Source organism: Mucilaginibacter sp. (assembly GCF_035492695.1).
Taxonomy (GTDB): domain Bacteria; phylum Bacteroidota; class Bacteroidia; order Sphingobacteriales; family Sphingobacteriaceae; genus Mucilaginibacter.
In genome coordinates this window covers 57,672-263,064 of the sequence record NZ_DATJJC010000026.1, presented here as the reverse complement: position 1 = coordinate 263,064, position 205,393 = coordinate 57,672, and the positions used below count along the sequence as shown (strand labels likewise).

190 protein-coding genes and 1 pseudogene are annotated in these 205,393 nt (G+C 46.0%); 90 read left to right on the top strand and 101 right to left on the bottom strand.

The features are described 5' to 3' along the window. From VL525_RS16275 to VL525_RS16245, 7 genes are all read left to right on the top strand, one after another. A partial coding sequence (locus tag VL525_RS16275) for a DUF4249 domain-containing protein (RefSeq protein ID WP_325388097.1) occupies nucleotides 1-918 on the top strand: 918 nt, incomplete at its 5' end. Beyond that, a complete protein-coding gene (locus VL525_RS16270) occupies nucleotides 915-2,096 on the top strand; it encodes a DUF4249 domain-containing protein (RefSeq protein WP_325388096.1) in 1,182 nt (393 codons plus the stop codon). The genes VL525_RS16275 and VL525_RS16270, both read left to right, overlap by 4 nt. A gap of 14 nt (nucleotides 2,097-2,110) precedes the next feature. Beyond that, a complete protein-coding gene (locus VL525_RS16265; protein ID WP_325388095.1) occupies nucleotides 2,111-3,307 on the top strand; it encodes a DUF4249 domain-containing protein in 1,197 nt (398 codons plus the stop codon). 43 nt (nucleotides 3,308-3,350) lie between these two features. Next, nucleotides 3,351-5,723, top strand: a complete 2,373-nt coding sequence (locus VL525_RS16260; RefSeq protein ID WP_325388094.1) for a hypothetical protein — start codon at nucleotides 3,351-3,353, stop codon at nucleotides 5,721-5,723. A 220-nt stretch (nucleotides 5,724-5,943) separates the two neighbouring features. Next, nucleotides 5,944-6,765 carry a DUF6515 family protein gene (locus tag VL525_RS16255; protein ID WP_325388093.1) on the top strand — a complete coding sequence of 274 codons (822 nt, stop codon included), beginning with the start codon at nucleotides 5,944-5,946 and terminating at the stop codon, nucleotides 6,763-6,765. Between the two features lie 100 nt (nucleotides 6,766-6,865). Then, on the top strand, nucleotides 6,866-8,044 hold the full coding sequence (locus VL525_RS16250; protein WP_325388092.1) for a DUF6515 family protein: 1,179 nt from the start codon (nucleotides 6,866-6,868) through the stop codon (nucleotides 8,042-8,044). 218 nt (nucleotides 8,045-8,262) lie between these two features. Then, nucleotides 8,263-8,949, top strand: coding sequence for an OmpA family protein (locus tag VL525_RS16245; protein WP_325388091.1), 687 nt, complete (start codon nucleotides 8,263-8,265; stop codon nucleotides 8,947-8,949). A 29-nt stretch (nucleotides 8,950-8,978) separates the two neighbouring features. Here VL525_RS16245 and VL525_RS16240 read toward each other — a convergent pair whose 3' ends face one another. After that, nucleotides 8,979-9,443 carry a GNAT family N-acetyltransferase gene (locus VL525_RS16240; protein ID WP_325388090.1) on the bottom strand — a complete coding sequence of 155 codons (465 nt, stop codon included), beginning with the start codon at nucleotides 9,441-9,443 and terminating at the stop codon, nucleotides 8,979-8,981. A gap of 328 nt (nucleotides 9,444-9,771) precedes the next feature. Between VL525_RS16240 and VL525_RS16235 the strand changes: the two genes are divergently transcribed. Then, a complete protein-coding gene (locus VL525_RS16235; protein WP_325388089.1) occupies nucleotides 9,772-10,821 on the top strand; it encodes a hypothetical protein in 1,050 nt (349 codons plus the stop codon). On the opposite strand, the gene VL525_RS16230 is transcribed toward VL525_RS16235, so the two are convergent. Then, nucleotides 10,790-11,431, bottom strand: a complete 642-nt coding sequence (locus tag VL525_RS16230; protein WP_325388088.1) for a rhomboid family intramembrane serine protease — start codon at nucleotides 11,429-11,431, stop codon at nucleotides 10,790-10,792. The genes VL525_RS16235 and VL525_RS16230 overlap by 32 nt on opposite strands. Continuing rightward, on the bottom strand, nucleotides 11,432-13,174 hold the full coding sequence (locus tag VL525_RS16225; protein ID WP_325388087.1) for a M14 family zinc carboxypeptidase: 1,743 nt from the start codon (nucleotides 13,172-13,174) through the stop codon (nucleotides 11,432-11,434). 352 nt (nucleotides 13,175-13,526) lie between these two features. Here VL525_RS16225 and VL525_RS16220 point away from each other — a divergent pair, with 352 nt between their 5' ends. Continuing rightward, nucleotides 13,527-13,856 (top strand): BRO family protein, encoded by a 330-nt coding sequence (locus tag VL525_RS16220; protein ID WP_325388086.1) that lies wholly within the window; start codon nucleotides 13,527-13,529, stop codon nucleotides 13,854-13,856. 57 nt (nucleotides 13,857-13,913) lie between these two features. Beyond that, a complete protein-coding gene (locus VL525_RS16215; RefSeq protein WP_325388085.1) occupies nucleotides 13,914-14,369 on the top strand; it encodes a hypothetical protein in 456 nt (151 codons plus the stop codon). Here the strand turns inward: VL525_RS16215 and VL525_RS16210 are convergent. Next, the gene (locus tag VL525_RS16210; protein WP_325388084.1) at nucleotides 14,364-14,717 is read right to left on the bottom strand and encodes an MmcQ/YjbR family DNA-binding protein; all 354 of its coding nucleotides are present in this window, start codon (nucleotides 14,715-14,717) and stop codon (nucleotides 14,364-14,366) included. The genes VL525_RS16215 and VL525_RS16210 overlap by 6 nt on opposite strands. Beyond that, entirely contained in the window at nucleotides 14,714-15,448 is a 735-nt protein-coding gene (locus VL525_RS16205; RefSeq protein WP_325388083.1) for a hypothetical protein, read from the bottom strand. Before VL525_RS16205 ends, VL525_RS16210 begins: the two co-directional genes overlap by 4 nt. A gap of 94 nt (nucleotides 15,449-15,542) precedes the next feature. Between VL525_RS16205 and pepT the strand changes: the two genes are divergently transcribed. Then, nucleotides 15,543-16,796, top strand: a complete 1,254-nt coding sequence (pepT, locus tag VL525_RS16200; protein WP_325388082.1) for a peptidase T — start codon at nucleotides 15,543-15,545, stop codon at nucleotides 16,794-16,796. Nucleotides 16,797-17,679: 883 nt separating this feature from the next. On the opposite strand, the gene VL525_RS16195 is transcribed toward pepT, so the two are convergent. Together VL525_RS16195 and VL525_RS16190 are read right to left on the bottom strand one after the other, a co-directional pair. Continuing rightward, complete coding sequence (locus tag VL525_RS16195; RefSeq protein WP_325388081.1) at nucleotides 17,680-18,924, bottom strand: TlpA disulfide reductase family protein; 1,245 nt, start codon at nucleotides 18,922-18,924, stop codon at nucleotides 17,680-17,682. A gap of 56 nt (nucleotides 18,925-18,980) precedes the next feature. Next, the gene (locus VL525_RS16190) at nucleotides 18,981-20,120 is read right to left on the bottom strand and encodes an acyl-CoA dehydrogenase (RefSeq protein WP_325388080.1); all 1,140 of its coding nucleotides are present in this window, start codon (nucleotides 20,118-20,120) and stop codon (nucleotides 18,981-18,983) included. A 398-nt stretch (nucleotides 20,121-20,518) separates the two neighbouring features. Here VL525_RS16190 and VL525_RS16185 point away from each other — a divergent pair, with 398 nt between their 5' ends. The 9 genes from VL525_RS16185 (at nucleotide 20,519) to VL525_RS16145 (ending at nucleotide 29,212) form a co-directional block, all read left to right on the top strand. After that, complete coding sequence (locus tag VL525_RS16185) at nucleotides 20,519-20,761, top strand: helix-turn-helix domain-containing protein (RefSeq protein ID WP_147030058.1); 243 nt, start codon at nucleotides 20,519-20,521, stop codon at nucleotides 20,759-20,761. Between the two features lie 90 nt (nucleotides 20,762-20,851). Continuing rightward, the gene (locus tag VL525_RS16180; RefSeq protein ID WP_325388079.1) at nucleotides 20,852-22,903 is read left to right on the top strand and encodes a M13 family metallopeptidase; all 2,052 of its coding nucleotides are present in this window, start codon (nucleotides 20,852-20,854) and stop codon (nucleotides 22,901-22,903) included. Between the two features lie 155 nt (nucleotides 22,904-23,058). After that, nucleotides 23,059-23,682, top strand: coding sequence for a nicotinamide riboside transporter PnuC (pnuC, locus tag VL525_RS16175; protein WP_325388078.1), 624 nt, complete (start codon nucleotides 23,059-23,061; stop codon nucleotides 23,680-23,682). 3 nt (nucleotides 23,683-23,685) lie between these two features. Continuing rightward, a complete protein-coding gene (locus tag VL525_RS16170) occupies nucleotides 23,686-24,237 on the top strand; it encodes an ATP-binding protein (protein ID WP_325388077.1) in 552 nt (183 codons plus the stop codon). A 555-nt stretch (nucleotides 24,238-24,792) separates the two neighbouring features. Further along, nucleotides 24,793-25,668, top strand: coding sequence for an alpha/beta hydrolase (locus VL525_RS16165; protein WP_325388076.1), 876 nt, complete (start codon nucleotides 24,793-24,795; stop codon nucleotides 25,666-25,668). A 47-nt stretch (nucleotides 25,669-25,715) separates the two neighbouring features. Continuing rightward, entirely contained in the window at nucleotides 25,716-26,285 is a 570-nt protein-coding gene (locus VL525_RS16160; RefSeq protein WP_325388075.1) for a dihydrofolate reductase family protein, read from the top strand. A gap of 572 nt (nucleotides 26,286-26,857) precedes the next feature. After that, complete coding sequence (locus VL525_RS16155) at nucleotides 26,858-27,415, top strand: sigma-70 family RNA polymerase sigma factor (RefSeq protein ID WP_325388074.1); 558 nt, start codon at nucleotides 26,858-26,860, stop codon at nucleotides 27,413-27,415. Continuing rightward, nucleotides 27,412-27,975 (top strand): hypothetical protein, encoded by a 564-nt coding sequence (locus VL525_RS16150; RefSeq protein ID WP_325388073.1) that lies wholly within the window; start codon nucleotides 27,412-27,414, stop codon nucleotides 27,973-27,975. Before VL525_RS16155 ends, VL525_RS16150 begins: the two co-directional genes overlap by 4 nt. After that, the gene (locus VL525_RS16145; protein ID WP_325388072.1) at nucleotides 27,956-29,212 is read left to right on the top strand and encodes a hypothetical protein; all 1,257 of its coding nucleotides are present in this window, start codon (nucleotides 27,956-27,958) and stop codon (nucleotides 29,210-29,212) included. The genes VL525_RS16150 and VL525_RS16145 overlap by 20 nt, the downstream gene beginning before the upstream one ends. A 39-nt stretch (nucleotides 29,213-29,251) precedes the next feature. On the opposite strand, the gene VL525_RS16140 is transcribed toward VL525_RS16145, so the two are convergent. Continuing rightward, nucleotides 29,252-30,436: a class I SAM-dependent rRNA methyltransferase gene (locus VL525_RS16140; RefSeq protein ID WP_325388071.1), complete on the bottom strand. Its 1,185-nt coding sequence runs from the start codon at nucleotides 30,434-30,436 to the stop codon at nucleotides 29,252-29,254. 197 nt (nucleotides 30,437-30,633) lie between these two features. Between VL525_RS16140 and efp the strand changes: the two genes are divergently transcribed. Further along, nucleotides 30,634-31,197, top strand: coding sequence for an elongation factor P (efp, locus tag VL525_RS16135; protein ID WP_325388070.1), 564 nt, complete (start codon nucleotides 30,634-30,636; stop codon nucleotides 31,195-31,197). Nucleotides 31,198-31,261: 64 nt separating this feature from the next. Here the strand turns inward: efp and lepB are convergent, their stop codons facing one another. From lepB to VL525_RS16115, 4 genes are all read right to left on the bottom strand, one after another. Continuing rightward, a complete protein-coding gene (gene lepB, locus VL525_RS16130) occupies nucleotides 31,262-32,371 on the bottom strand; it encodes a signal peptidase I (RefSeq protein ID WP_325388069.1) in 1,110 nt (369 codons plus the stop codon). A 138-nt stretch (nucleotides 32,372-32,509) separates the two neighbouring features. Next, on the bottom strand, nucleotides 32,510-33,277 hold the full coding sequence (locus VL525_RS16125) for an exodeoxyribonuclease III (RefSeq protein ID WP_325388068.1): 768 nt from the start codon (nucleotides 33,275-33,277) through the stop codon (nucleotides 32,510-32,512). A 25-nt stretch (nucleotides 33,278-33,302) separates the two neighbouring features. Continuing rightward, nucleotides 33,303-34,010: a peptidylprolyl isomerase gene (locus tag VL525_RS16120; RefSeq protein WP_325388067.1), complete on the bottom strand. Its 708-nt coding sequence runs from the start codon at nucleotides 34,008-34,010 to the stop codon at nucleotides 33,303-33,305. A 97-nt stretch (nucleotides 34,011-34,107) separates the two neighbouring features. Continuing rightward, nucleotides 34,108-34,449: a hypothetical protein gene (locus VL525_RS16115; RefSeq protein WP_325388066.1), complete on the bottom strand. Its 342-nt coding sequence runs from the start codon at nucleotides 34,447-34,449 to the stop codon at nucleotides 34,108-34,110. A gap of 146 nt (nucleotides 34,450-34,595) precedes the next feature. Between VL525_RS16115 and VL525_RS16110 the strand changes: the two genes are divergently transcribed. Next, entirely contained in the window at nucleotides 34,596-34,901 is a 306-nt protein-coding gene (locus VL525_RS16110; RefSeq protein WP_325388065.1) for a hypothetical protein, read from the top strand. Between the two features lie 68 nt (nucleotides 34,902-34,969). After that, complete coding sequence (locus VL525_RS16105) at nucleotides 34,970-37,489, top strand: TonB-dependent receptor (RefSeq protein WP_325388064.1); 2,520 nt, start codon at nucleotides 34,970-34,972, stop codon at nucleotides 37,487-37,489. A gap of 104 nt (nucleotides 37,490-37,593) precedes the next feature. Here VL525_RS16105 and hisS read toward each other — a convergent pair whose 3' ends face one another. After that, nucleotides 37,594-38,967 carry a histidine--tRNA ligase gene (hisS, locus tag VL525_RS16100; RefSeq protein WP_325388063.1) on the bottom strand — a complete coding sequence of 458 codons (1,374 nt, stop codon included), beginning with the start codon at nucleotides 38,965-38,967 and terminating at the stop codon, nucleotides 37,594-37,596. 83 nt (nucleotides 38,968-39,050) lie between these two features. On the opposite strand from hisS, the gene VL525_RS16095 reads away from it, so the two are divergent. Further along, complete coding sequence (locus VL525_RS16095) at nucleotides 39,051-39,554, top strand: GNAT family N-acetyltransferase (protein ID WP_325388062.1); 504 nt, start codon at nucleotides 39,051-39,053, stop codon at nucleotides 39,552-39,554. Between the two features lie 108 nt (nucleotides 39,555-39,662). Here VL525_RS16095 and VL525_RS16090 read toward each other — a convergent pair whose 3' ends face one another. The 7 genes from VL525_RS16090 to VL525_RS16060 all read right to left on the bottom strand — a co-directional run bounded on the left by VL525_RS16090 (nucleotide 39,663) and on the right by VL525_RS16060 (nucleotide 45,613). Further along, nucleotides 39,663-40,106, bottom strand: coding sequence for a low molecular weight protein-tyrosine-phosphatase (locus VL525_RS16090; protein ID WP_325388061.1), 444 nt, complete (start codon nucleotides 40,104-40,106; stop codon nucleotides 39,663-39,665). A 94-nt stretch (nucleotides 40,107-40,200) separates the two neighbouring features. Beyond that, nucleotides 40,201-40,998: a S1/P1 nuclease gene (locus VL525_RS16085; RefSeq protein WP_325388060.1), complete on the bottom strand. Its 798-nt coding sequence runs from the start codon at nucleotides 40,996-40,998 to the stop codon at nucleotides 40,201-40,203. Between the two features lies 1 nt (nucleotide 40,999). Beyond that, on the bottom strand, nucleotides 41,000-41,509 hold the full coding sequence (locus VL525_RS16080; protein ID WP_325388059.1) for a hypothetical protein: 510 nt from the start codon (nucleotides 41,507-41,509) through the stop codon (nucleotides 41,000-41,002). A 52-nt stretch (nucleotides 41,510-41,561) separates the two neighbouring features. After that, entirely contained in the window at nucleotides 41,562-42,959 is a 1,398-nt protein-coding gene (gene fumC / locus VL525_RS16075) for a class II fumarate hydratase (protein ID WP_325388058.1), read from the bottom strand. A 137-nt stretch (nucleotides 42,960-43,096) separates the two neighbouring features. Further along, the gene (locus tag VL525_RS16070; RefSeq protein ID WP_325388057.1) at nucleotides 43,097-43,519 is read right to left on the bottom strand and encodes a hypothetical protein; all 423 of its coding nucleotides are present in this window, start codon (nucleotides 43,517-43,519) and stop codon (nucleotides 43,097-43,099) included. 13 nt (nucleotides 43,520-43,532) lie between these two features. Continuing rightward, nucleotides 43,533-44,570 carry a tetratricopeptide repeat protein gene (locus VL525_RS16065; protein ID WP_325388056.1) on the bottom strand — a complete coding sequence of 346 codons (1,038 nt, stop codon included), beginning with the start codon at nucleotides 44,568-44,570 and terminating at the stop codon, nucleotides 43,533-43,535. A 23-nt stretch (nucleotides 44,571-44,593) separates the two neighbouring features. After that, nucleotides 44,594-45,613, bottom strand: a complete 1,020-nt coding sequence (locus VL525_RS16060; protein ID WP_325388055.1) for a tetratricopeptide repeat protein — start codon at nucleotides 45,611-45,613, stop codon at nucleotides 44,594-44,596. 245 nt (nucleotides 45,614-45,858) lie between these two features. Here VL525_RS16060 and VL525_RS16055 point away from each other — a divergent pair, with 245 nt between their 5' ends. The 3 genes from VL525_RS16055 to VL525_RS16045 all read left to right on the top strand — a co-directional run bounded on the left by VL525_RS16055 (nucleotide 45,859) and on the right by VL525_RS16045 (nucleotide 48,317). Then, nucleotides 45,859-47,070: a serine hydrolase domain-containing protein gene (locus VL525_RS16055; RefSeq protein ID WP_325388054.1), complete on the top strand. Its 1,212-nt coding sequence runs from the start codon at nucleotides 45,859-45,861 to the stop codon at nucleotides 47,068-47,070. A 131-nt stretch (nucleotides 47,071-47,201) separates the two neighbouring features. Further along, on the top strand, nucleotides 47,202-47,507 hold the full coding sequence (locus VL525_RS16050; RefSeq protein ID WP_325388053.1) for a YbaB/EbfC family nucleoid-associated protein: 306 nt from the start codon (nucleotides 47,202-47,204) through the stop codon (nucleotides 47,505-47,507). 132 nt (nucleotides 47,508-47,639) lie between these two features. After that, on the top strand, nucleotides 47,640-48,317 hold the full coding sequence (locus tag VL525_RS16045; RefSeq protein WP_325388052.1) for a metal-dependent hydrolase: 678 nt from the start codon (nucleotides 47,640-47,642) through the stop codon (nucleotides 48,315-48,317). A 65-nt stretch (nucleotides 48,318-48,382) separates the two neighbouring features. Here VL525_RS16045 and VL525_RS16040 read toward each other — a convergent pair whose 3' ends face one another. The 8 genes from VL525_RS16040 to VL525_RS16005 all read right to left on the bottom strand — a co-directional run bounded on the left by VL525_RS16040 (nucleotide 48,383) and on the right by VL525_RS16005 (nucleotide 57,982). After that, complete coding sequence (locus VL525_RS16040) at nucleotides 48,383-48,565, bottom strand: hypothetical protein (protein ID WP_325388051.1); 183 nt, start codon at nucleotides 48,563-48,565, stop codon at nucleotides 48,383-48,385. A 66-nt stretch (nucleotides 48,566-48,631) separates the two neighbouring features. Next, complete coding sequence (locus tag VL525_RS16035) at nucleotides 48,632-49,897, bottom strand: glucose-1-phosphate adenylyltransferase (RefSeq protein ID WP_325388050.1); 1,266 nt, start codon at nucleotides 49,895-49,897, stop codon at nucleotides 48,632-48,634. Continuing rightward, the gene (locus tag VL525_RS16030; RefSeq protein ID WP_325388049.1) at nucleotides 49,894-51,318 is read right to left on the bottom strand and encodes a glycogen synthase; all 1,425 of its coding nucleotides are present in this window, start codon (nucleotides 51,316-51,318) and stop codon (nucleotides 49,894-49,896) included. The genes VL525_RS16035 and VL525_RS16030 overlap by 4 nt, the downstream gene beginning before the upstream one ends. A 756-nt stretch (nucleotides 51,319-52,074) precedes the next feature. Next, on the bottom strand, nucleotides 52,075-52,464 hold the full coding sequence (locus VL525_RS16025) for a hypothetical protein (protein WP_325388048.1): 390 nt from the start codon (nucleotides 52,462-52,464) through the stop codon (nucleotides 52,075-52,077). A 300-nt stretch (nucleotides 52,465-52,764) separates the two neighbouring features. Continuing rightward, complete coding sequence (locus tag VL525_RS16020) at nucleotides 52,765-53,622, bottom strand: OmpA family protein (protein WP_325388047.1); 858 nt, start codon at nucleotides 53,620-53,622, stop codon at nucleotides 52,765-52,767. A 377-nt stretch (nucleotides 53,623-53,999) separates the two neighbouring features. Then, entirely contained in the window at nucleotides 54,000-56,813 is a 2,814-nt protein-coding gene (gene polA, locus VL525_RS16015; RefSeq protein WP_325388046.1) for a DNA polymerase I, read from the bottom strand. Nucleotides 56,814-56,947: 134 nt separating this feature from the next. Then, entirely contained in the window at nucleotides 56,948-57,523 is a 576-nt protein-coding gene (locus tag VL525_RS16010) for a DNA-3-methyladenine glycosylase I (RefSeq protein WP_325388045.1), read from the bottom strand. A gap of 114 nt (nucleotides 57,524-57,637) precedes the next feature. Continuing rightward, the gene (locus VL525_RS16005) at nucleotides 57,638-57,982 is read right to left on the bottom strand and encodes a carboxymuconolactone decarboxylase family protein (RefSeq protein ID WP_325388044.1); all 345 of its coding nucleotides are present in this window, start codon (nucleotides 57,980-57,982) and stop codon (nucleotides 57,638-57,640) included. A gap of 67 nt (nucleotides 57,983-58,049) precedes the next feature. Here VL525_RS16005 and VL525_RS16000 point away from each other — a divergent pair, with 67 nt between their 5' ends. From VL525_RS16000 to VL525_RS15920, 17 genes are all read left to right on the top strand, one after another. Continuing rightward, a complete protein-coding gene (locus tag VL525_RS16000; protein WP_325388043.1) occupies nucleotides 58,050-59,303 on the top strand; it encodes a hypothetical protein in 1,254 nt (417 codons plus the stop codon). 24 nt (nucleotides 59,304-59,327) lie between these two features. Beyond that, nucleotides 59,328-59,705: a VOC family protein gene (locus tag VL525_RS15995; RefSeq protein ID WP_325388042.1), complete on the top strand. Its 378-nt coding sequence runs from the start codon at nucleotides 59,328-59,330 to the stop codon at nucleotides 59,703-59,705. After that, nucleotides 59,702-60,064 (top strand): VOC family protein, encoded by a 363-nt coding sequence (locus VL525_RS15990; RefSeq protein WP_325388041.1) that lies wholly within the window; start codon nucleotides 59,702-59,704, stop codon nucleotides 60,062-60,064. The genes VL525_RS15995 and VL525_RS15990 overlap by 4 nt, the downstream gene beginning before the upstream one ends. 155 nt (nucleotides 60,065-60,219) lie before the next feature. Continuing rightward, the gene (locus VL525_RS15985; protein ID WP_325388040.1) at nucleotides 60,220-61,413 is read left to right on the top strand and encodes a DUF1624 domain-containing protein; all 1,194 of its coding nucleotides are present in this window, start codon (nucleotides 60,220-60,222) and stop codon (nucleotides 61,411-61,413) included. A gap of 212 nt (nucleotides 61,414-61,625) precedes the next feature. Then, the gene (locus VL525_RS15980; protein ID WP_325388039.1) at nucleotides 61,626-62,045 is read left to right on the top strand and encodes a cobalamin B12-binding domain-containing protein; all 420 of its coding nucleotides are present in this window, start codon (nucleotides 61,626-61,628) and stop codon (nucleotides 62,043-62,045) included. Between the two features lie 414 nt (nucleotides 62,046-62,459). Next, on the top strand, nucleotides 62,460-63,245 hold the full coding sequence (locus VL525_RS15975) for an enoyl-CoA hydratase/isomerase family protein (protein WP_325388038.1): 786 nt from the start codon (nucleotides 62,460-62,462) through the stop codon (nucleotides 63,243-63,245). A 167-nt stretch (nucleotides 63,246-63,412) separates the two neighbouring features. Beyond that, nucleotides 63,413-64,015: a hypothetical protein gene (locus tag VL525_RS15970; RefSeq protein WP_325388037.1), complete on the top strand. Its 603-nt coding sequence runs from the start codon at nucleotides 63,413-63,415 to the stop codon at nucleotides 64,013-64,015. Between the two features lie 177 nt (nucleotides 64,016-64,192). After that, complete coding sequence (locus VL525_RS15965) at nucleotides 64,193-65,617, top strand: sigma-54 dependent transcriptional regulator (protein ID WP_325388036.1); 1,425 nt, start codon at nucleotides 64,193-64,195, stop codon at nucleotides 65,615-65,617. 2 nt (nucleotides 65,618-65,619) lie between these two features. Beyond that, nucleotides 65,620-65,820, top strand: a complete 201-nt coding sequence (locus tag VL525_RS15960; protein WP_325388035.1) for a hypothetical protein — start codon at nucleotides 65,620-65,622, stop codon at nucleotides 65,818-65,820. A gap of 93 nt (nucleotides 65,821-65,913) precedes the next feature. Beyond that, nucleotides 65,914-66,957 (top strand): AI-2E family transporter, encoded by a 1,044-nt coding sequence (locus tag VL525_RS15955; protein ID WP_325388034.1) that lies wholly within the window; start codon nucleotides 65,914-65,916, stop codon nucleotides 66,955-66,957. Between the two features lie 157 nt (nucleotides 66,958-67,114). Then, nucleotides 67,115-67,381 (top strand): YtxH domain-containing protein, encoded by a 267-nt coding sequence (locus VL525_RS15950; protein ID WP_325388033.1) that lies wholly within the window; start codon nucleotides 67,115-67,117, stop codon nucleotides 67,379-67,381. A gap of 40 nt (nucleotides 67,382-67,421) precedes the next feature. Then, nucleotides 67,422-67,766 (top strand): phage holin family protein, encoded by a 345-nt coding sequence (locus VL525_RS15945; RefSeq protein WP_325388032.1) that lies wholly within the window; start codon nucleotides 67,422-67,424, stop codon nucleotides 67,764-67,766. After that, nucleotides 67,766-68,179, top strand: coding sequence for a hypothetical protein (locus VL525_RS15940; RefSeq protein ID WP_325388031.1), 414 nt, complete (start codon nucleotides 67,766-67,768; stop codon nucleotides 68,177-68,179). Before VL525_RS15945 ends, VL525_RS15940 begins: the two co-directional genes overlap by 1 nt. 87 nt (nucleotides 68,180-68,266) lie before the next feature. Beyond that, the gene (gene trmB / locus VL525_RS15935; protein WP_325388098.1) at nucleotides 68,267-68,917 is read left to right on the top strand and encodes a tRNA (guanosine(46)-N7)-methyltransferase TrmB; all 651 of its coding nucleotides are present in this window, start codon (nucleotides 68,267-68,269) and stop codon (nucleotides 68,915-68,917) included. 3 nt (nucleotides 68,918-68,920) lie between these two features. Then, nucleotides 68,921-69,253 (top strand): MGMT family protein, encoded by a 333-nt coding sequence (locus VL525_RS15930; protein WP_325388030.1) that lies wholly within the window; start codon nucleotides 68,921-68,923, stop codon nucleotides 69,251-69,253. Between the two features lie 98 nt (nucleotides 69,254-69,351). After that, a complete protein-coding gene (locus VL525_RS15925) occupies nucleotides 69,352-71,010 on the top strand; it encodes a glutamine--tRNA ligase/YqeY domain fusion protein (protein ID WP_325388029.1) in 1,659 nt (552 codons plus the stop codon). Between the two features lie 100 nt (nucleotides 71,011-71,110). Continuing rightward, a complete protein-coding gene (locus VL525_RS15920; protein ID WP_325388028.1) occupies nucleotides 71,111-71,473 on the top strand; it encodes a four helix bundle protein in 363 nt (120 codons plus the stop codon). A 54-nt stretch (nucleotides 71,474-71,527) separates the two neighbouring features. Here the strand turns inward: VL525_RS15920 and VL525_RS15915 are convergent, their stop codons facing one another. The 9 genes from VL525_RS15915 to gltX all read right to left on the bottom strand — a co-directional run bounded on the left by VL525_RS15915 (nucleotide 71,528) and on the right by gltX (nucleotide 80,630). Continuing rightward, complete coding sequence (locus VL525_RS15915) at nucleotides 71,528-72,355, bottom strand: N-acetylmuramoyl-L-alanine amidase (protein ID WP_325388027.1); 828 nt, start codon at nucleotides 72,353-72,355, stop codon at nucleotides 71,528-71,530. 811 nt (nucleotides 72,356-73,166) lie between these two features. Further along, a complete protein-coding gene (locus VL525_RS15910) occupies nucleotides 73,167-73,508 on the bottom strand; it encodes a hypothetical protein (protein ID WP_325388026.1) in 342 nt (113 codons plus the stop codon). A gap of 320 nt (nucleotides 73,509-73,828) precedes the next feature. Further along, a complete protein-coding gene (locus tag VL525_RS15905; protein ID WP_325388025.1) occupies nucleotides 73,829-75,046 on the bottom strand; it encodes a type II restriction endonuclease in 1,218 nt (405 codons plus the stop codon). A 1-nt stretch (nucleotide 75,047) separates the two neighbouring features. After that, entirely contained in the window at nucleotides 75,048-76,280 is a 1,233-nt protein-coding gene (gene dcm / locus VL525_RS15900; RefSeq protein ID WP_325388024.1) for a DNA (cytosine-5-)-methyltransferase, read from the bottom strand. After that, nucleotides 76,280-76,510, bottom strand: a complete 231-nt coding sequence (locus VL525_RS15895; protein ID WP_325388023.1) for a helix-turn-helix transcriptional regulator — start codon at nucleotides 76,508-76,510, stop codon at nucleotides 76,280-76,282. Before VL525_RS15895 ends, dcm begins: the two co-directional genes overlap by 1 nt. 65 nt (nucleotides 76,511-76,575) lie before the next feature. Beyond that, nucleotides 76,576-76,992, bottom strand: a complete 417-nt coding sequence (locus tag VL525_RS15890; protein WP_325388022.1) for a DNA mismatch endonuclease Vsr — start codon at nucleotides 76,990-76,992, stop codon at nucleotides 76,576-76,578. A gap of 180 nt (nucleotides 76,993-77,172) precedes the next feature. After that, nucleotides 77,173-77,865, bottom strand: coding sequence for an OmpW/AlkL family protein (locus tag VL525_RS15885; RefSeq protein ID WP_325388021.1), 693 nt, complete (start codon nucleotides 77,863-77,865; stop codon nucleotides 77,173-77,175). A gap of 196 nt (nucleotides 77,866-78,061) precedes the next feature. Beyond that, a complete protein-coding gene (locus VL525_RS15880; RefSeq protein WP_325388020.1) occupies nucleotides 78,062-78,940 on the bottom strand; it encodes a neutral zinc metallopeptidase in 879 nt (292 codons plus the stop codon). A gap of 169 nt (nucleotides 78,941-79,109) precedes the next feature. Further along, nucleotides 79,110-80,630, bottom strand: a complete 1,521-nt coding sequence (gltX, locus tag VL525_RS15875) for a glutamate--tRNA ligase (protein ID WP_325388019.1) — start codon at nucleotides 80,628-80,630, stop codon at nucleotides 79,110-79,112. Nucleotides 80,631-80,949: 319 nt separating this feature from the next. Between gltX and VL525_RS15870 the strand changes: the two genes are divergently transcribed. From VL525_RS15870 to VL525_RS15860, 3 genes are all read left to right on the top strand, one after another. Then, nucleotides 80,950-81,312 (top strand): endonuclease domain-containing protein, encoded by a 363-nt coding sequence (locus VL525_RS15870; RefSeq protein WP_325388018.1) that lies wholly within the window; start codon nucleotides 80,950-80,952, stop codon nucleotides 81,310-81,312. A 347-nt stretch (nucleotides 81,313-81,659) separates the two neighbouring features. Further along, nucleotides 81,660-82,868 (top strand): HAMP domain-containing sensor histidine kinase, encoded by a 1,209-nt coding sequence (locus VL525_RS15865; RefSeq protein ID WP_325388017.1) that lies wholly within the window; start codon nucleotides 81,660-81,662, stop codon nucleotides 82,866-82,868. Then, complete coding sequence (locus tag VL525_RS15860; protein WP_325388016.1) at nucleotides 82,858-83,367, top strand: DinB family protein; 510 nt, start codon at nucleotides 82,858-82,860, stop codon at nucleotides 83,365-83,367. The genes VL525_RS15865 and VL525_RS15860 overlap by 11 nt, the downstream gene beginning before the upstream one ends. A gap of 109 nt (nucleotides 83,368-83,476) precedes the next feature. Here the strand turns inward: VL525_RS15860 and VL525_RS15855 are convergent, their stop codons facing one another. Then, a complete protein-coding gene (locus VL525_RS15855) occupies nucleotides 83,477-83,851 on the bottom strand; it encodes a DUF6249 domain-containing protein (RefSeq protein ID WP_325388015.1) in 375 nt (124 codons plus the stop codon). Between the two features lie 333 nt (nucleotides 83,852-84,184). Between VL525_RS15855 and VL525_RS15850 the strand changes: the two genes are divergently transcribed. Continuing rightward, nucleotides 84,185-84,766, top strand: a complete 582-nt coding sequence (locus VL525_RS15850; protein WP_325388014.1) for an RNA polymerase sigma factor — start codon at nucleotides 84,185-84,187, stop codon at nucleotides 84,764-84,766. Then, nucleotides 84,763-85,281, top strand: a complete 519-nt coding sequence (locus VL525_RS15845; RefSeq protein ID WP_325388013.1) for a hypothetical protein — start codon at nucleotides 84,763-84,765, stop codon at nucleotides 85,279-85,281. The genes VL525_RS15850 and VL525_RS15845 overlap by 4 nt, the downstream gene beginning before the upstream one ends. Nucleotides 85,282-85,811: 530 nt before the next feature. Here VL525_RS15845 and VL525_RS15840 read toward each other — a convergent pair. Continuing rightward, nucleotides 85,812-88,202, bottom strand: coding sequence for a TonB-dependent receptor (locus tag VL525_RS15840; protein WP_325388012.1), 2,391 nt, complete (start codon nucleotides 88,200-88,202; stop codon nucleotides 85,812-85,814). Nucleotides 88,203-88,560: 358 nt separating this feature from the next. Next, the gene (locus VL525_RS15835; protein WP_325388011.1) at nucleotides 88,561-89,130 is read right to left on the bottom strand and encodes a C40 family peptidase; all 570 of its coding nucleotides are present in this window, start codon (nucleotides 89,128-89,130) and stop codon (nucleotides 88,561-88,563) included. 204 nt (nucleotides 89,131-89,334) lie between these two features. Here VL525_RS15835 and aspS point away from each other — a divergent pair, with 204 nt between their 5' ends. The 10 genes from aspS to VL525_RS15785 all read left to right on the top strand — a co-directional run bounded on the left by aspS (nucleotide 89,335) and on the right by VL525_RS15785 (nucleotide 96,446). Next, entirely contained in the window at nucleotides 89,335-91,092 is a 1,758-nt protein-coding gene (gene aspS / locus VL525_RS15830; RefSeq protein WP_325388010.1) for an aspartate--tRNA ligase, read from the top strand. A 105-nt stretch (nucleotides 91,093-91,197) separates the two neighbouring features. Beyond that, complete coding sequence (locus VL525_RS15825) at nucleotides 91,198-91,662, top strand: FKBP-type peptidyl-prolyl cis-trans isomerase (RefSeq protein WP_325388009.1); 465 nt, start codon at nucleotides 91,198-91,200, stop codon at nucleotides 91,660-91,662. An 84-nt stretch (nucleotides 91,663-91,746) separates the two neighbouring features. Continuing rightward, on the top strand, nucleotides 91,747-93,051 hold the full coding sequence (locus VL525_RS15820) for an amidohydrolase (protein ID WP_325388008.1): 1,305 nt from the start codon (nucleotides 91,747-91,749) through the stop codon (nucleotides 93,049-93,051). Between the two features lie 30 nt (nucleotides 93,052-93,081). Further along, nucleotides 93,082-93,597 carry a hypothetical protein gene (locus tag VL525_RS15815; RefSeq protein ID WP_325388007.1) on the top strand — a complete coding sequence of 172 codons (516 nt, stop codon included), beginning with the start codon at nucleotides 93,082-93,084 and terminating at the stop codon, nucleotides 93,595-93,597. Nucleotides 93,598-93,686: 89 nt separating this feature from the next. Beyond that, a complete protein-coding gene (locus tag VL525_RS15810; RefSeq protein ID WP_325388006.1) occupies nucleotides 93,687-94,550 on the top strand; it encodes a hypothetical protein in 864 nt (287 codons plus the stop codon). A gap of 14 nt (nucleotides 94,551-94,564) precedes the next feature. Continuing rightward, the gene (locus VL525_RS15805; protein WP_325388005.1) at nucleotides 94,565-94,879 is read left to right on the top strand and encodes a protein tyrosine phosphatase; all 315 of its coding nucleotides are present in this window, start codon (nucleotides 94,565-94,567) and stop codon (nucleotides 94,877-94,879) included. Between the two features lie 20 nt (nucleotides 94,880-94,899). Then, nucleotides 94,900-95,121 (top strand): hypothetical protein, encoded by a 222-nt coding sequence (locus VL525_RS15800; protein ID WP_325388004.1) that lies wholly within the window; start codon nucleotides 94,900-94,902, stop codon nucleotides 95,119-95,121. Nucleotides 95,122-95,353: 232 nt separating this feature from the next. Then, nucleotides 95,354-95,668 (top strand): hypothetical protein, encoded by a 315-nt coding sequence (locus VL525_RS15795; RefSeq protein WP_325388003.1) that lies wholly within the window; start codon nucleotides 95,354-95,356, stop codon nucleotides 95,666-95,668. An 83-nt stretch (nucleotides 95,669-95,751) separates the two neighbouring features. Beyond that, on the top strand, nucleotides 95,752-96,066 hold the full coding sequence (locus VL525_RS15790; RefSeq protein ID WP_325388002.1) for a hypothetical protein: 315 nt from the start codon (nucleotides 95,752-95,754) through the stop codon (nucleotides 96,064-96,066). Then, nucleotides 96,066-96,446 (top strand): hypothetical protein, encoded by a 381-nt coding sequence (locus VL525_RS15785; RefSeq protein WP_325388001.1) that lies wholly within the window; start codon nucleotides 96,066-96,068, stop codon nucleotides 96,444-96,446. The genes VL525_RS15790 and VL525_RS15785 overlap by 1 nt, the downstream gene beginning before the upstream one ends. A 64-nt stretch (nucleotides 96,447-96,510) precedes the next feature. Here VL525_RS15785 and VL525_RS15780 read toward each other — a convergent pair whose 3' ends face one another. Further along, nucleotides 96,511-98,043 (bottom strand): serine hydrolase, encoded by a 1,533-nt coding sequence (locus tag VL525_RS15780; protein ID WP_325388000.1) that lies wholly within the window; start codon nucleotides 98,041-98,043, stop codon nucleotides 96,511-96,513. A gap of 86 nt (nucleotides 98,044-98,129) precedes the next feature. Between VL525_RS15780 and VL525_RS15775 the strand changes: the two genes are divergently transcribed. Beyond that, entirely contained in the window at nucleotides 98,130-100,328 is a 2,199-nt protein-coding gene (locus VL525_RS15775) for a S9 family peptidase (RefSeq protein ID WP_325387999.1), read from the top strand. A 62-nt stretch (nucleotides 100,329-100,390) separates the two neighbouring features. On the opposite strand, the gene VL525_RS15770 is transcribed toward VL525_RS15775, so the two are convergent. Together VL525_RS15770 and mutY are read right to left on the bottom strand one after the other, a co-directional pair. Beyond that, nucleotides 100,391-100,819, bottom strand: coding sequence for a single-stranded DNA-binding protein (locus tag VL525_RS15770; RefSeq protein ID WP_325387998.1), 429 nt, complete (start codon nucleotides 100,817-100,819; stop codon nucleotides 100,391-100,393). Nucleotides 100,820-100,844: 25 nt separating this feature from the next. Further along, nucleotides 100,845-101,897, bottom strand: coding sequence for an A/G-specific adenine glycosylase (gene mutY, locus VL525_RS15765; RefSeq protein ID WP_325387997.1), 1,053 nt, complete (start codon nucleotides 101,895-101,897; stop codon nucleotides 100,845-100,847). A gap of 173 nt (nucleotides 101,898-102,070) precedes the next feature. Between mutY and VL525_RS15760 the strand changes: the two genes are divergently transcribed. The 4 genes from VL525_RS15760 (at nucleotide 102,071) to VL525_RS15745 (ending at nucleotide 105,938) form a co-directional block, all read left to right on the top strand. Next, nucleotides 102,071-102,367, top strand: a complete 297-nt coding sequence (locus VL525_RS15760) for an HU family DNA-binding protein (RefSeq protein ID WP_147030082.1) — start codon at nucleotides 102,071-102,073, stop codon at nucleotides 102,365-102,367. 10 nt (nucleotides 102,368-102,377) lie between these two features. Then, a complete protein-coding gene (locus VL525_RS15755) occupies nucleotides 102,378-103,262 on the top strand; it encodes a tetratricopeptide repeat protein (protein ID WP_325387996.1) in 885 nt (294 codons plus the stop codon). A 217-nt stretch (nucleotides 103,263-103,479) separates the two neighbouring features. Next, a complete protein-coding gene (locus VL525_RS15750) occupies nucleotides 103,480-105,030 on the top strand; it encodes an Rne/Rng family ribonuclease (protein WP_325387995.1) in 1,551 nt (516 codons plus the stop codon). 107 nt (nucleotides 105,031-105,137) lie between these two features. Further along, on the top strand, nucleotides 105,138-105,938 hold the full coding sequence (locus tag VL525_RS15745) for a hypothetical protein (RefSeq protein WP_325387994.1): 801 nt from the start codon (nucleotides 105,138-105,140) through the stop codon (nucleotides 105,936-105,938). Nucleotides 105,939-106,104: 166 nt separating this feature from the next. Here VL525_RS15745 and VL525_RS15740 read toward each other — a convergent pair whose 3' ends face one another. After that, nucleotides 106,105-106,299, bottom strand: coding sequence for a hypothetical protein (locus VL525_RS15740; protein WP_325387993.1), 195 nt, complete (start codon nucleotides 106,297-106,299; stop codon nucleotides 106,105-106,107). Nucleotides 106,300-106,406: 107 nt separating this feature from the next. On the opposite strand from VL525_RS15740, the gene radA reads away from it, so the two are divergent. After that, nucleotides 106,407-107,831, top strand: coding sequence for a DNA repair protein RadA (radA, locus tag VL525_RS15735; RefSeq protein ID WP_325387992.1), 1,425 nt, complete (start codon nucleotides 106,407-106,409; stop codon nucleotides 107,829-107,831). 8 nt (nucleotides 107,832-107,839) lie between these two features. Here the strand turns inward: radA and VL525_RS15730 are convergent, their stop codons facing one another. Continuing rightward, nucleotides 107,840-109,234 carry an NHL repeat-containing protein gene (locus VL525_RS15730; protein WP_325387991.1) on the bottom strand — a complete coding sequence of 465 codons (1,395 nt, stop codon included), beginning with the start codon at nucleotides 109,232-109,234 and terminating at the stop codon, nucleotides 107,840-107,842. Nucleotides 109,235-109,450: 216 nt separating this feature from the next. Between VL525_RS15730 and VL525_RS15725 the strand changes: the two genes are divergently transcribed. Beyond that, nucleotides 109,451-109,903 (top strand): DUF4920 domain-containing protein, encoded by a 453-nt coding sequence (locus VL525_RS15725; RefSeq protein WP_325387990.1) that lies wholly within the window; start codon nucleotides 109,451-109,453, stop codon nucleotides 109,901-109,903. Nucleotides 109,904-109,917: 14 nt separating this feature from the next. Here the strand turns inward: VL525_RS15725 and VL525_RS15720 are convergent, their stop codons facing one another. Then, on the bottom strand, nucleotides 109,918-110,568 hold the full coding sequence (locus VL525_RS15720) for a hypothetical protein (protein ID WP_325387989.1): 651 nt from the start codon (nucleotides 110,566-110,568) through the stop codon (nucleotides 109,918-109,920). A gap of 48 nt (nucleotides 110,569-110,616) precedes the next feature. Next, nucleotides 110,617-113,433 carry a carbamoyl-phosphate synthase large subunit gene (gene carB / locus VL525_RS15715; protein WP_325387988.1) on the bottom strand — a complete coding sequence of 939 codons (2,817 nt, stop codon included), beginning with the start codon at nucleotides 113,431-113,433 and terminating at the stop codon, nucleotides 110,617-110,619. 272 nt (nucleotides 113,434-113,705) lie between these two features. On the opposite strand from carB, the gene VL525_RS15710 reads away from it, so the two are divergent. Next, a complete protein-coding gene (locus VL525_RS15710; protein WP_325387987.1) occupies nucleotides 113,706-114,239 on the top strand; it encodes a hypothetical protein in 534 nt (177 codons plus the stop codon). A gap of 8 nt (nucleotides 114,240-114,247) precedes the next feature. Here the strand turns inward: VL525_RS15710 and panD are convergent, their stop codons facing one another. Together panD and panC are read right to left on the bottom strand one after the other, a co-directional pair. Then, nucleotides 114,248-114,598 (bottom strand): aspartate 1-decarboxylase, encoded by a 351-nt coding sequence (gene panD, locus VL525_RS15705; protein WP_325387986.1) that lies wholly within the window; start codon nucleotides 114,596-114,598, stop codon nucleotides 114,248-114,250. Nucleotides 114,599-114,695: 97 nt separating this feature from the next. Continuing rightward, nucleotides 114,696-115,535, bottom strand: a complete 840-nt coding sequence (panC, locus tag VL525_RS15700; protein ID WP_325387985.1) for a pantoate--beta-alanine ligase — start codon at nucleotides 115,533-115,535, stop codon at nucleotides 114,696-114,698. Between the two features lie 157 nt (nucleotides 115,536-115,692). Here panC and VL525_RS15695 point away from each other — a divergent pair, with 157 nt between their 5' ends. The 6 genes from VL525_RS15695 (at nucleotide 115,693) to VL525_RS15670 (ending at nucleotide 124,689) form a co-directional block, all read left to right on the top strand. Beyond that, nucleotides 115,693-116,517, top strand: coding sequence for a glycogen/starch synthase (locus VL525_RS15695; RefSeq protein ID WP_325387984.1), 825 nt, complete (start codon nucleotides 115,693-115,695; stop codon nucleotides 116,515-116,517). Between the two features lie 15 nt (nucleotides 116,518-116,532). Beyond that, the gene (locus VL525_RS15690) at nucleotides 116,533-117,918 is read left to right on the top strand and encodes a DUF4270 family protein (RefSeq protein ID WP_325387983.1); all 1,386 of its coding nucleotides are present in this window, start codon (nucleotides 116,533-116,535) and stop codon (nucleotides 117,916-117,918) included. A gap of 117 nt (nucleotides 117,919-118,035) precedes the next feature. Beyond that, nucleotides 118,036-119,871: a glutamine--fructose-6-phosphate transaminase (isomerizing) gene (gene glmS / locus VL525_RS15685; protein ID WP_325387982.1), complete on the top strand. Its 1,836-nt coding sequence runs from the start codon at nucleotides 118,036-118,038 to the stop codon at nucleotides 119,869-119,871. 182 nt (nucleotides 119,872-120,053) lie between these two features. Next, on the top strand, nucleotides 120,054-120,989 hold the full coding sequence (locus VL525_RS15680) for a hydrogen peroxide-inducible genes activator (RefSeq protein WP_325387981.1): 936 nt from the start codon (nucleotides 120,054-120,056) through the stop codon (nucleotides 120,987-120,989). Nucleotides 120,990-121,121: 132 nt separating this feature from the next. After that, nucleotides 121,122-123,524, top strand: coding sequence for a TonB-dependent receptor (locus VL525_RS15675; RefSeq protein WP_325387980.1), 2,403 nt, complete (start codon nucleotides 121,122-121,124; stop codon nucleotides 123,522-123,524). A 1-nt stretch (nucleotide 123,525) separates the two neighbouring features. Continuing rightward, nucleotides 123,526-124,689, top strand: a complete 1,164-nt coding sequence (locus tag VL525_RS15670) for a PepSY-associated TM helix domain-containing protein (RefSeq protein WP_325387979.1) — start codon at nucleotides 123,526-123,528, stop codon at nucleotides 124,687-124,689. A 146-nt stretch (nucleotides 124,690-124,835) separates the two neighbouring features. Here the strand turns inward: VL525_RS15670 and VL525_RS15665 are convergent, their stop codons facing one another. The 14 genes from VL525_RS15665 to VL525_RS15600 form a co-directional block, all read right to left on the bottom strand. After that, on the bottom strand, nucleotides 124,836-125,858 hold the full coding sequence (locus tag VL525_RS15665) for a ferredoxin--NADP reductase (protein ID WP_325387978.1): 1,023 nt from the start codon (nucleotides 125,856-125,858) through the stop codon (nucleotides 124,836-124,838). 5 nt (nucleotides 125,859-125,863) lie between these two features. Next, nucleotides 125,864-126,859: a zinc-binding dehydrogenase gene (locus VL525_RS15660; protein ID WP_325387977.1), complete on the bottom strand. Its 996-nt coding sequence runs from the start codon at nucleotides 126,857-126,859 to the stop codon at nucleotides 125,864-125,866. Between the two features lie 160 nt (nucleotides 126,860-127,019). Next, nucleotides 127,020-127,631, bottom strand: coding sequence for a superoxide dismutase (locus VL525_RS15655; protein WP_325387976.1), 612 nt, complete (start codon nucleotides 127,629-127,631; stop codon nucleotides 127,020-127,022). Nucleotides 127,632-127,768: 137 nt separating this feature from the next. Further along, entirely contained in the window at nucleotides 127,769-128,260 is a 492-nt protein-coding gene (locus tag VL525_RS15650) for a nucleoside deaminase (RefSeq protein WP_325387975.1), read from the bottom strand. After that, complete coding sequence (locus VL525_RS15645; protein ID WP_325387974.1) at nucleotides 128,260-128,595, bottom strand: tRNA-binding protein; 336 nt, start codon at nucleotides 128,593-128,595, stop codon at nucleotides 128,260-128,262. Before VL525_RS15645 ends, VL525_RS15650 begins: the two co-directional genes overlap by 1 nt. Nucleotides 128,596-128,651: 56 nt before the next feature. Beyond that, on the bottom strand, nucleotides 128,652-129,302 hold the full coding sequence (locus VL525_RS15640) for a response regulator transcription factor (RefSeq protein ID WP_325387973.1): 651 nt from the start codon (nucleotides 129,300-129,302) through the stop codon (nucleotides 128,652-128,654). Between the two features lie 39 nt (nucleotides 129,303-129,341). Then, nucleotides 129,342-130,124 (bottom strand): sensor histidine kinase, encoded by a 783-nt coding sequence (locus VL525_RS15635; protein ID WP_325387972.1) that lies wholly within the window; start codon nucleotides 130,122-130,124, stop codon nucleotides 129,342-129,344. Next, on the bottom strand, nucleotides 130,100-130,726 hold the full coding sequence (locus VL525_RS15630; RefSeq protein WP_325387971.1) for a hypothetical protein: 627 nt from the start codon (nucleotides 130,724-130,726) through the stop codon (nucleotides 130,100-130,102). The genes VL525_RS15635 and VL525_RS15630 overlap by 25 nt, the downstream gene beginning before the upstream one ends. Before the next feature lie 13 nt (nucleotides 130,727-130,739). Next, the gene (locus VL525_RS15625) at nucleotides 130,740-131,237 is read right to left on the bottom strand and encodes a hypothetical protein (protein ID WP_325387970.1); all 498 of its coding nucleotides are present in this window, start codon (nucleotides 131,235-131,237) and stop codon (nucleotides 130,740-130,742) included. 249 nt (nucleotides 131,238-131,486) lie between these two features. After that, the gene (locus VL525_RS15620; RefSeq protein WP_325387969.1) at nucleotides 131,487-132,215 is read right to left on the bottom strand and encodes an MIP/aquaporin family protein; all 729 of its coding nucleotides are present in this window, start codon (nucleotides 132,213-132,215) and stop codon (nucleotides 131,487-131,489) included. 80 nt (nucleotides 132,216-132,295) lie between these two features. Then, on the bottom strand, nucleotides 132,296-133,789 hold the full coding sequence (gene glpK / locus VL525_RS15615) for a glycerol kinase GlpK (RefSeq protein WP_325387968.1): 1,494 nt from the start codon (nucleotides 133,787-133,789) through the stop codon (nucleotides 132,296-132,298). A 62-nt stretch (nucleotides 133,790-133,851) separates the two neighbouring features. Continuing rightward, the gene (locus VL525_RS15610) at nucleotides 133,852-135,423 is read right to left on the bottom strand and encodes a glycerol-3-phosphate dehydrogenase/oxidase (protein WP_325387967.1); all 1,572 of its coding nucleotides are present in this window, start codon (nucleotides 135,421-135,423) and stop codon (nucleotides 133,852-133,854) included. A gap of 85 nt (nucleotides 135,424-135,508) precedes the next feature. Next, nucleotides 135,509-138,646 (bottom strand): AsmA family protein, encoded by a 3,138-nt coding sequence (locus VL525_RS15605; protein WP_325387966.1) that lies wholly within the window; start codon nucleotides 138,644-138,646, stop codon nucleotides 135,509-135,511. Nucleotides 138,647-139,280: 634 nt separating this feature from the next. Further along, nucleotides 139,281-140,117, bottom strand: a complete 837-nt coding sequence (locus tag VL525_RS15600) for an MBL fold metallo-hydrolase (protein WP_325387965.1) — start codon at nucleotides 140,115-140,117, stop codon at nucleotides 139,281-139,283. A gap of 218 nt (nucleotides 140,118-140,335) precedes the next feature. Here VL525_RS15600 and VL525_RS15595 point away from each other — a divergent pair, with 218 nt between their 5' ends. The 3 genes from VL525_RS15595 (at nucleotide 140,336) to VL525_RS15585 (ending at nucleotide 142,127) form a co-directional block, all read left to right on the top strand. Continuing rightward, nucleotides 140,336-140,716, top strand: coding sequence for a hypothetical protein (locus VL525_RS15595; RefSeq protein ID WP_325387964.1), 381 nt, complete (start codon nucleotides 140,336-140,338; stop codon nucleotides 140,714-140,716). 303 nt (nucleotides 140,717-141,019) lie between these two features. Continuing rightward, the gene (locus VL525_RS15590) at nucleotides 141,020-141,379 is read left to right on the top strand and encodes a hypothetical protein (protein WP_325387963.1); all 360 of its coding nucleotides are present in this window, start codon (nucleotides 141,020-141,022) and stop codon (nucleotides 141,377-141,379) included. Nucleotides 141,380-141,476: 97 nt separating this feature from the next. Continuing rightward, nucleotides 141,477-142,127: a YceH family protein gene (locus VL525_RS15585; protein ID WP_325387962.1), complete on the top strand. Its 651-nt coding sequence runs from the start codon at nucleotides 141,477-141,479 to the stop codon at nucleotides 142,125-142,127. Between the two features lie 16 nt (nucleotides 142,128-142,143). On the opposite strand, the gene VL525_RS15580 is transcribed toward VL525_RS15585, so the two are convergent. Continuing rightward, complete coding sequence (locus tag VL525_RS15580) at nucleotides 142,144-143,007, bottom strand: LysR family transcriptional regulator (protein ID WP_325387961.1); 864 nt, start codon at nucleotides 143,005-143,007, stop codon at nucleotides 142,144-142,146. Nucleotides 143,008-143,097: 90 nt separating this feature from the next. Between VL525_RS15580 and VL525_RS15575 the strand changes: the two genes are divergently transcribed. The 3 genes from VL525_RS15575 to VL525_RS15565 are packed head-to-tail and all read left to right on the top strand — an operon-like array spanning nucleotide 143,098 to nucleotide 145,496. Beyond that, nucleotides 143,098-143,682: a cysteine hydrolase family protein gene (locus VL525_RS15575; protein WP_325387960.1), complete on the top strand. Its 585-nt coding sequence runs from the start codon at nucleotides 143,098-143,100 to the stop codon at nucleotides 143,680-143,682. A 32-nt stretch (nucleotides 143,683-143,714) separates the two neighbouring features. Continuing rightward, nucleotides 143,715-144,803, top strand: a complete 1,089-nt coding sequence (locus tag VL525_RS15570) for a DUF2911 domain-containing protein (RefSeq protein WP_325387959.1) — start codon at nucleotides 143,715-143,717, stop codon at nucleotides 144,801-144,803. Between the two features lie 15 nt (nucleotides 144,804-144,818). Beyond that, nucleotides 144,819-145,496 carry a M24 family metallopeptidase gene (locus tag VL525_RS15565; protein WP_325387958.1) on the top strand — a complete coding sequence of 226 codons (678 nt, stop codon included), beginning with the start codon at nucleotides 144,819-144,821 and terminating at the stop codon, nucleotides 145,494-145,496. A 60-nt stretch (nucleotides 145,497-145,556) separates the two neighbouring features. On the opposite strand, the gene VL525_RS15560 is transcribed toward VL525_RS15565, so the two are convergent. Genes VL525_RS15560 through VL525_RS15550 form a run of 3 tightly spaced genes read right to left on the bottom strand, consistent with a single transcriptional unit; the run spans nucleotide 145,557 to nucleotide 150,336 of the window. Continuing rightward, the gene (locus tag VL525_RS15560) at nucleotides 145,557-148,211 is read right to left on the bottom strand and encodes a glycoside hydrolase family 2 protein (protein ID WP_325387957.1); all 2,655 of its coding nucleotides are present in this window, start codon (nucleotides 148,209-148,211) and stop codon (nucleotides 145,557-145,559) included. Between the two features lie 29 nt (nucleotides 148,212-148,240). Then, the gene (locus tag VL525_RS15555) at nucleotides 148,241-149,086 is read right to left on the bottom strand and encodes an ROK family protein (RefSeq protein WP_325387956.1); all 846 of its coding nucleotides are present in this window, start codon (nucleotides 149,084-149,086) and stop codon (nucleotides 148,241-148,243) included. Continuing rightward, nucleotides 149,086-150,336: a sugar MFS transporter gene (locus VL525_RS15550; RefSeq protein WP_325387955.1), complete on the bottom strand. Its 1,251-nt coding sequence runs from the start codon at nucleotides 150,334-150,336 to the stop codon at nucleotides 149,086-149,088. Before VL525_RS15550 ends, VL525_RS15555 begins: the two co-directional genes overlap by 1 nt. 146 nt (nucleotides 150,337-150,482) lie before the next feature. On the opposite strand from VL525_RS15550, the gene VL525_RS15545 reads away from it, so the two are divergent. Then, entirely contained in the window at nucleotides 150,483-151,460 is a 978-nt protein-coding gene (locus VL525_RS15545) for a DUF2157 domain-containing protein (RefSeq protein WP_325387954.1), read from the top strand. Further along, the gene (locus VL525_RS15540; RefSeq protein ID WP_325387953.1) at nucleotides 151,457-152,623 is read left to right on the top strand and encodes a hypothetical protein; all 1,167 of its coding nucleotides are present in this window, start codon (nucleotides 151,457-151,459) and stop codon (nucleotides 152,621-152,623) included. The genes VL525_RS15545 and VL525_RS15540 overlap by 4 nt, the downstream gene beginning before the upstream one ends. Before the next feature lie 24 nt (nucleotides 152,624-152,647). Here the strand turns inward: VL525_RS15540 and VL525_RS15535 are convergent, their stop codons facing one another. From VL525_RS15535 to VL525_RS15500, 8 genes are all read right to left on the bottom strand, one after another. Then, nucleotides 152,648-153,070 carry a hypothetical protein gene (locus VL525_RS15535; RefSeq protein ID WP_325387952.1) on the bottom strand — a complete coding sequence of 141 codons (423 nt, stop codon included), beginning with the start codon at nucleotides 153,068-153,070 and terminating at the stop codon, nucleotides 152,648-152,650. A gap of 7 nt (nucleotides 153,071-153,077) precedes the next feature. Then, the gene (locus VL525_RS15530; protein ID WP_325387951.1) at nucleotides 153,078-154,448 is read right to left on the bottom strand and encodes a vanadium-dependent haloperoxidase; all 1,371 of its coding nucleotides are present in this window, start codon (nucleotides 154,446-154,448) and stop codon (nucleotides 153,078-153,080) included. Nucleotides 154,449-154,803: 355 nt separating this feature from the next. Beyond that, the gene (locus VL525_RS15525; RefSeq protein WP_325387950.1) at nucleotides 154,804-155,796 is read right to left on the bottom strand and encodes a hypothetical protein; all 993 of its coding nucleotides are present in this window, start codon (nucleotides 155,794-155,796) and stop codon (nucleotides 154,804-154,806) included. Between the two features lie 136 nt (nucleotides 155,797-155,932). After that, the gene (locus tag VL525_RS15520) at nucleotides 155,933-158,488 is read right to left on the bottom strand and encodes a phosphocholine-specific phospholipase C (protein ID WP_325387949.1); all 2,556 of its coding nucleotides are present in this window, start codon (nucleotides 158,486-158,488) and stop codon (nucleotides 155,933-155,935) included. A gap of 104 nt (nucleotides 158,489-158,592) precedes the next feature. After that, nucleotides 158,593-159,717 (bottom strand): TIGR03364 family FAD-dependent oxidoreductase, encoded by a 1,125-nt coding sequence (locus tag VL525_RS15515; RefSeq protein ID WP_325387948.1) that lies wholly within the window; start codon nucleotides 159,715-159,717, stop codon nucleotides 158,593-158,595. Continuing rightward, nucleotides 159,714-161,021, bottom strand: coding sequence for a DUF5690 family protein (locus VL525_RS15510; protein WP_325387947.1), 1,308 nt, complete (start codon nucleotides 161,019-161,021; stop codon nucleotides 159,714-159,716). Before VL525_RS15510 ends, VL525_RS15515 begins: the two co-directional genes overlap by 4 nt. A gap of 5 nt (nucleotides 161,022-161,026) precedes the next feature. Continuing rightward, nucleotides 161,027-161,713 (bottom strand): HAD hydrolase-like protein, encoded by a 687-nt coding sequence (locus tag VL525_RS15505; RefSeq protein WP_325387946.1) that lies wholly within the window; start codon nucleotides 161,711-161,713, stop codon nucleotides 161,027-161,029. 161 nt (nucleotides 161,714-161,874) lie between these two features. Then, nucleotides 161,875-162,453, bottom strand: a complete 579-nt coding sequence (locus VL525_RS15500; RefSeq protein ID WP_325387945.1) for an XRE family transcriptional regulator — start codon at nucleotides 162,451-162,453, stop codon at nucleotides 161,875-161,877. Between the two features lie 217 nt (nucleotides 162,454-162,670). Here VL525_RS15500 and VL525_RS15495 point away from each other — a divergent pair, with 217 nt between their 5' ends. The 3 genes from VL525_RS15495 to VL525_RS15485 all read left to right on the top strand — a co-directional run bounded on the left by VL525_RS15495 (nucleotide 162,671) and on the right by VL525_RS15485 (nucleotide 168,340). Beyond that, nucleotides 162,671-163,252 carry a phosphonate degradation HD-domain oxygenase gene (locus VL525_RS15495; protein ID WP_325387944.1) on the top strand — a complete coding sequence of 194 codons (582 nt, stop codon included), beginning with the start codon at nucleotides 162,671-162,673 and terminating at the stop codon, nucleotides 163,250-163,252. Nucleotides 163,253-163,443: 191 nt separating this feature from the next. Continuing rightward, on the top strand, nucleotides 163,444-166,743 hold the full coding sequence (locus VL525_RS15490) for a SusC/RagA family TonB-linked outer membrane protein (RefSeq protein WP_325387943.1): 3,300 nt from the start codon (nucleotides 163,444-163,446) through the stop codon (nucleotides 166,741-166,743). A 19-nt stretch (nucleotides 166,744-166,762) separates the two neighbouring features. Continuing rightward, the gene (locus VL525_RS15485) at nucleotides 166,763-168,340 is read left to right on the top strand and encodes a SusD/RagB family nutrient-binding outer membrane lipoprotein (protein WP_325387942.1); all 1,578 of its coding nucleotides are present in this window, start codon (nucleotides 166,763-166,765) and stop codon (nucleotides 168,338-168,340) included. A gap of 87 nt (nucleotides 168,341-168,427) precedes the next feature. Here VL525_RS15485 and VL525_RS15480 read toward each other — a convergent pair whose 3' ends face one another. Together VL525_RS15480 and VL525_RS15475 are read right to left on the bottom strand one after the other, a co-directional pair. After that, on the bottom strand, nucleotides 168,428-169,807 hold the full coding sequence (locus VL525_RS15480) for a tetratricopeptide repeat protein (RefSeq protein WP_325387941.1): 1,380 nt from the start codon (nucleotides 169,805-169,807) through the stop codon (nucleotides 168,428-168,430). Between the two features lie 394 nt (nucleotides 169,808-170,201). Next, on the bottom strand, nucleotides 170,202-170,531 hold the full coding sequence (locus VL525_RS15475) for a hypothetical protein (protein WP_325387940.1): 330 nt from the start codon (nucleotides 170,529-170,531) through the stop codon (nucleotides 170,202-170,204). 230 nt (nucleotides 170,532-170,761) lie between these two features. Between VL525_RS15475 and VL525_RS15470 the strand changes: the two genes are divergently transcribed. Then, a complete protein-coding gene (locus VL525_RS15470) occupies nucleotides 170,762-171,292 on the top strand; it encodes a lipocalin family protein (RefSeq protein ID WP_325387939.1) in 531 nt (176 codons plus the stop codon). 10 nt (nucleotides 171,293-171,302) lie between these two features. On the opposite strand, the gene VL525_RS15465 is transcribed toward VL525_RS15470, so the two are convergent. The 20 genes and pseudogenes from VL525_RS15465 to VL525_RS15375 all read right to left on the bottom strand — a co-directional run bounded on the left by VL525_RS15465 (nucleotide 171,303) and on the right by VL525_RS15375 (nucleotide 196,352). After that, nucleotides 171,303-171,731, bottom strand: coding sequence for a GNAT family N-acetyltransferase (locus tag VL525_RS15465; RefSeq protein ID WP_325387938.1), 429 nt, complete (start codon nucleotides 171,729-171,731; stop codon nucleotides 171,303-171,305). Continuing rightward, nucleotides 171,728-172,192 carry a DoxX family protein gene (locus VL525_RS15460; protein WP_325387937.1) on the bottom strand — a complete coding sequence of 155 codons (465 nt, stop codon included), beginning with the start codon at nucleotides 172,190-172,192 and terminating at the stop codon, nucleotides 171,728-171,730. The genes VL525_RS15465 and VL525_RS15460 overlap by 4 nt, the downstream gene beginning before the upstream one ends. Nucleotides 172,193-172,264: 72 nt before the next feature. Then, complete coding sequence (locus VL525_RS15455; RefSeq protein ID WP_325387936.1) at nucleotides 172,265-173,086, bottom strand: sugar phosphate isomerase/epimerase; 822 nt, start codon at nucleotides 173,084-173,086, stop codon at nucleotides 172,265-172,267. A gap of 61 nt (nucleotides 173,087-173,147) precedes the next feature. Continuing rightward, nucleotides 173,148-173,798: a hypothetical protein gene (locus VL525_RS15450; RefSeq protein WP_325387935.1), complete on the bottom strand. Its 651-nt coding sequence runs from the start codon at nucleotides 173,796-173,798 to the stop codon at nucleotides 173,148-173,150. Nucleotides 173,799-174,114: 316 nt separating this feature from the next. After that, a complete protein-coding gene (locus tag VL525_RS15445) occupies nucleotides 174,115-174,504 on the bottom strand; it encodes a hypothetical protein (RefSeq protein ID WP_325387934.1) in 390 nt (129 codons plus the stop codon). A gap of 70 nt (nucleotides 174,505-174,574) precedes the next feature. Continuing rightward, nucleotides 174,575-174,826 (bottom strand): annotated as a pseudogene (locus VL525_RS22880) (IS982 family transposase); the annotation flags it as partial. 360 nt (nucleotides 174,827-175,186) lie between these two features. Beyond that, the gene (locus tag VL525_RS15440) at nucleotides 175,187-175,882 is read right to left on the bottom strand and encodes a hypothetical protein (protein WP_325387933.1); all 696 of its coding nucleotides are present in this window, start codon (nucleotides 175,880-175,882) and stop codon (nucleotides 175,187-175,189) included. Further along, nucleotides 175,879-182,967 carry an IPT/TIG domain-containing protein gene (locus VL525_RS15435; RefSeq protein WP_325387932.1) on the bottom strand — a complete coding sequence of 2,363 codons (7,089 nt, stop codon included), beginning with the start codon at nucleotides 182,965-182,967 and terminating at the stop codon, nucleotides 175,879-175,881. The genes VL525_RS15440 and VL525_RS15435 overlap by 4 nt, the downstream gene beginning before the upstream one ends. A 497-nt stretch (nucleotides 182,968-183,464) precedes the next feature. Beyond that, nucleotides 183,465-183,674, bottom strand: coding sequence for a hypothetical protein (locus VL525_RS15430; protein ID WP_325387931.1), 210 nt, complete (start codon nucleotides 183,672-183,674; stop codon nucleotides 183,465-183,467). A 510-nt stretch (nucleotides 183,675-184,184) separates the two neighbouring features. After that, nucleotides 184,185-184,724, bottom strand: coding sequence for a peroxidase-related enzyme (locus tag VL525_RS15425; RefSeq protein ID WP_325387930.1), 540 nt, complete (start codon nucleotides 184,722-184,724; stop codon nucleotides 184,185-184,187). A gap of 85 nt (nucleotides 184,725-184,809) precedes the next feature. Further along, on the bottom strand, nucleotides 184,810-185,358 hold the full coding sequence (locus tag VL525_RS15420; RefSeq protein WP_325387929.1) for a carboxymuconolactone decarboxylase family protein: 549 nt from the start codon (nucleotides 185,356-185,358) through the stop codon (nucleotides 184,810-184,812). Between the two features lie 3 nt (nucleotides 185,359-185,361). Then, complete coding sequence (locus tag VL525_RS15415; RefSeq protein WP_325387928.1) at nucleotides 185,362-186,621, bottom strand: MFS transporter; 1,260 nt, start codon at nucleotides 186,619-186,621, stop codon at nucleotides 185,362-185,364. A 4-nt stretch (nucleotides 186,622-186,625) separates the two neighbouring features. Next, nucleotides 186,626-187,186: a peroxidase-related enzyme gene (locus VL525_RS15410; RefSeq protein WP_325387927.1), complete on the bottom strand. Its 561-nt coding sequence runs from the start codon at nucleotides 187,184-187,186 to the stop codon at nucleotides 186,626-186,628. A gap of 13 nt (nucleotides 187,187-187,199) precedes the next feature. Then, complete coding sequence (locus VL525_RS15405; protein WP_325387926.1) at nucleotides 187,200-188,255, bottom strand: cobalamin-independent methionine synthase II family protein; 1,056 nt, start codon at nucleotides 188,253-188,255, stop codon at nucleotides 187,200-187,202. A gap of 12 nt (nucleotides 188,256-188,267) precedes the next feature. Next, on the bottom strand, nucleotides 188,268-189,731 hold the full coding sequence (locus tag VL525_RS15400) for an alpha/beta hydrolase-fold protein (protein WP_325387925.1): 1,464 nt from the start codon (nucleotides 189,729-189,731) through the stop codon (nucleotides 188,268-188,270). A gap of 11 nt (nucleotides 189,732-189,742) precedes the next feature. Beyond that, the gene (locus VL525_RS15395) at nucleotides 189,743-191,044 is read right to left on the bottom strand and encodes a RagB/SusD family nutrient uptake outer membrane protein (RefSeq protein WP_325387924.1); all 1,302 of its coding nucleotides are present in this window, start codon (nucleotides 191,042-191,044) and stop codon (nucleotides 189,743-189,745) included. Nucleotides 191,045-191,062: 18 nt separating this feature from the next. Beyond that, entirely contained in the window at nucleotides 191,063-193,996 is a 2,934-nt protein-coding gene (locus VL525_RS15390; protein ID WP_325387923.1) for a SusC/RagA family TonB-linked outer membrane protein, read from the bottom strand. 41 nt (nucleotides 193,997-194,037) lie between these two features. Next, nucleotides 194,038-194,616: a peroxidase-related enzyme gene (locus tag VL525_RS15385; protein WP_325387922.1), complete on the bottom strand. Its 579-nt coding sequence runs from the start codon at nucleotides 194,614-194,616 to the stop codon at nucleotides 194,038-194,040. A 193-nt stretch (nucleotides 194,617-194,809) separates the two neighbouring features. Continuing rightward, nucleotides 194,810-195,364, bottom strand: coding sequence for a hypothetical protein (locus VL525_RS15380; RefSeq protein WP_325387921.1), 555 nt, complete (start codon nucleotides 195,362-195,364; stop codon nucleotides 194,810-194,812). Nucleotides 195,365-195,959: 595 nt separating this feature from the next. Then, a complete protein-coding gene (locus VL525_RS15375; RefSeq protein WP_325387920.1) occupies nucleotides 195,960-196,352 on the bottom strand; it encodes an Arm DNA-binding domain-containing protein in 393 nt (130 codons plus the stop codon). A gap of 553 nt (nucleotides 196,353-196,905) precedes the next feature. Between VL525_RS15375 and VL525_RS15370 the strand changes: the two genes are divergently transcribed. Genes VL525_RS15370 through VL525_RS15360 form a run of 3 tightly spaced genes read left to right on the top strand, consistent with a single transcriptional unit; the run spans nucleotide 196,906 to nucleotide 199,368 of the window. After that, nucleotides 196,906-197,979: a HindVP family restriction endonuclease gene (locus VL525_RS15370; RefSeq protein ID WP_325387919.1), complete on the top strand. Its 1,074-nt coding sequence runs from the start codon at nucleotides 196,906-196,908 to the stop codon at nucleotides 197,977-197,979. Between the two features lie 19 nt (nucleotides 197,980-197,998). Continuing rightward, nucleotides 197,999-198,922, top strand: coding sequence for a DNA cytosine methyltransferase (locus VL525_RS15365; RefSeq protein ID WP_325387918.1), 924 nt, complete (start codon nucleotides 197,999-198,001; stop codon nucleotides 198,920-198,922). Nucleotides 198,923-198,948: 26 nt separating this feature from the next. Then, entirely contained in the window at nucleotides 198,949-199,368 is a 420-nt protein-coding gene (locus VL525_RS15360) for a very short patch repair endonuclease (RefSeq protein WP_325387917.1), read from the top strand. Between the two features lies 1 nt (nucleotide 199,369). Here VL525_RS15360 and VL525_RS15355 read toward each other — a convergent pair whose 3' ends face one another. Further along, nucleotides 199,370-200,077: a PP2C family protein-serine/threonine phosphatase gene (locus VL525_RS15355; RefSeq protein ID WP_325387916.1), complete on the bottom strand. Its 708-nt coding sequence runs from the start codon at nucleotides 200,075-200,077 to the stop codon at nucleotides 199,370-199,372. Next, nucleotides 200,078-201,394 (bottom strand): protein kinase domain-containing protein, encoded by a 1,317-nt coding sequence (locus VL525_RS15350; RefSeq protein WP_325387915.1) that lies wholly within the window; start codon nucleotides 201,392-201,394, stop codon nucleotides 200,078-200,080. A 134-nt stretch (nucleotides 201,395-201,528) separates the two neighbouring features. Between VL525_RS15350 and VL525_RS15345 the strand changes: the two genes are divergently transcribed. Continuing rightward, on the top strand, nucleotides 201,529-202,581 hold the full coding sequence (locus tag VL525_RS15345) for a hypothetical protein (protein ID WP_325387914.1): 1,053 nt from the start codon (nucleotides 201,529-201,531) through the stop codon (nucleotides 202,579-202,581). Nucleotides 202,582-202,729: 148 nt separating this feature from the next. On the opposite strand, the gene VL525_RS15340 is transcribed toward VL525_RS15345, so the two are convergent. After that, nucleotides 202,730-203,566, bottom strand: coding sequence for a hypothetical protein (locus tag VL525_RS15340; protein ID WP_325387913.1), 837 nt, complete (start codon nucleotides 203,564-203,566; stop codon nucleotides 202,730-202,732). Between the two features lie 116 nt (nucleotides 203,567-203,682). Between VL525_RS15340 and VL525_RS15335 the strand changes: the two genes are divergently transcribed. Then, nucleotides 203,683-204,720 (top strand): HNH endonuclease domain-containing protein, encoded by a 1,038-nt coding sequence (locus tag VL525_RS15335; protein ID WP_325387912.1) that lies wholly within the window; start codon nucleotides 203,683-203,685, stop codon nucleotides 204,718-204,720. A gap of 228 nt (nucleotides 204,721-204,948) precedes the next feature. Here VL525_RS15335 and VL525_RS15330 read toward each other — a convergent pair whose 3' ends face one another. Continuing rightward, nucleotides 204,949-205,320: a hypothetical protein gene (locus VL525_RS15330; RefSeq protein ID WP_325387911.1), complete on the bottom strand. Its 372-nt coding sequence runs from the start codon at nucleotides 205,318-205,320 to the stop codon at nucleotides 204,949-204,951. Nucleotides 205,321-205,393: the final 73 nt, after the last annotated feature.

Here is a 205,393-nt window from a genome sequence, read left to right as displayed (position 1 = left end):
GGCTATTATAAAGCAGGTCCTTTAGGTTTAAGTGCATCCAACAAATACCGCTTGAGGATAACTACAGCGGCGGGAACGACTTACCAGTCGGATCTGGTCGAGGCCAGGAACTCGCCGCCGATTGACAGCGTTTATTACCGCGTCCAAAATAATGGTATAGAAATATACGCTGACACGCACGACCCGACTAACAGCACAAAGTATTATCGCTGGGAGTATGAAAGCACTTACCAGTATCATAGTGCCTTTAATTCTTTTCTCCGTTTGGTAACCAGTCCGCAGGATACTTTACTTCCGCGAATACTGCCAGACCAAATATATATTTGCTATCGTGGGAGCAAGGCAACTACTATCTTACTTAATTCGTCGGCAAAACTGACACAAGACGTTATAGCGCAAAATCCTATAGCCTTCATTTCGTCGAGTTCCGACGAATTGCAAGATCGGTACAGCATTTTGGTAAAGCAATATGCATTAACGCCGGAAGCATTTAATTACTATCAGCAACTGAAGAAAAACACGGAGCAATTAGGCAGCATTTTCGATGCCCAACCTTCAGAACTCCCAGGAAACATCCACTGCCTGACAAATCCTGCGGAGCCTGTCCTTGGATATATTACAGCCGGCTCGTCGGCACAGGAGCGTATCTACATTAATAACAAGGATTTACCCGCATGGATAACAAACAGCCCTTATACGGGCTGCAAAATGGATACGGACTTGTTTGTCAGGCCCCAGGGGAGTCAAATCATTAACGAAGTAAAGGAAAATATTTATACAGGTGCGCATTTGGGCGTCTTTACCATAGAGCCGCCGGGGTCAAACCATATCCTGGGATATGGAGCTTCTACACCCGAATGCGTAGATTGTACTTTAAGAGGCACCAATATTAGACCCAGTTTCTGGATAGACGAATGAGAAAGGCCATCTTTATATCGCTCATCATATTGCTATGGTTCGGTTGTAAAAAGCCGTACTTAAGCCCGGCTGTGTCATCCGGTACCGCTGCGTCAGGATTCCTGGTTGTTGAGGGGTCCATTAACACCGGCGCCGATTCGACTATCATCCGGGTAAGCCGTACTGTGCCATTGGGTTCGGACAAGCGGTCGGAGCCGGTATCCGACGCTACCGTTATGGTTGAAAGCGATGCAGGCGGCAGCTATGGCCTGCCGTCGTACGGTAATGGGTATTATAAAACTGTAGCATTGAATTTAAGCCCGTCAAATAAATATCGTTTAACCATTACAACCGGCGGCAAGGAATACGCATCGGATTTTGTACCGGTAAAAAATTCGCCGCCCATTGACAGCATAACTTACCGGTTAGATAATACCGGCGTAAAGCTTTATGTGAACACGCACGATCCGGCAAATAAAACCACTTATTACAAATGGAGCTATATAGAAACCTACATTATTCATGCTGACTACGTGTCGACAGTTAAATTGGTTCATGTCCCCTTTGATACAGTGGTTCTCCGCTCGCTGGACGAATATGTCTATCAATGCTGGAAAAACGACAGCTCGGTTAATGTGATACTGGGTTCCTCGGCCAAATTAAAAGAGGACGTGATATCGCAAAGCCAGCTCACTTATGTAAATACTGGTGACGAGAAAATGAGAACCCGTTACAGCATATTGGTAAAGCAGGATGCGCTGACCGCGGACGGGTTTAATTATTGGCAAAACCTGAAGAAAAACACCGAGCAGCTGGGAAGCGTATTTGACGCCCAACCATCTGAATTACAGGGTAACATACATTGCACAACAAATGCTTCGGAGCCCGTTATAGGCTTCATTAGTGCCGGTTCAACATCGCAGTTGAGGCTATATGTTGATAACAGCGAGCTGCCTACATGGCCCGTGCCGGCCGATGAATGCGCGGAAAAGGGTTACCTGTTCCACGACCACGACAGTGCCGGGCGGCCCACTACCCCGGTACGCGATTTTATCTATACAGGGGAAATATTTGTTACCGGGGTAATACAACCGCCGGGAAGCGTAATACTGGGTTATACAGGCGTGGAAGACCGTGCCTGTGCCGATTGCACATTAAGGGGCAGCAATAAAAAACCATCGTTTTGGATAGACAGATGAGATATTTAAAAGTGATGACTGGCATAGCAATATTGGTAATGGGTGTGGCGTGGGGCTGTAAAAAGCCCTACCTGGGGCCGGCCATTGTATCAAAAGATAGCTACCTGGTTATTGAGGGGCTGATCAATATTGGGCCCGATTCCACTTTTATAAAATTGACGAGAACGGTCAAACTATCGGACGTGACCAAGCCATCGGGCGAATTGAATGCGACGGTAACTATTGAAGGGGATAACAATTCATCCTACCAACTGACGGAAGCCGGTGGAGGCATATATGAATCAGCACCGCTTTACCTTGGCACTAACGCCAAATACCGGCTGAGGGTAAAGACTGCCAGCAACGAAGAATACCTGTCGGATTTTGTTGAAGCGAAGGAAACACCCGATATAGATAGCGTTACCTACGAAGTACAGGGCGACGGCGTACAGTTTTATGTCAATTCGCATGATGCCACCAATAAAACAAGATATTACCGTTGGGATTTTGATGAAACCTGGGGATACCACACTTTATACAAATCCTATTTTAAAATAGGCGGCGATGGTTACCCGGAATTACGTGTGGCCCAGGAGGATAAAATTTACGGATGCTACCGTTCGAATCCCGGAGTACAGATATTAACCGCCACAACAACTAAATTATCGCAGGATGTGGTTTATCGCCAGCCGCTTGATTTTATCAGCCAGGGTTCCGGCAAAATATCTCACGGATACAGCTTGTTGTTACGCCAGTATGCCCTTACCGAAGCCGGCTATAGTTACTGGCAAAACCTAAAGAAAAACACGGAAGATATAGGCAGCATATTTGACGCACAGCCATCCGAATTGCCAAGCAACATCCATTGTCTTAGCGCTCCGGGCAAGCCGGTTATCGGTTTCGTCAGTGCATCAAGTGTAAAATCGAAACGGGTATTCGTCAATAATTATTTTGCCGGGTTGTTTGTGCCCGACTATATCGCTCCGCCATCGGCAAATGAATGTCAAGTCGGGTATATCAGCGTGGAACCACAGGTAAGCTACCAATACCGGCTGAAACAAGTAACCGGGACAGGTGATACCGTTCTGCTGAATGCGGAATACCAGCGTGGAACAGGCAAACTGCTTGGGTACTCTTATGCCGCGAGGAATTGTTCGGACTGCAGGGTAAAAGCTCCCTTCGGTACCAACCTCGCGCCCGCATTTTGGCCGGAGGCACAACGATTTAATTGATCAGAATAAAGAATTTAAACAGTTATAGTTACAAAATAAAGCTATGAAACAAATTACAGGTCTATTTAAAAACTTTGCCGGCTATACTGCCCTTGCCCTACTGCTATCGTTGAATTGCACTGCCCAGGTAGGCGATATCCAGAAAAGTTTTGACAATTACAGGCAAACCGCGTTACACGAAAAAGTATTTGCCCACACAGACAAGGCTTCGTACCTGACAGGCGAGATCATCTGGTTTAAACTGTACGTGGTCGATGGCACTTATCACAAGCCACTGGATATAAGCAAAGTAGCTTATGTTGATGTACTGGATAATAACCAGGTGCCCGTAATGCAAACCAAAGTGGCATTACACAATGGCAAGGGCAGCGGATCGGTGTACATACCAATAACATTGAGCAATGGCAATTTCAAACTAAGGGCCTACACCAACTGGATGAAGAACTTTAGTCCGGATTATTATTTTGAAAAAACATTAACGATCGTGAACCCGCAGATAGCACCGGGACCGATGGCAGCGGTTAATCCTGCAGCATTTGATATTCAGTTCTTTCCCGAGGGCGGGAACCTGGTAACAGGGCTAAGCAGCAAGGTAGCATTTAAAGCCGTTGGGAAAGATGGAAAAGGAGTTGATGTATCAGGCGCTGTTATCGATTCGAAAAATGATACAGTAGCGCGTTTCAGATCACTGAAATTCGGCATGGGCAGCTTCATGCTTAAACCGGATGCGGGTACCGCCTACAAAGCTGTTGTAAAGGCGGGCACCGCGGCGCCGGTGACGAAGGACCTGCCGGCGGCAGGCAGCCAGGGATACGTGATGCAGGTAGCCGATAACAATACGGGCCAGCTAACCATAACGGTTAGTACCAACGTAAGCAACCCCGAGCCGGATGTGTACCTGTTCACCCATACCCGGCAGTCATTGGAAAATATAAAGCGTGTTGTGTTGAACAACGGCGTGGCTACTTTTACTGTAGATAAAAATTCGCTGGGCGATGGTGTGTCTCATTTAACTGTGTTCGCCGGCGACCGGAAGCCAGTTTGCGAGCGGCTTTATTTTAAACGCCCGGCTCAAACACTCGCTATCGAAGCAGCGGCGGACAGCAGGCAATATGGGAACCGGAAAAAAGTAAATGTTTCTGTTTCGGCGGCTCAAAATGCCGACCTGTCCATGTCGGTTTACAGGTTGGATAATTTTCAAACTGCTGACGCGACCGATATCGTCAGTTATTTATACCTGGGCTCGGATCTTCGGGGAAGCATTGAATCGCCGGGCTATTATTTAAACAATAATACATCTGAAGCTAACGAAGCCGCCGATAACCTGATGCTTACCCAGGGCTGGCGCAGGTTCCAGTGGAACGATGTATTGAGCAACAAACCAGCTTCGTTCTCTTTCCTGCCCGAATATAACGGCCACCTGGTTACCGGTAAGCTGGTTAATACAGAAACCAACAAACCAACCGCCGATGTAGTTGCCTATTTCGGTGTACCCGGAAAAAGGGTGCAATTGTTCACGGCAAAAAGCGATACTTCCGGCCGGCTGCTATTCAACACTAAAGATTTTTATGGCCCGGGCGAAATAGTGGTACAAACCAACACCCAGCACGATAGTACATTCCGTATCGACATTGCCAGCCCCTTCTCCGAGCAATATTCAAAAAATGCCTTGCCGCCTTTTTATATCGGCAAGGATATGCAGCAATCGTTGGAGAACAGCAGCCTGGGCATGCAAGTGCTTAACATCTATTCGGGTGATAATATCCGGAAATACTATACCTCGCCGGTTGATAGTAACGGATTCTTTGGCAAACCATATAAATCGTACAAACTGGATGATTATACAAGGTTCACAACCATGGAAGAGGTGTTGAGGGAATACATCAGGGAGCTTTACGTGGTAAGGCAGGACAAAAAATACCATATCAAGGTCATCAGCGAACGTGGTTTCCTGGAAGGTGACCCGCTGGTAATGCTGGATGGCATCCCGATCTTCGACATGGACAAGGTGATCGCGCTTGATCCGCTGAAAATAAGGCGGCTGGATGTGATGCGCGAACGCTACTTTTGGGGGCCTGCTGATGCCGAGGGTATATTGAGTTATACCACTTATAAAGGCGACCTTGGCGGGGTAGAAATAGACCCGCACGCCGTAGTGCTCGATTACGAAGGATTGCAATTACAGCGCGTATTTTATTCGCCAACTTATGATACCGACGCTGAAGCAGCCAGCCGTGTTCCGGATTTCAGAAATGTATTGTATTGGTCGCCATCGATAAAGACTGGCCCTGATGGGAAAAACCAGGTGTCATTTTATACCTCCGACCAGCAAGGACAGTATATCGGTATTGTACAGGGTATAACGGCAACGGGAACGCCGGGTGTCAGGTATTTCAATTTTGAAGTGAGGAAATAAGCTATTATTTTTCTCCATAATGTAAATTTTTTGTGAACGGATGCACTATTGTATCCGTTTGCCCTTTTTATACGTTATTGGCATAAACGGCCTATTGTTGTCGACCCGGAAAAAATTATGAGATTTGTATAAATAACAATTGCATAATTAAACCTTTTGAACGGCAATTGGTCTAAAAGACGAATTTATTTAATACCCTGAAATTCTTTTTTATAACATCATGAAAAGCTTATATAAATATGCCGCCGGCGCAGTTTTGGCCGGGGCACTTTCTATCTTATTTGTCCCTGCGGCTGAAGCGCAACGCGGCCGTGGCGGTGGCGGCGGTGGCGGTGTACGTTCCGGCGGAGGTGGCGTCAGCATTGGCGGTGGCGGCGGTTTCCGGGGTGGCTCCAGTGTCGGGATACGCAGCGGGATCGGTTATCGCCCGGGTGCGACAGCGGGCGTGCGCAGCGGGGGCAATGTAGCGGCCCGCGGCGGGGTTTACCATAGCGGCGGTTATTATGGCGGGCGATATTTTTATGGCTACCCTACTATCGGCTTCCGTTTTGGCTACCTGCCGTACGGCTATTACCCTTTCTACTTCGGAGCCGATCTGTACTACTATTATGGCGGGGCTTTCTACCGTCCTGACGACGACGGGGGTTACGAAGTAGCTACTCCTCCGCTTGGTGCGGCAGTGCCCGAATTGCCAAAAGGCGCCCAATCCATTGTGATAGACGGGCAGCAGTTTTATGAGTTTAACGGCGTTTATTACCAGCAAAGCACCAACGACCAGGGCAAAGTAGTATATGTAGTGGCAGGTAAAGATGGTGTACTGAACACCAACGGCGAAGCTGCCGACGAAGCGCCCGCCATGCCGCAGGTTGGCGATATTGTAAACCAATTGCCCGACGGATCGCGCAAGGTAAAACTTAACGGCAAAAAGTATTTTTTAGGGCCGGACGGTATCTACTACGAAGAATTTAAGGACTCGCATAACTATAAGTCGTACCGGGTGGTCAGTGTGCCATCGGACAACGACCAGGATGAGCAGCAGTAAATAACAAATGTAGAAAAGGGCTGAACAGGCCCTTTTTTATTATCAAACTAAACCTTTTGCGATCGGTTTGGTCATATATACAAGAGATTTAACAGGGAGTATGAAAAGGTTATATAAATATATGTCAGCATTCGCCTTTACAGGCATGTTGGCAATGGCATTAACAGGCAATGTATTTGCCCAACGTGGCCACGGCGGTGGTGGCGGTGGCGGGTCTCATGGCGGCGGTGGCGGCGGCGGATCCCGTGGCGGTGGTGGAGGCGGCGGCTTTCATGGTGGCGGCGGCGGTGGCGGTTCCTATCGCGGCGGCGGTGGCAGCGTAGGCTACCATGGCAGTAGCGCTGTACGCGGCAATACCGCCGGCTTTAGCCGCGGGTCAGCGGGTTACCGTGGATCGGTAGGCGTACGAAGTGGTTTTGCTACCCGTGGCGCTGTGGGCTATCGTGGAAATGCCGGAGTGAGAAGCGGGGTGGCCACACGCAATGGAGTGGGCTACCGTGGCGGTGCATATCGTGGTGTAACTGCTTATCGTGCCGGCGTTAACGGACGTTACGGCTATCGCGGCGGACGTTATGTTTACAACGGTCGTACTTATTATCGTGGTGGATATTATCGCGGGTATGGTTATAACTATTATCATGGTTATGGCTCCCGCTTCAGGTTTGGCTTTGGCTGGGGGTATCCTCACCTTGGGTTATATTTCGGCTATTTGCCTTATGACTATTACCCATTCTATTGGGATTCGTCGCCGTACTATTATTACAGTGGCGTATTTTACAGGCCATATAATGGCGGTTACGAAGTTACTACGCCTCCCATTGGTGCGGCGGTGCCTAACTTACCGTCCAATGCACAGTCTATCGTGATCGATGGTGTGCAGTATTATGAATCGAATGGCGTTTACTACCAGGAAAATGTTGACGGTAACGGTAAAACGGTGTACGTGGTTGTAGGCAGGGATGGCGTTTTGAACACCGGCGATGCCGGGGCCGATGACAGCTACCAGCCCATGAACGATAGTGACGACCCGATGGTTGATAACGATGCGGCTACAACCGATAATTCGGCCAGCGCGGCTGCAGCAGAAGCGGTAAAAGTTACGGTAAAAGTTGGCGATGTGGTGAATGAATTGCCTGCCGATTGCCGCAAGGTAACACTGAACAACAAGAAATATTATGTTTCGCCTGATAATGTTTTTTATGAAGAATTTAAAGATGCTGACGGGAAAGGCTACCGCGTGGCAAGTATTCCCGGCCAGGCAACTGACGAAAGTCAGTAATTGATTGTGAGTTGTTTTTAAATACCCAATGGCCCCGTTTACCGGGGCTTTTTTATTGGCTAATGCCTGCTTCCATTCGTGCCGCGGGCAATCAAAACAATTACGGGCATTTTAAGGTTGGTAGGTGGTAGTGGCTGCAAAGGCCGGCAGCCGAAATTCAAAGATAAAAATTGTAAATTGGAGCTAATGATAACGGCCTTGCCGATAATGCCCCCTGTATGCAGGACGTAAAGAGATGTTTGCTTTGTATTATCATGCTTGGCGCAGGTGTTGCACTAATGCTGGCTATGGGCTGTCACGCGCGTAATAAAGCGCAGCGCGGTGCAGCCATTGGTGCCGGTACCGGTGGTACGGTAGGTGCATTCATAGGCAAATCGGCCGGCAACACCGCCATGGGCGCTATTATAGGGGGGGCCGTTGGCGGCACTGCAGGAGCTTTCGTGGGAAAAAACATGGACCGCCAGGCCGCAGAACTTAAAGAAACAATCCCGGGAGCTTCGGTATTGCGTGTGGGCGAAGGTATAATCGTCAAATTTGATTCGGGGATACTGTTTGATACCGGAAAGGCCGACCTTAAACCAGCCGCAAAGACCAATCTTCAAAACCTGGCCGGATCGCTGCAAAAAAATAATGCCACCAATGTACTTGTTATAGGCCATACCGATAGCCAAGAAGGAAGCGGTGCGAATGATATTGTCCTTTCGAAGCAAAGGGCATCAGCCGTTAAAAACTATCTCGCCGCAAATAGTATTGATACGCTGCGCTTGACCACAATGGGGAAAGGCGAAACAGAACCGATCGCTGACAATAAAACTGCTGCAGGGCGTGCACAGAACCGCCGGGTCGAGATCGTTATTATTGCCAATGAGCATATGAGAAAACAGGCTGCCGGCGAAGAGAAATAATTGCATTTCCGCAAAAATTCTTTAATTATTTATAGTTCCTTCTCCATGTAGATCGCTCCTGGCAACGGGTTGAAACGGTAGGGAGGTATCTCGTAAAAGCCGAACGAGTGATAAAGTTGCTGCGCTTTTTTCATATCTTCCAATGTGTCAAGCCTGATCTTTTTATACCCGAGTTCCCTGGCAATTCCGATAGATCGTTCCAGCAAATTCAGCCCGATTTGGTAGCCCCTGTATCCATCTTTAACATACATGCGTTTCAGTTCAGCTGTCTGGCCGTCAAGTTTACGTACGCCGGAGCAACCAACAAATTTTTCACCGTCGCGGGCAAGCAGTAACGCACCGGCCGGTTCATGATATTGTTCGCTGATGGTTTCCAACTCCTTTGAAAAATTCTGGAAGGAAAGGTCGACATTCAAGGAAGCGGCATATTCTTCAAAGAGTTTTTTGCCGGCCTCGAAATCCTGTGAAACAGCTGCTAATTGATAGGTGATCATTATGCGGTTTATGATGATCTTTTTGTTACCGTAAAAATATAACCGGGGTTAAAGGATAGCAAATTTGTTTCGTTTATGTGGCGTCATTTTTTGCAAGGAAGTGTCGCACGGCGAGGTCACTCACCCGGTCATTGCTTCGCTGGACCACATTCCTACCGCAAGCGGTAAAGAGGGTTTTTTTGTTTTTTGATTTAGAATACCGTCTCTATTCGCTGCGTAGAGACAGAATAAATTGAGAAAAGGATAATCCAACCCTCTTTGCGCCTACGGCGGAAAGAGGGTTGGCAAGTGAAACGATGCCGGGGTGAGTCAACGATACGCGAACAAAATGACCCTCCGTCAACCCAACCAAACACCGCAGTTAAATTTCCTGCTTATCTTTGCCGCCATGCCGGCAGAAATATATTACCCGTTTCAAAATTTCAACTTCAGTAATCGCAACTGCTTTCTTAGCGGGAGGCCGTTGATTTCGGAAGAGGAAAAGATACAGGTTTTCCCGGCGTGGCTGATGAGCAGCCATAACCTGGCCGACCAATCTTTCAAAATGCTGGACGAAAGTATTTCGACCTATAAGGACCTGAAATTACCCTGTTCGGCCGAGATAAATGAACAATACCTGGAACCGCTTGAGGCAGAAATAGCAACGGCAGTAAACGCAGGTTACGAGGGTGTGAAAGCGCTGGATGAGTTAAAGCTTTTCCAGTGGGCGGGCAAGATATTGTATGGTATAGTTTTTAACGAGATACAGGCGGGTATCAAACAGCAACACGCCAGCGGGCAGGAGTTTAACATTTCGCAATCGCTTATCCATAAATTCAGCAACCTGCACCTGATGCTGCAAAGCATTTACCTGCCGGTGGTGTTTGAGGATTTTAAACCTTTCAGCCTGTTCCTGTTCAGGGTTGATAATGAAAATAATGACTTTGTTTACCGGGACGAGATCAATACGCTTACTTTTTCTATCCGGATGAAGGATTTCGGATTGATCATTTGTTTGCAGGATAACGGCGCCAACCGAAATTATCACCGCGAGGTTTTAGAGAAGATAGCCGGTCAAACGCTGCACCCTATCCAGTTCGAAGAATTTAACGCACGGGTATTTTATTCGGCTTACCTGTTTAACCGCCTGCCGGAGTATAATATTTTGCCTGTTGGCAACGAGACCTACATCGAGGCTATGCCCCTGCGCGGTATGAGCAGCAAGCCAACATTCGATTTCTGGCAAAATAAAACCTACGGGCAGGTGCTCGAAAACTTCTGGAAAAAGTGGGGCTTGCTGCTTTTCGAGATCATCAAAGACCCGGAGAATCCCATGAGTTTTTTACTGGATGCTGACGGTAATCCGATCAGTGCAGCAGTGATTGAACTTTCAAGGTAATTTGATGTATAAAATCTACGGCAACATGGGGCCTCATGACTATGGTGATCATAATGCCGCTTAAGGCGCCGAACAAGTGTGCATCGTGATTGATATTGCCCAATTGCCTTTTGGAAGCGTAGGAGCAATAAAACAAGTATAACGCGCCGAACACTACTGCAGGAATATCAACGCCAGGCAGAAATACAAAACCCATGCCTGCCAGCGGATCGAACAAAATATAGCTGAATATCACTGCACTTATAGCTCCCGAAGCACCAAGACTGCGGTAGTTATAACTATCCTTATACCGCACTACTGTAGGCAGATCGCTCAACACCAGGCTTAATCCATATAGCAGCCCAAATTGCCAATGCCCCAAAATACCCTCGAGCGTAAAAGCAAAAAAATAAAAGCTGAACATGTTGAAGAACAGGTGCATCAAATCGGCATGGATAAAGCCGCTGGTGATAAGGGTATGCAGGTTTTTGCCGTGATAAACCGAGGCCGGGTGAAGAATAAAATTCTCATACACCCAATCGCTTGAAAATGCGATAAAGCTGATGGCTAAGGTAAGGGCGAAAATAACGCACGCTACGGGAGCGTCGTGTAGCAATTGGGTTAAGTCCATTTATTGTAAGTCGAGTTTTGTATCGGTAAGCAGCCTGCCAACCGGGTACCGAAGATAGGTTTTTTCGAAATACGGCGAGTTACGGTAAACAAAGTTTAATTGTGCCCGCGCGCTGTTGGCCAGTTGCGGGTTCTTCGCCTTTTCATCGTCCAGTTTTTTTCGTAATTCCGGGTCCTTTTTCAGCAGGTCGGCGGCATCGTCCTCGAAAACGTAGTCCGAATAACCCTCCTTTTGCCCCAGTACGGAATCAAAAAAGTTCCACGCAAAAAATGAATCGACACCCTGCGGCTCCAGCGTTTCGACAATGTACCGGTTCAAGGCCTGGTTAACGTAAACCACGTAATCGCCGGCATAAAATTTCACTTTCATATCGGTTGGGGCCAGCTTCACATTGCTGTGCAGGTAGTGGCCCTCGTACGGGCGCTGCGGTGTTTTGTAATCGGCTATATAGTACATCTGCAGGTTTAGCGTGGTATCGCGCGAAAGCCTGCGCATAGCGATATTATTGAGCTTGAACAATTCAATTACTTTCCCCCATGCCTGCGGGATGATATAAGCTACCGGCTTATCGGCAAATACCGTTGCCTTATAGTTGTCGTAATATTTAATGGTTTTGGTGAAGGGCTTACTGCGGTCGTAGTATAAGCGCGGCAGGCCGCTAACCACGCTGGCCTTGTGCCCGGCTTCAAAACCTTTAAAAGTTAAGGTATCCCAATGCGCCTCATCCAGTTCCCAATCAAGTGCGAAGGTGGTTTGGGCTTTTACCTGTTCATCGGCTTTATGTTTTAACTCGCCTATCAGTTGGTGGTCGCGTTCGCAAATATCGATAAGATGCTGCATAAAATCGTAGGTGGAGTAAACGCGCTTGTCAAATGGTTTAAGCATGTGCGTTTCGGTAATGTAGCTGATGATATTGTGCTGTGCCGTATAGCCCGTGCCAAAGCGTGGCGTTTCGAGGAACGCAACGATGCCCGAATCGGGCGTGCCTTTTATTTCTTCCACATAAGGCGTCATTTCGTAACCGCTTTTGGCCATGCGTTTATAGAGTTCGGGCGAAAGCGTTTTTGAGGTGTATTCTGCCAGTATCGGGTTTTGCTTATCTTTTTGCGTTTCTATCAGCGTCATTACGTACTGGTAGTCGGCCCCGTCGCTGGTATGGTTATCCAGGAAAACCTCGGGCTGCCAGGTGTTCAGTATTTTTTCAAATGCCAGTGCGTTTTTGCTATCGGCTTTAATAAAATCGCGGTTCAGGTCGAGGTTGCGGTAATTGCCCCGGAAGCCATAAGCGCGCGGGCCGTTCTGGTTGATACGTGATACCCCGCGGTTCAAACAGCCGCCGATATTATAAACTTCTATAAAGCAAAGCACCACGTCTTTTGGCAGCTTATTATTTTTCAGCAGATCGCGCGTCAACATCATCGTTGCGTCGATGCCTTCCGGTTCGCCGGGGTGTATGCCGTTGTTGATGAGTACTACCCTTTTGTTTTGCCTTTTGATAAGCGCCGGGTCGAACACCTTATCGCGCGAGAGCACCACCAGCGTCAGTGGTTTGCCCACATCGGTAGTGCCATAATTGATCAGCTTCATCTGCGGATGCAGTTTGGCCAATTGCTGGTAATAGGTGGTTATCTCGGCATAAGTAGCCGTATAGTTTTTATCGGTGCTTTTTTCGAAAGGGGTTAGCTGGGCCTGTGCGTTGGAAAATAAAAAGCAGGCCAGCAAAACTGCAAGGAATGGTTTCATTGAGAAGAATTTTAACAAATATAGGTTTGGGGGCGAATTATGAAAGTTTGTAAGGTAAATTATACATATTACCTTTTACCCACTCTGTCGGCATAGCCGACATCTCTCCCTAAATTTAGGGAGAGAGTTTATAAGTTGGGTACAAACCCCTCCCCTGGAATCAGGGGACGCCGGGTGGGGTAAGACCGCGTTCTATTACCCACTCTGTCTCGCTGCTTACCACCAGATCGACATCTCGCCCTAAATTTAGGGAGAGAGTTTTTAGAATTATAGGGCTTACCCCTAAACTCACTTTTCCACAGCTTGTATTGCATTTGTTTTTATAGCTAAATTGCTTTCTTAAATATATATTGTGAAGAAAGAAGTAATCGTAGAACTGTTTGGCAAGTTTGAACAGGCATGTCATATTTATAACGGTATAGAATGCTGGAGCGCCCGGGAATTGCAAGAAATATTAGGATATTCAAAATGGACCAACTTTCTAAATGTAATTGATAAGGCTAAAAAAGCATGTGAAAATGCCGACTCTAACGTTTCAGACCATTTTGCCGATGTCGGTAAAATGGTTGTTGTTGGAAGTGGGGCTCAAAGAGAAGTTGAAGATATCGCATTAACGCGATATGCTTGTTATCTTATCGCTCAAAACGGAGACCCTGCAAAACCCCCAATAGCGTTTGCGTAAACTTACTTTGCTGTACAAACCCGCAAGCAGGAGATCATCGAACAACGTTTGCTGGATGTGGACCGCATTACTGCCCGTGAGAAACTGACGAAATCAGAAAAAACGCTTTCAGGTATTTTATATGAACGGGGTGTCGATAGCGCCGGTTTTGCCCTAATCCGTTCCAAAGGCGATCAGGCTTTATTTGGGGGGTTCAGCACAAATGATATAAAAAAGAAGCTAGGCGTTCCTGCCTCAAAGCCCTTAGCAGATTTTCTGCCTACGCTGACGATCAAAGCTAAGGATTTCGCTAACGAACTAACAAGTCATAACGTTATTGAGAAGGACTTGAACAGGCAAAATCAAATATCACAAGAGCATATTGATAATAACAAGGCGGTAAGGGATATTTTACTTCAACGCGGCGTAAAACCCGAAGCACTTCCACCTGCTGAGGATGTAAAAAAACTGGAAAGACGTTTGGAAAGTGATGAAAAGAAAGCCGCAAAGGGTTCAAAAAATAACAACCTATAACGATGCTATCTCCTCCTGCACCTTCTTCGGCAGACTTTTAAATACCAAATCGTAAGAGTGGTCAATCATGTCGCAAAGCTGTTTACGGGTGAGGCTGCCGTCGGAGCGGACGGTGTTCCAATGCCTTTTGTTCATATGGTAGCCGGGCCGTACTTCGGCGTGGCGTTCGCGCAGTTCTACGGCCAGCTCAGGGTCGCATTTAACATTGAAATGGGTGGGATCGGAAATGCTGGTAAGCAGGAACAGTTTTTCGCCCACTTTAAAAACTAAAGTATCCTCGCCGAAGGGCAGGCCCTCCGTTACGCCGGGTTTGGCCAGGCAATAATCGCGGATATCTTCTATGTTCAAGGGAAACGCCTGATCAATTTGTTGTACGAGGTGATGTTACCGAAGTTGAATTTGACGCCGATAACGATCTGCCTGTATTGGTTCGTCGCGTTGTTCTTAAACTTGTTGGATGGGTCGTCGTAGCCGTCAAGGCCCTCTCCGAACACGAGGTTGTGTACATAGCCGAGATCGATGGCCATATAAGGTTCAGAATACTCATTATAGATCTTGAATTCGTAACCGAATCTTAATGGAACCGTAAGGTTTATGCTGTTGTCTTTACCGGGGAACACATAATCGAGTGAGCCGTTTTCGGGAATAACATTTTTGCGCTGTACCGTATTGCTGTTGAATACGATACCACCACCGCTGCCGAAATAAAAGTTTTTTACAATGTTGAGGAAGTCGTTTTGCGAATAATCGATCACTTCGCCCAACTGAAAGTCAGCATGAAGAACGAATGCTTCAAAGTGGTTGGTGAACATACGACCGTACCGGTCAAGATTTGGGGTAAGGCCACCGCCGGATAAAGTACCGAATTGCAACTCTGCTGTTACCGGGATGTATGGGCTGTAATTGTAAATAAAATTTATGTTTGCCACTACATGTTCATCCTGCCTGGCAATATTGGTGTAGCCCCGCGCAGCACTAATATCGAGCCCGATACCAAATTCCTTGTAGTTGTAACCCATTTGTGCTTTTGCCAGCACGACAGAAAACAAAAAAACGAAAAGTAAAATGAGTTTTTTCAATGCTTAATTTTATTCAATATTGTACCATTGTTTTTGAAACGGCCCAATTACAGTTTGTCAAAAATATAATTTATCCCGATATAAACGCTATATAATGGAACTAAATTCCCCGTTAAATTTTACAGTTACTGATCGATTTTTACGTTATGTAACCATCGATACGCAATCCGACCCAAATTCTGAGACCATTCCGTCTACCGAAAAGCAAAAGGACCTGGGCCGAGCGCTTGTAAACGAATTAATTGCAATAGGGTTACATGACGCCCACCTGGAGGAGTACGGTTATGTTTACGCCACCGTCCCGGCTAACAGCGAAAAAGGCGATATCCCGGTGATCTGTTTTTGCTCGCACATGGATACCGCACCCGATTGCAGCGGCACGGGGGTTAAGCCCGTCATCCATAAAAATTACCAGGGGCAGGACATTATTTTGCCCGATGATAACTCGCAGATTATCAGGCTGCACGATCATCCTGAACTTAAAAGCCAGTTAGGTAATGATATAATAACCGCCAGCGGGTTAACCCTGCTTGGTGCGGATAATAAGGCGGGCGTGGCTGAAATTATGGATGCCTGCTACCAGTTAATAAATCACCCCGAAATTAAACACGGGAAGATCAGGATATTATTTACACCGGATGAAGAAATTGGTCGCGGGGTGGATAAAGTGGATATCGAAAAATTAGGTGCATACGCAGGTTACACGATGGACGGCGAAAGTGCCGGAAATATGGAGAACGAAACATTTTCGGCTGATGGCGCAAAGCTGATCATCAATGGGATAAGCGTGCATCCGGGTTTTGCCAAAGGGAAAATGCAGAGCGCTATTAAAATTGCCGGGCAGATCATCGCAGCGCTGCCGCACGATCTGTCGCCCGAGCACACGGAAGGCAAACAAGGCTTTGTGCACCCGATAAGCATTAGCGGGCATATTGAGACGGCCGAGATCGAATTTATTATACGCGATTTTGAGGACGAGAAACTGGCACAACATGCCGAAGTGATACGCGAAACCGCTGAAGCGGCATTGGCCCGGTTCCCGGGTTGCAGCTATAACCTGGAGGTGAAGCCGCAATACCGCAACATGAAGAAAATGCTTGACCAGCACCCGGAGATAGTGGAATATGGTATGGAAGCTATAAAACGCGCAGGCTTAGAGGCTCGCCTGTGCAGCATACGCGGCGGGACGGATGGATCAAGGTTATCGTTTATGGGTTTGCCCTGCCCCAACATTTTCGCGGGTGAGCATGCTTTTCACAGCAAACACGAATGGGTTTCGGTACAGGATATGCAAAAAGCCGTGGAAACGATATTGCATTTATGTATGATTTGGGAGGAAAGGGCGTAATAGTCCGCGTAAGTCCGAAAGTTCGCGTAAGTCCGGAAGAGGGAACTGCAAAGTTTTTTCTTTTCGGATTGGCGTTTTCTTGAACTCAATGTATGGGGTCTCTGCCTTTAAGATTAAATGGTGTTGAATGAATTCCGCGTTTTGACTCTCAATATTTAACCACAATACCACACTGTACAATAAAAAAAATGATAGGGAAGAGTTTGAAACACACAAAAGCCCAATTTTTGGCGAAAAAGTCTTTAATACTATCATTTACCCTGTTTCGGGGATTGTAAAGCCGTTTGAGCGAACGCTTGGCCAAAAAATAAATAATAGCGATATATAACAGCATTGCGATAGCTGGAAAGAATTTCTCCGCCGGCATCAAAGAATAAATTTTGAATAAACCTGAATGTAGTATAACTATCACAGCAAACAGAATGCTATAATATAATAATAAAGGCCGCGTGACTTTCCCGGTTTTGTGTAATATGGAATAAAGTATGAAATCGGAACAGCCAAAAAAAAGGATATAAAATATCTTGAGAAGTATTGTCACGTGAAATAGTTTAGATTCTTAGATCCAATATAACCGTTATTTCTCCACCAACAAATTATCCGTCAACTTCTCAAACTCAGCCACAAATTCGGTGTAGTTAATCCAATATTGCAACAACGATGTTTTTCGAAGCAATTTGCCTTACTTTAGCATTTATTATAACACCCTTATCATAAGAATCCAATTGCCTTCTCGTGATGGGTGATTTAATATTTAATTTGCTGTATTCAATTGAATTCAAGATATAGAAAATATCCCCTTGATCATCTTTCAACTTGAAAAGCCAATCACTATCGTTTAAAAAATGGCAGTCTGAAATTTCCAACTTCATTTTTAAAGCGTTTATTTCTCCGCCAGCAAATTATCCGTCAATTTCTCAAACTCCGCTACGAACTCGGTGTAATATTTGCCAGTTCCCGGGCCGCTGAAACCGGTGTGTATCTTGCTTACGTTGCCTTTTTTATCGATGATGATGGTGGTGGGGAAACCTTTGTAATTTTCCAGCGCAGGCAAGCTTTTCAGCGGGTCGCCTTTAGCGGGGGTGTAACCGGTGATGAGCAAGGTATATGGTATGTTGAAGCGGTTCTTCAGTTGCGTTAAGGTAGTTTTTGATTTATTGAAATCGGTGGTGCGTTCGTAAGCCAGGCCGATGATCTCGACGCCTTTTGGATGATACTTTTTATAATAACCGCCGTTTACCAGGAAATTGGTCTCATCCATACAATTCGGGCACCACGAGCCCATCATCTGGATGATCACTACTTTATTTTTGTATTTAGGATCGGTTAAGGATACTTTTTTGCCATTCAGATCGGGGAACGTAAAGGCTATCTTTTTCAATCCCGGCTTTAATTTGGTTAGCGAATAAGCGTCAGGCAGAGCGGCCTTGGGGTTGCGGTAGGCCGTCCATTTTTCCGCATCGTCGTAGCCGTCATAATACGCGCCGTTCACGATGGTTTTATTGTCCTTTATATCAGCGGTAAATAAAAAGGCGTGGCCGCCATCGAATGTTGACAGGTGGAGTTTGTTACCGTCGACGGTACCTTCCAAGTAACGATAATCGCCGGTGGTGGTCAGAAATGTGCCCGTAAGCTTGGAACCCGTTTGCTGAAATTCGCCTACCGTGGTATCCGGTTTGCCTTTTTCGTTGACGAAAATAGAACTCCATAATCCGGTAATATTGAATTTTGCCGGAGTTGGATTATTTACAAAACGCCAGTTAATACCGGGCACAGCGTCAAAATCCATCACCATATCGTGATCGGCGTAGTGCTTTATCCACTGCCCTTTCAGGCCGTCCTTATTTTGTTTCAGCTTAAATTCGGAATTGAACAAGGGCATGTGGACGAACACAGAATCGCCCTTTTGTTTGATGTCGGTCACCGCAAAACGTTCGGCGCCGTTATGGATAAACAGTTCCTGGTGTTTAGCCGTAACATCTTTCACATCAAAATTGAACGGAAGTAAATTGCCCGATTTAGTTTTAAGCTCGCCGCGCCAGATACCGGCTTTCAAATTACTTTGGGCAGAACTTATATGGACAAGACAGATGAGGGGTATTATGGACAGCAAATGTTTTATACGCATCAGGATAGTCTATTAAATTGATATACTTTTATCAAAGTAAACGAAAACTATCCGATTTATTTTAACACCTCCCTCGAAATGACAATTCGTTGAATTTCCGAAGTACCCTCGTATATCTGGGTGATCTTGGCATCACGCATCAGACGCTCTACATGGTATTCCTTCACAAAGCCATATCCGCCATGTATCTGCACTGCTTCAATCGTAGTTCGCATGGCAACTTCGGACGCATATAACTTGGCCATGGAGCTGGCTTGTGCATAGGGCTGGTCATGATCTTTCAGCCAGGCAGCTTTCAGGCATAGTAAACGTGCGGCTTCAATCTGCGTTGCCATGTCGGCCAGTTTGAATTGGATAGCCTGCAAATCAGAGATGGTTTTGCCGAATGCCTTGCGTTGCTTGGAATATTCAAGGGCCAGTTCATAAGCACCGGAGGCTATACCCAGCGCTTGGGCAGCAATGCCGATACGGCCGCCTTCCAATGTTTTCATGGCAAATTTAAAGCCGAAGCCATCTTCACCTATGCGGTTTTCCTTCGGGACTTTTACGTCGGTAAACATCAGCGAATGCGTATCCGAACCCCGTATACCTAATTTATTTTCTTTAGGCCCTACGGTGAAGCCCGGCATCCCTTTTTCAACAATAAGGGCATTTATGCCGTGGTGTTTTTTTGAAGGATCGGTTTGGGCTATGACCAGGTAGGTTGATGCTGTGCCGCCGTTCGTTATCCAGTTTTTTGTACCATTAAGCAAATAATGGTCGCCCATATCCACTGCGGTAGTATGTTGCGATGTGGCATCCGAGCCGGCTTCCGGTTCCGATAAGCAAAAAGCGCCTATCTTTTGACCGCTTGCCAACGGAACAAGATATTTTTGTTTTTGCTCCTCGCTGCCATATTTCTCCAGACCATAGCAAACCAATGAATTATTTACCGAAACCACTACCGAAGCGGATGCATCGATCTTCGAAAGCTCCTCCATCACCAAAACATAGGATATGGCATCCATGCCGCTGCCGCCATATTCGGTGGGTACCATCATACCCAGGAAACCAAGTTCACCCATTTTTTTAACCTGTTCGGCTGGGAATTTCTGGTGCTCGTCGCGCTCTATAACCCCCGGCTTTAATTCGGTCTGGGCAAAATCGCGCGCTGCCTGGCGGATCATTAACTGTTCTTCGGAAAATTCAAAATGCATATGACGTCTGGAATTGGTAAAGGCAAATCTAATGCTATGCATGCATAGTAAAAAATCTATGCACAAAAAAAAGAGAACCTTTATACAAAGTTCTCTTTCCCCTAATTAATTTAAACTATTGATTAAACCCAAAACAAAGAACAAAAATTACTCAGCTTGGGTGTCTGAGAATTCAAAGTAAAGTTTTTCATAGGTAAATGAAAGCTTATATTTTTTCACAGATGGTTGCAGAGCCACTGATATCATTACAAATGTAAAGCCATGTTGAGTTATAAGCAATGACGAATACGTCAGAATCTATAAATTATTGCTTCAAAATTTTTACGAACGTAGAAATTAGTTTTCTTGATATATTTATTAGATTGCATGATAATAAACCTGATAAACCGAATTATAAAATGTTACTAACTGATTTTGAGTATCTTAACAAATCGGAAGATGCCTTTAAGAAAAAGATCGCGCTGCAGATAAAGAACCTTAGAAGACAGAACCAGGTTACCCAGGAGAAGTTTTACAGCGAGACCAATATTAACATCGCCAGGCTCGAATCGGGCAAAGTTGATATACGGCTGGACACATTAAGGAAGGTTTGCTACTATTTTGACGTATCCTTGTCAGGCTTTTTTCATGGTATTTATTAGCTGATTCCAGTTTTAAGCACAGATATTATTGCTATAATTCCTTTATTTGCTACAATTATTGTCTATTAAACTGAACAATATTCCCTTATTATGGAAAAAAATATCAAAAACAGGACAGTTTGGGCGACGTTCGCCGGAATTCTGCTCTTTTGCTCGTGCAATAACCATCAGCCAGACTATGCGGCCCACGATCCTATTATTAAAAATATTGACACAACGGTTAAGCCCGGCGCTGATTTTTTCCTGTATGCCAATGGTGCCTGGATAAAAAAGAACCCTATTCCGGCAGCGTACGCCTCGTGGGGGATAGGCAATGTGGTGAATGAAGATATCCGCAACCGCCTGAAAAAGATCAACGAAGACGCGCTAAACGCCAATGCCGAAAAAGGCAGCAGTACGCAAAAAATAGGCGACCTGTACCGCAGCGGCATGGATACGGCGGATATCGAAAAACAGGGTCTATCGCCATTGAAGCCGGAGTTGGACAAGATAGATCAAATAAAAGACGTAAAAAGCCTGGTGGATGAATTTGCGCACCTGGCAACCATTGGGGTAAGCACACCTATCGGCGCTTATGTGGGGCAGGACCCAAAGAACAGCGCGAAGATGATGATGCAATTATACCAGGCTGGCATAGGTTTACCTAACCGCGACTACTATTTTAATAAGGACGAACACAGCGTAACTATCCGGACAGATTACCAGCAAAAACATTTACCTGCGGTTTACAAGCTATCCGGCCTGGATGATAAAGCGGCGGTAAATGCAGCGAACAGGATATACGGGCTGGAGCAATTTTTTGCGGACAGTTCGAGAAAGCTGGAGGACCTGCGCGATCCATATAGAAATTACAATAAAATGCCTTTGGCGGGCCTTAGCAAGCTTGCACCCGCTATCGACTGGAAAAGCATGTTTGAGCAGGAAGGCCTTAAAAATGTGGATACGGTTATCGTCGGTCAGCCGGAATATTATCGCGCTGTTAATAAGGCGCTTACTACTTATTCTATTGACGACTGGAAAACTTACCTGCGTAAAAACCTGGTATCGGATTATAGCGCCTATTTAAGCAAGGCGTTCGAAGACGAGGATTTCCGCTTTGGGCGAACCGTATTGTATGGGGTAAAATCGAAACTGCCAAGATGGAAAAGGGTGATCGATGTAGAAAATTCGCTGATGGGCGAAGTGCTGGGTCAATTGTTCGTAAAGGAATATTTCCCCGAAAAAACGAAGGACCGCTATGTGAAACTTGTTGAGGCTATGCGCACCAGCTTTAAGGAACATATAGCAAAACTGGACTGGATGAGCGACGCCACCAAGCAAAAGGCTTACGATAAATTGGCCAAAGTGATGCCGAAAGTGGGTTACCCCGATAAGTGGAAAGATTTTTCGACCATGAATATCAGCAAGCAGCCGTATGTACTGAATGTGATGAATGCCAATAATTTCTGGTTCAGGTTTTATGCCGATAAGCTGGGTAAACCTGTGGACCGTACCGAATGGGGCATTACACCGCAGACGTATAACGCGTATTACAACCCGTCGAACAACGAGATCGTACTGCCTGCGGCGCAGTTTATGATACCGGGCGTAAAGGATGAGGACGTGGATGATGCGGTGGTTTATGGTTATGCGGCTGCTTCGACCATCGGGCATGAGATGACACACGGTTTTGATGACGAGGGTAGGCAGTTTGATGCGGAAGGCAACCTGAAAGAATGGTGGGCGCCGCAGGATTCGGTAAAATTCAGCCAGCGTGCACAAATGCTCATTAACCAGTTTAACGGGTACACCATGTATGGCTTACACATTAACGGCAAGGCTACACAGGGCGAAAATATTGCCGACCTGGGCGGGATAGTGATAGGGCTAGATGCTTTCAAGAAAACAGATCAATATAAACAAGGCAAACTGATCAATGGGCTCACACCGCTGCAGCGCTTTTTCCTGGGTTATTCCTTGGGGTGGCTGGTATCGGTGCGCAAGGAAGCTGAATCGAGCCAGATACTGACCAATGAGCATTCGCCGGCATCGCTAAGGGTAAACGGGCCATTCAGCGATGTACCTGAATTTTATGAGGCCTTCCACATCCAGAAAGGCGACAAAATGTGGCTCGATGCGGATAAGCGGGTGAAGATATGGTAGCCCCGCCTAAATTCTTCCCGTTAGAGAGGACTTAAAAATTTGTAGATACCAGGAGAGACGCCCCGATAAATCGGGGCGTCTCTCCTGTTTTTATTCGGGGTTCGATATTGAACGGAGACGCAAAATTTTGCGTCGCTACTGTTATATTTGCGGCGATGCAAATTATCCACGCGCTGCAGGACTGGTGGCAGCACCAAACATGGCTCGAAATTATTGGTGTAATTACCGGCTTGTTATGTGTTTACCTGGCTGCCCGCAACAATATCTGGAACTGGCCCGTTGCCATCGTCAGCGTTGGCATTTACATTTTTATTTTTATGGATGCCCGGCTGTATGCCGATATGGGTTTGCAGGTGTACTTTTTAGTAATGAACATTTATGGCTGGTATTTCTGGAGCAGGAAACCGGCTGTTGAAGTAAAGACGCCTGTCGTCATGATCACTTCACAACAGGCTATCCTATCTGTGCTGGTTATTGCTGTAATCACACCAGTGCTGGGCTTCCTTTTGATAAAATTTGCACCTATATTGCACTATACCCCTGCTTCCTATCCATATATCGATAGTTTTTGTACTGCATGCAGCGTGGTGGCGCAAGTTTTTATGGCACGCAAGGTTTTGCAAAACTGGCTCATCTGGATATTTGTGGATACGATATACGTTGGCGTGTACATATTCAAACACCTGGATCTGACGGCAGGCATGTACGCCATTTATGTGGGTATCGCGCTGATGGGGTATATCGACTGGAAAAAGGATTATAGAAAGCAACTGGCCTGAAAAATGACAACCTCCGACCTCCGACCTCCGATATCTGATATCAAAAAGATCGCTATCGTCGGCCCTGAATCGACGGGCAAGTCGACCATGTCGGCTTTCCTGGCCGAACATTATCATACCGTTTGGGTGCCGGAATTTGCCCGCGACTACTGCGCTGCACTAACAGCGCCCCCTACCTGGCAGGACGAGATCAATATGTTTTACGGGCAAATAGCCTTGGAAGAAGAATACCTGCCCAAAGCCAATAAAGTGCTTATCTGCGATACGACATTCATCACTGTGAAAATATGGAGCGACTATACCTTTGGCCGCTCGCCGCAGGAAGTGCTGGACGAATTACCCAAACACCCTTATGATCTGTATCTGTTGCTCAGCATCGACCTGCCCTGGGAGGAGGACCCGCTGCGCGATTTCCCTCACATGCGCGAACATTTTATGGAGGTATGGCATAAGGAGTTGAAGGAGCTTGGCGCCAAATATGTTGTCGTCTCCGGTACCGGGCCTGATCGCTATGAAAGCGCGGTGAAGGCGATTGATGGGTTTTTGAATCGTTAAGAGAACAGTTCTCCCGGCTGTCATGCACGCAACGATCCGCTGGCTATAGCACTGAACTTTACTGGTCAAAAAAAGGAATTTGTTAAACCGATGAGATTACCGCGCTCAATTGGCGCGGGGCCTGTTACTTTCCCTTAGACGGGAAGTAACCAAAGATCAAGTCAGCGCTAATGGCTTCTTTGCCCCTCGTCACCCTGCAGGCGTGCACACATGGTTATCCCGCACAAATAATACAGAACCTAAGACCGGAAATCTTCGCCCGGGCTATTTTGCAGCTTCACTACCCTGCATGGCTCTGATTTAATGACTTTGCAGCCGCACCGCCCCTGTATTCTGTTTTATTTTCGGCCGAAGCCCGGAGCGCTGACGGGATGGGGTGAACGTAGAAATTGTGTCCTGTTGGAAGAGCCTGCGGAGATAGAAAGACGCCCGGTCACAATGCCATTGTCTAAATTCCTTGTCGCGATCCGCCCCTTGGATTGTCGTTTTTACACAGCTTAAAATCCTTAAATATCCTTCATCTTCGTATTGTCAATAAATCAAACACACAACATCATGAAAACTTTATTCAAAACACCTGATCTCCTTAAGACAATACTGCTGATCGCGATCGTGGTCATTACCGCATCGCCGTCAAACGGACAACAGAATAAACCAGCCGAGAGCGGTTACGCGCCTGTTAATGGCATTAAAGTTTATTACGAAGTATACGGCGAGGGCAAGCCCCTTGTTTTGCTGCATGGCGCTTTTTATACCATTGAGATGAACTGGGGGCAATTAATCCCTGAACTGTCAAAAACAAGAAAAGTAATTGCGATTGAAATGCAGGGGCATGGGCACACGCCGTTTTCGGACAGAAAATTAGACATTGCGACACTGGCGAGTGACGTGGAAGGAGTAATGAACTATTTAAAAATTGACAGCGCAGATGTCGCAGGATATAGCATGGGTGGCTCCGTAGCTTACCAGTTGGCGGCAAAAAGCCCTAAACGTGTAAGAAGGTTGGTGATCATTTCTTCTACTTATAAAACCAGTGGCTGGCTGCCTGCTATAAACAGCGGGTTTAAAGGTTTTAAGCCCGATTTTTTTGACAATACACCCATTAAAGCGGCATATGACGCTGTAGCGCCTGACAAAACAAAATGGAGAAAGTTCATTGAGCAGATGATCGCTTTTGCCGGGGTGCCCTTTAACGTGGGTGATGCCAATATTGCGAAACTGCCTATGCCGGTATTGATCATCTCGGGCGACAACGACGGTTTGGATAAGGTGGAGCTGATGAAAACGTATCAATTACTGGGGGGCGGCGTATCTGCTGACCTGGGGCCGATGCCAAAATCACATTTAGCGATTGTTCCAGCGCAGGGGCATGTCAGCTTAATGCAGCAGACGAAAATTATATCAGGTTACCTGGAGGATTTTTTAAAATAAGCACAATTGTTAACATCAAAATATCTATAAGCTAATTATAAGCAACCATGAGAAAGATCAGAATTTTTGAACACATCTCGCTGGATGGTGTGATAGAACATGACGGAGATTACACCTATGGCGCCTGGACAATACCGTATAGAAGCCCTGCCGGGGCGACAGCCCTTCTTGAGGCATACGGGCCGAACTTTGACCTGCTGCTTGCCCGGCACACCTACGATATATTCAGTAGTTTTTGGCCGAAGGCCGGAGATTTCCCGATGGCAAATGCCATAAATGCCGCGACGAAATACATAGTAACCCACAGACCCGGCAGCCTGGAATGGGGGCCGGTGCAACACCTGGGCCATGACGCTGCCAAAGCCATTCGCGATCTAAAGTCGACCGACGGCCCCGACCTGATCGTGGTAGGAAGTTCGACGCTAACGTCGTTATTGCTTGACCAGGGATTGGCCGATGAGGTTGTGCTTATTACTTACCCGGTTTTACTCGGCCGGGGTAAACGCATATTATCCGACAGTATAGGCGCCCGGGAACTTGCTTTTGTTGATTCGAAGACAACGCCCACAGGTTTGCTCATTAATACTTACCGCCACGTCGGATCGTTAAAATCCTAACATTTCACCGCCTTATGCAGTTAAGCGGGCGATATCTTTATTTATGTTCGCAGGGTCTCCTCAAAGGGACCCTGCGCGCGTATATATCCCTTAGTGTACCCATTTTCAAAAAAGCGTACGCCGGGTTGCCCCAGTTTTGCCACCGGCTCCATAGGGCGGTACGTTCCCCAACCGTAACTAAATGAACTATTGTTGCCTTTTTTAGGTTTTTTTGGCCTTTTTTGGAATTTCCGCTCAAAAAGCCGGTATAAAGTCGGGATATTGCTTGCCTGTTAATAATCTGGTATACAGCGATTTACTAAAGTAGTGTTCACGAAAATGCTAAAAATGGGGCACTTTTCCCGGTTGTCACACCGTTAACTTTTTGATAATGAGTGACTTGAATTTTTCCTTGTTTGGCAAGCGGCGATGGCGTGAACACTTAGTGTGCTGAGTGGCCAATGGTGAATAGTGAATGATCAGCAGGGGATACAGACGTACGATGTTCCAAAACATAAATTGTTTATATAGATTTAACCTTTCATGCAACGTTCGAAAATACCCTGCGTCATATAACCTGAAAGCTGTAAATTTTGGAATCCGTATACGTTGATAAACACTATAACCTGGTGGTTGAGTGCAAGCAGGGCAGTAAAAAAGCCTGCTTTGAACTTTACCGTTTGTATTCGAAAGCGATGATGAATGTCGCCTTCCGGATAGTTGGGAGTATCGACGAGGCGGAAGATGTTTTACAGGAGGCTTTCCTGGATGCGTTTAACCGTGTGAAGGATTTCAGGCAGGAGACGACATTCGGGCTCTGGCTGAAACAGATCGTGGTGCACCGCTCCATCAATATGCTGCGCAAGCGCAGGCTGGAAATGGTGGAGCTGGGCGATGACCAGCTGGATAACATACCCGATGAGGAGGACAGCGATGACGAAGAGATACAATACAAGGTGGCACAGGTGAAAGAAGCGATGAAGGAACTGCCCGATGGTTACCGGGTAGTATTATCACTTTATCTATTGGAAGGATATGACCACGAAGAAATAGGACAGGTATTAAATATATCCGAAAACACCTCGAGAACGCAGTTTTTGAGGGCAAAACGGAAACTGAACGAAATATTAATTAAGAAAGGAATATCATGAGCAAGCGATTGGAAGATTTTGTGAAGGCTAACAGGGAGGAGTTTGATGACCTTGAGCCGTCGGCTGATCTGTGGAGCAGGATAGAGAAACATTTGCCCGCCGAAGGCGCCGGGCCAAAAAAACGCGAAGCGAGAATGTTTTCGCTCGCATTTGTAATGAAGGTGGCGGCATCCATCATCATCGTGATGGGCATCGGCTTTTTTGTATATGTGCGCAATGAAAAGAAAGCCGGCATCGATTACGCGGCTATAAACCCCACCTACGCCAAACAAAAGGTGCAATATACCTCGATGGTTGAATCGAAGCGCACGGAACTGAAGTCGCTTACGGAGGACGATCCGGAAATGTATAAGGAATTTTCGGCTGAGCTTGCCAAAATGGATTCAACCTATAAAAAGCTCAATGCCGAGCTTGCCAACAGCCCTAACCGTGAATTGGTGCTGCAGGCCATGATCAGGAATTTACAGGCCCAAACCGAAGTGCTTAACCAGCAGCTTAATGTGATACAGCATTACAACCAGATGAAGAAAGATCAAGAAAATGAAAATAAAAGCATATAAATCCGCCCTTATACTGATAGCCCTGCTGGCTTGCGGCGGGCTGGCGCTTGCACAGGATACTGCGGCAACGGCCGGAAAGAGCGACCGCGATTATAATGACAAGGCAGATAACCTGATCGACCTGAACCTGAACGTCAATTTAAAGCATCTGGACCTGGCGATGGAGAAACTGGACAGAACGCTGAATAAAAGCCTCGGTAAACTGAATATGGATATTCACTCGCTTGTTGCTACCGGGATAACAAGCGCAGTGAGCAGCATCAATGTGGATGTGAATGCAGCGATTGACGAGGAGATGGATCAGGGCAATGTTAGTGAACGGGTAAAAAATTATACCAAAACCTATGCTTTGGATGCCAACGATAAACTGAGGATCGATAATAAGTTTGGAAAAGTTGTGGTAAACACCTGGAACAAAAACGAGGTAAAGGTTGATGTGGAGATACGTGCTTATGCCGACAATGATAATACGGCGCAAAAAATGATAGATGCCATCAATATTTCGGATGATAAAAGCGGCGATGTGGTATCGTTCAGCACCAATTATGGCAGCAGGAGCGGCGGTTCGATATGGGACCTGTTCAATAATCGTAACGACCACCACAAGGCCGAAGTGAATTATACTATTTATATGCCGTCAAAAAACGCGCTGGATATAAATAATCGTTACGGGTCGACCGAATTGCCGGATTTTGAAGGAAGGGTACAAATAGATTGTGCCTACGGCAGTTTTTCGGCTAAATCATTACCACACGCAGATAATCAAATAAAAATGAGGTATGGCAACGCCGAGATCGACGGCCTTTCGTCGGCGGATGTAAGTGTCGGCTATGGCAGCCTGGACATTGGCTCGGTGGATAAGTTAAATTGTGAATTGCGATACACCGGCGACGTGAGAATAGGTAAGTTGAGGAGTTCGGGCAATATTAATGCACATTATGCAGGTAAGATATCTATCGATAACCTCGATAAAAACTTCAGCAGCTTTTCTTACAGTTCGAGCTACTCGGGCCTGAAGATCGGCATAGATAATTCGACCAATGCCAACTTCGATATCACGGTGCGTTATGGCGACTTTAACTACGGCGGCGCGCCGGTTGAAATAACAGAAAAAACCCCATCGGACGATAGCAAAGGATGGAAGCCTACCAAAAACTTTAAGGGCCACATCGGTAAGGGCAATGGCGATAAGATGATCAATATCAGCTCGAGCTATGGCGGGGTAAAGTTTGATTGATAATAATATTTCGCAGAGACGCATTATTATGTGCCTCTGCTACAGAATCCGGCACAATAATCCTTTCAGGTACTCCCCTTCCGGAAAGGATGCCCTTACGGGGTGATCTTCGGGCTGGCAAAACTGGTTAATAAATTGCACCTCTTTACCTGCATCCAGCGCGGCCCAGGCTAATACCTGTTTAAAAGTGTTAATATCCATTGCTCCCGAACAGGAGAACGTGGCCAATAAACCTCCGCTTTCCAGCAGCAGCATACCCAGCCGGTTCAGATCCTTGTAAGCACGCATGGCCTTATCCAGTGCAGAACGCGAGGGTGCGTACTTTGGAGGGTCGAGCACGACGATATCAAACTTTTCTCCCTCCTCGCGCAAGGCCCTTAATTGTTTATTGACATCAGATTGGACGGCTGTGTGTTTGGATATATCGAGCTTATTTAATTCAATATTATTCTTCAAAGTTTCGATAGCCAAAGCCGAGCTGTCCACACTGGTTACCGATGAAGCACCATTCTTCAAGGCATTCAGCGTAAAGCCGCCGGTATAGCAAAAGCAGTCGAGCACACGTTTCCCTTTAGCATGCGCCGTTACAATGCGGCGGTTATCGCGCTGGTCGCAGTAAAAGCCAGATTTTTGCCCTTCGGCGATATTAATGCCATAGCGGATACCGTTCTCAATCACTTCAACTATTTCGGGCGGATGTTTGCCTGCAAGTACCTGGTTAGTAGTTTCCAATCCTTCGTGCGCCCGCGATGCAGCATCACTCTTATCAAAAATGCCTGTTGGTTTTAGCAGCTTTTGCAGTTCATCTATAATAACGGGCATCATTCTTTCGATGCCCGAGGTAAGCACCTGCACGGCTAAATAATCCGCATATTTATCTACGATCAATCCGGGCAGGTAGTCAGCTTCGCTGAATATCAAACGGCAGGTGTTGTTATCAGCGTTTAAAATTTCGCTGCGGCTTGTCACTGCTGTCGCTACCCTTTTGCGGTACCATTCCTCATCAATTTCCACACTTTCGTTCCATTCCAACAAGCGCAGGGCAACCCGGGACTGGGCATTATAAAAGCCGTAAGCCATAAATACGCCCTTGTCATTCAGCAAGCGCACAATATCGCCGTTGGCCGGTTTGCCCTCCACCCGCTCTATCGCTCCGGAAAATAACCAGGGATGCCGCTGCAATACAGCTTTTTCCTTGCCTTTTTTTAATATTACATCAAACATGGGGCAAAGGTACGTTTTGAAGTCCGGAAGTCGGAAAGTCCGTATAAGTCCGAAAGAAAAAGCGATCATACGGTCTTGCCGACTTATGCAGACTTTCGGACTTCCCGACTAAATTCCTGTTAATCATTTAAATCCCGCAATCGTGTCCTTGTTTCTTTGCACATAAGTACCTAAGTTTGCGCCTCAATAAAAATTTTATGGCTAAAGCATCTGATGTAAAAAATGGGAATATCCTCCGCTTTAACGGCGAATTGGTGCAGGTTGAGGAGTTTATACACCGTACCCCCGGTAACTTGCGTGCATTTTACCAGGCGCGTATGCGCAATGTAAAAACCGGTAAACTGGTTGAATACCGTTTCCGTACCGACGAGGAAGTAGATATAGCACGTGTGGAAACCAGCGATTACCAATACCTGTACGAGGACGGTAACGACCTGGTGATAATGGATAATACCACGTACGAACAGCACAACGTGCCAAAAGCATTATTTGGTCCTGCAGTAAAATTTCTGAAAGAAGGTATGAATGTAATTGTTGCATTTGAAAGTGAAGAACCCATAATGGGCCAGGTACCAAATTCAGCCGAATTAGTAATTAGCTATACAGAGCCTGCCGTGGCTGGTAACACCTCATCAGGTGCACTAAAAAATGCTACTGTTGAAACCGGTGCCGAAATCAAAGTTCCATTATTTATCAATATAGGTGATAAAGTTAAAGTTGATACTACAACAGGATCTTATGTTGAACGTGTGAAAGGTTAAATAAGCGATAGAGTCTATAATAATGAAGGCCCCTTTTGGGGCCTTCATTATTATAGACTCACAATCAATCGATCGGCTTAAATATCCTGTGCCAGCGAATCTTATTAAAGAAACTCTTGGTTGAATCGGTGCTAAAGAACGTCATCACGGCCTTGCCTACAATGTGGTCCTCGGGGACATAGCCCCAAAACCTCGAATCCCACGAATCGTGGCGGTTATCACCCATCATCCAGTAATAATTCATCTTGAAAGTGTAGGTGTCGGCCTTTTTGCCATTGATATAATAATCTTTGCCGTTAACATCTATCTTATTGTTCTCATAAACCTCTATCGCTCTTCGGTAGAGCGTCATGGTCGAATCGTTTACGGAAATGGTCCAGCCTCTCTTTGGAATAATGAGTGGCCCGTAATTATCCTCGTTCCATTTGAGGTTTAGATCGCGTGGAAATACCAATGACGATGAATCAATCTCTCCTGCTTTTTTTATTATGGTTACGATGCTTTTTATATTGGAATAACTTTTGAGCGTGGCAATATTTTCCCTTGGAATGACCAATTCATAAACATTGGTATCGCGTTGCATTCGTTTCTCTATATTAAGATCCGTAAGTATTTTTGGATTTATCGGGGTAGCATCTGTAGTTGTAACCAGGTAAGACGTTTGTTGGTGCGGAGCATTTGGTGCGGCTTTGCCGTTGATATAAACTTGTGTATTCACAATGGTCAACGTGTCGCCCGGTGTAGCCTGGCAGCGTTTGATCAGTGATGTGCGCTCGTCAACAGGGGTACTATGCTCCAGGTCGGCCTCTTCGGGAGTATTAAAAACCACGATATCGCCTTTTTTAATTTCGCCCAGGCCCGGCAGGCGCCAGTAAGGCAGCTGCAGAAAGCTCAGGTAGGTTTTGATGCCGAATACTTTAGGTTCGGTAAAAGGGATGGCAAGCGGCGTGTTGGCTATACGCGGGCCGTAACTGATCTTACTTACAAAAAGATAATCGCCAACCAGTTGCGTTCCCTCCATCGATCCGGATGGTATAGCGTAAGCTGAAAACAGCAAGCCACGTATAATTGTTGCTGCAATAACAGCGAATACAATAGCATCCACCCATTCGCGCGTTTTTGATTTCTTTTTTCGTTCGGCTTTGGGCTTTCTTTTAAAAATGTTCCAGTTCATAAGCAATAGCTTGGCTTGTACTTAGATGCAGGGATGAGCCTATTGTTACAAAATAATCTGCACCTTCCAAATCTTCTAAGCTAACTGGCGGAGAGACTTTTTAAGCACCTCTCTACCGGAGAGGACGCCGGGTTAGGCTTAAATATCCAACTCCAGCATCACCGGGCAATGGTCCGAATGCCTTGCTTCAGGTAAAATAGCGGCACGTTTGATATGCGCTTCAAGCGCGTGCGTTACCATAATGTAATCAATGCGCCAACCCAGGTTCTTGGCGCGCGAATTAGCGCGGAAGCTCCACCAGGTATAGTTGTGCGGCTCTTTATTTACATGCCGGAAAGTATCGATAAAACCGGAATTGATGAAATTCTCCATCCAGTCCCGTTCGGCAGGTAAAAAACCGGAAGAGCTGGCGTTCGATTTGGGATTATGAATATCGATAGGACGGTGGCAAATGTTGTAATCGCCGCATACCACGAGGTTAGGGCAGGCCCATTTCAGTTGATTAATATATTCGCCAAATTCATCCAAAAACTTGTATTTGAAATCCTGCCTTTCGTCGCCGCTTGAACCGGAGGGAAAGTAAACGCTCATCACCGATACATCTTCAAAATCAACCCGGATATTACGCCCTTCCCTGTCATAGTGCGCGATGCCGCAACCATACTCTACATGCTTTGGCGTTTGTTTGGTAAATATCGCCGTCCCGCTGTAACCCTTCTTTTCGGCCGGGTACCAGTAATGCTGGTAACCCAGCTGCTCCACCAGGAAAAGATCGGTCAGCACCTCGGGCGTCGCTTTTATCTCCTGCAGGCAAACCACATCAGCATCGACAGCCTGTAGCCAGGTCAGCCAGTTTTTGCTGATAGCTGATCGGATACCGTTGACGTTATAAGTAACTATTTTCATTTTCTTTATTCCGCGTTTCCGATTTCTATTTATTCAGCCCCAACAATTTATCCAGTTGCCTGCACTCCCTCTTTTTCAGCAGTTCCACCGTCATAGGTACATCCTCTACCGGACGATCACGTTCGTCTTTTTTAACGGCAGCTATACGGTCGACCATATCGATGCCTGAAACCACTTCGCCGTAAACCGTATAATTCTGATCCAGTTGCGGTGTGCCGCCCACGCTTTCGTACCATTTACGCTGCCATTCGGGGAACTTATGACCATTCATGCGGGGTGCCTTTTCCAGTGTGTCCAATTTACCTGCGGTATAGCGCTTGCCTTCAACTATATAAAACTGGCAGGCGCTTGATGCTTTTTTAGGGTTGTCGTCACGCGCCGCAGCCAATACCCCGCGTTTATGAAAAATACTGTCGCGAAATTCAGCAGGAACGGTGTAGCCCAGGTCGCCATTTCCCAGTTCGGCGCCGGGTGCCGCTTTCTTTGGGTCTCTTGAATCCGGGTCGCCGCCCTGTATCATAAAATTTTGTATCACCCGGTGAAAAAGTGTCCCGTTGTAAAGACCCTGTTTCACCAGTTTGATAAAATTATCGCGGTGCTGCGGCGTCTCGTTATACAGGCGGATAATACATTCGCCATAGCTGGTTTTGATGCGCACATATTGGTTTTTAGGCTTGGCCGCAACAGCGGATACCGTAGCCAGGGCCAGTATCAAGGTAACTAATTTCTTCATGCCTTTTTGTTGTAAAATTGAAAATGTTTTAAGGTTTTAAAAAGCCGTTGTTAGTTTCAAATTCCTGATATGCGGAAGGATCATAGCAAATATAACGTTAGCCTATCTCCTCAAAATAATCAACTATCAGCGATTTCATGATCAGTTCCTGTTCAAGAATGGTGTAATTTGGGATCTTATCCGCCAGTTTCCAATGGGGCCAGCCGTCCTGGTCAAGTCCCTCCAGTTCGTAAAAACCCATCTGGCTGAACAACTTGCAGGTGGCGATATGCATCAGCTCTTCCTTTTGCCGTTTGCTGAATTTGCGCGGCCCCTGCCCCAACTCCTGCACGCCAATCAGGAACAGCATTACTTTTACATCGGGGAGGTCGGTATCAAAATCTGCTGCTATCTTTTGCTGCAACGCGGCCCATTTATTATTTATCTCAGCAGGTTTCATCCGGCAAATATAAGCGGGATAGGGCGGTTTACGAATTTCGGAAACAATGTTTACCACGACATTGTTACTAAGCAATGACAGTTTGAACGCGGATTTGAGTATTTTTGCGCAAAGCGTTTCAAAACCAATGCTGCATATAGCTGACAGTGAAAAAAGATAAGCGCCATATTATTTACAGCTGGATCGTTATGATTTGCTTTATAGCAGGTCAATGGGCTGTATACGCGCACTATCACCGCAGCTACAGAACAACAGCGGCTATATCGCACCATACTACAGTAAGCGAAAATTGCCAGTTGTGCGATGCCATGCATCATAACAGCATGACGATAGATACCCAGCCGTATTTCGCGCATTTAACAATTACAAAACACTACTTTACACCGGTACATTACAATTTTGTAAGTATCTCTCTTATTCTTGCTGCAGGCCGCGCCCCTCCTGTTTCATAATAATTCTTGTCCAATTAACGCCTGCCTTTACTTGGCAGCAATTCTGATCAAAAGAAATTATTATTATTATGAAACTGAAGCTTTTTTATTGCTTTTTAACACTACTTATAAGCCTGTCGGCTTTTGCAAAAACCACCCGGAAAGATACCACCGCTGAAAATGATGGTAACGGCACATTGTCGGGTACTGTGACCGATAAAACCAGCGGCGCCACTATCCCGGGGGCAACGGTATCTATCCCCGACCTGAGGACCGGCTCGGTTACCGACTCAAATGGAAAATATACAATAACCCAATTACCAAAGGGTATTTACCTGGTGCAGGTAAGTTATATAGGGTATGGCACTTTTAACCAAAAGGTCGATCTTTCGAAAACTTCGGTGCTGAACGTACAATTGCAAACATCGTCCATCGAAACAGCCGAAGTGGTGATAACCGGGGTGAGCAAAGCCACGGAAATACGGCGCGACCCGGTACCTATGGCGGCGGTAAGCAAAAGCTATATCGACCAGCATTCGGCAACAACTAACGTGATAGACGAGATCGCGAATATCCCCGGCGTAAGCGCCGTAACTACCGGCCCTAACGTCTCGAAGCCTTTTATACACGGCCTAGGTTATAACAGGGTGGTGACCCTGCAGGATGGCATACGGCAGGAAGGGCAGCAATGGGGCGACGAGCACGGCATTGAGGTCGACCAAAACTCTATCGACCGGATCGAGGTCGTTAAAGGCCCGGCAAGTTTAAGCTACGGATCGGACGCTATCGGTGGCGTAGTTAACCTGCTTACCGCCCCGCCCGTTGCTCAGGGAAAGATTTTAGGGTCGTTCACAGGCAATTACGGTACCAATAACGGGCTTTTGAACGGTTCGTTCAGGTTACAGGGTAACCAGGATGGTTTGGTATGGGGAACTGTACTATCGGCCAAAGAAGCTAAAGATTATCAGAACGAACACGATGGCCGTGTTTACGGAACGGGTTACCGCGAGAAAGATGCAAGAATTATGGTGGGCCTGAATAAAAATTGGGGCTATTCCTACCTGAATGCGTCAATCTTTGACGACCAGCAGGAAATACCTGATGGCAGCCGCGATTCGGCAACGCGAAAGTTTACAAGACAGATTACCGATGAGGACGATTTCAGGCCAATCGTGCCTGGATCGGTATTGAACTCATACAGCATCACGCCGCTTCATCAGCATGTACAACTTTACCGTATTTACAGCAACAGTAATATCACCTTGGGCAGCGGAAACCTGATCGTAAATTTGGGCTACGAATACAGCCACAGGCGCGAATACACTCATCCAACCAACCCCGATATTGCCGGGCTGAACCTGCACCTGAGCGATTACACGTATGACGTAAAGTATAATTTTAACCTCGGAAACGATTTTGAAACTACTTTCGGGGTGAACGGCCAGTACCAGAACAACACCATTGGCGATGCGACCGATTTCCCGATACCGGCCTATCACCAGTTTGATATAGGGCCGTTTTTCATCATGAAAAAGACCTTTGGTAAACTCGACCTGGAAGGCGGCGCGCGTTTTGACAGCCGCTCAATAACCACCAAAGATGCATTCATCGATACCGCCGTGGCTTTTTACCCGACACTGTACACCAATGCAAGTACGGCTACCCCGCCTACAGTTGTTCAGCAATTTGCAGGGTTCAGCAAGACATTTTCGGGTGCCACGGGCAGCTTTGGGGCGACTTATAATTTCTCTCCTGCTTTCCTGATCAAGGCCAACATAGCACGCGGCTTCCGCGCGCCAAGCATAGCGGAGCTTTCGGCTAACGGCCCCGACCCGGGTTCGCAGATATATCACGTCGGCGATGCCAATTTTAAACCGGAGTTTAATGTGCAGACGGATATCGGCGCGTTCCTTAATCTGCCTAATGTTTCGGCAAGTGTCGAGTTTTTCAATAACAACATTCAAAATTATATCTACCAGCAGCAGGAATTGAATCCCGACGGCTCCCCGGTGCGCAACCCGGCTTACCCGCAGTACACCGTATTCACCTATACCCAAAGCAAAGCGCGGATAAATGGCGGCGAGGTTAATGTTGACCTGCACCCGGTGCCCTGGCTGCATTTCGAAAACTCGTTAAGCCTTACTTATGGTACTAACCTGGGCAATGGCGGCCCGGTTGCCGACAGTTTGAAATACCTGCCTTTTATACCGCCGCTGCATACACATTCTGAACTTCGCGGAACATTTATTAAAGGCTTTTCGAGCCTGCGAAATGTTTATGCATTCTTTGGGTTTGATCATTATAACGCGCAGGACCGTTTTTTTGCGGCTTATGGCACCGAAACCTATACGGCGGGCTATAACCTGATCAGCGCGGGAATTGGCGGTAACATAGTGAATGCCAAAGGTGACCCGATCATGAAGATATTTATTGAAGGCACCAACCTGGGCAATGTGAATTACCAGTCGAACATGAGCCGGCTGAAATATTTTGACAACGCCACCGTACCGGCGGGTATACAGCCGGGTATCTTTAACATGGGGCGGAATATCAGCTTTAAGATCGTGGTACCGTTCGACCTTTCGCCGAAAGAAAAGGCGAGCAGTTAATAACTCAAAATTGTCATTGCGGGCAATAGCGTGGCAATCTCGTCGGTATGCATCGGCGACGAGATTGCTTCGTCGTTCCTCCTCGCAATGACAGTTTTGATTGATTATTTCAATTTCCCTAAAATCTGTTCAACGCTTAATTTATCCTGCGTGCCACTATTCATATCCTTAAAAGTCAGCAGGCCGCTCAGCATTTCGTCGCTGCCGATCATAATGGTGTAAGGAATTTGTTTGGCGTTGGCGTAATCCAGTTGCTTTTTGATCTTGGTTCCGGCAGGATATAATTCTGAATTGATGTTGCTGTCGCGGAGCAGCTTTAATATGGACAGCGCATATTGTTCGCCGGCGGCGTCGAAGCAACAGATCAATACTTTAGTGCTTTGATTGGCAGCCTCTGGGAACAATTTCAGTTCTTCCATTACATCATAAATACGGTCGGCGCCAAAGGATATACCCACGCCTGTAAGCCCCGGCAGCCCGAACATTCCTGTGAGGTCGTCGTACCGGCCGCCGCCGCCGATGCTGCCCATTTGCACTTCGTTTGTTTTTACTTCGAAGATAGCGCCGGTGTAATAGTTTAACCCGCGCGCCAGGGTGATGTCTAATTCTAAATGGGCAGTTGACAATGGGCAGTTGGCAATATAACTGAAAACGGTTTCAATCTCGTCGCAACCTTTTAACCCGGTAACCGAATCCTTCAAGGCTTCGCGAAGGCTCGTAAGCTTCTGATCATTCGATCCGTCGAGTAAAATTACAGGTTTTATTTTTTCAATATCGGTTTCTGAAAAACCGCGATCCAAAAGCTCTTTTATCACTCCATCTAACCCAATCTTATCGATTTTATCTATAGCAACGGTCAAGTCAATTATATTATCACCTTTGTCTATAATCTCCGCTACGCCTGATAGAATTTTTCTATTATTAATTTTAATCGTGAAATCTTTCAGCCCTAACTTACTTAAAGCTTCGTCATAGATCATCACAAATTCCGCTTCGTTCAATAATGATCCCGAGCCTACAACATCGGCATCGCACTGGTAAAACTCGCGGTAGCGGCCCTTTTGCGGCCTGTCGGCGCGCCATACCGGCTGTACCTGGAAACGCTTGAACGGAAAGGTAATTTCATTCTGGTGCATTACCACGTACCGGGCGAATGGAACGGTGAGGTCGTAGCGGAGAGCCTTTTCTGCAATCAGCGGGAGTAGCTTTTTGCTGTCCGCTGTCATGTTCGATTCACTAATACCACCGTCACCTAAAAAATCGCCGTTATTTAGAATTTTAAATATCAGCTTATCACCCTCGTCACCATATTTACCGGTGAGCGTCGAAAGCTTCTCCATCGAAGGCGTTTCGATTTGCTGGTAACCATATTTGCGGAAAACACTTTTAATAGTATCGAAAATATAATTGCGTTTGGCCATTTCGGCCGGGGAAAAATCGCGGGTGCCTTTGGGTACGGATGGTTTGATGGATGCCATAGCGTGCAAAGGTAACACGATTTTAAGATTTTTGTGATGAACAGGATAAAATCACTATCGGTGTAAAATCATACATTTGAGCTATGCCACTTTTTATTCAAACCCCACGTTTTGTTATCCGTGATTTTAAGCCCGAAGAGCAGGACCTGTTCATTGCTATTTTTGATGACGAACGGGTTATTACGCATCTTCCAAAGCGCAGCCGGAAAGAGCTGACGGACCTGTTTCAATGGGCTTTGAAAGATTATGCTTCGGGCAGCCCGCTCGGTCGCTGGGGTATATTCAATAATGGCGACGGGGATTTTATCGGGTTTTGCCTGCTGCGCATTTATGATACTGATCCCGGAAAAATAGAACTTGGTTATGCGCTGCATCAGAAATACTGGGGCAAAGGCATAGCCAGTGATATGGCGCAGATTATGGTGGCGCAGGGCTTTATGCACACCTCTGCATCGGAGCTGGTGGCGGTAACTACGGTAGGTAATATCGGTTCACAAAAAGTATTGCTAAAAGCCGGGATGACGCGGATGGATAATTTTGTGAGGGACGGAGAGGAACTGGCGTTTTTCAGGATGGAGAGGCAATAAAAACAACTTGTCATTTCGACGAGTAACGAGGAGAAATCTTGAGCAACATGTATTGCCTTCCATGTCAGTCGTATAAGATTTCTCACTGCGTTCGAAATGACAAACACTTTAGGAATCGGGGCTTAATTGCTTGACAATTTCCTTACACCCAAGCTCTATCAACACAAACACCGGCTCAAACTGGCTGTCATCGTAATAAGGGTCGGGTACTTCGCGGTCGCCTAAAAGCAGCTTTACTTTTGCGGCGGCTTCCTCATCAGGTGCCATGGCCAGCACATCGGAAAAGTTGTATTTATCCATTACAAATATGTGGTCAAAATCCCTGAAATCCTTCCGCCTGAATTGCCGGCAAACCTGCCTGCTGATATCGATGCCATGATTGCGTGCCGCACGAACTGAGCGCCTGTCGGGCCCTTCACCCACATGCCAACTGCCGGTCCCGGCCGAATCTACCTGCCAATCCAACCCTTGCCCATCAGCCAAATGCTGCATAATACCCTCCGCCAGCGGCGAACGGCAGATATTACCAAGGCAGACCATGAGGAGTTTCATTGCTTTTGTTGGAAGGTTGGAATGCTGTAAAGTTGAAAAGTTATTTTGTTTATCGATGTGCCAACCTTACAACATTTCAGCTTTACAACCCGGGTTAACCAAATATATCATTCAACACGCCTGCCAGGCGAACGCCGGCTTTAAGCAATTGCCGGTTAAGTGTATCGATATGGCTGAAATTGTATTTGTAACCATTCAGCGCGTCGCCGGTTTTGGTTTCGGAGTACAGCTTTTCAGCTATTTGGTTTGATTCAAATAACCACTCGCTGATAGGTGCTTTTTGCCATTCCGCACGTTCGGCGGCGGTAGTGTGATTGATGGCTGTAGTATATTCGGTATAGCTTAGCTGCTGAAAATCGATCAGCTGCGAATCCCATACCGAGTGCAGGTTGGTGTTGTTGTTGAACCAGGTTACCTTGATATCATTGCCGCCTTTATCTTCCGTATGGCCGGTATGTAGGGGTTGGTGAACATCCTCGACAATATGGATGAGCATGCGCAGGTAGAGCAATTTTTTGTCCTTTTCCAGGTCCTTCTTTTTTAGTTCGCTTATTAAAAACTCCAGTTTTGTATACGCGTCGACGGCATTGTCCTGTTTAAGATAAGCCTGTAATTCGGGGTAAGTGTAGGATTTGTCAAGGTCGATAAAATGCCAGTTGTACAAATAATTATAAGCAGGGTCGGATTTGATAAAATCGGCCCAGTTGCTGGCCATAGCTATGCTTTCATTCCCTAATATTGCTTCAATAGCCTTGCGTGCCTTCGGCGAAAGGTAACTATCCGCAATTTGCCCTGCTATGCGGTGCCCCTGGGTGCCCCAGGCCATACTTTGCAATGGCAGGTAAATGATCGCCAGGATAAAAGCCAGTTTTTTCAGAAATCTTGTTTTCATATCACAACGGTTTTGGAGTACAGGTAGTGCGTTTTATTAAGCGTGCTTTAATTGGGATAAGGCTTGATGCGCCCGAAAATTCAATGAGCGAATCGCCCTCTTTTTTTACCTTAAATAATTCCTCGTAAATGCCCGAGCGGAAACAGCCGCCTTCAGGCTTCAAACTATGGTCGGCGTTGCAAAACTGCCCACGGACATGCAGGGTGTCATTAATTTGAAAATAGCCGCCTTTAATGTATTCAATCCAATGGCCCGAACGTTCGCAGGTATCAGGGCCGCTATTTGTTTTGCTGAAACTTTTGATCTGCATAAAAAATGAGTCGCAGCTGAATTTGATATTATATAACGAGTATTCGACCAGTTTCTTTTGCGCAGGAACCGAGTCCTGTTGCCATTCACCCTGTAAATAAGTTTCGCCTTTACCCTGCAGATCGGCATTGGGAGAGCAGCTAAAGCCTAAAGCGGCCATTAAGGCGAAAGATAAAAGGTAAAAGGCAAAAGGTTTTTGCATTATGCTTTAAAATTAAAAGCCTCTCTCCGGTAGAGAGGGGTTGGGGTGAGGCTTACTTTAAACTGCCGATCATATCTTCCGGCTTAACCCATTGGTCGAACTGCTCGTTGGTAAGCAAACCTAAACCGATGGCTGCTTCCCGTAGGGATTGGTTTTGTTTCAAAGCTGTTTTGGCGATCTTGGCGGCATTCTCGTAACCGATGTGCGGGTTCAAAGCTGTCACCAGCATCAGCGAATTTTCGAGGTGCTTTTTGATACCGGCATAATTTGGCTCGATACCAACAGCGCAATGGTCGTTAAAGGATACACAGGCATCGCCTATCAAACGTGCAGATTGCAGGAAGTTGGCTGCCATAACTGGTTTGAAAACATTCAGCTCGTAATGACCGTTTGATCCGGCTATAGATATGGCAACGTCGTTACCCATTACCTGCGCGGCTACCATGGTAACCGCCTCGTTTTGGGTTGGGTTTACTTTGCCCGGCATAATGGACGAGCCCGGCTCGTTATCCGGTATATGTATTTCGCCAATACCCGAGCGAGGGCCAGAGGCCAGCATGCGGATATCGTTGGCAATTTTCATCAGCGAAACAGCGATTTGTTTTAAAGCACCGTGACTTTCCACAATGGCATCATGTGCCGCCAGTGCCTCAAATTTGTTTTCAGCAGTACGAAACGGCAGGCCCGTAAACTTTGCGATATATTCAGCCACCTTTACATCATAACCTTTAGGGGTATTGATACCGGTACCAACGGCGGTGCCGCCAAGGGCTAATTCGGATAAGTGATCAAGTGTATTTCTTAAAGCCTTTAATCCATGATCGAGCTGTGATACATAGCCCGAAAACTCCTGCCCCAAAGTAAGGGGTGTAGCATCCATCAGGTGGGTACGACCGATCTTTACCACGCTTTTAAATGCTTCGGACTTTGCCTTTAGCGTATCACGCAATTTCTCGATGCCCGGTATAGTTACCTCCATCACCATTTTATAGGCGGCGATGTGCATAGCAGTGGGATAGGTATCATTGGATGACTGCGATTTGTTAACATCGTCGTTAGGATGGATGAAGGTTTTGCCTTCGCCCAGTTTATTGCCCTGCAATACATGCGAGCGGTTAGCAACTACCTCGTTCACGTTCATGTTCGATTGCGTGCCCGAGCCGGTTTGCCAGATCACCAGTGGAAATTCGCCGGCAAGTTTGCCTTCCAGTATCTCGTCGCACACCTGTGCTATCAGGTCGCGTTTTTCGGCAGGCAATACGCCGCAATCGGTATTGGTATAGGCGGCAGCTTTCTTCAGGTAAGCAAATGCGCTGATGATCTCCTTCGGCATAGATGCCTCGGGACCTATTTTAAAGTTATTGCGTGAACGTTCGGTTTGTGCGCCCCAGTATTTATCGGCAGGTACCTGTACCTCGCCCATGGTATCGTGTTCAGTTCTGAAACTCATGGTATTTGTAATGAATTATGTGCGGGCAAATTTAGGGTTTTTACCCATGCGGGAGGGAGGGAAATGGTAATATTATTGTTGGGGTTATTTGCTGCCTGTGAGACAAAGGCAGCGGGAGAGCGAAGAGATATCAGGTCTCAGGCACGGAAACTCCTGTAACTATATACTGCCGCGATTAAAATCAAAAATAGAAAAGTTCTGTAAACTAATGCTTTATAGCCAGGTGACAGGTAGTTAAATAAAGAAATTACCAACACTATGCCCAATCCGGCAAAACCTATATTGCTGAATAGATACCAGTAAGGCCAACGAAATAAACTGTATATGATGGCAACGATGGTGACACTAAAAGTAAGCCCCGCAATTATCCTGGTCACTGGTGCTATGCCGGTTCCTGCAAATAACCAATATGATGCGTAAAAATAAAGCATGCTAAGTAGCCCGCCACTTACCAGGGTTATTATTGTAGCGTAGGGAACCCCAAGTTTAAAAAGAGGAGATAAACTGAACAGAAAGAAAGTAATTAAGGGGATAAATTCAAGTAGATGTTTTTTATTCATGTTAAGGTTTGGGTTAAAGGCTCATCCGTGTTTCTGCCATCCATTTGTCCAGCGCTTTTACCTCCGCGTCATGCTCGGCCATCCATTTGGTATTTTCTTCTTTATCGGCACTCCGGCTAACCATGCGTGTAAATGCGGCTATGTTATCGCTTTGCGCCAGGTTCAAAAAATAAGCGGCAAAGAACTTATCAAAAAAATCTTTTTCCTTATCGTCATTAGCCATGTTACCCGCTATGCTAAAGATGTGTTTCAATTCAAACTCCAGCAGATCCATACCCGCCAGTTTCTTTTGGCGGGCCACGGAGACCGTGGTGAATATAACCATGTTTTGCACCGCTATCTCCTGTTTGTCTTTTGGGGATAGAATGATGGTTTGCCGGCCATTAGCGCCGCTTAACGTACCTCCTTTTAATATGCTCTGGATATTGTTATAAGCTTCGGCGCTGCGCGGCGTATTTGGCTCCAGCAGTATAAAGCTGCAAAGGCTCAGTAAGGCGTTCAGGCGCTTATTCTGATGGAGCGTCACCAGTGCATACATCCGCTGGCTGCTCGCGTGCTTCGGGTCCAGCTTGATAGACTCGATAGCTTCGGACTCTGCTTCGGCGTATTGTTTATTCCGGGAATAGGCCAATCCGAGGTTAAAGTGAAGCTGCTGAAAGCCGGGGTTAAGTTTGATGCCTTCCTTATAAGTATCGATAGCCTTTTGGATTTGACGGGTCTGATCATAGATACTGCCCAAAAGCGTATAGGTCGACGCGGTAAGTGTAGCGCTGCCATTGCCTTTGATGGCTTTTTCGGCATAAGGGATGGCCTCATTTCCCCTTCCTGCTGCCTGAAGGCTAAAACCCATTTGATAGTTGGCTTGCGCGTTATTTGAATCGATTTTCAGCGCTGCGTTGTATTTTTCTATGGCGCCGGCATAGTTTCCCTGGTTGTTGAGCTGGGTGCCTTGTCTGACCAGGTCGGCAGCATCGCTGCTACCCTGTGCTTTGGCATAGAAAGTCATGGCCAGCAGGCACCAGATCAGTATTGGTTTTAACAAAGACTTCATTCCCAAATTTAGAACAATTGCCGTTAAAATTCGCGTTTGGTCGCTGCTACCCACTGTTGCAGGTCTTTCAATTCTTTATCATGTTCCTTAAACCAGGCAAGGTTCTCGTCCCGGTAAGCCGATAAGGTAATATAACGGGCAAAAGCAGGCATATTACCCGATTTGGCCAGCTGTTCGAAATAACCTGCATAGTAGTTTTTCACCAGCGGCGGCGCATCCTCGCCTATAATAGACGCAGATATTTGCAGTAAAGAGGTTAGCTCAAACTGAACCGAATCGACCGCAGACAAATTCGTTTTCTTATCAAGCGCGGTGCTTATCGCCAATGGCATTAACAAATTTCCGGCACCCTCGTCAGGATTTACATTTATGGTGATATTTTTGTCGCCAGTGCGCGTAACACCAAAGTTGAGGATAGTTTTGACAAAGTTCAATGCCTCGGGCGAGCGTTTGCTTTGCGGTTCAAGCAGCAGGAAGTCGCACCAGGCCAGCAGCGATATGCCCCGCTTTTTTTGTTTATAAGTTGCCATGGCTAAAATTCGCTGACTGCTCGCGTGTGTGGCATCAAGCTTAACGGCTTTGATAGCAGCCTGCTCCGATTCATGGAATTTACCAAGCCGGTAATAGGTTATAGCGATATTGTAATGCAATCGCTGATAGGTGGAATCGGCGTCTATACCCTTTTTAAAAAGATCAATGGCTTTATCCGATTGGTTCAGGTCGTCGTAAATACTACCCAGCATATCATATCCCCCGGCGGCTTTCGGTTCAAGGGCCAGCACTTTTTCGAGATACGGAATAGCCTCTTTTTCTTTCCCGGTAGTGAATAAGGTATAACCCATTTCGTAATAAGCGTTGGCATACTGCGGGTCGGCTTTAATAGCCTGGTTGTATTTCTCAATGGCCCGGTCGTACTTGCCCGAGTCGTTCAGCGCAACGCCTTGTTTTACAAGCAATTTTGCATCGTCATTATTTTGGGCGAGGGCGGCCAATGAGAGACAAAGCAGCATCGGCAGCAACAAGGTTTTGTGATAGGTTTTCATGTAATAAATTTAATAACAAATCTTCAGTTTTTATTATAGATGCGGATAATGAAGGGAATCCATAAGCTTTATGGATTTTTTTAATACTTCAGATTGAGGGAACCCAGGATAAGTTTGTGATCGGCCGCGCCAAATAAATTTAGTACGGTTATTAACTAAAAGAAGAAAAATGTTTAAAACTTTAGTTTCCCGTGGGATTATAATTTACAATTTTCGCGGACGTTAAATAAGATAGATTAATATACATGAGATCAGTGCTTAAAGGATTAATACCGGTTACCGCGCCCCTGCTAATGTTGATAGCCTGCGGGAATAATAATGCCAGCCCCAAAAAGGTGGCGACTTACACTCCTGGCCCGTTTAACCCTGCCGAGCTTTTAAAATACGATCCTAAACACGAGGATAAACGAATAGATGAGTTTTTTCACAAATTGCACCAAAAGAGTGGCTTCAATGGCGATATACTGGTGGCCAGGCATGGCAAAATAGTTTACGAGAATGCGCTTGGCTGGGCAAACCACCTGACACGCGACAGCCTGAAGATCAATTCGCAGTTCCAGCTGGCATCGGTTACCAAAACCATGACCTCGACCGCTATTATGCAGCTTTGGGAACGCGGTAAGATCAAACTCGACCAGGATGTGCGGGAGTTTTTCCCTAATTTCCCATACCAGGGGGTTACCATTCGTTTACTGCTTACCCACCGGTCGGGCATGATGAACTACGTATATTTTATCGACGATATTTACCGCAAAAACCACCTGAACCAACGCAAGGGCCTTACCAACACCGAGGCTATGAATATGATCGCCGAATATAAGCCTGCGCCGTTCAACAAACCCAATAAACGTTTCCTGTATAACAACTCTAATTTTATGGTGCTTGGTTCGATCATTGAGAAAGTGACCGGCATGAGCTATGCGGAGTATATGAAGGAGAATGTTTTTAAACCCGCCGGCATGACGCATACCGCTGTTTATTCCAAGGCTGTTTATGACAAGATACCGGTTGATGTGGTTGGACACGACCGCAACAGCTGGAAGTATTCGGTAGCGCCAAATTTTCTTGACGGCCCGGTGGGCGATAAGGGTATTTACAGCACCGTTGGCGACCTGTTCCTGTACGACCAGGCCTTGCGGGCAGGACGTTTGATAAAACCTGCCACCCAGGACTCGGCCTATACCGACCGCAACCCAATGATACGCGGGCACTTTAATTATGGCTACGGCTGGCGTTTGTTTGAAGCACCCGGCCAAAAAGTGGTTTACCATACCGGCTGGTGGCATGGTTTCAGGCATATTTATGTGCGCGATCTTAAAAATGATGTTACAATTGTACTGCTGGGAAACCTTGTAAACGGCAGTTTGTTACATTTGGACGACCTGTTCAAAATGGAAAACATGCCGGTTATCCGCAAAGGGGCCTACAATGGTGCCGGAGATACGGCGGAAGATTGATTTTTTTGGTATTTGCTGAAGGGTTGTAAAATTGCAATGTTGGAAAGTTGACCTAACTTTGCCTGGCAATCTTTGTTATTGCTTAAACATATCAAGCATTTAACATTCCAACTTTAAAACAAAAAGAAACCATGTTCGACAAATTATTTGAAGCAAAGCAAAAGGCCGAAGACGTTAAAAAACGGCTTGATGGAATAACCGTTTCCGGCAGCGCCGAGGGCGGGAAGATCAGCGTTGCCGCCAATGGTAACAAGGTGGTACAATCGATCAGCATTGACAACGATTTTCTGAAATCTGCTGATAAAGAGGAATTGGAGGAGTTGCTGGTAGTAGCTGTAAACAAAGCCCTTCAGCAGGCCGAGAATGTGAACCAAAGCGAAATGGCTGCCTTGTCCCAGGAAATGTTCGGCGGATTGGGCGGTATGTTTGGGAAATAAGTTTTCAAAACCTTGTCATTTCGAACGACAGAGAGAAATCTTGAACATTATAGATATTTGCCACTTTTATAAGATTTCTCCTCGTTCCTCGTCGAAATGACAGTACGGTATATACAACAAATATCATTCACTATGAAATTTACATATTACGGACAGTCGGCTTTTGAATTGGAAACCGGCGGCAAGAAACTTTTGTTCGATCCATTTATTTCGCCTAACGAACTGGCCAAACACATCGATGTGAACAGTCTGAAACCGGATTATATTTTATTATCTCACGGGCACGGGGATCATATTGCCGACCTGTTCACCATTCATAAAAACAGCAAGGCGAAGATCATCTGCATTGCCGAAATAGCCAACTGGCTGGGCGGTAAGGGTATCAAAGATGCGCATGGTATGAATATCGGCGGCGGATTCAATTTTGATTTCGGCAGGGTGAAAATGGTTAATGCCATCCACTCCAGTTCCATGCCTGATGGCGCCAATGGCGGTAACCCGGCCGGGTTTGTGATCTATACAGAAAGTAAAAAGATATACTTCGCCGGTGATACCGCTTTAACCTATGATATGAAGCTGCTGGCTGACGAAAATCTTGACTGGGCCATTTTACCAATCGGCGATAATTATACAATGGGGGCCGGCGACGCCATTAAAGCAGCGGGTTTTGTGAATTGCCAAAATGTGATAGGTGTACATTACGATTCGTTCCCGGTGATCAGAATTGATAAGGACGAGGTAGCCGCGAAATTTAAAAACGCGGGGTTGAATTTGCAACTGCCGGGTATAGGTGAAAGTATAGAGCTGTAGCGGCAGATATATCATAACAAAGCCCTCCCAACTTCGTTGAGAGGGCTTTGCCTTTCATGAAGGAATTACATCTGCGTGCTGTCCTTCATTTTCTTCTTGATCTTTACTTTGGTGCCTTTTTTCTTCACCTTCATTTTTACGGTGTCTTTTTTGGTAGTGTCCTGCGCCATTTTTACCGGGGTAAAGGCGTAAGCCGAGCTACCAAAACAGATCGCTGCTAAAGCGATCATCGCCATTGTCTTTTTCATAGGTAACAATATTTGGTTTGAATATTAATAACAATCGGTATGCAGATTGTTTTAAAAATATTCAACCTAAATCACTGTCCCATGCGGTATTATAGCTCTTTTCTTGATCACCACGATACCATCCTGTACAGTGTAGGTCCCGTAATCGCCGTCGTCCAGCTTTTTATTGCCGCAGTTGATCTTTACGTCATCGCCGATGTAGGTGTTTTTGTCGATGATAGCGTTTTTGATGCAGCAGCGGTCGCCGATACCCATAATGGGCGAATTGCTCAGGTTTGATTCCTTGATCTGTTCCAGGGTCTGGTAATTATCGCTGCCCATGATGTAGCAGTTTTCGATAACGGTATCCACACCGATGCGGGTACGGATACCAACGATCGAGCGGGAAATATGGCTGGCATTGATAATGCAGCCATCTGCTATGATAGTTTTTTCAAGATGCGAACCCGACACCTTCGACGGCGGCAGCATCCTTGCACGGGTGAAGATCGGCTGCGAATCAAACAGGTTAAACTTCGGAATATCGTCGGTTAATCCGAGGTTGGCTTCAAAGAACGATGGTATAGTACCGATGTCGGTCCAATAACCCTCGTACTGGTAACTCGCCACGCGGTGATGTGCTATCGAATCGGGGATAATTTCCTTACCAAAGTCGGTCCGGTCGTTCCCCATAAGTAATTCGTATAGTAATTTCCGGTTAAAGACATAGATACCCATCGATGCCAGGTACACCCTGCCTTCGGCCTTCATTTCATCGCTCACTTCCGATGCCCAGCTTTCGAAATCCTTTTTGGGCTTTTCGATAAACGATGTGATCATGTTGTTCGAATCGGTTTTCAATATACCAAAGCCCGGTACGTCATTGGCATGAACCGGTATGGTTGCAATGGAAATTTCGGCATTGGTGTCGATATGATGCTGTATCATATCCTGGAAATCCATTTGGTACAGCTGGTCGCCCGAAAGGATAAGCACATACTCAAATTCATGCACCGCCAAATGATGCAGGCTCTGCCGTACAGCATCGGCGGTACCCTGGTACCAGGCCACGCTGGATGGCGTTTGTTCGGCGGCCAGGATATCGACAAAAGCCGAGCTAAAACTGCTGAAATGGTACGTGTTTTTGATGTGCTTGTTAAGCGACGCTGAATTGAACTGTGTAAGCACGTAAATGCGCGTAATATCCGAATGCAGGCAATTCGAGATCGGGATGTCAACCAAACGGTACTTGCCGCCTATAGGTACGGCAGGTTTGGAGCGTGTTGCGGTAAGGGGCGATAAGCGGCTTCCCTGGCCGCCGCCGAGCACAATGGAAATTACTTTTGATGTCATATAGCAGGTTTTAAACTCTCATAAAGGTTAATATATTCTTTGGCCGACCGATCCCATGAGAAATCGAGGGCCATTATTCGTTTGCGTATCAATTGCAGGTGTGGTGTAGTTTCATACAACCCAATGGCCCTGCCCACGGCATGTATAATATCTTCGGCATTGGCCTGGATAAAGCGGATGCCATAACCACCCTCGTCGCCAAAATCGATCACCGAATCGCGCAGTCCGCCGGTGGTGCGCACTACCGGTACGGTGCCATATCGAAGCGCATATAATTGATTCAGGCCGCAGGGCTCCACGCGCGATGGCATCAGCAGGAAATCCGACCCGGCGTATACCAGGTGTGCCAGCGGCTCGTCGTACCCTATAAATACACTGCACTGGTCGGGAAATTCGGTCTGTAACGCCAATAGTTGGTCCTGCACTTTCACTTCGCCCGCGCCCAGAAGGCAGAAATTTACACCGCCGGGATGCGCCAGTATGCTGCGCTTAATGGCATTAGGCAGCAGATCGGCACCTTTTTCGCCCACCAGGCGACCGATGAACGAGATCAGCGGCCTGTCGGTGGATAGTTTGAACCGCGCGCAAAGCGCCTCCTTATCTTTCTGTTTACCCGATGCCAGCGTCCTGATTGAAAAATTTTCGGGGATCATCGGGTCAGTTTTGGGGTTCCAAACCTCGGTGTCGATACCGTTCAGGATACCCGTGCCTTTATTTCTTTCGAGGTAAAACAGGTATTCCAGCCCGTTGGATTGGTAAGTGAGTTCCTCTAAATAGGTTGGCGATACGGTGGTATATTTCCAGCAGCATTTTACGGCGGCAGCCAATGGGTTAATGGCGCCGTTCCATTCCAGCAAGCCGGTTTTTGACAGGTCGATATCTCCCAGCAGCGACAGCTTGCTCCAGTTGAACGCGCCATGATACTGTCCGTTGTGTATGGTTAATATCGTTGGTATTTCAGCAAGGCGGTGGTATGGCCGCGCATGGTACATCAGGAAGGGAACAAGGCCCGAATGATGATCATGGCAGTGGATAATGTCCGGTGTTTGCTGCGACCAGGTTATCCAATCCAAAAAAGCTACCTGGTAGGCAATAAACTGCTCCGTTTCGTCGGGGTAGCTGTAAACATTCTCCCGGTCGAGCAAACCGGGTATTTTTACCAGGAACAACGGAAAACCAAGCTTATCCGTCCGCTCCTTTAATATCTCGAAGTAAAAACGCCTGGCGCCCAAAAACGACGAAGCCTCAAAAACTACGTCCCACTCGTTTTCCTGCACAAACTTGCGCTCGTAAAACGGCATTACAACAGAGGCGTCAAGCCCCATTTGGTTCTGATATTTGGGTAATGCGCCCACAACATCGGCCAGGCCGCCAACTTTGGCAACAGGGTAACATTCGGCGCTTAGGTGGAAGATTTTCATTAATAGACTATAACCGGTTCAATTTAAGGAACAATTGCTTAAATAAACAACCAATGGGGTCATATTCTGTTTAAAAAACGAATTTTTATTATTTGTTTACCCTCCGGGGCTGTTCGCTTTTTAAATTATAAGCATACCGAACGGTTTTTTGCAAAATCCATATTTTTTGAATGGTAATAGCCGTGGTTTTTGCTAAAGTAATAATTTGGGCTATGCCACATGTCTGACGCGGTAAGTGTTAATTCCTTACTCACTATTGCGCATTCACCACTCACTATTCACCATTCACAACTCATCACACTAAGTGTTCACGTCACCGCCCTTTGCCAAATCATTTTAGACACAAGTGCTTCATTTTCAATTTATTAACAAATTGGAAAACGCAAAAAGTGCCCTATTTTTAACATTTTCGTGAACACTGCTTTTGCTTTTGGTCTGTAAATCAACCAGTTAAAATGTTCACCAGATGACTATTTTTCAACCGTTTTTTCCGCAAAAATCCCGGGAAAACAAAAAAAGGTCAAAAAAGGCCAGAAATAGCTGGTGAGAGGCATCTTTAGCACACCATTCATCCTCAATGCGACTCTCCGGGCATTGCCGTGGATGCAAAAACGCGAGTAACTGTGTAGGCTTTTTTTGGAAATGGATACACTAAGGGATTGAGAAGTATGTTCGCCATGCTTGACGGCCCATCCGCTAAGTAGCGGATTCAAGTTCCTCACAGCTTATAGGCGGGTTGAGATGTGAATTTCCACTTCAATTTTTGTACAATTCAATCGGTCCGAGTACTGTTGCGAGCCAATATCCTGTATTGCATACAAAGTTATCTAAATGCCATCCTTTTGGAACTTTGATCAATGCGGCGTTATCATTACCAAGTCCTAATAATTGAATATTGATAGGCTTTCCAAGTAATTTCCCCATCTGAGATTTTGTCACAGGAACGACCACTTTTGGCGATAGCCATCTACCATTTAATTTTTCAGAAACAGTAAATTCGTTTCCATGCTTTTCAATTTTAATATATTCTTTCATTTGGCCATTATCTTTGACAGAATAGGCTCCAATAAAAACATCAGAAGATTGTGGGGCTATTAACGAGGTACTCGAAAATAGAAATAAGATTAACAGTTTAGTCGTTCCCATTTTTTACATTGATAATACTTGAAACTATTTTAAGGTTATTTTTCAGAGCAATTGTGGTTTAATTAATATAATGACTGGTGTCTGCTACCCATTTCATACGAGTTTTCAATTCATTAAAACAACTAAAAACATATGATTTATGAAAGGGTTTAATCACCCATTTTTTAGGGTAAAAAAAAACCTTATATTAGTTAATTAGGTGGCGCAGTGGGATCATGGTAATCATTTAATCATTAGTTCAAACAACAAACGCCACGAACAACAATTCGCGGCGTTTGCACTTATAATTACTCACGTTATTTATTGGTCCGATTGCGGTTTGCCTATCAGGTTCATAAACTGGTCGAGTTTTGGGGTAATGATAATTTCAGTACGACGGTTGGTTGCCTTACCCCCCGGTGTGCTGTTATCTGCTATCGGGTTGTACTCGCCCCGGCCGCCTGCGGTAAGCCGTTTAGGATCTACATTATAAGTAGTTTGCAGCGCTTGCACAACCGATGAAGCCCGCAAGGCGCTCAAATCCCAGTTGTTGCGGATATTTACCTGCGATATGGGCACATTGTCGGTATTACCCTCTACCAGCACATCATAGCTGGAATAGTCGTTGATGATCTTGGCTATCTTGCTCAGCGTTTCTCCGGCTTTATCCGATATCTGGTAACTGCCCGATTTGTACAGCATATTATCCGCCAAAGAAATATAAACGACACCTTTCAGCACCTTGATGTCCACGTCGCTTTTTTCATCAGCTGTAAGCGAACGCGTGAGGTTATTGGTCAGCACCATATTCAGCGAGTCGCTCTTATTCTTCAGGTCTATCAGGTGCTTGATATACTGGTCTGAAGCCTTGATCTGGTCGGCCAGTTTGGCCACGTTCACATTGCCCTGGTTGCTGCCGGCAAGACACTTGTCGAGCGCGGCCTGCAAGGCAGCCTGGGTCGATTTAGCCTGGTCTATCTGCGTTTGCAGGTTTTGCACCTGGTTTTGCGACACAGCCAGTTCCTGCTGGGTCCTTTGCCAGCTTAGCTTAAGCTTACTATTGGTGTCGAGCGACTTATTGTAATCAGACTGCAGCTGGGCATATTTTTTATTGCTTACGCAACTTTGGAAACAGATGGCTGCCAGCAATATAGCCGGCAGCAGTAATTTTGCTTTCATGATAATTGTGTTTTTAAGTTCATCGCTTATGCGGCGATCATTTAACACAACACCGGTAAGCCCAATAAGTTTAGGTTATAGCTGATTCGCTTTAGTAATAGCATAAATTTTACATTGCAAAAGCGGGCGTGGACGCCCGAACCAGGCTAAGGTTTAGCGCAGACGCTAAACCTGGCGGGTTTGGCTGAAGCCTTCCATTGCCTGTCTCTGGTCCGTTGGCTGAAGCCAACGGCAATAAAATAAATTAGTTCATTGCCGTCCCATTTATGGGACGGATAAATAAGTGAAAAGATAGGGGCTTTAGCCGAAAGCTTTCTATTCTACAACGCATACCTATCTTTCGGACTTACGCGGACTTCCCGACTTTCGGACCAAAATCAATGCGCCTCCAGCCAGTTCGCACCGGTGCCTATCTCGACTAAAATTGGCACATTGGTTTTGATGGCGTTCCTCATGCCTTCGCTGATGATGGGTTTTATCTTTTCCACCTCGTGGTTGGGCACGTCAAACACCAACTCGTCATGCACCTGCATGGTCATGCGGGCATCCATTTTTTGGGCCTTCAATTCGCGGTGAATGTTGATCATGGCTATCTTGATCATATCCGCCGCCGAGCCCTGTATAGGCGCATTGATGGCATTTCGTTCGGCAAAGCCGCGCACGGTAGCATTGGCCGAATTGATATCGCGCAGGTAGCGGCGGCGACCCATCAGGGTGCACACATAACCATTCTCGCGGGCAAAATTCATGGTATCGGCCATGTATTGTTTAATGCCCGAGTATTGGGTAAAGTAGTTCTCAATGATCTCGGCAGCCTCCTTGCGGGGTATGCCCAAACTTTGTGACAAGCCAAACGCCGACTGTCCATAGATGATGCCGAAGTTAACCGCCTTGGCGTTTCGGCGCTCATCGCTGGTTACTTCGTGCAGTTCCTTGCCGTATACTTTAGCGGCTGTAGCGGTGTGGATATCGAGGTTTTTGGCGAAGGCATCCAGCATGTTGGCGTCCTTGCTGATCTCCGCTATGATGCGCAATTCGATCTGCGAATAATCCGCCGAAACGATGGTATGGTTCTCATCACGCGGGATAAATGCCTTGCGAACCTCGCGGCCGCGTTCGGTTCGGATCGGGATATTTTGCAGGTTGGGGTTGGTGGAGCTTAAACGCCCGGTGGCGGCCACCGCCTGGTTATAGGAGGTATGCACGCGGCCGGTTTTGGGGCTCACCATTTGCGGCAAGGCGTCAACATAAGTCGATTTCAATTTTTGCAATTGGCGGTAATCCAAAATATCGCGCACAATATCACTTTTGGAGGCCAGGGCAAGTAGCACATCCTCGCCGGTTTGGTATTGGCCTGTTTTGGTTTTTTTTGCTTTCGGGTCGAGCATCAGTTTCTCAAACAGCACCTCGCCCAACTGCTTTGGCGATGCAATATTAAAGCGGACGCCGGCCTTGTCATAAACCGTTCTTTCCAGTTTGGCAATGTCGCCTACCAGTTCTTTTGAAAATTCGGCCAGCGTATTATGGTCTATGCGCACACCTTCGTACTCCATATCGGCAAGTACATAAATCAGGGGGCACTCAATATCGTTGATCAATTTTTCGGCCTCGGCCTGTTTCACTTTCGGCTGGAAAACATCGTGCAGCTGCAGGGTAATGTCGGCATCTTCGGCAGCGTACTCTTTTATCTTTTCCAACTCTACATCGCGCATACTGCCCTGGGCCTTGCCCTTGGGGCCTATCAGCTCGGTAATGGAAACAGGGCTGTAACCGAGGTAATTTTCCGACATCACATCCATATTATGGCGTGTATCCGGATCGAGCACGTAATGTGCCAGCATGGTGTCGAACAGGGCGCCCCTCACCTGTACACCGTACCATTTTAGCATCAGCACATCAAACTTGATATTCTGGCCTATTTTACCGATGTTCTCGTCTTCTAAAACGGTCTTAAATTCGTCAACGATAACCTGTGCCTCTTTTTGATCGGCAGGAACTGGCACGTACCAGCCGTGATGATGTTTTATGGCGAATGACAGTCCTACCAATTCGCAATGGTTGGCGTCAGTCCCCGTAGTCTCAGTATCGAAGCAAATGGTTTTTTGCTGTTTCAGTTCGGCTATCAGTCCGGCGCGTTTCTCTTTGGTATCGGCAAGAATGTATTCGTGCTCAACGTTATTGATGTTTTTGCCTGGTTCGGGCTGCCCTTCGGGTTCGGCTATATCCTGCACATCCACTGTCATCGTGGTACGGCCCGAAGATACCGGTTCGCCAAACAGGTCGGTTTGGATAGATACCGCCCGGGTTTCGGTAATGCTGAAATCGTCGCCAAATACACGGCGGCCCAGGGTACGGAATTCCAGTTCAGCAAACAACGGCTCCAGCAGGTCTTTACTTGGCGCGCACATTTCCAGCCCGGCCTCATCCAGCTCGACCGGCGCATTCAGGTTGATAGTAGCGAGGCGTTTGGACAGCAAGCCCTGCTCGGCAAATTGCTCGACATTTTCGCGCTGCTTGCCCTTTAATTCGTGGCTGTTGGCAATGATATTCTCCATCGAGCCATATTGCTTGATGAGCGCCTTCGCTGTCTTTTCACCAATACCAGGAATGCCGGGGATATTATCCACAGCATCGCCCCAAAGGCCGAGGATGTCTATCACTTGCAGCGGATCATTAACTTCCCATTTTTCCAGTACTTCCTTCACGCCCATTATTTCCACCTCGTTACCCTGGCGGCCCGGCTTATACAGTTTGATATTGTCGGAAACCAGCTGCGCGAAATCCTTGTCGGGCGTCATGCAGTAAACCTGGTAGCCTTTAGCTTCGGCTTTTTTGGCAAGGGTGCCGATGATGTCATCCGCCTCATAACCGTCCGAAGTTATTAGCGGTATATTAAATCCTAAAACAATCTTAAAAATATAAGGGAGGGCAGCAGCCAGGTCCTCAGGCATTGATTCGCGCTGAGCCTTGTAGGCTTCAAATTCGGTGTGGCGCTCGGTAGGTGCATCGGTATCAAAAACTACGGCCATGTGGGTAGGCCTTTCTTTTTTCAGCACATCCAGCAGCGTATTGGTAAAGCCCAGCATTGCCGAGGTATTGAGGCCGCCGGAAGTAAAACGCGGGGTTTTGCTCAACGCGAAATGAGCCCGGTAAATAAGCGCCATGCCGTCCAAAAGAAAAAGCTTCTTCATATGATTTTTGATTACACTGATTACTGTGTGATTACACCGATGGTTTAAAATGATTGCACCGATTTTCAAAAATACATACTAATCCATGTAATCAAAATCCAATCAGTGGAATCCTGTTACAATCGGTGGAATCACTATTTAAAAGAGCAGTCGGGCAAGTGATCGTTTACCATGCCGGTGGCCTGCATGTGGGCATAACAAATGGTAGTACCGAAAAATTTGAAGCCGCGTTTTTTCATGTCCTTGCTGATCGCATCCGAAATGGGGGTACTGGCAGGTATTTTATGGGTATGATTAATTATTGGCCTGCCATCGGGCATAAAGCTGTACAGGTATTTATCGAACGAGCCAAACTCCTTTTGCACTTCGATAAATAACTTAGCGTTATTAATAGCCGCCAGAATTTTTAACCGGTTTCGGATGATACCCGTATCCTGCATCAGGCGCTCTACATCCTCATCAGTAAAGGCTGCTACTTTATGCACATCAAAATTTGCAAAGGCACTGCGGTAACCTTCGCGCCGCCGCAGGATGGTGATCCAGCTTAAACCTGCCTGGGCCGATTCAAGGATCAGAAATTCGAACAGGACCTTATCGTCGTGCACTTCTTTGCCCCATTCTTCGTCGTGGTATTTAATGTAAAGTTCGTCGGTTCCCGGCCATGTACAGCGTTTAATTTCAGTTGGCAGTTTTGAGTTGGCAGTTGGCATATTTACTTGATTTTTAAAATAAAAACGATGTCATTGCGAGCGTAGCGTGGCAACCTCTTCGCATGCATGGCGACAGGATTGCTTCGTCGTTCCTTCTCGCAATGACACGGAGGCTTATAATCCACACAACTCATCCCAATATTCCACCGCTCTGCGGTAGTGAGGAATAACGATAGACCCACCAACCAAATTTGCGATCATAAACACCTCGTTCATTTCATCATGGTTTACGCCGGCTTCATGGCATTTGCCCAGGTGGTATTTGATGCAGTCGTCGCAGCGCAGCACCATGGAGGCTACCAGGCCCAGCATTTCCTTTGTTTTTACATCCAGCGCACCATCGGCATAAGTGGTGGTGTCCAGCGCGAAAAAACGTTTAATATTGGTATTGGCCGACTCCATGATCCTGTCGTTCATCCTGGTACGATAGGCGTTGAAATCATCTTCTAATTTTCCCATTAAATTAATTATTGAGTTGAAATAGTATTGCAAAAAACATATACTTTAGCAAACCTAAATTTTATATATGAAATATTTATTTTGTCTGACAGTTTTATCCTTCCTGATTTTCCAGGACGCTGAGGCCCAGCATAATTACAGACCCGCCTACATTGTCGACCTTAAAAGTGATACTTTAAAAGGGTTTATTGATTACAAAGAATGGGAAAATAATCCGAAGCAGATTTCATTTAAAAGTAATTTAAATCAGTCGGCGCCAACACAATTTTCTGCCGCCAACATGGTCGCGTTTGGCATAAATGGAGCCGAATATTACCATAAATTTATCGTGTCTAAAAGCAAAGGTCAAACCAATCCAAATAAATTATCCATTGGCATTGATACCGGCAAAACGACAGACACCGCATTCTTAAAAGTTGTTGTGGCCGGGAAAAGTGTTTCCCTATTCAGTTTGACAGACGACATCAAGACCCGGTATTACATCACCAGCACCGAAGACCGGCAGGCCCATGAGCTGGATTACTACATATTTTATATCGCGGAGAATAATGTAAAGGTTCAAACTTTATTTACTTTCAGGAATCAATTAAAATTGGTTGCTGATCATTACAATAAGGACAGCGCCAAATTAACGGAAGATATAAAATACGCCAATTACAGGGAGCGCGATCTTAGGGAAGTAGTCGATCTTATAAACGGCGAAAGTTCGCAAAGCTTTACGCCTCCGGGTGTTTTCGGGGCCAGGGTTTTTGCTGGCGCTGGTGCCAGGTTCAATAAGCTTAATGCCGGCGGTGGTGGGGCTTTCTTTCCAAATGGCACCAATCAAAGCGTAACTTCCCCCGTAGTATCCGCCGGTGCCGACTTTTTCTTGAATAAATACACCAAAAAGTTTGTTTTCAGGGCCGAAATAGAATACTCGGGGTCACATTTTACCATCCCTTCAACAGTAATTGACGGTGGCGGCACAACGGCATCTCTTGATTTTAAACAATATAATGTATCTGTAGTTCCGCAGGTCATCTACAACGTATATTCTACCGATCAGTTTAAGGTATTTCTTGATGGGGGTATTGCTCTCAATTTCTCGTCTTACAACAAATATGCTTACCAGGTTAATTTCAACAACGTATCCACAACAAGCACACCCAATTATCCTGCACTTTTGCATTACTGGAATATGTTCAGACTGGGAACAGGGGTTGTTATCGGTGAAAAGGTACAAATAAATGCTTCTTATGGCTTGTCGGCCCCCATCTCTTCAAGCCACGCCTATGATGTTAAAATTTCATATTACCAGTTTGGCGTGAACTATTTATTCTGATATTTACGGGTAAATTCAGTTTTTATGGAAACTTTAGCGCCCAATTTTTTTACAAGGAACATACAGGAAACGGTAGCACTTTACACATTGCTGGGATTCAAAGTAGCCATGTCGGTACCCGAGCAGGGCGACGAACTGGTGTGGGTGATGATGGTGAACGGCGGCGTTACCATTATGTTCCAGACCTTCGACAGTTTGGAGGAAGAACTGCCCGAGATAAGCCGGAACGATGGTGGCTCGCTGCTGCTGTATATCAACCTGAAAAATATTCGCGAGTTTTTTGAATCGGTAAAAGATAAAGTGAAAGTATTAAAGGGGCTCGAAAAAACTTTTTATGGCGCCACCGAATTCTCTATATTGGACAACAATAATTATGTCCTCACTTTTGCCGAACACGAATGATCACCTTTAAACGCGCCGACCATATCCATATCTGCGTTCCGCCGGAACGGCTGGAAGAAGCGCGTAAATTTTACACAGATGTCGTCGGCCTTAAACCAGCCCACCGCCCGGAGGTTTTCAAACATCCCGGTTACTGGTTTGAAATAGGAGACATCGGTCTTCATATCGGCATCGAGCCGGGCCTGTTGAGCACCTCGCGCCATAGTGCATTCGAAGTTGCAAACCTGGATGCAGCCCGCGAGCAGCTCGAATCAAACGGCGTTAAAACTTATGAAGAAGAGAAGATAGCCGACCGCGACCGTTTCTTTTTTCTCGACCCGTTTGGGAACCGGATGGAGTTGCTGGAATACACTGTTTAAGATCGTCGAAATTGGCCTCACCTAAGTCCTCTCCAGGGGAGAGGACTTTAATCGTTCGGCACTAATTAAAAAGTACTAATCGATAAAATCCTATAATCGTGTCTTTAGCAAGTTCCGGGTTTAACACGACATCAAAATAGTGCTATCTTCGAAACATGAACGCAACCGCAACCATCACAAAAAACAGGATAACTTCCATCGACTTTCTGCGTGGCACCATCATGATCATCATGGCGCTCGACCATGTGCGCGATTATTTATTTTTCGGCTCATTTTATTTCGACCCGCTCGATCTCACCAAAACAAGCGGGGCGCTTTTCTTCACCCGCTGGATAACACATTTTTGCGCTCCCATATTTTTGCTGCTGGCGGGTACCTCGGCTTACCTGATGGGCCGGAAGAAAAGCAAAAGCGAACTCTCCGTTTTCCTGGTGAAACGCGGCCTCTGGCTGGTTTTACTCGAGATGATCGTCGTAAACTTTGGCTGGAACTTTAACCCTGCCTTCCCTATGTTCTTTTTCATCACGATATGGGCACTGGGTGTAAGTATGATAGCACTGGCTGCGTTGATCCACCTGCCGAAAAGGCTTTTGCTCGTACTCAGCATTGCTATCATCGCGGGGCATAATCTTTTGGATCATATACATGTTCCTGGAAATACCCTGGCGGGTTTCGGCTGGTCATTACTGCACGATCAGCAATTTTTTACCTGGCATAACGAAATGCTTTTGGTAGGATACCCCATCATCCCGCTGTTTGCGATAATGTCACTGGGGTATTGCCTGGGAGAATTATTCACATCGGAATTCGATACGGCGAAGCGGAAAAAGATATTGGCAACCGTGGGATTTTCGGCCCTGGCTTTATTCGTGGTGCTGCGGTACAGCAATATATACGGCGACCCAGTAAAGTGGAGCACCCAAAAGGATGGCTTTTTCACCTTTCTCTCGTTCCTGAACGTGAATAAGTACCCGCCGTCTTTATTGTATGTATTGCTCACCATCGGTTCGGCCTGCGTGTTCCTGGCATTCGCCGAGAAAGTGCAGAATGGTGTTGTAAAAGTAGTTTCAGTGTACGGGCGGGTCCCCATGTTCTATTACCTCATCCATATTTATATCATCCACCTCATCGCTGTAATATCATCTGCTGTAACGCCCGGGCAGGACTGGCATCGCTGGTTAATGGATAAACCAATATGGTTTACTACCAATCTGAAGGGTTACGGATTTTCGTTACCGGTGACGTACTTAATATGGATCGCTATAGTAGTTGGCCTATACCCGCTATGCAAAAAATACGATGCCTATAAGCAAAAGCATAAGGAAAAATGGTGGCTGAGTTACCTGTAAAACACGATTAAGGGATTTAATTGATTTGTAGGGTCTGCCTCACCTAAATCCTCTCCAAAGGAAAGGACTTTTCCTTTCTTTCGAACTCCCGCCTGTACCTCTCTCTCCTTTGGAGAGGGCCGGGGTGAGGCTTAATCCTTAATCGTGTTCACCTGTCAGTACCCCGCCTGATTTGTCTTTTTCTTTCTACCTTTACACACCAATTGCTTACCATGAGTAACGAATTTAAACGCCCGATACGTGTACTGGTTGCCAAAGTGGGCCTTGACGGGCACGACCGTGGTGCGCGCATCATCGCTACCAGCCTGCGCGACGCGGGTATGGAGGTGATCTATACCGGTCTGCGGCAGACGCCCGAAATGGTGGTGAATACCGCCTTGCAGGAGGATGTGGACGCAATAGGCGTATCCATACTTTCCGGGGCGCACATGACCGTTTTCCCCAGGATCATTAACCTGATGAAGGAAAAAGGTATGGACGATGTACTGGTAACAGGCGGCGGTATAATACCCGAAAGTGATATGACAGAGCTGAAAGGGCTGGGTGTTGGCGAACTGTTCCCACCGGGAACAACTACGGCTGAAATTGTAAAATATATTACCAATTGGGTGCATGAGCACCGTAATTTTTAGAGAAAAAATTATTCGCCCGTCCGTTTAGGATTCAAAAGCGCAAAGGCCCGACAAAAAACGCGGGCCTGGGAGCCTGGCCCAATGTCATTAAGTTAAGCAAGTCGTCTACTCGACTCACCCGGTCGTTGCTTCGCCCGACCACCCTCTCTACTTCGTAAAGAGGGTTTAAATGCCCTCTTTATGCGCAGCAAAGAGAGGGCCGACCAGCGTAGCGTCGTCGGGGTGAGTCAACGGAGCGCGTTCATTATCGCCATTTTTCCTTAAGTTAATGACATTGGAGCCTGGCCTGTGGGCGGAAGGATTTTTTTGTCTTGATCTTTTGGTTACTTTTGGATCAAGCCAAAAGTAACAGCCCCCGCGGCAATTGAGCGGGGAGAAGTATCTCCTTGGCAAGTAATTCCAATCACGCATCCTATGTCCATGTTCGAAAACCTGCTTACCCATACCGATAACCGCATTCACCACATCATCATCAACCGCGCAGGCAAGATGAATGCGCTCAATCGCAATACCCTGGCCGAATTGCATACTGCACTTTATGATGCCTTAAATAGCGACCAGGTGGGTGGCATTATCATTACCGGCGCCGGTGAAAAGGCATTTGTGGCAGGTGCTGATATCGCCGAATTTGCTTCTTTCGATTCAGCAAAAGGCGAACAACTCGCGCGTCACGGGCATCGCACGGTTTTCAATATGATCGAAAACAGCAGCAAACCCATCATTGCTGCAATCAACGGTTTTGCTTTAGGCGGTGGATTAGAACTGGCTTTGGCTTGTCATATCCGCATAGCATCCAACAACGCCAAAATGGGCCTGCCTGAGGTAAGCCTGGGTTTGATACCTGGATACGGCGGTACGCAGCGCCTTGCCCGCCTGGTTGGCCGCGGCCGGGCGCTGGAAATGATACTGACCGGCGATATGATCCAGGCCGAAGATGCCCACGCCTATGGCCTGGTCAACCATGTAACGGCGCCCGAAGAACTATTGCCTGCCGCCGAAGCAATCATGAACCGTATACTTTCGCGGGCGCCGCTCGCGCTTGCGGCGGCCATCCAGGCGGTCAATGCATCAACCCAAAACAACGCCGACGGATTTGAGACAGAGATCGAAAAATTTGCCCAATCGTTCGATACCGAAGACTTCAAAGAAGGTGTTGCGGCGTTTCTTGAAAAACGAAAACCCAATTTTCAGGGTAAATAAGTCACTTTTTTTACAATAAACTGACTAATTTACATATTTGGTCAAAAATATCTCGTTGTTAATCAAGCGATTGAATAATCGTGACAATTGGATGAAACTGTGTGTTACTTTTCGTGCTTTACTTTGCCCTGTGTTTCAATAAACACATTAATAAAACACATAACAAAATGAAAAGTACATTCAAAATTTCAGCCCTCGTGCTCGCTTTTGCCGGATTGGCCTATGGCGCAAAAGCACAAACCAGTACCCCTGCTTCTTCGGCAAAAACTACAACTTCAAACGGAATTATATGGAGCGTTGGCGTAGATGCGGGTATTCCGACCGGAAACCTTTCAAATGCTTATAACTGGAACCTTGGCGGTTCGGTACAGGCCGATATCCCGGTTGTTCAAAACCAATTGTTTGTAACTGTTAATGCAGGCTACAACAACATCTTCGGTAAAAACAACATCGACGGAACCGGTCTGGATGCTACCAACATTCAATTGTTACCGGTAAAAGCAGGTTTGAAATATTTCCCTGTCAGCCACCTGTACATACAGGGCGAAGCCGGTGCTGCATTTGCTTTAAACAAATCGGACCTTGGTTTTGACAACAGCGCAGCATTCATTTACGCGCCACAGGTTGGTTATCAATTCCCTATTGGCGGCAAAAGCTTTATCGATGCCGGCGTACGTTTTGAAGGCAGCACCAAGTTTAACAGTACTATCGACGACAGCAAGGTAAACTTTGTTGCATTGCGCCTGGCTTATGCCTTTGGCACCAAGTAATTTTTCTACCATCAATTAAAGTGACGAAGGGCCTTAGCGGGCCCTTTTGTCGTTTTTTTATTCAAGAAATATAAAAATTAGCGCTATAATTAAAATTTACCCAAAAAATTAGCAAATTTGTGTGTAACTTGACGTAGCAGTAATACGTTTACCTGTCAAAATTAGCTAATACCTGTTATGAAGAAAATTCTCATCATTGATGATGAAGTTAATGTCGCGTTGTTACTGTCAAAGTTTTTGACGCGGAACGGTTTTGACGTCGCTACAGCTGCCACTGGTTCAAGTGGTCTCGAATTACTAAAAAATGGTTCTTTCGACCTTGTCCTTTGCGATTTCCGGCTGGAGGATACCGACGGCCGCGAGATGCTAAAGACCATCAAAACCCAGTATCCCAAAACAGGTGTTATTATTATCACGGGCTATTCGGATATTAAAATGGCCGTTGAACTGATAAAGATGGGCGCTTACGATTATATCACTAAGCCGCTTTATCCCGATGAGATACTCAATACGATCAACAAGGCCTTTGAAACCCACCATGCGCTGGTGGATGATCCGGAGCCTGCCATCAATGTTACCAAGCCTACAAACGGCAAAAAACCACACTTGCCCAATAGCGAATTTGTTGTAGGCACAAGTAAGGCTGCTAAAGAGCTTGCCCGCCAGATAGAGCTGGTTGCCCCAACAAATTACAGCGTAATTATTTTGGGCGAAAGCGGTACCGGTAAAGAATCGGCTGCAAAAAATATACACCTGCATAGCCAGCGTGCTAACATGCCTTTTATCGCCATGGACTGCGGTTCGTTAACCAAAGAACTGGCCGCGAGTGAATTTTTTGGGCACGAAAAAGGGTCTTTTACAGGAGCATTGTATACCAAGATAGGCCACTTTGAGATGGCCAATGGCGGTACCCTGTTTTTGGACGAAGTAGGTAACCTCTCGTACGATATACAGGCGGCTTTGCTGCGTACCGTGCAGGAAAGAAAAGTAAAACGCATAGGAAGCACTAAGGAGATAGACCTGGATGTGCGCATTATTATAGCCACTAACGAAAACCTGCAGGATGGGATTTCGAAAGGGCGTTTCCGCGAAGACCTGTACCATAGGTTTAACGAATTTACTATTTATATGCCTGCGCTGCGCGAACTTGGCGGAGATATTATGCTGCTGGCCAATCACTTTTTACAGATAGCCAATGCCGAACTGGGCCGCAACGTAAGCTCATTCTCACCCGAAGTGGAGGAGTGTTTTATGAACTACCGCTGGGCGGGCAATATCCGCGAATTAAAGAACGTGGTGCGCCGCGCCACTTTGATAGCCGAAGGCGATGTGATACCGCTGAAGGCCCTCCCGCTGGAGATATCAAATTTCAGGGCATCGGCGCCGGTGTTTGAATCGGTAACAGTTTTATCTGAGCCCGAACAAGCTGCTGCAAAAGAAAGCAGGCACGACCTGAAAAATGCCGCACAGGAAGCCGAATATGATACCATACTAAAAGTGCTGCGCGAAGTAAACTTTAACAAAACTAAAGCTGCCGAAATTTTAAATATCGACCGGAAAACTCTTTACAATAAAATGAAAGCTATTAACTTAGGCAAGTAATTATGGAAGAGCCAGAAAAAGACGGCGATAACACACGAAGGGTAAGGCACGATATCCGCAACCAGCTTTCAAACATCAACTTATCGGTTGAGCAGCTGAAATATGAAGTGCCGGATGACGCGACCTCAGATGTTGCTTTTTACATCAACACCATCGCCATGAGCTGCGCAAAGATCAATTTGCTGCTCGACGAGCTTGACTAGTCATAAAAAGGTAAAGCATTTTAATTGAGGCGCTAAAAAACATTTTAGTGCTTTTTTGTTTATAGGTTTGTACTTATTGCAATAAATCCCTCAATGTCTATTTTCAACCATAAACAGCGTAACAATATCATACTTGCCAGTATAATTATTTTGGCTTGTTTCCTGCTGTATGCGTTGAGCGGGTTGTTCAGTTCCATATTGGGGGCCATTATACTATTTACCCTGTTCAGGCCGGTATACATTGGGCTTGCCGAAAAACGCGGATGGAACAAAACACTGGTAGCATTGCTGATCATATTTATCTCGCTCATCGTCATCGTCATCCCATTCCTGGCGCTCAGTATCATGGTTATTCAGAAAATATCGGGCATCAGCAAAGAGTCGCTCCCAATACAGGACTGGATATACAAGATCGATATCTTTTCGAGCCAGCACCTTAACCAGCCAAAACTTGCAGAAAATACGCTGCAAAAGGCAAGTGAGTATATAGCCCAGCTTTTCCCGTCCATCCTCAGTAGCGCGGTCAATATCATCATCACCCTGCTGGTTATGTATTTTCTGCTGTATTTTATGTTCACACAAATACGCGAGTTTGAAAAAGGGGTACTCAAATTTGCTCCGTTTCGCGAGCAGCACGCGCTAAAGTTTGCCGAAACACTGCATAATGCCACCTATAGTAATGTGCTTGGGCAGGGCATTATCGCCTTTGTGCAGGGCACCTTGCTGGCTATGGGCTTTTATGCCTTCGGCATTCCCGATCCCATATTTTGGGGGGTAATAGGCATGTTCATCTCTTTTTTGCCGGTGGTAGGCGCGCCCACGCTAACCATCCCGGCCAGTATTATCCTTTTTGCGAACGATCATACGATGAAAGGAATATTTCTGCTGGCATACGGGCTGCTTTTTATAGGTAACGTGGACAATGTATTACGAATGATCATCAATAAGAGGGTCGGTAACACCCATCCCCTGATTACGGTGATAGGTGTATTTATCGGCATTCCGCTTTTTGGTATTTTGGGGTTGGTTTTCGGGCCGTTGCTTTTGTCGTATTTCCTGCTTTTGGTTGAAATATACGAGACCAACCGGATGGCAGCCGAAAGGTTGGACCGCATCAGGACAAACATGGACAATTAGCCTAAATAGAATATTTTTTGCCCACACAAATGAAAATGCCGATATTGATACGATCAATTATAATTAACCGGATACCTGACTAAAAGTCTGTTTATAAATAATTGGCAGGGTTTTTAACCGTTATATATTAAAATGTTCAACTTAAAAATATAATAATATGAGTGACAACTCGAAAGTAGTAGTTGCATTGCTTGCAGGGCTAGCAGCAGGAGCAGCATTAGGGATATTATTCGCGCCTGAAAAAGGTACCGAAACGAGGGATAAACTTACCGATTCGTTAAAGAAATTGGGTGATTCGATAAGAGAGACCGCCGCAAGCGAGATAGACAACCTGGTGGGATTTAAGGATAAAGTGGTTGATAATATCAAAAGCAAGATAAAATCGGCCGACGAAGAATACCAGGACGACCTGGAACATGCATAAATAATTAGTCCCGGTTATACCCGGGACTATACAACGACTTATGGAAGAAGAACAAAAAGAACCTGCTGCGCCGCCTATTATCGATCAACTGAAAGAATATGCGGAGACGCAAATAAAGCTTGCGAAATATGAGGCCATCGAGAAGGGATCGAAAATGCTCGGTGGCTTTGTGGTGGATTTTATTGTGAGTGTTTGTTTTGTTCTTACATTTCTTTTTGTGAGCCTTGCTATAGCTTTTGCGCTCTCCAGCCTGCTTAATTCGTACTGGGCCGGGTTCGGGTGCATGGCCGCCATCTACCTTATCATCGCTTTGATCATGATGAACAGGAAAGACAAGCTAAAGCCGAAGCTTACGGATATGTTCATTAAAAACTTCTTCAAATAATGGCTGACGTGATTATAAATAATGTGGATGATCTGCGGGCCGAAATAGCGCGTCTTAAAATCATAAAGCAGGAGCAGGGCGATGCCCTGGCCGAGCGGTTTAATTCGCCGATAGCGGCGCTTGCTACCCTATATTCCGCCTTCCCCAACAAGCGTGGTGGCAAAAACGACCTGTTTCAGCAGGATTTCGTGTCGGTAATATCCAGGATATTACTGCCCCTTATGCTGAACAAAACCATCTTCCGTAACTCGGGATTCCTGGTTAAAACGCTGGTAAGCCTGGTGTCCCAAAAAGCTTCCCGATTTATAAATGAAGATAGTGTTGCCGGTTTATGGGATAAAGTAAAAACGCTGTTCGAAAAAAAAGACAGGCAATCAGACTACGGCATTCCGCCTGAAAGTGAAGCGTCCTGAGTTAAAAGCTAAAAGACCAAAGCAAAAAGCTTTTTGTTCCTTCCTGTAGAAGCTTTGGGCTTTCCGCTTAATGCTTACTTTTGCGGCGTGGGAAAAGATAAATTAAAACGTTTTGCCGAGGTAGCTACATTTAGCAACGTAGTGCAGCTGGACGCCGGTATACCCTATAAAGGTGTGTGGGCCAGCGATTTTTTTAAAAATGCCAACCCGGTAGTTCTCGAACTGGCTTGCGGAAAAGGTGAATACACCGTTAACCTGGCCCGGCTTTTCCCTCAAAAGAATTTTATAGGTATCGACTACAAAGGTAACCGTATATGGCGTGGCGCTAAGGATGCGTTGGAAGAAGGGGTAAACAACGTTGGTTTCCTGCGGATACAGATAGAAACGCTGCTGGACTATTTCGCCATAGGCGAGGTGGATGAGATATGGATCACCTTTCCCGACCCGCAGCCGCAGTTAAGCCGCGAAAAAAAGCGGTTAACATCGCCGCGATTTTTGGAAAAATATAAGCAGGTGCTAAAGTCGGGCGGTTTTATGAACCTGAAAACGGATAATGACGGTCTGCATGCCTACACTGCCGAAAAGATAAAGGAGCATGGGCTGAAACTCCATATCAGTACCGAAAACCTTTACCATTCGGAATTTGCCGATGATGTGCTTTCCATCAAAACTTATTACGAACGGAAATATTTGAAGGATAACAAGAACATTAATTACCTTAAGTTTTCATTTGAATAGCCAATGCCTGACTATAATTTCTATGATTCGGTTTACCAGGTCGTTCGGTTAATTCCACCGGGCAGGGTCACTTCTTACGGGGCCATTGCCAGCTATTTAGGTACAAAGGGTTCGTCGCGCATGGTGGGTTATGCCATGCAGGCCTGTGGTAATGCCAATCCGCCAGTGCCGGCTCACCGGGTAGTTAACAGGCAGGGTTTACTGACCGCTAAATTTCATTTCGGCGGCGACCGTATGGCTGAAATGTTGCGCAGCGAAGGCATTGAGGTTGATGGCGACCAGGTACAGGATTTTAAAAAAGTATTTTGGGACCCGGCAATAGAGCTGGCGATGTAACCATATCCCTTTTCTCAAAGCAGAGGGGGGCTATAAAAACCCATCCAAATTTCCTATTTTTACCACTTTCCCGCCTGCGGCAGGCAGGCATTACTATCATGAGCGAAGAGCGGTCGTTAAATTTTATAGAAGAGATTGTTGAAGAAGATATCAGCACCGGCAAGTACGGCGGCCGGGTTTTGACCCGTTTCCCCCCCGAACCTAACGGATACCTCCATATCGGTCATGCTAAATCCATCTGCCTCAATTTTGGTTTAGCGCTTGAATATGGCGGCAAAACCAACCTGCGGTTCGACGATACCAACCCGGTAAAGGAGGATGTGGAATACGTTGACAGTATTAAGGAAGATGTAAAATGGCTGGGTTTTGAGTGGGCCGATGAGCTGTATGCTTCTGATTATTTTGAGCAGCTATATGATTTTGCTGTTTCGCTTATCAAAAAAGGACTTGCTTATGTGGACGATAGCACTGCCGAAGAAATAGCCGCCCAGAAAGGCACGCCTACCGAACCGGGAAAAGGTAACGAATACCGCAACCGCAGTGTGGAGGAAAACCTGCGCCTGTTTGCCGAAATGAGGGCCGGCAAATACCCTGATGGCGCTAAAGTGCTTCGGGCAAAGATCGACCTGGCGTCGCCGAACATGCACCTGCGCGACCCGCTGATGTACCGCATCAAACACGCGCATCACCACCGCACGGGTGACAAATGGTGCATATACCCGATGTACGACTTCGCTCATGGCGAGTCGGACGCGATCGAACATATCACCCATTCCATCTGCACGCTCGAGTTTATCCCGCACAGGCCCCTGTACGATTGGTTCATCGAAAAACTGGATATTTTCCCGTCCAAACAATACGAATTTGCCCGCCTCAACCTCAACTATACCGTGATGAGCAAGCGCAAGCTGCTGCAACTGGTTACCGAGGGCCATGTTGACGGCTGGGACGACCCCCGCATGCCGACTATCAGCGGGTTACGACGCCGGGGTTATACACCTGCTTCGATACGCGACTTTTGCGAGCGCATCGGCGTGGCCAAACGCGAGAATATGATCGAAATGGCGCTTTTGGAGTCCTGCATCCGCGAGGACCTGAATAAAACCGCCTGGCGCCGCATGGCTGTGCTCGACCCGATAAAACTGATCATTACCGACTATCCCGAAGGCAAAACCGAAACTTTCGTGGGCGAGAACAACCCCGAAGCAGAAGGTGGCGAAGGCACCCGCGAACTGCCGTTTAGCCGCGAGCTGTGGATAGAGCGTGAGGACTTTATGGAAGAGCCGCCGAAGAAGTTCTTCCGCCTGGCGGTAGGCAATATGGTAAGGCTGAAGAGTGCCTACATTGTTAAATGCGAAGGTTTCACCAAAGATGCTGACGGCAATGTTACTGAGGTGCATTGCACACACGTGCCTAACTCGCTTTCGGGTAACGATACCAGCGGCATCAATGTAAAGGGCACCATCCATTGGGTGAGTGTACCACACGCTAAAACCGCCGAGGTGCGCCTGTACGACCGCCTTTTCCGGGTGGAGGATCCTTCTAACGAGGATGGCGACTTTAAGGAATACATCAACCCCGATAGCTTACAAATACTGCCCAATGCTTATATCGAGCCCGACCTGGCCTCGGCTGTACCCGGCAAAGGCTACCAGTTTATACGCAAAGGCTATTTTACACTCGATAAATTCTCCACGCCGGAAAAGTTGATATTCAACCGGACGGTGACCTTGAAGGATGGTTGGGTGAAGAAATAGTTCGGTGAATGGTCAATAGTGAATGGTGAATTTTTGATTGCCCTTAATTGACAGTTGACCCTTAACTATTGACTACTTATCTTGTGTAAAAATTTACAATATGTTTTTACACCTAAATCATCAAAAATTAGAAGTATACGCCATCCCAAGGCATTTTGTTAAAGAATGCTATTTCACAAGTAATCAATTCCCGCCAGACGAAAAATACGCATTGACACAACAGATAAGGCGCGCTGCATTATCTGTGCATTTGAATATTGCGGAAGGAAGCTCTCGAAAATCAGAAGCGGAACGCAAACGATTTTATGAAATAGCCAGAGGGTCAATTATTGAGGTAGACGCTGCATTGGACATAGCCTGCGATCTTAATTATTGCACATCCGATAGTTTGCAATCTTTAGGCTCGGTTTTGGTTACTTGTTTTAAGTGCTTAAGCGGCCTCATCAATTCTACTACAACCTAATCATTTCACTGTCCCCCACCTTTCATTCACCATTGACTATTCACCATTCACCACCTAATATTTTTGCTCCACATTATACAGCACATTCAAATCCAGCTGACTTAAAGTTGGGCTGCTGTCCTTCTGCACAAAATGGCGTTTAAAGGCCACAATGGCCGCGTTCAGGTTAGATGTATCGTAGCCTATCAGGCGCAGGGCTGTGGCATAGTCGAAGTTCTCCGGCGCAAGTTCCAGCACATCGTCGCTCCAGTAGCCAAAGCCGTGAGCAGCCATCACCTGCCACGGAAAATAGGGTCCCGGGTCGGGTTTGCGCAGGGGTGCTATATCCTGGTGACCGATAAAATTGGCCCGCGGAATATTGTACGTCTTTTTCAGATATCCCAGCAGCGCCACCAGGCTCTTCACCTGCGCATCGGTATAAGGCTCGCTGCCATTGTTGTCGATCTCGATGCCTACCGAGCAACTGTTCATGTCGGTAACGCTGCCCCATTTGCTGATGCCCGCCTGCCAGGCCCGCAGGTAATCGTTCAGCATGTGGTACACCTTGCCGTCCTTGGCCACCACATAATGGGCGCTCACCTGCGTTTTTACGATGGTAAACGTCTTCAGCGTTTGCTGTATGCTGTCCTGCGCCGTAAAATGGATGATCACATAATTGGGCTTGCGCATGTTAAAGTTCACCGTCCCTACAAAGTCCGACGGCACCACGGCACCCGTGCTGTCCGTCAGCGCAACCGGCCGGGCCAGTTCTATCACCTTTGCTATCGAATCCGACTGGCGCCTGTACACCTTATTCGTCAGCGCGTAGGGGCCTTTGGGCGAACAGCCTGTTAGAAGGATAAAGGCGAAAGGTAAAAGGCGAAAGGTGGCAGACTTCTTCATAGCAAAGGCTAAGGTAGATAAATGAGAAGCAACCGCAAAGAATCAATAGCCAGGACTTTCAGAGTCAATCTTAGTTCTTGATTCTACCACATCCAACCAATGCCCAATGCCTAATGACTGTTGCCAGGTGCCAACTCCCTAATTCCCGACACACTAAGTGTTCACGTCACCGCCCTTTGCCAAGCCGATTCTCGCGTAAGTAGCTCATTATTAAACAACTAACAAAGTGGAAACTGCAAAAAGTGCCCTATTTTTAACATTTCCGTGAACACCTGCTTTATTTTTATGCTGTAAATCAGGTAGTTGACATGTTCACGGCATGCCTGTTTTCCGACCGGTTTTTCGCACCTAAATCCCGGAAAAACAAGAATAGGCCAAAAAAGGCCGAAAATAGCTCAAAAGCGACCGTTATTGTCATCCTGCCGCCGCCTGCGCCTTACTCCTCCGGTGGTCATACGTGGAAAAACGATATAAACTGAACAGATGTTTCTTTAAAACGGATACACTAAGGTACGCGACCCATTTACTGTTAAATGGTTCCGGGTGTTTTAACGGTATTTTCAGGAGGGTTTCACGGGGTGGGTGGATGATTTGGGCGTTACCCTCCCCTTGTCACCCCGAGCCCGTCGAAGGGTCGGGTCAGGCTTTCCGTTACAAGTCCTCGCTGCGCTGTGGGCTTTTCACTCCAATCCTTAACGCTGCCTGCCCACAAGTGTCATTGCGGGAAAGAACGACGAAGCAACCCCGTCGCGTTTCAAAATTAGGGCGGTGTTGGTGTTGTCAAGAGACTATGTACGTGTTAGATCACAGCTTATTTAAAAAAAATATCAAGCAGTTTTACGACCAAACCGCCAAGTATAGCTCCTATCACCAATAGTATACCAGTAAACCATTTATCTTTTCGTCGTTCTTCCTGCCGTTGAAAATAGTCTAACTCCCTTTCCTTAGCACTTTCTTGCCTGTCAATTTCTCTTTGTTTCTTGAGCGTTGATTCTAAATCTTTAACTCGCTTAGTCAAATCAACTTGAAGTTTAATGGAAATTTCTTCACGTTCAATCTTTTCTTTCCTGTCTACGTCGTCTCTGACCTGTTGGGAAGAATTGTAAAGAATCGATTCGCGCCGTTTAGGCAATATGTCATCGATTAATCCCATAGCGTTAATTTTTATGTTTCGGCTTTAGTTCAGCTTCTTGCTTTTTAGGTGCAACCGCTCCAGTCGCTTTAGGCGATACGGATACCTTAATGAGGTTATGGAATAGCTGTGATGCTTCTTTTAGGGTCTTTTCGGCTGGCATATTCGAATTTACTTAAAAAAGTGCTAATCGCTACCGCAAGCTTGCAGCTTTTGGTTCTTTTAATGTCAGTTTTCAACTGACGAAAGCTGAAAGCTTTCCCTATTACAACCACGAGTTACGCTACGCTAAACTCGCGGGAGCGGTGTAATGGGAAATGCTGATTCGTTAGGCTAAATGCCTATATCATCGCTTGCTTACTTGCTACGTGTTTTATAAAATCTGATAGACTTATTATATTTTTCTGTTGATCAGCGGTATATGTCGGAATTATGGGTGTTGGTATCACCAATTGAACATTCCTCGCAATCATTTCATTTGTCTGATTTTTACTAATTGAAGGCTCCAACGTTATTAAGTTCTTGTTTGGGATTTTATCTGCTTCTGGTAATATTTGCCTCCAACGATCTTTAGCTGTCGTTTTTAAACCGAGCATCGATAACAATCCGACATTAAAATTGACGTTATGATAATCTTCAATGCTTGGAAAAATAAAGTCAGGTTTATTATTCCGTTCGGAAACCTTACCATTTGAATAACGAATTTGATTTTCACTAAATATGGTGGCCAAATTATTTTCGAATGCAGCTCCAGCTCTTGCTTTTCGTCTATTTTGTACGCCCAGTGAATAACTAATAAATAAATCTACATCTAAGCCATCGGCACCAAATCCATCACCAAGTTGTTTTTTAACCTGAATACTTTCTATTGCTTTAAAAAATAGCATCTCTCGTTCCATCCAAGCCACAAGGGTTTTATCAGGCTCTTCAACAGGAGATACACCTGTTACAGTTGATCTTGCATATTTCGAGAACTCTTTTGTAGAAGGAAATATTCCTTTGAAAACCTTAAGTAACTCTTCTATCAAATCAGTTCGTACGACTTCAGTTTCGAAGCCCAAAGACGAAATGATATACTTCGCTGAGAACCCTAGCTCCGTAGTTTCGTGTGATAGGTCTTTAACAATAAATTTATTCTTTACTTCCTGCAGATCAAATAACCATAGTAATTGCTTTTCCGCAGTAGAATCTTGTTTAGCAATTATTGCTATTAATTCATTGGTTAAGGTTTTGCCGATTATTATTAAGTCTCCTACCTCGGCAGAATTTATTGCATCATTTGTTTGATAGTAAAGCCGATGTTCTGGTCCTCTATGGTCGACGTTCTCTCTGGAATCGTACCATGTGAATGAAATCTCATTATAAACTGCATCATCTTCATCATCACTTAAATAAATGAACTTACCATTGAAACTGGTCCTGGCCTCCCCCAAAAAATTCCTTACGGCTACAGTCCCATTTATTTCGTGCTGATTAGATTTCCCTTTCGGTTTTATCTCTACCAATTTTAATCTTTTAGCAGTTACGCCAGTAAAATATTTTGAAAGGGAGTTTGCCATTTTATTTTTGATAAGTCGTCAATATGTCGGCAATTTCTGCCCCTACAGCTTGTATCAAAGGCGTTACGACAGAGTTTCCAAACTGCTTATATGCCTGATTATCAGAAACCGGAATTCTAAAACTCTTTCTTCCCTTATTTACCGGATAGCCTTGTAATGCCGCCGCCTCGTCTGGTGTTAATCTTCTCGGTGCCGAGCCATTTTGTGGGATAAGTATTTCCGCACCATCTTTATAATAACGGGCGCTCATTGTCCTGCTTATGCCTTCAAGATTTACCAATCCAAAACCAAATCCGTTGCCTTTTTCTTTGTGTTTTTTTGCATAATTTTGAAGGTAATTCCAAAGATGATCTGACAAGGTGTATTTCGGATCAACTTCTTTTTTTAGTATGGATTTGATTTGATGATTGGCTTCGGGTAGCTTTACTAAGTCAAAATCAAATTTCATATTTTCTCCGAAGACCTGTTTGTCAAAGCCAACAATGATTGTCCTTTCTCTATGCTGAGGAACAAAATGCTTCCCATTTAATACTCGATAATCAAAGGAATACCCTAATTCCAATAAAGTCTCTTTAATGATTCTAAATGTGTTGCCCTTATCATGAGATACCAGATTCTTCACATTTTCAAGGAAAAATGCTTTTGGACGGTGTTGCTGAATAATTTCAGCAACATGGAAAAACAAATTACCCTGTTTTTCATCTTCGAAGCCATGTTTCCTGCCAAGACTATTTTTCTTTGAAACACCAGCTATTGAAAACGGTTGACATGGGAACCCACCACATAGGATATCAAACTTTTTGGGTATGAATGCCTTTACCTCATCTTTAGTAATATCGCCAAATGGCGTTTCACCATAATTTGCGAAATAGGTTTTCTGAGCATATTTGTCATATTCAGAAGTATAAACACATAAGCCTCCCAGGTTTTGCAGGGCTAGTCTAAAGCCACCGATGCCAGCAAATAAATCTATAAAGGTAAATTTCTCTGTACCTGGTTTGGGCCCTGGAAAAGGGATGTCTGTCGCCTCAAATAGTTCTTTTTGTACCGCTTGATATAAGACTTCAGGTTCATTGAATGTGCTTGAACTATTTTCTACAATTTCATAAGCACGCTCCTTATATATCGGGTTTTTGGTAACCACATAATGCGATAAAATGGCTGAATCAAACTCATCCGGAACGATAGATGTTTTGGCTTTTGACGCTCTAGCTTTTAATGTTAAGGTCTCCATCAGCTGATTCCTCCATTAAATGCTTCGCTATTGAAGAAGTCCCGTATAGTTACTTCGAGAGCATAGATTATTTTCTCAAGATTAATCACAGAAACATTTCTTTTTCCGTTCTCAACCTCGTTTAAATAAGTCTTATCTACCTCTGCCTTAAAGGCTAATGCTTCCTGTGTGAGTTTTAAATTTGTGCGGTATTCCTTGATGCGCAGCCCAATTCTCTTACGAATATCCATAAGGGAAAGCTATCGCGTATTCGACTATAAGTCAATCGGATATAAGTTAACTTTATTAAAAGTTACTAACGGGGAAATGACGATGTTAATAAGGAAAGGGTCGCTTCAAGTTCAGTTTTTTTCAACTGGCATTCCCAAATTTTAATGATTTTCCAGCCAGCCTCGGTCAATGCTTTTTCGGCATTGGCATCATTGGAAATATTGGTGCCAATTTTATGCACCCACCATTCAGTTCGGGTTTTTGGTACCACGTAATATTTACACCCCGCATGCCCATGCCAAAAACACCCATGTATAAAAATCACGGTTTTGTATTTGGGCAACACAATGTCAGGTTTACCGGGCAGAGTTTTCAAATGCAGCCGGTAGCGGAAACCATTTTTATGCAGAAACTTGCGCACCAGCATTTCCGGCTTCGTATTCTTACTCCGTATCCGCGACATATTGTAACTGCGGGTTTCCTTACTGTGCACATCGGCCATAGGGCAAAGTTACGAATCTAATTGGCCTGTAATGCTCCCTAAACATGGCAGGCAGCCCTTACACGCGCACATTCCGGAAGCTTCAGTATGACAGCTTTTTTTACATAAAGGGACGGCGCTCCCCAATAAAAAACCCCGCCTTAAACGGGCGGGGCCTTAACATGAGGGGTAAAAAATTAGCTATTTAAACCTGTAGCCTACGCCAACACCCAGTAACCAGGGGTTAATTTTTACGGCGGCGGGAATATTAGCTAATACGGGTGCCAGTTCGGGGTTTTCGGCCGGTGTAAGGTTGGCGGCGTTAACGGTTACGTCGGTAGACAGGAATACCTTTTTAACGTCGACGTTGATGAACACTTTCTTGCTTACATCAAAGTCGAACCCGCCCTGTACGGCAAATGCAAATTTGTCTTTATAGCTTACCTTGCTTACGGTAGGGCCGTTATCGACACCGTAAAATATGGTGTAATTTACGCCGGCGCCCAGGTAGGGTTTAAACGCGGTACCGGTGGGCACATGGTATTGCAGGGTTAAGGTTGGCGGCAACAGCCATACCTTGCCCAGGTTTACATTGGCCGACGAAGGCCCCCCTATGGGCGAAAGATTGGAACCGACGGTGCTTACCGAATGCCGGGTAGTACCCAATATCAGTTCGGCCGAAAAGTTTTTGGCGAAAAACCAGGTAAAATCAAGCTCGGGGATAAAGGAATTGTTGATATTGACATTGCCGCCGATAACGCCGATGGTGGCGCTTTCCTGTGGTACAACGGCAACACCGCGAAGGCGTATGTCAAATTCGCCCTTATCTTGAGCGGCGCAGGTTAAACCGGTAAAAATTGATAATGCAAGTACGGATAAGAATAGCTTTTTCATGCGTGTTTTGTTTTAATTTATGGCGCAAAATTATCCGCGGCACAGGCAACTAAAATGACGGCGGGCACAGCCGGCGATGACAGTTGTCATTAAATTAAAACAGCATTTAAAGATGGTAAGTGACAGGAGTTTTTGAAGGCCCTAAGTCTTTTTTAAATGCCTACCTCTGATTGCAGACTTCCGGCCTCCTTAAGACTCACTTAAGCTCAGCCGCGGTAAACACGTCGCTTTCGCCTTGCTCAAGGTTGCCGCTGCGGTAGCCTTTATAAAGCTGGTTGGCCCGTTCGCTGATGTCGGCATAGTGGTAGGTATCAATCACGTTCACGTCGTCCTTTTTGTCCAGGTTGTCGCTAACTTCGGTAGCCTGTATAATGGCCAGTTCGGCATCGCCGCTTTCCATGCCTTTCTTCCAGGCATAATGCATAAGTACTCCGGCATAATAGTCGGCCAGCAATTCCTGTTTGTAAAGCAGCTTTTGGTATTCGTCGTTACTCAGGCTGTTGCGCTGGTCCTCAACTTTGTCGGTTATGCCCAGCAACTGTTCTATGTGGTGCCCCGTTTGGTGGGCAATGGTATAATACTGGGCTATGTCGGTAAAAAGCGGGTGTGTTTTTTTCACTGCTTTAAAAAAAGAAAGGTCGATGAACATTTCCTTGCTGTCGGGGCAGTAAAACAAACCTGCGGATGGCAGCGCGGCGCCGCACTCTACCGACGTTATAGTATCCTCAAAAAACTGCAGGGAAGGCGCGGTATATTTTTTACCCATCTTTTTGAACAGGCGGGCCATCACCTCGTTATTACCGGCAATAAGCTGCTCGCTCGATCTTTTGAACGGATCGGCGGCTATTTCGGCTTTTAGCGCAGTTATGCGTTCGGTCTCTGTATTGGCGTTCCCGGAATTGTGGCTTGCACTGAACAAACTGGTTGGGTAGGCGGCTGCTATCAAATAAATTGCCAGCAGCAATAAACCTGCGAAGCTACCCACGAGGGCAAATGCCCGGCGTTTTTCAATTTTGTGATCCTGGTTTTTATTGGGTTTCTCTTTCCCGCCACTTCTTTTTCCAAACCTTTGCATAGCTATCTGTATTTCTGTCGCCCCAAAAACAAAGGATTAAGCAAATTGTTTCAAAGGCGCCTGGTTTTAACCACTTGCAAAGATACGCTAATAGCCATTGCACACAAGTAAAAATAAGATTACATACCTATACGTCAGCTTTTTGTGTAGCGAAGGTTAAGATTTTATCCTAATTTGAAAATGCGGCCAGCGCTTTTTCTATGCGGGCAATGGTTTCCTGTTTGCCCAGCAATGCAGCGATATCAAACACATGCGGCCCGAATTTGCCCCCAACCAGCATAATACGGAAGGGCAGCATCAGTTCGCCGGCTTTAATGCCGTGTTCTTCGGCCAATGCTTTGAACGATTGTTCCAGTTCTTCGCCGGCAAGCCTTTCCGTATTGCCCAGCATGGTCATAAAACCTTCAAAAAAAGTGGTTTTGGCGTCAGTCCATTTCGGTTTAACGGCGGCAAGGTCATATTCCTTAGGCTGCTCAAAAAAGTACGCCGACTGCTGGTAAAAATCCGGCAGCAGCGTACAGCGCTCCTTCACCAGGTCTATTACCTTTAGCAGCAAGGCATCGTCGGTCACAACAACACCCTTTTCTTCTAATATTTTTTTAACTTCAGACTTCAGACGTCCGGCTTCCGACCTTTTTATCCATTCGCTATTGAACCATTTCGCTTTCTCAAAATCGAATTTCGCCCCGCCTTTATTTACACGGTCGATAGAGAACTTTTGCACCATTTCATCCAGCGAAAATATCTCGTCGTTGCTCCCGTCGTTCCAGCCCAGCATCACCAGCAGGTTCAGGAAAGCTTCGGGCAAAAAGCCAAGCTCGCGGAAACCGGGTGTCATCTCGCCTGTCTTTTCGTCGAACCAGTTCATGGCATATACCGGGAAACCCAGCCGTGCGCCGTCGCGCTTGCTCAGCTTGCCGTGGCCGTCGGGTTTTAATATCAGGGGCAGGTGCGCCCATTGCGGCATGGCGTCTTTCCAACCCAGATACTCCCACAGCAGCAAATGAACCGGCGCCGAAGGCAGCCATTCCTCGCCACGAAAAGCATGGGTAATATCCATCAGGTAATCATCAACCACTACAGCCAGGTGGTAGGTGGGCATACCATCGGCCTTCAGCAATACCTTGTCGTCGCTTTCGCCGGTGTTGAAGCTTACATGCCCGCGTATCATATCGTCAAAATAAACGGTCTCCTCCTCTGGCATTTTTATGCGGATCACATGCGGCTCGCCGTCTTTCAGCAACTGGTCTACCTGCGTTTGCGACAACGTTAACGAGTTGCGCAAAGTATCGCGATAAGCATGCCCGTACTGAAAATTAGGTATCTCTTTACGGTTGCGGTCCAGTTCCTCAGGCGTATCAAAGGCATAATAAGCGTGCCCCTGCATTACCAGGCGCTCGGCATATTCGCGGTAAATGACTTTGCGTTCGCTTTGGCGGTAGGGGGCGTAATGGCCGCCTGCCACGGGGCTTTCGTCGGGGATAAGTCCGCACCAGTTAAGGCACTCCATAATATAGTCCTCGGCGCCGGGCACGTAACGGCTTTGATCGGTATCTTCGATACGCAATACAAAATCGCCGCCATGTTTTTTGGCGAACAGGTAGTTGAACAATACCGTGCGTACACCGCCCAAATGCAAACCGCCCGTAGGGCTGGGCGCAAACCTTACTCTTACTTTTTTAGCTGACATGTGGATGCAAAGGTACTTTTTTAGTCGGGAAGTCCGAAAGGTTTACCCCTCCCGGCATCCCCTGGAAACAGGGGAAGAGTTTAATAGTAAAAAACCGGTCTCTCCCTAAATTTAGGCAGAGATGTCGACGTAGGAGACAGAGTGGGTAAAAGAATGTTCTTTTACCCCTCCCGGCCTCCCCTGATTCCAGGGGAGGAGTTTTAATAGACAAAAAACTCTCTCTCCCTAAATTTAGGGAGAGATGTCGACGAAGGAGACAGAGTGGGTAAAAACGATAATGTTATAGCAGTACATCAGGAATTTTTTATAATTTTCGTTTATGAACCCTATCACTGACTTATGCCGCCGGCTTCGGAATAACCCAACAATTGCCGAAAAATTACTATGGAAAGAACTAAGAAAGCGTACCGCCGGAGGCGAGAAATTTCTGAGACAATTTCCAATATTCGTGCCTAATGTCGCAGGAAGGAAAGCTTTTTACATCGCCGACTTTTATTGTGCCCGGCTTAGGCTTGTGATAGAAGTAGACGGGCCAATTCATTTATTAAGAAAGGACTATGATGCCAACCGCGATTTGGTAATGAACGAATTAGGATTTAACATCCTTCGCTTTACCAATGATGAGGTCGAAAATGATGCTAATAAGGTTATGGAAAAGATCATGTTTTACCTGATTGCCTGAATTTACCCCTCCCGGCATCCCATGATTCCAGGGGAGGAGTTTTAATAGTCAACCGCTCTCTCCCTAAATTTAGGGAGAGATGTCGACGTAGGAGACAGAGTGGGTAAAACAACGTTATTTTACCCCTCCCGGCCTCCCCTGTTTCCAGGGGAGGGGTTTTTAAACCGAAACCACAACCAACCAGCTCTCTCCCTAAATTTAGGGAGAGATGTCGACGAAGGAGACAGAGTGGGTAAAAGAACCACGCCCAATCTTCGCACTTATCACAACTTTTCGCTTAATTTGGATAGAATTTAGATATTTAGACTTTCGGACTTTGGCTGACTTCCCGACTTCCGGACTGACCCATGAACCCCTACGCGCAGCAACGACTCTGGAAATACTTCTTACTGGCTTTTGCCCTCGTAATTGCTTTCGGCTCGCTGCTTTATACGGGCTACCTGGTTAAAAACATCAAAAAATCAGAACGTACCCGCGCCGAAATGTGGGCGCTTAGCATGAAGCAGATCACAGCATCGGACGATAACGATTTCCTGAACTATGTATTCACCGTTCGCGATAGTCTTAGCGTTCCGGCAATGATCGTTGACAGGCAGGGCGACATTATTACCACCAAGGGGCTCGATTCAACCAAAACTTATATTAAACTTCCACCTGCACCAGGCGTAAAAAACGCAAAAAAATACGACCCGGCTTATTTCCAGGGCGAACTGGACGCAATGAAATCGGAGCATGAGCCGATAAGCCTTAAGGTTTTCGGTAACGACTGGTATGTTTACTACCACGATTCGTTCGTGCTTACACAGCTCAAAATATTCCCTTACGTGCAGCTTTCGGTCATTGCCATTTTCCTGCTGGTGGCCTATACCGCATTTAACACTTCGCGCAAATCCGAACAGAACCAGGTGTGGGTGGGGCTCGCCAAGGAGACCGCACACCAGCTGGGTACGCCTATCTCGTCGCTGATGGCATGGACCGAACTGATGAAGGAAAAATTCAATGCCGAGGACGATCCCCTGATAGCCGAAATGGAAAACGATATCCAGCGCCTCGAGATAGTAGCCGACCGTTTTTCAAAGATCGGTTCGCAACCGGTTCTGGAGGGGCACAGCGTGTACGATGTGGTAAAGGATTTTGTCGATTATTTTAAAGTAAGGGTAAGCAATAAGATCAGCTTTGAAATTTCGGGCAATCGCAACTTAAGGGCGGGGCTTAATATTCCCCTGTTTGATTGGGTGATAGAAAACCTTTTGAAGAATGCCGTGAATGCGATTGAAAATGCCGGTAGTATCAAAGTGGACATTTCGGGCAGTAAAACACGCAACCAGGTGTATATCGATGTAACCGACAGCGGCAAGGGTATACCGAGGTCTAAATTTGAGACCGTTTTTCAGCCGGGCTACACCACGCGTAAACGGGGTTGGGGGCTTGGCCTGTCGCTTACGCGCCGCATGGTGGAGAATTACCACAGGGGCCAGATATTTGTCAAAGACTCCGAACTGGGCAAGGGCACTACATTCAGGATCGTATTAAAAAGCATTAAAGATGATACATAAACCGCAACCCGGCGAGTACGCGCCGTTCGCCAATACCTACGTTAGCCTGGTGCATACCACCGACGTACTGGAGTTGATGGAGACTTTAAAAGACTCGACCTATAAAATGTTCAGCAGCATGAGCGAACAACTTGCCATGCATGCCTACGCTGAAGGTAAATGGACGCTGAAACAGGTACTGGGTCACATGATAGATACCGAGCGTACATTTGCCTACCGTGCTTTTGTTTTTTCGCGCGACAGCACCGAACTTCCGGGTTTCGACCAGGATATTTACATGAGCAATACCGATTTCAATAGCCGCGCTATCCGCGAACTGGCTGAAGAGTTCAGGCTGGTACGCGCGTCAAACCTCCATCTGTTCAAAGCTTTTACCGAAGAACAGCTATTGCGGGTTGGCATTGCCAGCAACCACCCGGTAACAGTAAGAGCCCTGGTTTATATGACGGTGGGACATGAGCTGCATCATCTGAATTTGATCAGGGAACGATACCTTTAAACGAGGTTAAGGACGAAAGGATAAAGGCGAAAGGATAAAGGCGAAAGGGTAAAGGCCCTGACCACTAGCCAGAACCTTTACCCTTTCACCTTTCTGCTTTTACCCTTTATTACTGATCAGATATTTTATCTGTTTCTTTTTTTTCGATGCGGTATGAAGCGAACAAACCCAGGCCACCGCATATCGCTATCATTGAAAAGTAGATAGCCGGATTGCCGTCGTAATAATCGGTTTTAAAGGCCAGCCTGTCCAGCAGGAATGCAAGGAATAATCCCGAGCCTGCGCCAATAAGCAACATGCCCCATTTTAAAGTCGGGTAAGGGGCTGACTGTGGCTTGTACCTCCGGGGGTCCATGCCGCGTTCTATCATTGCCATTCTTTCGCGTTTATACAGGTAAACTATTCCGAATATCATTGCGAAGAAGCCGAGCGAAATAATAATTCCGCACATGATGCCAAGGTTCGCGGTGTCCATATTTTCCATGATGTTTAATTTTTTTAAGTTAGTATTTTTTTCTCTTTCAAACCACCCTTTTGGTGTATTTGTAAGCTATGACGACATGGTTTTTCGGCAGGTTACACTCTTTTTTTAAAAAAGTTTGCAGTAGGCTGTTTTAAGTTTGCAGTATGGCCTTTAACTTTAATTAATGCCGATTGCTAACTCAAAATTACAAACTAAAATCAAGGCGCCAACGGCAAACCAAGACTGCAAACTAGTAAATATGCCAACTGCAAACTAAAAACTGCAAACTAAATTTAGCTATCTTTACATAAAGCTGTAACCCGTGCACGCGAATAGTAGTCAGAGATGTTGTAAATGCAAAGCAAGCTTTCGGATATTGATTTAATAGAACAAACCCTGGCGGGTAACCAGGCAGCTTATGCCGACCTGGTAAAGCGTCACCAGCGTTTTGTTTTTACGCTTGCCATGCGTTTCAGTAAAAGCCGCGAGGACGCAGAGGAGATAGCGCAGGATTGTTTTATAAAGGCATACCGTTCATTGGCATCTTTTCAAAAGCAATCGAAGTTCAGTACCTGGCTGTATAGTATCGTTTACACTACTGCCATGACCTTCCTGCGTAAGAAAAGAGTGGACACCGATTCGATCGACGATGAGAATACTTATATTCAGCTTGAAAATCATTCGTCGGGGCTGAACAACGATATGGCCGAGACGAAGTCGCGATCGTACTATTTGAACCAGGCCATAGGGCAGTTGCTGCCGGATGATGCGACGATCATCACCCTGTTTTACATGGGCGAACAGTCGCTGGAAGAAATAGGCCAGGCAGTCGGGATGGAAGCCAACACCGTAAAAGTAAAATTATTCAGGGCCCGCCAGCGGCTTAAAGAAAAGCTGGAGAAGAATTTAAAAGGAGAAGTAAAGGAGTTGATATGAACACGATAGAAGAACGACTTTGGAACTATATCGATGGTACCTGTTCGGACGAGGAACGCAAAGCTATTGATATGCTGATCGAACAGGATGCGGCTTACCGGCTTAAGTTTGAGGAGTTGCTGAACTTTGACCAGCAGCTGGTCAAAATGGAAATGGAGGAACCGTCCATGGGGTTCACTTATAAAGTGATGGAAGGCATTCGTGCCGAACACGCCCTGCAGCCGCTCAAGGCGGGTATCAATAAAAACATTATCAAATTCATCGGCGGGTTCTTTATTGTTACTATCACGCTGCTGGTGATCTATCTATTTGCCTCTGTGCCGGTTAGCCATGCCAATTTGTCAAAACCACTGACAGATAATATTAAGCTGCCACAAGGCTTAGATTTTTCAGGATTTAAAAATTACCTGAATGGGTCTGTTATATTGAAGGTATTCTTTGTATTTGATGTTATACTGGCCCTGTTTCTTACGGATGCCTATTTTCGTCGCAAAAAACTATCAAAACAGGTTTAAAATTTGCGAAAGTGTATAGGAAATGGAACACTATGTCACCAAAAATAAACACTAAAAAATGGACATTGAATAGCGCTAAAGCCCAATAAATAATCAGTAAACAAAAAAATAAAGCAAAAGATAATTATGGTATAGTAATTGCGTTATAGTATCTGAACTGGTATCCTACCAGTTTAATTGTGATAAGGTTTAGGTTGAAAGCCCCCAAACAGCAAGTGTGAGGGGGCTTTTATTTTGCCATTGATCTTCCTTTATTCTTAAACATTAATTAAACAAAGACTCTCTTTATTGCTGGCCGCAGAACGGTGGGGAGTGAATGGACCACTTGGACTCACCCGACCCTCTCTCCGCCTTCGGCGCAAAGAGGGTTGGATTATCCTTTTCTCAATTTATTCTGTCTCTACGCAGCGAATAGAGACGGTATTCTAAATCAAAAAAAACAAAAAGGCCCTCTTTATCGTCCGCGATAGAGAGGGTGGTCCAGCGAAGCGTCGACCGGGTGAGTCACCTCACCGAGCGACTCCCCCCTATCAAAACTTTAAATTCAGCGACACCAGAAAATTAGCCGGGGCTTGCGGGAAGTAGTAGTTATAATTAACCACCGTACCGCCCTCAATATCCGGGTACGTGGCTCCATCCGACTGATATTTTTTGCTGAAGATATTATTCACCAGCAAGCCCGCGCCAATCTCTTTGATACCTTTTATTTTGAAAGTATAATTAAGGCGAACATCATTCACCAAATAAGCATCCAGCGACCTGCTTAGGGTCGATGTATTATCCAAATACTGCCGGCTTACATATTTTGTCACAAAGGCGATCTCCGCATTTTTTAAAGGATGATAGCTGATGGTGCTCGACCCGGTAAGGGCCGGAGAATACGCGATGTTCGTTTTCTTGTAGTCGGTTTCGTCTACGCCGCCGGAATCATAGTTCTGCAAAAACCGCTTAAAGTTTTTTAGTTTATTAGTGCTTAAGGTAGCGGTAGCATACCAGCTCAAAGGTTCTGCAATTTTCACGCGCGAGCTTACTTCCACACCCGTGCGGTAGCTGTCTTTAATATTGGTGCGTATAGCTTCGCCCACATCGTCGAGCGCACCGGTAAGTACCAGCTGGTTTTTGTACAGCATGTAAAATCCATTCACGTTAATGCTGAAACCCGGCTGCCCAAAGCGGTACCCCGCCTCAATATCTTTCAGGTTTTCCGGCTTCGGGCGGCTTTGCGGCGATGAGTTAACAAAATCGCTGCGGTTAGGTTCATGGTTGCCTACAGCTACAGACGCATATACATTGCTGTGATCGTTCAGGTTATAAGTTATACCTGCTTTGGGATTGAAAAAGTTCAAACCTACAGCCTGCTGCACATTGTTCAGGTTTTGGTCGAAACCTAAAAAAGAATAATAGATATGACGGTATTGAACGTCGCCGTAAAGCAATACATCTCCCAGCTTATATTCTGCCCGGGCAAAAATATTGAAGTCTGTTTTCTTCGCATTATTACGCGAATATTCATAATCAGGCGGGATATTCGTGCTCTCCTGCGTCCATTCGATGTTGTTGTAATGCCTGCCTTTGTACTCGTTATAAGCGCCACCCAGCGTTAACCCCAGGTCGTTATTAGCCCTGTAATTAAAATTGTAAGTAAGGCCGTAAAAATCATTGCTCAGCCACAGGCGGCGCACCAGGTCCGTCTCATCAACAGTAGTGCCTCCGATAACCACCGGGGCTATGCCGTAATCTGCTAAGGCCTGTTGGTTTTTATACTCCTCGTAGTAACCATCCCCCTTAGTGTAATGCAAGGCCCCGCTGAACGACAATGTACTGCTGATCTGCCGGTCATAAAGCAACTGGTAATAATTCTGCGTATAGTTATCCGTCTGGTTCTTGTAGTAACTATTGCTCGAATTGATGTAGCCCAACTCGTTATACCGGCGGTTGCCACTCTTAACGCTGTCTTCGGGCACGCCGTCCCAGGCCTGGTAGGTTTTCTCATAACCCGAGAATACATTCAGGCGCAGTACGCTGCTTTTGCCATAATAGGCCCCACTCAAAAAGAATGATTTAAGACGTGACGATGCACGGTCGATATAGCCGTCCGAGTTCATCCGCGATAAACGGCCGTCTACGCTGAAATGCCCGCCAAGCAGGCCGGTGCCCAGGTTAACCGTGTTTTTTATGGTGCCGTATGATCCGGCCGAATTATTCAGTTCGGCATACGCCGTATCGCGTCTGGTAGTGGTCTGGATATTGATACTGGCGCCAAAAGCTCCTGCCCCATTGGTGGATGTACCCACGCCGCGCTGCACCTGGATATTATCCACAGACGAGGCCAAATCTGGCAAGTCGACAAAGTACACGCCCTGGTCCTCGGCATCATTCAACGGAATACCGTTCACCGTTACATTGGTTCTTGTGGCGTCAGACCCACGGATACGGATGCTCGTATAACCCACGCCTGCACCGGCATTTGACGTGACCACCGTCGATGGTGTTTGTTCCAGCAGGTACTCAAACCCACGACCGGAGTTATTTTTGTCGATGTCTTTTTTAGTGAGATTAGTGAAGGCAGTTGGCGAATTGTTGGATGCCCTGGTAGCGCTCACGGTAACCTCTTCAGTCATAATGCTGGCGGTAGCCAATTTGAAATTGATGGTGGTGTCGCCTTTCAATAAAACACTTTTTTCGATGGTTTGATAGCCGAGATAGCTAACCTTGAATTGATAGGAACCGCTTTTTGCAATACTTAGGCGATAATTGCCCCCGGCGTCGGTAACGGAATTGGCGGTTGGATTGATGGTAATGGTCGCTCCCGGCAACGCTGAGCCGGTTTGCTGATCGGTAACTTTCCCCGAAACGGAAAGCTGGGCCGTTGCCAGGACAGGCAGCAGCAGGGCGATGAACGCCGCTAATAAATTTTTCAAAATGTGAATTAATAAAATTTGTTAAACCATCTGCACACCAGGGTTGAATGCGCAGTACACTTAACTTTTTACCTCTCCCTACGCCGGCATTACCCGGATCAGGTGTATGTTTGAGTCATTGGTCGTTGGTCGTTAGTCATTGGTCCTTAATGCGGACTTAAGACTTTCGACTCAGGACTTAGTACTTAAACAATGGGTTTGATCTCAGCCTGTCTTTCAGTTTGATCGCTCAAAGCAAGGCACCCCTTGAGAATTATAGGGCAAATATATGTTTTTAGTCCGAAAGTCCGCATAAGTCGGAAAGTGCGGAAGATGGTTGGTTTTTAAGACGATTGATACGGGATGAAATTGAAGAAGATCAGTTCGCCTGGGCTTGGAAAATATCATTTTCCCTCAGCAGCCGCACTACTTTCACAAAGCGGCGTTTATAGGTTCCGTCCATAGTTGTTATGGTAACGCCGTTCTCCTTGCCCGAGGTTGAATGGATGAACGTAAGCTTACCGCCTTCATTGCTGTACACTATCGCCACATGCCCTATGGAGTGCGGGTGATAGCTTTTTGTTCCTTTAAAAAGGATGATATCGCCCTGTCGGGCATCTTCGATACTGATTTCCCTGCCGATGTTTGCATAATCGCCCGAAGAGCGAGGCACATCGGCATCAAAGCTTTTGAATACATAGCTCACAAAACCCGAGCAATCGAAACCCCGCTGCGGATCAGATGCCCCCTCGCGGTAAGGCGTGCCTATCAGCGACTGTGCAAAGTATAGCAGATTGTAGGATGATATCGTGTCGGTAGCGCCATTCAGGTGGAATACCGGCGCTTTAACCCCGATCTTGTGCGTATGCCGCGTTTTACGCGCATGGGCCGTTCCGGCAAAAACCACGCATAAAAGCAAAAGGACTGTCAGGGTCAGATATCTTTTCATTCGGCGACCCTAATATATCCTATTTTGTTTATAATCTTAAAGAACTTCTCAAAAAAGTAAAATTTTTCTACGGCACAGTTGAGTAAATCCGAAAAGATCAAAGGGAAAACCCGTTTAAATAACAACATTGATACTTTCGGACTTCCCGTCTTTCGGACTTTCGGACTAAAAGCCTACTTTTGCAAACTTTTATACCATATAGCTATGTTACAAACACATACACGGACACATACCTGCGGCGAATTAAATATCAGCCACTTAGGCAAATACGTTACTTTATGCGGATGGGTGCAAAAATCGCGCGACCTGGGCGGCATGACCTTTATTGACGTGCGCGACCGTTATGGTTTAACTCAATTAGTGTTCAATACCGATTCGGACGCGACACTGCGCGAAAAAAGCCGCGAGCTTGGCCGTGAGTATGTAATAAAAGTAAGCGGTACGGTAATTGAGCGTACCAGCAAAAATAACAAGATACCAACCGGGGAGATTGAGATAACTGTTGACTCACTGGAGATACTGAATACCGCCAAAACCCCGCCATTCCAGATAGAGGACGAGACTGACGGCGGTGAGGAACTGCGCGCCAAATACCGTTATTTAGACTTGCGCCGTAACCCGATACGCAACAACCTGGTGCTTCGCCATAAAATGGCGCAGGAAGTGCGTAAATATTTGGACGGGCTGGACTTTATCGAGGTAGAAACCCCGGTACTGATCAAATCGACGCCTGAAGGCGCGCGCGACTTTGTGGTGCCAAGCCGCATGAACCCGGGCGAATTTTACGCCCTGCCGCAGTCGCCGCAAACCTTTAAGCAATTGCTGATGGTAAGCGGCTTCGACCGCTATTTCCAGATCGTAAAATGTTTCCGCGACGAGGACCTGCGTGCCGACCGCCAGCCGGAATTTACCCAGATAGACTGCGAGATGGCCTTTATCACCCAGGAAGATATCCTGCATATTTTCGAGGGTTTGACACGACACCTGTTTAAAACCGTTAAGGGTATCGAATTTGAGAAATTCCCGCGCATGCAATATGCTGACGCGATGCGCCTGTATGGTTCCGACAAACCGGATATCCGTTTCGGGATGGAGTTTGTTGAGTTGAATGATGTGGTACAGGGCAAGGGTTTCGGCTTATTTGATAATGCCGAACTGGTTGTCGGTATCAATGCCAAAGGCTGCGCCGACTACACCCGCAAGCAAATTGATGAACTGACCGACTGGCTAAAACGCCCGCAAATTGGCGCCGGCGGCATGATCTATTGCCGCTACAATACCGACAGCACCTTAAAATCATCAGTAGATAAGTTTTATAACGAGGATGAATTAACCAACTGGGCGGCAGCTTTCAATGCTGAACCCGGCGACTTAATGCTCGTATTGGCAGGCCCGGCTGATAAGGTACGCAAACAGCTGAACGAGCTTCGCCTGGAAATGGGCAGTCGTTTGGGCCTGCGTAATAAAGATACCTTCGCACCGCTTTGGGTGCTCGATTTTCCATTGCTGGAATGGGACGAAGAAACCGGCCGTTACCACGCCATGCACCACCCTTTTACCTCGCCAAAACCGGAAGATATTGCCTTATTAGACAGCGCTCCCGGTAATGTCCGCGCGAATGCTTATGACCTGGTGATCAACGGCACCGAAATAGGCGGCGGTTCCATCCGTATCCACGACCGCGACCTGCAGGCTTTGATGTTCAAACATCTTGGTTTTAGCAAGGAAGAGGCACAGAAGCAATTCGGCTTTTTGATGGATGCCTTCGAATTTGGTGCGCCGCCGCACGGAGGTATCGCCTTTGGTTTCGACCGGCTGTGCTCCATTTTTGCCGGACTTGATTCGATCCGTGATGTCATTGCTTTCCCGAAAAATAATTCGGGCCGCGACGTAATGATCGACACGCCATCAACCATCCACGAGGACCAGATGAAAGAGCTGAAAATTAAGACGACCGTGTAATATCCGGCTTGTTTAACACGTAATTAGTCAAAAGAAACAATTGCACGGATCTTTCGTGCATAATTTTCTGCTGAAAATCGAGTTATAAATTCACAAAAACATCAAATGAAAAAATATATACCATTTTTCTGTTTACTCATACTAACTTTTTCAGCCTGCAAAAAGAGCGACAGCTTTGATCCGGCCAAACAAGCCATTGCCGACGACGGCGAGATACAAGCCTACCTGACAACCAACAATATTACCGGGGCAACTAAAGATGCTTCTGGCCTTTATTATAAAGTGATCACACCGGGAACAGGCAATTACCCAACTATAAGCTCAACTATTACCGTTAATTCAACGGGCAAACTCCTCGACGGTACTTTATTCGATACCGAAAACGCATTAGTTACGCCACTGACCAATGTTATCAGGGGCTGGCAGATCGGTGTACCACACATCAATACCGGGGGCAGGTTATTACTGATAGTTCCGTCGGCTTTGGGTTATGGTAACGCCGCCGCTGGCACCATTCCAAAAAATTCGGTGCTGGTGTTTACTATCGACCTGCTGGGCTACAGCAACTGATAGATTAAAGAAATTCAAATATTACAAAAGGGCGATCCATCCGATCACCCTTTATTTTTTATATTCGGTAAAAAATCGTTCCGGATGAAAAAACTTTGCTTTCTTATAATTTCTATCGCAGCCCTGCACGCATCGGCCCAAACCAGCGGCCTCGAAGCCATAGTCGCAAAAAAAGCCGACTCGCTTTTTAAGCAAACCGTAGCCTGGCGGCGCGATTTTCATGAGCATCCCGAATTGGGCAACCAGGAAGTGCGTACGTCGGGCATAATTGCCAAATACCTGCAATCGCTGGGGCTCGAAGTAAAAACGGGCATTGCAAAAACGGGGGTTGTTGGTATTCTTAAAGGCGGTAAGCCCGGCCCGGTAATTGCCCTGCGTGCCGATATGGATGCACTGCCGGTAACCGAGCGTACGCCCGTTCCGTTTGCATCAAAAGTAAGAGCCACCTATAATGGGCAGGAAGTTGGCGTGATGCATGCCTGCGGGCACGACTCGCACATGGCCATGCTGATGACCGTTGCAGAGATATTAACTTCGATGAAAAGCCAGTTGCACGGCACGGTAAAATTTATCTTTCAGCCGGCTGAAGAAGGTGTGCCGGCAGGCGAAACCGGCGGCGGTGAAGAAATGGTGAAGGAAGGCGTATTAGAAAACCCCAAAGTCGATGTCATCTTCGGTTTGCATATTTTTTCCTATATCCCGGTTGGTACGCTTACTTACCGCTCCGGCGGTGTAATGGCCAGCGTGAATGATATGAAGATCATCGTAAAGGGCAAATCGGCGCACGGCGCTTATCCCTGGTTCAGCACCGACCCCATCGTAACTTCGGCTCAGATCATCAATAACCTGCAAACCATCGTCAGCCGGAATGTCAATATCACCGAAAACCCTGCCGTAGTTACCATTGGCGCTATTAACGGCGGCACACGTCACAATATCATCCCCGAAAAAGTGGAAATGGTGGGCACGCTGCGCGCTCTTAGCCCCGGTGACGAAAAGCTTTTGATAGAACGTGTAAAACAAATTGCTACCAAAACAGCCGAAGCCAACGGCGCAACAGCCGATGTTGCGATACCCTTTAGCGTGCATTACCCGGTAACTTACAACGACCCGGCGCTGACAGCCAAAATGCTGCCGACCTTACAGCGTACGGCAGGGCCATCAAATGCCGTGGCGGGACCGGCGGTGACAGGTGGCGAGGACTTTAGCTTTTACCAGGAAAAAGTACCGGGACTGTTCGTATTCCTGGGTGGTATGCCAAAAGGCGCCGACCCAAAAACTGTTGCGCCAAACCATACGCCTGATTTCTTTATCGATGAAAGCGCTTTCCCGCTGGGTGTTAAAACCTTATGCAACCTTACTTTGGATTACATGAATATGAAAAATTAAAAAATTAGTTATATTTATCGCGCTGCTGGCATGAAACGTTTTTTTACCGCTTTATTCTCTGTGCTGTTCGCTGTACTGGTTTTTTGTGAACCGGGGCACTCAGCTATTAAGGCATCCCTGGAGGCTAATACGGTGGATTCAGCAGCAACCCGCAAAGTCATCGTCGGCATCATCAATACCGTTATCAACGCATCCGGTACCTTCGACATCAAAGCAATTTCCGATTTTTATACCCCAAACGCCCTCGTTGCCGACGAAGAGCCTCCATTCTCGTGGAATGGCCCCACAGCCGGGGTACAGTGGGTAAACACCGTCGAAAAAACCTGCAAGGATCTCAAGATCAAAAGACTGAAAGGCAGAATAGGCCGCATCAGCGTTTACCTGCAATCCGACGAAAGTGTGTACGTAATAGTCCCTGTGGACTATGTCGGCGAGATCCACGACCAATCGTTCGAGGAGAACGGCGCGTTCACCTTTGTTTTCAGGCTGGTTAACGGCAAATGGCTCATCAAAAGCCAGGTTTGGGTATCGCGGAAAGGAATGTGATTTTTGGGGGCCGCGGCTTGTGTTATATCTCATTTAGCTTATCTTTATTCGGAAGTCAACGCTATGGTTGTTGATCTCACCGAACCGCAATGAAAAAGACCATTTTACTCCTTTCCTGCATAGCTTCATTTTTTCGCGCATCCGCACAGGAGAAAGACCTGCAGAAAATTGCAGATAGCATCAAAAGCGAGGGCATGGACCTTTACCGGTCCGAATGGGCATCGTGGTATGGCACAGATGTCTTTACTGCAAAATGTAAAAATAAACAGGATAATGCCGGCGGCTATTTGTCTTACGACTCGGGCGGTGGATTGGTTAATATATTTTTCTCCCGCGAACCGGATGCCGGCGTGATATCAACCATCAGCTTTAACTACGATTTTGATCCCAATAACTATAGGCTTGATACTACCAGCCGGCCTTTCTCGGCCATCGAAAAAAAGTTGTATATCATCCGGCAGGAGGCTATCTCGCGGATTAATAAGGATACTTTGTTCAAAACATATAGCAATACTGAGCTAAATCCCGTTCCGCTTATCCGTAACGGGACGAGAAAAGTGTATGTGTTAACCGGCACGAATGCAACCGGTGTAGTGCTTTTTGGGAACGATTACCGGGTCGATTTTGATGACAACAACAATATAACCGCTATTAAAAAATTACATAAGGGGTTGCTCCCTGCGAGGTTCAGCAGCGATACGTCAAAACGAACACAGGTCCAGCTGGCTTCGATGCATACGCACCTGCCAAAATATGATCAATTTATAACAGCGACAGACATTTGCACGCTGATGCTATATGAAAAATTCACAACCTGGAATCAATGTATCGTCATGTCAAAAAATTATGTTTCCATTTGGGATTGTAAAAAAAATCAATTGACCATTTTGACTACAGAAGCATGGAAAAAAATGAATCCGTTAAAAAATACCCTTGAAAATAATTCGCATTAACCAAATCCTTTCTTTTGCCCCACCTCCTTTTCATCTGCAGTAAAAATCAATGGCGCAGCCCAACGGCCGAACTGCTGTTTAAAAACCACGCCTTTCACCAGGCACGCTCGGCTGGTACGAGTGACAAAGCGCGTATCCGTATCAGCCAAAAGTTGATAGACTGGGCTGATGTGATCTTTTTTATGGAGCGCAGGCATAAGGACATCACTGCCAAACGGCTGAATTTAACGTGTAAAAAACAGGTGATACTTGATATTGAAGACAATTATCAATTTAACGACCCGGAACTTATCGGCATCCTGAAATTAGCCTTAACCGACTTTTTATAACCTTTTCTTATTTTTGCATCATGGAACAAACAGCGCAAACACAACGGCTAAAACAAGTACAATTCATCTTCTGGCTAAACCTGGCTCTGGCGCTTTTTTCGTTTTCGATATTTGTCAAATCCCTTGGCAGTAATATCCCCTGGAAAATGATCTGCTCAGGTACCGGTTTTGTACTGCTGCTTGGGTTAACCACAGCGCTTTTCGCCAGGATGATGAAGCTCAGAAAGGCGATAAAGAACTGACCTTTCATTCCAAACCCCACTGAATGTTAATATGTTAATATAATCCTGTTGAATAACGGCAACTATGGCAGTAAATTTATATTGTCAGTTAAAGTTACTTCTATTGTTTGTTTGGATTGGTTAAATTTCAGGTCAGCCGGAGCTAAAATCCCCGGCTGATTTTTTTCGCCCTCCCTGATAACTAATCACCAATAACGACTCACTAATCACTCACATTTCCTAATTTTGCCCTATGAGCCAGGTAAGCGAGATCAGGTGCCCGCATTGCGGGGAATGGACCATGTGGCAGGGAAATATCGATGACCGCTGCATCAGTTGCGGCGAATTTCTCGAAACGCGCCGTTTCTCGCTCGAGGTGGAAAAAAGGATAACGCGCGAACTGAAAAAGGATGATGATTATTTTGCCCCTAAACCCACCGACAGCCCCGAAAGAAAATGGTTCAAATCGATGTTCAATTCATTTCGCTGGGGTGTTTATTATGTGCAGCTGGCATTATTTACTTTTATTACCATCGTTATCCTGATCATCAGCCTGCTGGCAGGCTGATCCTGCTGAAAAAAATGCCCCGGATTTTTTGAACTTATCAGGTTTTTTTATCGTAAATTTGATATACACCAATTATTTATTTTATGAGCGGGGTTAGCGAAATCAAGTGCCCGCATTGCGGGGAGTGGACTACCGGCCATGGCCGGCACGACGATAAATGCGGGGCTTGCGGAGGATACCTGGAGCCTCACCGATTCTCGCACGAGGCGGAAGTAAAAGTAAAAAGAGAAAATCCGCGTAAAGCAGATTACTTTGCTATCAAACCAACCGATGGCCCCCTTAGCCGCGAGGTAAAGGGATTCTTAAACGCCTTTGGGTGGATCGTATTTTATTCGGAAATAGCATTTTATGCCTGCGTTACCGGGGTGATCCTGATACTTGGCGTTATTGCCGGTTAATGAGGACACTGCTTAATCCATGGTTCGTCACAGGCTGTGTCATCTGGGTTTTTGTATATTCTTTTCGCAGGCTGGCCCATCCCATTCCCTGGATAAACGGCTATGCCGACGATTTTTTTGCGGTACCGGTTATTGCCAACCTGAGCCTGTGGTTTATGCGGGGCGCCGTCATCCGCAGTAATTACTATGTGCTTTCGCCCTGGAAAGTCACCTTCATTGTCCTCTACCTAAGCGTGGTTTTTGAAGTTTTGCTCCCGGCTATGTCCAAAACCTACACCGGCGACTGGGTCGATGCGCTGCTTTATGCCACCGGCGGCGTTTTTTTCTATTTTGTGATGAACAAACCTGCTTTGAGCCGAAAGCCGAAAGCCGAAAGCTAAAAGCGCTTTTGAGCAGAAAGCGATCTGCGATATGCTAAAACTTTCTGCTTTCAGCCTTAAGCTTCTATTGCGTTTTCTTAAAGTCGTACGGATCGTACTCCACAAAATCAGCCACCTTTACCCGCACACTGGTCACTTTACCATTTTCGATGGTGAACGGGAATACCGCTTTGCCCAAAACGGGATCGGAAAAGGTGACATAAAAGCGGTTGCCTCCAAGCGGCTGTAGTTTGGCGTACATTTTAGGGTGATGTTCAAACCGCATTTCCAGGTCGTTGTTGGCACCCTGGGTTACGGTCATATTGCCGTAAAGGTCGTTCTCATATTTCCCGGTGTATTGGGAAGCAGGGAGCTGCGGCAGCCGGTTCATCGCAACGGTATCGCGAAGCATTTTGTCTTTCTTTTGTTCCTCTGCCTGCTGTGCTTTAAAATAAGAGAGGTACTTGCTGCTGTAATCGCTGAAAGGCTTGTGGAGGTAAGCATCCATAATGTCCCATTTAAGCGCTTCGAAAAACTCATTCTGATCTGTATTCGTCAATATCACAATTCCCAATTGATCGGCGGGTAACAGCGTAACAGAAGTAAGATAGCCATTTACGCCGCCTGTATGCATTACCACTTTATGGTTGTTGTAATACTGCAGCGCCCAACCCAGTCCATACAGCAGGTAGCTTGAGCTGCCATCGGGGTTGGCTGTCGTACCCACTACGTCCTGCGGCTGGCGCGTAGCCTCAATGGCTGCTGCAGGTATCACCTGGCGTGGACCGACCTTGCCGTTGTTCAACAGTGCCATTATCCATTTGCTCATATCGTTTACCGATGAACTGATAGCGCCCGCCGGTGCCAGGCCATCTATCTGCGCATAGGATATCGCTTTCAGCTGCCCGTTAACCAGCGTATGCGGCACTGTGCGATTGATCGATCGCATGATATCGCCGCTAAGCGCAACGGTGTTACCCATACCCAGCGGCGCGAATATATTTTCCCTTAAATAAGTTTCCCAGGGCTTGCCCGTAACTACGGGTATGATCTGCCCGGCAGTTAAGAAAGCCGAATTGGTATATCCCCAGGTTGTACGGAAGGGATAGATAGCCTTTACATGGCTCATCTTTTCCATCACCTGCTCGCGGGTAAGGTCGGTGTTATAAAAAGTAAAATCTCCCTGGAAGGTACGGAAGCCGATACGGTGGCATAGCAGGTCGCGGATCATCGCCTCCTGGCTTGCAAACTGGTTATCCAGTTTCCACTGCGGCAGGTATTTATTCACCTTATCATCCAGCGACAGCTTTCCCTGTACCTGCAGCATGGCCAGGGCCGTGGCTGTAAATGCCTTGGTGTTGCTGCCGATCATAAACAGGGTGTTTTCGTCAACCTTGTTGTTCAGGCCAAGCTCCTTAATGCCATAGCCTTTCATTTTTACCACCTTGCCGTCTTTCACTATGCAAATGGCAGCACCCGGTATCCGCCAGTTGGTAAGCGCTTTGTTGATATAGGTATCAAGGCTATCACTGATGAATTTACTGCGGTCGATATGCTGGGCACGGGCAGCTGATGTAACGATAATAATACCTGCGAGCAGGATGCATAGTTTTTTCATAACAGATGATTAATTTGCGGCGTGTTAAATTACTAATTTAACCGAAAAATTATTCTCAAATTAACTGAACTATTAAATCAAATTAAATGAAAACCAGGTTTTATTATCCCGGAGTTGCCGTACTGGCGCTTGCTATGCTGCTGTTTTTTGGCGGCAAGGTAAAGGCGCAGCGCGGCGGTATCAACTGGGCAAAAGACGGTTACCAATACTATCGTGCCGGTCGCGACGGCGGCATCGAGGAGTTTGATACCCGCGACTCAGCTAAAAAAACAACTGTCATCACTAAGGACATGCTTACCCCGGCGGGAAAAGAGGCGCTTAAGGTTAGTGGCTTTACTTTTACCGACGACGGCAGCAAGGTTCTGATCTTCACCAACACCAAAAGGGTATGGCGTTATAACACCCGCGGCGATTACTGGGTGTACGACATCAATGCCAAAACCCTGAAACAACTCGGCGTTGGCAAACCTGAATCATCCCTGATGTTCGCGAAAATTTCGCCCGATGGCGCCAAAGCAGCGTACGTGAGCGAACATAATCTTTATGTGGAAGACCTGGCTTCGGGCAGTATCAAACCCTTAACTACCGATGGCACCAGCAGGCTGATAAACGGCACGTTCGACTGGGCATACGAGGAAGAATTTGATTGCCGCGACGGCTTCCGCTGGTCGCCTGACAGCAGACTGATCGCTTACTGGCAGATAGATGCCCGTAAGATAAAAAATTACCTGATGCTGAATACGACTGATTCTATCTATCCCTTCACCGTACCGGTTGAATACCCGGTTGCGGGCGAAGACCCGAGTTCTGCTAAATTAGGCGTGGTGGATGTTAGTTCGGCCACGACAAAGTGGATAGATGTACCGGGGGATAATGTGCAGCATTACATTCCGCGTATGGAATGGACCACGAATTCTAACGAGATCATCCTCGAACAACTGAACCGCGCGCAAAATGAAAGCAGGATTTTTGTGGGGAATGTTTCGAACGGCACCACACATGTCATCCATACCGAAACCGACAAGGCCTGGATAGACGGAAAATCGCGCTGGAACGGTGGCAACCCCGTTGGCTGGGATTGGCTGAAGGATGGCAAATCGTTTATTTGGGTAAGTGAGAAGGACGGCTGGCGGCATATTTACCGCATTACCAACGAAGGCAAGGAAACCCTGATCACCAAAGGCGATTACGATATGATCAGCCTGAACTGCGTGGACGAAAAGGACGGTTTTGTTTATTTCACCGCCTCGCCCGACAATGCTACACAAGCTTACCTGTACCGTGTTAAACTGAACGGGTCGAGTAAAAAACCGGAAATGGTTACTCCTGCCGGTTTGCCGGGCACCCACAGCTATACCATTTCGCCAAACGGTAAAATTGCGATGCATATTTTCTCCAACAGTTATACGCCATATCAAAACGAGGTGGTAAGCCTGCCGGACAATAAACACATCAGCGGGACGGTACCCCATTTGAACACGAGCGCCAAAAACAAACCGGTATTCTTCAAAGTGAAAAATGCCGATGGTATTGAAATGGACGGCTGGATGGTAAAACCCACTGATTTTGATTCGACCAAAAAGTATCCGGTGGTGTTTACCGTTTATGCCGAACCGGCCGGGCAAACAGTAGTCGACCGCTACGGTGTGGGCCGCAATGGCTTGTATGTGGGCAATATGGCCGACGACGGCTATATCTATATGGCCATTGAAGGGCGTGGGGCCCCCGCCCCTAAGGGCGCGGCCTGGCGCAAGGCTATCTATAAAAACATCGGCATCATCAACATCCGCGACCAGGCCATGGGCGCAAAGGAAATATTGAAATGGCCTTTTGTTGATTCAACCCGCATAGCGGTGCATGGCTGGAGCGGCGGTGGTTCCACAACCCTTAACCTGCTGTTCCAGTACCCGGATATTTATAAAACGGGCATTGCGGTCGCAGCGGTGGGCTGGCAACTATCATACGACAATATTTACCAGGAGCGCTATATGGGCGTGCCAACAGACGAAGCAGGACGCGAGCCGTTCATCAAAGGTTCGCCGGTAACCTATGCAAAAAACCTGCGCGGGAATTTGCTGTACATCCACGGAACGGGAGACGATAATGTGCATTACCGTAATGCAGAGTTACTGATCAACGAACTTGTAAAATACAACCGGCAATTCCAGCTGATGTCGTACCCTAACCGGACACACGGGATATTTGAAGGTCCGGGTACCACGCTACACCTGCACACCCTGTTTACGCAATACCTGAAAGAGCATTGCCCGCCGGGCGGAAGATAAGAGACGAGATAGAAAAGGCCCCGGAAGGGGCTTTTTCATTTGATATGGTTTGGGTTTCCCTTTTAAAAGGGAAGATCGTCTGTTGAGGCAATAGTGCCGTTGATATCTTTATCAGGCTGGCTTTTCGCGCCAGAGCGCGGAACACCATCCTGCTCAAAATCGCTTTTCCGTCCAAGCATGGTAAAGTTTTCGGCAACTACTTCGGTCGTGTACTTCTTTATCCCTTCCTTGTCTTCAAACGACCGGGTCCTTAGTTTGCCTTCTATATAAACCAATTTGCCTTTTTGCAGGTACTTGGTGGCCAGCTCGGCCAGGCCGCGCCACATCACAATATTGTGCCACTCGGTTTGCTCAACCTTCTGGCCGTCTTTGTTAAAAGTTTCTGAAGTTGCTAATGGGAAACTGGTTACTGATACGCCGCCTTCTAAATATCTCAGTTCAGGGTCTTTACCTAAGTGACCGATCAGGATCACTTTGTTTATTCCGGACATAGTGTAAATTAATATAAAAATTAATTTACAAATTAAAAAAATTATTTAGAAATAAAAAAATGATTTTTGGAAGCGCTATTTCTTTAAGATTTTCAACTTTCACATAGGTCCATTTGTCTTCCAATTTTATTTCGTCTGCTTTGGGCGCTATTTGGATGAATTGGGCATAGATGTGCTGGTGGGTGAGCACATGTTTCTTTGCACGAAAAGATTCAATTGTAACGATATTTTTACCGAACATTTTTTCGGCCCCGGGCAATACGGCAACTTCATGGGGGAACAAAAGCGCCGTGGTCTCAATCATAGGCAGGTCGTACATATTGGCCCATATATCCTTGTCGCCACGCTTATTCATTAATACGGTTTCGCCATCGGTTACCACGAAATAATTAAAGCACCGCTCGCGTATTTTAACTGTCTTTAACTTTTGGGGCAGCTCCGCAACTTTGTTATGCTGATAAGCATAACATCCATCGCGCAAGGGGCAGATATGGCAGTCAGGATTTTTCGGCTTACAAAGCATTGCGCCAAATTCCATTGCTGCCTGGTTGTGTAAACCGGCATTTTCTTTATCCAGCACTTCGTCTGCTATTTGCTGAAAAAGCTTCTTTCCTTGGGTTGAGTTGATCGGCTCTTCGATACCAAAATATCTTGCCAGCACACGGTAAACATTCCCGTCAACCACGGCTTTGGCCTCGTTTGCCGCAAACGACGAGATGGCAGCAGCAGTATATTCGCCTATCCCTTTCAATTTAACCAGTTCGTTATAAGCCACGGGAAATTCACCTCCATATTGCTCCATAACCTGCCGTGCCGTCTTCAACATGTTCCGCCCGCGCGAGTAGTATCCCAGGCCCTGCCAAAGGTTTAATACCTCGTCTTCGCTAGCCGCGGCAAATGCTTTTACGCCGGGATATTTTTTAAGAAAGCGCAGAAAATAAGGCATACCCTGTTCAACCCTGGTCTGTTGCAGGATGATCTCGGAGAGCCATATCACGTAAGCGTTTGTAGTATTGCGCCAGGGTAAATCGCGTTTGTTTTTTTGGTACCAGTTAATCAACTCTTCTGAAAAATCCATCCCTCAAATGTAATTGGATGGCAACGAATTGTACCAAAAATGTAACTATTACGTTTAAAATCCGGTCGGGGCAAAAAAATTCCGTTAATTATTTCAATCTTTGGTTATAAACCAATACTTTTGCAACCCCAAAACAGTTAAGTATTTACAAAAATTAATAAAGAAAATCTGATATGACTAAGGCAGAAATTATAGCTGAGATCTCATCAAAAACAGGCATCGAGAAAGTTGACGTTCAAGAAACTGTTGAGGCATTCTTCAAAGTTGTTAAGTCGTCGATGGTAAGCGGCGAGAATGTGTACGTTAGAGGCTTCGGCAGCTTCGTTGTAAAAAAGAGGGCTAAAAAAACCGCCCGTAATATTTCAAAAAATACGGCTATAATTATTCCTGAACATTTCGTTCCAAGCTTTAAGCCTGCAAAAACCTTTGTTGACAAGGTAAAATCAGGTAACAAAAAAGCGGCAAAGTAATCATTAAAGCATGAACCTGAAGCAAATAGTCGTTATAGTAGCAGTTGTTATTATCACGGCTTATTTGTATTTGCAGCCCGTGAAGGGGTTGATAAAACACGACGCTGCCAAGCCCGAGCGGGGTGCGGCGGCCGGTTCACAGCCTTCAATACCGAAAGTAACGGTTGAGCAGGTATCAGAGCAGGCTAAAGCAGCTATCGGCGCCGCCTTAGCCGCAACGATAAACGACCTGGAAAGTCAATTAAAAAACGCTTCGTCAGACGCCGATAAGCTAAACCTTCAGAAAAAACTGGCTAAACAGTGGGATGATGATAATCAGCCTGCCCCTTCGGCCTTTTATTACCTGGAGGCGGCACGGAGCGAGAAAACGTTTGACGATTGGATGAATGCAGGCAACCATTTTAACGATGCCAGCAAACTAACCCAGGATACAACAGTACAGCCCGCATTTATTGCAAACGCCATTGAAGCATTTGAGAATGCTACAAAGCTAAAACCGGATAACCTGGATGCTGAAACGGGTTTGGGCGTAGCCTACGCCAACCAGGCACTGGCCGGTATGATGGACGCAACGGGCGGTCCGCCAAAGGGTATCATGATACTGCTTGACGTGGTAAAAAAGGACCCTGGCAATTATAAGGCCAACTTAAACCTTGGCCAGCTTGCGGTACAGTCGCGGCAATTTGACAAGGCTGTTACCCGGTTTAAAACAGCGATAGCGAATGCATCGCCCAAAGACAACATAGTGGAACCTTACTTCTTCCTTGCTGAAAGTTATAAGCAGCTTGGGATGAAAAAGGAAGCCATTGAAGCTTATGAAAAATGTAAGCAAATGATCCCCGACCCGGTTATTGGTCAAAAGATCGAACAGTATATAAAGGAACTAAAAAATTAAAATTCACATTTAAAAATTATTACTATGCCAAGCGGTAAAAAACGTAAAAGACACAAAATGGCTACTCATAAACGTAAAAAACGTTTAAGAAAAAACAGGCACAAGAAGAAATAAGTTGCCCGGGTAACCTTTTACTGCAAACGCAGTAAAAGTACCTTGTATTGTTTTACCACTTAATAAGCGGCCTGTTTTGGCCGCTTTAGAAATGGAGTAGCAGTTGATAAAAGAATTAATTATCGATTCGACCCCGAACGGGGCTACCATTGCGTTATTACAGGACAAACAACTTGTAGAGCTTCACAAAGAACAGGTAACTAATAATTACACTGTTGGCGATATTTACCTGGGCCGGATCAAAAAGATCATGCCAGGGCTAAATGCAGCCTTTGTGGACGTCGGCTACGAGAAGGATGCTTTTTTGCATTATCTCGACCTTGGCCCGCAGGTACAAAGCCTGTTGAAGCTAACTAAGCAGGTGCGCAGTGGCGGCTACCAATCCAAGTTGCTCGATAACTTCAAGCTGGAGCAGGACATTAACAAGTCAGGCAAAATATCCGAGGTGTTTACCAAGGGACAGCTTGTGCCGGTACAAATAGCCAAAGAACCCATCTCGACCAAAGGGCCGCGCCTAAGCTCGGACCTTTCCATCGCCGGGCGCTATGTGGTGCTGGTACCTTTTTCGGAAACTATCTCTATCTCCAAAAAGATAAAAAGCAATACCGAGCGTACCCGCCTGCGCAAGATAGTGGAGAGCATAAAGCCAAAGCATTTCGGGGTTATCATCCGCACGGTATCCGAAGGCAAGGGCGTGTCCGAAATGCAGTCGGACCTGCTCGACCTGATCTCGAAGTGGGAGACGTTCATTACCCGACTGCCTTCCATCGAACCGGCTAAAAAAGCGCTGGGCGAGATCGACCGCACATCTACTTTGCTGCGCGACATACTCAATCCCGATTTCCAGCACATTTATGTAAATGATAACGCCATATACGAGGAGATACGCTCGTATGTGCACCAGATATCACCCGATTTGGAAAATATAGTACGCCTGCATAAGCATAAAGAGCCTATTTTTGAGCACTACGGTGTAGATAAACAGATAAAAGGGGCTTTCGGCAAAACAGTGAACCTGGCCGGCGGCGCCTACCTGGTTATCGAACATACCGAGGCCCTGCACGTTATCGACGTGAACAGCGGAAACCGTACTGCCAATAAGGAGAACCAGGAAGAAAATGCCTTCCAGGTAAATAAAGAGGCTGCTAAAGAAATTGCCCGCCAGCTAAGGCTGCGCGATATGGGCGGTATCGTAGTGATCGACTTCATCGACATGCACAAGCCGACCAACCGTAAGGACCTGTTCGATTTCCTGCGCACCGAAATGTCGCACGACAGGGCCAAACATACCATTCTGCCCCCAAGTAAGTTCGGCCTGGTGCAGATAACCCGCCAGCGCGTACGGCCCGAGATGAATATCGTAACCAGCGAAGTTTGCCCCACCTGTAACGGCACCGGTTCTATCCGCCCTACTATTTTGTTGCTTGATGATATAGAGAATAACTTCAACTATATCCTGGTCGAACAGAACGAAAAAAACATCACGCTTTGCGTACACCCTTATATCGAGGCCTATATCAAACAGGGCCTGTTCAACCGGCAGTGGAAATGGTATTTCAAATACGGCCAGCGGATCAGGGTTAAAAGTAACCCCGCTTACCAGATAACCGAGTTTCATTTCTTCTCATCGAAGGATGAAGAGATCAAACTTTAATGTGCGAATGTGCGGATTATAGATGTGCAGATGGTTTGATAGAGCATCTGCATTTTTGTTTTCAAGGATAACGGTTATTGCTATATTTAGCAATTAAACCTTAACTTATGAATGGACATATTGCATTACTCATCGCATTGGTTTCTTATGGAAATTCTTATTTACAGACAGAAAACTCCGGCCATCATCTCGACTTCAACAATACAACCCTGAAGTATTGCAGTACCTTAAGCTTTATAGATACCACTTTATCTTTTTCAAATAAATTATTGGCAAGCAATCCCCAGTTATGGTTCGCCCATTTAAAAAAAGATAGTTGTAAAAAACTCAAACTTCGTTATAATCACTCTAATGAATCTCAGATGAAGGATTTTGAATCAGCCGGGTTTGTCGGAGGCGGCGGAGAATGGTTAATTGAGGCTGTATACAATGACCATTCGGACTATTGGAACTGCAGTGAATACGTTGTTGAACCTGAACCAAAAGGTGACAGAATATGGAATACCGTTATCAAAAAAGTTGAAAAAAATCAACCTATATCACCCACCATCATTACAGTTGAAAATGCGAAAAAGGATTTGTTAATCACTTTAAATAAAATTATGGCGTATTCTCTAAAAGAGCAAACTGATTATTGGCGTGGGGTATTTAAAAGTGCAATTGACAAATTGGACAGCCCTTACACGGAAATCCCTTATTATAATGACTGTATAATTGATTCCCAATACGCGCTACAAAACAAACAACTTTTATCAGCCGCCACTACTGCCTCTGTATTTGATGGAATGGGTTCGTGGAATGACATTGTGTATCCAACAGACGAAGCAAACAAAACGAACGAATTGCTTTCTGCGGATCTATATAATAAAATCAACGACGCTATAATTGCTTCCGTGAATAATAATTGAAGCAGCGGCTTTTTGAATTGCAACAAGGCCGCAACCTTGTATTTATAGTTTACACTTTTATTGATCTATTACATTTAGTTAATTGACGATCAATATATTACAAAGAATGTATTTGAAATTGTGTTAACCATTACCACGACGTGTGAGTACAAGACCCATCGCCATATCATTTCACCTTCAGCAACAAACTCAACTGATCGGGATTCATTTTTCTCACCAAATTATCATTGATGGTGACTTTTAGCACCTGGTCATCATAATCGTACCTGGCTAACTGGTCGGAGGCATTGATCTGGTTCACGATATCACACAACGCAGAATCGAATTCCAACCTTTTGAGGGCGTCTATTTTAAATTCCATATTCCTGATGATTGACAGGCAATAATACTAATTTTTTTAGTATTTGCTATTGCCATTCAAAAATTAATCTGCACATTTGCATATCTGCACATTCACACATCAACACATTGGCTAAAACTAAAGTTGCTTATTTCTGCCAGAGCTGTGGCTTCGAATCGCCTAAATGGCTGGGTAAATGCCCGTCGTGCCAGCAATGGAATACTTTTGCCGAAGAGGTAATCGAGAAAGAGAACAAATCCATCCCTAACTGGAAAACGCCTTCCACCAGTATGCAGCGTGCCAATAAACCGGTGCAGGTATCAGAGATCAGTTTTGATGAAGATCAGCGTATACTTACACCTGATAATGAATTTAACCGCGTATTGGGCGGTGGTATTGTGGCTGGCTCATTGGTACTGATAGGCGGCGAACCCGGCATCGGTAAATCGACCTTGATGCTGCAACTGGCGCTTAATATGCCTGCCATGAAAGTGCTTTATGTATCAGGCGAGGAAAGCGAGCGGCAGATCAAGATGCGGGCGGAACGGCTCGGTCAGTTGGCAGTTGGCAGCGGGCAGTTAGCAGCCGGCTCAGAATGTTATATATTGACCGAAACGTCGACCCAAAACATATTTAAACAAATAGAGGCACTGGAGCCGGATATGGTGGTGATCGATTCGATACAAACACTGTATTCATCGCATATCGAGTCGACACCCGGCAGCGTTTCGCAGGTGCGGGAATGCACCGCGGAACTGCTGCGGTTTTCAAAAGAGTCTGGCACGCCGGTATTCCTCATCGGCCATATCACCAAAGATGGTATGATAGCCGGGCCAAAAATATTGGAACACATGGTAGATACCGTTTTACAGTTTGAGGGCGACCGGCATCATGTTTACCGCATCCTGCGGGCGGTGAAGAACCGCTTTGGTTCGGCATCCGAACTCGGTATTTATGAAATGCTGGGCGAAGGGCTGCGGGAAGTTTCCAATCCTTCAGAGATATTGCTCTCGCAGCGCGACGAGCCATTGAGCGGCATTACCATTTCGGCTACGCTGGAAGGCATGCGGCCTATGCTGATAGAAACACAGGCATTGGTAAGTACATCGGCCTACGGCACGCCTCAGCGCACCGCCACAGGTTTCGATACCAAACGCATGAATATGTTGCTGGCCGTGCTCGAAAAGCGCTGTGGCTTCAAATTGGGCGGTAAGGATGTATTTTTGAATATAACAGGCGGTATTAGTGTGGAGGACCCCGCCATCGACCTCGGCCTGGCGGCGGCTATCATCTCATCGCACGAGGATATCCCCATTCCTTTTAAAACCTGTTTTGCGGGCGAGATAGGACTTTCCGGCGAAGTAAGGGCGGTGAACCGTATCGAACAGCGTATTGCAGAGGCCCAAAAGCTTGGTTTCGAACAAATATTTATTTCGAAGTACAACCTCGAATCGGGCGGACAAAATAAAAAGCGCATCGACCTGACGCGCTATAATATTGCTGTTAAAACAGTTGGCAGCATTGAAGAGGTTTTCAGCGCTTTATTTGGCTGATCATCGTCTTAGTCGCTTACAACAACTACCACTTTACGAATCCGGTTATTGTTCTGGTCGGCCACATAAATATCACCCGCGGTATTTACAGCAATACCCCGTGGCGAATTAAATTTCGCATCGGTCCCCGACCCATCGGCGTAACCAAATACCGCAGAAGTTCCGGCAAGATAATATAATGTACGGGTCGACGTAAGTTCGATGATCCGGCCTGCAGCGTCGGATATAAATAAGTCTCCAGAACCGTCGATACATAAAGCAGCAGCATCGCCGATAAGGGCCGATTGACCCGGGCCGCCGGCTATGGTGGTTATCACGCCTGCGGGCGTAATCTGCCTGATGGCACTGTTGCCGCCATCGGCCACATAAATATTCCCCTGTGCGTCGACAACTACGCCCACGGGCTTTTTGAACGCGCCATACACACTATTACTGACATCAACCGTTGTATTAACATAGCCCGCTGTTGTTATACCTGCTATGCGGCTTACTACTCCGGCTGCGGTTATTTTGCGGATCATGTTATTATTGCGGTCGGCAACATATAAGTTTCCCTGTGCGTCCAATGCCACGCCGCTTGGCCCGCTAAACGCCGCTACATTGACAGCCGCGCCATCTACATAGGCCGCAACACCGTTGCCTGCATAAGTGCTTACCGCTCCGGCAGCAGTTATTTTGCGGATCACATTATTGCCGTAGTCCGCTACGTAAATATTACCCTGGCCGTCCACAGTTAAACCGGCCGGGGCATAAAACTCGGCGCTGGCGCCATCGGCGCTATCAACATACCCTGCGGTGCCGTTACCGGCAATAGTGGTAACCGTCCCGTCGGTGGCAATTTTGCGGATACGGTTATTGAAAGAATCTGATACATAAATATTGCCTGCGGCGTCCATGGCAAGCCCCTGCGGGTTGCTGAATTCGGCCCCGGTTCCGTTTCCATCCAGGTAGCCCCCAGTTCCGTCGCCAGCGAAGGTTGTTACAGTACCTGTAACCGCCGATATGGTCGCGCTTGTTGTAAAACTCACCACCGCGCCGTAGGCTGTGCCATACATATTTGTTGCATATGCACGCACGTAATAGGTGGTATTGGGGGTAAGGTCGCTAAGGTTACTCGTAAACGAATAGCTGGTGTATATTAAAGTTTCGCTGGTTTTGGTGTCGGCTATAGTGGGTGTGTGGTTGGACGAACTGTAACATACGCCGTTTGCAGACAGCGCCGCGCCGCCGATTGAAGTTATGGTACCGCCGCTTTGTGCAGTTGTGGAGGTAACATCCAATATCACATCCTGGGTGGTTAACGAAGGCGCACTGGTATCAGTAGTTGATTTTTTTTTGCATCCGCTGCCCAAAAAAGCTGCGAACGAGATAAAAAGTATAAGCGATAGTAGGGGTTTTTTCATTGAATAAATTTTCTTTTTTAATGCACTGCGTTAAGCCTTATCACTTTGCCGGCCTTTTCTGAATATCCCGCAAACTTAACCAAAACAGCCTAATTATTAACAGATTTCAATAGTAGTTTAAAAAAGTTACTTAATAAACCCATTTAACAAATATTAACAATATCCCTTTCGGCAAAAACCATAAAAGGCATCTGCTGTTATTCAGATAACTATACGATGAAAACATTCAGTTTATTACTTGCCTTGCTATTTTCTATTCCTGCATTCGCCCAGGATCATACAGCGCCTGCACATGGCACCGTTTACGGTGCCAAGCCCGACACCACGGGTATAGTTGCCGCAAACAGAGTTGAGGGCTTTATGGCCCAAAAGACCCGTATCAGCGTAGCTGTACGCGGAAAAGTATTGTCAGTAAAGAAAGGCAAATTTCTTATCGATGGCGGAAAGGGTAAAACCATAGCCGCGCATTTTTCCGTTGCTGGAGTAAAGGTACCACCTTCACTTGCCGGCAAGACCGTAGTGATGGATGTTATTGCTCAAAAACTATTCATTGCCGATGATCTGCAACATTTTGCCGGCGATACGGTAAAGGGCAAAAAACAGCACGACGTAAAAACCGCCCCAAAACGGCGGCTTACCTTTGAAGTAAAGGGGATGATGGTGGATTAGTTGCTGAAGGGCAATTAATGCCTTTGCAAAACGACCGGTTGAAGCTGAAGGTGCTTTTCTAAAATTTCGCGGACTTTCTGCTCAACTTCATTTTTATTTATCGTACATGCGTGGCGGCTTTCGCGGCATATCTTATTGGCCATATCGCCCACAGTTTTAAGATGAATTTCTTTCCCAAATTTCCCCGCAAGTTTCAATCCGGCAAGTGATGCCAAAATCCCTGCCACGCCTATCTGCCAGTTATAAAAAAGTCCGGCAACGGATGCCATTAACAGGAGTGAGAACAGCGTTATCACCCATTGCTTTGGCTTCAATAGTTTGGTGTCGAAACCCAGGTCCTGCTCTATCTCAGTGATCACCTGCAAACGCGTTTCGCGTGGGAATAACTTTGACAACCTGGTATGAGGTGTTATACTGCACTTGTCTATATGGGTTATAGCTGAGATCGAATTCCGCAACTGGTAAAACGAGTGCTGTGTTGTGCAATGATCAGCATGACCCTGGTTGATTTTGCTGACTATTAAATCGCAAACGCCGCCGAATGTCTTCACATTTTTCAAACCTTCGTTATCAAACTCAATATTAAATGATCTTTGGATCTTCAATAGAACGCCTTCAAGATACTCGGGGTCGGCGTTTTTAAAATTAAAAAATTCCTTATCCATGCTACACTTAGTGCCTGTAATACGACACTTTCTATGCCAATGTTTAAATTATTTACTCAGGTACATCGATTTTTCCTTATACAGGTGCCTGAAGTAAGGATCCTCCAGGTTTGGTATAAAGCGGATAGCTTCGCCGGTCGATTTCATTTCGGGGCCCAGCTCCTTATTTACTTCAGGAAACTTATCGAACGAGAATACCGGTTCTTTGATGGCAAAGCCCTTCAATTTTCGTTCAATGGTGAAGTCTTTCAATTTATTCACACCCAGCATAATCTTCGCCGCTATATTAATATAAGGCACATCATAAGCTTTTGCGATAAAAGGCACCGTGCGCGATGCGCGCGGGTTAGCCTCTATTACATATACCTTTTCATCCTTAATGGCAAACTGAATATTCAGCAGGCCACGTACATTTAACGCACGGGCTATCTTTTCAGTATGCTGCTCCATCTGCCGGATGACGTTTTCTGATAAGTTGAATGGCGGCAACACCGCGCTCGAGTCGCCCGAGTGGATACCGGCTGGCTCGATGTGTTCCATCAGGCCGATGATATGTACATCCTCGCCGTCGTGGATAGAATCGGATTCCGACTCTTCAGCACGGTCAAGAAAGTGATCTATCAGCACACGGTTTCCAGGCAGGTTACGTAGCAGGCTAACAACCGCTTTTTCCAGGTCCTCATCGTTTATCACAATGCTCATACCCTGTCCGCCTAATACATAACTTGGGCGAACCAGTACCGGATAGCCTACTTTGTGCGCCACTTCAATTGCCTCTTCAGCATTTTCGGCTACGCCATATTTAGGGTAAGGTATATCCAGGTCTTTCAACAGGTCGGAGAAACGGCCGCGGTCCTCGGCAATATCCATGTTGTCGAACGAGGTGCCGATAATTTTAATGCCGTGCTCATGCAGCTTTTCAGCCATTTTTAAAGCCGTTTGGCCACCCAGCTGAACAATTACGCCTTCCGGTTTTTCCAGTTCGATGATCTCGCGCACATGTTCCCAGAAAACAGGCTCAAAGTATAGCTTATCGGCCATGTTAAAATCTGTCGACACTGTCTCCGGGTTGCAGTTGATCATGATAGCCTCATAGCCCGATTCCTTAGCGGCCAGCAAACCATGTACGCAGCTATAATCGAACTCGATACCCTGTCCGATACGGTTAGGGCCCGAGCCTAATACGATGATCTTTTTCTTATCTGATACAAGCGACTCGTTCTCGCCTTCGTAAGTTGAATAATAATAAGGTGTTTTAGCCTGGAACTCCGCAGCACAAGTGTCCACCATTTTGTAAACCCGGCGTATGCCCAAACCGGCACGGCGCTGATAAACCTCTTCTTCGGTTACGTTGGTCAGGATATGCGCTATTTGCGCGTCCGAAAATCCTTTTTGTTTCAGCGTGAAGAAAAATTCGGTAGGTATGTTGTTCAGTGAATAGCGGCGAAGTTCTACTTCAAGGTTTACTATTTCCTGTATCTGGTTCAAAAACCAGCGGTCTATTTTGGTCGCCTTCCGTACCGACTCTATCGGCACACCCAGGCTTAGGGCATCGTAAATATGGAAAAGCCTGTCCCAGCTCGGGTTTTCAAGGCTGCTCATTATCTCTTCCAGGTTGCGGCTCTGGCGGCCATCGGCACCCAAACCCGACCTTCCTATCTCCAGGCTCTGGCAGGCTTTCTGCAAAGCTTCAATAAAGCTGCGGCCAATACCCATTACCTCGCCTACCGACTTCATCTGTAAACCAAGATATTTATTGGCGCCTTTAAATTTATCAAAGTTCCAGCGCGGAACTTTTACGATAACGTAATCCAATGTCGGCTCAAAATAGGCCGATGTGGTTTTAGTGATCTGGTTTTCTATTTCGTCCAGGTTGTATCCTATCGCCAGTTTAGCGGCTATTTTCGCAATTGGATAACCGGTTGCTTTTGACGCCAGGGCCGAAGACCGCGACACGCGCGGGTTGATCTCGATAGCAATGATGGCTTCGTCAGCAGGATTTACCGAGAACTGCACATTACATCCCCCGGCAAAGTTACCGATGGCACGCATCATTTTGATAGCCTGGTTGCGCATTTCCTGATAACAACGGTCGCTCAATGTCATTGCCGGGGCCACAGTTATCGAATCGCCGGTATGAATACCCATAGGGTCAAAATTTTCGATAGAGCAGATAATGATCACATTATCCCGGCTGTCGCGCAGCAGTTCCAGCTCAAACTCTTTCCAGCCTATAACAGCCTGCTCCACTAAAACCTCGTGTGTGGGTGATGCCTGCAAACCACGGCTTAGGGCTGCATCAAAATCTTCCTTTTTATGCACAAAACCACCGCCTGTTCCGCCAAGGGTATAACTTGGCCTTATCACCAGCGGGAAACCTATCTGCTGGGCAGCTTCCTTGCCTTCTAAAAACGAGTTGGCAATTTTAGAGCTTGCCACACCTATGCCTATATCCACCATCAACTGGCGAAAGGCCTCGCGGTTCTCGGTTTTTTCAATGGCGGCAATATCAACCCCTATGATCTTTACACCATATTTTTCCCATAACCCCTGTTCATCGGCTTCAATGCAAAGGTTTAAAGCGGTTTGGCCACCCATGGTAGGCAGCACTGCATCTATTTTCTGTTCTTTCAGTATTTGTTCAATACTGGCGCAGTTAAGTGGTAAAAGGTACACATGGTCGGCAATTACTTTGTCGGTCATGATGGTTGCCGGGTTGCTGTTGATGATGGATACCGAAATGCCTTCTTCTTTTAATGAAAGCGCGGCTTGCGATCCGGCGTAATCAAATTCACAAGCCTGGCCTATAATAATGGGGCCTGAACCGATAATTAAGATGGATTTAATGGAGGTGTCTTTTGGCATAGTCTTTTTTGAAGCTTATGGTTCATGGTTGATGATTCATGGTTTCCCCGGGTGGGTTATGCGCTATGATCCATTAACTATGAACTATTTGTCTATGCGCTGAAAGCGAAAAACCCGACTTCAGCGTCGGGATGCAAAGATAGGGTTTATGAAAGAATTAGGGATGGATTTTTTTAAAATTTAATTCCTGCCATTTGTGAGTTAAATCATAGCAATGTAAATACAGATTTTTTATATTTACCATACTGCTTAAGGGCAATCTAATACGCGGAATGATGAGAAGATATTTAATACCAATTGTTATCCTTACGATCTTAACCGGCGGCTGCGCCATGTACCAATCCATTATCAAATCGTCCTTTCCTTATACCAGTTCACTCACCGTAGTATCATCCGCACAAGCGGGCAACGAATATTCAGCTGTCAACATTGCCAATAGTTTCGATCAGAATTTCAGCAAAAGCGGCAATAATGCGGACAGGATAACCCTGGTACGGGTTATTTCAGCAAAACTAAGGGCGGACGACCCTTCCGACTACAATATCGGCAACCTGAGTTCAGTAAAAATATTTCTTTCTAAAGACGACGGGACGGATGAAATGCAGGTGGCGCAACGTCAGGATATCACCGCCAACGCCGGAAACGAGATCAATCTTGATATTGACAATTCGAAATTCCTGGATCAGCTGGTTCGCGAACCTAATATAAAGGTGCGGATGGTTTATAAGGTGCGGAAAACTTTTACAAGGGACGTGAGCCTGCATGTGATACTGGACCTTAGCGCTTATCCTAACCCTAAAGACTAAACAAGTTCTTACTTGATCAATTTGTTATCAGAGTCAGGAAATACAAGCAGGGGCTTATAATTGCGCGCCTCTTCCATCTCCATGTGGGCGTACGACATAATGATCACAATATCGCCAACCTGTGCGAGGCGGGCTGTGGCGCCATTCAGGCATACGGTACCGCTGCCACGTTCGCCCCTTATCACATAGGTCTCAAACCTTGCGCCGTTGTTGTTATTTACTATCTGAACCTTCTCGTTAGGGATGATGTTCGCTGCCTCAATCAAATCCTCGTCTATCGTAATGCTGCCCACATAGTTCAGCTCAGCCTGGGTAACCTTGGCCCGATGTATCTTGGATTTCAATACCTCTATAATCATTTTGCAAAAGTACTATTAGTTGTTCATAGTTGATGGATCATGGTTCATAGCCATGTCATATTACCTTCCAAAATTCCGATGAACCGTTATCTGTGAGCTATGAACTCAATATCTCATTGTCTATAAGCCTTGTATTGCCAACTTTTGCGGCTACCAAAGCCACGATGGTACGGCTGTCGGCAGTTGCAGGGTGCAGATCCCTGCCGTCTGCTATCTCAAAGTACTCAAGGCTTACGCCGGGTTCGGCACTTATCATCGCAGCACTTTCTTGTTGTAATGAGTCGATGCTGGCTGTATTAAAATTTTCTTTTACCCAATTTAACGTTTTCGAAAGCACCAGCGCACGCCGACGGTCTTCAGCCGACAGATGGATATTCCGCGAACTCATGGCAAGGCCATCCGGTTCGCGCAGGATGGGGCACATCACCAGCTTAACCGGCAGGTTCAGCATATCCGCCATCTTCTGTATTACCAGGAATTGCTGGTAATCCTTCTGACCGAAAAAGGCCATGTCCGGTTTCACAATATCGAACAGTTTATATACCACCTGCGTAACCCCCTGGTAATGCCCCGGCCTGAACTTGCCTTCCAGCAAATGTTCCAATTCGCCAAGGTCCAAATGCCATTGCTCATTCCCGGCATACATTTCATTTACTTCGGGGTTGAATAAAATATCGCAACCGGCCTGCTCCAGTTTTTCGATATCTGACTGTATCGGGCGGGGGTATTTTTCAAGGTCTTTAGGATCATTAAACTGGGTGGGGTTTACAAAAATGCTGCAAGCAACCACATCGCAACGCTGTTGTGCAATAGCTATCAGTGAAAGGTGTCCCTGGTGTAAAGCGCCCATGGTTGGTACAAAACCGATGGTTTTATTACCCCCGCGCAACCCGCTTAGGTATTCGCCAAGGCCGTTCCTGCTTGTATATGTCTTCAACGACTTAAAAAGTTATAAAAATGGGGCAAAGTTGTGTAATTGATTAAATATAACCAAAACTAACTTGCATAATACGTTGGTAATTCATAAGATAATGCTTATATTTGCAGACTCAAATTTTTTGACTTCTTTACATAATTTTAATAACTGACTAGAGATGGGTAAATCTAAGCTTCTGTTCATTACACACGAAATGTCCCCTTTCCTCGAACTCACAAAAATTTCTGAAATCACGCGTCAATTGCCACAGGCAATGCAGGACAAAGGCTACGAGATCCGTATCCTGATGCCGCGTTTTGGAAATATCAATGAGCGCAGGAACAGGTTGCATGAAGTGATCCGTTTATCGGGTATGAACATCATCATTAATGATAATGACAATCCTTTGATCATTAAGGTAGCCTCGATCCCGGCCGCGCGTATGCAGGTTTATTTCCTCGACAACGAGGAATACTTTCAGCGCAAGCATGTGTTTAATGATAAGGACGGGAAATTTTATGCTGACAATGATGAAAGGATGATCTTCTTCTGCAAAGGTGCATTAGAAACTGTTAAAAAATTGGGCTGGGCGCCTGATGTGATCCATTGCCACGGCTGGATGAGCTCGCTTGTTCCGGCTTATCTGAAAACTACTTATAAGGACGATCCGACCTTCAAAAACTCAAAGGTAGTTTACTCGGTTTACGACAATGATTTTACCGGTAAGCTAAATTCTGATTTTGCTAACAAGGCGGTTATGACCGATATGACCGAAACGCACACTGAAGTTTACAAACCAGGCACCGCTTCGGCGCTTCACGCAGGCGCAATCCACTATTCCGACGGAATAGTTTTGGGTAGCGAGAATATTGACGATGAAGTGTTAAATAATGTTAAAAACAGCCATAAATCGGTTTTAGAGTTCGATTCCACTTCTGATTTCGAAAATTATTACAATTTTTACGACGAAATTACCAACGAAGAATTGGTACATGTTGCATAAGTATTGAGATCGGATATGAAATTTCTTAGATTAGACTTATTGACCCTGTTAATAAGTCTTTTTATTTTAAATAGCTGCAGGAACGAGAGTACCATAGGGCTGGGGGTGACCTCATCAACCCAGTTGAATAGTACGATGATCGACACTGCGACAATTGTGGTTAATACTGTTCCTGAAGATTCGGTGGTAACTTCAGGCTTAACAAAAAACGCCCTGGGCTATTTCCAGGACCCTGTATTGGGTACAACTGAAGCAAACATTGCTGTTGCACTTAATCTTCCGAATCAGAACGCTTATTCGCTGCCTACAGGTACTGTAACCGTCGATTCGGCCGTTCTTGTATTAAAATATGCCGATGGATTTTATGGCGATTCGCTTACATCAAGGTATAAGATCAACGTATACCAGTTAGCTGAGAGGCCGCTTAACCAAACGTATTTTAACACAAAAAGCTGGAACTACAATAACACAATTGTTGGAACCCGCAGTTTTTATGCACGTACTCACGACAGCGTTAAAATATACGATATTATAACCGGCGCGCCGGACACGCTGAAACGTGTGGGGCCGCAATTAAGGGTGCCTATTGATAAGAATTTTATCAATACCATCCTGTTTAATGCAAGCAGCGCGCAACTTAGTTCCAATACGGTTTTCCTGAACAATGTCAAGGGCCTGTACCTTACCCTTGACAAATCGGGCACAACCGGTCCGGGTGGGACATTTATGTTCTCTTTAGCCGATTCGCTCAATGTATATTACCGCGCCAATAACGGAACAACTATAGACACAGCAACTGTTTCGTTACCGCTGTCATCTACCCATGCTGTACAGATAAAAAGAACGCCTTCGACGGCGGTAACCACCGAGCTTGCAAACACAACCGGCGGTTCTAGGGATGTTATCTATTTCCAGGGACTTGCAGGTTTAAAAGCGAAGATAAGTTTCCCCTATTTAAAAAGCATTATTAAAACCATCGGTTCCAGGATAGTCATTAATAAGGCCGAACTGGTTATTACACCGGTTCCGGGAAGCAACATACCCTACAATGCGCAACCAAAGCTGACGATGTACCGGTATGACATAGCCCATACCCTGGCCGAATTGCCCGATGCAAGTTCAAACGACGCCCGCTCGGGTGGTATAGGAGTCTTCGGCGGTTATTATAGTCCATCATTAAAAAACTATCATTTTACCGTTACGGCCTATATTCAGGACCTGATGGACGGTAAAACGATCGATTACGGCACTTACATCGCTCCGGTTGACACCACAAACACGCAAACTGTCGATATTGCCCCCACACCGCAAACCGGTGGCCGCACCATTGCCGTCGGCACAGACAAGACCTCTCCTTACCGGATCAAGCTCAACATTACTTACACCAAAATAAATAATTAATAAACGGCCCTGTCTCAGGGCCGTTTTCGTTTTATTTGGATTATAATTCGCCACTCCTATTGCTTTTACGGGGCAGGCCGTTATTTTTGTACTTTTTAAATTTAAAAACTTCTATTTATGTGCGGCATTGTAGGTTATATAGGTTACAGGGATGCTTACCCTATAGTTATCAAGGGGTTACACCGGTTGGAGTATCGCGGATATGATAGCGCAGGCGTAGCGCTCATTGATAAAGATCTTAAAGTTTATAAAAAGGCCGGGAAAGTGAGCGACCTGGAGCACTTTACCGATGGGTTGAATACAAAAGGTTCTATCGGGATGGGCCACACGCGCTGGGCCACACACGGCGCGCCCAGCGACCGTAACTCGCACCCGCATTCGTCGGGCGATCGTAAGCTAACCATTATCCATAACGGGATCATCGAAAATTATGCGGTAATCAAGGAAACTTTACTCGCAAAGGGTCATGTTTTCCTTAGCGACACCGATACCGAAGTTTTGATACACCTGGTGGAAGACATTCAAAAGGAAACCGGCCTCGACCTTCGCGAAGCAGTAAGAATAGCTCTGAATAAAGTGATCGGGGCATACGCCATTGTTATCATGAGCGCCGATGAGCCGGATCAGCTGATAGCAGCCCGCAAAGGCAGCCCGATGGTGATCGGTGTTGGAGAAGGCGAATACTTTATAGCTTCTGATGCGACCCCAATAGTAGAGTACACTAAAAATGTGATCTATCTTAATGATAATGAAATTGCCTATATCCGTCGCAACGACCTGCTGATCAAGAACATCGATAATACGGTGCAAACCCCCTATATCCACGAGCTCGAACTGAAGCTGGAAATGCTGGAAAAAGGCGGTTACGATCACTTTATGCTAAAGGAGATATATGAACAGCCGCGTTCCATACGCGATTGTATGCGCGGCAGAATATATCCCCAGCAAGGCAAAGTTCAGTTAGGCGGCATAAAGGAATATGCCGAAAAGCTGAAGAATGTTGACAGGATCATCATTGTAGCCTGCGGCACCTCGTGGCACGCAGGACTGGTTGGTGAATACCTGATAGAAGAATACGCGCGCGTACCTGTTGAGGTAGAATATGCGTCGGAATTCAGGTATCGCAACCCCATCATCAACGAAAAAGATTTGGTTATAGCCATCTCCCAATCAGGCGAAACCGCCGACACCATGGCAGCTATCGAATTGGCGAAGGAAAAGGGGGCGACGATATTTGGTATTTGCAACGTGGTAGGTGCGTCCATCCCCCGCACAACGCACGCAGGTGTTTATACACATGCAGGGCCGGAAATTGGCGTGGCCTCTACGAAGGCGTTTACCGCGCAGGTGAGCGTGCTTACCCTGATGGCCTTCTACATTGCGCAGCAACGTGGCACCATAACCCAAAGTAAGCTGGTTGAATACTTAACCGAACTTAATGAAATACCTGAACTGGTTGAAAAGGCGCTCAGATCCAACGATCATGTAAAAAAGATCGCTGCCCGGTTCAAGGACTCTACTAATTGCCTGTTCCTGGGCCGTGGAAGTTCGTTCCCGGTGGCACTGGAAGGCGCTTTAAAGCTGAAGGAAATATCCTATATACACGCCGAAGGTTACCCGGCGGCTGAGATGAAACACGGACCAATAGCCTTGATAGATGATGAGATGCCGGTAGTTTTTATTGCCACCAGGCATTCGTCCTACGAAAAGGTGATCAGCAATATCCAGGAGGTGAAAGCGCGGAAAGGCCATGTGATCGCTATCGTGACCGAAGGTGATACCGACGTAAAGGCAATGGCCGATTATGTGATCGAAATACCGCAAACTGCCGAAGCATTTGTACCATTGCTGGCCACTATACCCTTGCAATTGCTGTCTTATCATATAGCGGTAATGCGCGGTTGCAACGTCGATCAGCCAAGGAATTTGGCCAAGTCAGTGACGGTGGAGTAGTGAATGGTGAATAGTCAATAGTGAATAGGTTGCTGTTTTCGCGAAATAACAAAAGACCCCAATAGTATCAAGCTATTGGGGTCTTTTTATTCAATACTCACCATTAACAATTTACAAACTTAGCGCGGTTTATAAAATAGAGAAAATCAATAATTATAAAATTTTAATTAGATTTGCTCTATATGACCATTACCCAGCTTGAATATATTGTAGCCGTCGATACCTATCGCAGCTTTGTGATGGCTGCGGAAAAGTGTTTTGTTACCCAGCCTACACTTAGCATGCAGGTGCAGAAACTGGAAGATACGCTCGGTGTAAAGATATTCGATCGCAGCAAGCAGCCTGTAACCCCAACCGAAATTGGGATCGAGATCATAGAGCAGGCCAGGGTAATGCTCGCCGAAAGTGAAAAGATAAAAGAGATCATCACCGACCGGCAGAAGGAGCTATCCGGCGAACTGAAAGTAGGCATCATCCCTACAGTATCGCCATATATTTTACCTAAGATCATTTCAAGTTTTATCCAGAAATATCCCCAGGTAAAATTGATCGTTTGGGAGCAGACAACCGAGGAGATCATACAGCAGCTGAAATTGGGTACGCTGGATTGCGGTATCCTGTCGACGCCATTGCATGAGCCATCTCTTACGGAGATCCCTGTTTTTTATGAGAATTTTGTTGCCTATGTATCCAAACACAGCAAGCTCTCGAAAAAGAAAAGCATAGTACCTGATGATATCGATATGGAGGAAATATGGATATTAAACGAGGGCCATTGTATGCGCGAACAGGTTTTAAATATCTGCCAGAGGCGGCGATCAACCAAGGGGTTTTTACATTTTGAATACAATACAGGCAGCGTAGAAACGCTGAAACGAATGGTTGATCAGAACAATGGCGCTACTATATTACCCGAGCTGGCCCTGGCCGAATTAAATGACAAGCAACTGGACAAGGTCCGTTATTTTAAAACACCTGAACCTGCCCGTGAGGTTAGTATCGTTATCCAAAAGAACTTCCTGAAGCGCCGGATGATAGAAGCGCTGAAAACCGAGATACTGGAATTCGTCCCCAAACGAATGAAAAGTAAGAAGAAAAAGGAAGTGATGGAGATATAAGGGATTCCAATTTCGACTTGAACTATTTTTTTCTTGAAAAACCTCTTTGTTTAGAATCTTTCTAAATAATTTGGATTGTCGGGTTTTCAACTATACATTTGCGACATTATTTATAATTAGTCTAAATAAACAATGAAGCAAACTCAACATCTCCGGAATTTCTTTACAATTCTCCTATCTCTCTTCTTTATTGCCCCACTACAAACCAAAGCAGATGACGACGATCTGCAGAGGGGCACCATACGGGGTAAAGTAGTAACCCAGGATAATAAACCTGCTGAAAATGTCACAGTCGCACTATTGAATACCAGGTATGGAACAACCACCGATGAGGATGGAACTTTTAGTCTAAGGGCACCACAAGGCAAGTATACGCTGGTCGCCAGTTATATCGGCCACAAATCACAGCAGGCAGAAGTTGAGCTAATTGGTGGAAAAACAATCATCGTTAATTTTACACTGACAGAAAATGCCAACCAGCTAAGTGAAGTCAATATATCGGGCAGGAGGCAAAAATATAAGCTCGATGAGCCCTCACCCAGCCTGCGTTTGAACGAACCGGTATTGCAAGTGCCGCAAAATATACAGGAGGTATCAAGTGAGCAGATCAAAGATCAGCAGATATTTAATATGCTGGAAGGCGTATCGCGTAATGTAAGCGGTTTGACCATGCAGGAGCATTGGGGCAATTACGCACGCATTAATGCCCGGGGCGATAGGATTGCCGCTTTCCGGAACGGGATGAACATTGAAGCTACGTGGGGCCCGCTTACGGAAGATATGGCCTTTGTTGACCGGATAGAGTTTGTGAAAGGCCCCGCGGGATTTATGCTGGCCAGCGGCAATCCCTCAGGTTTTTATAACGTGGTTACCAAAAAGCCTACAGGCACAACCAGCGAAGCTTTTAGCTTTACAGCAGGCAGCTTTGATACCTACCGCGCTACTGCCGACTTTGACGGCACACTTACCAAAGACGGCAAATTGCAATACAGGCTTAACGCAGTGGGTCAGCTTGCCGGATCGTGGAGGCCGTATGATTTTACCAACAGGGTGGGCATAGCACCCGTACTGCGTTATAAATTTGACGACAAAAACACCCTGACCGCTGAATACAACTATCAGCACCAGCGAATGAATGCCTTTGGCACGGCCTATCTTTTCTCGACACAGGGATATGCAAGCCTGCCGCGCGATTTCACGAACGCACCCTCTAATACGCCGTCATCTGCCATCAATGACCATAGTGCATTTTTAACCTACGATCATAAGTTCAGCGACAAATGGAAAGTTACTGCGCAAGGCGCTTATTTCTATTACTATCAAAAAGCTTACACGTATTGGATAAACAGTATCCAGGAAAATGGCGATATCGACCGTAACCTTGGCTATTGGGATGCTATAAACAGGAATAAATTCGCCCAGGCTTTTGTTAATGGTGAATTTGGAACAGGCATTATCAAACACCGCGTATTAGGCGGTGTGGATATCGGCGATAAATATTACATCCCCGATTATAACCAATCTGGCTCGCTCGACCCGGTTACTCCGTTTAATATCTATCATCCTGACAACGGGCCCGTGACGCTTCCGGTGTTTGATACAAAAACTCCTTTGAGCGTACGCGGCAAGGATTTTGTTTCAACCGAGAAATATCAGTCGATATACGCACAGGATGAGTTCGGTTTTTTCGATCAGAAACTCCGCCTGACCGTAGCTGCCCGCTTTACCCATGCCACTACGGTGGATCCTTACGCCGGATCGACCAATGACCGGAAATTTACACCAAGGTTTGGGTTGAGCTACTCTATAGACCCAAACACATCTGTTTATGCCGTCGTGGATCAATCCTTTTTACCTCAAACCGGCAATATTTTTGGCGGTGCCAAAGTTAAGCCTGTTACCGGAAATAACCTGGAAGCAGGTTTAAAACGCGACTGGTTTGGTGGTAAATGGAGCACCACATTATCTGCATACCGCATACTCAAGAACAACCAATTAGTAGGCGACCCGGATAATCATGGCGATCCGGCAGCTAATTATGTGATACAATTAGGTCAAACCAAAACAACCGGGGTCGAATTTGACGCACGCGGAGAGATCGTACGCGGACTAACTTTAATGGCCAACTATGCTTATACTGATTCGAAGATCAATAAAGACACAGACCCGGCCAATGTCGGCAACCCCGTACCGGGTTTTGCCAAGCATGTCACCAATACCTGGCTTACTTATACCATCCAACACGGCGGTTTTAAAGGCCTGGGCTTTTCAACAGGCTATCAATGGCAGATAGATCGTCTTCCGTGGAGTTTAGGTACAGGCACATCAGACCTGCCAAACTATTTCCGTTTGGATGCAGGTGCTAATTACCAGGTCAAAAAGATCAGCCTGGGGTTAACGGTAAATAATGTACTTGATAAATACCTGTATTCGGGAGGGCACGAAGATTACCTGAGCTCTACCGGTGCCACGGTATATAGCTGGCAGGCCGAAGCGCCAAGAACAGTACGCCTGAGCATCGGTTATAAGTTTTAAGATGACGCGCTTAAAAAAAAGCATATTATTTATTCACCGCTGGCTCGGATTTATATCCGGGCTGGTGGTAGTTATTGTAAGTATTACCGGTTGTATTTTCTGTTTCCAGGACGAAATACAGGACGCTATTCACAGCTACCGAAAGGTGGAAATACTACAGCAGCCTTACCTTGCGCCATCGGTACTAAAGCAAAAAGCGCTTAAAGATGATCCAAAAGCTGTTGTCAATTATATCTACTATTACGGCAAGGACCGGCCGGCAGCAGTGCTGGCAAGTAAGGGGCAGGAAAGCCTGGATTACATTTACCTTAACCCGTATACCGGGCAGGTAATACACCGGGAAAATATCCAATCGAATTTCTTTGTAGTGGTCGAATATATTCACCTGTACCTGCTGCTGCCACCGAAAATAGGCAGTGTGGTTGTGGGTATCTCCGTTTTGATATTCCTGGTTTTGATGATAACGGGTATCATCCTTTGGTGGCCCAGGCGCAAAAGCGACTGCAAGCGAAGTTTTACCATCAAATGGGGTTCGCGCTGGCGAAGGATCAACTATGATCTGCATAACGTACTTGGTTTTTACGCTACCAGCATCGCCATCATTCTTGCCATTACGGGCTTATCTATTGCTTTTGACTGGGTGAACAAGGGTATTTATAATGCTGCCAATTTCGGCAGAAAATACCCGGATGAAAAGATTGAGCCGAAATCAGATACGCTTCCGCAGATTAAGGCAGGCCAACCTATTATTGATCATGCGTTACAGGTTGCGCAACAGCAGTCGCCGAAAGCAGAGATGTTTTTGATATACGACCCAACAGCCAAAGCGGATGCAGTAGGCGTAACGGCCTATGCCCAAAGCCTGCATTATTACAAAAGCGATGAGTACAATTTCGATAAGTTCAGCGGTAAATTGCTTAAGCGATTACCGCATTCCAGGAAAAGCGCCGGCCTGAAAATGAATGCCATGAACTACGATATTCATGTTGGACAAATATGGGGCCTGCCAGGTAAGATATTAGCTTTCATAGTTAGCTTGATATGCGCCAGTTTGCCTGTAACCGGCTTTATCGTATGGCTTGGCAAACGGAAAAAGTCAAAGAAGAAAGTCACTATTAAAGATATAGCCCATCGCAAAACGCACGCAAGGCTTGCTACACATTAAGTCCTGGTTGCCCGTAACGCAGTAGATCTGCTTATGGGTAACTCAGGCACTATTTCATTGCTAAGGGGGTGTCATGTTGAGGCTCTCGAAACATGCGCGAAGGCCTGCGCTCACTCTTTGAGAACTTTAGAGTGACCGCCTTTATTTTATTCTCCGGTGTCGCGAAATCCGATCACTACATCATCACTTACCGGGTGCCCGGTGCAGGTTAGCACCCACCCTTTTGATACATCTTCATCGGTCAGGACTTCGTTAGCCGACATAATTACCTTTCCACTTTTACATATAGCCGAACAGGTTGAGCAGGCGCCCACGCGGCAGCTATAAGGAATGGCTAATTTGTTTTGAAGCGCCGCCTGCAGTATCGATTGATTTTCGCCAACAGCTATGTCGTATACCTCGTCTTTAAAATGGATCTTCACTCTCCCCGGCGGGTAATTGACCAGGTTTCCGGCAACGGGCACCGTTTCTATCACAAAATTTTCCTTTCGTATCTTGTTTGGTTCGATTCCGGTATAGAGCAACGTCAGCCGGACCATGCGCATATAGGCAAAGGGGCCGCAGATGTAAAACTCAGCCTTATCAATATCGAAATGGCTGTTTTGCTTTACCAATTGTTCAACCAGCAAGTTACTTAGCCGCCTGCCTTCACTGCTTATAAAATAATGGATATGCAATCTTTCCGCATACTCCGTGGCGATTTGATCCAGTTCGGCTTTAAATAAAACAGGCATGCCGGCGCTGCTATAAAGCAGCGTTAGCTTGCTGCTGCCCTGGCGTACCAGAACGTGTTTGATCTGTGAAAAAACAGGAGTGATACCACTGCCGCCGGCAAAAAAGAAGATGTCTTTTTCGGATTGATAGTCATTTACGGTAAAGCGTCCGGCGGGTTCAACCGCATTTAATATATCACCAATTTTAAGCTTAGTAAGCATAAAGCGGGATATCTCGCCGTTGGCCTGGCGTTTAACAGTTACTGCCAGCACGCCCTCATGTGGCGCCGAACTTAATGAATACGAGCGCCGTATCTCTACGTCGCGGTGAGTAAATATCAGTGTCAAAAACTGGCCCGCTTTATATGTTATCTTCTTCCCGGACACTTCTTTTAAAAAAAAGGTCGCTGTATCAGGCAGTTCCCATTTGATGGCTTCAATTCGCAGCTGAAGCATAGGTGTCAGGTTTTAAGAACGATCTTGCCGAACTGAGATGAGTGTTCCATCTTGCGCACCGCTTTATCGGCATCTGCTAACAGGAATACTTCATCGACAACCGGGATTATCTTGTGTTGGTTCACAAAATCTACCATTGCTTTAAAATCATCCGGCGAACCCATGGTTGTTCCCAATATCTGCAGTTGTTTCCAGAATATTTTGCGCCCGTTCAGCGGCGGAATATTGCCTGCTGTGCCCCCGAAAAAAACGATCCTTGCGCCGGGGTTAGCAAGCTCGAGCAATTTATCAAAGCCATCGCCCAGGGCGCTGTCGACGATCACATCAAATCCGCCCGCCATCAGTTTTAACTGTTCGGCCCAATCTTGCGCTTTATAGCTCACACCTGCCGAAGCGCCCATCTGCTTTGCTTTCTCAATCTTCTCGCCCGAACCGGATGTTACAAATACCTGGCAACCTGCAGCAACCGCCCATTGCAGGGTGAATGTGCCAGTGCCGCCGCCCACACCTGTTATTAACACCTTATCTCCCTTTGTTGCCTTACCCTTGGTGAACAATGCACGAAAGGTTGTTAGTCCCGCAAGCGGCAATGCAGCTGCCTGCTCCCAACTTAAGTGGGCTGGTTTGGGGTATAGATATTCCGCTTTGACCTTTACATATTCGGCCAGGGTGCCGTCTTCCGGCAAACCCAATATGCTGAAATCTCGGTTTTGATAATCGGCATTGGATCCCCAGTTGTGGCATGGGTTGATGATTACCTCTTTATTAAGCCATTGCTTATCAACATCCTTTCCTGTTTCCGACACAATACCAGCGCCATCAGAACCCAATATCGACGGATATTTTATCCCCGCGTATTTGCCTACGGTTATCCAGTAGTCCCTGCGGTTAAGCGCCGCCGCTTTTATGTGTACTAAAACCTCATCAAAACTTAATACGGGTTTGTCGATTTCTTTTAATACAAGCGGCTTATCGGCTGCTTCTAATACGATGGCTTTCATAACTAAATGGTTTGTCATTGCGAGCGTAGCGCGGCAATCCCGTCGGGTGTGTGTGACGAGGTTGCTTCGTCGTCCCTCCTCGCGATGACATGGTTTTATACTAAACAAAAAACGGCAGAGTGATTTAAGTTCTGCCGTTTTAAGTTTTATCTGCTTTTAATTAAGCTGTTGCTTTTGCGTACAGCTCGGCAACGTGGTTCCAGTTGATCACGTTCCAGATAGCTGCCAGGTAATCCGGGCGGCGGTTCTGGTATTTCAGGTAATAAGCGTGCTCCCAAACGTCGATACCTAAGATAGGCGTGCCTTTCACTTCGGCAATATCCATCAGCGGGTTATCCTGGTTAGGGGTTGATGTAACGGCCAGCTTTTTATCAGCAGTAACAATTAACCATGCCCAACCTGAACCGAAACGGGTTGCACCGGCTTCGGACATTTTGGTTTTAAAGTCGGCAAACGAACCGAACGTACTGGTTATTGCTTCAGCCAGTTTACCGGACGGTTCACCACCGCCGCTTGGCGAAAGCAGGGTCCAAAACATGGTGTGGTTATAATGACCACCGCCGTTGTTGCGAACTCCCATCGGGAACTTCGAAATGTTTTTGATGATATCTTCGATATTGCTATCCGCCTCTGGTTTACCTTCGAGTGCCTTGTTTAAATTGGTAACGTAAGCCTGGTGGTGTTTTCCGTGGTGAATCTCCATCGTCATTTTGTCGATGTGAGGTTCCAGAGCATCGGTAGCGTAGGCCAATGCCGGTAGTGTAAATGCCATAATGAACTATTTTTAAAGGTTGTGAATCGTATCCTACAAATATAAAGTTATGAGGGTGACTTTTGTTCTATTAAATGTCAATTTCTTGCGAGACGCCCTTATAAATCTCCCCTGCAGGAGACACTTTAAAAGCCCCCCTACCGGGGAGGGTTTGGCGGGGCTTTCCGCTTACTCCTGAAAAACCCCCGTATCAACTCCGCACACTCGTTTTCCTTTATACCCCCGGTGATAATCGTTTTGGGGTGGGTTATCTTTTGATTCAGCCTGCCAAAACCCATGCGTGTATCGTAAGCGCCAAAAACTATCTTTTGCAGCTGGAACCAGTACGATGCCCCGGCGCACATTACACAGGGTTCAAGGGTTACATAAAGCGTACAGTCTTTCAGATATTTGCCGCCGAGGAAATTAGCCGCAGCTGTTAAAGCCTGCATTTCGGCATGGGCCGATACATCGTTCAGGCGCTCGGTCAGGTTATGACCCCTGCCTATGATCTTTCCCTTGCAAACCACAATGGCGCCTATCGGGATCTCGTCCTCGTCCAAAGCCAGCTTGGCTTCCCTCAGCGCCTCATTCATGAAAAAATCATCAGGCGATATGGCCGGCTCATCGCCGAAAGTGTAGTAGCGCATCACATCAATTTACTGCCGTTCGGCACTTTTTGTTCTACCGAAGTTAAAACAATATCACCGTTTTCATCGGCAAAGCCGGTAACCAGGAACCCGGACATGAAAGTGGCGATCTGTTTTTTTGGAAAATTAATAACCCCAACGATTTGCCGCCCGACCAATTGTTCCTTCGTATAATGTTTTGTGATCTGCGCGCTCGACCATTTGATACCGTATGGCCCAAAGTCGGCTTTTACTTTGTAAGCGGGTTTGCGTGCTTCAGGAAAATCAGATACTTCGAGTATAGTGCCCACGCGAAGTTCGACTTTCTCAAAATCGTGCCAGGTAATGGTTTCCATAGTGCAAAGCTATGGGAGAATTGCAGAATGCAAAATGGAATTAGAAAAAGGAGAAATCAAACGCTGATAATACCACGCTTAATGGCAAATATTACCAGCCCCACCAGGTTTTTTGAGCCTGTCTTTTCAAACAACCGCGCCCGGTAGCCTTCCACCGTACGCACGCTTAGGAATATTTTATCCGCAATTTCCTGGTTGGAATATTCCTGGCAAACTAATTTCAGAACTTCCACTTCCCGGTCATTCAATTCGATGCTTTGCTGCCCGGCATCGGCCTGTCCCGGCCCAACCAATTGCTTGATAAGGGTTACTGAAAGGTGCTCGTTGAAATAAAATCCTTTATTGTAAACGGTAGAAATTGCTTCTATTATCTCTTCCGGCTCGGCATTCTTTAATAAATACCCCGATGCACCAGCCTTCATCATATCCACAATGTATTTGTCTTCATTGTGCATTGAAAGTGCAAGCACCTTAATATCCTTGAAATTCTGATGGATGTGCGCAGTCGTTTGCATGCCGTCCATTTCGGGCATTTTGATGTCCATCAATATCACATCGGGGGTACGGGTGGCGAGTTGTCCTATCAGCTCCTTCCCGTTTGATGCTTCTATGATCAAATTGAAATCGGCGCAATCCTCCAGGGTGGCTTTTAAACCATTCCTGAAAATTTTGTGATCGTCGGCTATTGCAAGATTTATCGGCTTCATGGACGAGATAAATATAGAATAAATTTATTAATTATAAGTTTATCGCCGCGGAAGCGGAATATTTATTGTCGTTATTGTTCCGCTAAGCGGTTTCGAGTAAATATCTATCTTCCCGTTAATGAGCTGCACGCGGCTGCGGAGGTTTTTTATACCAAACCCGTGCTTAACGGTTTCAATATTGAACCCTTTGCCATTGTCGCGAAAACTCATCACCAATGTATTGCCGTTTTTAGCCAGGTCGACATGTATATTTGTCGCCTCCGAATGTTTGACGGCATTCCCAAAAAGCTCCTGCGCAATGCGGTAAAGCGTCAGCTCTATCTCCGACCCAAACCGCTCGTCCGCAAGCTTTCGGGTAAATGTCACTTGTATAGGTGTGTTGTCATTCATTTTAACACATAGCGCCTGCAGTGCGTCTATCAAGCCAAAATCCGTCAGCACAGGAGGCAATACATTGTGAATGATGTTCCTTATCTCCTGTATACATTCATCTGTAAGCTTACGGGTATCGGCCAGCATGGCGTTTTGACCCTCATTAAGCTTGTCCAGTTTATGCAGTTTTAGCTTTATGGCCGAAAGCACCTGCCCAACACTGTCGTGCAGGTCCTCGGCCAGGCGTTTTCGTTCGCTTTCCTGCGCATCTATCACCGCTTTCAGCAACTCCTGCTGCCGCTCATCTTCCAGGCGCCGTAATGCCACCTGGTTTTTGATCATTTTTCGCTGGTAAACGATCACAAAGAAAAACAGACCGGCAATGAGCACTACCACTACTGTTGTGCCTATGATGAGTACTGGAACTATGTTGTTTTCTGAGGTCGGCAAAGTAGAGCAATTGAAAATAACAAATTAGCAATAATATTGGTAATATTCTGAATGATGTAATACTGTGCGCGTTCTTCAACCGGGATGCGTCCAATAAGCATAACCACAAAAATATTGATGGAAAAATAAAACAGCACTGCTGCGTTGAACCAAAAAAGGCCTTGCTTTTCGATATGAACAAACTCCTGCAAGTTAAGCAGCTGGTAAAAATAGATAAGGGCAAATATGATAAAAACAATGCTCGACGCAGCATTTGCCCAGGGTTCGGCATATATATTCTTACTGTAGTAAAGTGAAATTATAATAGCCAGTGCCGATAGTATAATCGTAAGCCGCCGCATAGCCAGGTTAATAAACACTCTATAATATATTATACCGAAAAATATGATGTTAAGTACAATAAAAGCACTTATAACGATCGTATTGTCGATGTGCCATATCGGGAATATCCATTGCAGCAGGTCGGATAAGGATGATACAATCAGAAAGAAACCAATAATACGGGCTACCTTATCAAGGTATTTGAAATTATAAACAAACGCTATCAGTGGTATTAATCCTGAAAACGATGAAATATAATCAAACAAGGCCTCTTTAGACATGTCAAATCCAATATTAGCTCCCAGTCAATACATTTTTGGGGCAATTTGCCGATCCGGGGCAAGGATGTGCCTGTTCGGCAACAAAGCCGGTGTCGCCACCTGTCGAACCGTCTGTGGTTGCCATTGCTTTAAACATTTGCGGTTGCGCAGCGCCAGCGGCAACGTCAACTTTTCCATCCGCCGGCAAAAGATCAAGGCCTTGGGCATTGGCGCCCACCAGTATAAAATGATCGTCGCCGATGGCGCCGGCCAGGTTTTTCTTCAAAAAATTGGCGATAGCGAAGATGAATTTTTGCCAGCCGTTCAATCTTTGGCCATTGCCATAATAAATACGTATGCCCAGGCAGCCCGGTTGCTGCAAAAGGCGGTTAAGTATTTCAATACCAAAAAATTGCGAAATTGAATTATGCGGATAACGGTCGCGGTGGTTTTTTGTCCATTCGGCTGCTATCTTAATATCAATTTCGGCTCCTTCTTTGCCGGTTATAGGGGTCCTTGTTTTTGTTTCCATGATTTGAAATGAGTGAGTTGAGGGTTATTTTACTAAAATTAGAATTAATTGGTTACTTAACCAACAAGCGTACAGCAAGTATGCAAGCCTATTTTTTTGATTATATAAAACCCAAGATGCTGATATTCAGACTTATTTTTGCAGGTGTACCACTTTTATCTCTTTAAACAATACGTAGTTTTACGCAGTGAAAACAGTGTTCTTACGGTATAGAAAAACAGCGTGTTAATGCTGAATACGTACTTCTGTTCAACTTAATTGCAAATAGACCAATGCCGCTATAACACCCCCGATAACGGGGCCTATGACAGGTATCCACGAATAACCCCAATCGCTGGTACCCTTGCTTTTGATAGGTAATAAGGCATGCATTAAACGCGGACCAAGGTCGCGGGCCGGGTTGATGGCATAACCGGTGGTACCACCCAATGAAAGACCGATAACCCATACCAGAAATGCCACCGGTATAGCGCCAACCGAGCCTAAGCCGATGGGGGTTTTGGTGGGCACGATCTCCGCTTTAGTCACATAAAAGACCACAAAAACCAACACAAACGCCCCGATGATCTCGCTGGCAATGTTGGACACATAGTTGCGCACAGCAGGCCCCGTGCAAAACACCGCCAGTACGGAACCGGGTTCGTTGGTACGCTTAAAATGATCGTAATACATCAACCACACCAGGAACGCACCGCACATGGCGCCCAGCATTTGAGCGATAATGTAGGGAAGCACATTGGCCCAGGCAAATTTACCGGCTATGGCCAGACCAATGGTTACTGCCGGGTTCAGGTGCGCACCACTATAGGGTCCTGCAACGGTTATTCCAACGAACACCGCCAACCCCCATGCGGTGGTTATGACTATCCAACCGCTATTGTTGCCTTTGGTATCTTTTAAAAGCACGTTGGCTACCACACCATCCCCCAACAGGATGAGCAGCATGGTACCGATAAATTCAGCTATAAATGGTGACATTATATCTTAGGTTTTTAAGTTGATATTTTTGAGAAACAAGATTTATTTAAGGTTTTCTTAGCCTGTCTTTACTCCTCATTCTAATCTCCACTCCATGCCTGCGCAGCCCGCACTGCCCTTTTCCACCCGTCAATTCCTTTTTGCGTTTCAGGCGAATGAGCGACCGGTTCAAATGTCCTTTCTGCCTCCCACAATGCTTTTATCTGTTCTTCACTCTCCCAATACCCTACGGCCAGTCCGGCAAGATAAGCAGCGCCAAGGGCCGTAGTTTCTACCACATTTGGCCGGATAACTTTGCAGCCCAGCAAATTCGCCTGGAACTGCATCAATAAGTTGTTGGCCGTAGCACCGCCATCAACCCGTAATTCGCTTATCGGCATGCCGGCGTCGGCTTCCATTGCTTTCAACACATCCATAGTTTGGTAGGCAATGGATTGAAGCGCAGCCCGCGCGATATGCCCCGCGGTTGAACCGCGCGTTAAACCAACAATAGTTCCGCGCGCCTCGGGATCCCAGTATGGCGCGCCCAAGCCCGCGAAAGCAGGAACAAAGTAAACGCCACCAGTATCCGGTACGCTTAATGCAAGCTGCTCAACTTCGGCCGATGTTTTGATAACACCCAAACCATCGCGCAGCCATTGCACCACTGCCCCGCCAATAAATATGCTGCCTTCAAAAGCATACTGTGTTTTCCCGCCTATCTTCCATGCGATGGTAGTCAGCAGGTTATTTTTTGATGCGATGAATTTATCGCCGATGTTCATCAGCATAAAACAGCCCGTTCCATAAGTATTCTTTACCATACCATTGCCGATACACATTTGACCGAAAAGCGCGGCATGCTGGTCGCCGGCTATGCCGGCTATTGGTATTTTGGAGGCGAAAATGGTTGTAGCCGTTTCTCCATAGATCTCGCTGCTTTGTTTCACTTCCGGCAGCATACTTTTAGGGATATTTAGTAACTGCAACAACTCGTCATCCCACTCCAGGGTTCGGATATTAAACAGCATCGTGCGACTGGCGTTCGTAACATCAGTAGCGTGAACTTTACCGCGTGTAAACTTCCAAACCAGCCAGCTGTCAACGGTTCCAAAAGCCAGTTCACCTGCTTCGGCTTTCGCCCTTGCGCCTTCCACATTATCTAATATCCACCTGATTTTTGAGCCCGAGAAATAAGCATCGATAACCAGGCCTGTTTTAGATTGCACCAGCGCTGCATGGCCATCCTGTTTCAGCTGATCACAAAACCCCGCCGTGCGCCTATCCTGCCAAACTATAGCATTATAAACAGGTTCGCCGGTGTTCCTGTCCCAAACAATCGTGGTTTCCCGCTGATTGGTAATACCAATGGCTTTAATATTAGTGCCGTTAATACCCATCTTTACGGTAGCCTCAGCGGCAACACCTGCCTGGGTCGACCATATTTCGTTCGGGTCGTGTTCAACCCAACCCGGCTGCGGAAATATCTGTGTAAATTCTTTTTGGGCGACCGATCTTATCTGCCCTTTATGATCAAAAACAATAGCGCGAGAACTTGTAGTACCCTGGTCGAGGGCCAAAATATATTGTTCCATTTACAGGTTTAAAGAATAATTGGTGTATAAAGCTACGTTATATTTTCAGCACAATCCATGCGTCAGTGTAACAAATATGCCTGAGCCAGCTTTTTGAACGAAGTGATCTGCGCTTCCTGCCATAGGCTATCCCGTCCCAATTCAGCCGCCAATAGTTTAGCTGCTAAGGGTGAGGCTTCTAACGCCGCTTTCGCGTCCAAAAACAAAAGTCTTACCCGCCTGGCCAGCACATCCTCAACCGTTCGGGCCATTTCATGCCTTATTGCCCATATCACTTCGGCCTGCAGGTATTCATAATTGGGATGCAGTTTTTCGCTCCACGCTTTATTTTCGCCAGCAAGTGCAAGTAATTGTTCCCTATCGCTTCCATACACATACAGGTGATCGTTCCAGTCGGATACGCGGTCGCGTCCATGTATCGGCAAATCCTGGGTTCTGCATAAAGCAGGTGCCAGTCCGGCGGTCTCCATCGCTTTATCAACGCTGTCTTCCGCCATTTTTCGATAAGTGGTCCACTTGCCTCCCGTTATCGTGATCAGGCCCGAACCCGACACGATGATCTTGTGCCCTCTCGAAATCTCTTTTGTTTTAGACGATTCGTCCGGTGGCGCCGCGAGCGGCCTTAAACCTGCAAACACGCTTAATATATCCTTGCGTTGCGGTGCCGTTTTTAAGTACCGTGCCGCATTGTTCAGTATAAAATCTACCTCTTTTTCCAGCGCAACGGGCTCAAGACTATGTTCGTCAAGAGGTGTATCCGTTGTGCCAACAACCAGCTTATCATGCCATGGAACAGCAAAAAGCACACGGCCGTCATCTGTTTTTGGGATCATCAATGCATCAGCCGACGACATAAACGAACGGTCGAATACCAAATGCACACCCTGGCTCGACCTCACCAGCGGCTTGCTTCCGGGGGTATCCATTTGCAGCAGGTCGTCAACAAATACCCCGGTCGCATTGATCACTGCTTTTGCTTTAAGCTGATAGGTTTTCCCGGTTTCCTTATCTTCAGCTACTACGCCGGCAAGCTTTTTATCCTTACCTTTTTCAAGTCCGGTAACTTTAAAATAGTTTAGCACTGTTGCACCCTGCTCCAGGGCTGTTTGGGCAAGGTTAATGGCCAGCCTCGAATCATCAAACTGTCCGTCGTGATAAACCACGCCGCCATATAAACTTTTTGGCTCGACACCACGCAGCCGTTCAAGTGTTTCTTTTTTAGAAATATGTTTGGTTTTGCCTAAGCTTAACTTGCCCGCAAGCAGATCGTAAAAGGCAAGGCCAATGCTATAATACAGGCCCTCCCACCAACGATAATTCGGAATGATAAAAGGGAGGTTTTTTACCAGGTGGGGCGCGTTTTTAAGCAGAAGCCCCCGCTCGCGCAAAGCCTCCCGCACTAAACCGATATTACCCTGCGCCAGGTAGCGCACACCGCCGTGTACCAGCTTAGTACTACGGCTCGAAGTGCCTTTGGCAAAATCGGCCTGTTCCAGTAGCAGTGTCTGATAACCACGGGAGGCCGCATCGAGTGCCGTTCCCAATCCGGTTGCGCCACCGCCAACAATGATGATGTCCCAGGTTTTATCCGGAGCCAGTGATCTAATTATTTCGTCCCTGTCGGTAATTATCATGAAGATGAAAAAGAAATAAATCGAAGGTACTGTATTAGACCATGTGGATTCGATATTATTTCATTATCAAATTTTTAAATCAATATTACTCAGTAGTATCCGCTTCTTCTTTTAGCTCGTCTTCCTTTTTGCCACGCCCAAGGTGTACTTTAGGGTTGGCCTGGGTACCCGTTATGGTCATTGGTATGCCGAATATGCCTAAAGGCGGCAGGCCCAGCCTGAACTTCAGGTTCAGTTCGCCATTGAAACTTACTTGTCCTTCAAACCTCGGCCTGAAACCGGCGATACGCATTTTAGTGCGTTCGATAGTAATGATGTTATTGGCGATTGTCGTTTTTATATCCACTTTGGATACATCTCCCGGTTTACCCAGGCTATCCTTACCGGTTTCTTTGGCTACCGATCCGAAAAGCCTGAAGCCTTTGATCTTCACCTTCTTTATAGAAAGTACGCCACCGCCCTTAAGCGAGGGATAAATAGGCTTCATATCTTTATTCAGTTTGCCGCTCAACTTATAATCAAGTGAAACTATCCCCTCTGCCGATGATGCCGAGGTCGCCATATCATGGAACAGTTTTACCTGGTTGTAAGCCTTTTTAATATCAAACTCCTTAGCGTTGATATGGTAATCAAAATACGCCCTTTGCGGGTTAATACTGCCGTAAGTAGCATCCATCACCACAGGCGCATCTATCATGGTAAAACCTGCTTGCTTCAAAACGATCTGCCCGTTGCTGATATCCATTTCGCCTTTTACATCGTTAATATCAAGGCCCTGGTATTTCACCTTCTTCACATCGGCGGTAAAGGTCAGGTTCAGGTTGGAAGGTACAAGCACAACCCCTGTCGGTGCAGCTGCTGTTTTTGCCGGCTGATTTGTATTGGCGGCAGGTGGCGGGCCATCGGCAAAAGCCATAAAATCATCCGCGAGTATAAGGCCGCTCTTTAAGTTAAAAGTCCCCGTCAGCGGCGCGTTGGGCTTCATCGCGTAGTCTATCACATTGGATAAAGCGCCATCTAACACAATAACCGAGTTACCATAATTGGCCGTAAAGGCATCAAACTTCATCTTGTCCTGCACAAAGCTGAAAACACCAGTTTTGATGATGAACGGTTTCGGGAACAGGTCCGAGGTTAATGCCAGGTCTTTCACCTTCATCGTACCTTTATTGAACAACTGGTCGTAGCGCCCGGCGGTTGCATCGCTTTGCTTACCTTTCAAAGTAAAATTAGTGGTAATGAGCCCGTTCACCCCATATCCTTTTATCGCGAATACCTTATATATTTTGCCAATGTCCAGCGTACCTTTGGAGTGAATATTGTATTGCAGGTCGGCGAAGTTCCTCAGATCAGCCTTCAGCAGGAATGGCTGGCCCTCGAAAGTGAGCGATACCGGCTTGATGTTAACTTTCAGCCCACTGAGCGACCCTGTATTATCGGTGATGCTGGCGCTCACTTGCACATCTTTTATCGGATCAGGATAATATTTTGTTTTTATGTAGCCGTTTGCGAGGTTAATATCTGCCTTTATCACCGGGAATATCTTTTGTTTGGGAATATACCTGCCTTTGGCCTCCACATCGAAACTCAGGTCGCCGCGCAAATCGGAACCTTCTACAGGATAGATTTTTTTCAGGTCGTCCAGGCTGAATTTTGACTGCAGTGCACCATCCATCGCCAAACCGGATGCATTGCTTAATTTAAAGTAACCCTTTAGGTAATTGTTCAAGGCGTTCACGTTCAAATTGGCAAACTGCATGGTAAAATGTTTCACATCATTATCCGGACACGACGCATTCAAATCAAAACTGATATTTTTGATAGCTTCCGGAACGCTGGGATATTTGACATAGCCATCTCTGAAAGACGATCTCAGGCTGAATTTTGGTACGCTGGTTATCACCGTATCAACATGCCTTATCCCTCGTTTCTGCAAACCGGTGGCATATTTTCCTTCGGCCAGCAAATGAAGTGCGTAGCGGCCTTTCAGGTCGACCGATTTGACGCCGAATGCGCGGTTCCATTTTTCCAGGTCGACCTCGGTGTTTATCCTCGCAAATATTTCGGGCGATTTTAAGCCGTTTACACTGAATTTAGAATTGAAATAATCCTTGTCAATCCGGAAGTGCAGCGAATCGATACTTAGCGACAAGCTGTCGGGGTTCAGATGAGGTACCTTCATCACCATATCAAGGTAAAGGTCCTGCACCGGCGATGGCGTATGATTGTTGGAGATATACCCGTTCCGTGCCTTCATGCTAAAGCTAAAATCGGGGTGGATATTTTTCGAGGCAATGTATTGCCCCGTCAGTTCTACCTGGGCTTCGCCGGTGCCTTTTACCTCGGTACCGGTTACCCATTTAGCATAGGAAGGCGGCAGGGCGGTGAAAATATCGCCAAGGTTAGTTTGGTGCGACGTGAATTTAAAGTCCATATCATAACCATCCTTTATAAACCCGAACCTGCCGACAAACTTCACCGGCAGTTTGTTGATCATCAGGTCGTTCTTCTGGAAGGCGAACGCAAGCGATTTGGTATTGATACTGGTCACCAGGTCGGCATTTACGGTGCGGTTCACCACGTATTGCTGGTTATCATAAGTAAAATCGGCCTCGGCTATCTCTACATGCGATTTCAGATCGAATATGTTTTTGGTAAAATCGCCGCTGCCCCGGTAGTTAAAGTTACGGGCGTCTATTTGTGTAGGTATTGACGCATCATCATAAACCAGGTGGCTCTTTTCTATCACTATTTCTTCAATGCCAAGCGAAGCGGCGCCCGTGTCAGCTTTGGCCTGCTGCGCCGGCGGCTGACTTTTATAAACACTGTAGTTGCCATGCCCGGCGCTGTCAACCTCGATATTGATAAACGCCTTACTCAGGTACACCTTACTGATCTTGATCTTCGACTGCAATAACGAGGTCAGGTCGACGGCGAATGAAATATCTTTTGCCGCGATAAGCGTATCCTGCTGAAAAGGTTCACTGCCCTTCAGCGTAAAATCCTCCAGGGTAAGCGTCAGTTCGGGGAAGCGTTTGAAGAACGAAAGGCTGGTTCCCGAGAAGTTAAGCTGCCCGTTTATACTGTTATTGGCCAGTTGTTTTATTTTTTTGGTGATGGTTTTTGGGAAAAGGATGGGCAAAAGGAACATCAGCAGGAGTATGCTGCCAATGGTAATCCCCATAATTTTCAGCGTTTTAAACAGGATCTTCTTAAAATTCATCTTCGTAAGCAATCGTACTGATATGGCTGTATGAAGATAAAAATAAAAGGGAAAGTATTTATAAAGATAAGTTTAAGATTAAATACCGTTGACCGGCATGTCAAAACCGGGTTAACATGGTTAACACAATTTTTTGCATTCAGTTCATTAATCAATTGATTATAAATGGTTTACTTAAAATCTATGTTAAAATGTGTTACCCATAGAATAAGGTCATTTGACCCGAAACACGAAGCACCCGCACCAATGCCGACATTGGGCTGCCCCCGACGCCGTAAACTACACATTACCAGATATATAAGCTATACACTAACGCGTGCCTTAGTGTAACGCCTGTTGCCCTGGCGAATAACTGCGTTGCCTGCGTATTGATATACAGCGACTTGCAAAAAGCCCGCAACAAGCCATTTTGGGCGGAACAAATATCATTAGTGGCCGCCTTAAGCAGCAAAATATAAGATAAAACAAAATGCTGCCGTTTTTGCCCGTTATAAAGACTTGGTGTGTTGGGGTTTGTGCAGGCTGGGAAACAACGGCTGGGTACGGGTGGTACACGATGAACGCAGACACGTGCGGCAGCCAACGGGGGTTACCCCCGGCTGATCATTAATCGCCGGTTACTAATGACCAACCCTCAAAACAAACTAAATTGCACCTGCCCCCTTTCAGCCACAATATTCACAGGCGTTTGAGTCGGAACATAGCTGCCATTGATATGATAAACCGCCGTTTCCACAAACCGCGATGCTACAACGATCTCTGTTTCGCCTGCATGGCGAAGGAACAACTCATTCACAAGCTCGGGGTCATTATTGTCCTTTGAAAGGTGCGCCAAAAAAAGATGGCTCATAAACGCCGGGCGGTGTGTTATAAAAACCTCCAGCGCCTGGGCGTTGGACAAGTGCCCCAATCCACCGCGGATGCGGCGTTTCAGGTGGTAAGGGTAGCGGCCCTTCTCCAGCATTTCCTCATCGTAATTGGCTTCAAGAAAAGCCGCATGGCATTTGGCGAAATGTTCCGTTAAATGTTTACAGGCCATACCGATGTCGGTAAACACGCCCACGGTCACCTCATTACAGGTGATATTAAAACTATGCGCATGGGCCGCATCATGAAATTTCGGAAATGCTGAAACAGATATCTTCCCTATAACAACAGGCTCGTAGGCCTTAAATGAAAACACCAGGTCGCGATCGAGACTAAGGCCGCTGCTTTGTAACGTTGCAGGCGTGATGTAAACCGGCAGCTTGTATTTGCGCGAAAGCACAGCAATACCGTTAATATGGTCGGAATGTTCGTGCGATACAAAGATCGCCTTCACCTTTTGCATCGGCAGGCCAAGCCGGTTCATTCGCCTTTCGGTCTCGCGGCAGGAGATGCCGGCATCAACCAATATCGCTTCTTTATCGTTGCCGATGTAATAGCAATTGCCATTGCTGCCCGAATTTAAAGATGCGATGAAAAGCGACATTATACCTGCAAATTAACCGATTTTGACGGGATTTTCCATGATTTTCTCGATTTAATTTGATCGCTGAATTTGGCCGAATACAACATATATTTTACTAACAATGAATGGGTTAGCACAAAAAATCCGAAACACTTTTGCAAACCGCTTGTTAAACGGATATGAATTTGAACCGCCCGGGTATGATTTGCTAATATGGGCCGGGCATAAAACAAAATGTTATGAAAACATTCATCAAACTATCTGCTGTGCTGCTGTTATCAGCAGCCAGCGTATTTACAGCCGCTGCCAAACCGCGACATCACATGAATAATATGACATATAACCAGGTAAGTATTATCCCCCTTAAACATAACCGGGGGTTTGCTATCCAGGTGGATAAGGCTATGCCAGGGAAATCTGTAGTTATCATCAACGACAACTCGGGCAATACCGTGTTTAAAGACTGCCTGACCAAAGGCACGCTTGCAGAAAAAAAATACTTGCTGCGCGAATTGAATAATGGTAAGTACACCGTCGAGATTTACGCGAAAGGCCACGACATCAGGACAAATTTCTACATCTACAATAATGGCGACCGCCGGGTTGTAGATATCATGTAACGCTGCCTGGCAAACGTACCCCTTTAAAGCACTGCCTTCCATTTTAAGCAGTGCTTTTTTCATTTTTGGCCGCATTTGATCGACCAAATCCACAAATCAGTCTATCAACTGCCCGGCACGCTCTATAAAGGTTGTATTTTACTAATTATTAGCTACTTACAATCAAAAAAATGATAAAAAAGGGCGTTCGTCTATACCTTTGGCACGATGGTCTAATACATTTTTTTAGTAACTGCACTTGTTGTTGTTTTGGACATTGAAATAACAAAGCAAATTAGGTTTTACAATAAAATTGGAAAAAAAATGAAAAAGACAATCGCAATCGCAGCACTGATATTAGGATTAGGAGTTAGTGCTTTCGCAGCCCCAAAGGCACCCAAAGCTGACGCAGCTGTTAGCTTCACTTCGCTGAAAAACGACAAAGGCTTCGGCGTAAAGGTAGCCGCCGAAAAATCGGTCGTAATTTTTTACGACGCCAACGGTGAGGTTATTTTTAAGGACCGTTTATCTAACGGCTTGCCAACCGAAAAGGGCTATAACATCAGCACCCTTGATAACGGCGACTATAAGGTTGAAGTGAAAACAGAAACCGGCGCGGTAACCAAACGCATACATGTTTATGAAAACGAAGGTGTAAAATCCTACTTCTTCTTCCAGGAATAATTGATAAGTTGATAAAGTGCAGTTGCAAAGCATCGTTCCCTGTGGACGGTGCTTTTTTAGTTTGCAAAAAATCCCGGGCTGTTTCTATCTTTAGCGCATGGATTCAACACAACAGCTGCCGCAACTGGATGACGCCGAATTGCGCGTTCTTGGTTCGATGATGGAAAAAAGCCGCACCACGCCGGATTATTACCCCATGACCGTCAATAGCCTGCTGGCTGCCTGCAACCAGAAAACATCGCGCAACCCCGTAGTGCAATACGACAACGAAACGGTTATCAATGCCGTGAATACGCTAAAAAGACGCGGGCTGGTTTCTACCGCCACCGGCGGCACCGACAGAGTGGTGAAGTACAAGCATAATTTTGCCATTGTTTATCCTGTCATCCCATCCGAAGTGGCCATTATTTGCCTGCTGCTGTTACGCGGACCACAAACACCCGGCGAGCTGAACACCAACTCGGGGCGCTTGTGGGAATTTGAATCGATAGAAGAGGTGCAGGAGATATTGGATAAACTGGCATCCGAAGAAAAGCCTTTTATAAAACAACTGGAGCGCCGGCCGGGACAAAAGGAAGCCCGCTATATTCACCTGCTGGGCGGCACAACCGATTGGAGCGAAGAAAGCTTTACTACGGATACCCCCTCACGTTCATCAGGTGAACTGGAAGCAAGGGTAACAAAGCTCGAGACTGAACTGGCTGAATTGAAAGAAGCCTTTGATAAATTGATGAAGGAGTTAATGTAAACGGGGCAACACGCTTTCAAAACATCTCAATAAACCTGCTTAATTCCGCATCGCGCTCGCGCAGCCAGAAAAGCACCATGGATGCTTTTTGAGGCAAGTTTTTCAATTCAATAAGTTTGATATTCATATCTGCGCCGCTTACCGACGATAGCGGCTCGATGGAGACGCCCAAACCCGCTTCAACCAGGCGCATTACCCCCATGGCATGCGCCGACTCGTGCGCGACGTTTGGCTTAAAACCAAAGCCCTGGCATAACTGCAATATTGCTTCAACATAACCTACCCCGGTGGAAACCTGCGGTAATATAAAGGTCTCATCTCTCAGTACCGACAGGTCGGTAATTTTCTTCTTCGCTAATGGATGATCGCCCGGTAATATCAGCACATAATTTTCCTTGTATAATACCTTCGATCTCATCTCCGGAGGCAGCATAACATTGGGGGCGACGCCTATATCTGCTTTCCGGGCCAGCACCATTTCAATCTGCTCGAAATTAGAGGTTTCCTGCGCAATGGTTTTTAGGTTGGGCCACTTCCGCTTCACCTTAACCAGGAACGACGGCACAACCGTATTCATGGCCGAACTGGCATGGGTTATCCTTACTTCGCCGGCTTCACCGTTGTTTATTTGCGCGGTGCGGGCGATGGTCTTGTTCAAATCCTGCAATATCCTGTCTGCCTCTTTTTGAAAAAACAAGCCTGCTTCGGTTAAGGTAACTGTTCGTTTGCTACGGTTAAACAGCAGGGCTCCCATCTCATTTTCCAACAATTGTATTTGCCTGCTTAATGCTGGCTGCACAATATTTATCTGCTCTGCCGCTTTACGGTAATTAAGTGTCTTACATAACACAAGAAAATTATTGATCTGTTGAACATCCATATTAATCAAAATAAATTATCAATCAATCAAAATTAAGCATTTTATTTTATCAGCTAAACGATGTTTTTTTGTATCAGCACATTAGTCAATATGAAGGTTGAGTTGAATATAATGAAAGAGGACAGGCCGGCATTGATCCTGGTTGACATTCAGAAAGGGTTTGAAGACATAGCCTATTGGGGCGGGCAACGCAATAACCCGGATGCTGAATTGCGGGCAAGCGAATTGCTGCAACTTTGGCGGGATACCGGCCTTCCTGTTTTTCATGTTCAGCATTGCTCTGCTACGCTGATATCTCCACTCCACGAGAACCACGCAGGCAACCAATTTAATGAACTGGTTAGTCCCATCGGAGGGGAGCCTGTTGTCAAAAAGAATGTGAACAGTGCCTTTATAGGCACCGACCTGCAGGTGCAATTGGATAAAGCCGGAATTACCACTCTTGTTATCGTTGGCTTAACCACCGACCATTGCATTTCCACAACTACCCGTATGGCCGGGAACCTGGGCTACAAAACCTACCTGGTTGCCGATGCTACTGCCACCTTTAATAAACAAGGCGTCGACGGGCAAAATTACCCGGCTGAGCTTATCCATGAAACCGCCCTGGCAAGCCTGAACAATGAGTTTGCAACGGTTATAACATCCGACATTATTAAACAAAATATACGATGATCAAAAATTTACTAAAATTCTGTTTACTGTTAATGTCTTTTCAACTGGTTTTCGCCGGTATAGCTGAGGCACAATTGACTACGATCCCGCGTGGAGGCAATAAAAGAGCATCCGTTAGCGAGGGAATAGGCATCACTAATATCATCATCAATTACAGCCGACCGGGAATTAAAAAAAGGGAGGGGCATATTTGGGGAGAACTTATTCCGGTTGGCTTTACAGAGTTGGGATACGGCGCTAAAAAACCTGCACCCTGGCGCGCCGGCGCAAATGAAAATACAACTATTGAGTTTACAACTGACGTTAAAATAGATGGCCATGACCTGCCAGCCGGCAGGTATGGCTTTTTTGTTGCGTATGGCCCGGATGAGAGCACGCTTATCTTCTCAAAAAATTCAACATCATGGGGTAACTTCTTCTATGACCCAGCAGAGGATGCTTTGCGTGTAAATGTAAAGCCGGTAAAGACCGACAAAAGTGTGGAATACTTGAAATATGAGTTTGCCGATCAGACCTCATCAAGCGCGACCGTTCAATTACAATGGGAAAAGCTGATGATCCCTTTCAGGATCGATGTCGACGTGATAAAAACGCAGATCGCGTCGTTCAGGAAAGAATTGCGCGGAGACAAGGCCTTACCCGCTTTATGGCAGGGGTGGAACCAGGCCGCAGCTTTTTGCGCAACCAATAAAACCAACCTGGAGGAAGGTCTGATGTGGGCCGACAGCGCGGTTAGCTTTCGCTTCGGTGGAAGCACAAGCTTTACGCCATGGCAAACCAAGGCTGCCGTGCTTGACAGTATGGGTCGAAAAGCCGAAGCCGCCGAGATAATGAAAAAGGCCCTGCCTTATGCCGACCAGTTTGAGGCCTATGTTTATGCATCGGCTTTAATGGCTGCGAAACAGACTAAGGACGCAATAGCGGTGTTTAAAATGAATTATCAAAAATTTCCGGATAATCTTTTCACTAACCTGGGTATGGCCTGCAGTTATTCAGCATTAGGCGATTATAAAAAGGCGCTTGTATACGCGCAGAAAGCTTTGCCCCAGGCCAAAGGCGGCAATAAGCTGGAAGTTGAACGAAATATAAGGGACCTTCAAAACGGCAAAGACATCAACTAATTAGCCCAGGCAAATATGAATAATGCAAAACAAAAGCTGGCAGCCGCCGAGGAGAAGGCAAAACAACTATTCCATGTAGTAGAGGGTTTGGGGTTAATAGCACCGGGCAAATCGGAAAAGCAACTGGCTGATGAAGTTGTTGAAGTGGCCCGCAACCATTTTGGGATAGAAAAATTCTGGCATAAGAAGATCGTAAGGGCGGGTGCAAATACGCTGCATTCGTACAGCGGTAACCCCCCGGACCGGATAATACAGGAAGACGATATTGTCATCCTTGATTTTGGGCCGATATTCGACGGATGGGAAGCAGACCTGGGCAGAACCTATGTGATAGGTCAGGACCCTTTAAAGCTGAAATTGAAGAGAGATGTTGAAGCTGCCTGGCGCGAGGCCAAAACCTGGTATGATGAACAAAGCAGCCTTACCGGCGCACAATATTTCACCTATTTAAACGAACTGGCCAAAAAATACGGCTGGGAATATGGCGGCGAAATAGGCGGGCACATTGTTGGCCATTTCCCGCACGAACAGCTTGGACCGGATGACCTGGGCTTGGATATACACCCGGACAATCATGCTGATATTTTCCAGGCAGACAAAGACGGCAATGACCGGCACTGGATACTCGAGATCCAGTTTATAGACAGGTTGAACCAGATCGGCGGTTTCTTTGAGCAATTAATAAATCAATAAAAAAGTTCTATTAAAAAAAATGCGCGCCGGAAAACAGCGCGCATTTTTTTAATATCCTTATCAATTAGCAGCAAACCCCGCCTGATTATCCGACTGGCTTGTGCCGATATCCAGGTTCCAGGCCGTTGTTAATAAGTAGGGCATTGTTCCTTTAGCATCCTTATTGGCATAGCTGACACGGATCACCCTGCTTTCGCCCGGCGCCAGTTCGATATAATTATCGCTGAAGATCACCGGTAAAATATCATCTCCACGCTGTCCTTTTAACGCCCGTAAATGCACCTGGAAAGCAACGGTTTTGCCCGTATTGGCGATGGTTACCGCTTGATAAGTACTATCGGCTTTTTTATCGGTATAATAAGATACTTTCAGGCTGGTTTTACCGAGGGACTGCAGCGCGGTATAATCAGTGTAGGAAGTTTCGGGGGTAGTGTACCATTTGGATTTTTTCCAGTTCAGCACATCGCCTTTTTTCGACAACCAGTACCAGTTAACGCTATGGACGGTACCCTTATCATCAGTTAGCTGCAAACGAAGAAAATAAGTATCCGAAAATTCGGAAGCAGCCGGCAGGGCAAAACACTTGGCGGTACCGTCGGCATCCACGTCAACGGTAGCGGTATTGGTATATTTCTGGGTTCCGTCCAAATTAAAGATCGTCGCTTCGGCCTGCAGCCCGTTGAATTTAGTAAGCAGCGAGTTAATGATATCCACCTCATTATTGGCATAAGAGTACATAATATGCAGGGGCTCCATTGATTTCTTCATACCGAAATAAGTTCCTGCCGGATACAGGTAATAATCGTAAGTGTGCCATATCAGTCCGGGCCAGGGGTTGCTGCCCATCCACTGCACAACGCCCGTTGCGGTATTGTATTTGTGCAAACCGTAGCCCTCCATCATGGCGCGGTGCGCCTCATAATTTTGCGCCTGGGCCTCGGCTATATATTGTTTTATATCCAATGGCTTACCGTAACGATTCTCCAGGGCCTCATTAAACACCCGGGTGTTGCCAAAGGTCATGGTACCGCAGTGGTAGTCCCAGGTTTTGGTATTATACCAAAGCGAGTCTTTCGGAATAAATTTGATCAAACTCTCATAAGGCGGAATAGACGGACCCGGGGATATCTCGGTAGCGAAGCTCCAGGTGCCTCCGCCAAATTTGCTGGTGGTATCGGTTTCCCAGTAAATAGGTGGTACCCATTCATAGGGCCCGGCCATTTTTACCCCGCTAAAACCGGATACTTTAGATTTGCTTTCATTGGCCGTGGATATGGTCGGATTGGGCCATTTCAGGGCAGCCTCGATGTTCAGGTAATCGCGCTCGACAGTAGTATCCCGTGGCGGCATGTCGCTGCCATTCAGCCAAACCATGATGCTCGGTTTATTGCGCAGCCAGTACATTACGCTGCTGTCCGATTGCATAGCCACTATACGCTTCGCCTTATCCCAATTCTCGGGATATTGCCACGCGCCGCAGCACATCCAGCCGGTCATCACCAGCAGACCATACTTATCGCACAAAGCATAAAAGTGATCGTCCTCCAGTTTACCTTCCGAACGCACGATATTCATGTTCATATCGCGGTAAAGGCGCAGTTCCTGCTCCTGTCTTTCGGGTGAGCGCCGTTGGAAAATATCCGGCGACCACGCCGCACCACGCAGCATAATCGGTTTGCCGTTCACAATAAACTCACGCGACATATCGTCGATCAGCTTCGAGGTGATCTGCCTTATACCAAAGTTTTCAGCAATGGTATTGCTTACCGCGCTGCCGTGTGCAATGGAAAGCTCGATATGGTTCAATTCTGGTTTCCCATATTGCCACGGCCACCATATTTTAGGGTTGCTGATGTTCAATTGGGTGAACTCCGTTGGGGTAAAGGTGACATTGGCTATTTCATTCGGGCCCAGGTGAACCTTCTTCTCAAATGCGATATCACTGTTAATTTTACCCTTCACTACCACATCCTGTGGGTTTTTGGAATAGTTGGTAACCAGCGCATCAACCGTTAAGTGCGCTATTGCCAGCGAAGGCAGATCAAAATTGGTGGTCACCAGCGGATATTGAATACCTACTTTATCAAAGGTCTTTATTTCAATATCATTTACTATACCACCGTTGTAATCGGGCGGGTAATGTATCCAGTCGGCGTAATCTATGGCAAGGTCGCCGCCTTTGTGATTTGGGTTAACAGGCCTTTTTATCTCTAAGGCTAAAACATTGCTGCCCGTAGCCTTAATGTATTTGGTGACATCCATTTCGATGATACGGAAAGGCCCCATAGTTTCGGTAGAGTCGGCGATCTTTGTTCCATTCAGCCAGATATTAGCTTTGTAATTGATACCGTGCAGTTTCAAGATCACGGTCTTTCCTTTTTCGCCCGGCGGCATCGCAAAAGCCTTACGGAACCACCAGGGTTTATCCAACGCCGGGTCCTTCAGCTTTTCAAAATTCATTCCCATAAACGGGTCAAAGTCATATACCTTGTTTGCCAGCAAGCCGGCGATGATGGTTGTCGGCACGGTAACCTTGTACCAGCCTTTAGGCACAAATTTGGTCTGTGATATCGCGCTGCCGGGGCTCGCATCTTTAGTAACTGACTGCATTTGCCAGCCGTCTTTCAATATCATCCGGTGGCTTTCGGTTGTTTGGGCAAACGACTGATAAACGAATAGTGATGATAATATGATCATCAAACTGAACCTTTTCATATATTGATCTTAATAGCTTAATTTCTCAATTACTGAGCATCGTAATACAACGCCGCCGCGCCCAATATTCCGCTGTTTTGCAAGCCGGACGATTCCACCCTTATGCGCTCTGCCGATTTGGTAAAAACACAGGTCCTGATCTCTTCCCACATCGTTTTCTCAAAAAACTCCCAGGCATGTCTCACCGAGCCACCCAGTATGATCAGCTGCGGGTCGTAAGCGTACATGGCCATTTTAACCGCATTGCCGATATGGGTACCTAATTCAGCATAAAGTTCCAGTGCACGTTTGCCGCCATACTTCGCTTCTTCAAAAACTTTGGTTCCATCCAGACCATAAACATTCTGAAAAAATGAGCCGCTGGCATAATACTCCAAAATGTTATCCTTGTAGTTGAACAAGCCAAATTCGCCCGCACCGCAATTATAACCAGCGTATAATTTATTGTTAACGATAACGCCCGCGCCAAGCCCGGTACCCAGGGTCATCCCGATCATCGAATCAACGCCCTTCCCTTTACCGAAGTAATGTTCGCCTACAGCGAAGCAATTTGCATCGTTATTAACAAAAACAGGAATATGATAACGGTCCTCCATGTGTTTTTTCAAAGGCACCTCCACCCAGGAAGGGATATACAACACATCGTAAACTATGCCTTGTTCAACGTCGACCACGCTGGGTACGCCAATACCTATTGCTGTAATATCATCCTTTATCAATTGATCCACCACCTGGTAAATATCGTTCAGCACTTCATCCACTGATCCATCGCTATGTATCCGTGCCGAAATAATAGCCGATAATGTATCACCGGTTACCACTGCACCGCGAACGTTTGTGGCGCCCAAATCGATCCCTATAACTTTAGTACTCATTATACTTTATCCTTTTTATCAAATACCGTTTGGTTAGTAATTAGTGGTTTGGCCCAAAAGCCAATGCTAAGCATATAACCGAAGGTGAGGTACAGGAACATCATGCCTGCCCGCAAACCCACTATATTGCCCAAGCCGCCGATCAGTATCTGCACTACGGCGCCACCGATAATACCAGTAACCAGTATCCCGGCGAAAGATCCATGATCCTTATCAACCGAACTAAGCGCCAGTGAAAATATGATGGGGTACATTACCGACATGAAAAAGCCGATAGCAGGGAACGCATACAACGATACTTTGGCGCTTCCGAACAGAGCAAATGACAGCAATATGATGGCTGGTATGGTGAACAACACCAACAGCTTGCGGCTGTCCATTAATTTCAGCAGTACAAGTCCCAGTATCCCGCCTACCATCATCAGGCCCCAAAAATAGGCCACGGCGTCGGCGCCTTTGGTTTGCGGGTCTACCTGGTGGTACCGGTGCAAAAACTCCGACATCCAGTAGGATACCCCTTGCTCGGTGCCCACATAACAGAACAGGGCAATGAAATAAGCAACAACCACCGGCTTTTTAAACAGGTCGACATGCGATTTCCAGGGACCGGCTTTTTCATCGCTCTGCAATTCGACTTTTGGGAACCTGGAAACCAGTATGATAACAAACATCAGCAGGCTTATCATCGTGAACAGCCAATACAGTGATATCCAGGGCATGCCTGCAGGTGTTAGCGGCTGCAGTACCGAAACTATGCCGCCGCTTTTATGCTGCAGGTTTAACACCATATAAGAATAAACAAGCGGGCTGACAAACGACGCCCCGCCGAATATCAATTGCGCCATTACCGAGGTAAAAGCGTAGTTTTCAGCTCCTCCTGCAACGCGCAATAGCGGATTGATGACAACTTGCAGCATAGCCATTCCGCAACCTATCAGGAAAAGGGATAATATCGTTGTCAGGTAATTGGGTTGGGCGGCCAGGAGCAGTGACCCTACAAATGCGACAACAAACGCTGCCACCATTATTTTCTTCTCGTTATACTTTTGCACCAGCATGCTGGTCGGGATAGACATAACGCCATAGGCAATGAAGAATGCGAACGGCAGTACCCCGGCCAGCAGATCGCTTAATTTGAAATCCTGTATGAATTCGGGCGAAAGCGGCCCGATGACGTTGGTCATGAAGGAGATAACGAAAAACGTGAGCATGATCAATGCCACGATATAGTAATTGGGTTTGCTCTTCATGAAGTTTAATTTAGGCGTCGGAACGGCTAACTAATATCGCTAAAAATATTGCATATCCTAACTTTTTGAAAAATTTTAAAAAGTAACAATGTTGTGGCGATATCAATTAGGTTTAGTATTATTGATAAACCAACCCACAATTCCCAATGCCTGATATTTATGAAGAGTTACATTCGGCGGGCCTGCTGAGCGATGAATCCTTCGCCAAAGTAAATGCTGAAAGGCCAGCATCCCTATTTTCGGTGCATTGGGAAATAAAGAGCTTCCTGTACCTTGGCGTTTTACTGCTAACCGGCGGCCTTGGGTTACTCATTTACGAAAATATTGATACTATTGGCCATCAGTTTGTATTAATACTGATAGCCCTCATCTGTGTGGGATGTTTTGCCTACTGTTTCAAAACCAAACTGCCTTTCAGCACCGGGCAGGTGAGATCCCCCAATACCGCTTTTGATTACATTTTGCTGCTGGGGTGCACCAGCTTCCTCATCTTCGTAGGGTACCTGCAATTTGAATATAAAGTATTCGGGCTGAATTATGGGTTGGCTACCCTAATACCCATGCTGGTACTGTTCTTTACCGCCTATTATTTCGACCATCTGGGCATCTTGAATTTGGCTATAGCCAATCTTGCCCTATGGATGGGCGTATCCGTAACTCCCAAACAACTGTTGCTTAACAGCGATTTTAACAGCGAAACCATTATTTATACCTATTTGCTTTTAGGCATTTTACTTATGGCCGGCGCTTACAACACACAACGGTATAATTTTAAAAAGCATTTCAAATTCAGCTACCAGCATTATGGGGTGCATGTGAGTTTTATTACCCTGCTGGCTGGATATTTTCACTATTATAATTCGTTTGCCTGCTCCGCCTGGGTATTAGCCCTGTTCTTTTTCGCGTACCTGGTCTATAAGGATGCTTTTAAGCACAGGTCGTTTTACTTCATCCTGCTTGTTGTGCTGTATTCTTATATCGCCGTCAGCAGCTTAGTCGTGCGGGTGCTTATCCAAACCGCCGACCTTGGCGCAATGTCTCTTTTATCCCTCTATTTTATCGGTTCCGGTATTGGCCTGATATTCCTGCTGATCAACATAAACAAACAGATCAAAGCCAAATGATAGCGTACAACAAAACATGGCTTGCCAACCTGAAGCTGAGGGATATGCTGAACAAGGACCTTTCTGCCGGTCGCATCAATGAGGCTGAACTTAAAGCCATTGCCGAAAAATACCCGGTGGGCTTTTATTCGCCGGGCATACTCGCGCGTGTTGGCTTTTTTATTGTCACCTGCGTTGTAGTGTTCTTTGCATACGGACTGATCGCCTTAGTGGCGGCCAGTGCAGATATCTTTGATAGCCCTGGTTTCCCGATCTTTTTAGGAATGATCAGTTTTGCCGGCCTCGAGCTTATGGTTTATGTTAAACATCATTATCGTTCGGGTGTTGACGACGCACTGTTGTTTTTATCAACCTGCATGATTTTGGCAGGACTTTTTATGGCATTCTCAGGTTTTGGCGACCATGCAAATTATCCAACCCTTTTCGGAATTGCATTCTTAATGTTCATGGTTTTAAGCTTGCGATTCACTGATATTTTGATGGCTGCCGCGTGCTGCGTTTGCTTCTTCGCCTTCATATTTTTTTGTTGGACCAAAGTTATTCCTTCAGGTATGTCAACGGTACCATTTGCCATGATGGTTGCGGCTGCGGACACATATTGGCTGGCCTACGTCAATAGGGAAAAATTCGACTACTATCAAAATTGTCTTATCATAGTGCAGATCGTATGCCTGCTTACGCTCTATGCCGCCGGAAACTACTACATTATTCAAACACTGACCGACGAACTGCACGGGACAGTTAATGCTACTGTACCCCTTAGCGCCTTCTTTTGGATATGGACAATGATGGTTCCTTTCGTATATGCGGGGCTGGGTATCCGGAAGAAAGATGTGATCCTGCTCCGTACAGGATTATTATTGATCGCGGCGGCTGTTATTACTTTTCGCACCTATTTCCATGTGTTGCCCGTCGATGTTGCTTTGACGATAGGCGGGGCACTATTGCTGGGCATTGCCTATGCGGTCATTCGTTACCTGAAAACACCAAAATACGGATTTACCTATGCTGAACCCGAAGGCGAAAATGTAATGGATCGCCTTAAGATCGAATCATTGATAGTTGCGGAAAGCTTGTCAACTCACACGCCTGCGCCAACTAACAATAGCGTAAAAATGGGCGGTGGCGACTTTGGTGGCGGGGGCTCAAGCGGCGATTTTTAGCAGGCTTTAAAACCTGTTGTTATTTTAGTGCCGGATATTATCCTCCCGTGTTGTAACCTCGCATCCCCTGGCTTTCAAAGTGCTATCCAGTTTTGCGGTAAATTGTTTTTGAGCTGCCTTGTCTGAATAAGGCATCATCGAATCCAGCTGCATCCTGATCGTGTCGGCAAGTGCCAGGCTTGCTTTTAACAGCGAATCTTTTTGCCGTAAGCAGATCTGCAATTCGTTATGAAGCCGCATCGTATCGTTTTTCCCTTTTAGGGTTGCCAGTGTGTCCGTTGCAAACCTGATCTGATTTGCCAGGGCAAAACGTTGCTGGCGAATGGAAATCGCCCTGCACGACCGGTCGGCCAGGCGATCAAGCCTGCCATCTTTACCTGTATTTTTCGGCGCTGGATTATTACACGACATTACCACCACTACCAGGCAGCAAAATAATAGCCTCATCAGTATTCTATTTCAGGTTAGCGGGCCAAACAATTAATTTATTCACATTATCACCTACTTCCTGGCCCATTTTAAGCCCTTCCAGGTTATCTTCATTATAATGGATACCGCCATAAAAACGCGAATTAGCGCATTCCAATGCCATATCTGTGAAATTGCTGTAATGGCGTGAGGGGAAACCATACTGCAACTGGCTGTAGTCGGTAAAATCGTAATTGCCGTTGCCGTTTGTAAACATATTGATGAACACCATTGATCCGGCGCCCGATTCATACGCATGCCCGCTGCTGTACGACGGAAATGCCGGCGTGCCGATAACAGTGGCAAAGGTTGGGTCGATATATTTCTTAATATAACTTACCGGCCTTATCAGGTTGTACTGGTATTTACACTTCCAGCAGCTTATAAAAGCATCATTTTCGGCAATTGAAAGTTTAGCAAAGGCTACCGAAGCTTTTTCGAGCGTTGCATTGTTTTCCTTTAACAGCTGAACCAAAATATTGAAAGTATGTCCTGCAGGGGTACAGGTATTAAACGGATCGTCCGCCCAAAATTTTGCTATTTCAACCTGTTCTGCACTATTGTTCTTCACCTGGTTGTAAACGCCCATGGCATTTGCATAAAATGCAGAACTTGCGTCGGCCGAAAAGGTGGTGTGGGCAGGTGGCGTTACATTGTTAACATTGGCCGATAAAAATGGCCTGTTTGTACCCCATTTGGGACTGATCGGGTTGGGTACGGCCGGATTGGTGGCCACCCAGCAAAAATCGCCTGCAGGCAGCGTGTAAGGTAACTGAAACGCGTCAAGATAAGATTGATGGCCGCCGTCGGTTTTTGAAGCCTCATAAATGGCGGCGCTCACGCTTTTACCAAATTGTACAGAACGGTCTACAACGTCCTGGCTAACTCCGGCCGATAAAGCAGCCAGGTTAGCTTGTTCCGAACTATCGATTTTTCCTTTCGTTATCGTCGTAAGATTCAAGTCGAACATATCGCGCATCATATCGGCAATTGCCGCGTTCGAGCTTATGGCCCAATTATATTGCACAGCCGAATTAGCAGTAGGAACAGGCGTTAATCCATTCAATTGCCCGTAAAGGCTTGCGGCGCCTGGAATACCCCCGCGTACCGATTCGTAGGCTGCTATGCCCACATAGCCGTAGGCCCTTGCGGCCTGGGGAGGGTAAAACCCTTTGGTGCTTTTGGTTAAGGTACACATCAGCGTGAAATAGTCCTGTAACTGCTTGCTCGAATAGCTGCGGGCGGCGGGTGAAACATTTATTGGTTCTATTTTGGTATTATCCTTATGACAGGATGAAAAAATTATTGCAACCATTATTGCCGGCAGCAAGCCACGACGTAAGTAAAGTTTTGCCATACAGGTTTAAAAATTAAATTTTTGTTAATAATTGACAGCCTTGTTTTTAATTCCCGGTTTCATATCAATAATAGTTCCAATTTAATTTAAAAGAAATTTCACAACCTTAAAGAGTATTGAACCGGTCATCTTGTTTATTTTAGGGTATAAATAAATTATTTCTAAAAGAATAAATTTCTTAATGAGAAATTATGTTTCTGTTTTTACCCAAACCGGGGTAAATAGTCTACTGCAAGTGCTGGCAATAACCTGTTACAAATCAGTTGTTTAAACATTCAATGACGTACTATTACGTAATTACGAATTCAGGAACAGGGCGGTTTTAAAATTCAGCGAATGCGTTCAGGGTTTGGGATTATTTTAAAGTGTCAGTCACCTCATACCGGTCTACCGATTCGTACGAGTTGGGCCGTTTGTTAAATACGCTGTAGAAGACATAATGCTTGTCCTTATCGATACCGGGCATGATGGTTCCTATCACGTTTCTGACTGCTTCATTTTCTTTTTTTATGCCGGCCACATCGCTTAGCTTCACTTTTGAATAATAATAGATCATTGGAAATACTCCTTCGGGTGTGGTTTGTGTGGCCATCCGGAATACTTTCGGCTGGGTCGGCACCTGTTTAATCACAAGCGGAAACCGGTATTTTTCGTTAGCCTCGTTCAGCAGGCTGGTGTAGAATTTGTTCCCGGCGGCAACCTCCGGGTTTATCCAACCCTGGAAAGGCTCCGAGCAATCGTGCGAAAGATCCATCAGGTTAAGCGCATCAACCAGATAATGTTTAGCATATTTTTCTTTGGCAAGTTCGTAAAGTTCAGGAGACGTTTTTCCGCTTTTTGTGTACGGGTTGATATCCATTAATACTACTTTCCATCCGTAGCTCAGCTTACAGTAAATAACCGACACCATCCATTGGTTAGGGATCGATCTTTGGCCGAATAAAGCCAAATACATCTCGGGTGTTTCCGCGTCAATTACCAGGTTGTGATCATTAATATTTCTGCCGGTCACTTTAATGGTATCATTCCCCTTTCGTTTATTTACCAGGTAATATTCATCCATTAAGGTATAAGCGCCTTCTTTAATATGATTGCTGATTGTTTCCACTTGTTTCAGGGTATAATGCCTGTCAATCATGTCCTGTGAGAAGATAAGCGACAAACTTTTCGGGTCGTTCGCTTTAAGGCCATCGAACAGTTGAGTATTCAATTCATGGAAATCGGATCTTTTTCCTGCAGGTATCTGGTCGTTAGTATATACCCCCGGTTTTGGCGACGAGCAGCTTTGACCCATAAAAAAAATGAGGAATACAGATATAAAGGGGATATTAATCTTTCTAAGGTTCATTGTGAAAAGGCTGATATTCGATTCAGTTCACGATGATAAGGCTTTTACTGAAATTGTACAAGGTCAGCTATCAAATAAATTTGATAGCTGACCGGTAAAACTCTAGAAGGACACTAACGCATAAAAGACAATTAACTCATATTACCCGGCCCATAAAGGGGTCGCTGTAACTGGCTTTTCCCGTCTCAACACGACCCGCATATCGTCTTTCAAAATTTCCATGGCCGGCGATCTTTACGCTGAAATCGTACCAGCCAAAGCTTTTTTCGAGGTTCAATACCAGGCTGGCTTTACCCGATGCCGGCAGCGTTTTGGCCTGGTTATTTGTTTTATAAGAATGGTCGGTGATGGTGATGGTTTGAGGTTTATTACTTGTGCTTAACAATGATAATTCCACATTACCAGTTAGTTTCTTAGTGCCTGGTATGCCTTGATAACCGAAACCAATGTGTACATCCGGATCCTGTGCATTGCCCATGAAACCCCGGTAAAACCCGTTAGGCCCGTAAACCCGCAGATGATAATTTTTATCTTCGAACTCATCCAGCGGCCAGTTATCTGCCATACTGTCCCCGGCGGTTAAACCGTACGACCAGGTGCGGACATTTTCGAAACCGGAACCGTCTCGCTTCTGATAACGGCCCGGGGCATAAACATTAAAGGGGGCTCCAATGGCTTTCTCGCCAAACACCTTATTTCCCGCCGCAAAGTTGATCTCAAATGAATTTTTATCCGTGCTTAATTTTCCGTCGGCATAAAGTTCATAGGGCAGCGCACATGATGGCTTGATCCCCTTTTCCTGGCGCGCCATGTAGGGTGCACTATGTGGCGCTTTATTAATAGCAGCAACTTCGTCTTTCCCTAACAGCTTATAATCTGAAGGCAATTTTTTGAATTGAGCTTTATGTATGCCTTCCACAACCTCGTCCCTTTTTAAAAATTCAGGACTGGCAATCTCCTCGCCATTATAAGGCCTGAAAACCGAAGTAAGATCGCCGCAAACAACCCTTCGCCAATCGCTGATATTAGGCTCAGCCACTTTCGTTCCTGTTTTCCTGGAGAGGAAATGCTCGAGGAATTGCAAGGTCGACGTATGATCGAACACTTCTGAATTAACAAAACCGCCTTTACTCCACGGCGATGCGATAACCATCGGCACGCGGTAGCCCAAACCTATAGCGCTTTCGCGGTCATAATGTATCGGAAAATCCTTGCGGTCCTGTTCCTGGTCAAGGGTAACAAACTCAACGCGCGTATCCATACCTTCAGATACTTTACCGGTACCGTCTTTGTGCGAATGCGGTGCAACAAATGGCGGCACATGGTCGAAATACCCGTCGTTCTCATCATAAGTTAAGATGAAAATGGTTTTCTTCCACACTTCGGGATTGTGGGTCAATATATCGATCACTTCCGACAAATACCACGCACCATACCAGGCCGAGCTGGGGTGATCGCTGAAATGTTCGGGCGCTGTAAGCCACGACACTGTTGGCAAATGACCATTCTTTACATCCTCCCTGAACTGGTGCAGCACATCGCCTTTTGGCACCTGTACTTCGCGCTTTGTGCCGTCGTCGTCATACGTTAACGTAGTAAGCAGGCGGTGGTCGGGGTCATTCACATTGGTACTGAAAGCCTTATTATGTAAACTTTTTTCGTGATCTGACAATTTATCAAACTGTCCGGCCTTATAGGTATCCTTCTCTTTCTTCACACTTTCCAGGTACTCCTCCAATTCCTTCAACTGGTGTTTCAAATGGTCGATATGTGCATCGCCTGCCGGCAGGGCATCAATTTCCTTTTGCAGGCCGGTGATCATTGCAGGCAATTGGGCCGACCGTTTTTCCAGCGCCTCGATATGTTTTGGGTGCAGGTGGATGTTATACTGTGCAAAAAACTCTAAGGGATTGTCCTGGAAATTCGATAGCCAGGGGTCCTCCTCACCATCAAAGCCGGTATCAATAGCCACTTCATTCTGGTAGCATTTCCAGGATATGCCTAATTCCTCCAAACGTTCAGGAAAAGTGGTCCATTTCAGGGTGCCATAATCCATATCTTCGTTCCAGACATTGGCCTTTGAGTGTTCATTTTGTTCTTCACGTATCGTTCCTGTCCAAAAATAGAGCCTGTTGGGGTTAGTACCCGTTAACGAGGAACAGAAATTCTGATCGCACACGGTAAACGCGTCCGCTAGCGCATAATAAAAGGGGATGTCTTCGCGGTTATGATAACCCAGCGTCAATGGCATGTGGCTGTATTCTTTGATGCCATTCTTTTTCTCGTTCAGCCACTGGTCGAACTTGCCATCGTTACGCGCGTTTACCTGGTTTTGCCACGAATGCGGCAGCGAGCTCATCCAGGTTGCTTTCGTATTTTTGATATCGAGATGAAACGGCGCATAAGTCTCCCCTTCGGCGTTGGACTGCAGCCAAACCAAATTGCCATTTGGCAGGTTAATCGCGCGCGGATCATTAAAGCCACGTACCCCTTTCAAGGTGCCATAAGTGTGATCGAACGAGCGGTTTTCCTGCATCAGTATCACAATGTGTTCAGCATCCATATAGGTGCTGCCTACAGGGGCGTTTATAGCCATTGCTTTTTGTATGGAAGCAGGTATCAGATTAGCCATGCCTGTAGCACCGGCCAGCAGGGCCGCTTTTTTAAGGAAATCTCTTCTTGAGTCGCTCATAGTGTTAATTTCAAATGTGCAAATATGCAGATGTGCAGATTCGCTTAATTATTAAATTTTTAATTATCATTTGCATATCTGCACATCAGCACATTTGCACATAACTATCGGTTGCCAATATACTCCTCACACAATCCAAAGGATAATGTCATCCCGTTGCCGCCTATGCCATTGATGATGGTTACGCCCGCTTCGGGCCCCAATATCAATTCGGTACGGCCATCCATCATTTTAGGATAAATGCCGTGCCACGATTGCATCAGCCGCCAGTCCTTAAAATTGGCAAAAGTATGTAAGTAATCCGTTATCATCCGGTTAATAAATTCCTTATCGAACGGGTCATGCACCAGTCCGTACTCATGCGAGTCGCCGATGGTCAATTCCCCGCCGCCGTTTTGTGATACCATCACATGGATACCCCAATTTAAGTATTCCGGGTATTGTTCCTCGTAACGTTTCCGCAATTGGGGTAACGATGCTGCGGCTTTAAAGCCAGGGTAATGTATCATGGATAGCCCGCCGCAAAGCGCCGGACCTATGCGCCAGCCGTCGGGCTGCGCAACCAGGCGCATCATTTGCAACTTGCATTTGGTGATATTGGTTTCTAAAAATAATTCGGGATAAAGCGTTTCAAAATCAGCCCCGCTGCAAACAAATATTTCATCGGCTTCCCAGCTTTTTTTGCCGGAAAAAGCTTTTGGATATTCAACCTGGCTGATAGCCGTGTTCCAATAAAATTGGACATCATATTTATCGGCCAGGTATTGTGCCACCTGCCCGATGGCCACTCTTGACTCGACGATCATTTCCTCTCCGCTCCACAAGGCGCCCTTTAATCCGGCCGGATTAACAGCCGGCGATCGTTCAAGCGCCTGCGCGGGGGTAAGCAAGGCACAATCACGGTATTGTTCGTTTACCTTAACATATTCTTTTATCGCCTGTAATTCATCATCATGATAAGCCAGGTGCATCGACCCAACTTCATCGTGCCAAATATCGGCTTCAGTGCAAACCTCTTTCCATATACTGCGCGATAACATTGCCCGTTCAAAAAGCGGACCAGTAGCTTGTCCGATTGGCCATATCATGCCGAAATTGCGAATAGATGCCCCAACGGCTCTTTCGTTCCGCTCAAAAACCGTTACCCGGTAACCCCGCAAAGCCAGCGCCCGCGCTGTAGCCAGTCCAACAATGCCCGCACCGATCACTATGGCCGACGAATTTTTCATACTGTTAAAATATTCATTTGTTGGTCTTCAAATTCCCTGCCCTGCCTGCGCGCGGTGCGAAGGAAATACATTAAAGATAAAGTTGCGCAAATACCGCCAATCACTGCTACAGCCAGCACGCTATCCCTGAAAAATTCGCCCCAGCTAACGCCCGGGTGGCCAAGTTCTTTTACAAGCAGCACGCTGATACTTCCGAGATAGCCCATTGAATCGGCCACGTAAATAAGAAAACCTACGTTGCCCTTGTAGTGGAACGAGGCCAAAAGCCTTTCGAAAAAAACTGCGTTGTAAGGCACGTAACCCATATACAGGCCGAGGCCTGCTAAGGTCATCCAAACCATCGGGCCGATCAGCCCCAGGGCAAATAGCACTGTACCAATGCCAATAAGCACGCAACCGGCGATGATCATAATATGGATGAGTGCAAACGCTTTTAGGTTTTTGCGAACGAGAATGAGCAAACTCATGGCTATCAATACCGCTACCGATATAATGGTATCGATCTTAGTGTATATCGTATTGTCCTTAACGCCCAGCCCGGCCCAGATCTCTACCTCAAAATTATCCCTCACGTCCCGCATGATGGTCAGCAATACATAGATGATCAGTGTAAGAATAATGCCCGGCAGGAAACGCTGCAGAAAGCTTTTTCGTTCGGCAGCATCCATAGGCAAACGCTTTGTACGCAGCCTTATGTCTTCTGGTGTGGGTGGCGGCATCAGTTCGAGCAGGAACACAAATAAAACCAGCGGTACTACAAATAAGGCACCGGTTATGACGGGCATGTTGAATTCGTTAATATGAAATGAACTCATCAGTGTTCGGGCCACGGTTTTAACAAACCCGGATGCAAATATCAGGCTGATGGAAAGTACAGCTGCCATAAATTCGGTTGATTTCCTGCCTTCCAGATAGCCAAAGACCAAACCCCATATCAAGCCCAGCGGGAAACCGTTGATGAACAGGAATATGATATTATAAGGAGCAGGGACAACGGCAAAAAGCAGCAATGCCAGCCAGGCTATACCTATCAATAGCAAAATACTTTTTGCACGCTGGCCGGGTTTTAGCTCGGATATAAATTTGATGCCGTAGAACTTGCTTAGCGTATAGCCGATGATCTGAGCGATAACCAGCCAAACTTTATAGTCAATATGCAAATATTGCAGGCCGTTAAAAGTGCCGGCTGCATAAGCTTTGCGAAAAGCATACATACAAGTGTAGGCGCCAAACGACGAAATTGCCGCCATCAGCGAAACCAGTCCGTACGGCCATTTAGCCACCTTTGCCCGCAGCTTTTCCATTGGTATTATTGATTGATGATGGTGATCACTTCAGCAATATCGTCAATGATATGGGTTGGCTGGTATTCCTCCAGTTCCTTGCCGGTGAATATGCCGGTGGTGACACCGATAACATATTTACAACCGGTGTTCAACCCTTCGCGCATATCCACCTCGGTATCGCCAACCTTGGCTACTTCCTGCGGATCGGTTATACCTGCTTCGTACATCATCTTTTGTATCATAAAAGGATGCGGGCGGCCTAATTCAACCTCGTCCGACCCGACCAGGTAATCGATCAATCCCTTTTCGCGCCATTGCAGGCGGTTGATAACTGTCTCGGCAATATCCTTTGAAAAACCGGTATTAACGCCAACAAGCACACCTTGATTATGTAGTTCGGCAAAGGTTTCCTCAACGTTCGGCAAAGGTTCGATGCCGGGTTCATTCTGGTAAAACCAGATCATCTGTTTTACAAATTCGCGGTGGATCTCATTAACAAGTTCCGGCGTTATTTTTGATTCATCCGGTTCGTGCAAATGCAGCATTTGCGTAATGGCCTGGTTCTTTTCGTAACCCATTAAAGGGTTTATCATTTCGAGCGGTATCTCGTAGTTATACATTTTCAGCGCCGCCTGGAAAGCCTTGCTTACATTGTGATCATCCTTAACCGTAGTGCCGGCTATATCGAAAACAACTAATTTAATGGACATAGTAGGGTCAGATTTTGTTGAGCAATACTAAACTTAGTTTATTAATATCAAACCAAATTTATGTTAAAGTTTTGTTATTAGTGGGGGAGGTGATTTGTTAAACGGTGATTAGTTCTTGTTAACTTCCTAATCACCCATTAACTGATCACCAATCACAAAAGTCACTTTTTCTCCTCAAAAAAATAAACCACCAGCATACTGGCCGGGCCGTCGCCTGTGTTTATTGGCGTGTGGGGTATGCGGCCGTCGAATAACATGGAATCGCCCTGTTCAAGGTGTATCTTTTCGTCGTTGAACTGGTATTCCACTTTGCCTGAAAGCATGTATTTATATTCGTAAGCATCGGTTTCTACCAATGGGCGGGTAGCATTGGGCTCCAGTTCGAGCAACACAATATCGATGGTGGAGTGGTCGACAAACTTTGTCAGGATGCGGCGGTAGCTAAAGCCGCTCGTGTGTTCCTTTTCAAAATATTCGTATTCGTTTTTCCGCATGATGAGTATCGGCGACTGCTGGCCGGGTGTGCGGATATCTTTAAAAAATTCGTTCAAGTCTATCTCCAGCGCCCTGATGATGTCTATCAGCACCATCAGCGATGGAATGGTACGGCTGTTTTCGATCTGTGAGATCAGTCCTTTACTCACATTTGCCTGGCTGGCAAGTTCCTGAACAGTAATATTTTTATCGCGGCGGCGTTCTTTTATACGGTTACTGATCTGTATCAGTATGTCATCTTCCATAGACAGGTTTAACGTTGGTTGTATCGCGTTAGTGCTTTACAAATTATAAATATAATCGCATCCGGTAAAATCGGCGTCACAAATAAATTTAAGATTTAAACATCTTGCATTAAATCAATGTTATGTTTTAATAATGCATTAAACATTGCGAATATGTTACGATGATTTAATGATTTCCTAATATCTAATTCTTTCATTTGTCTAAAGCGTTATTACCATGACAAAACCCGTATTTAACCCCGAGCCCATAGTGGATGAAGTTTTTGCCCTTTATGAAAAACATGGCAACGAAGATTACATTGGCGAACCTGTATCGCAGCTCGAGCACATGTCGCAGGCGGCGGTGCTGGCCGAAGAAGAGGGTTTTGAAGATGAAGTGGTATTAGCTGCATTTTTCCATGACATTGGCCACCTGTGCGTGAGTGACAAAGACGCCGCGAGCATGAACGGCTTTGGTATGATGGACCATGAAAAACTCGGCGCTGATTATTTGCGCAACAAAGGTTTCTCGGAAAGAGTTGCCAGCATGGTACAAAGCCACGTAGTTGCCAAAAGATACCTTACTTATAAGTACCCCGAATATTATAATAAACTGTCGGATGCAAGCAAAGCTACGCTTGAGTTCCAGGGCGGCCGGATGACTGAACAGGAAGCGGTAGATTTTGAACAAAATCCTGATGCCGAGTTATTCATACGCCTGAGATACTGGGATGATAAGGCCAAGGAAACTAATAAACCCGTACCCGACATATCTCATCTGAAGCTACTGGCAATAAGTCATTTGTACAAAAACAACTAATTCCTATTATTGCCTGAATATTAACGAATTGTAAGTCGATTGTAACTCTGCGGTTACAAAATCCACTCTTCTTAACTTCTGTTGTACGCAAGCTTAAGCTTTCCTTAATACAAACTTAGTTTACTAATAATAAACTAAGTTTAGTATTGCTGCATGAAATTCCAACCTCTCTCATCAATTAGTTTAAGCAAATGAAGCAGCTTTACATTCACTTACGGACACTGATAACGGCATTGTTATTATGTCTGTCCCCGGCCATCGTGTTCGGGCAAATCAAGATCGGCGGTACGGTAACCGACGCAAACAAACAACCGCTGCCCGGCGTAAGCGTTACGCTGAAGGGAACAACAAAAGGAACGGTAACCGACCTTAACGGGCGGTTTTTGTTTACCGTTGAAAAGGGGCAGGTACTTTCTTTCAATTTTCTTGGGTACGTGCCGAAGGAAGTTACCGTTGGCGACCAGGCCAACTATAATGTTGTACTTGCTGACGACACCAAGGCATTAAATGAAGTAGTTGTGACGGCCCTCGGTGTTAAAAAGGAAACACGGCGCCTGGGATATGCCACGCAAACCGTTAAAGGCGAAGATCTGACTACGGCCCGCGACCCCAATCCCATCAACGGACTGATAGGTAAAGTGGCCGGTTTATCGGTTGGCGCGACGTCAGAATTGCTTGGTGTACCGAACGTTACCATACGTGGTAACACGGTTTCGCTGTATGTGGTTGATGGTCTGCCTGTCAACTCGGACACTTTCGACCTTAGCCCTGACGATATTGACACTTACACCGTGTTGAAGGGTCCGGCTGCGGCTGCGCTGTATGGTAGCCGCGCTCAATACGGCGCTATCCTGATCACAACCAAAAAAGGAACCGCTAATAAAAAAGGGTTGACCGTTGATATCAACAGTAGCACAGTGATCAATAAAGGGTTTCTTGCATTTCCGCGTATTCAAAACAAATTCGGGCCGGGTGAAAACACCTACTACCAGTTTGTTGACGGCAGGGGCGGTGCACCAGGCGGTGTGGATAGTGATTACGACGTATGGGGCCCGTATTTTAACGGCCAGCTGATACCCCAATATGACAGCCCGATAGTGAACGGCGTTCGCCAGGGTACGCCATGGACCGCCAGGGGTGCAAACAACCTTGCGAACTTCCTTCGCACCGGCTTTCAAACCAATAATGACATAGCTTTAACCGCGAACGGCGATACTTACACTACCCGTTTATCGGTATCGCAGCAACATCAGAACAGTTATATCCCGTCTCAGTACCTGGATGTTGCCAACGTTAACTTTTACGCTTCGTTCAACCCGACTTCGCGGCTGAAATTTGAGGCAAGCGTTGATTTTAACAGGCAAAGCACCGATGACTTTCCGGATGTTCAGTACGGTCCGAATAGTATTATCTATAACATGGCTATATGGACAGGCGCCGACTGGGACGTAAACGCACCTGATATAAAAGGTATATGGCAGCCGGGTAAAGTAGGCACGCAACAGGTATTTGAAGAATATACCCGTTATCATAACCCCTGGTTCCTGACCAAGATCTGGACCCGCGGGCATTACAAAAATGATACTTACGGCTATATCTCGGGTAACTACAAGATCGATAATCACTTGAACGTAACACTGAAAAACCAGATCAGTACTTATAACCTGTTACGTACGGAAGACCTGCCCTACTCGGCACACCCTTACGGGCGTGAAGGTAACCAGGGCGACTACCGCGAAGATCGCCGCGACCTGTTTGAGAACAATACCTTGTTGACATTAAACTACGACTACACTGTCAAAAACTTTCTGAACCTTTCAGGTTTGGTGGGCGGTAACCTGCGCAGTTTTAAATACAATTCGAGCTGGGTATCTACCGACTACCTGAACGTACCCGGGGTTTATGCTTTCAGCAACTCGAAAAACCCGATACAGGCAACCAGCTTCAACTCGGCCGAACGCCAGTTGAGCGTGTTTGGTTCATTAGATGCATCCTTCGGTAAATATGCTACTATATCTGGCACTTTCCGTTTGGAGCACTCGTCGGCCCTGCAAAACGTAGCTACCTATTATTACCCAAGCGTTTCGGCAGCTACCGTGATCTCGGACTATGTTAAACTGCCCGATTTCATATCGTTCCTGAAGGCCAGGTTCTCGTATGCTAACATACGTTCCGACGCTACCAGCTCAACTATAGGCCCTGCTCCATTCAGCACCATTACAGCTTATGGCGGCAGCACAGGCCCTTCATTGTTTGATAACCCGCTGGGCTATGGTACTACTTACAATTCGCCTTATAACGGCCCCGATTACTCGTTGCTTTCCTCTTATTCAACAGGCAAGCCTTACAATAATCAAACCGCCGGTTATGGTCCCAACTCATTGTTCGAGCAAAACATCAAAACCTCGACCCGTGTAAACTATGAAGAGGGCTTTGATATTAAATTCCTGCAAAATCGGCTGGGATTAAGCGGCACAGCTTTCCAATACATCGACGGACCGCGGATTTTGGATAACCCGATATCGACCGCAACAGGTTATACCGACGAATTCATAAACGCATTAAAAACAAAGAAAACAGGTTATGAACTTTCGTTAAGCGGCGTGCCTATAAAGGACATGGGCGGATTTTCCTGGAATGTTTTGGTTAACTGGTCGACTTACAAGGAAGTTTACCTTGAATTGCCTCCGGGCCAGGGCGTTTACAATACCTTTTTCCAGAAGGGCGACCGCGTGGACAAGTTTTACGGCAGCGCCTTTGTACGCACACCCGACGGCAGGATCATCAATGGTACCAATGGCGAACCATTGGTTAACCCGGTACCACAATACCTGGGCCACCTTGATCCGAACTATACCTGGAGCATCTACAACAATGTACATTACAAAAACTGGAGCTTAGGTTTCCAGTTTGATGGCTCGGTTGGCGGCGTTACACGGGATTATGTATTTAACAAAACCATGCGCGGCGGGGCTAACGCTTTAACAGCTGAAGGAGCTTTAGGAGCTGCCCGTTACCAGGATTGGTTGCATTTCCCTGCCAACAATCAGCAGCCTGATGCCAATTATAAAGGAAGTTACGTAGGACAGGGAGTACAAATATCAAATGGCGTTGCTCCAAACTACGACTCCAAAACCGGAGCTGTATTAAACTACGGCGCATTGCAGTATGCCACTAACCAAACACCAGCGTTTGTACAGGAGTATGCCAGCGAATACTATAACGTTTCGGAGGCTTACTTGATGAGCAAAACCTATACAAAGCTTCGTGAAGTAACCGTTGCTTTCGACTTCCCGAAAAAATGGCTGCAGGGAACATTCATATCGAAAGTTTCCGCTTCGGTATACGGCCGCAACCTGCTCTACTTCTATAAAGATCCTCACTTTAAGGATGTGGACCTTGACCAGTATGCTAATTCGCGCACAACACTTACCGGCTTGCAATCGCCAACGGTGAGAAGTTATGGCGTTAACTTAAAAGCTTCATTCTAATTTTAATTGGATAATGATCATGAAAAAAATATTCAAAATGTACTTACTGCCGGCCCTGATGCTGCTGACGGTAAGCAGCTGTAAAAAGAGTTACGAGGACCTGACCAAAAACCCGAATGTACCCCAAAGTGTGCCAGCCTCATTGCTTTTCAATGGTATTGCAAACAGCATGGTGGATTTTCCGGATAACTCTGCCGAGATCTACTGCCAGTACTTTATTTATAATTATAATTACTATGGCAACAATACTTATGATTTTGGTTCGGGCGATAATTATTACAATACACTAAAAAACGTAATCCTGATGGAACAGCAGGCTGTAGCGGCCGGTCAGCCTGAGGTAAACCCCTATAGCGCCCTTGGAAAATTCTTCCGGGCTTACTTCTTCAGCAAAATGAGCCTGGAGGAAGGTGATATACCCATGACCGAAGCACTGAAGGGCCTGGACAATCTGAACCCTAAATACGACGCGCAAAAAACAGTAATGATCCAATGCTTGGCATGGCTTGAAAGCGCCAATACCGATTTGACTACACTGATAGCCGCAGGGGGAAATTCTGCAGGCGGTGATATTTTCTTTAACGGCGACTTGACCAAATGGCAAAAAGTTGTAAATGCGTTCCATTTAAGGCTATTACTCGAGTTAAGCAAGCAGTCAGCTGATGCCGACCTAAATTTACCTGGGGCATTTTCCGCCATAGTAACTAATCCTTCCAAATATCCCCTGATGGCAAGCGCAGCTGATAACCTGCAATACACTTTTGTTTCACCGACAAATTACTACCCGATGAACCCCAATAACTTTGGCCAGAATGGTTCAAGGCAGAATTCGTCGCAAACCTATATTAAACTGCTCACTACTTTAAAAGACCCGCGGGTTTATGTAACTGCAGAGCCTGCCCGTCATTATGTAGACGACCTGCACCAAAGCGCAACGGATTTTAACTCGTTCATCGGTGCCGATCCGGGCCTGGATCTGGGTATTATGTACGCCAATGCAGGTTTGGGCTTATACTCATTCATCAACAGGAAGTATTATTACTCAACCTTTACCGGCGAGCCAAGCATCCAGATAGGCTATGCAGAGCAAGAGTTCAATATCGCAGAGGGCATCAATCGCGGTTGGGTAGCCGGCAATGCCGAAACCCATTACGTTAATGGCATACAGGCATCCATGGCCTCATACAGCATACCAACAACAGGTTCGTTCACTGCCTATTTTTATCGCCCGGGATCAACCGACGTTACCAACACCGGCAACTACGACACGTTTACGATAAATACCGATTGGGCAACCTATTATGCGCAGCCTTCTGTAAAATATGCAGGTGGCGCTACCGGCCTTACCCAGATATTGCAGCAACGGTACCTGGCGTTGTTCCGCCACTCGGGGTTGGAATCTTACTTTACTTACCGGCGTACCGGCGTACCGGCCTTCACAACCGGCCCGGGTACCGGCAACGGTCAACGTATCGCCATACGTTTCCAATACCCATCAAGCGAGCGGACTGCCAACGCAACCAATTACAATTCGGCATTGCAAAGCCAGTATAGCGGCAACGATGACATCAACGGTACGATGTGGATATTAAAATAAGGCTACTCTAATAGCAATCTATAAGTACTACGTTAAATTAAATTTCAGCAAAGGTGGGCGCGAGTCCGCCTTTGCTTTTAAAGAACACTATGGGTTTTCCTCAAATACTTCTTTTATAATAGATTTGGCGTGCTCAGTTTCAATTTGAGCTTTGATCAGGTCGCGAAGATCTGTGACCGCCCCACCTGTCATTTCATAGTTTTTTTCCCTGGATAAAGCTAAAAAATGCTGGTATAACTCTTTAGATGCCTCAAAATCTCCTTTGCGTAATGTTGCAAGTGCAATATTAAACATGGCATAAGTAGCTGTTTCGTCATATTTAAGGCACATGTATGAGTATTTAATACAATCATCGAAATGGCCTGTGCAATAATACTCCCATCCCAAATCGCCCAAGGCATTACTATATGTACTATCTATGGCTAATGCTTTTTTGCAGATTTCGACTGCCAACTGGTGCTCACCCAGGGCATCGTAGCAATAATCAATCCCCATCAACGCTTCTTTATACTTTGGGTCAACCTTGAGTGCTTTTTGATGATAAAGTATTGCGTTTAGATAGTCCTTCTTTTCGTAGTAGCAGTCGCCCGCCCTTTTTAATGAATAAGAATTCTTTTTATCGAGTTCTGAAGCTTTTTTAAAATCCAGCAGGGCAGTATCAATATTTTTCGAATAAAAATAAGCGTTACCTCTATCCTCGTAATTAATTGCTTTTTCCGGTTGTAATTTGATTGCCTGACTATAGCATTCTAATGCAGCGGGGTAGTCGTCATTATTATAATAAATATCGCCCTTTAGGTCATAGCCGTCGCCATCGTTGGGATCCTGGGCAATGTACAGATTTGAATAATATAAAGCGCTGTCACGCTTGTCGAGCAATTTATAGCAACGGGCCAGCCCATAATTCGTATATTCGTAATCCGGAACCATTTGGCTAACAACCCTATAATCGGTGATTGCCAATTGATATTTGTCCAGGCTTTCATACGCTGAAGCCTTATAATAATGCGCATCAGGATAGTTTCGAAAGTAGGTTATTGCTTTCCCCTCGTCTTCCACTTCCTGATCGTATTGTTCCAATATTCCTTCGCATCTTCCTTTAAGGTTGTAAGCGTAAGCATATGCCGGCCATATTTCTGTAGCCTTATTACAGTATTTAATAGCCTCCAAATATCTTTTGTGCCGGAAATACAATTCAGCCTGTAGAATGTTAAGCGAAAGTAATTGAGGCTGTTCGCTTAGTAAACTTGTAAGGAGGGTCATTATTTGCCGGTTGTCATCATCGCTGTGCATCATCAGGCGCATCCGCCTTACGAACACTGTATTTGGTACTCCCTTAAAAAGAGATTCCACGTCTCTTTTAGCCGGGAGAATTCTATTTTGGAAGATCATTTTGTTCACCTCAAGCCCGAGCTGTTTTTCTCGCGGCGACAACTTTCCGTTATCAATCAGTTCTTCCAGGCTCATGAACTCCATTTCATTGTAGCTCATTAACCTGTCTATTTTGCTTATTGCAAATGCATTCTTTACACCGTCAATTATAAGATGTACCCCATAGGCGGTACTATCAGCACGAATTGCCCGTATACCCTCCTGTATCTTTCTTATTTTATTGACACTTTCAAAATAATTGTGAGCGGGTAAAATTATCGATCTCTTAACCGTTGTATCCGAACGATCTTTTGCAAAAACAGTGCTTACTGTAACAATAGCAAATAAAGTGAGTAAAGTGCGACAAGAAAAAGGCATTGATAAATATCGAAAAATCTTTTCAAACGCGAAGAAGAATTAAGCGGACTGTTCAAAAAAAGCCCCGAATGTTACATCCGGGGCTTAAAATCTTGAAAGGCAATAAAAATGCTCAGGACTTTGTTTCTGTGATCTTGGTAACCTGGATGGTATCGTCAGTAACGGTGCCATCTACAGTTACATTTTTGCCGGCATACTTCAAAACAGCTTTTTGGTTAGCTATCTTGTAAATTTTGTCGCCTACAACCAATACGGCTGAAGCCCCGCCTTTCATGCATTCCTGCGCACAATGCGCCCGGGTTGCCGGTGTGCACATAGGCGTTTTGCTGCCCGCACAGTGCGAATCGTCAATGTAACCTTTCAGGTGACTGCCGTCAACCTTGAATCCAAAAGTGGCACACATGGCAAGAACTACAGCGGCAGATAATAAATACTTTTTCATGTTTTCAATGGTTTTAATAAGTGGTAATCAAATATAAAGATCAAAATTTATAAATTGAAACATTACCTCTAATTATTAGGCATTTCGTTTGCGCTGCGTTAAAAAAGGAACAGTAATTTTTACCATTTTTGTATTTATTGTAGCCATCGGCCCCAATTTTATAGCCGGCGCATATTCCGATAAAAATATGCGTTTATAAACAAAAACGATTCTGACCGTTTATTATAATTATGAAGAAGGAAAAATGGATCATAGCGGCGGCAGCCGGTGTAGGAATAGCCGGGCTGGCTTATGCGCTTTGGCCAAAAAGCAAGATTCCCAATGGCGCTATTGTACAGCCTTTTGATAAACATAAATATATGGGGCTGTGGAATGAAATAGCCCGCTTGCCAAACCGGATCGAAAAGAACCTGAAAAACCTGACCGAGGAATATTCGTTGAACGACGACGGAACCATTAAGGTAGTAACCCGCGCTTACAATTTCGACAAAAACAAGCCCGTGGAAGCCGATGGCAGGGCTAAGTTTATTGGCCCGGATACCCGGGGCAAGCTAAAGGTGTCCTATTACCTGCCTATTTACCTGGATTATAATGTGCTGGATGTAGACGCGACCTATAAATACGCCATGGTTTCGGGAAATAGTTTGGATTACCTGTGGATCATCTCGCGGGAAAACTCAATGCCCGAGGACATTAAGGGCCGTTTCCTTGCCAAAGCAACTGCGCTTGGCTTCGACGTTTCGAAGCTGGAATGGATGTAGGGATGTGATCTTAAATTAATTCCATCGACAATATCGGGTATGGTTTCCCCAGGTAATCAACTTCCGATCTGTCGCAAACTTTAAAACCAAGGTGCTGATAGAAACCCACGGCCTGCTCGTTCTGCTCGTTAACTTCAACCCTGGTTGCGCCGCGATCGTTTATTGCAAACTCCATCAACGATCTCCCTATACCCTTTCCCCGGGCATCCGGGCGTAAAAACAACATTTGCACCTCGTGGCCGCTCATGCCCAAAAAGCCTGATATCCTATTATCCGGCCTGACCAGGTACAAATCTACCGAGTCGAAATATTGCTTTACAAACGGTTTAAAATATAATATCTCTTCTTCGGGCAAAAAGCTATGGGTCGCCCGGACGGAAGCCTCCCAGATAGTGACTAATTCCTCATAATCTGTTTCGGCAGCAATGGATATTTTCATAGCGACCAATCGGATATAGTTTTTTTGGTTCGGTAGATATCAACAGACAACATACCTGCGCCGGTAAGCATCAGCGATATTAAACCTGCGATATATAATAAATTGATCTCGTATCCCGGTGGACCAAACAAAGGACCATTGGCTGTCAAACCTATCGTTTTGATGGAGCTAAATCCATAATTTATATGAATGGTGAACATGGCTACCAGCATAGTGCAGATGAGCGGTACCGAAACCCACCTGGTAAATGCCCCCAGCAATATTGCGAGGCCGCACAAAAGTTCGATATAAGGGACCGCTAACGAGGCAAGGTGGTGAAATGGGATGTCTAAATAGATCAGCAATTTTTCAAAACCCGCCGGACCGCGCGACAGCTTTGCCCAGCCGTGCTGCATAGCTCCAAAACCGATTACTAGCCTTAAAAATAACGGGGCAACATGATAAGCATTCTTCTCTGTCATCTTTTCCTTTTAGTCGGGAAAACAGGAAAAGCCTTACATAAACAGCAAATATTTTTCGGGCCCAAACAATGTTTAATGCGGGTACCTCAATTTCAATCGCTCCAGCATCCAGCTATTAACTGTGTCCTGATCGGCAAGCGGCTTAAGGGTAACCGGTTCCGCAGGCATATAAGGCACAGGGCCAAATTCGGGACAAATATAAATTCCGGGCTCTCTGGCTTTTTTGTTCTCATCGATGATCATATCCCACCAGGTAAAAAATTGATTTACATGAGCTTCCCATTCCGGCGCCGACGGATCGTTCACCTGCGCACCTTGTGCATGACCGACACGAGCGTGTATATATTTAACCCGGGGTATGATCTTATCAAGTATCGCCTGCTGATCCTGCAGCAAACTTTCCGACACGGCACACCAGTGGGAAAAGTCGGCGGTCAGTTTAAGGTCCTTAAAAACATCAAGGTAGGGTAATAAACTGGCTGCATGAAAGGCAAAACGCCCCCGATGGGTTTCGTGATAGACCGGTATGCCCGACTCAACTGAAAACTTGTTTAAAACCTCTATAACCCGGCAATTATCATCAAAGCTGAAAAAATCTTTGCCTGTATGGGAGTTAATGAACGCCGGCCGCAGCACTTCAATATCATCCAGGTTCGGTCTTAATCTTTCAATATACTGATCGGGTGTTTCCTGTTTTGGCGGGAGCCATTGCTGCGCTACAAAAACCAGGTCTTCATCTTTAAGCGCCCTGACTATGTCTCCGGCTTTGCCGCCGGTTGAGCAAACATTTACTTCAGCACCTGCATATCCCTCTCCTTTTATGGCGTCAATAAATGAAAGATCATTACCTTTCTGTCCCCAGCAGGTTTTGATGAAGTTGATTTGGAATTGCATGATAGAAATTTCAGAGACTATCACAAAAATAGTGATAGAACCGGCAATATACAGGCTCGTATCAGCGATTATAAACAATTATAGTTTTATATCGCTTATGCGAAGCGATGGGTAACGTTATCAGGAACGTTGGCATAGAAAAAAGCCCAACTGTGACTGCGGTTTTTCGTATAGGGCTGCTGTAAGGAAGAAATACGCACGAAAGGCCCGTTATGGCCGTTGCCGCACTAACAATTGAGATGTTGGCATAAATTCGTGATGCTCTGGCTTTTCGCAGCGCCAGTGGATTGTCGCGAACGCTTTCGACCAGGTTCCTCCCGGTTAAGTCAATGATCTCTGGCTGATCTGCCTTTTGAAGATAATAGTTGTAGACTGAATGCGACGCATGTGTTTGCATGTCGTACGACCTGCCGGCATAGCGTCTCAGCAACATTAATTTGCCATAATAGACGCCGTCATAATAATTCCCATCTTTTATGCCATAGTACGCCTGCCCTTGTTTTACCGCGCTTAAACTGGTTAACGGATAAGTTGTAGTATCTGTCATTACTGCATCACCAAGCATACGCAACGATGATGTATTGACATGCTTCCCTTTGTTGTCGACTATATAATTCGAGGTTTTATCTTTAACTCCCCGCGTTATTAAACGGGGGCTGCATGATGCGAATACGCAAAGACAAAATAATAATGGCAGGCAGGCTTTTCCCATATTTTGTGAAGAGATCAGGTTGTAAAGTATTGTTAGTTCAATGATAGTTAAATATCACCGGATTACAAAAAGCAGGCACGTAATTAAAAAAAGCCTTCAGACATTCATCCAAAGGCTTTTTTACTTTTAGTGGTTCCTACGAGAATCGAACTATGCTCTCAAACCACTGACTTTCAATATATTATCGCGGAATTAAATTAGATACTCACCGAATTACTCACCGCTTTTTTGATACAGAATAAACGCAAATCTTAAGAGATAAAGATATACAATTCAGGCTATTTTCACAAGAAAAAAAACGGTCCTGGATGTCGGATTATTTATGCACTAACTTACTTTCTATTGTAAACAATATTACCGGAAGGATCATGGATAAAAATATACAAATGCCCTTAAATATTCGAGTATTCCGATTTTCATCTTTCCATTGCATATCAAACTTTTCATACTTACCTGCGTATACTTTGTAGTTTATAAACATCAATATAATGCCTATTAAGCCTGCTAAATAAGCCAATTGTTTAGAATATGTTATTAAGTCATTCTCACTCAATAAATATGTAAATATTGGGTCAATGATTAATTCAATTAACAAAGCCTGCATAATTGATATAAACCCAATTGCCGTTGCACTTAACGGACCTTGCGTTTTAAACTTGGCACGCGCAATCCTGTAATATATATAATCGAAAAAGAAGAAGTTCATAACAATATTTAGAAGAATTAAGTTTATAAAGTTTTTACCAGTGTTTTTTAACATTATCCACACCATCTCCGATTCTATCTACCAAAGCATGTAGCCTGCGGTTAAACCGGGTTTTATTCAGCCTCTTCGGCAAAAGACCTGTCATCTTCATGAACTGCCTGGCTTTATCCTGATGACCTCCAAAATGCAAAGAACTGATTATTGCTGTGGTAATGATCTCGCTGTCGCTATCCTGTCTACGGGCATCTTCCTAGCGACCGCTTGTTTTCAACAAATCATCTATAAAACAGAATATTCCTATAATTTTCTCACAGTTGAACATCTGAGTTTGCTTTAAGCCTGGTAACGCAAAAATTATTCTTACTCGCTCACTCTTTGTTACTCCATATAACCCGCAACCCGGGTTTATTAAACAATTTGCATATGAACTGGCATCGGTATAGTCAGGACATTGGTGGTGGTCACAACGACTTTATTTTTTTATTGATTTCCAAATCAATTTCACAATAAAAAAAATGCCAACCAAAATGATGACAAGCCACAAAAGCGGCCATAATTTCAATAACTGTTCCAATTTGAATGAATTTAGATAAAAAAACGCTTTTGCTCTATAATATAAAAATTTCCTGAATTAGTATCGTAAACACGCTGATGAGCATTACATTTGGGAGACGTTAGCCCATCATTCTGTCATAAATTGATAGACGCCCGAATCCGAAGTATTGCCCTTAGCATCCCTCGTAACGATTTTCCAATAATATGTTTTCCCCGCAACAACATTAATATCGACAGTAGTGGTTGTAATTCCGGTTTGCACCAAAGCAGGCGGCTGGCTTTCGCCCAGGTATATGTCGTAATTAAGGATATCATTGTCGACATCGGTCGCATTCCATTTCAAATTTACCTTGCCATTATTGACCGTTATGACCTGGTTAATTGACGGTGAAATAATTTCCGCAGGAAAAGGGGCGTAGTCAACGATTGACGGCCCTGCATTATAGAATTTCCAGGTATCACTTTTGGCAAGGACAGCGTTCGAAGCAGACCTTGAAATAACAGACCATGAGTAGGGCTGGTTCCGGTCAAGTGTGGCATCGGCCTGCGTACTGCTGGTTGTTTGGCTTTTGACCGTACCGTCTTCGAGGTTCTTAATAGCTAGCTCGTAGGTACTGGCGCCATTGAAAGCCGCCCATTTTAAAGTAACGGTACTTTGGGTCGTCGAAATAACTGAACCTTGCGTACAAAGTTCATTCTGGGCAGGAGCCAGCAGGGCCAATTTACCCGGCTGGGGAACAGGCGTATCGCCTTTTCCTCCCCCGGACTTTCCGCAACCGGTCAACATTATTAGACCCCCGATAAGGTATGCCAGCTGTTTCATTTCTTTATAATTTTGTAGACTTTTTCTTGGGAATCCATTACCAGATGAATAGAGTAGACCCCCATATCTAAATTGGAAACATCCAAACTAATCACGCCTGTTTGGTTGATATATTCTTTTTTCATTTTAAGTGAGCCGTTGCCCGCGCTGTAAATCGCAATCGTAGCCCGGCGAACTGTGCTTTCCCCAAGGTTGATATACAGTATATTTTCAAACGGGTTTGGATAAGGCATCCAATTACCGGATAGGTTAATGATCTGTTCGATCTTCCCCTGGCAAAGCTTATCCGTAATTACCGTTAAATTATTGCTGCCCGCATCAAGCGGCAGGGTAATCGTATTGCTGGTCGTTGTGTAATTATGCCCGTTAAGTTGTAGCTGGTAAGTGGAACCGCCATCCAGGGTGACCGTGACCGTATTAGTACTTTTATCGACCACCGCATAGGCTGAAAGGTCTTTGGGCTCGGTGATAACTAGGTCAAAACATTGCTTATAATTCACCAGAGCCGGGTCGGTAATACAAACATTATATGTGCCCGGCGTTAAATTGTTTATGCTGGTATTGGTTGTAAAACTGTAATTCTTGTTTAACCCATTGCCTGTTATCACGGCAGTATATGCCGAGTTCTCAGCAGCGGTAATAGTTATGGAACCGTTATTCTCTCCCTTACAAGTAACACTATTGGCGGCAACCTTAAAGTTATTAAGGGGCGGACTAATGGTCAGCGATCCTTTTACATAATTAAATTCATAGTTATTGGAAACGCCGCCTGCTACAACAATATCGTACGTTCCCGCCGGCGAAAGTTCCGTAGCAGTACTGCTGGCGGCAGGTAAAGCGGTAAGCTTGCTTTCGTCGTCACCATTAACAAAGCCTTCATATCCGACAGAAAACACGGGGTTTACTTGCCCGAATGGTCGTAAAACGTCTTTAGCTGTAACTGTCAGGGATTTCTTGTTAATGGTAATTATCTGCGCGACGCTTTTCGCAGCGTTGTTCACTTCGTCGCCGGCCTGGGAAGCGGTCACCGTTACCGTTCCGGCATTAACAATATGCAGCTTGCTGCCAGTCAAAACTGCAACTCCCGGTTGATCGATGCTATAAATAATCGGGATCCCATTATTATTACTAACAGCGGCCAGGCTAATGTCGTCGTCGCCATAAATGTGGACAGCAATAGCCGGAAAAGTAATCACCTCGTTTATGCGAACGATGACTGACGAAAATGTTCCTGTTCCCCCGGCAGTTGTAACTGCCAGGTCGCCACTTACGCCGGCAAATACCGCAGTGATCCTGGTGTCAGAATTAACGGTGAAGGAGGTGGCAGGTATGCCGCCAATCGATACCGCAGTAGCTTTTGAAAAATAATTTCCGGTAATGGTCACCGTTCCATTGCCGTCCGGCGAGACGCTCGTCGCCGTTATTACGGGAGCTTTTGCAAATACAAAGCCGGGGAACGATGCCGTTCCGTTAGGAGTTTGGACCGAGATGTCTCCCGTCGCTCCATCGCCGACAACCGCCTCGATGGTTTCCGTGGAAACTACCGTGAAAGAGGAAGCGGCCATGCTGCCGAATTTTACTGAAGTCGTTCCATCGAAATGCTTCCCGGTAATAGTCACTTTGACGCCGTTCCCGGCGGTTAGCGGAGTCACCGCCGTAATTTGGGGCACGACCACCGGCCCGTTGTGATAAATCGAAAGTTTACTGTTTTGGCCGTCGATCAGCAGGATATCCATCCTGCCATCGCCATCCATATCTCCTGTCGTGATATAAGCCAGGTTATTTGAATTAATGTTTGTAATAAGCGGAGCCGGGGCAGCGAGGGAAATATTGCCAATGGCCGATTGGTTACGGGCAAAGTAAACCGAATTGTTCGAGGCGGCTACCACGTCTACTTTACCATCTCCGTCCATATCAGCAGCATTCACAAAATATTGCATGGATGAATTGGAAAATGCTGCAGGCGCGTCAAGCGACGAGGCGCTGATCGTGCCCTGGGTAGAAATATTCCTCGAAATGATCAAATTGTTCGTGGTAAAATTATCTTCAAGTATGTCAGGTTTATTATCCCCGTCAAAATCGGCGGTAATTATACTGGAGGCATCGTAATACGTACCCGAATTTGTAAAGTAAGTTAGGGGAAAGTCGTCAGCAGACAGGTCGCCGGGCAGGGAATTGTTATGGAATATAGACATGCCGCTATAGGAACTGGCGTCAATAGGGTCAGGTTTACCGTCCCCGTCGATATCGGTGATCGCCAGCGCCATGTTGCTGCTGGAATAAGCATTGGCAAGATACATCTGCGGCCCAAAAGAAATGACGGAGCCTGAAGTAGTGTTTGGATAATAAACCGCGTCGCCGGAGCCTACGATCAGGTCAGGGCGACCGTCATTATTCATATCCCGAAATGCCATACCGTCGAACGCCCCGTTTAAATTCTCAAATACCTTTTGTTCAAACGCAATATGATCTGCGGTGGAAATATTATGCAGCAGTACGATACTCGGATACGAGGTGAACATGATGTCTTTCTTTCCATCACCATCCACATCGCCAATTGCCGGCGATGCACCGCCGCGTTCGGTTTCGAGCACGATCTTTTGTGAAAATGAGGACCGCGACAGCACCGGGTCCTTACCATAGGTGAGAATATATAAAGAATCCCCTTTTGAGATCAGGAGATCAGGTTTGCCATCCAGGTCAAAATCCTCGACAGCAAACCTGCCTGGTGTTGCGCTGAATTGAATGTCGAGGTGATTTGAAAAACCGGCAGCGCCGCTTGTATTAGTGACCGTAAATGGCAGGTTTGAATTTGCCGAAAGTTTTTTATCCGTGTTAAGCACCCAGATCAGGCCATTTGCACCACCCGGCACCGTAACGGTTAACTGGGTTTGGCTCGCGCTGGTGACCTTTGCTTTAACCGGGCCAAAGAAGACGATATTCTTGTCCGGAACAGTATTGAAATTATCGCCTTTGATCACCAGGGCTGTTCCGACCGGGCCGAACGCAGGTGAGAAAGAAGTAATGGAAGGAGGCTTGCTATAAAGGAACCCGCGAATCGTGCCGGTACCCCCGCTGGCCTTTACCATTATTACCCCGGTAGCGCCTGTGCCCGGCTGAGCGGTCATGCTTGTGGCAGAGATCACCGAAAATGACTTCGCCGGCACTCCGCCAAACTGGACGTCAGTAACATCGGTAAACCCGGTACCTGTTATAGTAACGGTTGCAGTCGTCCCTTCGCCGGTCGTGTTAAAAGAAGTGATCACCGGCGCAGGTAAAAAAGTAAAACCAGGGAGGACGGCCGTACCGCCAGGCCCGGTAATGGTTATATCGCCACTTGATCCGTATGCCGGGTTGACTGTGATCTGTGTCGGTGAATCGACTGTAAAATTAACAAAGGAGCCGCCAAGCTGCAATTGTGTTACGCCTGTAAAATTGGTTCCTGTTATAACAACCGGCGTTTGCGCATTGGCGGTCATCGGCGTGGCCGAGGTGATCGTAGGTGCGGGGTACCAGGTGAAGCCATCAAGCTCTGCTATGCCGGCAATGGTTTTCAACGAAATTTTACCCGTTGCACCCGACCCCGCCTTAACCTTGACCAAATTGTCCCCACTACTGGTTATTGTTGCCGCTACCCCCCCGATTTTTACTTCGGAAGCACCGGTCAAATACGCCCCGCTAATCGATATTTCGGTACCTTTTCCACCTTCTGTTGGGGTGAAGGAATAAATAACAGGCGGCGGTAAAAAGGTAAATCCGGAAGCAAAGGCCGATCCCGCGGCACCTGTCACACTGATGTTGCCGCTCGCCCCCGTGCCGGTAACCGCAGTTATTTTCGTAGCCGAGACGATCGTAAAGGAAGCTGCATTGACATTCCCGAATTTGACGGACTGCACACCGTCGAGGTTCGTGCCATTGATCGTTACGGTTTGGCCGGCCGCTGCCAGCGCCGGGCTGAACGACTGAATGGTCGGCGAAGCATAGGTAAACCCACTTTTGGTAGCTGTACCGCCGGCTGTAACAATGACAACATCACCGCTCGCGCCGCTCCCAATGGTGGCATTGATGGTCGTGGAGGAAACTAAGCTGAAGTACAATGTCGGCACACCCCCGAATTTGACGGATGTAACTCCAACAAAGCCGGTGCCGGTGATCGTGACCACCCCGCCGCTGACCTGGGAAGATGGTGAAATCGAGTTGATCGCCGGCACCGGAGCCCAGGTGAATCCTGGTTTGCTATCAAAGCCAAGCGGAGTGGTCACTGCCACATCGCCTGACCCGCTTTTAGCTGGTGTAGCCTGGATAACAGTCGCGGATACCACCGTGAAAGATGCTGCCGGCACGCCGCCAAAGCTCACCGCCGTCGTGCCCGTGAAATTACTGCCGGTAATAGTAATTGGCGTTACGGAGAAATCACCTGCATAATCAGGGCTAAATGAAAGAATGTACGGACCGGGATGCTGAAACCCGGTAAGCGATCCTGTTCCGGATGGCGTGGTCACTGAAACATAACCGGTCCTACCATTGCCTACCACGGCGTTGATCTGGGTCGCCGATATCACCTGGAAAGACGTGGCAGGCACCCCGCCGAAGCTAACGCTGGTGGCGCCCGTAAAATTGCTGCCCTGAATGGTCACTGTCTGGCCTTTCCCGGCCTGCACCGGCAGAAACGAGGTGATTGATGGCCCCTTATAGACAAACCCGGGCGAACTGGCAGAACCTCCGGGGGAAGTTACGATGATGGCTCCGCTGGCGCCATTGGGAACGGTGGCTTCGATTTCGAGAGGAGAAAGGATGCTGAATATGGCATAAACGCCACCGAAAGACACCGCGGTTGTTTCACCCAATCCGGTGCCTTTGATAGTTACTTTATCGCCGGCAGCGGCAGTTTGTGGTGTAAATGAAGTGATCTGCGGCGCGTTGACCCAGGTAAAACCGGGCAGGGTGACTATACCCCCCGGGGTAACAATTACGATGTCACCGGACGAACCCCCGCTGCCAAGAGTGGCATAGATCTGATTGGCATCGTTATAAGTTACGGAAGCAGGTACCCCACCGATCGTGACCTGTGCGCCGGTCAGATTGGTTCCTTGAATGGTAATAAAAGAATTATTCCCCCCCTTCATCGTGCTCGTACCGGTGATCACCGGGGGCGCGGTAAAACTAAATAAGTTGGAGGTAGTTGTCCCTCCGGGCGTAGTGACCGTAACGCCGTCCGACGAGCCGGCCGCCACGACGGCGGTAATCTTTGTCGCTGAATTCACCGTAAAGGAGCTTGCGGGTGCCGTACCGAATTTTACCGATGTCGCATTGCTGAAATTGCTGCCATTGATCGTGACCGTTGTACCTGCACCGCCGGAAGCCGGGGAAACGGATGAAAAAGCGGGCGGACTGATAAAGGTGAAGCCGGGAGCGGTCGATTCTCCGCCAGGTCCGTACACAAAAATACTACCCGAAGCACCATCGCCCACTACCGCGTCTATTTGTGTAGCAGAAATTACTTTAAAGGACGCATATTGTCCGCCTATCTGTACCTGAACAGCGCCTTTAAACCCCGTTCCTGTGATCGTTATTGTCGTGCCTTTGCCGGCAGTAGCCGGGGCAAAGGAAGTAATGACCGGTGGGGGGAAGATGATGAATCCGGTACGCTTGGCAGTCCCGTTCGGTGTCGTGACAGCCACCGCACCGGAAGGTGTACCCTGGTTAATATCTGCTGTAATAGAGGTTGGAGAAACATTATAAAAAGGTTCGGATTTGCCGCCAATGGTCACTTTGGTTACGCCGGTAAAATAGTTCCCGGTGATGGTGATGGAGCCGCCGGGAGCAACTGTGTCAGGACTGAACGAGGTGATCACCGGCGGGTCAGGCGGAATAACGACGGCCAGGTTGATAATTGCTGAACTCACGCCCTGGGCATTTGACGCAGTTATTTTGTAATTGGTAGCAGCTGAAAGTGAGGTTGGCGTTCCGCTAATAGTGCCGTCTGGTCCGAAAATCAATCCGGCCGGCAAAAGCGGTGAAATATTGTAACCGACAGTTGAGACACTGTAAAACCCCGTGTTGGCATAGGCAATGATGTTGTCGTTTTCATCGATGATGACTTTCCCGGGAAAGGTGCTGTAAACCGGCTGACCATTCAGGTCATAATAATTGGGGGAAATGGTGGTGACCTCTCCGGCAGGGCTGATCCTTCGCAAAAGAGAGTTGCCGTCGCTAACCAGCAGGTTTCCCTTAGAATCCACCTGTACGGCTGTCGGGTTGGAGAAGGATGCTGCGGAACCAACACCGTCATCGCTGCCATATTTGTCAGATCCCGCGATGGTTGTTACCAAACCCTGCGGCGTTATCTTTCTTATCCGGTTGTTCTGTTGATCAGCCACAAAAACGTTCCCTGCCTTGTCCGTTGCGATGCCTCCGGGGTAACCGAAGGTCGCATTTGCGCCGGTGCCGTCATCTGCGCCGGGAGTTCCCTTCCCGGCAAGCAGTGAAACCGTGCCGTCCGTAGCCACTTTCATGATCTTTCCGGAGGTTTCAGAAACATAAAGCAAGCCATCAGGACCGGTCGCAATCCCCAGCGGGCCCTCTAACCCCTGCGCATACGTGGTGACCATGCCCGAAAGCGTGATTTTTCTTACCCTGGAATTCAGGCCATCCCGGAAATTATTGTCAGTGACATATAAATTGCCCTCGGCATCCTTGGTAATACCGTCCATTTCGCCAAAGCTCGCTGCCGTACCTTGTCCGTCGGCATAACCATAACTATAGCCACCCGCGAACAAGTCGTAGGTACCATCGGGTTTGATATGATAAATGGCCGAATACTGGATGCCATAGATATCCCCCGAAGGGAACCGGACAAAGGATTGGATAGCCAGGTTGTTACTGTTTGCGGGTGTCAGAAGATTGACCTGCGGAAAGAGCTGGTTCGGGACCGCGCCGCCCGTATTCGTCACCCGGACCGGCGTCATGGCCTTAGCGATATAGATATTGGGAGGTACAGGATACGAAATATTAGGCTTTTGCGCCCGAAGCATAGCAGGCAGGAAAAGGCTGACAAGAATTGCAAAGCGTAAAGGTTTAAACATATTGGACAAGGACAGGTTGGTTATTGACATTTGCCTGGATCAGCAGGTTTTTTTAACGTCTTGCGAGTATATAAAAGTTCAGGATTTAATTTTTTGTGGCACTAATCTACGTTAAATTATTGAAAACTGCGTTTTTTTTGGTCAAAAATAAAAGCAGGATTCAGGTAAGTTAAACATTAAAAAAAGACGTCCACCAGAAAAGATTCTACCGCAAAGGCGCCAATACCAATCGATTAAGTGCAGGTGAAATGCATCCCAACTAAGAATGAAAAACAAGAATTCTCTGACACATCCCACACACCACCCCATTTTCACCGCTTAGGCACCCAAAGCGCAAGGCGTAAGAAACGGCAAGGGCCCCGATCCTATCATCGGGGCTTGTATACCCTTGCCGCTTCTTCCGCCGGGGTAACTTTGCCGTTGCGGTGAAATGGGAGCTTATGCCCTAACCCCCGCGCCGGGGGGAGAGGGCAGGGGTGTTAAAAGCGCAGCGACATTCACGCCTGCCCGCGCGGCAGCGAGGCGGGCGGCAAATGCCATATAGCGCGCCAGCGCCTGATGAAATGCGCCGCCCTGCCGCAGCCGCAAGGCCTAAGCCAGCCCCGCCAGATACGCCTCATAAAGCCCCGCAGCAACCGCGACAAATTATGCAACTGCACCCGGTAACCCAGGATAGCCTCGATCAGCCCTTTTAAAGTACTCTCCACCGCCTGGTGCACAGGAAGACGGACAGCCGGCAATTCCCGTCTCTATAATACCGTTCCGCGCCCAGCAGGAATGCCTTGCCCTGCAAACCCCAGCGCTCCCAATGCCAGGCAGCCCGCTTCAACAGTTGCTCTTGATACATACTTTAAAGGCATTTGCATCAATTTAAATCTTAGTTCAATAAACCCTTTGCCAAATTGGGTATGGAACCTCGATTCATTCAGAGCAGTACCAATGTGCCCGCGCTTCTTTTCTTTGTAAAGAAAAAGAAGCAAAAGAAACTAATTGTTATTAGATATAATTTTAATTGATTTTCGGAAGTTGTTGGAGTTGTTATTGGGTTTTGAGAACACTACCCTGTCGGGGTTCGATTCCCCTGCACGCTACTGAACTATCAAAAAACCCCTTGTAAGTGAGGAACTTACGAGGGGTTTTTTGTTTTTACTGTCAAAGCTACTGTCAATAAAAATAAGTAAAATCAAGACAAAAACAATAAATTTCTTTGTCGAATTCTAACTCTTCCCATATCCTACATAAGCCATCCGCTCTCCCATTTCCTTGTAAGCCTCCCTGGACTGCGGTGCCCACGTGCCTAAGCCATCAACGTAACGGTTAAACATGCAGAATGCGGCGGCTATCAGTACGGTATCGTGGATCTCCTGGTCGGTGGCCCCAAGTTCGCGGGCCTGAGCTATATCGGCTTCGGTCACTTCCCTGCCGCTGCGCTGAACTTGATGGGCAACATGGAGAAGCGCTCTTAGCTTGTCGGAAACTTCGGTATTGGGCAATCCTTTTTTGATTTCGTCGATAAGGCCAAGATCACATTGATAATGCGCCACGGCCGCCGCGGCATGCGAGGTATGGCAGAAATGGCAATTATTCCACCACGATACGGATGCGGCTATGATCTCCCGCTCGCCGCTGGTCAAGGTCGAAGGGCCGCGCAGTAATGTCTCCGCCAGCAGCGTCAGCGGCTTTGCCGTTTCCGGGCGATAATTTAACAAGCCGACGATCCCCGGCAGTTCTTCATTAAGTAATTTGATATAAGCCATAGTATAGTTGATTAAGTTGAATAGGTTGATTAGGTTAGGAGAGTGCAGTGATTAACCACTCACTTAATCACCCAATCAACTCATTTTATTTATAAACACTCGATTGATATCCCTCTACCGCACGCTGCGGTGCCCGGTTTACATAAAACTGGCGGTCGGTTGGCGCCCAGGTGGCCAGGCCGTCCACATAGCGGTTGAACATGCAGAATGCCGCGGCGATCAATACGGTATCGTGTACCTCTACATCGGTAGCACCATTGTTTCGCGCTTCTTCTACCTGGTCGACGGTTACATTTTTGCCGCCTTTTTGTACGCTTGCTGCAATGGCGAGCAACGCTTTCATTTTGCCGTCGAGTTCGGCAGTCTTAAAATCTTGTTTAATGCGATCTATCTGGTCGATATTACAACCGAGATAATGTCCGGCCATAGCGCCATGCACGTTCTGGCAGAAGAAGCAGTCGTTCAAATACGATACGTAAGTGCCGATCAGCTCACGTTCACCGCGGCTAAGCGAATTGTTGTCGTCGCGAAGCAGGGTTTCGGCCAGGAAATTGAGCGGGGCCTCGGTTTCGGGCCGGTAGGCCATCAGGCCGCGTATGCCAGGCAGGTCGTTATAGAGTTCGATATGGGCCATAATTTATTGTTTAACAGATGAATTTTTCGGTTGTATATCCTTAATTAACAGCATGGCAACTAAACCTATCACAAATACAAACGAGAAAATAAAAAGTGCATTACTGTAGCCGCCAAGAGTAGTTACTAATGCCCCTACGCTAAAAACAGCTATTCCGGTAAATATGCGCCCAATATTAAAACAAAAACCGGTAGCGGATGCGCGGATAGCCGTAGGAAACAGCAGGGGAATATAGAGCGATAATACCCCCTGGCTGATCCCGAAAAATAAAGCTAAAACTGCTATCTCAATGTATATAACGTTCGAAAATGTATTGTTGGTTTTGAACAGGATGAACGCTATGATCGTGCAAACTACAAATGACAGGAGCAGCGAGCGCCGCAAACCGATAAAGTTGATCACCCATCCCGAAATAAAGCCCCCGGTCAAACCACCCATACCCATAAACATCATGCTTATGCCGCGCTCCTTATTGGCATCCGTGGTGAGCAAGCTTTGTATCCAGGTGGGCAGCCACAAAAATATGGCCCAGAGCCCGATCAGCATCGTCCCGAAAATAACGGAGCCCGTGAGCAATGTTTTAATATTGGAGCTATCAAATAAGCCTGTATTCTGGTTATGGTCCTGCTCATGCTTCTCATGATCTTTCAGCCACAGGCCCGATTCATTGATCATCCAGTAGCCGATTATAGCTACTACGATCGGAATTACCCCAACCATAAAACCTTGCCGCCATGAGCTGACCACATAATTAATGGCCCCCGTCGAAAAAATACCTACCGGGATGCCGATAGATAGGATACCGGTAAACACAGCGCGTGTTTTTTCGGGCCATACTTCCGATATCAGGGTAAAGGACAGCACTAGTAATCCCCCGGTTCCAAAACCGCTCAGGAAACGGCACGCCACAATTTCCCACCACTGACCGGCCATGCTAATAAGCATGGTAAACAATCCAAAGCAGGCGATAGATAATAAAAGCGACTTTTTACGGCCCGTCTTATCGGCAATAACGCCCCAAAGAAAACCGCCCGCCGCCCATCCGAAAATAAACATGGAGTTAATGAACCCGCTCATGTCGTTAAACTCGGCATCGGTTTGTCCGCCCTGCAGGTCTTTCACTACCACAGGTAAATAAACTGACATCAGCGTGGATACGACTCCGGTAAACATGTTACCGATAAAGCAGATGATAAACAACGAGACAAGCTTGCCGGATGCCGTTTTGGTGTCGATAGTTTTTGGAGGTAATAGGGTTTCCATGTACTTATTTTTTTAAATGATCATATCCTTGCGGCAAACGCTGATAACCATGATGCACGATCCTGTCGGCCAGCGTGTCAAAATAGGCATCGTTATCGGGCATCGTGGTTGCCATACCATCCACGTAGCGGTTGTAAAGACTGAATAGCGCGGCAATCAGTACGGTATCGTGCAACTCAGCATCGGTCGCGCCTTCGGCTTTTGCCCGTGCTACCATTTCGGGGCTAACCAGTCGTCCGTTCCTTCCTACTGCAACTGCGATAGTTAGCAGCGCCTTCATTTTTTCATTCACCGACGCCGATTCGATATCATCTCTGATTGCTTGTGTAGTCGTTTTTTCGCCCAAAAGCAAGTCGGCGGCAGCGGCATGAGCCGTAACGCAAAAGCGACATTGATTACCGTGCGAAACAATTGTTGCGATCAATTCCCGTTCAGCTTCGGTCAGTGTCGATTCCCCGCGCATCAGTATTTGTGTCAGGTCGCGGATGGGCTGGCCAGTGTCCTTGCGGTATTCCAAAAGGCCGGTAATGCCGGGCAAATGCGATTCGAGTTCTATATGTGGCATAGTTTTTTGATTATCAGTTATACAATTTTTCTTCGGCGAGTTTGGTGCCGTCAACACGCGCTTTGATCTTGGCAAATGCCGTCTCGCGTTTGGTTGATACGTCATCGCAGAAAGGCGAAAATCCGCAATCGTCCGTAGTGCCAAGTTGTGCCAGTGGTATGTATTCAGCGGCTTCCAGCACCCTGTCCCGCACCATTTCTTTGGTTTCGATTACCGGATCGAGTACATCGATCACGCCTACAAATACCGTTTGATCCGGCTTGAGGTATTGTTTGATCACTTTAAGCACTTTAACTCTATCCGGTTCGCTTGTTAGCTGTAGGTAGAAATTGCCCACGTGCAAATTAAAAAGCTCCGGTAAAAAATCGGCATAATCGATATCGGCGCTATGGGTCGAGTCATGGTCCCCGCCGGGGCACACATGTACACCCAACTTTTTCCGGTCCTCCTTGCTAAAACGATCAAAAACCTGGTTATTCAGCGCGATAAAATGTTTCAATACGCCGCCTGATGGATCGAGCTTGAGTGATAGGCGCCCTTCCGTAAAATCCATTTGTACCTTATGCGCACCGTGATCCAGGCATTGACGGATATCCTTTTCACACTCGTTGAGCAGGTCCTCCATAAACTCAGTCTGGCTATAGCCGGGTATACCGTCCGATGGATAAATCAAACTCAAAGCGGATGCCGATATGATGGCCTGCTTTACGGGTAAGTTTGTTTTCTTTTTTGCAGCGTCGAGGTATTTAACGGCGTAGTTACCATAGCGGAACGGTCCACTGGTAAGTAAGGGCAACTGGCGGGTATGACCGTCTTCAAAGTTGATTGTCATACCGTTGGATGCCAGGTTGGTCAGCCCTTCCAATGGGTAGGTTACAAAGCTCGATTTAGTTTGCTCGCCGTCCGTTATTACAGGCGAACCCGTCTTTATAAACTGGCTCAGCGTATCGTTCACGGCCTCGGCATAAAGCACGTCTATAGGCGTACTGCTATTTTTGCCGGTGATGGCATCGATTAACGCATCCGGCCTTGGGATGCTGCCGATCGGTTCCGTGGGTATAGTTTTCATAGGTATGTATTTTTAGTTTTTGATGCCTAACTCATTATATTTTTGTTCGAGGAAACGATGACCGGCCGATTTATATTCCGGCGTTGAAACCGTAAAGTGATCGCCGGGATAATATCCAAACACAAAGCCCGCGTCCACTTTTTTCATCTCGCCATCCAGCAGGTGCACCGCGTAGTTGAGCAAAAAGTTATCCTGTTCGCCTACAGATACGCGTATCTTCCCTTGCAGATCAGGTTTTACCTGTTGCCAGTTATTTTTCAGGTACAAGCATATATCATAGTTTTTCCAATGCTCAACGATTACCGGATCGATTTCACCAGTCACATCGTTCCACATACCGCGGGGGGTACCATCGGGGTTCCTGGTGCTAAACACAAAATTGAAGGAATGCATTTGCTCGCCGCGATAGATCACATGCTCCATCGAGCACATAATTTTTTGACTAATCCATGGATAGCGCCCTGCAACGGTAGCCGCCATGTGCATCGTGCTGTCTTTTGCATAGTATAAATTCTTCTCGCGGTACAGGTCGACCTGCTGAAAGCTCCTGAAATCGACCGGGTCAGGCGAGCTCGACCAGCATGCGTTAAATACCTTGGGATAATGGGTTTGCAGCCAAAGCACCGTCCAGCCACCGCTGCTATGCCCGGTGAGCAAACGCGCCGCATTGGTGCGATAAGTTTTTTCCACCAGCGGTATAAGCTCTTTTGTGAGCGCATCACCCCACGGACCGTTGTTATCGCTGTTGGCGTAAACGCTGTGCCCTCCCGGGCAATTGCCATCAAGGAAAACCCGGATACATTGCGTGGTATCTATCGGGTCGGAAGTAATATTCCGCCCCGAGTAATTATGATAATCTCCGCCATAACCTGACACCCAGTAAAGCACCGGGAACTTACGGTTGGGCTGACTAAAATACTCCTTTGGCAAAATAACAGCGGCATTTACCGACGTGGCTCGTTTATAAAAAGCCGTCAATAAAGCCGATGGCGATTTAAGCTCTTTCACAAACTGAGTTTCTGTGAACGATGCCTCTTTAATCACCTCGCTGCAAACTATGTCAAACGACTTCGTTCTGTCTTTGGTGATACTGGCAACAATCGCCTTATTATACATATTTCCCGGGCTTCCGCCTATTGCTCTGCCGCCTTCATTACGGTCCCAAACCACCTGTGCATAATAGATTCCTCTTTCGATATCGGATAAAGCGGCAGGATAAGAAACCGCAGCATCGTCAAATACCACTTTCTGACCTGGCTTCACGTCTTTAACATCAATGGAGAAGCATGGAAAGCTAAACACCCCCGGCATATCATCCTTTGGCGATTTGGACTCTTTTGAAAGGTATAAAAGCACCCTGCCCGAAAAGTCGCCTGACCCGGCGGTTGTAAAGCTCGCCGTAAATTTCTGGCCCATGGCCTGCAGGCAGACCATGGACACAGAAATTAATAATAAGGTTTTGTTGATCCGTTTCATTATATCTTTTTTTAATGTTCTGTTACCGGCAGCGGGAATTCAGACCAAACGTCGTCGCCAGTGCGATCGATAGGCAAAGTGCCCAGCAGGTTGTACCTCCGCAGGTCGATCCAGCGATGTCCCTCGAAAAATAGCGAATACCGGCGCTGGTTAAGCATTTCGGTAATCAAAGCATCGTGGGTTGCTGCGCCCGAGTAATTGCCCAAACCGTGTCCGTTGCGAATCACATTAAGTGCGCTCACCGCCGTGTTCAAGTTACCTAATTGAATGTTAGCTTCAGCATAGATGAGTATCAATTCTTCGTTGCGAATGATGCCCACAGGCGCCGTGCTCGAAGTATACAACCACACATCACGGTTACTTGATAAGCCGCTAAGCGATGCGGTCGAGGTTCTGAGCGACGTTTTGTTAATACGGTCGTCACCAGCCGTAATATCGGCAGCAAACGAAGGATGGGCTACCCTGATCTCGCCGGTTTGATTTTGCGGGATGAACAGCGGGTTCAGCTGATCGCCTGATCCTGTACCAAATTCGTGGTAAACGCCTGTATTGAAATTACCGTTCAGGCTAAAGAACGATCCGTCGAGATCAGTCAGTGCTGTCTGCCATTGCTGCTGGTAAATGGCCACACGTGCGGCCAGCGCGCGGTTAACCTGGGTTAAACCAGCCGCGTCGCCAAAGCCGGCAAAACCTGCCAACTGGAAGGATACTTGTGCGCCACCCAGGTCGTTTTTAGCTGAATCGAGCAATGAGCTGATAGCAGCCAGGCCGGCAGTGTTGTCAACGATCGGTCCCAGGTGATTAGGGTCCACAACATTAACCCGGATACCGTTTGTATAGGTCAGGTTAAGATTCATCAAAAGCTGGTAAGCTTTAACAGTACGCGCGAACCCGATGTAACCAGCCCTTTGAGCGGCTGTGATCTTCGAAGAATTGTTGGCCGCCTGTATCAATATGTTACAATTCTTCACCACGCTATACCTTGCGGCCCAGGGTAGCGAAATGTAAAAATTGGCTCCATTAAGTGTTGCATCGTTAGCGCCCAGGATATCCAGCACGTAGCGTGGCTCGGAATTGGAGAAGCGGTAAGTCTCGCGACCAATAATACTCACATCATCCAGGTAAAAGCTGAGCGCAGTGCGCATGCCCGATTCTGTGCCGGTAACCAGGTTGTTAAGCTGTGCGGCTGTTGCGTCTTTGGTCAGGTCTTCGATGGTCTCGCCATTGAGGTCTCCATAGTCTTTTTTACACCCGGCGAAGAGCAGGAGCGAGACGGAGAACAGGGCTAAGTATATTTTAATATTTCGTTTCATTGTCATCGTGTTAAGGTTTTAGAAATTAAGTGAAACATGGAGTGCCGCCTGCTTACTCGATGGATATGGGTCCACATCGATACCCGACGAGAAGCCTGTGCCGAAGTTTGAAACTTCAGGATCGTAGCCTCTGTACTTGGTTATCGTGAAATAATTGTGGAGCGATACGCCAACATTGGCCGATTTGATGAACGAAACCGGCAGCTTATTGATGGTATAGTACAAGCCTATCTCCCTGAAGCGCAGGTACGAAGAGTTCTCAACCGTTTGATGCGCATCCGACCCTATCTTCATTAATTGGGTAATACCCAATGGCAGGCCCGATGGTGTTGGTTTATCGAAGTCGGCGCTGTTGCTGCCAAACACATTTTCCAGGTAAGTTACATCCACGTTCTGACCGCCGTATTTCCAGTGCAGCAGGAACCTCAGGCTCCAGTTTTTGAAGAACGTGATCTCGTTATAAGTGCTCATCTGGAACCTTGGTTCGGCATTACCTAACACGCCCACGCCCTGGCCATTAAGACCGATGATCTGCGTAGCCGATTTGCCTTCCTGTATCATGTAAGTACCCAACAGCACACCACCTAATCCGCCTAGCTGAACCGGTGGAACCAGCAACTTGGTGACGTTTGAGCGGTTGAACCAGAAATTGAGCGAAGTGTTCCAGGTAATGTTTCTCATTTCAACCGGCCTGGCATTAATGCCCAGTTCCACACCATGGTTGGTCAAGTCGCCGGCATTGATCCATTGCTGCGCAAAGCCTGATGATGGTGGCGGCGTAGTGAGCAGGAGGAAGTCTTTGATTCCTTTGGTATAATAAGTCACTTCAAAACCAAGTCTACCCTTTAGTAAGCTAAAGTCTACACCGGTTTCAAACTCGGTCTGGCGTTCTGGTTTAATGTCTGCCGAGCCCTCCACCGTGCTTACGAGCAGACCCGGATTACCAGAGATATTGGCAATATTGAATGCCGAAAATTTGCTGCCATAGGCCGGCACGTTATTAGCCTGGCCATAAGCCGCACGCAACTTGATGCTTTCAAACAAGCCCGGTTTAATGATGCCCATATCCGTCAGGTTCCACGAAACACCGGCCTTTGGATACAGGTAATACTTGGAAACGTCGCCGTTATTGCTCGACCGGTCGAAACGTATACCGCCGGTTAGCGTGATGGCGTTGGCTATCAAGGCCTCTTCCTGTAGAAATATACCGCTATTAAGATATTTGGTCCGGGATTGCGTAGCGTTCAGCGACCCGGCCTGGTTTACATCCGTTTGTCCCGAAATAACCTGGCTGGCTACATCCAGCAGGTTGTTGTAGTCACCCGTTTCCTGCGTAAAGCCTGCGGAAGATGTTAAAGAAATATCCCTTGAAGCTGACCAGGTATTCACCAGCGAAAAGATGAAGTTAGTGTTCAGGTTTTTGGTAAAACCCTGTATCGATTGCCCTTTATTGATGGCCTCAAACTGCAGTACACTCGGCATCTGCACGTTGGTTTCCAGGTTGTAGAAATCGAACCCGCCCCTTGCAATGAACTTGGTATTGCTCTTATCGCTTTTTTGCAGGCTGATGTCCAGATTAGCCCCCATCAAAAAGCGGTTGGTTGTCTCGTTGTTCGTCATCAAAGCGATGGTCTGTAACGGATTCGACGCTGCAAACGGGTTGTTGGGATAATTACCCAATGCATCCGGATGCAGTTGGGCGAAATCAGGCGTTGACGACAGCGCTATCCCGATGCTGGTACCCGAGTTGTCGTTACCAAAAATACCCCTGTCGGCCGATGAGTTAATATAATTGGTTGTTAGGCCGAATTTGATGTCGTTGGTCAGCTTATGATCCAGGTTCAGCCTTACGTTGGTATTGTTATACCCGGTGCGATCCACAATGCCGCCATCGTCCTCGCGGCCCGCCGAAAAGTAAAAACCTGTTTTATCAGATCCGCCAACCATGCTTACGTGCGTATTGGTGGTAAGTGGCTTATGGCCGTATACTTCCTTTTCGTAGTTGTATATGTGTCCGCCGGATTGTGCTGCGTTAAACATATTAACGAGCGTTGCGGAGTCGCCCGGCAATGTCGCGGCAGTTTGAGCTGTAAACTGGCGTGTGCCCAATAGTTTGATCACGCTGCTGAAGCCCACGTCCTGCGATATGGTAACACTGGTTTTGCCTGTTTTGCCTCTTTTGGTCGTGATGATAACCACGCCGGCAGCAGCCTTAGAGCCGTAAATAGCGGCCGCAGATGCGCCTTTTAATATTTCGATATTTTCAATGTCCTCGGGGCGGAGGTCGGCGATACGGCTGGAGGGGTTGTCCTGGGTAGATGTAGGGCCGGTGTTTCCTGCTAAAGTCACCGCATTTAAACCTCCTGAAGTAGCCGAGTTGTCGAGATAAACACCGTCGACAACAAATAAGGGCTGCGTATTGCCGAATACTGATGTAACACCGCGCAGCTTTACCGAAATACCGCCGCCGGGTGCGCCCGAGTTGGCATTAACGTAAGCGCCGGAAATCTTCCCTTCGAGCGCTGCATCAAAGGTTTGCGCGGGCGCAACGCCGTTAAGCTCTTTCCCGCCTATAACGGCAACGGAGTTCGCCAGGTTCTTTCTCTTTACCGATGTGGCGAGGCCTGTTACCACAACCTCGTCGAGCCGGGAAACGTCCTCATCCATTTTAATACTGAGGGTTGATTTGCCGGAAACATCGATAGTTTGTGTTTTATAGCCTAAGGAACTTATCACCAATGAAGCGTTGCCCGGTACGGTGATCGAGAATTTTCCGCTCGCGTCCGTAGTGGCGGCCTGGCTCCCGCTCTTTACCGAGACCGTAACACCGGGTATCGGGTCGTTTTGGGTGGTGGTGACCGTTCCTGTAACCGTCTTGTGTTGCGCGAAAAGCGAAAACGGCAGTACGATTACCAGAAGACAAGTCATGATATAGTGTAGTTTTTTTCTCATGGTTTTGATCTTGTGAATGGTTTGTTAGTTGATTTTAATTTTCAACCGTGCTGCTCATCGGCAACCGGCTGTTTGTTAGTGAAAATGTGATTGCCATAACCGTTATCGGCTATCTGCTGTGCCCTTAGCGGGTACGAAGACATGTCCGTCGGCGTATTTGAAGCCAGCCCGTCCACATAGCGGTTGAACATGCAGAATGCTGCCGCTATCAGCACCGCATCGTGGATATCCTTATCCGATGCGCCCGATTGCTTTGCCCTTTCCACTTGTTCGGCAGTCACATGTTTACCGCCTTTCTGTACGCTGCCTGCTACGGCCAGTAAAGCTTTCATTTTGTCAGATAGCGATGCGTGCTCCGGGTCTCGGATCACCTCGTCCACCAGTTCATTATTATCGTGGAGATAACAGGTGACAATAGCGCCGTGCGAATGCTGGCAATAAAAACAATCGTTCAGGTGCGAAACATGGGTGGCAATAAGCTCCCTTTCGGCCATGGTGAGGCCCTCGTTGGTACGTAAAAGCAGGTTAGCTAGTACGCCCATAGGCTCAGCGGTTTCCGGGCTAAAGGCCATTAATGACCTGATACCCGGTAAATCTTCATTTACCTTAATGTGTGGCATTTTTTAGAAATATTTAAGTGATAAAAGCGGATAATATGGCAAGTACGCCAATCATCCGGTGCGTTTAGCATTCATTCTGAAGCAGGCAGGTTTGTGCGGAACCGATGCGGGTGCATAAAATGCACATCGGCAAAATTACGGCATAGGCAATACATGCCCATACCCGCGTCAAAATGAATAAGAAGGGATTGTATTAAGCTTCGGGTGGCTGGCCGCCTACCTCGAGAGCGGGTTTGAGGATATTGTAAATTTCAAAACGGTGGCTAACCTTTTTAACCTTGACTCCTGTCGAATGGTTATAATTAAAGGCCAGATATTCGCTTTCGCTTAAGCTCTTTTTGGCGAACGAGTTGCCGGAGTGCTTCGTATTCGAAGCTGGCAGATCATTCACCAGTTTGCCATACAGTCCTCTGGCCTTAACCAGCTTGCTCAGTTCGGTATTGCGGATAACATGCAGGTACAACGTATCGTGCGTTATCTTGATCTCGGCGTAATCGTAGATGTTATTACTGATCTTGATCTGCCCGGCAATTGGCACATACTCCCCCGAGTATTCCTGCGGAGCCTGTGCCGGCAGATCCACAGGCACTTTTACTTCAACAAAATCGGAGCTCCGGTAATGGTTATGATTTATCCTTTCGATGATCCGGCTATCGGAGCGGTACACCAGGTATTGAAAAAAAAGCTCGTAGCCGCCTGCGTTAAACAGTACAACAACAACCATAAATATGGCGAATAGCTTTTTCAATTAGTATAGGGTAAAATTGGTAAAGCTAAAGGTATTTAAATAATTTATTCTTGCAAAAAAATATTACCAAGCTTGTTGAACCCCAGTTCCGTTGTAAGCAACCTAAAGTGCGAATTTTAAGATTTAGAAATGCCTAAAATTAAACAGGTGGCTTGGGCCTGGTCACAAGTCAGTGAGCGCGGGCGAAGTGTCTTTTGATTTGGTTTGCGTGGGCAAACAAGCCTACTGTTTAATTTTTATGAAGGGCTTGAGGGTTTTGCCGTAGTCTTTTGGAAACCCGCAGGGCGCGTCTTAAAATGGCTGGCTACCTTGGCTGAGAGATGGATTACCGGTAATTTGATTTATTGGCGGAGCAAAGTTCTATAACATGCTCCATTCACTGCCACCGGTGGCGGTTTTCTTTATTTATCCTTACTCGTTTTGATATTCAGTATGCTGATTGCCGCGGATTTTAGCATCTTCATTTCAAATTTAATTTAAGTATCGATGTCTGTAACACGGTACATTCACTCCCACCGGTGGGACTTTTTTTTATTAACGACCCTTCGTCAGTATGGGTTCAGTCAAATTGAGAAAGCTATGTTTTTGAGGGCATTTATGGGGTATTTTTTAACAAAAACCCCGAAATTTTCGGGGTCTTATGCTCATTGAATAATTCAACAATAAAATTTGTCTTTTCGGAACGGCCAATGAACTGATCCCGTAACCTGTCCGCAGAGACATCTTCTCCAGCAGCTATCAATTGTTGGTGTGCGTTAAATACCTTAGCCTGCAGGGTATCCAAATAGCCATTTAAAGCCCTTATTTCTGATTTACTGCCAATTCCCCGACCCGCATGACTATTCCATACGGACGGCTCGCAATCTCTCCCCGCAGAGACTTCTACGCGTTTGCCATTAACGGTAATGCGCATATAAATAGGCTTAGAACCCGACTCATAGATTTTTTGCTTTTTCAAGTAAAAAAGCAAACTGAAATTCATTTTCATAATTACAAGCATTAAAAAGTTAAACAAATGTAGGCTTGCAGCTAATCGGTATCAAGATGTTCATCAATTGAACAAATTGAATATCAAGACGTTAAGACGAAATTCGTTGAGTAGTAGTCTCGCCTAAAAGTACTCACCGAATTACTCACCTTTTTGGTGCCTTTTGGTGCATATTTTGGCGTTTTGACCAAAAAACAAAAACCTGCAATCATTTGATTTGCAGGTTTTTATCATTTTTTGGTATTGATTTTAGTGGTCCCGACGAGAATATCGATTTAATGTTTTTTACCGGGTTTTGAGGCCATTCTGACTCAAATCGCGTCAAAGAAAAAGCATCCGATGTCAGTCGAATTTTACCCATTACTTACCATCGTACGGCTTATTCGATGAAAGAGGGCAATAATGTGATCCATCATCTAAATTACTAAATTTATTAGTATCATTGCAGCGGTTTTCCCCTTGTTAGCAAGTTGGCTGATGTTGATATTTAGGCAAACAAATCGATTGCACGGAAGGCCTGATACAAATTATCTTCGTAACAAATATATTTCTAATGGCTAAACCATCGTTGTTCGGTATAAAGCACTCCAATCGAGATTTTACTGATAAAGATAGCTGGAGTAAGAACAACTTCAACTCATCATTTCCGGCAGGACTAATTGCATATATGGACAGCAAGAAAATGCCGTGTGTTTATCTAAAGCTCGATGAAAATGGGAACCTGGTGAAAGACTATATAAGTGGTGAGGCGTTATTTCAGTTAAGTCCAGTGGACGATAATTTATTTTATTCCTTTGAATCCCCATATACTCCGTATCAGACTTATTCGATTGGATCGCCTCCACGGGTAGATTTGATGCTAATGAATAATTCGACATCAGAGATTTTAGCGGGATACGAGGTAAAATTGACAACGTTACCCGACGAAAGCACATTCAGGTTTAGTGAGGATCAGTGGGGCAGCGAATTAGTCATACGAATGCCTTCAATACACTTTTTGGCTTGCAGTTTGGCCGCTATGTATAAAGATCGACATGAAGGGCTTAGAAAGTACTTTGGCAAAAACGGATTCGGTAATGTTGGAAGCTATATGGAAGCCGCACAAGTCAATCCTCGGTTAGGGGACATTTGGGAAAGAATGAGCGCCCTTATAAAGGAAAACACATCACTTCAAAAACCAGCGCTAATTCAGCCTATTTGGAAGACTATTGGTAAATCGTCAACCTTAGCGGATAATTGTTTAGATGTGTTCGTTTGGTCGGACTTAGCTTTTACTAAACTTTTTATGAGTGAAGCGGCGGCGGTGCCAGCTGATGTTACTACTGAAATCAGTCGACCGATGAGAGCACTAATACAGCTTTTTTTTATGTTGAATGAGGTATCTATCAAAGGAACATTTCATCATGACGATATTCTGCAGAAATTAACATATACAATGAAAAATGACAAGGCTTTTTCTGTTCCAGGTAAAAAGACTAATCGTCTGATGCTCTCGGAAGAGCTTATAAAACCAAGGATCACCAAAGAAGAAATCAGAAATATTATACTTGGCGATGGTCAATTATTGTTGTCGCCGGAAAGAAGATTTGACGCGGTTTTAGTTAGTGCGGCAAATTTATTTAATTAGGCTTTTAATATTCGCGAAAATGAGAACAGTTGACTTATTTGCAGGTTGCGGTGGATTAAGCTTAGGCCTTTCTAAAGCAGGTATGGATGTTGTAGCGGCCTATGAAAAATGGGAATCTGCTATTGCAGTTTATAATGAAAATTTTAGCCACCCGATATTTGATTTTGATTTAAGTGATGTTAATACTGCAGTTACGCATATTAAACAATTCAGACCCGACTTAATTGCAGGCGGCCCACCATGTCAGGACTTTTCAAGTGCCGGTAAACGCAACGAAAATGGAGGAAGGGGCGATTTAACTCAATCGTATGCAAAGATTGTGACCAAAATTTTACCCGAATGGTTTTTAATGGAGAACGTTGAACGCATTAACAAAAGTCAGATTTATCAAAATGCCAAACGGTTATTTAAATCCGCTGGGTATGGATTAACCGAAATTGTTCTCGATGCCAGTTATTGCAATGTACCACAAAAGCGGAAACGAATGTTTCTAATCGGAAAGTTGAATGAGCAAGACGATTATCTCAAACCAGCATTAGAACATTCTTTGAGAGCGAAAAGCATGACCATTCGTGAATATTTTGGCGAAGAATTACCAATCGAATATTACTATCGTCACGCCCGTAGCTATTCCCGCAGAGGTATTTTTTCGGTAGATGAACCAAGCCCTACTATAAGAGGCGTAAACCGCCCCATTCCGCCTAAATATCAGTTCCATGATGGAGATGCCATAAAGGATGTTTCGAAGGTACGGCCACTTACTGCCCATGAACGGGCTCGAATACAAACCTTTCCAAAGGACTTCAAATGGGTTGTCACCAACAAGTCGACGCTTGAACAGCTTATTGGCAATGCCGTGCCTGTTAACCTCGCGAAATTTGTAGGAGAAGCGATCAATGTCTACAATGAAAATAACATCGTTAGATTTAACGTTGCGATATAGCGAAATTACATAATAAGTTTTAATATATGGCTGACACTTTTTCAAAAGAGAAACGCAGCGATATAATGCGCCGGGTTAAGAGCTTCAACACTAAGCCTGAGCTCGCCTTACGACATCGTTTACATAAACTGGGGTTTCGATTCACATTGCATCAGAAGAAACTACCTGGAACACCAGATATAGTGCTTCCGAAATATCGTGCAGTCATCAACGTTCACGGATGTTTTTGGCATGGCCATCAGAATTGTAAACGATCTATACTTCCGGAGTCTAACAAAGAATATTGGCTTAATAAAATTGAAAGAAATACACTTCGCGATCGTACAAATAATCAAAAGCTTTCTTCTATCGATTGGAATGTGATAACGGTTTTTGAATGCGAGCTGCGTGCCTCAAGGATTGAACACACAATTGAAAACGTAATTGCAGCATTGATCAAGCATTAAATTATTCTACCTCTAATAGCAGGAAGGTACAATTGTCCTTTAATTTACTATTCTCGAGAAAATCAAGTATAGCTTGTCCAAATTCATCTATATTAATATTTGCCAGTGACAAGTCTCTTAACGTTAATTTTCCTATGACCTCATGAAACCCATCTGAGCTTAAAATAATTCGATCTCGGCTATTAAGCTTAAATTCAAATTCCTGTATAACCAAAGCCCTACTGCTGCCAAGAGCACTTGTTAAAATATTTCTTTGATGATGTTCAACAAATTCACTTTTCGTTATAATGCCTGCGTTCAAAAGCCTTGCCGATTCAGTATGCTCATCTGTCAGCTGTTTTAATCCGTTTCCTCTCAAGATCACCACTCGTGAATCTCCGACATGAACTCCTTTTAAAAAATGATCTTGAATTATACACGCCGATAGCGTCGTAGCCATTCCACTACACAGGGGATGGCTTTTTGAATAATCCTTTAGTTGGGCATCAATGTCAATTATTAGGTTTTTTAAATTATCAACAGCGCCAGCCGTCTTTAGAGCTGAAAAAAACAAGTCCGCGGATAACTTAGAAGCTATTTCACCACAGTTGTTGCCGCCTACCCCATCCGCGATACAAGCTATCGTAAGTGCTCCAAAATCGCGCAAAAGAGGATAGTCTTCGTTATTTTGTCTTGGACCAGTAAGAGATTTAATATACGACTTTAACACTTAGTAACATTTACTCTGAATTAGCGCTGCTAATTTAGGATTAAAAGAACTTACCGAGGTAGATAAAGAATGAATTAAATGCTTTATGTAGTGACAAAACTCATCTTCATTAATTCTAAATTCGATACACATTCGTTGAACGAGTTCTTGATCGGCGCGGTGGTCTAATGCTCGTTGAAATATCCCTTCAACGAACCATCGATTGTGCCGGGTTCCCATCTTAAGTAACGCTAAGAGACCTTGCACTTTTACATCAATTTCTAAATTGTCCATGAAGGTCTTAAGCCTATTTGCAGCAATATCGCAATATGCGAAATCAAATGACGCGTGATTAACATAAGTTGCGTACATTAATGCGATCCGTCGTGCCTGATAAGGGAATGTAATCATTTTCTCTATCAGCGGTATATTCATCATATGAAACACAGCCACCGAATCGGGTGTTTTCCTTTCTAAAAAATCAGCAATTTCGCCAACAGTTTCTTCGGTCAATAATAAAGGGTCATTTTGAGCAAGTAGCTCACTTAGTTTCTGGCCAATTGGCGTTGAGGTAGTGTATGCTACATGATCGACATCACTGAAAGAATCTCTCATTGACGCAATACTTTTGAATCGCTTAGAAACATCACCTCGCGTGCACGATAGCATAATTCCGCCATATGCCCCTCCTTCATTGATCTCGTGGCCCATTTGCCTATTGTTGCCACCTACAAAATCATGAATAATACACCCCAATGAGTATATGTCTGACTGTACGGATGCCGCCTTTAAGCTATTTGCTACCTCTGGGGCAGTATAACTATCGCTTAATTTACGCATTTGGGTCTCGGTGATGGTTGTTACACTGGTTTCCTTAACGGACATCATCCCAAAATCACTAAGTGCATAGTAATCTCTTCCACCAGATGGATCTTTAAACCTCAAAACATTGCTTGGTTTCAAATCTCGATGAAAAATTCCAAGTATATGGATTGCCTCTAAACCTGACATTATATCAAAGATGACATCCAAAAAATTGGATGCGTTAACGATACCATTTTTCATATCTTCCTCTAAAGATGCCTCTGCGAGAGGCATCACAAATGATGGTGGATCGGTATCGAGGTCGCGACTAATTACAGGAACAATATTCTTATTGGCTATTGACTCTTGATATTTTGCCTCTCTCTTAAATCTCCTTAAAGCATTACTATAAAGGGGGTGCGTTTTATCAAAATTAAAAATTTTCTGAGCCCATTCGGTTCCGGCATTATCCGTCACCACGTTTACTATTCCGAATCCACCCCGTCCTCTAGGTTTTACAAATTTATATGACATGATAAATGTGATAAAAAGGTTTATAACTTGCCTAATCTACCAGTTATGCCGTTATGCTGCAACCCGTGTTTTAACGGTATTTTATAGGGATTTTATGTTAAATTTATTGAATAAATTAGGGTAAGAAATAAGAGATGTTCGACAACCAAGATAACTTTAGACCAATACTTTATACTGTTTCTGAAATATTAAAAGCTGATAACCTTGCAGAATTAAACAATCTTCTTTCAAGTGCTAATCTTACAGTCGAACAAACTGGGCACGACAATTGGAACGGAGGAATCGATTATTTTACTCTTTTTGTCAGCTTAGAGGTGAAGGTGTTCGTCAAAGTAAGAGACAGAATTCAGCAGTTAGAAACAACGCTGCTCCAGAAATTTGATATAGCGACTCGGCATATCGATCATGCGCAAATTACGAGCATTTTGATAGTGCCTAAAGCACAACAAAATATTGATTGGGGAAAAATCAATGGAAGCACAACCAAAGAGACCCTCTTAAAGGAGGTTGAATCCCTTAAAAATACCATGATATCTGTATCGACAGGTGGCCAACGCATCCAAGAAGTAAATGATGCTTACAAAGTTAAGTTTGTTGCTGTTGATAAAGCGTTACAGAAACTTAACTGCAAAAATCCAAATCCATATCAGGACTTATGGGAATGGTATGCAAAATGGAGTACTACATTTTCAAAATATCACGAAAGGCGCTTGTTTATTACCGAAATGTATGATACATTGATGCGAGCGCTAACTGAATCGCCTTCTCAAAACTCATTAAATATAACAGTTGATTTATCAGATTGGGAACGAATTGAGCGAGCTATAAATGAGATCAGGGTTAGACAACTTGATGCCAAGACAGAGGAGCAATTTCAGGTCATCGGCCTATTGAGCAGGGAAACAATTATCACTTTAGCACAAGCTGTATTTAATAAAGAAAAGCATCCAAGTACTGACGGAACCGACATCAGCAAGACAGACGCAAAAAGAATGTTGGAAGCATATATCAACGTCGAGTTTGCCGGCTCATCTAATGAAACATTAAGAAGATACGCCAAAGCGACATTAGATTTGGCAAATGAATTAACTCATAAAAGAACCGCTTCAAAAAAAGATGCAAGTTTATGTGCAAGCGCTACAATTTCAATTATTAATTTAATTGGGACGATAGAGGGGCGAATTTAATAACAAGACTTATATGACCCTTACTGTAAGTGGGTTCGATTCCTATCCGGAATCCTTTTTTCCATTACTTTCCTGTATAAACGCGTAATTTCCATCTGCGAGGTAAAGCAATGGGTAAAATTTCTATCGGTTTGAAACATTAAAATCGTTAATTTAAAACTTGTTGAGGATCAAATCCGAGCCGTTGAATCAGCCCCTTATTGTTGACATCAGATGAATCAACCGGAATTTCAAAATGCTGATAACCCAATTTGGCGGTCGCAGTCAGATCATTTGGAAACCAATACGCATGAAGCTCGTTACCATATTTGATTAGATTCCAATAAACTGCACTGTAGTTTTTAGAAATGCCGTCAACGTTAAAAAGTTTGAATGAACCCCACGAGCCTTTCCAATACTGCACCTGGGGAAAGGAAGGACCAATATAGCGCACTCTTTTTGCGAACATTTTATTTCCTACCAAAGCTCTGGTGAGATATTCGACTTGCAATTCAGTTCCTTCATTTTGAGCCTGTCTTTCGATCCCCTCATTAAAATCGTACGTGTCCGACAACAAAACACCGTTTACGGCGTAGGCATTTAATTCCCATCCTGAATAATGCCCTTTGGAATACTCGTCAGGTTTAACGAGTGTTTTGTTTATGTCTTTATAAAAAGCATCTTCATTGGGATAACCAAAGAAAGGATGCCAACGGGCATATTTACCTTTTCTGGGAATTTTGAGGTTGGTGACCATTGCATCTTCCTGTACCGTGAAAACGCCATAAGTAACTACACTTTGACGCAATTTTGGGTCTATGATAGCCTTAAAATATGGATTGTCCCACTCAAGGAATTCAGGCCATTTTGAATTTGGTTTTAAGGGATATGTGACGTAAAGGCTATCCAGATGAGTCTTCGGTTGAATTTGTTGGCCAAAAACCGATAACTTAAAAACAAATAAGATTACATTAACTGTAATTAGGCGCTTCAATAATTGTGACATTTGGTTTTGGATAATGGCGAATAAGTTAACTCTATGGATTGGTCTTGTCAACCCGTGTTTTCACCCTATTTTGATCTCGCATTAAGGTTATCTTATTTAAGCTGTATTTTTACTTAATGAATCTTCCTGATTATCAGAGTTTACCCATAAATCTACTCGCGGCATGTTTTAACAAAACATCAGCTACCTACAAATTCTATTGGTTTTTATCAATAATTAATCAGGTTGAGCATGGAAAGATAACCATTCAAAAGCATGAGCTTTTCGCTGATATGATCGCGCAATCTTGGTTTACCGTCAATTATTTCCACGTTTCTTTTGGTAAGCAGGATAAACTGCAACAAGCCATAGAAAATTTGAAAACAATTGAAGGTTTGACGATTGATGCGCCCAGGCAGATGATTTTGGAAACCTTATCAACATCAAAGAATAAAGGTTCAATCCATGAATTACAATATTTCAACTCTGAAGTCCCACATCGTTTTTTAAGCCCTTGGTTCAAAGCAGATGACTTGAAAGAAGCATATCATCTATCCAAGACTTTTACAAACTGTTGTCTGTATGCATTGAGCAAAGATCAAATTCAGATCAATCCGGCGTGGATTGAATACCTTCGAACAAACGCACGGGTGCTCAAAGATTTCTGTTACTGGAATTTGGCTATGTACCTACAAGCCAAGAATCCCAATGTGCCTGACATACCAAACAAGCTAATTAAACTGCCGGTTAGAAAGGCATTGGTTGAACAGCGCAGAAATTTTTGGGATATTGTTATTCGTGAGCTTGGTAGCGTTGATTGCATTTACACCAACAAAAAGCTTGTTTTTGGTGATTATGCTGTTGAACACTTTGTCCCTTACGCTTTTGTTTCTCACGATCTGATTTGGAATTTGATACCTGCGGATCGTTCTTTCAATAGTAGCAAGAGTGATCGTTTACCAATTCTGGACAAACATTTTTTGCCATTCTTCAAGCTTCAAAAAGAGGCCGTTGATATTATCCGTTATAAGTCACCAAAGAATCGCTTTCTTGAAGACTATTTGACTTTGTTCCCCGCTTTAAGTCCACATTATTTTACCCAAGAAAGGTTCTTTGACCAGGTTCAACCATTAATTACTATTGCAAGCAACAATGGTTTTCAGTTTATGCTTTGACATTTCGAGCCATTAAGGAACTTCAAGCTGATTTGCGCTTTAACAGGAACGCTCCGCGCACTTAATAAACCTTTTTCAACACACTTCTTCAGTAAGGGTTTAGAAATATTCTTACTTTTCGGAGAGAGAGAAGAGAGTAGGGCTGCCTGCGGCGCAAACACCACTTTTCCCCCCATCCCCCTTTTCTCCTCTTAACTGTGAACCGAAAAATAACTTCCGGCTACGGGATCAAGCTTCAGATAGACCTTTTTTGTCAACTTCTTTAGCTGAGGGGGTTTTGCTGCCTTTTTCCTTCTTTACAGGTCTTATAACAATGCCCCCAAAGTAGGCTTCTTCTGCATTGCACTTAACGCCTTTGATGATGCAAAGAGTTGACCTGTAAAGTTTCTCGCCTTCCATATATTTTCCTTGAACTCCGTGGCCGCTTTCCGTGATATTAAAGAACGCTATCGAATTTCCGTCTTTGTCTACTGCTTGTTTAATACATTTATCGCAAACGTAATCCCGGTAACGCTCATTGTACTTTACGTAACGAATACAGGTCGGACAGTGCTGCTGTTTAGCGTGCTCTTTGTTTTGTGGTGTTTTTGCTTTTTTCATTGTTTATGGTTTTAGTGTATAAATTCATTTTTAGCACTGAAATTTGTTGAGGGTGATACTTTAATTACGCGCC

Coding starts and splice junctions, on each gene's coding strand:
- VL525_RS16270 (WP_325388096.1), top strand. CDS start 915: ATGAGAAAGGCCATCTTTATATCGCTCATCATATTGCTATGGTTCGGT.
- VL525_RS16265 (WP_325388095.1), top strand. CDS start 2,111: ATGACTGGCATAGCAATATTGGTAATGGGTGTGGCGTGGGGCTGTAAA.
- VL525_RS16260 (WP_325388094.1), top strand. CDS start 3,351: ATGAAACAAATTACAGGTCTATTTAAAAACTTTGCCGGCTATACTGCC.
- VL525_RS16255 (WP_325388093.1), top strand. CDS start 5,944: ATGAAAAGCTTATATAAATATGCCGCCGGCGCAGTTTTGGCCGGGGCA.
- VL525_RS16250 (WP_325388092.1), top strand. CDS start 6,866: ATGAAAAGGTTATATAAATATATGTCAGCATTCGCCTTTACAGGCATG.
- VL525_RS16245 (WP_325388091.1), top strand. CDS start 8,263: ATGCAGGACGTAAAGAGATGTTTGCTTTGTATTATCATGCTTGGCGCA.
- VL525_RS16240 (WP_325388090.1), bottom strand. CDS start 9,443: ATGATCACCTATCAATTAGCAGCTGTTTCACAGGATTTCGAGGCCGGC.
- VL525_RS16235 (WP_325388089.1), top strand. CDS start 9,772: ATGACCCTCCGTCAACCCAACCAAACACCGCAGTTAAATTTCCTGCTT.
- VL525_RS16230 (WP_325388088.1), bottom strand. CDS start 11,431: ATGGACTTAACCCAATTGCTACACGACGCTCCCGTAGCGTGCGTTATT.
- VL525_RS16225 (WP_325388087.1), bottom strand. CDS start 13,174: ATGAAACCATTCCTTGCAGTTTTGCTGGCCTGCTTTTTATTTTCCAAC.
- pepT (WP_325388082.1), top strand. CDS start 15,543: ATGGAACTAAATTCCCCGTTAAATTTTACAGTTACTGATCGATTTTTA.
- VL525_RS16195 (WP_325388081.1), bottom strand. CDS start 18,924: ATGCGTATAAAACATTTGCTGTCCATAATACCCCTCATCTGTCTTGTC.
- VL525_RS16190 (WP_325388080.1), bottom strand. CDS start 20,120: ATGCATTTTGAATTTTCCGAAGAACAGTTAATGATCCGCCAGGCAGCG.
- VL525_RS16185 (WP_147030058.1), top strand. CDS start 20,519: ATGTTACTAACTGATTTTGAGTATCTTAACAAATCGGAAGATGCCTTT.
- VL525_RS16180 (WP_325388079.1), top strand. CDS start 20,852: ATGGAAAAAAATATCAAAAACAGGACAGTTTGGGCGACGTTCGCCGGA.
- pnuC (WP_325388078.1), top strand. CDS start 23,059: ATGCAAATTATCCACGCGCTGCAGGACTGGTGGCAGCACCAAACATGG.
- VL525_RS16170 (WP_325388077.1), top strand. CDS start 23,686: ATGACAACCTCCGACCTCCGACCTCCGATATCTGATATCAAAAAGATC.
- VL525_RS16165 (WP_325388076.1), top strand. CDS start 24,793: ATGAAAACTTTATTCAAAACACCTGATCTCCTTAAGACAATACTGCTG.
- VL525_RS16160 (WP_325388075.1), top strand. CDS start 25,716: ATGAGAAAGATCAGAATTTTTGAACACATCTCGCTGGATGGTGTGATA.
- VL525_RS16150 (WP_325388073.1), top strand. CDS start 27,412: ATGAGCAAGCGATTGGAAGATTTTGTGAAGGCTAACAGGGAGGAGTTT.
- VL525_RS16145 (WP_325388072.1), top strand. CDS start 27,956: ATGAAAATAAAAGCATATAAATCCGCCCTTATACTGATAGCCCTGCTG.
- VL525_RS16140 (WP_325388071.1), bottom strand. CDS start 30,436: ATGTTTGATGTAATATTAAAAAAAGGCAAGGAAAAAGCTGTATTGCAG.
- efp (WP_325388070.1), top strand. CDS start 30,634: ATGGCTAAAGCATCTGATGTAAAAAATGGGAATATCCTCCGCTTTAAC.
- lepB (WP_325388069.1), bottom strand. CDS start 32,371: ATGAACTGGAACATTTTTAAAAGAAAGCCCAAAGCCGAACGAAAAAAG.
- VL525_RS16125 (WP_325388068.1), bottom strand. CDS start 33,277: ATGAAAATAGTTACTTATAACGTCAACGGTATCCGATCAGCTATCAGC.
- VL525_RS16120 (WP_325388067.1), bottom strand. CDS start 34,010: ATGAAGAAATTAGTTACCTTGATACTGGCCCTGGCTACGGTATCCGCT.
- VL525_RS16115 (WP_325388066.1), bottom strand. CDS start 34,449: ATGAAACCTGCTGAGATAAATAATAAATGGGCCGCGTTGCAGCAAAAG.
- VL525_RS16105 (WP_325388064.1), top strand. CDS start 34,970: ATGAAACTGAAGCTTTTTTATTGCTTTTTAACACTACTTATAAGCCTG.
- hisS (WP_325388063.1), bottom strand. CDS start 38,967: ATGGCATCCATCAAACCATCCGTACCCAAAGGCACCCGCGATTTTTCC.
- VL525_RS16095 (WP_325388062.1), top strand. CDS start 39,051: ATGCCACTTTTTATTCAAACCCCACGTTTTGTTATCCGTGATTTTAAG.
- VL525_RS16090 (WP_325388061.1), bottom strand. CDS start 40,106: ATGAAACTCCTCATGGTCTGCCTTGGTAATATCTGCCGTTCGCCGCTG.
- VL525_RS16085 (WP_325388060.1), bottom strand. CDS start 40,998: ATGAAAACAAGATTTCTGAAAAAACTGGCTTTTATCCTGGCGATCATT.
- VL525_RS16080 (WP_325388059.1), bottom strand. CDS start 41,509: ATGCAAAAACCTTTTGCCTTTTACCTTTTATCTTTCGCCTTAATGGCC.
- fumC (WP_325388058.1), bottom strand. CDS start 42,959: ATGAGTTTCAGAACTGAACACGATACCATGGGCGAGGTACAGGTACCT.
- VL525_RS16070 (WP_325388057.1), bottom strand. CDS start 43,519: ATGAATAAAAAACATCTACTTGAATTTATCCCCTTAATTACTTTCTTT.
- VL525_RS16065 (WP_325388056.1), bottom strand. CDS start 44,570: ATGAAGTCTTTGTTAAAACCAATACTGATCTGGTGCCTGCTGGCCATG.
- VL525_RS16060 (WP_325388055.1), bottom strand. CDS start 45,613: ATGAAAACCTATCACAAAACCTTGTTGCTGCCGATGCTGCTTTGTCTC.
- VL525_RS16055 (WP_325388054.1), top strand. CDS start 45,859: ATGAGATCAGTGCTTAAAGGATTAATACCGGTTACCGCGCCCCTGCTA.
- VL525_RS16050 (WP_325388053.1), top strand. CDS start 47,202: ATGTTCGACAAATTATTTGAAGCAAAGCAAAAGGCCGAAGACGTTAAA.
- VL525_RS16045 (WP_325388052.1), top strand. CDS start 47,640: ATGAAATTTACATATTACGGACAGTCGGCTTTTGAATTGGAAACCGGC.
- VL525_RS16040 (WP_325388051.1), bottom strand. CDS start 48,565: ATGAAAAAGACAATGGCGATGATCGCTTTAGCAGCGATCTGTTTTGGT.
- VL525_RS16035 (WP_325388050.1), bottom strand. CDS start 49,897: ATGACATCAAAAGTAATTTCCATTGTGCTCGGCGGCGGCCAGGGAAGC.
- VL525_RS16030 (WP_325388049.1), bottom strand. CDS start 51,318: ATGAAAATCTTCCACCTAAGCGCCGAATGTTACCCTGTTGCCAAAGTT.
- VL525_RS16025 (WP_325388048.1), bottom strand. CDS start 52,464: ATGGGAACGACTAAACTGTTAATCTTATTTCTATTTTCGAGTACCTCG.
- VL525_RS16020 (WP_325388047.1), bottom strand. CDS start 53,622: ATGAAAGCAAAATTACTGCTGCCGGCTATATTGCTGGCAGCCATCTGT.
- polA (WP_325388046.1), bottom strand. CDS start 56,813: ATGAAGAAGCTTTTTCTTTTGGACGGCATGGCGCTTATTTACCGGGCT.
- VL525_RS16010 (WP_325388045.1), bottom strand. CDS start 57,523: ATGCCAACTGCCAACTCAAAACTGCCAACTGAAATTAAACGCTGTACA.
- VL525_RS16005 (WP_325388044.1), bottom strand. CDS start 57,982: ATGGGAAAATTAGAAGATGATTTCAACGCCTATCGTACCAGGATGAAC.
- VL525_RS16000 (WP_325388043.1), top strand. CDS start 58,050: ATGAAATATTTATTTTGTCTGACAGTTTTATCCTTCCTGATTTTCCAG.
- VL525_RS15995 (WP_325388042.1), top strand. CDS start 59,328: ATGGAAACTTTAGCGCCCAATTTTTTTACAAGGAACATACAGGAAACG.
- VL525_RS15990 (WP_325388041.1), top strand. CDS start 59,702: ATGATCACCTTTAAACGCGCCGACCATATCCATATCTGCGTTCCGCCG.
- VL525_RS15985 (WP_325388040.1), top strand. CDS start 60,220: ATGAACGCAACCGCAACCATCACAAAAAACAGGATAACTTCCATCGAC.
- VL525_RS15980 (WP_325388039.1), top strand. CDS start 61,626: ATGAGTAACGAATTTAAACGCCCGATACGTGTACTGGTTGCCAAAGTG.
- VL525_RS15975 (WP_325388038.1), top strand. CDS start 62,460: ATGTCCATGTTCGAAAACCTGCTTACCCATACCGATAACCGCATTCAC.
- VL525_RS15970 (WP_325388037.1), top strand. CDS start 63,413: ATGAAAAGTACATTCAAAATTTCAGCCCTCGTGCTCGCTTTTGCCGGA.
- VL525_RS15965 (WP_325388036.1), top strand. CDS start 64,193: ATGAAGAAAATTCTCATCATTGATGATGAAGTTAATGTCGCGTTGTTA.
- VL525_RS15960 (WP_325388035.1), top strand. CDS start 65,620: ATGGAAGAGCCAGAAAAAGACGGCGATAACACACGAAGGGTAAGGCAC.
- VL525_RS15955 (WP_325388034.1), top strand. CDS start 65,914: ATGTCTATTTTCAACCATAAACAGCGTAACAATATCATACTTGCCAGT.
- VL525_RS15950 (WP_325388033.1), top strand. CDS start 67,115: ATGAGTGACAACTCGAAAGTAGTAGTTGCATTGCTTGCAGGGCTAGCA.
- VL525_RS15945 (WP_325388032.1), top strand. CDS start 67,422: ATGGAAGAAGAACAAAAAGAACCTGCTGCGCCGCCTATTATCGATCAA.
- VL525_RS15940 (WP_325388031.1), top strand. CDS start 67,766: ATGGCTGACGTGATTATAAATAATGTGGATGATCTGCGGGCCGAAATA.
- VL525_RS15930 (WP_325388030.1), top strand. CDS start 68,921: ATGCCTGACTATAATTTCTATGATTCGGTTTACCAGGTCGTTCGGTTA.
- VL525_RS15925 (WP_325388029.1), top strand. CDS start 69,352: ATGAGCGAAGAGCGGTCGTTAAATTTTATAGAAGAGATTGTTGAAGAA.
- VL525_RS15920 (WP_325388028.1), top strand. CDS start 71,111: ATGTTTTTACACCTAAATCATCAAAAATTAGAAGTATACGCCATCCCA.
- VL525_RS15915 (WP_325388027.1), bottom strand. CDS start 72,355: ATGAAGAAGTCTGCCACCTTTCGCCTTTTACCTTTCGCCTTTATCCTT.
- VL525_RS15910 (WP_325388026.1), bottom strand. CDS start 73,508: ATGGGATTAATCGATGACATATTGCCTAAACGGCGCGAATCGATTCTT.
- VL525_RS15905 (WP_325388025.1), bottom strand. CDS start 75,046: ATGGCAAACTCCCTTTCAAAATATTTTACTGGCGTAACTGCTAAAAGA.
- dcm (WP_325388024.1), bottom strand. CDS start 76,280: ATGGAGACCTTAACATTAAAAGCTAGAGCGTCAAAAGCCAAAACATCT.
- VL525_RS15895 (WP_325388023.1), bottom strand. CDS start 76,510: ATGGATATTCGTAAGAGAATTGGGCTGCGCATCAAGGAATACCGCACA.
- VL525_RS15890 (WP_325388022.1), bottom strand. CDS start 76,992: ATGGCCGATGTGCACAGTAAGGAAACCCGCAGTTACAATATGTCGCGG.
- VL525_RS15885 (WP_325388021.1), bottom strand. CDS start 77,865: ATGAAAAAGCTATTCTTATCCGTACTTGCATTATCAATTTTTACCGGT.
- VL525_RS15880 (WP_325388020.1), bottom strand. CDS start 78,940: ATGCAAAGGTTTGGAAAAAGAAGTGGCGGGAAAGAGAAACCCAATAAA.
- gltX (WP_325388019.1), bottom strand. CDS start 80,630: ATGTCAGCTAAAAAAGTAAGAGTAAGGTTTGCGCCCAGCCCTACGGGC.
- VL525_RS15870 (WP_325388018.1), top strand. CDS start 80,950: ATGAACCCTATCACTGACTTATGCCGCCGGCTTCGGAATAACCCAACA.
- VL525_RS15865 (WP_325388017.1), top strand. CDS start 81,660: ATGAACCCCTACGCGCAGCAACGACTCTGGAAATACTTCTTACTGGCT.
- VL525_RS15860 (WP_325388016.1), top strand. CDS start 82,858: ATGATACATAAACCGCAACCCGGCGAGTACGCGCCGTTCGCCAATACC.
- VL525_RS15855 (WP_325388015.1), bottom strand. CDS start 83,851: ATGGAAAATATGGACACCGCGAACCTTGGCATCATGTGCGGAATTATT.
- VL525_RS15850 (WP_325388014.1), top strand. CDS start 84,185: ATGCAAAGCAAGCTTTCGGATATTGATTTAATAGAACAAACCCTGGCG.
- VL525_RS15845 (WP_325388013.1), top strand. CDS start 84,763: ATGAACACGATAGAAGAACGACTTTGGAACTATATCGATGGTACCTGT.
- VL525_RS15835 (WP_325388011.1), bottom strand. CDS start 89,130: ATGAAAAGATATCTGACCCTGACAGTCCTTTTGCTTTTATGCGTGGTT.
- aspS (WP_325388010.1), top strand. CDS start 89,335: ATGTTACAAACACATACACGGACACATACCTGCGGCGAATTAAATATC.
- VL525_RS15825 (WP_325388009.1), top strand. CDS start 91,198: ATGAAAAAATATATACCATTTTTCTGTTTACTCATACTAACTTTTTCA.
- VL525_RS15820 (WP_325388008.1), top strand. CDS start 91,747: ATGAAAAAACTTTGCTTTCTTATAATTTCTATCGCAGCCCTGCACGCA.
- VL525_RS15815 (WP_325388007.1), top strand. CDS start 93,082: ATGAAACGTTTTTTTACCGCTTTATTCTCTGTGCTGTTCGCTGTACTG.
- VL525_RS15810 (WP_325388006.1), top strand. CDS start 93,687: ATGAAAAAGACCATTTTACTCCTTTCCTGCATAGCTTCATTTTTTCGC.
- VL525_RS15800 (WP_325388004.1), top strand. CDS start 94,900: ATGGAACAAACAGCGCAAACACAACGGCTAAAACAAGTACAATTCATC.
- VL525_RS15795 (WP_325388003.1), top strand. CDS start 95,354: ATGAGCCAGGTAAGCGAGATCAGGTGCCCGCATTGCGGGGAATGGACC.
- VL525_RS15790 (WP_325388002.1), top strand. CDS start 95,752: ATGAGCGGGGTTAGCGAAATCAAGTGCCCGCATTGCGGGGAGTGGACT.
- VL525_RS15785 (WP_325388001.1), top strand. CDS start 96,066: ATGAGGACACTGCTTAATCCATGGTTCGTCACAGGCTGTGTCATCTGG.
- VL525_RS15780 (WP_325388000.1), bottom strand. CDS start 98,043: ATGAAAAAACTATGCATCCTGCTCGCAGGTATTATTATCGTTACATCA.
- VL525_RS15775 (WP_325387999.1), top strand. CDS start 98,130: ATGAAAACCAGGTTTTATTATCCCGGAGTTGCCGTACTGGCGCTTGCT.
- VL525_RS15770 (WP_325387998.1), bottom strand. CDS start 100,819: ATGTCCGGAATAAACAAAGTGATCCTGATCGGTCACTTAGGTAAAGAC.
- mutY (WP_325387997.1), bottom strand. CDS start 101,897: ATGGATTTTTCAGAAGAGTTGATTAACTGGTACCAAAAAAACAAACGC.
- VL525_RS15760 (WP_147030082.1), top strand. CDS start 102,071: ATGACTAAGGCAGAAATTATAGCTGAGATCTCATCAAAAACAGGCATC.
- VL525_RS15755 (WP_325387996.1), top strand. CDS start 102,378: ATGAACCTGAAGCAAATAGTCGTTATAGTAGCAGTTGTTATTATCACG.
- VL525_RS15745 (WP_325387994.1), top strand. CDS start 105,138: ATGAATGGACATATTGCATTACTCATCGCATTGGTTTCTTATGGAAAT.
- VL525_RS15740 (WP_325387993.1), bottom strand. CDS start 106,299: ATGGAATTTAAAATAGACGCCCTCAAAAGGTTGGAATTCGATTCTGCG.
- VL525_RS15730 (WP_325387991.1), bottom strand. CDS start 109,234: ATGAAAAAACCCCTACTATCGCTTATACTTTTTATCTCGTTCGCAGCT.
- VL525_RS15725 (WP_325387990.1), top strand. CDS start 109,451: ATGAAAACATTCAGTTTATTACTTGCCTTGCTATTTTCTATTCCTGCA.
- VL525_RS15720 (WP_325387989.1), bottom strand. CDS start 110,568: ATGGATAAGGAATTTTTTAATTTTAAAAACGCCGACCCCGAGTATCTT.
- carB (WP_325387988.1), bottom strand. CDS start 113,433: ATGCCAAAAGACACCTCCATTAAATCCATCTTAATTATCGGTTCAGGC.
- VL525_RS15710 (WP_325387987.1), top strand. CDS start 113,706: ATGATGAGAAGATATTTAATACCAATTGTTATCCTTACGATCTTAACC.
- panD (WP_325387986.1), bottom strand. CDS start 114,598: ATGATTATAGAGGTATTGAAATCCAAGATACATCGGGCCAAGGTTACC.
- VL525_RS15695 (WP_325387984.1), top strand. CDS start 115,693: ATGGGTAAATCTAAGCTTCTGTTCATTACACACGAAATGTCCCCTTTC.
- VL525_RS15690 (WP_325387983.1), top strand. CDS start 116,533: ATGAAATTTCTTAGATTAGACTTATTGACCCTGTTAATAAGTCTTTTT.
- glmS (WP_325387982.1), top strand. CDS start 118,036: ATGTGCGGCATTGTAGGTTATATAGGTTACAGGGATGCTTACCCTATA.
- VL525_RS15680 (WP_325387981.1), top strand. CDS start 120,054: ATGACCATTACCCAGCTTGAATATATTGTAGCCGTCGATACCTATCGC.
- VL525_RS15675 (WP_325387980.1), top strand. CDS start 121,122: ATGAAGCAAACTCAACATCTCCGGAATTTCTTTACAATTCTCCTATCT.
- VL525_RS15670 (WP_325387979.1), top strand. CDS start 123,526: ATGACGCGCTTAAAAAAAAGCATATTATTTATTCACCGCTGGCTCGGA.
- VL525_RS15665 (WP_325387978.1), bottom strand. CDS start 125,858: ATGCTTCAGCTGCGAATTGAAGCCATCAAATGGGAACTGCCTGATACA.
- VL525_RS15660 (WP_325387977.1), bottom strand. CDS start 126,859: ATGAAAGCCATCGTATTAGAAGCAGCCGATAAGCCGCTTGTATTAAAA.
- VL525_RS15655 (WP_325387976.1), bottom strand. CDS start 127,631: ATGGCATTTACACTACCGGCATTGGCCTACGCTACCGATGCTCTGGAA.
- VL525_RS15650 (WP_325387975.1), bottom strand. CDS start 128,260: ATGCGCTACTACACTTTCGGCGATGAGCCGGCCATATCGCCTGATGAT.
- VL525_RS15645 (WP_325387974.1), bottom strand. CDS start 128,595: ATGGAAACCATTACCTGGCACGATTTTGAGAAAGTCGAACTTCGCGTG.
- VL525_RS15640 (WP_325387973.1), bottom strand. CDS start 129,302: ATGAAGCCGATAAATCTTGCAATAGCCGACGATCACAAAATTTTCAGG.
- VL525_RS15630 (WP_325387971.1), bottom strand. CDS start 130,726: ATGTCTAAAGAGGCCTTGTTTGATTATATTTCATCGTTTTCAGGATTA.
- VL525_RS15625 (WP_325387970.1), bottom strand. CDS start 131,237: ATGGAAACAAAAACAAGGACCCCTATAACCGGCAAAGAAGGAGCCGAA.
- VL525_RS15620 (WP_325387969.1), bottom strand. CDS start 132,215: ATGTCACCATTTATAGCTGAATTTATCGGTACCATGCTGCTCATCCTG.
- glpK (WP_325387968.1), bottom strand. CDS start 133,789: ATGGAACAATATATTTTGGCCCTCGACCAGGGTACTACAAGTTCTCGC.
- VL525_RS15610 (WP_325387967.1), bottom strand. CDS start 135,423: ATGATAATTACCGACAGGGACGAAATAATTAGATCACTGGCTCCGGAT.
- VL525_RS15605 (WP_325387966.1), bottom strand. CDS start 138,646: ATGAATTTTAAGAAGATCCTGTTTAAAACGCTGAAAATTATGGGGATT.
- VL525_RS15600 (WP_325387965.1), bottom strand. CDS start 140,117: ATGTCGCTTTTCATCGCATCTTTAAATTCGGGCAGCAATGGCAATTGC.
- VL525_RS15595 (WP_325387964.1), top strand. CDS start 140,336: ATGAAAACATTCATCAAACTATCTGCTGTGCTGCTGTTATCAGCAGCC.
- VL525_RS15590 (WP_325387963.1), top strand. CDS start 141,020: ATGAAAAAGACAATCGCAATCGCAGCACTGATATTAGGATTAGGAGTT.
- VL525_RS15585 (WP_325387962.1), top strand. CDS start 141,477: ATGGATTCAACACAACAGCTGCCGCAACTGGATGACGCCGAATTGCGC.
- VL525_RS15580 (WP_325387961.1), bottom strand. CDS start 143,007: ATGGATGTTCAACAGATCAATAATTTTCTTGTGTTATGTAAGACACTT.
- VL525_RS15575 (WP_325387960.1), top strand. CDS start 143,098: ATGAAGGTTGAGTTGAATATAATGAAAGAGGACAGGCCGGCATTGATC.
- VL525_RS15570 (WP_325387959.1), top strand. CDS start 143,715: ATGTCTTTTCAACTGGTTTTCGCCGGTATAGCTGAGGCACAATTGACT.
- VL525_RS15565 (WP_325387958.1), top strand. CDS start 144,819: ATGAATAATGCAAAACAAAAGCTGGCAGCCGCCGAGGAGAAGGCAAAA.
- VL525_RS15560 (WP_325387957.1), bottom strand. CDS start 148,211: ATGAAAAGGTTCAGTTTGATGATCATATTATCATCACTATTCGTTTAT.
- VL525_RS15555 (WP_325387956.1), bottom strand. CDS start 149,086: ATGAGTACTAAAGTTATAGGGATCGATTTGGGCGCCACAAACGTTCGC.
- VL525_RS15550 (WP_325387955.1), bottom strand. CDS start 150,336: ATGAAGAGCAAACCCAATTACTATATCGTGGCATTGATCATGCTCACG.
- VL525_RS15545 (WP_325387954.1), top strand. CDS start 150,483: ATGCCTGATATTTATGAAGAGTTACATTCGGCGGGCCTGCTGAGCGAT.
- VL525_RS15540 (WP_325387953.1), top strand. CDS start 151,457: ATGATAGCGTACAACAAAACATGGCTTGCCAACCTGAAGCTGAGGGAT.
- VL525_RS15535 (WP_325387952.1), bottom strand. CDS start 153,070: ATGAGGCTATTATTTTGCTGCCTGGTAGTGGTGGTAATGTCGTGTAAT.
- VL525_RS15530 (WP_325387951.1), bottom strand. CDS start 154,448: ATGGCAAAACTTTACTTACGTCGTGGCTTGCTGCCGGCAATAATGGTT.
- VL525_RS15525 (WP_325387950.1), bottom strand. CDS start 155,796: ATGAACCTTAGAAAGATTAATATCCCCTTTATATCTGTATTCCTCATT.
- VL525_RS15520 (WP_325387949.1), bottom strand. CDS start 158,488: ATGAGCGACTCAAGAAGAGATTTCCTTAAAAAAGCGGCCCTGCTGGCC.
- VL525_RS15515 (WP_325387948.1), bottom strand. CDS start 159,717: ATGAAAAATTCGTCGGCCATAGTGATCGGTGCGGGCATTGTTGGACTG.
- VL525_RS15510 (WP_325387947.1), bottom strand. CDS start 161,021: ATGGAAAAGCTGCGGGCAAAGGTGGCTAAATGGCCGTACGGACTGGTT.
- VL525_RS15505 (WP_325387946.1), bottom strand. CDS start 161,713: ATGTCCATTAAATTAGTTGTTTTCGATATAGCCGGCACTACGGTTAAG.
- VL525_RS15500 (WP_325387945.1), bottom strand. CDS start 162,453: ATGGAAGATGACATACTGATACAGATCAGTAACCGTATAAAAGAACGC.
- VL525_RS15495 (WP_325387944.1), top strand. CDS start 162,671: ATGACAAAACCCGTATTTAACCCCGAGCCCATAGTGGATGAAGTTTTT.
- VL525_RS15490 (WP_325387943.1), top strand. CDS start 163,444: ATGAAGCAGCTTTACATTCACTTACGGACACTGATAACGGCATTGTTA.
- VL525_RS15485 (WP_325387942.1), top strand. CDS start 166,763: ATGAAAAAAATATTCAAAATGTACTTACTGCCGGCCCTGATGCTGCTG.
- VL525_RS15480 (WP_325387941.1), bottom strand. CDS start 169,807: ATGAGCCTGGAAGAACTGATTGATAACGGAAAGTTGTCGCCGCGAGAA.
- VL525_RS15475 (WP_325387940.1), bottom strand. CDS start 170,531: ATGAAAAAGTATTTATTATCTGCCGCTGTAGTTCTTGCCATGTGTGCC.
- VL525_RS15470 (WP_325387939.1), top strand. CDS start 170,762: ATGAAGAAGGAAAAATGGATCATAGCGGCGGCAGCCGGTGTAGGAATA.
- VL525_RS15465 (WP_325387938.1), bottom strand. CDS start 171,731: ATGAAAATATCCATTGCTGCCGAAACAGATTATGAGGAATTAGTCACT.
- VL525_RS15460 (WP_325387937.1), bottom strand. CDS start 172,192: ATGACAGAGAAGAATGCTTATCATGTTGCCCCGTTATTTTTAAGGCTA.
- VL525_RS15455 (WP_325387936.1), bottom strand. CDS start 173,086: ATGCAATTCCAAATCAACTTCATCAAAACCTGCTGGGGACAGAAAGGT.
- VL525_RS15450 (WP_325387935.1), bottom strand. CDS start 173,798: ATGGGAAAAGCCTGCCTGCCATTATTATTTTGTCTTTGCGTATTCGCA.
- VL525_RS15445 (WP_325387934.1), bottom strand. CDS start 174,504: ATGAACTTCTTCTTTTTCGATTATATATATTACAGGATTGCGCGTGCC.
- VL525_RS15440 (WP_325387933.1), bottom strand. CDS start 175,882: ATGAAACAGCTGGCATACCTTATCGGGGGTCTAATAATGTTGACCGGT.
- VL525_RS15435 (WP_325387932.1), bottom strand. CDS start 182,967: ATGTTTAAACCTTTACGCTTTGCAATTCTTGTCAGCCTTTTCCTGCCT.
- VL525_RS15425 (WP_325387930.1), bottom strand. CDS start 184,724: ATGGCTTATATCAAATTACTTAATGAAGAACTGCCGGGGATCGTCGGC.
- VL525_RS15420 (WP_325387929.1), bottom strand. CDS start 185,358: ATGGCCCATATCGAACTCTATAACGACCTGCCTGGCATACGCGGCCTG.
- VL525_RS15415 (WP_325387928.1), bottom strand. CDS start 186,621: ATGGAAACCCTATTACCTCCAAAAACTATCGACACCAAAACGGCATCC.
- VL525_RS15410 (WP_325387927.1), bottom strand. CDS start 187,186: ATGCCACATATAGAACTCGAATCGCATTTGCCCGGCATTACCGGCCTT.
- VL525_RS15405 (WP_325387926.1), bottom strand. CDS start 188,255: ATGAAAACTATACCCACGGAACCGATCGGCAGCATCCCAAGGCCGGAT.
- VL525_RS15400 (WP_325387925.1), bottom strand. CDS start 189,731: ATGAAACGGATCAACAAAACCTTATTATTAATTTCTGTGTCCATGGTC.
- VL525_RS15395 (WP_325387924.1), bottom strand. CDS start 191,044: ATGAAACGAAATATTAAAATATACTTAGCCCTGTTCTCCGTCTCGCTC.
- VL525_RS15390 (WP_325387923.1), bottom strand. CDS start 193,996: ATGAGAAAAAAACTACACTATATCATGACTTGTCTTCTGGTAATCGTA.
- VL525_RS15385 (WP_325387922.1), bottom strand. CDS start 194,616: ATGCCACACATTAAGGTAAATGAAGATTTACCGGGTATCAGGTCATTA.
- VL525_RS15375 (WP_325387920.1), bottom strand. CDS start 196,352: ATGAAAATGAATTTCAGTTTGCTTTTTTACTTGAAAAAGCAAAAAATC.
- VL525_RS15370 (WP_325387919.1), top strand. CDS start 196,906: ATGGCTAAACCATCGTTGTTCGGTATAAAGCACTCCAATCGAGATTTT.
- VL525_RS15365 (WP_325387918.1), top strand. CDS start 197,999: ATGAGAACAGTTGACTTATTTGCAGGTTGCGGTGGATTAAGCTTAGGC.
- VL525_RS15360 (WP_325387917.1), top strand. CDS start 198,949: ATGGCTGACACTTTTTCAAAAGAGAAACGCAGCGATATAATGCGCCGG.
- VL525_RS15350 (WP_325387915.1), bottom strand. CDS start 201,394: ATGTCATATAAATTTGTAAAACCTAGAGGACGGGGTGGATTCGGAATA.
- VL525_RS15345 (WP_325387914.1), top strand. CDS start 201,529: ATGTTCGACAACCAAGATAACTTTAGACCAATACTTTATACTGTTTCT.
- VL525_RS15340 (WP_325387913.1), bottom strand. CDS start 203,566: ATGTCACAATTATTGAAGCGCCTAATTACAGTTAATGTAATCTTATTT.
- VL525_RS15335 (WP_325387912.1), top strand. CDS start 203,683: ATGAATCTTCCTGATTATCAGAGTTTACCCATAAATCTACTCGCGGCA.
- VL525_RS15330 (WP_325387911.1), bottom strand. CDS start 205,320: ATGAAAAAAGCAAAAACACCACAAAACAAAGAGCACGCTAAACAGCAG.